Raw genomic sequence first — 230,686 nt, 5'->3', positions numbered from 1 at the left:
GCGTCGGGCATGCGGCAGCGATCCGTTCGGCAGTCGGTGGGGTGCTCGCGGAGGGATCCGGAGCGGCGCAACGGTGCGCGTCGCGGCGAACTCTACCCTCACGTAAGGGTAGAGATGACCATGCGGGCCCCCGGGCATGAGAACCTGACCGGATGACCGGGCCGGACCAGCTGATGCAGATCGGTGAACTCGCGGAGCGCACCGAACTGTCGCTGCGCACCATCCGGCACTACGACGACGAGGGCCTGCTCACCCCGTCGGCGCGCAGCACGGGCGGCTTCCGCCTGTACAGCTCGCAGGATCTCGACCGGCTGATGGTGATCCGCCGGATGAAACCGCTGGGCTTCAGCATCGACGAGATGCGGGACCTGCTGGACATCCTGCACCGACTGTCCTCCGCATCCACCGCGGCCGGCGAGATCGGCCCGCTGCGCGACCGGCTCGACGGGTTCCGGTCGGAGGCGGTGCAGCGACGGGACCGGTTGCGGATCCAGCTCGACCGGGCCGAGGAGTTCGTCGACACCCTGGAGGGCCTGGCCGGCGGCGACCGGGGACGGTCATGAGCAGGTTGCTGGTCGTGCACCACACCCCGTCCCCCGGCATGCAGGAGCTGCTCGAGGCGGCGCTGCGCGGCGCGGGCCAGGAGGGTCTGGAGTCGGTCGAGGTGCGAGCGGTGCCGGCCCTGGGTGCCGGGGTGAGTGACGTGCTGGCCGCCGACGGCGTGCTGCTCGGCACCCCGGTGAACATCGGCTACCTGTCCGGCGCCCTCAAGCACTTCTTCGACCAGATCTACTACCCGACACTGCTGGCCCGGCAGGGTCTCCCGTTCGGCGCCTGGCTGCACGGCGCCGACGACGCCACCGGGGCGCTGCGCGCGCTCGGTGGGATCACCGGGGGTCTGGGCTGGGAGCAGGTGGCCGCGCCGGTCGTGGTGCGCGGTGCGCCGCAGCGGCGGGACCTCGACGCTGTCGCCGAACTGGCAGCCACGGTGGCGGCGGTCGCCTCCGGCCTGCTCGACGACTGACCCACGCGCTCAGGCGTTCTCTGGAACCGGCGCAGCCGGTGAGGTCGACTCCTCGGTCACCCGGCCGCCCGGGTGCAGGAAGGCGAGCAGGAACGAGATCGCCAGCACCACGGCCATTCCGATGATGACGGCGCGGGTGGCCACCGCGAAGTCCATGGCGACGGCCTGCTGCAGTGCCTGCGGGATGCTGCCCGACGCGCCCGCGCTGCCACCTGCCCCCTGCGAGGCGGACTCGCCGGCGATCGTCGCAGCCTGGTCGGCGGGCACCCCGGCACCGATCAGCGTGCTGGTGAGCCGACTGGTGAAGACCTGGGACAGCAGCGTGCCCAGCACGGCCATGCCCAGTGCGGACCCGTAGTTGCGCAGGGTCTGCGAGATGCCGGTGACCTCGCCGTAGGAGGCGCCGATCGCCCGGTTCACCGCGTCGGTGGAGGCCGGGCCGAGGATGAAACCGATGCCGGCGCCGGACAGCACGATCGCCCACCACTGGGAGCCCAGGCTGAGATCGGTGAGCATCGACGCCCAGATCGCGAACCCGGCCGTGCCCAGCACGCCGCCGATCAGCAGACACGGCTTGGCGCCGCGGGAGTCGAGCATGCGGCCCGCCACCTGGGCGGCCGGAGCGAACCCGCCGAAGAAACACAGCAGGTACAGCCCGGCGTTGTTGGCGTCGTAGCCGAGGGCCACCTGCGCGTAGACGCTGGCGAAGAAGAACACCGGCACGAACGCGATCATCGAGAAGAACAGCACCGCGTTGTCCACCGCGAAGGCCCGGTCGTTGAAGATCCGCAGCTTGATCAGCGGATGCTCGGTCCGCCGTTCCACCGCGACGAACCACGCCAGCAGCACCAGACCGCCGACGATGCAGGCGATGGTGCGCCAGTCGCCCCACCCCCACGTGCCCGCCTGCTCCAGCCCGAGGACGGAGAACGCCATGCCGGCCGCGATCAGCACGGCCCCCGGCACGTCGATCGGTTCCTTGCGGCCGTGCGAGGAGATCCCGGCCATCACGGTGAGCACGACCGCCACCACGGCCACCGGGATGTTGATCCAGAAGATCGACCGCCAGGTCCACTGGGTCAGGTAGCCACCGGCGATGGGACCGATCGCGGTCAGTCCGCCGGAGACACCGAAGAAGATCGCCAGCGCCTTGCCGCGTTCCTGCACCGGGAATGACGCGACCACCACCGCCAGCGCGGCGGGGAACATGACCGCGGCCGAGAGTCCCTGCAGCGCACGGAAGGTGATGATCCAGGCGGAGGCCAGGTCGCCGGTCGGGGTGGCCCCGCACAGCGCGGACGTGGCCGCGAAGCCGATGATCCCGATCAGCACCATCCGCTTGGACCCGACCACGTCGGCCAGTCGGCCGAAGAAGGCGAACCCGGCGGCCAGCGCGACCAGGTAGGCGTTGATCACCCACTGCGAGCCGCCGCGGGACAGGCCGAGCTCGCCGGACAGGTCCGGGGCGGCGATCGCCACGATCGTCTGGTCGATGAACGTCATCGCCACCGCGAACAGCATCGCGGACAGCGCCAGCCAGCGGCTCCTCGACACCGGTTGCCCCGCAGTGCTCATGACAGGCTCCTTCGTGGGTGCGTGACGGTCAGCACCTGATCATGGGCCCGGCCGGGCGCGCTGTCATCCTCCGTTCGGCGGGTCGGCGGCGATCCGTGGTCACTCGCGGTGATCGGTGGCCGGGGCTGCTGTGCAGGTCCCCCTCCGCCCCGCACCACCGTGGATCACCGTCGGATGGTGGTGACGATGCGGACGACCGACGGCCGGGGCGGCACGGAGCCGAACCCGAAGCGCACCGGCGGGTCGATCGGCGCCGGTCCACCCAGCGACACGCCGTCGAGACTGCCGGTGGCGCCGGAGATCCGGTGCTGGTCCAGGGCGCCGTAGAACTCCGTCCGCCCGCCGCCGGCCGTCCCCCTGGTCCGGACACCGCGCAGCACCCGGCGCGCGACCGGGTCCAGCGTTCCCACCCACCAGGGCGCGACGGCCAGCTCGCGCGGTACGACCTGCAACAGCACGCCGAGGGCGGTGCGCCGGCCGGCGTCGAGGTCGAGGTCGAGATCGGTGGTGCGGACCGACCAGCGCCGCCCGGCCGGACCGGAGCGCCGGGCGTGAACGGGCTGCACCCGGACCTCGTCGAAGGTGTACGTGGCGGCGATGTAGTCGGCGACCGCAGTGGTGGGGGCCAGTAGAACCCGGTGACCGTAGGGCATCTCGATCATCACGTCGGCGATCGGTCCCAGCGGCGACCGCGGCCACACGCCGATCACGGTGCGCACACCGCTTGTCCAACCGATGCCGAGGATCGCGCCGTCGAAGACGTCGGTCCGGGATTCCGCCATGGTCCGGGTGTACCCCCCGGTGGCCTGCCGAACCGGGTGCCCACGGTCGGTGAGGACCGTACCCCGGCGCCCGAGGGCTCGTTCCGACGCCGGGGTACGGGTTCGTGGGACGGTGCCGTCCGGATCGGTACGACCCGGACGGCACCGTCAGTCCTGCTGCTCCAGTGCGTACTCCTCGTCGGTGAGCAGTCTGGAGCGGATGAGGAAGCGGACTCCCTCCGGTGCCTCGACCGAGAACCCGCTCCCCCGGCCGGGAACCACGTCGATGGTCAGGTGGGTGTGCTTCCAGTACTCGTACTGGAACGCCGACATCCACACCGGCACAGCACGTTCCAGTCCGACCTCCAGGTCACCGAGGAAGACGTCGCCGTCCCCGGTGAGGAACTCCCCGTCCGGGTAGCACATCGGCGCCGACCCGTCACAGCAACCGCCGGACTGGTGGAACATCAACGGACCGTGCTGCCCGGTGAGGCGGCGGAGCAGGTCCGCCGCCTCCTCGGTCACGTCCACCCGGGACACGAATGCCATCTCCTGCCGGGGTCTAGAAGAAGCCCAGGGCGTTGGGCGAGTAGCTGACCAGCAGGTTCTTCGTCTGCTGGTAGTGGTCCAGCATCATCAGGTGGTTCTCACGGCCCACGCCCGACTGCTTGTAGCCGCCGAACGCGGCGTGCGCCGGGTACTGGTGGTAGCAGTTGGTCCACACCCGCCCGGCCTCGATCTCCCGGCCGGCGCGGAAGGCCTGTGCCCCGTCCCGGGACCAGACACCGGCGCCCAGGCCGTACAGGGTCTCGTTGGCGATCTTCAGCGCATCGGCCTCATCGCTGAACCGCGCCACCGACACCACCGGGCCGAAGATCTCCTCCTGGAAGATCCGCATGTTGTTCTCGCCGGCGAAGATGGTGGGGGTGACGTAGTAGCCGCCGGCGAGGTCGCCGTCCAGCTCGGCCCGGCGGCCGCCGGTGAGCAGTTGCGCGCCCTCCTGCTTGCCGATGTCGATGTAGGACAGGATCTTCTCCAGCTGGTCGTTGGAGGCCTGGGCGCCGATCATCGTGTCGGTGTCCAGCGGGTTGCCCTGCTTGATCGCCTCGGTCCGGGTCACCGCATCGGCGAGGAAACCGTCGTAGATGGAACTCTCGATGAGCGCGCGGGACGGGCAGGTGCAGACCTCGCCCTGGTTGAGGGCGAACATGGTGAAACCCTCGAGCGCCTTGTCGTAGAAGTCGTCCTTGGCGGCAGCCACGTTGGCGAAGAAGATGTTCGGGCTCTTGCCACCCAGTTCCAGGGTCACCGGGATCAGGTTCTGCGAGGCGTACTGCATGATCAGCCGGCCGGTGGTGGTCTCACCGGTGAACGCGATCTTGGCGATCCGGCGGGACGAGGCGAGCGGCTTGCCGGCCTCCACCCCGAAGCCGTTCACCACGTTGAGCACGCCCGGCGGCAGCAGGTCGGCGATCAGCTCGACCAGCTTGAGGATCGACCACGGGGTCTGCTCGGCGGGTTTGAGGACGACGCAGTTGCCCGCGGCCAGCGCCGGCGCCAGCTTCCAGACCGCCATCAGGATCGGGAAGTTCCAGGGGATGATCTGCCCGACCACACCCAGCGGCTCGTGGAAGTGGTAGGCGATGGTGTCCGGGTCGATCTCCGAGATGCTGCCCTGCTGCGCCCGGATCGCTCCCGCGAAGTAGCGGAAATGATCGATGGCCAGGGGCATGTCGGCGGCCAGCGTCTCCCGGACCGGCTTGCCGTTGTCCCAGGTCTCGGCGATGGCGAGGTCCTGCAGGTTCTGCTCGATGCGGTCGGCGATCTTGTTCAGGATCACCGCGCGCTCGGCGACACTGGTGCGGCCCCATGCCCTACGCGCACCGTGGGCGGCGTCCAGGGCCGCCTCGATGTCGTCGGACGTACTGCGGGCGACCTCGGTGAACACCTTTCCGTTGACCGGGGAAGGGTTCTCGAAGTACTTGCCGCCGGCGGGCGGGACCCACTCGCCGCCGATGTAGTTGTCGTAGCGGGGCGCCACCGTGACGGTGCTGCCCTCGGTGCCGGGTGCGGGGAAGGTGGTCATCTGCGCGAGCCTCCGTGCCGGTGCCCACTCCTTCGTGGGCGATGTGCTGCCAGGCTAGGAAGTGTGACGTTGCAGCAACGCTGCGACTCACGTCCGTGAAACCCGGCAGTGCGCGGATCCGCCGCCGGTCGGAGATCCGTTGTACAGGAACGGTGGACGGCGGTCAGCGCGTCGGGCGGCGCGGGGCCACCCGCAGATCCGGTGCGCCGTAGAGGGAGTCGAGCCGGCTGACCTCGTGGGCGGCGACCGCGTGCAACGGGCTGCCCACCGGCAGCGCCCGCAGTTGCGCCTGCCACATGTCGAGATCGTCGGCACCCCAACGGGACCGGGTCCAGGCTGCCATCAGGTCGGCATCGCGGGAGGCGAGCAGGGCGGCCCGCAGCCGACCGGCCAACCGGTCCCGCCGCTCCACCACCCCCGGCGCGTCGGACTGCGGGAGCAGCGGCCCGCGGTAGTCCCGCAGCGCCTCCCGCACCCGCCCGGCGTCCAGGTCGGCGCTCACCGTCCGCCAGTCGAAACTCACGTCGCGGCTCAGTCGGTACGGCCGCGACTGCATGACGTCCTCGCCCAGCACCGCACGCAGCCGGGTGAGCTCGGCCCGCATGGTCGATGCGGCGACATCCTCTTCGTACAGCGCGATCCCGAGCTGGTCGCCGGACAGCCCGTCCGGGTGGTCGGCGAGGATGACCAGGATCTCGCTGTGCCGCGGGCTCAGTCGCACCCGGCGGCCGTCGATGGTGACCTGGCACTCGGGCAGGCCGAGCGCGTGCACCGTCATCGGCGCGGGCCGCCACAGCCCGGATCCGGCCGCCAGGCCGAGTCGGCCCAACTCTGCCTCGGCCATCCGGGCGGCGGCCCGCACCATCGCCAGGGTCTGCGGGGTGCCGATCGCCTCCCCGCCGGTGACGTCGACGATGCCGAGGATGCGCTGGGTCACCGGGTCGTGGATCGGCGCGGCGGCGCAGCTCCATGCCTGCACAGGGCGGCGGAAGTGCTCGGCGGAGGTGATCTGCACCGGGGCGTCGAGTAGCAGGGCGGTGCCAGGAGCGTTGGTGCCGGCCGCCGACTCGTTCCACACGGCGCCCTCCATGAAGGCGACGCGTTCCGCCCGGGCGAGCAGGGTCGGTGTCCCGCTCACCCAGAGCAGCCGTCCCATCTCGTCGCCGACCGCGAGCACGCTGTCGCACTCGATGGCGGCACGGCCCAGCACGTCGTGCAGGAGCGGGAACACGTGGGAGAGCACATGGGACTCGCGGTAGTCCCGCAGCTCGTCGCCGGCCAGGATCGGCAGGTCGCCGTACTCCACATCGACCCCGGCCCGGGCGCTGCGCCGCCACGAGTCCGCGACGAGGTCGCGGACGCGGCCCCCGACCGACCCCGACTGGAGGAACCGGTCGTGGGCGTCACGGAGAGCGCGGACCTCGTCCGCGCCGCTGGGCATCGTCGCAACCACGGTGCGGTCATCGTAGGTCGGGAACGCTGCAACAGCGCTGCGTGCGGGGACCGATTCATCCGGTTCGGTGTCGGTCCGTCGGCGACGAGCAGAGGTTGCTCCGGAGGTGGTCCGCGCTCGGTCGGTGCGTCGTTCCGGTGCGTCGGTCCGGTGCGGCGTCCTCCGGCACGACGGGCCGGGGATTGACCGACGTCGAACACGGGTACGAATCCGGGGTGCCGGGGCAGGCCCGGCATCGCACAGCCACAGGGAGGCCGACCGATGGCGGACCAGCAGACGCCCGACACCAACCCCGAGAAGGACCCGTCGGAGTGGGTCACCGGGGACGAACCGATGACCGGTGCCCAGGACTCCTACCTGCACACGCTGGCCCAGGAGGCGCAGGTCGAGGTGCCGGAGGACCTGAACAAGGCGGACGCCAGCCGGATGATCGACGATCTGCAGGAGCAGACCGGCCGCGGTCGCTGACGTCGGCGCACGTGGTCGGCCCGACCGCATCCAGCCCGACCCGACGACAGTCCCACACCGAAGCGCGACGAGAGGACCGACGATGACCACCTCCGACCCCGACCAGGCCGGACAGATCGATACCACCGACACGGCAGGGACCGAGCCGGGATCGGAGGGGCCGTCGACGACCGACCCGGCGGCCCCGCAGGCTCCGCAGGACCAGCCCGACACCACGAGCGCCGCCGGCCGGGCAGAGGACGACGCGGCCGCGACGGCCGATGCCGGGACCGGCGCGGGAGACCCGGCCGGCACAGCGGAGAACGCCGACAGCACCTTCCGGCCGACGGAGCAGCTGCCCGCGGACCTGCAGGCCGCGGACGACGCGATCGAGCAGGCCAGGCACTCCGCCCAGGACGCGATCCCGGAGGTCGACCGGACCGTGACCGAGACGCCGGACGACCAGGAGAGCTGAGACCGCGCCCGGCCGGGCGGTCCGGGGATCAGCAGGATCCGGGGTGCAGCAGGATCCGGGGTGCAGCAGGATCCGGGGTGCAGCAGGATCAGTAGCCCTTGTAGGGGCCGCCTGCCCGTAGCGAGACCAGACCGGGCACGTTGTGCACGGAGCCGTAGCGATTCACGGCGTAGTTGACCCCGGCGAAGATGTTGGCCGACGGGTTGAACAGGTCGGTGGACAGCGCGGTCGACCGCCAGCGGTCGAAGGTCGGCTGGATGACCTGCATCAGGCCCTTCGACGGGTGGCCGGCCTGGGCGTTGGAGTCCCAGAGGTTGATGGCGTCCGGCCGGCCGGAGGACTCGTACCGGATGATCGTCTCGACGTCGGTGACGCTGTCCAGCCAGGTGCGACCCTGGGCCGCGAGCACGCAGCGGATGACCGGTCGCCAGCGGGTGAGGGTGGTGCCGGCCGGATCGGCCGCGGTGGTGTTGCAGAGGCGGGCGTGTACGCCCTTGTCCTTCCACCACAGCGGGGTCTGCAGCGAGTCGTAGACGACGAAGTAGCCGTCGGGCTGCAACGTCGCCCGGGCGGTGGTGTTCTTGGTCGCCGACTGCCAGAGGGTCTTCCCGGCGCGGGCGACGACCAGGTTGCCGTCCACCCGGACCGCGGCCTGGGCGCCCGGGTTGCCACCGGTGCCGGAGCTCCAGATGAGCGTCCCGTCGCGATGGATCACCAGGTTGCCGTCGCTCTGCATCAGAAGCCGGACCCGGCCGTCCTTGGTGAACAGCATCCAGCCGGGCTGCAGGATCGTCCCACGGAACAGTGTCGAGTTGGTGGCGCCGCTGTTCCAGAGCGCGTAGCCGGACCCGGCGGCACGGACGGCGAGCACGGCGTTCTGGCCGAGGCTCAGGTAGGCGCCGGCACGGCCGGCGGTGGGCGTGGACCACAGGGTGGTGCCACCCGCAGCCAGGACGGCGAAGCTCCCGTCGGCCCGCATGGTGGCGTAGGCGCCGGCGTTCCCGCCCGTCGGCGTCTGCCAGATGAGCGTCTTCTGGGCGAAGATCCGCAGCTCGCCGGAGGTCGACATGACCATGCTGACCTGGCCGCTGGCCAGGGTGATGGTGCGGCCGGACGCGAGCTTCTGCCCCGCGGTCATCACGGTGCGGAAGCTGGCGATGGTGCTCGCATCGGCGGTCGCCGCCGGGGTGACGGCCATCGTGACGGTGGTGCCGAACAGCAGGAGCACCACCAGTGCAAGGCGTGTCGGAACCCTGCGCAGCACAGTCAGCGGCATATCATCTCCCCGGTTGGTCGCCAGGAGTGACTTTACGGTGACTTTCAGTGATCAGCCAGCGCAGGAGTGATCGTCGAGACGTTTTCCATCGGTGGTCTGACACGCAGCCGAGACGACTTCGCGCTCCGAAGCCGGAGGGCGACCCGCGACCGTCGCCGGGCACCGATATGTTGGCCGCCATGGCGGCGAAGAGCGCTTCACCCTCCACCGAGCTCACTGTGGGTGACCGTACGGTCCGGTTGTCCAATCCCGATCGCGTCTACTTCCCGGCCCGGGGCGAGACGAAGTTGGACCTCGCGCACTACTACCTGTCCGTTGCCGACGGCATCGTCCGCGCCCTGCGCGAACGACCGTGCATGCTGCACCGCTTCCCCACCGGGATCAGCGGCGAGAAGGTGCACCAGAAGCGGCTGCCGCGTGGTGCGCCGGACTGGGTGGAGACCGTGCGGCTGTACTTTCCGCGGTGGGGACGGCATGCCGACGAACTGTGCGTCACCGAGCCGGCCGCGGTGATCTGGGCCGTGCAGATGTCCACGGTCGAGTTCCACCCGTGGAACTCCCGCCGGGCGGACACCGAGCGGCCCGACGAGTGGCGCATCGACCTGGACCCGATGCCCGACTGCGACTTCGACCGGGTCCGACGGGTGGCCGGTGTGGTGCACGAGGTGCTCGACGAGCTGGGCATGACCGGCTATCCGAAGACGTCGGGCGGGAAGGGCCTGCACGTCTACGTGCGGATCCGGCCGGAGTGGGAGTTCGCCGACGTCCGGCGTGCTGCACTCGCCTTCGCCCGCGAGGTGGAGCGCCGGGCCCCCGACGACGTCACCACGACCTGGTGGCGCAAGGACCGGGATCCGGCGAAGCTCTTCGTCGACTACAACCAGAACGCCCGCGATCACACCATCGCCTCGGCGTACTCGGTCCGCGGCAACCCGGAGGGCACCGTGTCCACCCCGGTGCACTGGCACGAGATCGCCGACCTGCACCCGCGCGACTTCACCATCGCCACCGTGCCGGCCCGGTTCGCGGAGCTGGGTGATCTGCACGCAGGCATCGACGACATCGCGTTCCCACTGGACCCGCTGCTGGAGTGGGCCGAGCGGGACGAAAGGTCCGGCGCCGACACGCCGCCCGAGGCCGACGATCTCGAGAAATGAACGGGGTGGGTCTCAGGCCGGCCGGTGCAGATCCAGGAACTCGTCGACCCGGGTGAGCCGCAGGATCGTGCGCACCGGCAGCGGCATGCCACCTCGCGCCGGATCGGTGCGCAGCACCGGCTCGGTGAAGTCCTCGGTCCGTCCGCGCATCACGATCGAGCAGCCGCCGGCGGCCAGCACGTTCCGCACCCAGTCGGAGCGCGAGCCGTAGGTGAGGGCGATCCGCACGCCGTCGCCGGTCCGGAAGACGTTGACCGGGGTGCGGAACTCCTTCCCGGACTTCCGGCCCCGGTGCACGAGCAGGCCGAAACCCGGTGCCCGGGGCGCGATCCGGCGGACCACCTTGTTCAACCCGACCCGGTTCGCCCGGGCCACCCAGCGTGGCAGCGGCATGCGTCCTCCTCGGGCCTCGCCGGGATCCCGGCGCCCCGGATCAGGGCGGTCCGGCGCCGCGGTCCCGTTCCTGGGCGAGCACCTGCTCGACCCCGGCGAGACTGCGTAGATTCTGCAACGGCCGACGCATCCGCGCATTGCCGGCCAGGTCGCCGGACATCCGGTCCAGGGCCGCCCAGTAGCCGGCGGTGAACGGACAGGCCTTCTCGCCCAATCGTTCCGACGGCCGGTACACGCAGCCACCGCAGTAGTCGCTCATCCGGTGGATGTACGCACCGCCGGACAGGTACGGCTTGGTCGCCATCGCTCCGCCGTCCGCGTGCTGGCTCATCCCGACCACGTTCGCCGGCATCACCCACTCGTAGCCGTCGACGAACGCGCAGCGGAACCAGTCGGACAGCGCCGACGGGCGGAAACCCCGCTGCAGCGCCCAGTTCCCGAGCACCATGAGCCGTGGGATGTGGTGCACCCAACCGTGGTCGCGGACGCCGGCCAGCACGTCGGACAGGCAGCGCGCCTGCACCGCGTCGGCGTCCAGCCGGGCGAACCACCGCGGCAGCGGCCCGGTCGCGCCGTGTTCGTTGCGGTGCCGGTAGTCGGGCCCGAAGTGCCAGTACAGCTGCCAGACGTACTCCCGCCAGCCGATGACCTGACGGACGAACCCCTCGGCCGAGGCCAGCTCCACCCGACCGGCCCGGTAGGCGTCCTCGACGGCGGCGACCACCTCCAGCGGGTCGAGCAGACCGAGGTTCATCGGCACCGACAGCAGGCTGTGCGCCATCACCGGGTCACCGGCCAACATGGCGTCCTCGTGCGGTCCGAAGTGCGGCAGCCGGTGCTCGACGAACCGGTGCAGGGCGGCCAGGGCTTCCCGCCGGGTCACCGGGAACCACCGTGGTCCGTCGTTGCCGATCGGGTCGATGATGCCGTCCCGGGTCCACCGGTCCAGGTCCTCCCGGACCCCTTCGTCGATGTCGTCCTCCCGCGGCCGGTAGGGCGCCGGGAGGTCCAGAGTCGGTGCGCCCTTCGGCGGCGGCTCCCGGTTCTCCTCGTCCAGGCTCCAACGGCCACCGACCGGCCGGTCCCCGTCCATCAGGATGCCCAGCCGTTCCCGCTGGAACCGGTAGAAGGCCTCCATCCTGACGGTGCGCCGGTCGCCGACCCACTCGCGGAAGTCGTTGCGGGACAGGCTGAATCCGGCAGCCGGATCGACGCGGTCGACCAGGCTCTCGTCCGCCAGCGTGCGGACGAAACGGTCCGCCTGCCGGGAGGTCGGGGCGTGCACGTCGACCGGCCGGCCGAACTCGCGCAGCGCCTCCCGGTAGTTCGCGGCGTGCAGCAGGGTGGCCCGGTCGCCGAGTTCGGCGGCCCGGTGCCGGATCGCGGACAGGGTCAGGTGGAGTTTCTGCCGGTGGAACGGCTTGTGGCCCAGCGCGTGCACACTCTCCACCAGCAGGACGTCCCGACCCCGGGTGTCGAAGTGCGGTCCGAGCTGGTCGCCGAAGAGCCAGCGGGGGGTGGGGCTGCTGTGCTCGGCCATGCGCGGGGTGTGCCCGCTGCGCACGCCCCCGACACCCTGCTGTCCTAGGGTGAACGGCATGGAGCGAGCGAGCGGGCACGTGGTGCTCGCGGAGGCCGACAGCGAATCCTTCGCCTCCCTCCGGCGGCGACCGACCTCTCGCGACGACCGGTACCGCATGGGACGCGCACTGCGGCACAAGGTGTCGCGCTCCGAGCTGGGCGACTGGACGCCGCCGGTCGGGCGGCCGGATCCGGTGGCGCTGATCCAGGAATCGCACGAAGGTCGGGTGGACCGGCTGGTGCCGATCCGGGTCGGCCGGATGGTCGCCTCCCCGTACGGGTTCCTCCGCGGGACCGCGGTGGTGATGGCCGAGGACGTCGCGCACCTGCCGCGGACCGGCATCACCCCGGTCATCTGCGGGGACAGCCATCTGGGCAACTTCGGCTTCTACGCCTCGCCGGAGCGGGACCTGGTCATCGACCTCAACGACTTCGACGAGGCCCACCCCGGTGGGTGGGAGTGGGATCTGCGCCGGCTGGTGGCCAGCATCTGGGTGGCGGGCCGGCAGAACGGGTTCACCGAGGAACAGTGCGGTGCGGCCGTGCAGTCGTGCGTGTCGGCCTACCGTGCGGAGGTCCGGCACCTGGCGGAGCAGCCGCTGCTCGCCCGGTCCTACGAACGCCTGGACGTGACGCGGATGCACGAGAGCGCGCGCGAGGACTCGCTGCGCGCCGAGATCGACCGGGCTGCGGCCCGCGCCCGCACCCGGACCAGTGACCGCGCGCTCCCCCGGTTCACCACCCGGCTCGGTGGTTCCCGCAAGATCGTCGAGGAGCCGCCGCTGATCACCCGGCTCGGCGACCGGGAGGCAGAGGCCCTCGCGGTCGGGCTGGACGAGTACCTGGCCACCCTGGCACCGCACTGGCGACGGGCCCTCGGCGGGTACACGCTGGTCGACGTCGCGCACAAGGTGGTGGGGGTCGGGTCCGTCGGCCTGCGGGCGTACGTGGCGCTGCTCGAGGGCAGCAGCCCGGACGACGTGGTGTTCCTGCAGCTCAAGCAGGCCCGGCGGTCGGTCCTGGCCAAGTACGTGCACGGTGATTCCGCGTGGCACCGGCACCAGGGGCAACGGGTGGCCGAGTACCAGCAGGCCCTGCAGACCGTCAGCGATCCGCTGCTGGGCTGGACGACCGTGGACGGCCTCGACTTCTACGTCCGGCAGTTCCGGAACATGAAAGGCACCGTCGCCCTCGACTCCATCGACGGGGCGGCGCTCACCGACTACGCCGGGATCGTCGGCCACCTCCTCGCCAAGGGTCACGCCCGGACCAGCGGGGCATCGATGATCTCCGGCTACGTCGGCTCCTCCGACCGCCTCGACCGGGCGATGATCCGGTTCGGCCGGGCCTACGCCGACCAGACCGAGGCCGACCACGCCCGCCTCGTCGACGCCGTGCGCCGGGGCGTGCTGCCGGTGGAGTCCGGGGTCTGAGATCCGCCTTGCTGCGGGAGCGCTGCCCGGCCGCGTACGCCCATCGGCTCCGGGTAGTAATGGAGCATGAGCGATCTGCTGCTGGTCGAAGAGGTGTTCCTGCTCGCGCACGACGAGGAGTCGGGCAAGCAGTCGGCGGCGGTGAGCATGCCGGGAGTGCTGTCCGGGGCGCTGCTGCTCGATCTGGCCCTCCGTGAGCTGATCACGGTGGACGAGAAGAAGGACGTCACCACCACCGGCGCGGTCCCGGATCACCCGCTGCTGCAGGAGGCGATCGACGTGATCGTGGCCGAGGAGAAGGTGCGCAGCGTCCGGCAGTGGCTCTACCAGCTGGCGTCGAAGATGAACCCGCTGCTGGAGAAGGTCGGCCGGTCGCTGGTCGAGCGCGGGATCCTCGGCGAGCAGCGGGCGAAGTTCCTCGGCCTGTTCCCGACCACCCGCTGGCCGGAGCTGGACCCGGCCCCCGAGCAACAGCTGCGGGCCCGGCTGCAACAGGTCCTGCTGCAGCAGGTCGAGCCGACGGATCCCGATGTCGCGTTGGTCGCCCTGCTCGAGGGACTGCACCTGCCGGCGACGTTCGTCGACAAGGCGGACCGGTCGCACGCCAGGAAGACCGCAACGGAACTGACCAGGATGGCGGAACGGGGTGAGGTCATCTCGAAGACCATCGGCGAGACGCTCCGCGGCACCCAGGCGGCGATCCTCGGGGCGGTGGCAGCATCGACCGCGGCGGCCGTCGCGACCAGTGCCAACTGACGCCGGACCACGGAAACCCGCACGCCAGCGCGCTTCTCCGGGACTGTCGGTGGTGATACCTACAGTGGAACGGTGACCGACAAGAACCTGTCGCGGATCGCGGCACTCCTGCGCAAGGCCGAGTCGACGGAGAACGAGCACGAGGCGGACGCCTACCTGCAGGCCGCCCAGCGGCTGGCCACGTTGAACTCCGTCGACCTCGCGGTCGCGCGGGCCCACACGACGGAGAAGGAGCGTCGGAGCGTCCCCGAGCAGCGGACGATCGAGATCGGCCCGTCCGGGAAGCGCGGCCTCCGCACCTACGTGCAGCTCTACCTGGCCATCGCAAGGGCGAACCAGGTCACCTGCGACATCGCCCGCAACTCGACCCGGGTCTACGCCTACGGGTTCGACAGCGACCTGGATGCCGTCGATGCGCTGTACTCGTCGCTGGTGGTGCAGATGGTGCGGTCCTGCGACGCCTACCTCCGCTCGCCGGAGCGCCTGGCCAAGGACACCGTTGCGGACGTCGAGGACTTCTGGGACGGGCAGCGGTGGCGCCGGCGCCAGGTCGAGCGACCGGTGCATGCGACCACCGCCCGGATCAACTTCCAGGCGGCGTTCGCCGCACGCATCGGCAAGCGGCTCGCGCAGGCGCGGGAGAAGGCGCAGGCCGAGGTGGTCGCCGACACCGCGCGCACCGGCGTGGAACTGGTGCTGCGCGCGAAGGAGGTCGAGCTGGCCGATCACTACAAGGCACACTCGACCGCCCGGGGCAGCTGGGGCGGGTACCGGGCGGACGCCGGTCATTCGGAGTTCTCCCGTCGTGCCGGGGATCGTGCGGGCAAGGTGGCGCGACTCGGCGCGAACGCCGAGATCGGCGGCGCGCGGGCCGGTATCGAGGCCCGGTGACCCCGCCCCGCGGCGCCGGCCGGGCCGATGCCGCATCCACCAGGGACTCCCAACGCAGTCGGGTGTACGACGCGCAGCACCTGGTGCAGCGGCTCCTCGATCGTTCCGCGGATCATCCCGTGGTAGAGGTCGCCGGCAGCCGGATCACCTTGCCGGTCGAACGGCATTTCGGTGCGGTCGCCGACGTCCAGGCCTACCTGGACCGGGTGCTGGCGCTCGGCTGGGTGCGATCGACCTGGCCGAGAGCCGCCCTTCCGGTCGGCGTCCGGGAGCGGGCCGGGCACACGCAGGCGCACTACGAGTTCGCCGGAGCGACCATCGCCCTGCCGCCGTACCGGGCCGGATCCGCCTGGGCCCTGCGCGAACTCGTCGTCCTGCACGAGCTGGCGCACCACCTGACCGGGCCCGGGCCGGCGCACCACGGCGAGGAGTTCCTCGCCTGCTATCTGGAACTCGTCGACGCGCTCATCGGCACGGAGGCCGCCTTCCTGCTGAGAGTGACGCTGATGGACGTCGGTGCCCGGGTCGGCTGACGGTCGTCCCCTCGATCGGGTGACGCAGATCTCCGGAGCGAGCGGAATGCGAACGGCCGTACGGGGCATTGCACATCAGGTGAACTCCTCTGCGTGCCGGACGGTGGTCCGGTTGCGCCTGGAGTCGGTGACCCGTCTTCCGCTGGTCCGCTTCGCCGGTATCGGCACCGCGGCGACGCTCGTGCAGCTGGCCGTGTTCGCGGTGCTGAACCCGTGGGTGCCCGGCCTGCCGGCGAACGTCCTGTCCTGGACGGTCGCCACGCTCGCCGCCAACGCGACCCAGCGCTCGCTCGCCTTCTCCGTCCACGGCACCGCCGGCCTGGGACGTGATCTCGCCGTCGGTCTCGTGTCGAGCGTGCTGGGTCTGCTGGTGTCCGTGTTGATCTTCGGGATCCTCGACACCGAGGACACGGTCACCGGACTGCTGATCCTGATCGGGGTGAACACCGCGATCGGTCTGTCCCGGTACTTCCTGCTCCGGCGGTGGTTCCTCGCCCGCACGGGCTGATCCCGCTCGGGCCCGACCGTCCCGGGCAACGGAAGCGCAACGTTCCCGGAGCGCGGTCACGTGGTGGTCGTGCACCGGCCCCCGTCCACGACCGCCCCGGGCACATCAGGGAAACCGGGTAGGGATCACCACCCGGGTGGTGGACCTTCCCCTACTGTGCCCGGCGGCTGCGACGCCCCACACTGGGCGGGTGAGCAGCTCACCCCCGGATCGACGCGACCGCCCGCGGACCAGGCACCGGACGTACATCGGTGCCGCCGCGGCGTTCTTCGGCCTCGGTATCGCATCGATCGTCCTGCTGCCGCTGGTGATCGTCTCCGCCGCACTGATCGCGGTGTGGGTGGGCATCCCGATGCTCGCCCTCTCGCTGCAGCTGCTCCGGCTGACCTCGATGGGCTATCGGCGGGTCGCCGGCCGGGTGCTGCGGCACCAGGTCGAGCCTCCGTACCGGCGGTCCGAGGCACGCGGCTTCATCGACCGGTTCCGGAACCGGATCACCGATCCGACGACCTACCGTGACCTGCTCTGGCTCCCCCTGGCCGTCGTCGTGGGCTTCCCTCTCGGGATCACCGCGCTCGTGTTCTACCTGGTCTTCCCGGTCGGGGTCTTCGTCTCACCGGTGCTGCTGCGGGTGTTCTCCGCGCTGGCCGGGACGGTGCTGCGGAGGGCGGACTCGGAGCAGATGGCCCAGCGGATCGGCGAGCTCTCCCGCTCCCGGGCCGATGCCGTCGACATCCAGGCCGCCGAGCTCCGGCGGATCGAACGCGACCTGCACGACGGCGCCCAGGCCCGACTGGTGGCGCTGTCGATGAACCTGGGGCTCGCCGAGCAGTTGATGGACAAGGATCCCGATGCCAGCCGCGAGTTGATCGCGGAGAGCCGGCAGAGCGCATCCGTCGCCCTGTCCGACCTGCGCGGTCTCGTGCGCGGGATCCTGCCGCCGGTGCTGGCGGACCGAGGTCTGGTCGGCGCCATCCAGGCGCTGGCGCTCGGCCATCCCGGACCGGTCGAGGTGGACCTGGACATCCAGGGCCACCCGCCGGCACCGGTGGAGTCCGCGATGTACTTCGCGGTCGCCGAAGCACTGTCGAACTCGGCGAAACATGCGATGGCGCAGCACACCTGGATCTGGGGGCGGTATACCGACGGACGGCTGCACCTCTCGGTCGGTGACGACGGGATCGGTGGCGCGGTGCTCTCCCCGCAGGGCGGGTTGACCGGTCTCGGTCGGCGCCTGGCAGCATTCGACGGGTCGGTCGCCGTCGCCAGTCCGCCCGGGGGTGGCACCATCGTGAACCTGGAGGTGCCGTGCGCGTTGTCATCGGTGAGGACCTGACGCTGCTGCGGGACGGGCTGATCCGGCTGCTGGCCGCGCACGACTTCGAGGTCGTCGAGGCCGTCGACAACGGCCCGGGGCTGCTGCGCGCACTGGTGACGCATCGCCCCGATGTCGCGGTCGTCGACGTCCGGCTGCCGCCGACCTTCACCGACGAGGGGCTGCGGGCGGCGATCGACGCGCGCTCGCAGATCCCCGGGCTGCCGGTCCTGGTGCTGAGTCAGTACGTGGAGCAGCTGTACGCGCGGGAGCTGCTGGCCGGCGGTGACGGCGGCGTGGGATACCTGCTCAAGGACCGGATCTCGGACGTCGAGCAGTTCGTCGACGCCGTCCGCCGGGTGGCCGGCGGCGGCACCGCGATGGATGCCGAAGTGATCTCGCAGCTGCTCACCCGCAAGCGCCGCGGGAGCGCGGTGGACACCCTGTCGCCGAGGGAGACCGAGGTGCTCGGACTGATGGCGGAGGGCCGGTCCAACGCCGCCATCGCGGCCCGGATGTTCGTCACCGAGAAGGCCGTCGGAAAGCACACCAACTCGATCTTCACCAAGCTCGACCTACCGGTCAGCGAGGACGACAACCGCCGGGTGCTCGCCGTCCTCGCCTACCTCAACCAGTAGACCGGCCGCCGGCTCAGATCTCGTTCGCCTCGGGGTCGATCACGTGCACCGCGGCCTCCTCGGCACTCGCGGCAGCGCCGTCGATGCCGACATCCTCGCCCCAGAGCTCCTTCTCGGTGTCCTCGTACTCGCCGAGATCGCTGCTGACGAGGCGTCCGGAACGGCTGTCGCCGACCTCCTCGCCCTCCTCGTCGAACAGACCCGAGCGCGGGTCGTCCGCGGAGACATCGGGTTCCTCGGCCGACAGCAGCTCGTCCAGCGACAGCCCGGCCTCCTCCTCCGCCTGCGTCGGGACGTCGATGTGCGGGTCGCGGTCCGGAGGTGAGTAGCCCTCGTCGAGCTGGTCCTTCAGACCGGTGCGCTCGAGGGTGTCGCCCTCGGTCAGCTGCTCCTGCACGCCGTCCGAGACGTCCGGGGTGGTGTCGGTCTCGTCGATGTCCCGGTCGTCGTACTCGCTCATGTCGTCCTTGCACCTCCACGGCCGCCGCGGTCGGCGGCCTTCTCCCCCACCGTATCCGCGGGGCACCGGGGTCATGCGCCGGGCATCGTGGTGATGGTTGCGCCGGGAGCGATCAGCCGAACGGGAGGTCCAGGGAGACGGACCGGGCCGCTGACGGGCAGCCTTCCTCGACCACCGGGGCGACGGCGGTGGTCGGCGGCTCGTCGTCGTCCTCGCCGGCCGTCGCCGCATCCGGGCACCCGACCGCCCGCAGCTGGGCCCCCACCGCTTCGCCGATGGCGGCGAGGGAGTCCAGCTGCTCCGGGGTGAGCCGGTCGATCACCAGGTCGCGCACTGCCTCGACATGGCCGGGCGCGGCCTGCTCGATGGTCACGATGCCCTGCGCGGTGAGCCGGATGAAGGCACCGCGGGCATCGGTCGGACATTCCTCACGGGTCACCAGACCCCGGGTCTCCATCCGGCGGATGTGGTGCGACAGCCGACTCTTCTCCCACCCGACGGCGCGGACCAGGTCACGGGCCCGCAGCCGGTGGTTCGGCGCCTCGGACAGCGCCACCAGCACCGAGTAGTCGGCGGTGGAGAGCCCGGAGTCCTTGGCCAGCTGGCGGTTCAGCGCGAGCTCCAAGGGCATGCGCAGGTGCTGCAGGGCCCGCCAGGCGCGCGCCTCGCGCTCGTCCAACCAGCGGGTGTCACTCATGGACACCACCCTACGCGAGTCGTTGATGCATCACCGACTGGACATGGCGAGCTGGCGCTCGCGGCCTGCGAGACAGCAACGGCGGCCCCGGAACCTCCGGTGCCGCCGTTGCTCCCGCCCGAGCCGCCCCTGGCGCGAGGATCTTCATCGCCCGCGCGTGTGATCATTGCGCTTTTGGGACTGGTGGGACAGTTGTCGCCACTTTCCTACGCGCCTGCGAAGAAGATCCTCGCGCCGGCCCGGGGCACCATCTCGCCATGTCCGGTCGCTCGTCGGAATCGTGCGGTCGAGCATCGCAGCCGCAGTGAGGGACGAACGTAGGCGAGAAGCGCAGAACGCGGGATTCCCTCAAGGACGAGCGACCCGCGGCCACCAGGCCGCCATGTCTAGGCTTGCTTCTTCTGCTCCTCCTCGCGGATCGCCTGGCCGTGCTCGAAGACCGGCACGTCGCCGACGATCGGGTTGGTGCGGCGGGAGGGCGCGAGGTACTTGGTGAAGAGGTTGACGAAGGTGGCGAGGCGGTTGCGGTTGCCGAGCAGCAGCACGATGTGCAGCAGCATCCAGGTCAGCCAGGCCAGGGAGCCGGTGTAGCGGACGGACTTGCCGAGCACCTTGATGTCGCAGACGGCGGCCCGGCGGCCGATCGTCGCCATGGTGCCCTTGTCGTGGTAGGTGAAGGCGGTCAGCGGGCGGCCGATGATCTGCGCGGAGATCTGCTTGCCGATGTGCTTGCCCTCCTGCTGCGCCGGGGTGCCGAGCTGCGGCAGCGGGTCCGGGGTCAGCGCGAGGTCGCCCGCGGCGAAGATGTTCTTGTGGCCGATGACGCGCAGGTTCTCGTCGACGGTGATACGGCCGCCACGGCCCTGCGGCAGGCCCCAGCCCGCGACCAGCTTCGGGATGGTGACACCGGTGGCCCAGACGACCGCGCCGGCCTTCAGGAACGACCCGTCGCCGAACTCGACGCCGTCCGGACGCACCTCGGCCACCGAGGTGTTGAGCCGCAGTTCGACGCCGCGCTCGCGGAGCGCCTTGGCGGCGTACTCCTGCAGTTTGACGTCGAACGGCCCGAGCACCTTGCCGGCCATCTCGATCAGCACGATGTGCGTGCGGCGGGGGTCGAGCTCCGGGTAGATGGACGCCATCGCGTCGTTGCGCAGCTCGGCCAGCGCGCCGGCCATCTCCACGCCGGTGGGGCCGGCGCCGACGACGGCGATGCACAGCTCCTCGCCGGAGGTGGAGGCGGCGGCGTGCTCGAGGTTGGTGAAGATGCGGTCGCGCAGCGCGAGGGCCTGGGCGCGGGTGTAGATCGCGAACGTGTTCTCCTCGGCGCCCTTGGTGCCGAAGTAGTTCGTGGTCGCCCCGGTGCTCAGCACCAGGAAGTCGTAGCTCATCGAGCCGCCGTCCTTGAAGGCCAGCGTCTGCGCATCGGAGTCGATGCCGACCAGCTCGCCCTGCCGGAAGCTGATGTTGCGCTGCGACATCCGGGCGGCCCGGAGGAAGTAGGTGACATCGCCCGGGTTCAGGCCCGCGGTGGCGACCTGGTACAGCAGCGGCTGGAAGGCGTTGTAGGTGTGCCGGTCGACCAGGGTGACGTCCACGTCCGCCTTGCGCAGCGCGCGGATGCACATCAGGCCGGCCATACCGCCACCCACGATGACCACGTGCGGTCGGCGACGGGCCGACACGACGCGGACGGGTGAGCTCTGCTCGGACATGGGACGTTCCTCCAGTCGTTCGTCGGACGCGCCTGTCGTACCTGATCCACCCCGCACGCCACGGACACGGACCACGGCCGTGGGTCTGCTGGCGCGAGGCACCGCGCCCACCACATCGAGAGCCGGATCCGGCCCCTCCGGCGCGGAGTGGCCGGGAAGATTCTGGCACATCGTGAGGTACCCCACCGACCGGACCCGCACCGGCGCCGCCCCGCGGCCCGCGCCGATCAGGAACCCGTGGACCGGTCCACCCGGTCGTCGGCCGGGCGGAGTCGTGTCAGCCCGGCACCGACCACGAGCAGCAGCGCCAGGTCCAGCACCACGGCGACGGCCTGCCACATCGCCCACGAGTCCTGCGGGCCCAGGCCGGCGGTGTCGAGCCCGAAGGCCGCCAGCAGCAGCAGGATCAGCGCCAGGGCGCTCCCCCAGGTCACCAGCAGTCCGGCCCGGCGCAGCGCCGCCCGCGACGCGGCGAGCAGGATCCGCATGCCCAACGGCAGGCAGACCAGCGCCAGCACCGACCCGGCCATGTGCACCTTCGCCGTCCACGACTGTTGGAGCCCGCCGGGATCGGTCCGCACCACGGCGGTCACCATGCAGCCCAGCGCGCCGGCGACCAGCAGCACCAGTGACGTCCGGGCCCGAGGGCTCCGGGTCCACCAGAGCAGCGTGGACACGCCCAGCACCACCAGGAAGGCACTGAACACCCACCCGGTGCTGCCGACGCCGTACTGCGAGACAGAGATGTCCGGCGGCAGCCAGTCACCCTTGACCGCCTGCATGGCGACCACCAGGACGAACACCAGGACGGTGGCCGCCCAGCACACCGGTACGGCGACCGGCCGGGCCCGCAGGCCCGGTGCAGTGCGGGAGTCGACCACGCCGATCATTGTCCCCGACGGTGCCGGACCGCCGTCAGCGACCGGCAGGCGCGGCGAGATCGGAGTAGGAGGGCCAGGTGTCGGCCGGTGTGGTCACCGAGGTGGCGGCCAGCAGCGAGCGCACCACGGCCCTGGTCACCACATCCGCGGCGGCGGTGAGGATGTCGTGCAGGCCGAGGTCGTCCGGCGCCGGTCGGGCGCAGGTGGCCACGCCGAAGACGGTGTCGCCGTCGAACGCCGTGTGCACCGGGTTGAGCGCCCGGGCCAGCCCGTCGTGGGCGACGCCGGCCAACTTCGTGCACTGCGACTTGGACAGCGACGCGTCGGTGGCGACGATCCCGATGGTGGTGTTCTCGATGACCGGCCCGGGCCGCCGGGAGGCCGCGACCAGGTGCGGGTCCCGGCCGCGGATGACGGTCAGCAGCGCCTCCCGCTGCTCGTCGTCCGGCGCAGGCACCCCGCCGGCCACGTCGCCGACGTGCAGGAAGCGTGCACCCAGCAACTCGCCGGTACGGCGGTCCAGCGGGGACCCGGCCGCGTTGGTGGCCATCAGTGCCGCGACCACCGTGCCGTCCTTCAGCACCGCGGACGCCATGCCCAGGCCACCCTTGAGACCGCAGGCGGCGGCACCGGTCCCGGCACCGACCAGACCGGTCCGCCGCATCCGCCCAGGATCGGCGAGCAGCGCGTCGGCAACGGCCGCGCGACCGAAGTCCGCGTCCGGGCGGGCCCGGAACGATCCGCCCCGGCCCAGGTCGAAGAGCACGGCCGCCGGCACGATCGGCACGATCTCCGCCGGGTCGCGGCCGACCGGGAAGCCGATGCCCTGTTCCTCCAGCGCCTCCGCGGCGCCACCGGCGGCGGTGAGACCGTAGGCGCTGCCGCCGGTGAGCACGATCGCGTGCACCCGCTCGATGGACGCGGTCGGGTGCAGCAGGTCCGTTTCCCGGGTACCGGGCGCACCGCCCCGGACGTCGACGCCGGCGGCCATGCCGCCGGGCGGCGCCAGCAGCACCGTGGTGCCGGACAGGTACCCGTCGCCGATGCGATCGTGGTGCCCCAGCCGCAGGCCGGGGATGTCGGTCAGGTCGTTGTGCGGGCCGGGCGCGGGTTCGAAGGCGACGTAGCCGGCGCCACCGGCGGGCTCCGGGACGGTCACGACGCCGCCAGGAAGTGCCGGGCGGTGGCCGCGTAGACGCGGGCGCAGGCGACCAGGTCGTCCACCTCGACGAACTCGTCGACCTGGTGCGCGATCCACTTGCCGCCGGGGCCGTAGACGACGGTGACCAGGCCGGCGTCCCGGGTCAGGATGGTGCCGTCGGTGGTGCCGGGGACCCCGCCGAACGGCGGTGGCGCACCGGTGACCTCCTCGTGCGCCCGGCGCAGCGCCAGCACCACCGGGTCGTCCTCGGCGGTGTCCACCACCGGCCGGTCGTCGATCACCTCCAGCGTCGCGGTCAGATCCCGTGCCGCCGCGACGGTTTCGGCCAGGGCGGTGAGCACGTCGATCAGCTCGGCGTGGTCGATGCCGGGAATGGTCCGGATGTCCAGGTACACCGACGCGACCGCGGGGATGACGTTGACCTGGGCCGGCTGACCGGCGTCCAGCACCGTCGGGGTGATCGAGGTCAGGCCGAGATGCGGGTGCGGGCCGGGGTTCTCCTGCAGCTCCTGCTCGAGCGCACCGATGCCGACCAGGATCTCGCCGATCGCCGGCAGCGGGTTGCGGCCGTGGTGCGGCATCGCGCCGTGCGCCATCACCCCGTGCACGTCGATGCGCGCGCGCACGGCGCCCTTGGCCACCGTGCAGAGCTCGCCGCCCTCCGGCTCGCAGACGATCACCGCGTCGATCGGTGCGCCGTCCAGCCCGCCGGCCGCGCGGTAGGCGTCCGCGAAGTGCTTGGCACCCAGCATCATGCCCTCCTCGTCGGCGAGCGCGGCCACCACGATGCGGCCGTCGAAACCGCCGAGCTCGACGGCGCGGGCGGCATGGATCATCGCGGCGACGCCGGCCTTCATGTCGGCCGACCCGCGGCCCAGCAGCTTCCCGTCGACGACGTCGCCGGAGTACGGGTCGAAGCTCCAGCCGTCCGGGTCGCCCTCGGTGACGACGTCGGTGTGGCCCTCGAACATCAGCGTCCGGCCGGGGCCGCGACCGTGCACCACGCCGACGACATTCGGTCTGCCCGGGGCGACCTCGCTGATCGTCACCTGCCAGCCGTAGGAGGTCATCAGCTGTGCGACCAGGTCGGCGGCGGGCTGCTCGACCACCCCGGCACCGGTGTTCACCGTGCGCAGCCGGACCAGCTGCTGCGTGAGGTCCAGCAGGTCCGCGTCATCGATGTCCGGCACACTCGTCGTCATGCCGAGGATCATGCATGACCTCGGCGCGACGTAGACAGGCAGGGAGGAACCGGAATGGACAAGGACAGCGCCGGCGCTGTTGCAGCGTCGTCGATTCCCGGCGCGGGGACGTCGGCGATCGTTCCGTCCGACCGCGCCGCCCTGTGGGAGCACCTGACCGACGGCTTCCTCGGTGCGCCGGGGGTGCAACCCGGGAAGGCACTGGGATCTCCGGCCCTGACCGTCGAGGGAAAGATCTTCGTCGCGTCCCTCCCGGACGGGATGATGGCGAAACTGCCGGCCACCCGGATCGACGAGCTGGTCGCCTCCGGTGTCGGGAGCCGGATGCTGAACGCCGGCCGGCCGATGCGGGAATGGATCGTCCTTCCCAGCACCCCCGCCGCAGTGGTCCGGTGGCCGGAGATCGCCACTGAGGCACTGCAGTTCGTCGGCGAACAGCACCGCGCGGCGAGCGCTCCCCGGTGGGGCGAGGGAGAGATCAGGTCGCGGCGCGGCGCTCCGCGGCCGCGAGGGACTTCTGCAGAGTAGGCACCGCCGCCAGCAGGTCCCGGGTGTAGTCGGCGGTGGGGCTGCCGTAGACGTCTTCGACGGTGCCGGCCTCCACCAGGGTCCCGTTCTGCAGCACCGCCACCCGGTCGCAGACCCGGCGGATCACCGACAGGTCGTGCGAGACGAAGACCAGGGTGAGGTTCCGTTCCGCGGCGATCCGGTCCAGCAGGGCCAGGACCGTCGCCCGGACCGTGACGTCCAGGGCCGAGACCGCCTCGTCGGCGAGCAGGATGTCCGGGTCCGGGGCCACGGCCCGGGCGATCGAGATGCGTTGCCGCTGACCACCGGAGAACTGGTGCGGGTACCGCTTCCGTACGTCGGCGTCCAGCCCCACCTGCTCCAGCGCGGCCCGCACCCGCAGGTCGATGTCGTCCCGGCCCTGCACCCGCAGCGGCTCGGCGACGATCTCCCCCACCCGCATGCGCGGGTCGAGCGACCCCATCGGGTCCTGGAAGACCACCTGCAGCCGGCTGCTCAGCTCCCGGCGACCGATCCCGGCGACATCCGTGCCGGACAGCAGGATCCGGCCGGAGGTGGGCGAGTCCAGGCCGGCGATCAGCCGCATCAGGGTGGTCTTGCCCGACCCGGACTCCCCCACGATCCCGAACCGGGACCCGGTCGGGATCGTCAGGTCGATCCCGTCCAGTGCCCGCACCTCGGGGCGCCGGCGCCGGGTGAAGACCCGGCTCACCTGTTCGACCGACACCGCCGGTGCCGCAGCGGATGTCACGATCCCTCCCGGACGGTCAGGTCGGCGTCGGCCAGCAACTGCTTCGTGTGCTCGTGTTGCGGTGCGGTGAGCACCTGGACGGTGCTGCCCGCCTCCACCACCCGGCCGTCGAACATCACCAGGATCCGGTCGCACAGGGAGGCGACCACAGCCAGGTCGTGCGAGATGAACAGCACCGCGGCGTCGACCGCCGCCGACCGGGACGAGATCAGCTCCAGCACGCGGGCCTGGACCGTGACGTCCAGCGCGGTGGTCGGCTCGTCGCAGATCAGCAGGTCGGGGGCATTGGCCAGGGCGATCGCCAGCACCACCCGCTGCCGCTGCCCGCCGGAGAGCTGGTGCGGGTAGGACCGCACCATCCGGTCCGGGTCCGGCAGCCCGGTCTCGGCCAGCAGTTCCAGCACCCGGCCGCGGACCTGGCGACGCGGCACGGTCCGGTGCCGCAGCATCACCTCGGCGACCTGACGGCCGACGGTCATCGTCGGGTTCAGCGCGGTCATCGGCTCCTGGAACACCATGCCGACCCGCAGCCCGCGCACGGCGGCCAGCCGTCGCTCGGACAGGTGCAGCAGATCGGCGTCGACGCCGGCCATCCGCACCGAGCCGGTTGCGGTGAGCCCGTCCGGCAGCAGGCCGGCCAGCGCCAGGCAGGTGAGCGTCTTGCCGGACCCGGAAGCACCGATGATGCCGACCCGCTCGTTGCGGGCGATCTCCAGGTCCACCTCGCGCACCAGCGTGTCGCGGCCGGCAGCGACGCCCAGCCCGGCGACGGTCAGCAGTGGCGCGGTCATCGGGGGCGCGGTCATCGGCCGGCCAGCCTCGGGTCGAAGCGGTCCCGCAGGCCGTCGCCGAGCAGGTTGAACCCGAGCACGGCGATGGCGATCGCCAGCCCGGGCCAGAGCAGCAGGCTCGGGTAGCCGGCCTGCAACGCCGCCTTGTTGTCGAAGAGCATCCGTCCCCAGGACGGGGTGGTCGGACCGGCGCCGAGACCCAGGTAGGACAGCGCCGCCTCGGCCAGGATGGCGATCGCGTAGGCGACCGAGATCTGCACGATCACCAGGCCGGCGACGTTCGGCAGCACGTGCCGGACGGCGATGCCGATCCGGCCGCGGCCGGCCACCCGTGCGGCCTGCACGTAGTCCGTGGTCATCACCACCATGGTCCCGGCGCGCACCACGCGGATGAACGACGGGATGGTGGAGATGCCGATCGCCACCATCGCGGTGGTCACCGAACTGCCGAAGATGGTGGCGAAGATCAGCGCCATCAGCAGCGCCGGGAAGGCCAGCCAGAGGTCGGTCACCCGGAGGATGAACTCGGTCCAGCCACGCGGCAGCATGCCGGCCAGAATGCCCAGCGGGGTGCCGATCACCGCCGCGATACCGACCGCCAGCAGCCCGGCGTACAGCGTGGTGCGGGCCCCGGCCATCAGCAATGACGCCATGTCCCGACCGCGCAGGTCGGTGCCCAGGAAGTGCCCGGCGGTGAACGGGCCGGCGTGCCGATTGGCCACGTCGGTGTAGATCGTCGACCACGGGGTCCAGAAGAACGACACCACCGCCACCAGCACCACGAACACCACCAGCACCAGGCCGGTGCGCAGCAGCCCGCGGCCGCGCCGGTCGCCGGACGACACGTCCAGGGGTGCCTCGGGCACGGCGCTCACGACCGGCGCACCCGGAGCCGGGGATCCACCAGCAGGTAGATCACGTCGACGACGAACGAGACCAGCAGGGCGATCGCGACCAGGGTGATCACGATGGCCTGCACCGCGAGGATGTCCTGGTTGCCGACCATGTCGACCAGCCAGGACCCGATGCCCGGGATGACGAACACCTGCTCCACCACCACCGCACCCACCAGGATCGTGATCATCTGCAACCCGATCACGGTCAACACCGGGATCGAGGCGTTGCGCAGCCCGTGCCGGATCATCGCCTGCCACGGGGTCAGGCCCTTGGACCGGGCGGTGCGCAGGTAGTCCTGGCCCATCTCGTCCAGCACGGCGCTGCGTACGTACCGGGTCAGCACCGCCGCCTGCACCAGGCCGAGCGAGAGCCACGGCAGCACCATCCGGTGCAGGAACCCGAGCGGGTCCTGCGCCGGCACCACGTAGCCGCCGGACGGGAACCAGCCGAGCTTCACCGCGAAGACCGCGATCAGCAGGAACCCGACCAGGAAGGCCGGCACCGCGACGCCGAGCTGGGCGATCCCGGAGATCAGCGTGCCGGACCAGCGCCGGTGCCACATCGCCGCCGCCATGCCCAGAGGTACGGCGATCAGGATCGACAGGATCATCGCGCCGAACACCAGCCAGAGCGTCACCGCGAGCCGGTCGAACAGCTGCGGCCCGATGGCGGCGTCGGAGACGTAGCTGACGCCGAAGTCGCCGCGGATCGCCCCGCCGGCCCAGTCCAGGTACTGGGTGACCAGCGAGCGGTCCAGCCCCATCTGCGCCCGCATCGCGGCGACGGACTCGTCGGTGGCGCCCAGGCCGAGCCGGATCCGGGCCGGATCCCCGATCCCGGACAGCAGCCAGAACACCACCACCGACGCCACCGCGATGCCGGCGAGGAAGATCAGCAGGCGGCGCAGCACCTGCCAGGCGACGGCGCTCACGCCGGTCGTGCCGCCCGCATCAGCTCACCGAGAGGTTCGCCAGCACGAAGGACTCGCCGACCGCGTTCTGCGGCAGACCCTGGACGTTGACGTCGGCGACCATCAGGTTCGGGAAGGACCAGAGCCAGGCCGCAGCCGCATCGTCGGCGAGGATCTCCACGGCCTTCTTGTAGTCCGCGACGTACTCCTCCTCGGTCCCGGCATCGCCGTCGGCGAAGAGCTTCTGCACCTCCGGGTTGTCGTACCGGGTGTAGTACTCAGGGTTGCCCCAGATGGTGGTGACGTCCCGCGGCTCGACGTGGTTGATGATCGTCATGTCGTAGTCGGCCTTGCCGAAAACCTGGTCCAGCCACACCGGGAACGTGACGTTCGAGGCGTTGACGGTGATGCCGGCCTCGGCCAGCTGGGACACGATGATCGGCGCGGCGGCCTGCGCGTACGGGACCGGCGGCAGCGCCAGGTTCAGCGTCAGGTCGGACTGGCCGGCCTCGGCCAGCAGCGCCTTCGCCTTCTCCACGTCGTGCGGGTACTTGTCGGCGAGGTCGACGAACCACGGGTCGTTGGGCGACTCGTGCGATCCGATCACCGTGCCGTAGCCGCCCCAGGCGCCGTCCAGGATCGCCTGCTTGTCCAACGCGTAGTTGATCGCCTGCCGCACCTTGACGTCGTTCAGCGGGGCCTTGCCGTCGTTGAGGGTCATCATGACCTCGCCGTCGGTCGCGCCCTCGATGATCTTGTACTTGCTGGTGTCGGCGAACTGGTCGATCGTCTCCGGCGACTGCAGCGTGGAAACGACCTGGATGCTGCCGGTCAGCAAGGCGCTGTTCATCGCGTCCGCGTCCTTGAAGTACTGGAACGTCACGGTCTTCACCGACGGTGCGGTGCCCCAGTAGTCGGGGTTGCGCTCCAGCACGATCGAGGTGCCGCGGTTCCAGGTCTGCAGCGTGTACGGGCCGGTCCCGATGGCGGTGTTGGCCAGGTCGGCGACGCCGTCCTCGGAGAACATCGCGCCGATGCGGCCGGTCATCCGGAACAGCCAGGAGTTGCTCGGCTGCTTCAGGGTCACCTTGAGCTCGGTCGGCGAGACCACCTCCGTCGAGTCGACGACGTCCATGCCGGCCTTGATCGCGACCGTCCAGTCGCTGGTGACCCGGTCGATCGAGAACTTCGCGTCCTCGGCGGTGAACTCGGAGCCGTCGGAGAAGGTCACCCCGTCCTGCAGGGTGAAGGTGTAGGTCTTGTTGTCGTCCGAGACCTCCCACGCCGACGCGAGTCCCGGCACGATCTGCCCGGACTGGTCGAGCTTGACCAGGGTCTCGTAGACGTTGGTGAGCAGCACCTGCGGGATCGCCGCGCCGTCGGTGGTGGTGAAGTCGAGGCTGGTCGGCTCCAGGATGAAACCGATGCTCAGCGCGGCATCGCTGACCGGGGCCTGGCTGGAACCGGTGGCGCTGCCGTCGCTGCTCGGCGGCGCACTTTCGGTACCGGAGCCGCCGGACGACGGAGCGGCCGTGCTCGGGGTGGTGGTCTGGGCCGCACTGCTGCTCGGGGTGACCGAGGAGCCGGCGGAACAGGCCGAGACCAGGACGAGGGCGGACCCGGCGAGGGCGGCCAGGACCACGCGGGTCCGGGAGCGGGTACTGGCGGTGGTCCTGCGCAGGATCATCGGGACTTCCCTTCTGGGCGGCGGCGCTGCCGGTGATCGGGTCGAGATCCGGTGAATCATCGCACCGGGCGGCGACTTCGGACCCGCACGCTCCGGGTGGCGCGCACCACACCGGGCGCCGATCCGTTGCTGATGCGGTTCAGGAGCGTTGCCGACTCACCGGCGATCCTGGTCCGGATCTGCCGGCGGCTGGTACCAAGGCGGCGGCGGGAACCCCTGCGGTGCCGGAGCTCCGGGCGGCGGGTACTGACCGGGCCCGGTCGACGGGGGCTGCTGCCACGACTGCTGGTGCCGCGGCTGCGCCTCCGGCTGCGGCTCCCGGCTCTGTGCCGGCTCCGGCTCGGGCCGGTTCTCGATGGCCGGCCGTGACTCCGGCTGCGCGCCGACGGCTTTCGGGACGGACAGGCTGGGCCGCGGCGCCGGCATGTCCTCGACGCTGACCGCAGCCGCCTCCTCCGCCTGCTTGACCGCGCGGGCCACCTCCTCGGCGGAGGTGCCGCCGAACCAGTCCTTCACATCGTCGTCGACATCACCGGCACGGGCGGCACTGTCGGCCGGATCGACCGGCGGTGCCTCGTAGCGGAACACGCCGTCGTCGCCCTTGGCGCCGAGCATCCGGGCGAAACCCTCGAGGGACTTGGAGAAGTCGCTCGGGATCATCCAGACCTTGTTGGCATCGCCCTGGGCCAGCTGCGGCAGCGTCTGGAGGTACTGGTAGGCCAGCAGTTCCGGGGTCGGGCGGCCGGCTTTCACTGCGGCGAAGACCTTCTCGATGGCCTTGGCCTGGCCCTGGGCCTGCAGGTAGCGGGCGGCCCGCTCGCCCTGCGCCTTGAGGATGCGCGACTGCCGCTCGCCCTCCGCCTGCAGGATCGACGCCTGCTTGGCGCCCTCGGCGGAGAGCACCGCGGCCTGCTTCTGGCCCTCGGCCGTCTTGATCGAGCTCTCCCGCTGACCCTCGGCGGTGAGGATCATCGCGCGCTTGTCACGGTCGGCGCGCATCTGCTTCTCCATCGCCTCCTGGATGGACGGCGGCGGGTCGATCGACTTCAGTTCGACCCGGGCGACCCGGATCCCCCACTTGCCGGTGGCCTCGTCCAGGACTCCACGCAGCTGGCCGTTGATCGAGTCACGGCTGGTCAGCGTCTGCTCGAGGGTCATGCCGCCGACGACGTTCCGCAGCGTGGTGGTGGTCAGCTGCTCCACCGCGACGATGTAATTGGCGATCTCGTAGACCGCGGCCCGCGGATCGGTCACCTGGAAGTAGACGACGGTGTCGATCGAGACCGTCAGGTTGTCCTCGGTGATCACCGGCTGCGGCGGGAAGGAGACCACCTGCTCACGGAGGTCGATGCGGGCGCGGATCCGGTCCAGGAACGGGGCCAGCCAGACCAGGCCGGCGCCGCTCGTCTTGTGGAAGCGGCCGAGCCGCTCGATGACCGCGGCCTGCGCCTGCGGGATCACCTTGACCGAGCGCACCACCACGATGACGACCAGCACGGCCACCACGATGGCGACGATCAGAACCGGATCCACTTGTGCACGTCCCTTCGGTGTTCCGGGCCGACGTGGCCCGGCACTGCTGTTCCCTACGGGCCCCAGATCACCACGGCGGTCGCGCCGCGGACCTCGACGACCGTCACCCCGGTACCCGGCGGCAGCGGGCGGTGTCCCTCGACCCCCTTGGCCGACCACACCTCGCCGCCGATCTTCACCTGCCCGCCGTCGGCGTCGACGGTGGACACGACGGTGGCCTTGGAGCCGATGACGGCCTCGATACCGGTGCGGATCGGCGAGGTGCGGTGGAACTGGCGGAGCAGCGGCGGCCGGGCGCCGAGCACCAGCGCGACCGCGGTCAGCGCGAAGACCAGCAACTGGATCCACAGGATCGGCACGAACACCGACACACCCGCTGTGACCAGCGCGGCTCCGCCGAGCATCAGCAGCACGAACTCCCCGCCCAGCACCTCGGCGATGGACAGCAGCACTGCTCCGCTGAACCACACCCATGCCGGCATGCGGCCATCCTGCCACGCGCGAACGGGGTGGTTCCGGGGTGCGCAGGTGGCGACTGTGCTTTGTGATCAGGATGTGACGCGCGGTCGATGCCGTCGGTCGTGCCGCCGTTCGGGGTAACGGTGTGATGCCGTCGGTTCCGTCCGGCCGGGCGGCGGTGCAGGAAGGAGTCCCGGACGAGGGTCGGTGGTCCCCGGATCCGGGAGTGACGACCGTTCGTTGGCCCCGAATCCGTGCGACAGACGGATCGTTGGCCAACGAACCGACGCCCGGTCGTTGTTCGGCCTGTTCGATGTGGTGAACGGGCCCGGGAACCAGGACGTTCGGGACTTCCCACCTTCCTGGTCCGTCCACCTACACGACGTGTAGCTGCACGGACCAGGAACGAAGCGGCCCACCGCCACCCGGCCCGAGAACGTCACCAGCGCACCCATCCCCGCCGGTCAAGACTGCAGTGAACCCGACCACCCAGCCACCGCCACCCGGCCGGAACCCGTCGTCGATGCCGGTCTCCCGCCGGTCAGGGCGGCAGTGGTGCCTCCCGCTACCGCACCGCCACGCGGCTCATCAACAGTCAACTCCCGACCTGCCCGCCGTCCCGCTTGCTCAGTCCGTGACGGTCACGAAGTCGATGAGGGTCTCGACGGCGGTGATCAGCGGGGTGGCCAGGTCCTTGTAGCTGCTGACAGCGCCGTTGACCCGGCCCCACATGGTGCGGGTGTCGGAGATGCCCAGGGCCCGGCACACACCGGTCTTCCAGTCCTGACCGCGCGGGACGTTCGGCCAGGCGCGGATCCCGACGGCCTCCGGGCGGACGGCCTGCCAGATGTCGATGTAGGGGTGGCCGGTGACCAGCACGTGGTCGGGATGCTGCGCCACCACCCCGGCGGCGATCCGCGACTCCTTGCTGCCGGCGACCAGGTGGTCGGCCAGCACCCCGAGCCGGCGCTGCGCGCCCGGGCGGAAGTCGGCGACGGCGTCGGGCAGGTTGTCCAGGCCGTCGATCGGCTCGACGACGATGCCCTCGACGCGCAGGTCATGCCCCCAGACCCGTTCCACCAGCGCCGCGTCGTGGATGCCCTCGACCCAGATCCGGGCGGCGCGCGCGGTCCGCGCCCGCAGCCCCGCCACGGTCCGGGACCCGGAGGCGGAGAGCGCTGCGGCGGCGGGGGCCGACTGCGGGCGGACCAGGGTGACCGGCTCGCCGTCGATCAGGAAGCGGGCCGGTTCCAGCGGGAACATCCGCCGGCGGCCGGCCCGGTCCTCCAGCGTGACCGCACTGTTCGTGCAGGCCACCACCAGTCCGCAGAACCCGGTGGCGACGTCCTCCGCGACCACGTCGTCGGTGGCCGGCACCTCACGGATGATCTTCTTCGCGGGGCCGCGGGAGAGCACATCGCGGCCGTAGGGGTCGCCCAGGGTTCGTCCGGTCACGGTGGCCGACCGTACGACACGGTCCCGGTCCGGGCCGGGAGGTGTGCCGTACGGTGGCGGTCGTGTCACCAGTGCCTGCAGAGTCCCCGGCCGGTGCGGCGGGAGGTCCCCGGCCGGTCCGCGCCGCCACCACGCTCACCCTGTGGGCGGCCGCCCGGGCGTCGGTCAGCACCGATGCCCTGCTGCAGGCGGTCGAGGCCGCCGGTGGTCGGGCCGGGATCCGCGCCGGCAACGCCGAGGTCGCAGAACTCACCGGACTCCCCGGTCCGGGCGAGCCCAGCGCCGGCACCATGGCCCTGTTGCCCCTGCTGCGCAAGGGCGGCCGGCCGGAACTGCTGCTGCCGCACGCCGGCGACCTGCGTGGACTCCCACCACGCGGCGACATCACCGTTCCCGCACTGGATGTCGGTGCGGTGGTGGTGCTGCCGGAGCTCGGAATCGGACTGCTGCCGGTCGACGGCCTGTGGCGCGCCTACCGCTGCACCGGCGGCAACCCACCGGTCGACCTGCTGCAGGCGCACCAGCTGATCGACGACGCGGTGACCGACGCAACCAGACGATTGATGACCGCCGACATCGCCCGCGGCAGCGACCGGGTGCGGGAGCGGGTGCGCGAGATGATCCTGGCGGAGGCCGTCGACACCCCTCCGGGTACCCCGCAACGAGCCTCGGCCCTGCTGGCGAAGGCGATCTCGCTGCAGGCGCTGCTCGCGGTCGCGGCCGGTCACGAGACGGCCGCCGTCACCAGCCGGGAGTTGGCGGTGGTCGACGACGCGCTGCGACCGCTGACCTACGCGGTCCGCGAAGGCCGCCGCGCGGCCGTGGACCTGGCGGTCCGCACCCTGGCCGGGGACGACCGGCCGAGTCGCATCAGCTGACGACGCGCTCGCCGACCGGAGGGGAGCCGCCACCGGCGAGTGGCGTCCGGCGGGCACCGGCCGTACCACCGTGCGACCGGCGGTGTCCGGCGGGCACCGGCCGGTACCACTGTGCGACCGGGTGTCCGGCGGTCCTTGCCCGGCAAGCAGTGTCCGACCGGTCGACCCGGCCGGACACCACTGCCTGTCGGTCGGGCTCAGGCCTCGGGAGCCGCGGCGATCTCCTCCACGCCGAAGCCCAGCGCGTGGAAGCCACCGTCGACCATGACCATCGACCCGGTGGTCGCCGGGAACCAGTCGGACAGCAGCGCACAGGCGGCCTGGGCCACCGGGGTCGGGTCGGTGTTGTCCCAGCCGAGCGGGGCGCGCTTGCTCCAGCCGTCCTCGAGCCGGTCGAAACCGGGGATCGACTTGGCGGCGATGGTGCGGACCGGCCCGGCGCAGACCAGGTTGACCCGGATGCCCTTCGGGCCGAGCTCACGGGCCAGGTAGCGGGAGGTGGACTCCAGCGCCGCCTTGGCGACGCCCATCCAGTTGTACGACGGCCAGGCCTGGCGGGCGTCGAAGTCCAGGCCGACGACCGAGCCGCCGCGGGACATCAGCGGCAGGCAGGCGGTGGTGAGCGACTTCAGCGAGAACGCCGAGGCGTGCACCGTGGTGGCGACGTCCTCCCACGGGGTCTCCATGAAGTCACCGCCGAGTGCGCCACGCCCGCCGGGCGCGAAACCGATGGCGTGCAGCACACCGTCGAGATGCGGCACGTACTCGGTGACCTTGCCGGCGAGCGAGTCGAGCTGCTCGGTGTTGGTGACGTCGAGCTCGATGACCGGCGCCTCCTGCGGCAGCCGCTTGGCGATCCGCTCCACCAGGGACAGCCGGCCGAAGCCGGTCAGCACGACGGTGGCGCCCTGCTCCTGCGCCAGCCGGGCGGTGTGGAACGCCATCGACGCCTCGGTGATGACACCGGTGATGAGCAGGTTCTTTCCGGCCAGGATTCCGGTCATGCTGGGTGACTCCCTCTGGGTTGCAACGGGTTTCTCGCGGGGTGCTGGTACATCGGCGTGGGATCGGGGTCCTGTCGGGCGCGGTCGGGCGCGAACGGACGGGTCAGTGGCCCATGCCCAGGCCGCCGTCCACCGGGATCACCGCGCCGTTGATGTACGCGGCGGAGTCGGAGGCGAGGAAGCCGACCACGTCGGCGATCTCGTCGACGGTGCCGTAGCGGCCGGCCGGCACCTGGGCGATGATCGCCTCGCGCTGCTTGTCGGTGAGCGCCCGGGTCATGTCGGTGTCGACGAACCCCGGGGCGATGACGTTGGCGGTGATGTTCCGGGTGCCGAGCTCACGGGCGATGGAGCGGGCGACGCCGACCAGACCGGCCTTGGAGGCGGAGTAGTTGACCTGGCCGGCACCGCCGGTCAGCCCGACGACCGAGGAGATGTAGATCAGCCGGCCCCAGCGCTTGCGCAGCATGCCGGAGGCGGCCCGCTTCGAGACCCGGTACGCACCGGTCAGATTCGCGTCCAGCACCTTGGTGAAGGACTCCTCCGACATCCGCAGCAGCAGCGTGTCGTCGGTGATGCCGGCGTTGCTGACCAGCACCTCGACCGGGCCCTGGTCGGCTTCGACGGCCTTGAACGCGGCGTCCACCGAGTCGGCGTCGGTGACGTCGCAGATGACGCCCTTGAGCCCCTCGGGGGCGTCGCCGGAGCGATGGGTGACGGTGACCTGGTGGCCGGCCGCCTGGAGCCGACGGGCGATGGCCAGTCCGATGCCCCGGTTGCCACCGGTGACCAGCACGGACCTGGACACTGCCTGCTCGCTCACCCTGGGGGTCCTCCGGTTCCGCTCGGCAGGGCGCCCGTGCGCCCCGGATGACCCTAGAGCATCCACGAGATGACGCCCGTCCGCGCGGCGCGCCCGGGCGGCACCTCGCAGCGGATGCATACCGCGGGCACAGCGGCCGTCGGCGTGCGCTCGGTCAGGGGATCCGGGCCCCGAACACCAGACCGGCGGCGGCACCCAGCAGGACCAGGATGGTGCCGGCAATCATCCAGGGGCGGGAGACGTCCTCGTCCTTGGTCTCGTAGCCGATCTGCTCCCCCAGCTCCGCGTAGACCGACTTCAGCTCCTCCTCGGAGGCGGCGGTGTGGAAGTCGCCCCCGGAGATCTGCGCGATCTGCTTCATCGCGGTGGTGTCCAGCGGGACCGGGATCTCCTGGCCCTCGGTGGTGATGGTGCCGTGATTGGTGCCGAAGGCGATGACCGAGACCGGGATCTTCGCGGCGGCGGCCATCTGCGCAGCCTCCTCCTCGGTCCGGCCGACGGTGCGCTTGCCGTCGGTCATCAGCACGATCCGGGCCGGCGGGGCCTCGGTCGACCCGTCGGCGGTGGCGATGGTCCGGGAGAACAGTTCGATCGTCTGCAGGCACGAGATCACCGCCTCACCGGTGGCCGTGCGCTCGTCGAGCTTGAGCGCACCGATGGCCGCGGTGACCGGTGCCCGCTCGGTGGTCGGCGACACCAGCACCGTCGAGATGCCGGCGAAGGACACCAGTCCCAGATTGACCCCGGGCGTCAGGTCCTGCACGAACTGCTCGGCCGCCGACTTCGCCGCGTCCAACCGGTTCGGTGCGACGTCCGTCGCCTCCATCGAGAGCGAGACGTCGATCGCCAGCATCACGGTGGCCCGGTTCCGCGGGACCTTGACCTCGTCGGTCGGCCCGGACAGCGCCACCGTCAGCAGGATCAGGCCGACCATCAGGCCGGCCACCGGGATGTGCCGGGCCAGACCCGGCCGTTTCGGGGCCACCTTCTCCAGGAGTTCGAGGTTGGCGAACCGCAGCGTGTACCGGCGGGCCCGGCGCAGCGCGAGCAGGTAGCCGACCAGCACGGCCAGCAGCGCGATCCCGAGCAGGAACCAGGCGGGGTGGGCGAACCTCATCGCGTACCCCCGGGCACCGCTGCGGGCCGCTGCCGGTCCCCACGGCCGGGTCCGTTGCCGCCCGATCCGCTGGTGCCGTTGCCGGACCAGCCGCGTTTGCGGGAGAGCACGAACCGCAGCACGTCCGCGACCCAGTCCCGGTCGGTCCGCAGCGTCAACTGGGCCGCGCCGGCGCGACGCAGCGCAGCGGCGACCTGCTCCCGGTGCGCCGATGCGGCCTCCGCGAACGACGCACGGAGCGCGCCGGTGGTCTGCACCTCCTTGGTACGACCGGACTCCGGATCCACCAGGGTGACCGTGCCGACGGCCGGCAGTTCGACGTCCCGTGGGTCCAGCACCTCGACCGCGAGCAGGTCGTGGCGTCCGGACAGGGCACGGAGCGACCGCTCCCAGGTCGGCTTGCCATCTTCGGCCTCGGCGCTGAACGGTCGATTCCCGCCTCGCTCCGCTCCTCGGTCTCCGCTCGTCCCTCGCTCCGACCTGCGATGCTCACTCGGCTCCATCTCCCCGCCGAATGGTCGATTCCCGCCTCGCTCCGCTCCTCGCTCTCCGCTCGTCCCTCGCTCCGACCTGCGATGCTCACTCGGCTCCATCTCCCCCAGAAAATCCGAGATGACCACCGCCAATCCCCGGCGCCGGGGCGGGCGGCGGAGCTGTTCGATCGCACCCTGCAGGTCCCCGCGCGACCCCACCTCGGACCGCGGAGTCGAAGCGAGAGTGCGCAGTAGCGCCTGCAGGTGCGCGGCGCCGCCGCGGGCCGGCACCCGGGTGGTGCCGTCGCCGGTGGCGATGATCGCGCCGAGGCGGTTGCCGCCACCGCGGGTGAGATGGCCGATCGCCGCCGCCGCGGCGACCACCAGGTCCCGCTTCTCGCAGCCGGCGGTACCGAAGTCGAGGGATCCGGAGAGATCGGCGACGATCCAGGTCTCGAGTTCCCGGTCCGCGACGGTCTGTCGGATGTGCGCCTCGGTGGTGCGGGCGGTGACGGACCAGTCCATCCGCCGCACGTCGTCGCCCGGGTAGTAGGGCCGGGCGTCCCCCGGCTCCGACCCCGGCCCGGGCACCAGGCCGAGGTGGTTGCCCTGCAGCAGGCCGTCGAGCCTCCGCCGGACGGTGATCTCCAGTGTCGCCAGTGCGGCGTCGAGCCGCGCCGGGTCTGCGGTCGACGGGGCCAGCGGGGAGACCGCCGACCCGCCCGGACCGCTGCCCGGGGTGATGCCCGCGGCGTCCAGCGGCGGGCGTCCACCGCCGGACCCGCTGCCCTTCCTCCGGTCGCCGCCGGTGCCGGCCGGACGCATCAGGCGGCGCCACCGTGCAGGTAGGGGCTCACGTGCGGCAGCGGGATGGCGCGGAGCAGCCGGGTCAGGATCTCCTCGACCGGGACACCGTCGGCCAGGGCGTCGTAGGACAGCACCAGCCGGTGCCGCAGCACATCGGGCGCGACGTCGATGACGTCCTGCGGCACCACGAAGTCGCGGCCACGGACCAGCGCCAGCGCTCGGGAAGCGGCGATGATCCCAAGCGATGCTCGCGGCGAGGCACCGTAGGAGAGCCAGGAGGCGACGTCCTGCAGACCGTGCTCGGCCGGGCGCCGCGTCGCGTAGACCAGCCGGACGACGTAGTCGACCAGGGCGTGGTGCACGAAGACGTTGGCGGCCACCGACTGCAGGCGGGCCAGCTCGGTGATCGGCAGCACCTGCTGCGCCACCGGCGGGGTCACACCCATCCGGTAGATGATCTCGCGCTCCTCCTCCGGCTCCGGGTAGCTGACCATCAGCTTGAACAGGAACCGGTCGCGCTGCGCCTCGGGTAGCGGGTACACGCCCTCGTTCTCGATCGGGTTCTGCGTCGCCAGCACCAGGAACGGCTCCGGCATCGGGTAGGTGGTGCCGCCGATCGACACGTGCCGCTCGGCCATCACCTCGAGCAGCGCCGACTGCACCTTCGCCGGGGCCCGGTTGATCTCGTCGGTCAGCACGAAGTTGGCCACCACCGGCCCGAGCTCGGTGTCGAACTCCTCGCGGCCGGCCCGGTAGATGCGGGTGCCGAGCAGGTCGGCCGGCACCAGGTCCGGGGTGAACTGGATGCGGTTGAACGTGCCGCCGACCACCCGCGAGAAGGTCTCCACCGCAAGGGTCTTCGCCACGCCCGGCACACCCTCGATCAGCAGGTGGCCCTTGGCGAGCAGGCCGACCAGCATCCGCTCCACGAGCCGGTCCTGGCCGACGATGACCCGCTTCACCTCGAAGACGGTGCGTTCCAGCAGCGCGGCATCGCGGGCGGGACCGGGGCGGTCGGCGGGGCCGCCCGAGCCGTGGGGGCCGACCGGAGCCACCGAGGGCACCTGGCCCGACTGTCCCGGTCCCGGTCGGTCGTTCCCGGCCACGTCTGTGGTCACCGCGTACTCCTCGCGCTCATGTGCACCTGCTCGGCGCCCCGACTGCTCGTGTGCTGGTCCTGCTGGTGCCGCGTCGAACTTCTCCACGGCGTCGTGCTTCCTGCTTGCCCGGTACTGGTTCGCCCGCCGCGGAGGTCCGCCTTCGGTTGTACCGGTCCCGGCGTCCGACGGGACCGTCCCGGCCCCCGTCCGCCGGATCTCATCCCATCATGGTCGTCGCGTCGTCGGGTCCGTGTCGGTGAACTCGTCCGCCCGCGGATCCACGCGCGTGGCGTGCGGGTCGAGTGCGGCCAGGTCCTCCGGGGTGTCGAGGTCGGCGGTGCTCGCTGCATCCATCGCCACCCGGTCGGTCACCCTCGGCTCCAACAGCGCGCGGAGCGGGGCGTCGGCCCAGCCCGGCCGGGCGTCGAGTGCCCGCCGCAGCGCACCGAGCCGGAAGGCCGACAGCAGCAACTGGTCCCGGCCGGACGGATCAACGGCCACCACTCCCGACCCGGCACCGGCCCGCAGCCGGTCGCAGAGCCGCCCGACCACCACCGCGGAGACACCGGGCAGATCCGCTGCCAGCAGCGCCACCACCGCATCGTCAGGGGCGTCGGGGACCGCGCGGACCCCCGCGGCCACCGCCGCCGCCGGGCCGGAGCCGGGCGGATCCTCCCGCACCTGGCGGATGGTCGGCGCGAGATCGCGGTGCGGCCCGATCACCACGATCCGGGCACCGGCGACCGCGGCCAGCGCGATGTCCAGCAGGGTCCGTCCCCCGTGGCCTCCGGTCGTGCTCCTGGTGTCCGTGGCCGGTCCGTCATCCTCCGTGCGCGCCGTACCGCCGGACCGGGTCGGCAACGACGAAGGGACGCTGCCGGGGACGACCAGCGCCGGCTTGTCCACCCCACCCAGACGACGACCGGCCCCGCCCGCCACCACGAGGGCGACGTCGGGGCCGGTCACGGTCGGGCCGCCGGGGATCAGGTGCCCGGGCGGGTGAAGCCGATGAGGTTGCTGTTGATCTTCGCCGGCACCCGCTGGACGTAGGCACCGGAGTACGGGGCCTCGACCATCTCGTTGTTCCCGATGTACATCGCCACGTGGTAGATGCTGCTCGGGTCGTTGGTGTTGCGGGCGTAGAACAGCAGGTCGCCGGGCATCAGGTTGCTCTGCGACGGGTGCTGGCCGAGCGGGTACTGGTAGACCGAGTACGCCGGGATCGAGATACCGACCTGGGCCCAGGCGTAGCTGGTCAGGCCCGAGCAGTCGAAGCCGACGATGTTGCAGTCGTTCCAGGCGTTGCCGCCACCGCAGATGCCGGTGGTCGGGCCCTTGGTGTTGCCGCCGCCCCACGAGTACGGGGTGCCCACCCAGCTCAGCGCCGCGGCCACGGCGGCCTGACCCTTGGCCGCTGTCCAGGCGCCCGGCGCGGTGCTGCCGGTGCAGCCGCGGCAGGACGGCGAGCCGTAGTCGACGGTGGAGCCGGTGTTGGATCCCTGGCCACCGATCGGCGCGGTGCTGCCGCCGGTCGATCCGCCGGAGCCAGATCCGGACCCGCCGGATCCGCCGCCGTACTGCGACGAGGAGTCGGACAGCGTCTCGCAGGCGATCCCGTTGTTGTTGCGGTCCAAGCCCTTCCGGTAGCCCGGCTCGCCCTTCTTGATCGGGATGCTGCCCTGGATCTCCGCCTCGGCGCAGCTGGCGTAGTAGACGGTCGGGGTGCTGGGGGTCGTCGGCGCTGCGGGGGTCGTCGGCGTGGTCCCGCCACCGGTGCTCACGCCGCCGGAGCCGCCGGTGCCGGAGCCGGTCGAGCCGCCCCAGAAGTCGGTGGAGTCGGCGAGCACCTCGCACGCGACGCCGTTGGCGTTGCGGTCCAGGGCGACCCGGTAGCCGGGCTGGCCCTGGCGCAGCGGCGACTTGCCGGCCGCCTCCACCTCGGCACAGTTGACGTAGTAGACCTGCGCGGCGGCCTCCGCGGCTGCCTTCGCCTTCGCCTGCTCCGTGGCGAGCCGGGCCTGGGCCTCCTGGGCGGCCTTGATCGCCGCGTTCTTCTCGGCGGTGGTCTTCGCCTCCAGGGCACGCTTCTCGGCGGCCTTCTTGGCGGCGAGTTCCGCGGCGGCCTTGCGCTCGGCCTCGGCCTTGTCCTTCGCCGCCTTCTCGGCCGCGGCCTTGACCCGCGCAGCCTCCTCGGCGGCGGCCTTCTCGGCGGCCGCCTTCTCGGCCGCAGCCTTCTTCGCAGCGGCCTCGGCGGCCTTGCGCTGACGCTCCTCCTCGGCCTTCTTCGCGGCCAGCCACGCCTCGTAGGTGGCGCGCTGCTCCTTGAGTTCGCTGACCTGGCTGAGCGCCTGCTCCCACGCGGCCTGCTGCTCGTTGAGCTGCACCTGCAGGGTGTCGAGCTGTGCCTGGCCGGCGGTCAGGGCGTCCGAGGCCTCCTTCTGCGCGACCTGCGAATCGGTCTTCGCCTGCACGGCGCGAGCCGCGGCGGCCTCGGCCTGCTGCTGGGCGAGCCGGGCATCGGAGTCGAGGTTGACCTTGGTGGTGCGGGCCTGCTTCAGCTTGCCGATGACATCGAGCTGGGCATCGGAGATGTCGCTGATCAGCTGCTCGCGGGACAGCACGTCGGTGAGGCTGCCGGCGTCCAGGAAGGCGGTGACCGAGCCGAGCACGCTGCCCTGGCGGTAGGACGCGGCGGCGAAATCGGCCGCGGCGGACTCGGCGGCCGTGATGGCGTCGTCGGCGTTCTCGGCGTCGGCCGCAGCGGCGGTGGCGGCGTCCTTCGCCTGGTCGGCCTCCATGTCGGCGACCTCGACGTCGATGATGGCCTTCTTGACCAGCTCGCTCTTGAGCTGCATGTCGATCTGCAGCCGCTCGATGTCGCCCTCGGTCTTGGTGACCTGGCCGGCGAGACGACCGACCTCGGCCGCAGCCGAGTCGGCGCCTGCCTCGGCGCCGGCGATGTCGTCGTCGGAGGGATTGACCGGATCCGCGTAGGCGACGGCGGAGGAGAACATCAATGCCAGCACACTGCCCATCACCCCCAGGGTGGTGGCGATGCGTCGGCGACCGGTGGTCGACACAGGAGGCTCCTCCCCGTGGCCGGGACCACGGTCGAGGCAGGGCCACCGGGAGGTGTTCCTGCTGGTTCGGGCTGCTTCACAGGTGTCACATCGTTGTCAACGCGACACGCTGGGTAGCACCATGCCACTTTTGTCCCCCGACATGCCAGTAGTCACGGCAAACACTTCAGTCCCAATTCGGACATTTCGGGCGAAAGCGAGGCCATTTTGTCGTTCGTCACACTGGAGGGCATGCAACCCTCCCCCTTTCGGGAAACGAGTGACGGTCTCCGGCGCCGGCGGGCCCGGGTCGTCACCGGTACGGCCCTCGCCGGATCAGGTGTCGTCGGCACCGTCCTGGGGGCCTTCCTGCCCTGGGTCCGGTCCGGCTCGGTGGACCGCAACAGCTTCGAGCTGTCCGGCGTCGCGTCCCGGCTGCTGTTCCCCGACGGATTGGTGTCCTGGCTGCTGTCGGTCTGGCCACTGATCGGGCCGCTCTGCGCCGTGCCAGTGGTGCTGGCACTGCTGCGGCTCTGGCGGTCGGCCGGCGCGATGTCGGTGGTGCTGGGCGCGATCACCATCGCGTTGTCGGTCACCGTCCAGGTGATGGGCGGCGACCGGGCGGTGGCCGGTATCGGACTGGTCCGCACCGGACCGGTGGTGTTGGCGGTCGGCGGCCTGCTGCTGGTGCTCGGCGGCGTGGTGCTGCTGACCGTGCGGCGGGTCACGGGCAGGTCCCGGGATGCACTCGATCCGCCCACGATCCCCGGAATGCCCGCGGTACCGCCCGGCGCGTGATGTTCTGTCCGTCCGGGGACTAGAGGGTGTCGGCTCCACGGGGCCGGCCTCCGGAGGGCGCGACGCCCACCGCGAATCCTGTCCGACGGACCGCCCGGAAATTCGGTGCGGACCGTCGGAACCGTAGGAGTTCGCTGTGCGTCGAACCTCCGGTGCCGTTGTTCGTTCCCGGTGCCGCAGCCGACGAAGGGATCCTGACCAGATGAGCGACCACTACGGACAGCCGCCGTACGGCGGCACGCCCGGGCAGCCCCAGGGCCCCGGCGGGTACGGGCAGCAGGGGCCGGGGCAGTACGGCCAACAGGGCTCCGGCGGATACGGACAGCAGGGCGGCGGGCAGTACGGGCAGCAGCCCGGCTACGGCCAGCAGGGCCCCGGCCAGTACGGCCAGCCGCAGCAGGGCGCGGGCGGATACGGCCAGCAGGGCCCGAGCGGATACGGCCAGCAGGGCGCGGGCGGTTACGGCCAGCAGCCCGGCCAGGGCTACGGACAGCCGCAGCAGGGCTACGGACAGGGCGCCCCGGGCGCCGGGTTCGGCGGGCCGGCGCCGGAACCGCCGAAGAAGTCGCGCACCCCGATCATCGTCACCGCGGTCGCCGTGGTCGTTGCGCTGCTCGCCGGGTTCGGCGTGTGGTTCTTCGCGATCCGCGACACCCAGGCCGCCGGTGGGCAGGAATCCCCGCAGGACGCGGTCAACGCGATGCTCGTGTCGGTCAACTCGAAGGACCCGATCGGCATCGCCGACCAGCTCGACCCGGTCGAGTCGGCGCTGTTCGCCGACATGACCGGTGACGTGCTCACCGAGCTCAAGCGCCTCGAGATCTTCACGAACGAGGCGACGCCGGAGAACGCCACCGGCACCACGATCACCGTCGAGGGCCTGACCTACGGCACCCCGCAGCAGATCAACGACCACCTGTCGGTCGTCGAGGTCACCGGCGGCACCATCAGCTACACCTCGGACCCGACCAAGATCCCGCTGACCGACAAGATCAAGGCCGCCATGGGGACCACGTGGTCCGACGCGCAGCCGGAGTCCGACTCGGTGAACATCGCCGAGGAGATCGCGGCCGGGCGCGAGCCGTTCCGGATCGCCGCGGTCCAGCGTGACGGCAAGTGGTACCCGAGCCTGTTCTACTCGCTGGCCGACAACTGGGCGCAGTCCGAGGGCCTGCCGAACCCGACCAGCCAGGACGCGATCGCGGCGATCGGCTCGGACAGCCCGGAGTCCGCGATGAACGCCCTGCTCGCCGCGGGTGCAAAGGCGGACATGGAGCAGGTCATCGGTCTGCTGGACCCGACCGAGATGAGCGTCATGCACGACTACGGCAAGCTGCTGCTGCAGAGCGCCGACTACCCGGGCCCGCAGGACACCGGTGTCTCGTTCTCCGACGCGCAGTGGCAGGTGGACGACACCACCGGCGGCAAGATCGTCTCGCTGAAGGCGCTGACCGTGACCTACGAGGGCGAGACCGTGCAGATCACCCGTGATCCGGCCGCGGCCACGCTGACCATCACGGCCAACGGGCAGACGCAGACCATCGACCAGAACTCGGTCGAGGCGCTGATCCGCAACATGATGGGCGGCTCGCAGATGGCCGCCGACCCGCAGCTGGTGGACATCATCAAGCGCGAGTTCCAGCAGGTCATCGGACTCGGTGTGGTGATGACCGAGAACGGCGGCAAGTGGTACGTCAGCCCCGTGCGCAGCTACCTCAACATCTTCACCTCGCTGCTCAAGGGCCTGCAGCCGGCCGACGTCGACTACCTGATCTCCCTCGGCGGTCGCTGACCCCTCGTTGTTCCCGGGCCCCGGACCTGCTCGTCAGGTCCGGGGCCCTCCGCTCTTCCCCCCTGTAGGCGCGAGGATCTTCATCGTCGACGCGCATGAAAATGGCGACTCCCGCCCCTCTGGTCCCATTCGCGACAACTTCCTACGCGCGGGCATGCTGGTCGCATGACGGAGCAGCACTCCGACGGGACGGCCGTGGTCACCGGCGGGGGTCGCGGGATCGGACGGGCGATCGCCGAGCGGCTCGCCGTCGACCACGCTGCCGTGGTGATCGTCGAGTTCGACGGCGCCGCCGCATCGTGGGCGATCGGGGACCCGCGAATCCGGGTGGTCGGGGGCTCGGCCGCGGACGACGAGGTGCTCGAGCGGGCCGTCGGCGAGGCCGTCGCAGTCGGACCGCTGACCGGGTGGGTGAACAATGCCGCGGTGTTCCGCGACGTCGACCTGCTCGACGGGTCCGCAGCATTCGGCGATGCCGTGCTGACCAACCTGCTCCCGGTGATCGCCGGCACCCGCGCCGCGGTCCGCGCCTTCACCTCCGCCGGCACCGCCGGATCCATCGTCAACCTGTCCTCCCATCAGGCGCAGCGCGCGGTCCGCGGGGCTGCCGCCTACGCCACGGCGAAGGCCGCGATCGAAGGGCTGACCCGGGCCGCCGCCGTCGATCACGGCCCGAACGGCATCCGGGTCAACGCCGTCGCCCCGGGCTCGATCCGCACGACGCGGCACGACGAGCTTCTCGAGCGGCTCGGACCGGCCGGCGCGTCCCGGGTGGACGCGGACATCGCCCGGCTGCACCCGCTGGGCCGGATCGGCACCACCACAGAGGTCGCCGACCTCGTCGCCTTCCTGCTCTCCCCCGCCGCCGGATTCGTCAGCGGCGCGGTGATCCCGGTGGACGGCGGGCGGGCGGCGCTCGGGTTGGACCCCGAGGCGCTCTGAGCGAAGGGCTCGTCGTTTCGGCAGCTGCTGACGCCCCGCTGCGCGTACGAAGATGGCGACTTCTGTCCCACCGGTCCCATTCGCGACAACTTCGTGCGCGTCGACGATGAAGATCCTCGCGGCTACGCAGGGCGCAGGTCGACGGACCCGGGGCGCCGGCTCGCCATGTTCGGTCGCTCGATCGGGATCGTGCGGTCGAGCATCGCAGCCGGAGAGAGGCACGAACGGAGGCGAGAAGCGCAGAACGCGCGATCCCTCCGAGATCGAGCGACCCGCGAGCGCCAGCTCGCCATGTTCAGCCCGGTGTTGCCGCTATAGCAGGACGCGCGTACTGTTTAGGGCGTTGCGGTCGCAGGTGCCCGGGGTGCTCCCCCGCGGCAGCGCGACCGCCGGTACCGCCGGGTCCGCGCCGCCGCAGGGATCCGGAAACGCCCTGTCGCACAAGGAGAGACGCCGTGCCAGCCGCAAGTCAGGACAGCTTCGCCGCGAAGAAGACGCTCCCCGTGAGCTCCGCGTCCGGGGAGCAGAGTTACGAGATCTTCTCGATCAAGGACGTCGAGGGCCTGGAGAACGCCGCCCGGCTCCCGTTCTCGCTGAAGGTGCTGCTGGAGAACCTCCTGCGCACCGAGGACGGCGCGAACATCACCCGCGACCACATCCTCGCCCTGGCCAACTGGGACCCGTCCGCCGAGCCGGACACCGAGATCCAGTTCACCCCGGCCCGGGTGATCATGCAGGACTTCACCGGTGTCCCGTGCGTCGTCGACCTGGCCACCATGCGTGAGGCGATGGCCGACCTGGGCGGCGACCCGGACCGGATCAACCCGCTCGCCCCCGCCGAGATGGTCATCGACCACTCGGTGATCGCCGACGTCTTCGGCCGCGCCGACGCCTTCGAGCGCAACGTGGAGCTCGAGTACGAGCGCAACCGCGAGCGCTACCAGTTCCTGCGCTGGGGCCAGACCGCGTTCGACGAGTTCAAGGTCGTCCCGCCGGGCACCGGCATCGTCCACCAGGTCAACATCGAGCACCTGGCACGCGTCGTGATGTCCCGCGGCGGCCAGGCCTACCCGGACAGCTGCGTCGGCACCGACTCGCACACCACCATGGTCAACGGCATCGGCGTGCTGGGTTGGGGCGTCGGCGGCATCGAGGCCGAGGCCGCGATGCTCGGCCAGCCGGTCTCCATGCTGATCCCGCGGGTGGTCGGCTTCAAGCTGAACGGCCAGATCCCGACCGGCGTCACCGCCACCGACGTCGTACTGACCATCACCGAGATGCTGCGCAAGCACGGTGTTGTCGGCAAGTTCGTCGAGTTCTACGGCGAGGGTGTCGGTGCCGTCCCGCTGGCCAACCGCGCCACCATCGGCAACATGAGCCCGGAGTTCGGGTCCACCGCCGCGATCTTCCCGATCGACGACGAGACCATCCACTACCTGGAGCTGACCGGCCGCCCGGCCGAGCAGGTTGCCCTGGTCGAGACCTACGCCAAGGCACAGGGTCTCTGGCACGACCCGTCGCACGAGCCGGCCTTCTCCGAGTACCTGGAGCTGGACCTGTCGACGGTCGTGCCTTCCATCGCCGGCCCGAAGCGGCCGCAGGACCGGATCGAGCTGTCGGACGCGAAGTCGGCGTTCCGCAAGGCGATCCACGACTATGTGACCCTCGAGCAGTCGGCTCCGCACACCGCACTGGACGAGGCCGTCGAGGAGTCCTTCCCCGCCTCCGATCCGGTGTCCCCGGCCGCCACCCAGGCGTTCGCCGACGAGGACGCGGCCCCGGTCCTGGTCTCCGCCGCCAACGGCTCGTCCGGCCGGCCGACGAAGCCGACCAAGGTCAACTCCGCCGAGCGCGGCGACTTCGAGCTGGACCACGGCGCCGTGGTGATCGCCTCGATCACATCGTGCACCAACACCTCCAACCCGTCGGTGATGCTCGGTGCGGCACTGCTCGCCCGCAACGCCGTCAACAAGGGTCTGTCGGTGAAGCCGTGGGTGAAGACCACCATGGCGCCGGGATCGCAGGTGGTCACCGACTACTACGAGAAGGCCGGCCTGTGGCCGTATCTCGAGAAGCTCGGCTACCACCTGGTCGGCTACGGATGCACCACGTGCATCGGCAACTCCGGCCCGCTGCCGGAGGAGATCTCGGCCGCCGTGAACGAGGCCGACCTGACCGTCGTGTCGGTGCTGTCGGGCAACCGCAACTTCGAAGGCCGGATCAACCCGGACGTGAAGATGAACTACCTGGCGTCCCCTCCGCTGGTCATCGCCTACGCCCTGGCCGGCACCATGGACTTCGACTTCGAGACCCAGCCGCTCGGCACCTCCGAGGACGGCACCGAGGTGTTCCTCAAGGACATCTGGCCGACCCCGCAGGAGATCGAGGACACCATCGGGTTCGCGATCACCCAGGAGATGTTCTCGAAGGACTACGCGGACGTCTTCGACGGCGGCGAGCGCTGGAAGTCGCTGCCGACGCCGACCGGCAAGACCTTCGAGTGGGACGCCGACTCGACCTACGTCCGCAAGCCCCCGTACTTCGAGGGCATGCCGCAGGAGCCGGCCCCGGTGACCGACATCGCCGGCGCGAAGGTGCTTGCGCTGCTGGGTGATTCGGTGACCACCGACCACATCTCGCCGGCCGGTGCCATCAAGGCCGACACCCCGGCCGGGAAGTACCTCACCGAGCACGGCATCGAGCGCAAGGACTTCAACTCCTACGGCTCCCGCCGCGGCAACCACGAGGTGATGATCCGCGGCACGTTCGCGAACATCCGGCTGCGCAACCAGCTGCTGGACGCCATCACCGAGAACGGCGTGCAGGGCGGCTACACCCGCGACTTCACCGTCGAGGGCGGCCCGCAGGCGTTCATCTACGACGCCAGCCAGAACTACCAGGCCGCCGGCATCCCGCTGGTCATCCTGGGCGGCAAGGAGTACGGCTCCGGTTCGTCGCGTGACTGGGCGGCCAAGGGCACGGCCCTGCTGGGCGTGAAGGCGGTCATCACCGAGTCGTTCGAGCGCATCCACCGGTCGAACCTGATCGGCATGGGCGTGGTCCCGCTGCAGTTCCCGGCGGGCGAGACGGCGAAGTCGTTGAAGCTGGACGGCACGGAGACCTTCGACATCAGCGGCATCACCGAGCTGAACGAGGGCACCACGCCGCGCACGCTCAAGGTCGTCGCGACCAAGCCGTCGGGCGAGGTCACGGAGTTCGACGCCGTGGTCCGCATCGACACCCCCGGCGAGGCCGACTACTACCGCAACGGCGGCATCATGCAGTACGTGCTGCGCAGCCTGCTGCGCCAGTCCTCCTGACATCCGCGGAACGCCCTGCGCGGACGGCGATCCCGTCGCCGCGCAGGGTGGTCCCGTTGCAGGGGAACGGATCCGGAAGGAGGGCGAGGGCGTGCCACGGGTGAGCCCGGACCACCTGCAGGCCCGGCGCCGGCAGATCCTGGACGGTGCCCGGGCGGCCTTCGCGCGCCACGGTTACGAGGGCGCCACGGTGCGCCTGTTGGAGGAGGAGATCGGCCTCTCCCGTGGCGCGATCTTCCACCACTTCGCCGACAAGGACGCCCTGTTCCTGGCTCTCGCCGGGCAGGACGCGGCGGAGATGGCCCGCACCGTCGAGCGCGAGGGCCTGGTGCGGGTGATGCGCGAGCTCGTGCACTCCCCCGACACCGGCCGGCTCGGCACCCAGCTCGAGGTGTCCCGGCGGTCGCGGACCGACCCGGTGTTCCGCGAGGCGCTCGCGGCCACCACCGCGCAGCTGCGCGAGGCCACCCGGGACCGACTGCGGCGTCAGCGTGCCGCGGGGGTGCTCCGCGAGGACGTCGACATCGACGTGCTGGCCTCGTATCTGGAGCTGGTGATGGAGGGCCTGGTGGCCCACCTCGGCGAGGGCGGCGACGCCTCCCGGCTCGACGCCGTGCTCGACGTGGTCGAGGGCGCCGTCCGCGACCGCTCCGCCGTCACCCCCTGACCGAACGCCGGCGCGAGGATCTTCTTCGTCGACGCGTAGGAAGTTGTCGCCGTTGGGACTGGTGGGTCGCGTGTCGCCACTTTCGCACGCGCGGTGACGATGCCGGGCCTCGGTCGCGGCGGACCCGAACGCCTCCGGCCGCGCTCGGCGTGCTGCCGTGGAACTGTGACTCGCATGGATCATCTCGGCCAGCAGGGGCGAACTCGTCGACTCCTGCCTCACCGGTCCCATTCCCGCAGAGTTGATCATTGCGAGCCGCACGAAAGGCGGGTGCGCGCCGGCCGGTGACCGGTCAGGATGTGCACATGACCTGCCGCGTCTCGCACCTGACGATCGACAGCCACAACGCCTACGCGCTCTCCGAGTGGTGGAAGGCCCTGCTCGGCTACACGGACGTGCCTGGTGATCCCAACGAACCCGGCGACGAGGAGTGCATGATCGTCGATCCGGTGACCGGGCATCGGATGCTGTTCATCGAGACGCCGGACACCAAGTCCGGCAAGAACCGTCTGCACCTGGACCTCCGACCGATCGACGGCGGGCGCGAGCAGGAAGTGGAGCGTCTCCGGTCCGCGGGCGCCACCGAACTTGCCGACCGTCGGCGACCGGACGGGTCGGGCTGGGTGACCTTCGCCGACCCTGAGGGCAACGAGTTCTGCGTGCTGCGCTCCGATGCCGAGGCGGCCGCCGGCCCGCCGTGAGTCGCAGCGCCGCCAGGTGCCGCGCCGGGCGGTGCTGTCCTCCGACGGTGGCGACTTGCAGGGACGAACTCGGCGACTCCTGCACCACCGGTCACATTTCCGCCCCGGAACGCCCTGCGGGCGGAGTTGATCCATGCGGGCCGGGCGCACAGTCGATCCAAGCCACGCGGACGCGGAGGTCTCCGTAGCGCCGGGCGACAGTCACCCGCCCACGACCCGGGGTGCGCGTAGGAAAGTGGCGACACCTGCACCATCCGTCCCAACGCCGACAACTTCGCACGCGCCTGCGAAGAAGATCCTCGCGCGGTCAGGGGGTGTCGGGGGCGGCCTCGCGGGCGCGCTTGCGGCGCTTGCCCTCGTGCATCGCGACGACCCGGGCGATGGGGATCTGCCGGCCCTGCTCGAGCACGTCGTCCGGGATGCGCTGCGGTTCCGGCATCAGGTCCACCCAGGGATCACCACCCGGACCCGCCGATGACGCCACCGTCGTACAGGTGAAGTCGGAGGGGTGGACGCCGTCCAGCTCGTCCCACGACAGTGGATACGAGACCGGAAGGCCGGGGCGGAGTCTCGGGCTCCACGCCGCCACCACGGTGGCGCCGCCGGCCCGGGTGGCGTCGACGAAGACCTTGCCCTCCCGCTCCTCCAGCAGGTAGGCCGTCGTCGCGATCGACGGATCGAGCGCCGCGGTGCGGGCGGCAAGTGCCCGGGTCGCCGCGGCGGCATCCTCGATCGGTAGCGGCTGCAGCGGGACGAAGATGTGCAGGCCCTTGGCGCCACTGGTCTTCACCGCCCCGTCCAACCCGGCGTCGGCGAGCGCCTGCCGCACCAGCTTCGCCACCGCCACCACGGCGTCGAAGCCGGCGCCCTCCGGCGGGTCCAGGTCGAGCACGAGGTGCGTCTGGTGCTGCTCCCCCACCCGGACCAGCGGGACGTGGAATTCCACCGCCCGCTGGTTGCCCAGCCACAGCAGGGTGCGACGGTCCTCGCAGAGTGCGTACCGGATCTCACGTTTCGACGCCTCGGCCCACACCGTGGTGGAGCGCACCCAGGCCGGCGTGTACGTCGGCAGGTTCTTCTGCATGAACGACGGCTGGCCGGGACGCACCCGGATCACCGACACCGGCCGCTCCGCCAACGCCGGGATCAGCCGGTCGGAGGCCGCATCCAGGTAGTCGACCAGCACCCGCTTCGACGGTCCGCCGCGGTCGGCGAGCGGCTCGTCGAGATTGGTGAGCTCGACGTCGTCCCGGATCTCGACCGACTTCTTCGACGCCATCAGCGCACCTCCCGGGCTGGACAGCACTCAGGCATCGGAGAACCTCGCCACCGTCGCCACCGCGCGGCGCACCGAGGTGTGCTGGTGCCGGGTCAGCTCCTCGTCCAGGAACTCGTAGGAGTGCCCGAGGACGGCGGCCGCCCGCGACCCCTGGGCAGCCGCGGCGCGGACACCCGAGATCCAGTCGATGATGTCGCCCCAGCCGGGCGCAGCCAGCGATCCGCCGACCTGCTGCACCGACAGCGCCGCGCACAGGTTGGCGAAGGCCATCCGATTGCGCAGCGGCCATTCCCGCAGCGAACCGAGCAGGAAGGCTGCTGCGAAGACGTCGCCGGCACCGGTGGCGTCGACGGCGTTCACCGGCAGCGACGGCACCCACTCCTCCTCGCCGGTGTTCGAGTCGATGCCGATCGCCCCCTGACCACCGCAGGTCACCACCACCACCGGCACCAGATCGGCCAGGTGCAGCAGCGCCGCCCGCGGGTCCTCGGTGCGGCTGTAGGCCATCGCCTCCACGCTGTTGGGCATGAAGGCGTGCAGCGACGTCAACTGGTCGAGCACATCCGTCGACCATTGCTCGCTGGGGTCCCAGCCGACGTCGCCGAACAGCTTGACGCCCTTGCGGTGCGCCTCCCGCACCCATACCTGGTCCATCTCGCCGAGGGTCACCACCCCGGCCGCCGCCTCAGGAGCGCTCGGTACCAGCTCGTCGACCGGGACCGGCGAGGGATGCCCGTGGGTCACCATCGCCCGGTCGCGATGGACCGCCAGCGAGACGGTCACCGGGGAGTGCCAGTCGCTGATCCGGCGGGAGCGACTCAGGTCCACCCCTTCCTCCGCGAGGGTGCCCCAGAGGAAGTCGCCGTAGACGTCGTCGCCGAACGTCGACGCCAGACCGGCCCGCAGGCCGAGCCGGGACGCGGCGACCGCCAGGTTCGCGATGCCGCCCGGGCAGGACCCCATCCCCTCGGCGTGCATCTCGGTGCCCGGCTGCGGCAGGGTCGGCAGGCCGGTGAGCACCATGTCGAAAAACACGGTGCCCTGCATGAACACGTCGAGATCGCTCACCCGTCGGTCGCTCCCATCGCCCCACCCTCTCACCGCCCACCTTCTCATCGCTCACCTTCTCATCGCTCACCGACGCCCGGCCAGCCGCCGAGCCCGGCCAGCTGACCCGGCCGGCGACGGGCGGACCGACCGGTGCCGAGCTGATCGGGCGCCGAGCGGATCGGGCACCAAGGAAATGACCTACCGTGAAGCCATGCGGTTGGTGATCCTCGGCGGCGGCGGGTTCCGGGTCCCGCTGGTGCACCGGGCTCTGGCCGGCCGGATCCGCAGCGGCGCACTGGATGTCGACGAACTGGTGCTGTACGACATCGACAGCGAACGACTCGGCGTGATCGGGTCGGTGCTGCCGGAGACGCCCGGCCTGCGGGTCCGCACCACCACCGACCTGCCCGACGCGATGACCGGGGCCGACGTCGTCTTCTCCGCGATCCGGGTCGGCGGAGCCGCGGGTCGGGTGCGCGACGAACGGCGGGCACTCGATCTCGGTCTGCTCGGTCAGGAGACGGTCGGCGCCGGCGGCCTGTCCTACGCGCTGCGCACACTGCCGGTGGTGCTGGACGCGGCGCGGCTGCAGGCCCGGATCGCCCCGGACGCCTGGCTGATCAACTTCACCAACCCGGCCGGGCTGATCACCGAGGCGCTCACCGGTGTGCTCGGCCGGCGGGTGATCGGCATCTGCGACTCCCCGATCGGGCTGATCCGCCGGTCGGTGCGGGCACTCGGCCTGGATCCGGCGCTCATCGACGCCGACTACGTCGGGATCAACCACCTGGGATGGCTGCGCGCGTTGCATCACGACGGCCGGGACCTGCTGCCCGACCTGCTGGCCGACCGGGCCGCGGTCGAAGGGTTCGAGGAGGGCGCACTGTTCGGGGCGCCGGTGCTGCAGGCCCTGGGCGCGATCCCGAACGAGTACCTGTACTTCTTCGCCGAGTCCCGCGCGCTGGCGGCACAACTCGCCGGGACCGACACCCGCGGCGAGGTGCTCGCCGCGCAGCAGCAACGGTTCTACGCCGACGCCGTGGGCGCTCCCGACCGGGCGGCGCAGCTCTGGGAGGCGGCCCGGCGCAGCCGCGAGGAGACGTACCTGGCAGAGGCCCGGCAGGAGGAGCGGGCCGAGGAGGACCTGGAGGGCGGCGGGTACGAGCACGTCGCCCTGGACCTGATGGCGGCGCTCACCGGCGGTCCTGCCGTGGAGATGATCGTGAACGCCCCCAACGGGCGCGCCGCCGGAGTCACCGGGGCGGCGTGCGCCCAGAACCGCCATGGAGGCCGCGCCTTCGAGCAGGCCGATTCCCAGAACACCGTGAGCGTTGCCACCGCCATCTCCGCCGCCGGCGCCCACAGCCGCATCGGTGACAGAGCGATCGCCGAGCTGCCCGCCGACATGGTGATCGAGACCCGCTGCCGGGTGAACGGTTCCGGCGCATCGCCGCTGCCGGTCGCCCCGCTGGAGCTGTACCAGCTTGGCATGATGACCTCGGTCCGGGCGGCCGAGCGGAAGATCATCGACGCCGTCGTGCACCGCAGCCGGGACGCCGCACTCGCCGGGTTCGCCCTGCACCCGCTGGTCGGGTCCTGGGATCTCGCCGCCCGCTTGGTCGACTCGGTGATCGCCGACGAGCCGACCGTGCGGGAGCTGCTCGCGTAGGGAACTTCGTCGGGCCACCACCCGGGTGACAACCGGCGGCAGGGCAACGAGGGCTCGGCCGGACGCCGACGAACCGACGGTGCGGGAGCTGCTCGCGTGGGAAATTCGTCGGCCCGCCACCCAGGCGAAACCGGCGGAAGGGCAACGAGGGCTCGGCCGGACACCGACGACCTTCCCGGGCCGAAGATCGACAGCCCGTGTGGACAGAAGGACCCGGAATGAGCCGGGGCTGTCCATCACCACCGCCGAGCCCGAAAAGCCGTCCACCCGTACCCATCGGCGGCACCTCACCGGACCACCGGACGCCGCCGTCGACCATCGCCACCCGACACGCAGGCAACGGAGCGCCGAGACAGACGGTGCGGACGACACCGGGCGATCAGGCCGGTATCAGCCGTGCAACGCCCGCGGTACCGGACCGGTCCACCGCCGCCACACCGCGAGCAGCCGCACCCCGGTGATGAAGGCGGCGGCGGGCAGCGTGGCGGCCAGCAGGTGCACATCGAGGGCCAGCAGCGTCACGGTGATGGTGCAGCCGAGGATGGCCGGGATCGCGTAGAGCTGGCTGTCGCGACGCAGCACCGCCGGGGTCTCGCCGCCGAGCACGTCCCGCAGGATGCCGCCGCCGATCCCGGTGACCACCCCGAGCATCACCGCGGCCAGCGGCGACAGCCCCCACTGCATGGCCTTGGCCGACCCGTTCACCGCGAACACCCCTAGGCCGATGGCGTCGAAGACCACCACCGCCCGGCGCAGCCGGGTGATCTGCGGGTGGAAGAAGAAGGCAACGGCGGTGGCGGCCAACGGCACCACCAGCCACCAGACGTTGCGCAGCGCCTCCGGCGGGGTGTCGCCGATCAGCACGTCGCGGATGACCCCGCCGCCGAAAGTGGTGATGGTGGCGAGCACCGCCATGCCGATCACGTCGAACTGGCGGCGCACCGCCATCAGCGCCCCGGACAGTGCGAACGCCGCGAGGCCGACGAAGTTCACCACGTCGAGCAACACCGTGGACACCATGGCTGGAGATCCTGCCCGACACCGCGACCCAGCAGGTGTCCGGGAGGTCAGCAGTCCGAGGCTGTGCCCGGGCTACCGATGCCGATCTGCTCCGTGAAGACATCTAGCGTCTCATCCATCGGATGACCAGCCGGATCAGCAAGAACGATCCCCATGAGTGGCAATGACGTGTCCTGCCAGGCAACCATGTTGTAAGTAGCGTCCTCGGCCAGCCCTCCGCTGGGGCCGGCTGCGTATTCACCCTGTCCGAGATCGATCGTGTAGTCACCGCAAGACACCGGCTCGGTGATCGTCGTTTTGAATGTGCTGTAGAGCTGCGTTCGCGTCGCGGTGTTCTTCGTCTGCAGCAGGATCGCCAGCAGGTTCGGATCGCCGTTCAGGAAGCACACTGCATAGCGCTCCGCGCCGAGCGAGAACTGCTCGACGGTCGTCTCGTCGCCACCGATCGAGGTCAGGTCGTCGGTGCAGGTGCCGTTCGCCGAGAACCCACCGGCGAACGCCTCGAGGCAGTCGGTCAGCCCCTCGCTGTTCGTCGTCGTCCCGCAGGACGTCGGGATGTCCCGGGTCGTCTCCGTGCTGGTCTCGGTCGTCGGCGTCGTCTCTGTGGTCTCGGTGGTCTCGGTCGTGTCGGTGGTCTCAGTGGTCTCGGAAGTCGGAGTCGTCTCCGTGGTGTCCGTCGTGGAGCCGCCCGTGGAACTGCTCGGCCGCGGGGTCGAGTTGGTCGTCGAGACCGGCGTCGAGGTCGTCGGCGTCGCCGAGTTGCCGCTGGTCAGCACCAGCGTGGTGGTGACGCCGGCGATGATCACCACGGCCACCGCGGCGGCGATGGCGATCATCCGGTTGCGCTTGCGGCGGGCCGGGTCACCACCCGGCCCGGCTCCACCGGACATCGGTCCGCCAGGACCCATCGGCGGACCACCGGGACCGCCGGGGCCGGCAGGTCCGCCGGGGCCCTGGTACCCGCCCTGCCCGACCATGCCCGGCACGGCGTAGCCGCCGGTCTGCTGCGGGGCCTGGCCCTGCGGACCGACGCCGTTCTGCGGTCCGAGCGGGCCTTGCTGCCCGACCAGGCCCGGCTGACCGGGACCCACCGGCGGCTGGCCACCGGTCCCGTGACCACCCTGTCCCTGACCACCCGGTCCCTGACCACCGCCACCGGATCCACCGGCCATCCCCGCGATCGCCCCACCGGCTGCGGCCCCGGCGGCGAACCCACCGGCCGTACCGAAACCGCCCTCGGGCAGCACCGCCTCGGTCGCTCCGCCGACCACCGCGTCGACCGGCGCCTTCACCGAGCCGATGGCGACCGCGGTCTCCGGCTGCTCCAGGGTCACCGCGACCACGCCGAGCCGTTCGGTGATCATCGAGGCGATCAGCGGGATCCGGCTGGACCCACCGACCAGGAAGATGCCGGCCAGCCGCTCCGGGCTGGACCCGGCCTTGCGGATCGTCTCCTCGAGCACGTCGATGGTGCGGGCGACGACGGGGCGGATCAGGCCCTCGAACTCGCGCCGGGTGAGCAGCGTGTCGTCGAACGGCTCCGGCAGCGGGAGGTCGGTCTGCGCGTACCGGGACAGGATCTCCTTGGCGGCGCGGACGTCCTCGCGGAGCGTGCGGGCGGCCCGGCGGTCGGCCGCGTTGCGCGGCCGGAAGATCGACTGCCACTTGGCCGGGTCTGCCGGGGCCACCGCGCGGCCGAGATGATCGACGATCGCCTGGTCGAAGTCGACACCGCCGACATCGGCCAGTCCCTCGTTGGCCAGCACCAGGTAGCCCTGCGCGCCACGGCCGACGACGGCCGAGTCGAAAGTGCCGCCGCCGAGGTCGTAGACCGCCAGGGCGGACCCGGCGGCGAGCGTGTGCGAGGGCAGCGAGGCGAAGTGGGCGGCGGCGGCCACCGGCTCCGGCACCAGCGTGATCTGCTGACCCAGGCCGGCCGACCGGCCGGCGGCCAGCAACGTGTTCTGCCGACGGCGTCCCCACTCGGCGGGATGCGTCAGCCGGACCTCGTCCGGCGAGCGGCCGTTGAGCTGCCGGCGGGCCTCCTCGGCGATCCGCCGCAGCACCGCGGCGAACGCCTCGACCACCGGCACCACCCGCACGCCGAGCAGCAGCTCACCCTCGTCGATGCGCCGCTTGGGGTTCGCCTCGTACCGCTCGGGGGCGGTGCGCGCGGACCGGTCGGCGTCGCGGCCGACCAGGATCCGGCCGTCCTCCTCCACGAAGATCGAGGAGGGCATCCAGGCGGCGCCATCGATGGACAGGATGCGCGGTTCGCGCCCGGGCGCCGAGAGCACGGCCACCGTGTTGGACGTGCCGAGGTCGATCCCGAGCACGGTGCCGGTGTTCATTCGCCTCCCACGCAGTTCCTGTCAGTGCGGTGACAGTCTGTCATGGCACCTCGGGGGCCACGGGCAGTTCGGTGAACCCGACGGCGCGCCGTCCGCCCGCCGGGTGACCGAGGTCGCCGCTGCGCACGGAATCGGGCAGGCCACCGACCTGTTGCGCAGAGGTATGACCGCCGAGGGCACCAGCACCGACGTCCTGGTGATCGGCGCGGGCCAGGCCGGACTGTCGTCGGCGTACCACCTCTCCCGCAGCCCGCTGAGGCATCTGGTCCTGGATGCCGAACCCGCACCGGGCGGGGCGTGGCAGCACCGCTGGCCCTCGCTCGTGATGGGCACGGTCAACGGGATCCGCGAGCTGCCGGGCACCACACCCCCGCATGCGGACCCGGCCGAGCAGGCCCGGATCGCCGTGCCCCGCTGGTTCGCCGACTACGAGCGGCAGTTCGATCTGCGGGTGGAGCGGCCGGTCCGGGTGCTCCGGGTGGAGCACGACGGCGACGGCCTGGCCGCCACCACCGACGGCGGGACGGTGCGGGCCCGGGCGTTGATCAACGCCACCGGCACCTGGACCCGCCCGTATGTCCCGTTCGTGCCGGGCGCCGCGGAGTTCGCCGGCAGGCAGCTGCACACCCACGACTACCGCGGCCCCGGGGAGTTCGTCGGCAAGCGGGTGGTGGTGATCGGCGGCGGCATCTCCGCGGTCCAGCTGCTGCTGGAGATCGCTCCGGTCGCGGCGGCGCACACCTGGGTCACCCGGCGGCCACCGGAGTGGCGGGAGGGACCGTTCGACGAGGCGGCCGGACGCGCCGCCGTCGCGATGGTCGAGGAGCGGGTGCGGCTGGGACTGCCGCCGCGGTCGGTGGTCTCGGTCACCGGGCTGCCGGTCACCGACATCACCCGGGCCGGCATCGACGCCGGGATCCTGGTGGCCCGGCCGATGTTCACCAGGATCGTGCCGGACGGCGTGATGCTGCCGGACGGTTCGTTCGTCGCAGCCGACATCCTGTTGTGGTGCACCGGTTTCCGGCCCGCACTCGATCACCTGGCACCGCTGCGGCTGCGCGGGCCCGGCGGCGGGATCGTGATGGACGGCACCGCCGTCGCCGCGGACCCGCGCATCCACCTGGTCGGCTACGGGCCGTCCGCGTCCACCATCGGCGCGAACCGGGCCGGCCGGGCCGCGGTCCGCGACCTCACCCGGTGGCTGGCCCACCCGGAGGACCGGGCGGCGAATCACCAGCAGGTCCGCCCGGAGGACCGGAGATCCCGCCCCGCAACAGATCTCGCAGTCGGCTGAGCTGTGCGACGCGCTCCGCCCGGAGCTGCTGCTCCACTGTCGCCGACCCGGCCCCGGCCACCAGCGACGAGATCGACCGCAGGGCCTCCGGCGGAGCCGCCAGGAACCCGGCGACCAGCTGATCGGTCGCGTCCCCGAGATCGTCGGCCGGGACGGACCGGACCGCCAGCCCCCAGGACAGCGCCTCGGCCGCGGTGACCTCCCGGCCGGTGCCGCACACCTCGAGCGCCCGGGCGGCACCGATCCTGCGGACCAGCTGGTGGGTGCCGCCCAGGTCCGGGACCAGGCCGTACCGCACCTCCGCCATCCGGAACCGGGCGTCGTCGGCGATGAGCATCAGGTCACAGGCCAGCGCCAGCTGGAACCCGGCGCCCACGGCATGCCCGCGGACGGCCGCGATCGAGACGAACCGGGGGTCCGCCTGCCAGGTGAAGCCCCGCTGGTAGCCGGCGATCAGCGCGTCGCCGACAGCTCCGGGGGCGGTGGCCACCTGACCGAGCAGCCCGTCGCCGGAGAACGCCGACCGGTCCAGCCCGGCCGAGAACGAGGGTCCGTCGCCGGAGATCACCACCACGCGCACGGAGTCCGGCACGGCATCGCCGATCCGGGCCAGCGCCTCCCAGGTGGCGGGGAGCTGCGCGTTGCGGATGTCGGGGCGGCACAGGGAGACGGTGAGCACGGAACCCGGGTGGTCCGGTGGGCCACCCAGGGCGCACCGCACCCGGCCCTGCTCCAGCAGGTCCGGGTCGATGCGGAGGACCGGGTCCGGTGCCGGCGATCCTGCGCCGGACCCGCCCGTCACTTCTTCTTGGTGCGGGTCGCGCCGCCGCGACCGCGCAGCGGCACCTCGGCGTCGACCAGCAACCGGTGCACGAACCCGTACGAGCGGCCCATGCCCTCGGCGAGAGCGCGGATGGACTGGCCCTTCTCGTACTTCTTCCGGAGATCCGCGGTGAGCTTGTCCCGCGCCGGACCGGTGATCCGGGCACCCTTCCGGATCACAGCGGCCTTGTCTGCAGGCACGTCGCACCTTCCTCCCACGATCGGGGGGCACCGGCGCGCGAGCGCACCGGTGCGATCACCGGTCCATGATCGGGCACACCGGACGGACCCGCCACACAGAACAGCAGAGGTGGAGCCGATCGGATCGGACGGGTGCGGCTCAGGCCAGCTCGACGAGCTCCAGGTAGTCGGCCGACCAGTGGTCCTCGGTGCCGTCGGGCAGCAGGATCACCCGGTCCGGGTTGAGCGCGGCCACCGCCCCCGGGTCGTGGGTGACCAGCACGACGGCACCGGTGTACCGACGGAGCGCGTCCAGCACCTGCTCGCGGCTGGCCGGATCCAGGTTGTTGGTCGGCTCGTCGAGCAGCAGCACGTTCGCCGCCGAGCTGACCAGGCCGGCCAGCGCCAGCCGGGTCTTCTCGCCGCCGGACAGCGTGCCGGCCTTCTGGTCCAGCTGCTCACCGGTGAACATGAAGGTGCCCAACAGGTTCCGCAGTTCCTGCGCACCGGTGTCCGGGGCGGCACTGCGGGTGTTCTCCCAGACGGTGCGGTCCGGGTCGATGGTGTCGTGCTCCTGGGCGAAGTAGCCCATCTTCAGGCCGTGCCCGGGCTCGACGGCACCGGTGTCCGCCGTCTCGATGCCGGCCAGCAGCTTGAGCAGGGTCGTCTTGCCGGCGCCGTTGAAGCCGAGCACCACCACCCGGGTGCCCCGGTCGATCGCCAGGTCCACCCCGGAGAAGATCTCCAGCGAGCCGTAGTGCTTCGACAGGTTCGACGCGGTGAGCGGGGTCCGGCCGCAGGCGGCCGGCTGCGGGAAGCGGATCTTCGCGACCTTGTCGGCGACGCGGACCTCGTCCAGGTTCGACAGCAGGGTCTCCGCCCGTCGCACCATCTGGTGCGCGGCCGCGGCCTTCGTCGCCTTGGCGCCGAGCTTGGCGGCCTGGGCCATCAGCGCGGAGGCCTTCTTCTCGGCATTGGCCCGCTCGCGGCGGCGGCGCTGCTCGTCGGTCGCCCGGGCGTCGAGGTAGCGCTGCCACCCCATGTTGTAGGCGTCGAGCTCGCCGCGGACCGCATCCAGGAACCAGACCTTGTTCACCACGGCGGCCAGCAGGTCGACGTCGTGGCTGATGATGATCAGCCCGCCGGCGAAGTTCTTCAGGAAGTCGCGCAGCCAGGTGATCGAGTCGGCGTCGAGGTGGTTGGTCGGCTCGTCCAGCAGCAGCATGGTGCCGCTGTCCGCGCCGTCCTGCTGGGCGGCGAACAGGATGCGGGCCAGCTCCACCCGGCGGCGCTGACCGCCGGACAGCGTCTTCATCTGCTGCGCCAGGATGCGGTCCGGCAGACCGAGGTTGGAGCAGATCCGGGCGGCCTCGGACTCCGCGGCGTACCCACCGAGCGAGGCGAACCGCTCCTCGATCCGGCCGTACTTCTCGACCGCCTTCTCCGCCGCCGGCCCGGTCAGCTCGGCCATCTGGATCTGGACCTTCTCCATCTCCGCGACCATCACGTCCAGGCCCCGGGCGGACAGCACCCGGTCCTTGGCGGTGATCTCCAGATCACCTTCGCGCGGATCCTGCGGCAGGTAGCCGACCGGACCGGACTGGACGATCTCGCCCGCGTACGGCAGGCCCTCCTTGGCCAGCACCCGCATGGTGGTGGTCTTGCCGGCGCCGTTACGGCCGACCAGGCCGATGCGGTCGCCGTGCTGGAGGCGGAGGGAGAGGTCGGCGAGCAGGATGCGCGTTCCGGCCCGCAGCTCGAGGCCGGTTGCGGTGATCACGTGCATCGATGTTACCGGCGCGCGCAGCCGGTTTCCGCGCATCCGGGTGAGACCTCGGGCGCTTGGCGCCGACTTCACCGGGAGCGTGTCAGGCGTCACATACCCTGGGGTCCCGCGGCCACAGGGGACGGGCCGCACGACGAGGGGACCGGATGACCGCCGACCAGCACGACCGCCCCATCGGCCGTCGCCGCGCCGTGCAGGGACTGCTGGGCGCCGGGGTACTGCTCGGCACCGGCGCGGGCAGCGCCGCCGCCGCTCCCGCATCGGTGCCCGGTGCGGCGCCCGCTTCCGTGCCCGATGCGGTGGGCGGGTCCGTCCTTGTCCCGGATGTCGCACCGCTGCCGGCCGCGGCCGACGATCCGCCGCGGCCGGTGCCGGATCCGGGTGGCGCCCAGACACCGGCGTCGTGGACGACCGTCGGGCTCCCGGTGCCGTTCGACGCCTGGGTCGGCCGCCGCACCTGCATCGCCCACCGCGGGTCCGGCGACGCGATGCCGGAGAACAGCATCGAGGCCTTCTCCGCAGCGCTGGCCTGGGGTGCCACCTGCATGGAGGTGAGCGTCCGGAGCACCTCGGACGGCCTGCTCGTGGTGCTGCACGACTCCACCCTGGACCGCACCACCACCGGCAGCGGCGCGGTCGCCGGCCGCACCGCCGCCTACGTGGGCGGGCTCGCGTTGAAGGCGCCGCAGCTCGGACCGGGCTGGTCCTCCCCCGCCGTCCGCGTCCCGACGTTCGAGCAGGTGCTGCAGGTGTGCGGCGGGCGGACGGTGCTGGCGGTGGAGGCGAAGGACGACTCCGCCTACGCGGCGATCCTGGCGATGGTCCGCCGGTACGGGCTGGCCGGCTCGGTGATGATCAAGGTGCACCACTCGAACGCGGCCCGGATCAGTGCGGCCCAGCGCGACGGATTCGCGGTCTTCGGCTACTTCGGCACGGCGAGCGAGATCAGCAGCACCACGATCGCCACCCTGGCCGGGCGACTCCGGCACGGCCGGGACTACATGATCCTGTGGGGCTACTCCAGCGACACCGGCCACGGGATGCTGGCCGACTCGCTGGTCACCACCGCCGTCCGCACCGGGCACCAGATCTGGGTCGCACCGGTGCAGCGTCGCCACGAGGCCGACCACTTCCGGGCACTGGGCGTCTCCGGCATCGTCACGTCCAATTTCGGGTACGTGGCCGGCACCCTGGTCCCGGCCACCCGGGACTTCTGGTCGCGCAAGAAACTCAACCCGGGCGAGCTGACCATCGCGCCGGAGAGCAGCACCGCCGGCCCGACCTGGACCGGCCCGGACGAGCTGACCCTCGGCGGCGCCCAGGGCCGGCAGCAGTTCCTGATGCTCGGCAACTGCTCACCCGTGCCGGCCGCGCGCGGTACCTACACCGTGGACATCGACACCCGTTGGACCACACTGCCGTCGGACCGGGCCGGGCACATCGACATCGCCTTCGGCGAGGCCGACGACCGCTACTACGAGCTGCAGAACGGCGAGTCGAACGGCTACCACGCGGTGTTCCGGGCGGATGGCCGGCTGCAGATCTACGCACACCTGGCGGGTCAGACCAACGGCGAGCTGCTGGCCACCGCCACCGGACCGGCACACACCTCCGGCCGGTGGATGCACCTCCGGCTGACCGTCACCCCGACCACCATCACCCTGAGCCGCACCGACACCGGTGTCCCCTCACCCGTCACGGCCCGGGCCACCGACGGCCGGTTCCGCGGTGGCTACCTGCACATCGGCCGGGCCACCGCGACCGGCGTGGTGTCCTTCCGCAAGCTCGCGATCAGCTGACCCGGGTCGGCACATCCGGTCGGCCGACCCCGCCGACCGTCCCGGGTCTGCCGACCCGGGACGGTCGATCCGGACCTGGCCCGGCCGAACCGCCCCGTCAGCGACCGAAACCGGCCCGCCGCAACGCATCCGCCATCGACCCGGCGGCCGGCGCCTCCGGCCGGCCCGACCCGGACCGCGGTGCTCCGGACCCGCCGCGGCTGCCGCCCTGCCGACCATCGCGCTGCTGCCCACCGCGCTGCCGGTCACCGCCCTGACCCGGACCACTCCCTCGACCGGATTGCGGGGCACCTCCGCGGCGCTCGCGGCCGGCTCCCGGCTCGTCGGTCAGCCGGAGCGAGAGCCCGATGCGCTTGCGGTCGGCGTCGACCTCCATCACCTTCACCCGGACGACCTGCCCGGACCGGACGACCTCCCGCGGGTCGGAGACGAACCTGTCGCTCATCGCGGATACGTGCACGAGACCGTCCTGGTGGACGCCGATGTCGACGAACGCACCGAACGCGGCGACGTTGGTGACGACACCCTCGAGCACCATCCCGGGCCGCAGGTCACCGATCTTCTCCACACCGTCGGCGAAGCTGGCGGTGCTGAACTCGGGGCGTGGGTCGCGGCCGGGCTTCTCCAGTTCGGACAGGATGTCCCGGACGGTCAGCTCACCGACAGCACCGTCGGCGAACCGCTCCGGCCGCAGCGCGCGCAGGGTGCCGACATCACCGATCAGGTTCCGGATGTCGCCGCCGGTGACCTCCAGGATGCGGCGCACCACCGGGTAGGACTCGGGGTGCACGCTCGAGGTGTCCAGCGGGTCGCTGCCGCCCCGGATCCGCAGGAACCCGGCGCACTGCTCGTAGGCCTTCGGACCGAGGCGGGGCACCTTGTTCAGCTGGGTGCGAGAGGTGAAGGCGCCGTGCGCATCTCGGTAGGCGACGATGTTCTCCGCAAGTCCGGCGGTGATGCCCGACACCTTCGACAACAGCGGCACACTCGCGGTGTTCGCGTCGACACCGACGGCGTTCACGCAGTCCTCGACCACGTTGTCCAGCGCACGGGAGAGCAGCGCCTCGGCCAGGTCGTGCTGGTACTGCCCGACACCGATCGACTTCGGGTCGATCTTGACCAGCTCGGCGAGCGGGTCCTGCAGCCGGCGGGCGATGGAGACCGCACCGCGGATGGACACGTCCAGGTCCGGGAGCTCGGCGGAGGCGTAGGCCGACGCCGAGTAGACCGACGCCCCGGCCTCGGACACCATCACCTTGGTCAGGCCGGGGACCAGCCGGACCAGGTCGGCGGCCAGCTTGTCGGTCTCCCGTGACGCGGTGCCGTTGCCGATGGCGACCAGCTCCACGGAATGCTTCACCGCTAACTTCTGGAGTGCGGCGAGTGCTGCGTCCCAACGGTTCTGCGGCTGGTGCGGGTAGATCGTGTCGGTGTCGACGACCTTGCCGGTGGCGTCGACGACGGCCACCTTGACCCCGGTCCGAAACCCGGGATCCAGGCCAAGGGTGGCCCGGGTGCCGGCCGGCGCGGCGAGCAGCACGTCCCGCAGGTTGGTCGCGAACACCGCCGCCGCGGCCTCCTCGGCGCCCTGCCGCAACCGCATCCGGACGTCGATGCCGAGGGAGACGGTCAGCTTCGTCCGCCAGGCCCAGCGCACCGTGTCCCGCAGCCAGCGGTCGGCCGGGCGGCCCTGGTCGGCGATGCCGAAACGGCGGGCGATGATGCCCTCCTGGACGGACGGCCCGGTGTCGGACGGGTCGCGGTCCTCGGCGTCCGGATCGACGGTCAGTCCGAGGACGCCGTCCTTCTCGCCGCGGAACATCGCCAGCACCCGGTGCGAGGGCATGGTGGCCAGCGGGTCGGCGACGTCGAACCAGTCCGCGTACTTGGCCGACTCCGGCGCCTTCGGGTCCACGCCGTCGCGGATCCGGGCCACGAGCCGGCCCTGCGACCACATGCGCTCGCGCAGCTCACCGACGAGATCCGGATCCTCGGCGAAGGTCTCGACCAGGATGGCGCGGGCGCCGGTGAGCGCGGCAGCCGTGTCCGCCACCTCCTTCGCCGGGTCGACGAAGGACGCCGCGACGGTCTGCGGGTCCTGCATCGGGTCGGCCAGCAAGGTGTCCGCGAGCGGCTGCAGGCCGGCCTCGCGGGCGATCTGCGCCTTGGTCCGCCGCTTCACCTTGTACGGCAGGTAGATGTCCTCCAGCCGGGCCTTGGTGTCGGCCGCGGCGAGGTCGGCGGCCAGCGCGGCGGTCAGCTTGCCCTGACCGGCGATGGCCTCGGCGATCGCGATCCGGCGCTGGTCCAGCTCGCGCAGGTAGCCCAGCCGCTCCTCCAGGGTCCGCAGCTGCGCGTCGTCCAGCGCACCGGTCACCTCCTTGCGGTACCGGGCGATGAACGGCACCGTCGCGCCGCCGTCCAGCAGCTCGACCGCGGCCAGCACCTGGCGCTCGGTGACCTGCAGCTCCTCGGCGATCCGCCGGCTCACCGGGGCCACCGGCGGCAGCGTCACCGGCCGGGAAGCTCCCCCGTCGTCGGTGGTGGACTGCTGCGCGTTCAACTGCTCGGTACTCAACTTCTCGGTGCTCAACTGCTGCCTCTCGTCGGTGTGCCGGCCCGGACATTCTGCCCCGGCCCACCGACGGTCCAGGCACACGGGCCGCCGGCGCGGCGCGCCGAACAGGGATACTGGAGCGGTGCGACTGTCCCGCGGCTGGTCCGTGTTCCTGATCCTGGCCGGCCTGTTCAACTGGGCGATCTGGCCGCGTTTCGCCGTCGCCATCTGGAACGACGACCGCGCCTGGACCGGTGGCATCGGCTCCGGCCCGACCGGGTTCCTCTGGGTGCACGCGGTGCTGATCGTCGCCGCCATGGCCATCGGCACGGTCATCGCGGTCCTCGGGATCCGCGGCGTGGTCGCCGACACCCGGGAGCGCAGCGCCACGCGTCGCTGAGTGCTCATTCGTCCGGCGGGTGTCGGTGGACGCGGATAGCCTCCGGGCAACAGCCATGGCCCGGCCGGAACTGCTGTTCGATCGGGCCCCTCGATGTGGAGGTGCCGTGCCGTTCGCGCTCGATCCCCAGGTGGCCACCGGTCTGCTCGCACTGCTCGGGGACGGTCCGCCGCCCGTCCCGCCGCCCGCCGGTGACGTGTTCACCCGCCGGCAGAACGCCGCGGTGACCTTCGCCGTCTTCGCCGATCTGCAGCCCGCGCCCTCGGGCGTCGCGGTCACCCACCTGACGGTCACCGCGGACGACGGCGCCCAGCTGGACGCCCGCTGGTACGCGCGGGAAGCGGGCGGCGCCAGCGGGCCGGCGGTGCTCTACCTGCACGGCGGCGGCATGATCGCCGGCGACCTCAAGGGCTACGACCCGATCATCGCGCGGTACGTGGCCGCGTCCGGGGTGCCGATGCTGGCCGTCGAGTACCGGCTGGCGCCCGAGTTCCCCGACCCCGTGCCGGTGCGCGACTGCTTCGCCGCACTGCGACATCTGGCCGAGCACGCCGACGAGCTCGGCGTGGACCGGTCGCGCATCGCGGTGATGGGCGACAGCGCCGGCGGCGGCCTGGCCGCCGGGGTCGCCCTGCTGGCCCGGGACGAGAACGGGCCGGCCCTGTCCCGGCAGATCCTGGTCTACCCGATGCTCGACGACACCAACGTCACCCCGGACCCGCAGTTGGTGCCGTTCCTGACCTGGTCCTACGACGACAACGTCACCGGCTGGGGAGCACTGCTGGGCGAGGCGCCACAGCAGGTCTCGCCGTACGCGGCGCCGACCCGGGCCACCGATCTGACCGGCCTGCCACCTGCCTACCTGGACGTCGGCGAGCTGGACATCTTCCGCGACGAGGACCTCGAGTACGCCCGGCGGCTCACCGATGCGGGAGTGCCCACCGAGTTCCACCTGCACCCCGGCGCACCGCACGGCTTCGAGGCCTTCGCCCCGGGCGCGGATGTCGCACAGCGGGCGATCGCCGACCGGCTCCGGGTGCTGCGGTCGCTGTAGCGCGGTCAAGTCCGTTCGACGACCGCCCGCAGTTGCTCCCGCTTCGGCGGAGCACCGCGGCCGGCTCGTCCGAACAACCGGCGGGACCTGGGACCTGCGGCCCCGGTTCAGGAGTCCGCGGCCGCCGGCCCATCCGGAACAACGGCGGTGAGTTCCCCCAGGAACGCCCGCACGTCGTCGAGCTCGGCCCGGCCGATGCCGTGCAGGATGCCCGGGTAGGTGCGGACCGTCGCGGTCGTATGTCCGGGCAGCCAGGCGGCGGTGCGCTCGATCGCGACCGGCGCGATGATCGGGTCCTGCACGTCCCGGCCCCAGAACACCGGCACCGGCGAGGTTTCCAGCTGCGCATCGCCATCCACGTCGCCCGGGGCGACGAAGCCGGACAGCAGCACCACCCCGCGGTAGCGGTCCGGCCGGTGGCGCACGGTCTGCAACGCTGTGGTCCCACCCTGGGAGAACCCGAGCAGCACGACATCCCGGTCAGCGGCGTGGGTGTCGATCCAGTCCTGGACCCAACCGGCCGCGGTGGTCACGGTGGCCGGGTCCGGGACGCCGGGCTCGGCCAGCGGGAACCAGCAGAAGCCGCTGCCCACCGGCAGCGGTGCGCGCAGCGCGACCAGGTCCACCGCGCCGAGGAACGGCTGCAGCCGGACGAGATCACCCTCCTGGGCGCCGTACCCGTGGATGGCCACGACCAGCGGCCGCGACGGATCCCGGTCGGGTGCCCACTGCGCGACGAGGTCCGATCCCATCCACCGCTCCTTGTGCTCAAGAACTACTAGTTGAGAGTTCAAGTGTTTCTGGCAGCCTACCCGACACCCGGACCGGCTCCCGGGCCGCGCACGGTGATCTCCACATGCAGGCTGCGGGCGGCGATGTCGTCCAGCACCGCCCGGCGCGGCTCCGGGATGTCACCGAAGGTGCGCCGGGGCAGCGGCAGCAGCGGCGCCAGCCGGCGGTCGGCGAGCACGGTGGTGATCGCCCCGGAGTCGCCGGCCACCACCAGCGCATCGATCGGCGGACCGTCCAGCAGGACCCGGGCCGCCAGCGAGGCCGCGTGCTCCAGCGAGAAGGTGAGTTGGTTGCCGCGGCGGCGCGCGTACCGCTGTTGCGACCAGCCGCCGGCGGCCGTCCGCCCCTGCAGGTACTTGCGGTCGGTGGACGAGGCGAGCACCACACCCTCCCGGGCGATGCCGATCGAGTGCGCACCGCCGCGGACCAGGATCAGCCCGACCGTGCCGAGGGAGGCGATGTGGTCCAGCAGCGCCTCGACCGGCTCGCGGTGGCCGAGGGCCATCGGCGGGAACGGCACGGCGATGGATGCGGTCGTCCCGTCCCCGCCGGCCAGCGCGAGAGCGTTGTCGTCCCCGGTGATCTCGTCGATGCCGTCGTTGCGGCCGGCGAACCTGTTGATCCAGCCGACCACCCGTTCCGGCGGGATCTCGACCACGATCCCGCCGCCGGGGGCCGGGCGGGAGCGGGTGCTCACCGTGCTCTCCAGACGGGCGGCAGCGACATCACAGGGCCGACCCGGCGTCCCACAACCGCGCGGAGTGCCCGGCCAGGGTCGTCGCGGACACTGCAGCCCGGTCGTCGGTGAGCGAGGCGACGTAGTCCATGATCCCGCGCCCACGGCCCCAACGGCGCAGGTCGTTCTCCCGCACCGGCTCCTCGGCGTCCGGTGCCAGCAGCAGCTCCGGCTGCTCCCGGGCCAGCCGGCGGTACCCCTGGGTCGCCAGGTCGACCAGGTCGATCAGCCGGCGCGGCGCCCGCCCGGCGTCCCGCGGGTCGCCCAGCCAGGAGTCCAGGTCCGCCACCAGCGCGGTCAGCACCTGCGCCTGACCGCGCTGGAACATCGCCAGGTCCGGCCGGTCCAGCACGAACCGCTGGTGCACGAACTTCAGCGCCGCGACCTCGTGCCAGGCCTGCCGGCCGAGCAGCACGAAACCTGCACGGACCGGCGGGTTCTCGTCGACGGTGACCGACTCCTGCAGATGGGCGATCCAGGTCGAGGTGAAGACCCCGATGGCCCGCTCTGCGGCCAGCGAGGAGTCGAAGGGCACCGCCAGCAGCCCGTCCACCAGATCGGTCGCCACCCGGCCGACGGCCACTGCGAAGGCCTCGTCGTCGAAGATCCAGGCGTCCTTGACGGCCATCCGGCGGCGCAGCAGCTCCAGCGAGTACCCGGGGCTCCGGTCGTCGGCCCGCAGGTCTCGTTCGTCGGTGCGCTCCAGCTCGGCCCGCTGCCGCAGCCAGGTCCGGAACTCCGCGGCCACCGACGCGTGCTGCAGCACGCCGGAGCGGTGGAAGTCGTCGAGATCGTGCAGCGAGTAGGCGATGTCGTCGGCGACGTCCATCACCGAGCACTCGACGGTCTGCCGCATCGGCCCGATCTGCGGGAAACAGGCCAGTACCTCGGTCATCTCGGAGACGTCGAGCTGGTACGCGGAGAACTTCCCGGACCCGTGCCCGTCCAGCCCGGGCCCGCCGCCCTTGGGCGCCTCGGCCATACCGCTCGGGTGCGGGGACGGCACCCCGAACCGGGCCCACGGGTACTTCAGGACGGCGGCCCGCACCGCGGCGGTCAGGTCGAGCCCCTCACCGGAGAGCCCGTGCACGTCCAGCTCGGTGAGGATGCGGAAGGTCTGGGCGTTGCCCTCGAACCCGTCGGCCAGCCCGAACCGGGACCGGGCGAGCCGGTCCAGCACCTGCTCCCCCAGGTGCCCGAACGGCGGGTGACCGAGGTCGTGCGCACTGGCGGCGGCCTGGACGACCACCGGGTCGATGCCGCCGAGCCGGTCCAGTACAGCGCGGTGCGGCCCGTGCGCCAGCGTGGTGGCGATGGCCCGAGCCACCGCCGTGACCTTGATCGTGTGGGTCAGCCGGTTGTGCACCACCTGGCCGGCGGCGCCCTGGGAGATGACCTGGGTGACCGCGGCCAGCCGGGAGAAGTAGGGCGAGAAGCGGATCCGCTCGAGGTCGCTGCGGAACTCCTCCAGCGGATTGCCCGACGCCGGTCCCGTGTCACTCCGTCGGCGCAGCCGGGCATCCATGCCGGACAACGTACCGGGGGCCGTCGGGACCCTCAGGACCGGACCGTCTGGCGTGGGGTGGCAGGTGTGGAGCGACCTGTGCCGAGCCGCAGTCGGCCGGCCCCCCAGACCAGGTACCCGGCCACCAGGAAGGCCAGGAAAAGCATGACCACCCAGGTCAGGAAGTCACCGGCATCGGGATCGAGGAACCGGTACAGCGGCCGCCGCTCGCTGGCGGAGATGTAGAACGGCAGGTAGACCAGCGGGATCACCATCCAGGTGACCGGCACCCAGACCGGCATGCGCCGCGGTCCGGTGCCCAGCAGCAGCCAGTCGGCCAGCGCGGCGAGCGGTACCAGCAGGTGCATCCAGAGGCTGGAGGTGGAGCCGTAGCCTCCGCCGAGCAGGGTCGCGAACAGCACCAGGGTGATGAGTACATAGGTGGTGGCGGCCCCGCGGAGCGCGTCGAGCACACCGGACGGCTCCCGGACGGCGCCGCGCAACCAGAGCGGCGACAGCAGCACCACCGTCGCGACGATCGCGACCGCGAGCACGCTGGTCTGTGACCAGAAGTGCAAGCGGGTCCAGTCCCACGCCTCCCGCCGGTACAGACCGGCGGAGACCCCGCGCCAGGCGACCGCAGCGACCAGCAGCCGCCACAGCGTGACGGCCAGAAGGACCCGCGTGGCCCGGCTCAGATGTTGAACCCGAGCGCGCGCAGCTGCTCACGCCCGTCGTCGGTGATCTTTTCCGGACCCCAGGGCGGCAGCCAGACCCAGTTGATCTTGTAGTCGTTCACCAGCTGTCCGTTGGCACCCATCACCGCGGCACCGACCTGGTCCTCGATCATGTCGGTCAGCGGGCAGGCGGCGCTGGTCAGCGTCATGTCGATGGTGAGCACGCCGCTGTCGTCGACGTTCAGGTCGTAGACCAACCCGAGGTCGACGACGTTGACGCCGAGCTCGGGATCGACCACGTCGCGCAGCGCCTCCTCGATCTCGTCGATGGTCGCGGCGGTCACCTGCGGCGCGGCCGGCGTGGCGGTCGCAGCGGCGTCCAGATCCGCCGCGCTCCGGCCGGTCCGGTCCTGGGCAGCGTGGTCGTGCCCGGCGTGGTCATGGTCGGCATGGTCGTGACCCGCGTGATCGTGACCGGCGTGATCGTGACCGGCATGGTCGTGACCCGCATGGTCGTGACCCGCGTGATCATGCCCCGCATGGTCGTGTGCCGCGTGCGCGGTCTGGTCGAGCTCGGTCATGCCGTCACCTCTCCTGCAGGCGGTGCTGCCTGCTCTGTCTGTGCCCCGCCGGCACCGTCGAGCGCCTGGCTCGCCGCGTCTTTGAACGCCATCCAGCCCAGCAGAGCGCACTTGACCCGCGCCGGGTACTTCGACACCCCGGCGAAGGCGATGCCGTCGCCGAGCACGTCCTCGTCACCCTCCACGGTGCCACGGGAGGTGACCATCCGGTTGAACTCGTCCAGCGTGGCCAGCGCCTCGGGCAGCGACCGGCCGATCGTCAGGTCGGTGAGCACGGAGGTCGACGCCTGCGAGATCGAGCAGCCCAGCGCGTCGTACGAGATGTCCTCGACGACCACCGCCGAGGTGTCGGCGCCCTCGGCCTGCGACAGCTTCACCCGCAGGGTCACCTCGTCACCGCAGGTCGGGTTGACGTGGTGCACCTGGCTGTCGAACTCCTCGCGCAGCCCCGCGTGATGGGGCGCGCGGTAGTGGTCCAGGATGATCTCCTGGTACAGCGCTTCCATCTTCATCGTGGCGACTCCTCTGCCGAACTCATCGCTGCCGAACTCATCGCTGCCGAACCTCCGCACGTCCGTCGGACCCGGCATTGCCACCGGGCGGACCCGGACCTACACCGAGAAGAAACGCTGGGCGTCGCGAACTGCTTCCACCAGCGCCCCGACCTCCTCGGCCGTGTTGTAGAGCGCGAAGGAGGCCCGCACGGTCGCGGCGATCCCGTAGCGGCGGTGCAGCGGCCAGGCACAGTGGTGACCGACCCGCACCGCCACCCCGTTGTCGTCGAGGATCTGGCCGACGTCGTGCGCGTGCACCCCGTCGACCACGAAGGACACCGCACCGCCGCGGTCGACGGTGTCGGACGGTCCGATGATCCGGATGCCGGGCAGCGCGGAGAGCTGCTGCAGCGCCAGCCCGGTCAGCTCCGCCTCGTGCGCGGCGACCTGCTGCATGCCGACGGTCTCCAGGTAGTCCACCGCGGCGCCGAGCCCGACGGCCTGCGAGGTCATCGGGACGCCGGCCTCGAACCGGGCCGGCGGCGCTGCGTAGGTCGAGTGGTCCATGAAGACCTGCTCGATCATCGACCCGCCGGTGAGGAACGGCGGCATGGCGGACAGCAGGTCGTACCGGCCGTACAGCCCACCGACCCCGGACGGGCCGAACATCTTGTGTCCGGAGAACGCCAGGAGGTCGACGCCCAGCTGCTGCACGTCCACCGGGCCGTGCGGCACGGACTGGCAGGCGTCCAGCACGGTCAGCGCGCCGACGCGGTGCGCGGCCTCGACGAGTCGCTGTACCGGGTTGACCGTGCCGAGCACGTTCGACTGGTGGGTGAACGCGACGACCTTGGTCCGCGGGGTGATGATCTCGTCGATCGAGGACAGGTCGAGGCGGAAGTCGTCGGTGAGCCCGAACCACTTCAGCGTCGCCCCGGTCCGCCGGGCCAGTTCCTGCCACGGCACCAGGTTCGCGTGGTGCTCCATCTCGGTGATGACGATCTCGTCGCCCGGCCCGAGCGCGAAACGCGTGGCTGCGCCGGGCACGTCGGGACCGATCGAGGCGTTGCCGAAGGAGTAGGCGATCAGGTTGATCGCCTCGGTGGCGTTCTTGACGAACACCAGCTCCTCCGGGCGCGCGGCACCGACGAAACCGGCGATGCGGGCCCGGGCGCCCTCGTAGGCGTCGGTGGCCTCCTCGGCCAGCTGGTGCGCGCCGCGGTGCACCGCGGCGTGGTGCGTCGTCAGGTACTCCTGCTCGGCGTCGATCACCGGCACCGGCCGCTGCGAGGTGGCACCGGAGTCCAGGTACACCAACGGCTTCCCGTCCCGGACGGTGCGCTCCAGGATCGGGAAGTCCGCCCGGATCGCCGAGATGTCCAGCGGGATCACACCGGAGGCGTCACCGGGCACCGGGACGACATCCGTGGCATGGAAGCCGATGTCGTCCCCGCGGGCGAGGTCGGCGCCCGTCACGCCGGGCGCAGCGGCACCCGCGGTCATGACGCGCCGCCCACCGCCGCACCGGTGAAGCGGACGTAGCCGTTGGTCTCCAGCTCCTCGGCGAGGTCCGGGCCACCGGACTCGACGATGCGGCCACCGGCGAAGACGTGCACGTGGTCCGGCTGGATGTAGCGCAGGATCCGCGTGTAGTGGGTGATCAGCAGGACGCCGACACCCTCGCCGGAGGCGGCGGACTCGGCCTTGTAACGGTTGACACCCTCGGACACGATGCGCAGCGCGTCGACGTCCAGACCGGAGTCGGTCTCGTCCAGCACGGCGATCTTGGGCTTGAGCAGGGCCAGCTGCAGGATCTCGTGGCGCTTCTTCTCGCCGCCGGAGAAGCCTTCGTTGACGCTGCGCTCGGCGAACGCCGGGTCGATCTCCAGGTCGGCCATCGCGGACTTGACCTCCTTGACCCAGGTCCGCACCGCGGGTGCCTGGCCGCGCACGGCGGTGGCCGCGGTGCGCAGGAAGTTGGAGGTGGACACGCCGGGCACCTCTACCGGGTACTGCATGGCCAGGAAGAGGCCGGCCCGGGCCCGCTCGTCGACGGTCATCGCCAGCACGTCGGCGCCGTCCAGGGTGACGCTGCCGGAGGTGACCTGGTACTTCGGGTGCCCGGCCAGCGAGTAGGCCAGGGTCGACTTGCCGGAACCGTTGGGGCCCATGATCGCGTGCGTCTGGCCGCTGTCCACGGTCAGGTCGACGCCGCGCAGGATCTCCTTGGGCTCGTCGTCGGTGACCACCGAGACGTGCAGGTCCTTGATCTCGAGAGTTGCCACTGTGGTGTCGCTTTCGGTTCGGTACTGCAGAGTGTCGGTCCTGCAGGGAATCAGAAGGTGGGTGTCAGATGCCGGACTGCTCGAGCTCACGCTCGATGGTCTGCGCGGCCCGCTCGACCACGCTCGGCACGCCGATGCGCTGCAGCACCTCGCCGAAGAAGCCGCGCACCACCAGGCGCCGCGCGACGTCCTCCGGGATGCCACGGGACAGCAGGTAGAACAGCTGGTCGTCGTCGAAACGGCCGGTGGCGCTGGCGTGCCCGGCGCCGGCGATCTCCCCGGTCTCGATCTCCAGGTTCGGCACCGAGTCGGCCCGCGCGCCGTCCGTGAGGATCAGGTTGCGGTTCATCTCGTAGGTGTCGGTGCCCTCGGCGGTGGCCCGGATCAGCACGTCGCCGACCCAGACCGTGTGCGCGCCGTTGCCCTGCAGCGCACCCTTGTAGAGCACGTTGGACTTGCAGTGCGTCGCGTCGTGGTCGACGAAGAGCCGCTGCTCGAGATGCTGTCCGGCGTCGGCGAAGTAGAGACCGAGCAGTTCGGCGTCACCGCCGGGGGCGGTGTAGTCGACCGCGACGGTGCTGCGCACCAGGTCGCCGCCGAAGGCCAGCAGCGCGTGCTTGACCACCGCGTCCCGGCCGACGCTCAGGTGGTGCGCGGCCAGGTGCACCGAGCCGCCCTCGCCCGCGGCGCCGCCGCCGGTCGCGTCGCCCCACTCGTCGATGCCGACCACGGTCAGCCGGGCACCGTCGCCGACCACGATCTCCACGTTCTCCACCAGCGTCGCCGAGCCCTCGTAGGCGACGACGACCGAGGCGGAGGCGAAACGGCCGGCCCGGATCAGCAGGTGGGCCGGGATCGCGGTGTCCGTCCCGGTGCCGGTGAAGGTGACCGAGATCGGGTCCTCCACCACGGCGTCCGCCGGGATGTCGACGAGGAACACGCTGTCCGCGGCGTCGAACGCACGGGCCGACGGGCGGTCGGTCGGCAGGTAGCCGGACGAGCCCTTGAGCTCCGCGGCCTCCGCGCCGGACACCGACCGCGCCGAGACGCCCTGCGGCGCATCGACGGTCACGGTGAAGGTGTCGCCGGTCAGCGGGGCGTCGTCGTGCACGCCGCGCAGCCGGCGCAGCGGGGTGAAGCGCCACAGCTCCTCGCGGCCGCCGGGGACCGGGTGGTCGGCGAGATCGGTCGATCCCTGCGGGTGCAGGAACGCCGGGACGGCGGCGACCGTGCGGCCGCCGACGTGGGTGTGCTCGGCGATCCCGGTCTCCGGGGTCGCGCTCAGGGTGTCGGTGGCCACGGTCAGCCCACCGCTCCTTCCATCTGCAGTTCGATCAGGCGGTTCAGCTCGAGGGCGTACTCCATGGGCAGCTCGCGCGCGATCGGCTCGACGAAGCCGCGCACGATCATCGCCATCGCCTCGTCCTCGGTGAGTCCACGGCTCATCAGGTAGAAGAGCTGCTCCTCGGAGACCTTGGAGACGGTGGCCTCATGGCCCATCGCGACGTCGTCCTCGCGGACGTCGACGTAGGGGTAGGTGTCCGACCGGGAGACGGTGTCCACCAACAGGGCGTCGCACTTGACCGTCGACTTGCTGTGGTGCGCACCGGGGTTCACCCGGACCAGGCCGCGGTACGAGGTACGGCCGCCGCCACGGGAGACCGACTTGCTGATGATCGTCGACGACGTGTGCGGCGCCAGGTGCAGCATCTTCGCGCCGGTGTCCTGGTGCTGGCCCTCGCCGGCGAACGCGATCGACATGACCTCGCCCTTGGCGTGCTCACCGGTCATCCAGACCGACGGGTACTTCATGGTCACCTTGGAGCCGATGTTGCCGTCAACCCACTCCATGGTCGCGCCCGCCTCGGCCTTGGCCCGCTTGGTGACCAGGTTGTAGACGTTGTTCGACCAGTTCTGGATGGTGGTGTACCGGCAGCGGCCACCCTTGCGCACGATGATCTCGACGACCGCGGAGTGCAGCGAGTCGGACTTGTAGATCGGCGCGGTGCAGCCCTCGACGTAGTGCACGTAGGCGTCCTCGTCGACGATGATCAGCGTCCGCTCGAACTGGCCCATGTTCTCGGTGTTGATCCGGAAGTAGGCCTGCAGCGGGATGTCGACGTGCACGCCCTTGGGGACGTAGACGAACGAGCCGCCGGACCAGACCGCGGTGTTCAGCGCGGAGAACTTGTTGTCGCCGGACGGGATGACTGAGCCGAAGTACTCCTCGAAGATCTCCGGGTGCTCACGGAGGCCGGAGTCGGTGTCCAGGAAGATGACACCCTGGTCCTCGAGGTCCTTCTGGATGGAGTGGTACACCACCTCGGACTCGTACTGCGCGGCGACACCCGAGACCAGGCGCTGCTTCTCGGCCTCGGGGATGCCGAGACGGTCGTAGGTGTTCTTGATGTCGTCGGGCAGCTCCTCCCAGGAGGCCGCCTGCTTCTCGCCGGACCGGACGAAGTACTTGATGTTGTCGAAGTCGATGCCCGACAGGTCGCCGCCCCAGCTCGGCATCGGCTGGCGCTCGAAGAGCTTCAGCGCCTTGAGACGCCGCTCGAGCATCCATTCCGGCTCGCTCTTCTTGGCGGAGATGTCCCGCACCACGTCCTCGTTCAGACCCCGCCGCGCGGAGGCGCCGGCGACATCGGCGTCGGCCCACCCGAAGGCGTACCGACCCAACGTGTCGATCGTCTCGGCCTGGGTCATGGCCGGTGCAGCGCTGTCGGACACAGCGGTATCGAGGCGTTCCGGAGCAGTCGTCACGACGTGGTCCTTCCCTGTTCAGTCGGGGCCGATGCGGCGGTCGGCCGTGCGGTGCGCGCGTGTGGTGCCCCCGCGGCAGGGGAAGCACCGTCGGTACCGCCGGAACCGGCGCGCACGGTCAGACCGGCGGCCCCGACGGGGATGAAGGTGGTGCAGAACGAGTCACCACGGGCGATCGTGGCGAGCCGTTGCGCGTAACTGCCCAACGCCTCCGACAGCACGGCGAATTCCGCCTCGCAGAGCTGCGGGAAACGACCGGCGACGGTGGCCACCGGGCAGTGGTGCTGGCAGAGCTGCTCCCCCACGCCGACCCGCTCGACGCTGGCAGCGAAACCGCCGGCGGTGAGCGCCCGGGACAGGATCTCGACCCGCTCGTGCAGGTCCTCGGTGGCGGCCAGGTCCGCCAGGTACGGCTCGACCAGAGCCTCGGCCCGGCGGCGGGCGAAGGCCTCGACCGCTTCCGGACCTGCGGACTCGGCGAGGAACTCCAGCGCCTGCACCGCGATGTCGTCGTAGGAGTGCGGCAACCGGGACCGGCCGGTCTCGGTGAGCAGGTAGGCCTTGGCCGGACGACCGCGACCCCGCGGTCCGGCGGCGTGCGCCTCCCGGGTGATCACCGCCCCCTCGGCCAGCAGCTGGTCCAGGTGTCGGCGGATGCCGGCCGCCGAGATGCCCAGCCGGGTGGCGAGGGTTCCGGCGGTGGCCGGGCCTTCCGCGAGCAGCGCCTCGACGACTGCCTCGCGGGTCTTCAGCTCGGCGTGTTCTGCCTGGTCACGACCCTTGTCCGGGTGCACCGACGGCACCGCGGGGACACCCTCACGGGTGCGGGTCGCCGTTTTCACAACACCAGTGTGACCTTTTTCCGGGCGATCTTCAAAGCACCGGCCGGGCACTGTACGTTGCGCACGTCACTCAGGCAAGCCTTACCTCGTCACAGCTTCCGGAGCATCACACCGTCATGAGCGCGTGACCTGCGACTCGCCCATTGACGCGCGGCTGCGGCACCGCAGGGTGCCCTGGCCTCGCGATCGCGGGGGCCGGATCCGACCGGACCATAGAATCCGGTGGTGAGCTCGACCGGCGCGGCGAAGGGCACTGCCCCCGGCCCGATCGTGCCCGCCGACACCCCGGCCGCAGCCGACACGTTCCACGCCGACGACCCGCCCGCCCGACCGGCCGCGGAGCCCGGGCACCACGTGCCGGCGTCGGCGCCGCTGGACGTGGCGGACCGGCGCCGGCTCGGGCGCCTGCGCCGCTGGGGCACTGTCGGCGCCCTGCTGATGGCGGTCGGCTCGACCTCGTCCTACGGTGCGGCCACCCCGATCCCCAACCCGCTCGACGGGCTGCGGGTGATCGGCCTGCTGTCCCGGCTCGGTCCGGCCGCGCTCGCCTGCTCCTACGCCGGCATCGGGCTGCTGGTGCTCTGCTGGTTCCTCATCGGCCGGCTCTCCCGACCCGGTCGGGAACGGCGACTGTCCCGGACCCAGCTCACCCACACCCTCGCGATGTGGTCGGTCCCGCTGCTGATCACCCCGCCGATCTTCTCCCGGGACAGCTACAGCTATCTCGCCGTCGGCCAGATGATGGCCAACGGCCTCGACCCCTACGCCCAGGGCCCGTACGACGCCCTCGGCGACGGGGATCCGCTGGCCCACCAGGTCGACGCCCGGTGGCAGCACACGACCAGCCCCTACGGTCCGGCCTTCCTGCTGATCGCCCGCGGTGTGGTCGCGATCACCGGCGACTCGGTAGTGGCCGGGGTGCTGGTGCAGCGACTGGTCGAACTGCTCGGGGTGGCGATGATCGTCTGGGCGCTCCCCCGGCTGGCCCGTCGCTGCGGGATCGACCCGGTGGCCGCCCTCTGGCTCGGGGCCCTCAACCCGGTCCTGCTCTTCCATCTGGTCGCCGGTGCGCACAACGAGGCGCTGATGCTCGGCTTCATGCTGGCCGGCCTGGTGGTCGCGCTCGGGCGCACGGCCGACGGACCGCAGGATCCGCCCTGGCTGCACGAGCGGCCGTGGCTGCGGGTCGTCGCCGGCAGCGCACTGATCACCGTGGGCGTCGGAGTGAAGGCGACCGCCGCGATGGCGCTGGCGTTCCTGGTGGTCGCGCTGGCCCGGCGCGCCGGTGGTCGCTGGGCGGATCTGTGGCGTTGGGCACTCGTGGTGGGCGCGACGACCCTGGCCGTCTTCGCCGTGCTGACGCTCTGGGCCGGGGTCGGACTCGGCTGGATCAGCGCGTTGAACACCCCGGGATCGGTCCGCAGCTTCCTGTCGGTGTCCACCACGCTCGGCGCCGGGGCGGGGCAGATCGGGCTGCTGCTGGGGCTCGGCGACCACAGCTCCGCGGCCATCGACGTCATGCAGCCGGTCGGGACCGCGCTGGGCGCGCTGCTCGCCCTGGTGGTGCTCTGGCGGTGCTGGCGGCCCGGCCGCAGCGGCCGGATCCTCGAGCCGATCCAGGGTCTGGGCCTGGCACTCGGCGCGTTCGTGCTGCTCGGGCCGGTGATCCAGCCCTGGTACCTGCTGTGGGCGGCGCTGCCGCTGGCGGCCTCGACCGGGCTGTCCGGGTACCGGCGGGCGACCATCTGGCTGACCACCGTGTTCGCGGTGATCATCATGCCGAACGGGGCCACCATCCCGGTGTTCACGATCTTCCAGGCGGTGGCGGTCGGCGCCGTGGTCGTCGGCGGTGTGCTGCTGCTGCTGCGCCGCGGCGACGGGTTGCCCGCCGGCGCCCCGGCCTCGCCGCTCGCCCGGTTCCGCCGGCCGCCCCGGCGGTCGGTGGCCGGAGAGGCCGCCGCGAGTCCTTACTCTGATGCCTCGTGAGTGCGGTGCGGAGCGAGTACCCGGCGGCGGAGGACCCCGCGACCGGCCCGGCCATCGAGGTCGACGGGCTGGTCCGGCGCTACGGCGATCTCACCGCCGTGGACGGCCTGTCCTTCACCCTGCCCCGCGGGCAGATGCTGGCCCTGCTCGGACCGAACGGCGCCGGCAAGACCACCACCGTGGAGATCTGCGAGGGGTTCGCCCGGCCCGACGCCGGCACCGTCCGGGTGCTCGGACTCGATCCCTGGAAGCAGGCCGCACAGCTGCGGCCGCGGATCGGGGTGATGTTGCAGGCCGGCGGGGCGCACGGCTCGGCGCGCACCGGCGAGATGCTCGACCTGGTCGCCGCATCCTCCCGGGATCCGCTCGACACCCGTTGGCTGCTGGATGTTCTCGGTCTCACCGACGCCACCCGCACGCCGGTCCGCCGGCTGTCCGGCGGCCAGGTGCAACGGCTGGGTCTGGCGATGGCGCTGGTGGGCCGGCCGGAGCTGCTGTTCCTGGACGAGCCGACCGCCGGCATGGATCCGCAGGCGCGTCATCTGGTCTGGGACCTGCTGCGCAGCGCCCGGGCCGACGGCGTGGGCATCCTGTTGACCACGCACCTGCTGGACGAAGCGGAGCTGCTCGCCGACCGGATCGTCATCGTCGATCACGGCCGGGTGGTCGCCTCGGGCACCACCGAGGAGCTGACCGCCGGGCAGGAACGCACGCTCCGCTTCGGCGCTCCGACCGCGCTGGACCTGGCGCCGCTGCGTACCGCGCTGCCGGACGGGTTCGTGGTCAGCGAGCCGCGGCCGGGCCGCTATCTGGTGGAGGGCGACATCACCCCGGCCACCATGGCCACCGTCACCTCGTTCTGCGCTCGGATGGGCGTGATGCCGACCGGGCTGGACGCGGGTGAGCGCCGGCTCGAGGACGTCTACCTGGAACTGACCGGAAGGGCCCTGCGCGGATGACCGCACCTGTCCCCGGAGCGACGTTCGCACCGGGCACCTTCCTGCCGCGCCCGGAGCCCGCGCCTGCCGGCCGGGCGGTCCTCGCCGCGGCCCGGTTCGAGCTCACCCTGCTGCTGCGCAACGGGGAGCAGTTGCTGCTCGCCGTGGTGATCCCGCTGGCGGTCCTGCTCGGTCTGACCCTCACCACGTTCGTCGACCTCGACGGCCGCCGCATCGATGTGGTCACGCCCGGTGTCCTGGTGCTCGCGGTGATGTCCACCGCCTTCACCTCGCAGGCGATCACAACGGGCTTCGACCGGCGCTACGGCGTGCTGAAGCGGCTGGCCGCGGCCGGTGTCGGCCGATTGCAGCTGGTCGGCGCCAAGTGTCTGGCCACCCTCGGTGTTCTGGTGCTGCAGATGATCCTGCTCGGCGGCGTCGCGCTGGCGCTGGGCTGGCAGCCGCACGGCAACGCCGCGTGGGCGGTGCTGCTGGTCGTGCTCGGTGCGGCCGCGTTCGTCGCGCTGGCCCTGCTGGTCGGCGGCACCCTGCGGGCCGAGGCGGTGCTGGCGCTGGCGAACCTGGTCTGGCTGGTGCTGATCGGGCTGGGCGGGGTGGTGATCCCGCTCTCGGACGCCCCGTCGGCGCTCCGCACGATCGGTGAGCTGACCCCGACCGGCGCCCTCACCACCGGGCTGCGCGCCGTGCTCACCGACGGCACCGGGCCGGGTCTGCTGCCGCCCGTGGTGCTGCTCGCATGGGTCCTGATCGGCACCGTCGGGACAGTACGGTGGTTCCGATGGCACTGACCGAAACGTCCCCCTCCGCCACCGGCGCGGCCGCCGCCGGCAGCCCGTGGTTCCGCAGCCCGACCCTGCTCAAGGTGTTCGCCTGGGCAGCGGTGATCTCCAACGGCGGGATCGCGGTGACCGGCGCGACCGTGCGGGTCACCGGATCCGGCCTCGGCTGCGAGACCTGGCCGGAGTGCCAGCCGGGCACGCTGATCCCGGAGGCCCGCACCGGGCTGGAGGGCATTCACCAGGCGATCGAGTTCGGCAACCGGACGCTGACCGGTGTGGTGCTGATCGCCTCGCTCGGCACCTTCCTGTTCGCCTGGTTGGCGCGCCCGCGGCGCAGCTCCGTGGTCCGGCTCGCCCTCGCCGGTCCGCTCGGCGTGCTGTTCCAGGCGGTCTGGGGCGGTGTGGTGGTGCGGACCGAGCTGACCTGGTGGACCGTCGCCCCGCACATGCTCGTCTCGCTGGTGTTGCTGTTCTTCGCCATCGCGGTGGTGGTGCGGCTGGGCGAGCCGGACGCCCCGGCCCGGCCGGTGGTACCGAAACCCCTGGTGGTGCTGGCCCGGGTGACCGTGGTGGTGTTGGGCGCGCTCTGCGTGGCGGGCACCCTGGTCACCGCGGCCGGACCGCACGGCGGGGACGCCGAGACCCCGCGACTCGAGTTGCCGGTGCGCACGCTCGCCCAGATCCACGCCGATCTGATGTTCACCTACATCGGCCTGCTGGTCGCGCTGACCGTCGGCTTCCTCGCGGTGAAGGCCCCGCGGAAGCTGATCCGCCGGTCCTGGATCCTGGTCGGCGTGACCGCCGGCCAGGGCCTCATCGGCCTGGTGCAGTACGCGACCGGAGTCCCGGAGGCGCTGGTCGTGGCGCACGTGGCCGGCGCGGTGTTGCTGGTCGGCGCGGCGGCGGCGATGCTGTTCGCCACCCGGGAGCGGCCCGCGGTCGCTGTCGGCGCGCCGGTCTAGCCCCGGCTGCCCCGCTTCCTGACGCGGATCCGGCTGTCGGACCCCGGGCCTAGATTGGTCGACGTGAGCGCACTCGTCCTCGGAGCACATGTCGACCAGCTGGACCCGGTGGCCGAGGCGGCCGCCCGCGGCGCCGGCCTCTCCCAGTTCTTCCTCGGTGACCCCCAGGGCTACAAGGGACCGGAGCTGGCCTACGAGGCCGGGCCGGAGGCACTGAAGCAGGCGGCGGCGGACGCCGGGATCCGGCTCTACGTGCACGCGCCGTATGTGATCAACGTGGCCACCTCGAACAACCGGATCCGCATCCCGAGCCGGAAGCTGTTGCAGCAGCACATGAACGCGGCCGCGGAGATCGGCGCGGCCGGGCTCATCGTGCACGGCGGCCACGTGCTGGCCAAGGACGACCCGTCCCTCGGGATCGACAACTGGCGCAAGTGCATCGACGGCCTGGAGATGCCGATCCCGCTGCTCATCGAGAACACCGCCGGCGGCGACCGGGCGATGGCCCGGCACCTGGACCGGATCGCCGAGTTGTGGGACGCGATCGGCACCGCGAAGGGCGGCGACACCGTCGGCTTCTGCCTGGACACCTGCCACGCCCACGCCGGTGGTGAGGAGCTGGCCGGCATCGTCGACCGGGTCAAGGCCATCACCGGCCGGATCGACCTGGTGCATGCCAACGACTCCCGCGACGAGTTCGACTCCGGCGCCGACCGCCACGCCAACCTGGGCGACGGCTTCGCGGACGCCGACGCATTGGCCGCCGCCGTCGCCGCCGCGCAGGCCCCGGTGGTCGTCGAGACCCCGGGCGGCGTGGAAGGTCAGAAGGCCGACATCGACTGGCTCAGGGAGCGCCTGTAGGACCGGCCGCCAGTTCCCCGTCGGCGCCGAGCGTGCCGATCCAGAGCTGCAGCCGCTGCGGCACCGCCTCGGACGGCTTGCGGTCCAGCGGTGATTCCCACTCCACGTAGTCGACCACCACATCGGGGTCTCCCGCCGGCTGCGTCCAGACGGCGATGGAGGGATCCGAGACGACCACGGTGACCGGGCCGCCGGTCCACTCACCGGCGATGACAGCGAGCGCGCGGGGATCCGCGGTGTCCACCGCCAGCGCCCGGAGGCCGCACGCCTGCTGGTAGGCGGGTAGCAGCGTGCCCACCGCCGGGGCCGGGCCGGCCTGCACCAGCAACCCGCCGTCGGCGGCGGCGCACACCTTCCGGACGGCGGCCGCGACGCCGGTGCCCTCCCGGACGGGGAACAGCCCCTGCCAGGACCAGGCCGCGTCGACGAGCGTGACCGCGACGGCGACCGCCGTGATGGTGGTCCGGACCCATCGCGTCGACACGCGGCGCGTCACCGCCCTCACCAGGAACCACGCGGCGATCAGCAGTGCCGGGGTGAGGACGGGGAGCAGCCGCCGGTAGGCCCAGATCTGGTCCGGAGTGATGGAGACCCGGTTGAGGTACACCACCGCCACCACCGCGGGCACCGTCCAGCAGGCCAGCAGCGCCGCGTCGGGCCGGCGCAACCCGCGCCGCAGCAACAGCACCGCGCCGGCCAGCCCCAGCAGCAGTACCGGCCATCCGAAGTACCAGGCCATCCAGTTCAGCGTCTGCTCGTCGTAGCTGCGGGTGCCGTCGATCTCCAGCCCGGCGATCTCCTGGCGCGCCGCGACCGCCTGGACGTAGCCGTCGGTCATCCCGTGGCCGGCCCACCACCACGGCCGGCTCAGCAGCACGAGCACAGCCAGGCCCGCCACTGCCGGTAGCCATCGGACGGTCCGCCGACCGACCCGGGCGACCCACCGCGCCACGGGCGGCCGGGTCCCGGCCAGCCCGAGGACGACCGCCACCGGCAGCAGTGCCAGCAGCGGGTCCAGCTGATCAGCCAGGTCGTCCAGGTACGCCGGGCTGTGCAGCCGGAGCTCGGCCCAGCCGAGCCCGCCGGTCAACGCCGCGCCGGCCGCCCCGGCGGCGACGAGCCGCCCGACGCGGGTGCCGCCCCGCAGTGTCAGGACCATGCCGGCGACGCCCAACGCGACCATGGCCGCCACCGTGGTGAGTGCCCCGTCGATGCGGGCGATCATCGCCGCTCCGGCGAAGGCGCCGGCAACCCCGACGAGCCACGGGTCCGCGAGGCGGATCCCGTGGTGGAGAGCAACGAGCAGAGCTGCGGCGAGCGCCAGCGAGACGGGTTCGGTGTACGGGGTCCTTGCGAACTCTGCCAGCGGCATCGTGACCGCGAGCGCGACCACCGGTCCGAGTCCCCACCACGGACCGAGGAACAGCCGGCCGGCCGCATAGGTGCCGATCAGTGCGAAGCCGCCGAGCACGGTCGTCCCCGACACCACCGCGGCCGGGCCGCCGACCCAGCCACCGACGGCCAGCAGACCGGGCAGCAGCCCGGTGCCCTGGACGAAGTTGACCTCGTCCGGCGTGCGGCCGGCGTAGTTGAAGTCGACGACCAGCCCCGGCACCCGCCGGATCAGGTCGACCAGCCCGGGGTCGACGGAGACCACCCGGGTCGGATGATCGACGAGGTGGAGCGCGGACAGCAGGTACTGGCTCGGATCACGCCCCACGCCGATGGCCTCGCCGGTGAACTGCCACTGCACGACCACCCAGACCACGGCGATGCCGACCGCCACCGCCGCACCGGCGGCGGTCCCGGTGGTGCTCGGTGAGATCTGTGGGGAGATCCAGCGATGCCGGAGCCGGACCAGCGGCACCGACAGCAGGACCGCGAGGGGGACGACCACCGCCGGCCGGAACGTCCCGGTCAGCAGTGCCAGGCACACCGCGACCGAGGTCCCCAACAGCACCAGCAGGAGATGCTCCGGCAGCGCCACGGCGACCCGCGACCACCGGCCTGCCATGACCGGTCGCTCGTCGGGATCGTGCGGTCGAGCATCGGAGCGAGGGACGAGTGAGAAGCGCAGAACGCGGGATCCCTTCACAGACGAGCGATCCGCGGCCCCCGGGCCGCAATGTTCAGTGAGACCGCCCACCGGCCATCTTGAGGCGGTCGGCGGGTGACAGGGTGATCCGGGCGGTGAGCTCGCGGGACCAGTCCTCGACCTCGACCCCGGCCTGCTCGCAGAGGTCGGCGGCTGCGGCCTCGTTCGGCACCACGGCATCGGTGAAGAGGCCGTCGGCGGCGACCACGACGACGCGGGCGCCGGACCGGCCGAGGTACTGCACCACGCCGACACCCGGAGCGCCGTGGGCCTGCACGAACTCCCGGAATCGGGCCACCAGCGGCGCCGGGTCGTAGTGCTCCCAGAAGTCCTTCTTGGTGCCGGTCACCACGGCATCGGCCGGGTCGGCCGCCGGGTCGGTTCCGGACTCGCTCACCAGGGCCACCCCACGACGTTCAGTCCGATCGCGGCGTCGACGGCCCACGCCACCGAGATCACGGTCAGGTACAGGTTGGACAGATGGAACAGGGTCATCGGCTGCGCCGGCACACCCTTGAGCACCCGGAAGTGCAGGATGTGCGCGGTGGCCAGGAACAGCAGCCCGGCCGGCGCGGCGACGGCGGCGTAGATCCACGACGACGCCGGGACCAGCAGCAGCGAGCAGGCCACCATCGCCCAGGAGTAGACGACGATCTGCCGGACCACGACCCGCTCGGTCGCGACGACCGGGAGCATCGGGACGCCGGCCGCGGCGTAGTCCTCGCGGTAGCGCATCGCCAGCGCCCACGTGTGCGGCGGCGTCCAGAAGAAGATGACGCCGAAGAAGACCCAGGCCGGCCAACCGATGCCGCCGGTGATCGCGGACCACCCGATGATCACCGGCATGCAGCCGGCCAGGCCGCCCCAGACGATGTTCTGGCTGGTACGGCGCTTGAGCCACATCGAGTAGACGAAGACGTAGAACAGGATCGCCACGACGGCCAGCACCGCGGCCTGCCAGGTGGTGGTCCACGCCAGGAACGCGGCCGACAGGATGCCGAGCACGATGCCGAAGACCAGCGCGTTGCGGGTGGGCACCGCGTGCCGGGCCAGCGGCCGGGTCCGGGTGCGCCGCATGACGGCGTCGATGTCGGCGTCGACCACGCAGTTGAGCGCGTTGGCCGATCCGGCCGCGAGGGTGCCGCCGACCAGGGTGGCGACGACCAGCCCGAAGCCGGGGATGCCGCGCTCGGCGGCGAACATCGCCGGGATGGTGGTGATGAGCAGCAGCTCGATGATCCGCGGCTTGGTCAGCGCGACATAAGCCAGCAGGGTGCTGGTGACCTTGCTCCGACGGCCGCCGACCAGGATCCCCGGATCGAGCGTCCCCCGGTCAGCGACGGGTGTGGACACCGAGCGGGCGTCCGGTCCCGGGGCCGGTACTGACAAGGCACTTCCTCCAAGCTGCTCCCGCACCGGCCGCGGCGGCTGTCGGTGCCTGCCCATCCTAGGGTCCGCACACCTGACCGGCCCACACAGGGCGACACGGACCCGCCGGGTGCGCACCGCGACCTTCGACACGGTCCGGCCGGTCCGCGCCGAAGGCAGGACACCACGCCGGAGGACCGTTCGTACAAGGACGTCGACGCGCCCGGGCAACGCCGAACAGAGTGAAACATGGGGCAACACAGGCGAACACGACGCCAACCGCTCCCGAACCCCGGACGAACGACTCCGGCGGCCGGACATCGAGGGCGATCCGGACATGAAGCCCTCGTCGCGTGGGACTAGGGTTGCTGGCGACCGCCAGGTGTGGGTACCGACACCTGACGAACGACCGCGGCCTGTGCGGCCGCCCTGGCCGAGGAGGCATTCCACCTGTGACAGCAGCCGACATCACCGCGCTCACCACCGCGCACCACCCGGACGACTGGTCCGACCTGGACACCCGCGCCGTCGACACCGTCCGCGTCCTGGCGGCGGACGCCGTGCAGAAGGTCGGCAACGGTCACCCGGGCACGGCGATGAGCCTGGCCCCGCTCGCCTACACACTGTTCCAGCGGGTCATGAAGTCCGACCCGGTCGACGACACCTGGCCGGGCCGCGACCGGTTCGTGCTGTCCGCCGGACACTCCAGCCTCACCCTGTACATCCAGCTCTACCTCGGCGGCTTCGGCCTGGAACTGGCCGACCTCGAGGCGCTGCGCACCTGGGGCTCGCTGACCCCCGGTCACCCGGAGCACCTGCACACCAAGGGTGTCGAGATCACCACCGGCCCGCTGGGCCAGGGCCTGTCCTCCGCCGTCGGCATGTCGATGGCCTCCCGACGCGAACGCGGGCTGTTCGACCCGTCCGCCGCCCCCGGTGAGAGCCCGTTCGACCACTTCGTCTACGTCATCGCCTCCGACGGTGACATCGAGGAGGGCATCACCTCCGAGGCGTCCTCGATCGCCGGCCGCCAGCAGCTCGGCAACCTGATCGTCTTCTACGACCACAACCAGATCTCGATCGAGGACGACACCAACATCGCCCTCTCCGAGGACGTCGCCGCCCGCTACGAGGCGTACGGCTGGCACGTGCAGAAGGTCGAGGGCGGCGAGAACGTCACCGGCCTGCTCGAGGCGATCGAGGCGGCCAAGGCCGTCACCGACAAGCCGTCGTTCATCCAGGTGCACACCATCATCGGCTTCCCCGCGCCGAACAAGATGAACACCGGCAAGATCCACGGCTCGGCGCTCGGCGCCGACGAGGTCGCCGCCACCAAGAAGATCCTGGGCTTCGACCCGGAGAAGTCCTTCGAGGTCGACGACACCGTCCTCAAGCACACCCGCGGCCTGCAGGACCGTGGCGCCGCCTGGCACGCCGACTGGCAGACGAAGTTCGACGCCTGGGCTGCCGCCAACCCGGAGAACAAGGCGCTCTGGGACCGGCTGAAGAAGCGCGACCTGCCCGAGGGCTGGACCGACGCACTGCCGAGCTGGGACGTGGATCCCAAGGGTGTCGCCACCCGCGCCGCCTCCGGAGCGGTGCTGTCCGCCCTGGCTCCGGTGCTGCCGGAGCTGTGGGGCGGCTCGGCCGACCTGGCCGAGTCGAACAACACCACGATGAAGGGTGCCGACTCGTTCGGCCCGACCGACGCCGCGACCGCCGAGTGGAATGCCAACCCCTACGGCCGGACGCTGCACTTCGGCATCCGCGAGCACGCGATGGGTGCCATCCTCACCGGCATCGCGCTGCACGGCCCGACCCGGCCCTACGGCGGCACCTTCCTCACCTTCTCCGACTACATGCGCGGCGCCGTGCGTCTCGCGGCCGTCATGGGCGCCCCGGCGGTCTACGTCTGGACCCACGACTCCATCGGCCTCGGCGAGGACGGCCCGACCCACCAGCCGGTCGAGCATCTCGCCGCGCTGCGCGCCATCCCGGGTCTGTCCGTGCTGCGTCCGGCGGACGCCAACGAGACGGCGTTCGGCTGGCAGGCCGTGCTGGAGAAGCAGAACACCTGGAAGTCCGGCCCGGTCGGTATCTGCCTGACCCGGCAGGCCGTCCCGGTCCTCGCCGGCACCAACGCCGAGGGCGTGGCCAAGGGCGCGTACGTGCTCGAGGAGGCCGAGGGCGACCTGCAGGTGATCCTGATGGCCAGCGGCTCCGAGGTGCAGATCGCCGTCGAGGCACGCGCCGCGCTGCAGGCCGAGGGCATCGGCACCCGCGTGGTCTCGGTCCCCTGCCTGGACTGGTTCGAGGCGCAGGACGCCGCCTACATCGAGTCGGTGCTGCCGAAGGCGGTCACCGCCCGGGTGTCGATCGAGGCCGCGATCGCGCAGCCCTGGTGGCGCTGGCTCGGCTCGGCCGGCCGGCCGATCTCGCTCGAGCACTACGGCGCCTCGGCCGACTTCAAGAAGCTGTACGAGGAGTTCGGCATCACCACCGATGCCACCGTCGCCGCGGCCAAGGAGTCCCTGGCGGCGGCCGCCCCGGCCACCGGTCCGACCGCGGAGCCCGCGAAGCCGACCGACCAGCCGCCGGTCGCCGACCTCTCCTGACCGCGCGCCCCACCACGAAGCACCGCACCGCACCGTCACCCACGACACGGAAGAAGTGATCGTCAGATGTCCGATCCGCTCGCCGATCTCTCGGCCGCCGGCGTCTCGCTCTGGCTGGACGACCTGTCCCGCCAGCGACTGCTGTCCGGCAACCTCGCGGAGCTGATCCGCACCAAGCACATCGTCGGGGTCACCACCAACCCGACGATCTTCCAGGGCGCGCTGGCCGACGGCGCCTCCTACCAGCAGCAGGTCGCCGAGCTGGCGGCGCAGGGTGCCGACGTCGACGACGTCGTGCGCGCCGCCACCACCGACGACGTCCGGGACGCCTGCGACCTGTTCCGGCCGATCTTCGACGCCACCAACGGCGTCGACGGCCGGGTGTCCATCGAGGTCGACCCGCGGCTGGCGCACGAGACCGCCGCCACCGTGGCCCAGGCGCAGGAACTGGCGAAGATCGTCGACCGGCCGAACGTGCTGATCAAGATCCCGGCGACGCTGGCGGGACTGCCGGCGATCACCGCGGTGCTGGCCGAGGGCATCAGCGTGAACGTCACGCTGATCTTCTCGCTGGACCGCTACGCCGCCGTCATCGAGGCGCACCAGGCGGGTCTGGAGCAGGCGAAGGCCAACGGCCACGACCTGTCCAAGATCCACTCGGTGGCCTCGTTCTTCGTGTCCCGGGTGGACACCGAGATCGACAAGCGGCTGAACGCCATCGGTTCGCCGGAGGCCAAGTCGCTGCTCGGCCAGGCCGCGATCGCCAATGCCCGGCTGGCCTATCAGCTGTTCGAGGAGAAGTACGCGGGTGAGCGCTGGGAGGCGCTGGCCTCCTCCGGTGCGAACGCGCAGCGCCCGCTGTGGGCCTCGACCGGCGTCAAGGACCCGGCGTACGACGACACCCGGTACGTCGTCGAACTGGTCGCGCCCGGAACGGTGAACACCGCGCCGGAGAAGACCATCGACGCGGTCGCCGACCACGGCGTGATCCGCGGCGACACGATCGCCGGCACCTACGCCGCGGCCAGCGCCACCTTCAGCGCCCTCGAGGCCATCGGCATCGACCTGACCGACGTCTACGACGTGCTCGAGACCGAGGGTGTCGAGAAGTTCGAGAAGTCGTGGGAGGAGCTGCTGGAGACCGTGTCCGCGAGCCTGGAGAAGGCCCGCGCCGGTAGCTGAGCGGCACCCGGTCCGGCACGCGGGTGCCGGACCGGTACGGCAGTGATGCACTGAGACGACGACCGGCTCCGGGTGGTGCGACCACCCCGGGGCCGGTCGTCGGTCGGATCGAGGAAGGAACCTCTCCCGGGCATGAGCACCGAGTACGTCAACCCACTGCGTGATCCACGGGACAAGCGGCTCCCCCGGATCGCCGGTCCGTCCGGGATCGTGATCTTCGGTGTCACCGGCGACCTCTCGCGCAAGAAGCTGATGCCGGCGATCTACGACCTGGCCAACCGCGGGCTGCTGCCGCCGGGCTTCGCACTGGTCGGCTTCGCGCGCCGCGACTGGGACAACGAGGACTTCTCCAAGGTCGTCCACGACGCGGTCCGCGAGCATGCGAGAACGCCGTTCTCCGAACAGGTCTGGCGTCACCTCGCGGAGGGGTTCCGGTTCGTCCAGGGATCCTTCGGGGACGACGACGCGTTCGACACCCTCGCCTCGACGCTGGCCGACCTGGACCGCGTGCGCGGCACCGGCGGCAACCACGCCTTCTACTTCTCCATCCCGCCGAACGCCTTCCCGGTGGTGCTGCAGCAACTGCGCCGGTCCGGTCTCGCCGACCCGCACGGCGACGAGTGGCGCCGGGTGGTCATCGAGAAGCCGTTCGGGCACGACCTGGCCTCGGCACAGGAACTCAACACCATCGTCAACGACGTCTTCCCGAAGGAGTCGGTCTTCCGGATCGACCACTACCTCGGCAAGGAGACGGTGCAGAACCTGCTGGCGCTGCGCTTCGCGAACCAGCTGTACGAACCGATCTGGAATGCCAACTACGTCGACCACGTGCAGATCACCATGGCCGAGGACATCGGCATCGGTGGCCGCGCCGGCTACTACGACGGCATCGGCGCCGCCCGCGACGTCATCCAGAACCACCTGCTGCAGCTGATGGCGCTGACCGCCATGGAGGAGCCCGTCTCCTTCGACCCGAAGAACCTGCGCACCGAGAAGATCAAGGTGCTCTCCGCGGTGCGGCTGCCGGCGGATCTGGGCCAGGCGACGGCGCGCGGGCAGTACGCGGGCGGTTGGCAGGGCGGGCAGAAGGTCGTCGGGTACCTCGAGGAGGAGGGCTTCTCCCCTACTTCCAAGACCGAGACCTACGCCGCGGTCAAGCTTCTCGTGGACAACCGGCGGTGGGCCGGGGTGCCGTTCTACCTGCGCACCGGCAAGCGGCTGGGCAAGCGGGTCACCGAGATCGCGGTGATCTTCAAGCGCGCGCCGCACCTGCCGTTCGCCCGCACCGACACCGAGGAGCTGGGCTCCAACGCCCTGGTGATCCGGGTCCAGCCGGACGAGGGCGTCACCATCCGCTTCGGGTCCAAGGTGCCCGGGCCGTCGATGGAGGTCCGCGACGTCAACATGGACTTCTCCTACGGCCAGTCGTTCACCGAGGCCTCGCCCGAGGCCTACGAGCGGCTGATCCTGGACGTGCTGCTGGGCGAGCCGTCGCTCTTCCCGCAGGACGAGGAGGTCGAGCTCTCCTGGAAGATCCTCGACCCGATCGAGAGGTACTGGGCGAAGCTGAACTCGCAGCCCGAGCCGTACACCGCGGGCACCTGGGGCCCGGCCTCCTCCGACGCGATGATGGCCCGCGACGGCCGCGTCTGGCGGCGACCGTGAGAGTCCCCTCCTGCCAGCGCTTCTCCGCACGGAAGGTCACCCGCCGATGATCATCGACCTGCCCTCGACCACCTCCTCGTCGATCAACAAGGCGATGGTGGAGCTGCGCGAGAAGGGCGGCGCGAACGCCCAGGGCCGGGTGCTCACCCTGGTCATCGTCACCGACGAGGAGTCCGGCGAGGACCCGATCGCCGCCGCCAACGGCGCATCGTTCGAGCACCCTTGCCGGGTGCTCGTGGTGGCCAAGGGCAGCAAGCGCGGCACCGCACGGATGGACGCGCAGATACGCGTGGGCGGTGACGCCGGCGCCTCCGAGGTGGTGATCCTGCGGCTCTACGGACCGCTCGCCGACCACGGCGCCGCGGTGGTGGTGCCGCTGCTGCTGGCCGACGCGCCGGTGGTGGTCTGGTGGCCCGGGCAGGCACCGGACGTACCCGCCGAGGACCCGATCGGTGCGCTGGCGCAGCGCCGGATCACCGACGCCGCCTCGTCCCGCCGGCCGCTGGCCGACATCGAGACCCGGGTGCGCAGCTACCGTCCCGGCGACACCGACCTGGCCTGGACCCGACTGACCATGTGGCGCGGCCTGCTCGCCGCCGCCCTGGACCAGCCCCCGCACGAGAAGATCACCGGGGTGGAGATCACCGCGGCCTCCGACTCCGCCTCCGCCGAGCTGCTGGCCGGCTGGCTGGCCCTGCAATTGCGCTGCCCGATCAAGCGGGTCCGGATCAACCGGCCCGGGACCGGGCTGCGCGCCGTCGCGTTGACCCGGCGGTCCGGGGAGATCAGCCTGGTCCGGCCGGAGAACTCCACCGCCACCCTGACCGTCACCAACCAGCCGCCACGCCAGCTCTCGCTGCCGCGCCGGATCCTGCGTGACTGCATCGCCGAGGAACTCCGCCGGCTCGACGCCGACGACGTTTTCGCCGAGGTGCTCGCGAAGGGCCTGCCGCTGCTGGACAAGGCTCCGTCGAGGTCCGCGAAGCCGGCGAAGGCCGACGCGAAGAAGGCCCCGACGAAGCGCCCATCGCGCCGCGCCACGGCGTCCGTGGCGGCGGTGTCCGCGGCCGGCACGACCGCAGCTGCCGAGGGTTCCACGACGAGGTCCGCGACCGCCACGACCCGACCCACCAAGGCTGCGGCGGCCAAGGCCCCGACGAGCAAGGCGCCTGCCACGCCGTCTCCCGCCGGGAAGGCGCCGGCCGGTGCGGCGCGGACTGCGAAGGCTCCGGCCGGCAAGGCTCGTGCCACCAAGGCTTCTTCGACCAAGTCCACCGCGACCAGGGCCTCTGCGACCAGGGCTCCAGCGGCCGCGGCCGCGGCGGCCGCGCCGGCCGCGCCGGCCGGGACCACCCGGAAGCGATCCCGTGCCGGCACCACGGCGACGCCCACCGCGCGACCAGCCCGCACGCCCCGCACCCGCCGAGCCACCGAGGAGCCCACCGCATGAACGCGCCCGAGGTGGTCGTCCACCGCACCCCCGACCTGCTCGCCTCGGCCACCGCGGCCCGCCTCGTCACCAAACTGGTCGACGCCCAGGCGGCCGGCCGGATCCCCTCGATCGTGCTGACCGGCGGCGGCACCGGCGGCGCCGTGCTGTCCGAGCTCTACGCCTCCCCCGCCCGCGACGCGGTCGACTGGAAGCGGATCGAGTTGCTCTGGGGTGACGAGCGTTTCGTCCCGGCCGACGATCCGGAGCGGAACGAGAAGCAGGCCCGCGAGGCGCTGCTGGACAAGGTGCCGGTGGATCCGGCCCGGGTGCACGCGATGGCGGCGCTGGGCGGCGCGTACGGCGACGACGTGGACGCCGCCGCCGATGCCTACGCCCGGATCGTGTCGCGGTTCGACACCTTCGACGTGGTGATGCTGGGCATGGGCGGCGAGGGCCACGTGGCATCGGTCTTCCCGGAGTCGCCCGCGGTGTACGACACCCGCTCGGTGGTCGCCGTCCGCAACTGCCCGAAGCCCCCGCCCACCCGCGTCTCCCTCACCCTGCCGACCATCCGCCGGGCCGCCGAGGTGTGGATCATGACCACCGGTGACGCGAAGGCCGCCGCGGTTGCCATGGCGCTCGGCGGGGCCGGCGAGGTCGCGCTGCCCGTGGCCGGGGCCGTCGGCACGAAGCGCACCCTGTTCCTGCTGGACACCGCAGCCGCGAGCAAGCTGCCCCCCGAACTCCGCGCCACCCGCACCTCCTGACCCACCCCACCCCCAGCGCGAGGATCTTCATCGCAGGCGCGTGGGAAGTTGTCGCCGTTGGGACGCGTGGGACAGGAGTCGCCACTTTCGTGCGCGCCTGCGATGAAGATCCTCGCGCGGAGGGGTGGCGGCTGGACGGCCCGGGGAACAACGCCGGGCCGATTGCCTACAGCCACCGTCGGCAACCGGCCCAGGAAGGCTCGGCGCCCGCCCGGATGCCCCGGGAACTACTGCCGGGCCGATTGCCTACAGCCACCGTCGGCAACCGGCCCAGGAAAGCTCGGCGCCCCGCCTCGCGCCGGCCAAGGATCGCGCCTCGCGCCGTCCGTGGCGTGGATCATCAACGCCCGCAGGGCATGTCGGGCAGGAAATGTGACGAGTGGGGCAGGAGTCGACGAGTTGCCCCCTGCCGAGCTACTTGATCCACGCCGGGCGGCGCGGGCGGGGGTGAGGTCGGGTGAGGGAGGTCCGGCGGGCGGAACCGGGGCGGCGCTGGAATGCTGGAGTTGATCACCGGCGACGAGGGCGGCGTGAGGCTCCCCGGCCGTGATCCGGTAGGAGGACGAACCAGCATGGGCACACCCGTCACCGTGACGGTCACCGGCGCGGCCGGCCAGATCGGCTACGCCTTGCTCTTCCGCATCGCATCCGGTCAGATGCTCGGGCCCGACACGCCGGTCCGGCTGCGGTTGCTCGAGATCACCCCGGCGCTGAAGGCGGCCGAGGGCACAGCGATGGAGCTCGACGACTGCGCCTTCCCGCTGCTGTCCGGCATCGACATCACCGACGACGCCCGGAAGGCGTTCGACGGCACCTCGGTGGCCCTGCTGGTGGGTGCCCGGCCGCGCGGCCCCGGAATGGAGCGCGCCGATCTGCTGGCGGCCAACGGCGGGATCTTCAAGCCGCAGGGCGAGGCGATCAACGCGGTCGCCGCGGACGACATCAAGGTCCTGGTCGTCGGCAACCCGGCCAACACCAACGCCCTGATCGCCCGCACGCACGCCCCCGACGTCCCCGCCGACCGGTTCACCGCCATGATGCGGCTGGACCACAACCGTGCGCTGTCCCAGGCCGCGCAGAAGCTGGGCGTCGGGGTCGCCGACATCACCCGGATGACGATCTGGGGCAACCACTCCGCGTCGCAGTACCCGGACCTGTTCCACGCGCAGTTCGGCGGCCGGCCGGTGGCCGAGCAGGTGGAGCACGACTGGCTGGAGAACACCTTCATCCCGACCGTCGCCAAGCGTGGCGCGGCGATCATCGACGCCCGCGGTGCCTCGTCGGCCGCCTCGGCCGCGAACGCCGCCATCGACCACGTCCGCGACTGGGTCGCCGGCACCCCGGAGGACGACTGGGTGTCCGCGGCCGTCGTGTCGGACGGCTCCTACGGCGTGCCCGAGGGCCTGATCTCCGGGTTCCCGGTGACCAGCAGCGGCGGGTCCTGGCAGATCGTGCAGAACCTGGAGCTCGACGACTTCTCCCGCGGCAAGGTGGACGCCTCGGTCGCCGAACTCGCCGGCGAGCGCGACGCGATCAAGGAGCTCGGGCTGATCTGAGGCCCGACGGCCACCGCACCGGCACAGGTCATCACAGTGGCGCCGTCACCGCGCCCGCGCTGCCACCACACCGGCGCTGCCACCACTCCGGCGCTGCCACCACTCCGGCACTGCTATTTCCGGCACGGCACCGAACCGTCCTCCCACCGTCCACCACGTCCTCGACGAGCGGCCCCGGTCCCCGACCGGGGCCGCTCGCGCTGCGGCACCACCGGCCGGGCGCAGCCGTTCTTCGTCAGCAGCGGGCACCGGACGGCCAGGCGCGGCCACCTCGCCGATGCGTGAGCGGGCCGCAACCCAGAGCCATGCCCGCTGATCAGCGCAATTACTCTCCGTCTGTAGAAGTGCGAGGAAGTGCACTCTTTCGGAGGAGATGTCACTCCTGACCCATCCATATCGACACGGAGCGTGAATACTGGGTGGACGGTCGCGCCGCGCAGGGGGTCCCCGACCGACATCCCGAACCTGGACGACGAGGTCCTCCGCCACCGCCGCGAGGCGGGCAGAAGTCGAACGGACGGATCAATTCATGGTGCTTGACGTCGAGGCCCCGCCCCGGCGCCCGGTCCGTCGTCAGTCGGGTTTCGCGCGCATCGCCGGTATCAGCGCCTCGCTGGTCGGTACCCAGGCCCTCACCAGCGTGCTCGGCCTGGTGTTCTGGACGCTCGCCGCCCGCTCCTTCACCGTGCACGACGTCGGTGTCGCCGGCGCCGCGGTGTCGATGATGCTGTTGCTCAGCTCGCTGGGCACGCTCGGACTCGGGACGCTGCTGATCGCCCGACTGCCCGCCACCGCCCCCGAGCGCAAGCGCCTGCTCGTCCGCACCTCACTGCTGGCCGCCGGTGGTGCCGGCGGCCTGCTCGGCCTGGTCGTCCCGCTGTTCGCCGTCTACGTGATCGGCGCCGACAACCTGCGTCCGCTGGCCTCCAGCCCGCAGGGCCTGCTCGGCTTCGCCCTCGGCACCGCCGCGATGTCGGTGGTGCTGGTGCTGGACCAGGCGGTACTGACCATCGGCGTGGGCGCCCTCCAGCTGGAGCGCAACGTCGCCGCCAGCATCATCAAGATCCTGGCCCTGCTGCTCTTCGGCGCCATGGGCCTGAGCTCCGGCATGGTCATCTTCCTGGCCTGGACCGTCGGGACGCTGGTGTCGCTGCCGCTGGTCGCCTGGCGCACCCGCCGCAAGGGCCCCCGCCCTGAGGGCGAGAAGACGTTCGACCGGGCGGTGCTCAAGGGCCTGGGCCGGGCCGCTGCCAGCCATCACGCCCTGAACACCACCCTGCAGGCGGCGCTGCAGATCCTGCCGATCCTGGTCACCGTCCTGCTGTCGGCCCAGGAGAACGCGTTCTTCAACTCGGCGATCCTGGTCTCCGGGTTCGTCTTCGCGCTCCCCTACGCCGTCGCGATCAGCCTGTTCGCCTCCGCCGGCGGCAACGAGTCCGAGGTGCTGGCCCGGATGCGGGTCACCATCCCCTTCAGCCTCGGGATCTCGGCCGCGGCGTACCTGGCGCTGTTCCCGATCGCCGGGTTCGTGCTCAGCATCTTCGGCTCCAGCTACGCCAGCGAGGGCGTCGACATCCTGCGCCTGGTGACGATGGCCGGCCTGCCGTTCGTCATCAAGGACCACTACATCGCGCTGCGACGGGTCCAGGACCGGACCACCGAGGCCGTGCTGATGATGACCGGCTTCCTGGTCCTCGAGCTCGCCGCCGCAACGGTCGGCGCGATCTACGGCGGCGCCCTCGGGCTCTGCGTCGGCTGGGTCGCTGTGCTCTACGTCGAGGCCGTCGTCTTCGGCGTCGGTCTCGCCCGGTCGGCCCGCAAGGCCGGACCCCCCGCCGAGCGCATCGAGGTACCGGAACAGGACCGGCCGGAACCCCGGCCGATGCAGATGGCCTCCGCGCTGGTGCTCTCCGGCGAGTCCGGCCCGTCCCTGGTGCCGTCCGGCGCGCTGGTCGACCAGTCCGTGGAACACAGCCCGGAGCCTGCCCCGGCCCCGGCGCGGGTGCCCCGCCGGCCGGACTCCCCACTGCCGCGCTCGGAGGAGCGCCGGCTGGCCCGGATCGCCGCCCGGCGCAACCTCTTCGGGCCGCTGCTCGCAGTGATGGGTCTCGGCGTCCTGGTGCTGTCGCTGGCCGCCAACGGCTCGCGGGAGAGCGGTCCCAACGGCTTCTACCAGGCGCTGTGGATCGTCGGGCTGGTGCTGATCGTGCTCCCGGCGGCGATCCGGGTGCTCGCCGCCACCACCTCGGCCGCCGAGCGGATCCGGCTGGCGATCGCCGTCCCGGTCATGCTCGAGCTGACCCGGCTGGTGCTCTACCCGACCTACTTCGCCACCCACGACGAGCAGATCCACACCGACACGCTCCGGCAGATCGACGAGACCTCGCGGCTGTTCTCGCTGAACCCGCTGCTGCCCACCTCGGCCTTCTACCCCGGCCTCGAGGTGATCACCGACGGGATCCACCGGTTCACCGGGCTGTCCCCGTTCGTCTCCTCCTGGATCGTGCTGATCCTCTCCCGGGTGATCATCGCGCTGGCGATCGTCGGCCTGATCCAGCTGATCACCCGGTCCTCCCGGGCCGCCGCGATCGGCGCGCTGATCTACATCTGCAACCCGCAGCAGCTGTTCTTCAACTCGCAGTACTCGTACCAGACCCTCGCGCTGCCGCTGGCCGTGTTCGCCGCGTACGCCTTCCTGTCCCGGCGCCGCGGGTCGGCCTACAGCCTGGTGCTGCCGCTGCTGGCGACGGCCGCGGTCACCTTCACCCACCACCTGACCGCGATGCTGCTGGTCGGTGCGTTCGCCGTCTGGTGGCTCATCGAGGTGGTGCTGGGTCGCCGCTCGATCGAACGCGCCGAGCAGCGCGAGCACCCGGACTCGGACGAGCGCCGCCGAGGCCTACGGGTCGGGCACCGGGTCATCCAGCGGCGCCAGGACGTCATCGGGCTCCTGGTGCTCTGGGTGTCCGGTGCGGTCATGTCGGTGGCCGCGGCGCTGAACCCGGGCAGCCCCGTCCTGGGCTACCTGTACGACATCTTCAACGGTTTCCAGCAGGGCTTCACCGGACTGGCCAAGGGCGACGAGACCAAGCCGCTGTTCGCCGACAGTGCCGGCAGCGGCCCCGCTCCCTGGGAGCAGGTGCTGCTGGTCTCCTCGGTGCTGCTGATCGGCGTGTGCATGCTGATCGCACTGGTCCAGGCCTGGCTCCAGTTCACCGTGCGGCGCACCCCGGCGTTCGTGCTGACGCTGCTCGCCCTGCTCTACCCGATCATCCCGGCCGGTCACCTCAGCGTGTCCACCGCCGAGGTCGGCGACCGGGCCTCCGGGTTCGTCTTCGTCGGACTGGCCATGGTGATGGGTGTCTGGTTCGTCCTGCAACGACGGCGTGCCTGGTTCGGCCGGACCGCGGCGGCCGTGCTGACCGTGGTGTTCCTGGGCAGCGTCGTGCTCGGGTCCGGCCCGACCTCCCGGCAGCTGCCCGGCCCGTACCTGATCTCCGCGGACGCCCGCAGCATCGACAGCGACAACCTGGCCGCGGCGGAGTGGCTCGCGGCGGAGATCCCGCCGGAGACCCGCGTCTACGCGGACCGGGTGTCCGGCCTGCTGGCCGCGTCGGTCGGCGGGCAGTTCACCGTCCGGCACCTGTCGACCAAGGTCGATGCGTCCAGGTTGCTGCTCGATCCCAACCTGACGGCGGCCGACTACGAACTCATCAAGAAGGCCGGCCTGTCGTACCTGATCGTCGACACCAGGTTGGCCCAGGGCCTGCCGCACCTCGACGTCTACATCGAGACCGGTGAGTTCGAGGGCCGCACCAGGACCGGGCCGGTCCCGGCGGCCGCGCTGCAGAAGTTCTCCACGGTGCCCGGGGTCTCCCGGATCTACGACAACGGATCGCTCCAGATCTACGACCTGAGGGGGTTGCGCGATGCCGGCTGAGACCTCCTCGTCCACCGCCACGCTGCCGCCGCAGGCCGGGAGACCGGTGCGGCCGTCGCGGAACGCGCTGGTCCTGCGCGCGGTCCTGGTCGTGCTGGCCGCCGCACTGTCGGCGGTCGGCGCCACGGCCTGGGTGACGGCGCCGCTCGGTCTTGCCGCGCTCGCGGTGACCGCCGAGTGGGCTGCCCGGCTGCGCCGCCGCGGCCCGCTGGACACCGTTCTGGTCGCCACCGCGGGCGCGGTCTCCGCGCTGGCCCTGATCGGACTGGTGCTGAACTACCTGCCCGGCGGGCTCACCCGCCTGAGCTGGTCGATCGCCATCGGGATCGTGTGCCTGGTCGTGCTCGCGCTGGTGGCCCGGCGCCCGCTGCCGCCGGCCTCCCCGCTCCGCCGGGTGGTCGTGTCCGTGCCCCGCGCCACCTGGCTCTGGGCCGGCCTGACCGCGGTGCTCGTCCTCGGCGCGGTGCTGCTGTCGGTGCGGTCGGTGCAGACGGTGAACGTCCCGCCGACCGAGTTCTCCGCGACGTCGGTGGCCGACGGCCGGGCGACGCTGCTGATCAACGCCGGGACACCGCAGGACGGCCTGTCCGTCGTGGTGACCACCGATGGCAGGGCGGTCACCGCGGCGACCGGGCTGTCGGCCGGCCCGGACCAGAGCACCGAACTCACCGTCGACGTCGCGCCCGGCGCCCGGTCCGTGGTCACCCTGGTCCGCGCCGACGGCACCGTGGACCGCACCCTCGTCATCGACACCCGTACCCCCACCACCTCACTGACCTCCGGGAGTGGCTCGTGAACAGCTCCGCACCCCTGCCCCCGCGCGCCGACGGGTCGCCGCTGCGGATCGCCCACGTCGTGCACCGGTTCCTGCCCGAACTCGGCGGCACCGAGACGCACACCGCGGAGGTGACCCGCCGGCTCGCCGAACGCGACGACGTCGACGTCACCGTGGTGACCACCGACCGCAGCGGCGAGCTGCCCCCGCTGGACACCGTCAACGGCGTCCGGGTGCTGCGGAAGAAGGCGTGGCCGAAGGAGCGGGACTACTACGCCAGCCCCGGGATCTACCGCGAGATCGCCTCCGGCGACTACGACCTGGTGCACATGCAGGGGGTGCACACGCTGGTACCGGTGGCCACGATGGTCGCCGCCCGCCGGTCGCGCAAGCCCTACGTGCTGACCTTCCACTCCGGCGGGCACTCGTCGGTCTCCCGGTCCGCGGTCCGCAGCCCGCAGTTCAAGGCGATGACGCCGCTGCTGCGCGGCGCGGACCACCTGATCGCGGTCAGCCGGTTCGAGCGCAACCGGTTCTCGGCGCTCACCGACATCCCGCACCACCGGTTCACCGTCATCGGGAACGGTGGTTCGCTGCCGGCACCGGTCGAGGACGTCCCGGCCGTACCCGGTCGGATCGTGTCCAGCGGCCGGTTGGAGCGGTACAAGGGTCATCACCGGGCGATCGAGGCCCTGCCGCTGATCCGCCGCGACATCCCGGACGCCCACCTGGTGATCCTCGGCGGCGGACCCTACGAGCAGGATCTCCGCGACCTGTCGTCCCGACTCGGGGTCGAGAGCGTCGTCACCATCAAGCATCTGCCGCCGGCGGATCGTGGCGCCATGGCCCGCGAGCTCGCCTCGGCCACCGTGATGGCGGCGCTGTCCAGCTACGAGGCGCACCCGGTGGGCGTGATGGAGGCGGTGGCCGGCGGGCTGCCCGTGCTGGGCAGCGACATCGCCGGCATCGGCGATCTGGTCGAGGACGGCCTGGTGACCGGCCTCGACCCCGAGGCGTCCACCGAGCGCACGGCCGATGCCCTGGTCACCATGCTGCGGACGGTGTCCGGCGCCCCGCGCACCCGGCCCGACGTCGAGCTGCCCACCTGGGAGAGCTGTACCGACGCCGTCGTCGAGGTCTACCGGGGCGTGCTCGCGGCCCGGGCACCCGCGGGGCGCCCGTGACGGGCCCGGACTCCCCCCTGGTCGTGCACGTCATCACCGCACTGGGGACCGGCGGCGCCGAGCGGCAGTTGCAGTGGCTGGCGCACCGATCGGGCCACCGCAGCCATGTGATCGCGCTGTACGGGGACGGCCCGGTCGCCGACGCCATGCGCGCGGACGGCACGACCGTCGAGGTGCTCGGGATGGCCGGCGCCGCGAAACTCACCGCGCTGCCCCGGCTGGTAGCCCGGCTGCGCCGGTTGCGGCCGGCGGTGGTGCACGTGCACCTGCTGGCCGCTCAGCTGTGGGGCATCCCGGCCGCCCGGCTCGCCGGCATCCGCACCGTCGTGTCCAGCGAGCACTCGCTGATGGACACCACCATCGAGAACCGGCCGCTCACAGCGCGACTGCGCCGGATCTACCGCCGGTTGGAGAGCTGGACCGCGCACACCGTCGCGGTGTCCTCCGCCACCCGCGACCGACTGCTGCGCTGGGACGTGCCCGCCGACCGGATCACCGTGGTGGACAACGGGATCGACTTCGACGCGCTCGCCTTCGACCCCGGACTGCGGCGCGACTTCCGCGCGGAGCTCGGGATCGCCGACGACGTGGTGCTGATCGGCGGCATCGGCCGGCTGGAGCCGGTCAAACGGTTCCCGCAGCTGCTCCGCGCGCTGGCGCCGGATCTCGGTCCGCTCCGGCAGCTGGTCCTGGTCGGTGCCGGCCCGCTGGAGGAGTCTCTGCGGTCCACGGCCGCGGAGCTGGGACTCGGCGATGTCGTGCACGTGCTGGGCGCCCGGGGCGACGTGCGCTCCGTGCTCTCCGGTCTCGACCTGCTCATCAGCCCGTCCCGCGACGAGACCTTCGGCATGGCCGTGGTCGAGGGTGTCGGTGCCGGACTGCCGGTGGTGCGGGCCCAGTGCCCGGCCCTGGACGAGTTGGGTGAGGACGTCCCGGGTGTCATCACCCTGCCCACCGACGCGGACGAGAAGGACGAGGCCGCGGCCATCCTCGCCGGCTCCCGCGCACTCGCCCCCACCGACGTCGCGCCGGGTGCGCGCCGGCCCGTGCCGGACGGGCTGCGGCGCCGCTACGGGATCGCCGGCGTCACCGCACGGATCGACGGCCTCTACGACACACTGCTCGCGGGTGCTGCGCGGCGATGACCCCCGACCCACGGCTCGCGCTGGTCTCCCGCGGGGACCCGTTGACGCCGTATCTGTTCCGTGCGCTGCGTCGCCGGTTCCCGGTGGCCGGCCAGCTGTCCCCCGAGCTGAACCAGGTGCAACGCGGCGTCGTCGCGGCCCGCACCTTCCGCCTGCAGCGGGAACGCTGGGCGCAGCAGTTCATCAAGAGCCCGCTCGGGTACGCCCTGCGCACCCGCAACACCCGGCGACGGTTGTCCCGCCTGCCGGACGGGCACGACCTGGTGTTCCAGGTGCACGGGCTGTCCGGGGTCCCGGACCGGCCCTCCGTCCTCTACCTGGACTGCACCCACCTGCAGTCGGTCCGCCAGTGGCCGGAGTGGAACCCGCTGGACGGACGCGCCCTCGACCGGTGGATCGCCGCGGAGCGGGAGTCGTACCAGCAGGCCGTGCACATCTTCTCGTTCACCGAGGAGACCCGCCGCACCCTGGTCGACGACTACGGGGTGACGCCCGGGCGCATCACGGTCACCGGGGCCGGGGTCAACCTGGACACCCTGCCCTCCCTGGACCGCCCGGCGGCACCGCCACCGGACGATCCGGTCATCCTGTTCGTGGGCAACGACTTCCGGCGCAAGGGCGGCGAGATCCTGCTGGAGGCCTTCCGTCTGGTCCGCACGGTGGTGCCGCGGGCGCGGCTGGTGCTGGTCGGCGACCGGCCGGACATCCCGGACCTGCCCGGGGTCGAGGTGCACGGCCACATCGACGACCGGAGCCGGATCGTCGAGTTGTACGCCGGCGCATCGGTGTTCACCCTGCCTTCACTGTTCGAGCCGTACGGTCTGGTGGTACTGGAGGCGATGGCCTTCGGCCTGCCCGTGGTCGCCTCCACCAGTTCCGGCATCCCGGACATCGTGCGGCACGGGGAGACCGGGCTGCTGGTGCCCGTCGGCGACGCACCGGCCCTGGCGTCGTCGTTGATCTCGGTCCTCACCGACCGGGCGATGGCCACGGCAATGGGCCGGGCGGGTCGCCAACTCGTCGAGGAACAGCACACCTGGGACCTGGTGGTCGACCGGATGGCCGACACACTGGCGGGCACGACACCACCGGCGGCCGGTGTGACCGGAACCCGGGTGGCACGCGCGCAGCAACCGGGTACCAGCACGGAGAAGCACTGATCTGCCCCGACCGACGAACCATCGGGCGCCCGCACCAGCCGACCGCGTGCACACCGCGTGCCACGACCGACGAGGAGTCCGACAGTGAAGTTCCTGCCGCGCAACGGGAGCCGGTCCCGCACCGCCGCACGGCGGTCGGCCGTGCTGGTCGCCGCCCTGTTGTTGCTGAGCGCCTGCAGCGGCGGCAGCACCCAGGTGCCGGACACGGGGAGCACTGCCGCCACCGGGAGCGCCGTCGCGACACCGGGTCCGACCGAGACACCCGGGACGCCCGCGACCCCCGGCCCGTCGGAGACCCCGGGCACCCCGCCCACCCCTGGGCCGACCGAGACCCCGGGCACCCCGCCCACGCCGGGGACCCCGCCGACCGGGACGACCTCGCCGACGACGACCAGCACGTCGGCACAGGGTCCGACGTCGTTCGTCACCGCAGCCGGGCGCGACTTCGAGATCGACGGCGCACCCTTCCGTTTCGTCGGCGTGAACATCTACGACGCCGCCGCCACCGACCGGTACTCCTGCGCCCCCGACGCCCGGATGTCACCGGACCAGCTGCGGGAGACCTTCCGCCGGTTGCACGACGAGCAGGGAGTCACCGTCGTCCGGTTCTGGGCCTACCAGACCTACACCGACTCCGGACGGGACTGGTCCGGGCTGGACGGGGTGATCGAGGCGGCCCGGGAGACCGGCATCCGACTGCTGCCGGTGCTCGAGGACGGCCCGGGCTACTGCACGACCTCCGAGGAGGTGCTGCCGAAGGCCCAGTACGAGGACGACACCTGGTTCGTCGACGGCTACAGGAAGCAGTTCGGCAGTGCCGTGCTGTCCTTCCGGGACTACGCCAAGATCGTGGCCGAGCGGTACCGCGACGAGCCGGTGATCATGGGCTGGAGCCTGATCAACGAGGCCGACACCAGCAAGCGGGACGACCAGGACCGTTCCGTGCTGGTCGATTTCGCCGAGGACATGGTGCCGTTGATCAAGTCCGCCGACCCGAACCACCTGCTCACGCTCGGCACCCAGAGCAACGGCGCCGCGGGTGCCAGCGGGCCGGACTTCCTCGAGGTGTACGGCGTCGACGGTCTCGACTTCGCCGAGGTGCACGACTGGGGCTACTGGGGCTCCGACGACGCGCCGATGCCCGGCGGCAACGGCGCAACTCCGCCGGCGGCGAACTCCGCGGCCTGCAAGCAGACCCAGGCCCAGTCGCTGCTCGGTTGCTCGTTCGCACTGTCGGTCGAACTGGACAAGCCGCTGCTGGTCGGCGAGGCCGGCATCGGCCGCGGTGACGGGGCGGCCGGGCTGCAGAACCGCGCCGACCTGCTCGACGCCAAGATGACCGCGGCTTTCGACGCCGGAGCCGCCGGGTACCTGCTCTGGCGGGTGACCAGCAAGGTCACCGATCAGTACGACATCCTCATGGACGACGGCGATCCCGTGCTGGACGTGCTCTCGGAGCAGGCCGACGCCGTGCGCTGACGAGATCGGCGCCGGAAGTTCCGGCGCCGTGAACGGTGACAGGAAGCAACTGTCGCCGTACTCTCCGCCCTCCGCACGATGCAGCCCACGCGACACCTGCCCGCGTGACCCCGTTCCCGACAACGCCTTTCCGGATGACCCCCGTTCCCGGCAACACGACGCCTTCCGGACGACCCTTCTCGGGCAACAGCCTTCCGGACGAGAACCCGGCACCACAGCGCCGTCCCGAGCACGCCGGTGCCGAGCACACACGACGGAGCCGGCCGCGGCCGGGTGAGCACCAACAGGGCGAGCACGCCGAAGCCCCTCCCGGGATCCGGGAGGGGCTGCGTCGGTGGTGCGATCGGCAGGAGCGTCCGGTCAGACGGCGCTGTGCAGGGCTCCCATGGGTGAGCCGGGGAGCTCGTCGATGCTCGGTGCGGGGCCCGGCTTGGGCTGCACACCGGTGAGGATGCGCAGCCGCGCGTAGGCGTAGCCCACCGTGGTCGCGGCCAGCCCGGAGACGACGGCACCGGCCCGCCGGCGCCCGTCCTTGCGCTGCACGGCCGAGCTGTGCAGCGAGAAACCCTGTCGCACACCGCGGATCACGGCGGCCGGCAGCACCTTGCCGACGTAGCTGCGCTCGCTGCCGAGCCCGTCCTGTGCGCCCACCAGCTCGGCGACGACGGCCTTCGACAGGCCCTCGGCGTAGCAGCGGCGGAAGAAGTACTTCGGCCGGACCCGGTCGGCGCTCACCCGGTGCCGGACGCGCATGTCCGGCTCGTACACCATCCGGGCCTGGGGGTCGTGCTGGCGGATCCGGATGCAGAGCTCGGTCTCCTCGCAGCCCAGCGGGATCTTGCCGACCCGGCCGATCGCGTGACTGAACCCGCCCACCGCGTCGAAGTACGACCGGCGGATCGACATGTTGCAGCCGATGAAGTTCCGCACCTCGGCGGTGGTCTCCGGCTGCCCGGTGTAGCTGCAGCCGACCACCCAGTCGAACTCGGTCGGCAGCCAGCCCGGCCGAGCGGCCGGCCACACCGGGGTGGCGTGCCCGCCCACCCCGGCGACGGTGGGATCCACGTACGGGGCGCGCAGCGTCTCGATCCAGTCGTCGGCCGCGGTGGCGTCGTCGTCCAGGAAGGCGACGACACCACCCCTGGCCGCGCGGACGCCGCTGTTCCGGGCGCCGGACAGTCCCTTGCGGTCGACGCTCGCCAGCACCCTGACCGGCGAGGTACCGAAGAAGTGCCGGCGGGCCCGGTCCAGCAGCTCGTCGTTGTGATCGATCACCACCAGCACCTCGAGAGCCGGGACCGTCTGCGCCACCGCGGATTCCACCGAGGCCCGCAGGTCGTCCCACCGCTCGTCGGTGTAGGCGCAGATGACCACCGACACCGTCGGGGCGGACGGCTGCACCAGGTGGATCACGCCGAGGCTTCCTCGAGATCCACGGTGGCGGCGGACCGCTGGGCCGGGATCGTCGGGGCCACGCCCGGGGTGACGGCCCGGCGGGCACGCCGACGGGTCCGCAGCGCGGTCCGCTCCGCCGCCGGCGCCACCGGGGCGGCCGGTGCAGCGGTACGCCGCACCTTGCGGGCACGGACGAGCTCGGTCGAGATCGTCTTGAGCACCCGCAGACCGTCCTTGACGGCGTGCAGGTTGCTCTCGCCGAACAGCCGCAGCAGCTCCACGCTGGGCACCTCGGTGACCTTGAGCTTCGCCACGGCCACCCGACAGTTCAGCAGCGTCTCGATCTCGAACCCGTCGCCCCACTGCATGTCGCCCGAGACCGGCTCCGGCTGCGGCAGGTCGAGCTCGGGCAGGATGTCCCGCCAGAAGGCGTTGTAGCCGTAGCAGAGGTCGGTGTAGCCGGTCCGGAAGATCAGATTGGTGATCCCGGTGAGGCCCTTGTTGCCGAGGTCCCGCAGCACGGTGATGTCCTTGGACCCGCCGCCGGGCAGCACCCGGCTCCCCTTGGCGAAGTCCGCACCGGCGCGGAGAGCGTCGACGTAGCGGTCGATCTCGGCCGGATCGGCGGAGCCGTCGGCGTCGAACATGACGATGATGTCGCCGGTCGCGGCGGCGAAGCCGACGGCCAGGGCATTGCCCTTGCCGCGGCGGGTCTGCTGCACGAACCGGGCATCCGGGCGCACCCGGCGCACAACTGCCTCGGTGTCGTCCACGGAGTGGCCGTCCACCACGATGATCTCCGCACCCTCCGGCAGGGTGGGCAGGACGACCTCGAGGTTGCGGGCCTCGTTACGGGCCGGCACCACGATCGAGACCTTCGGGTTCTCGACCGGGCGGAGGTGTACAGGATGCATCGAAGGCTCCCCTGATTCGATGTCGTGTCCCGCCGTGGTCGGTCTCGCCTCTGGCTCCCCCACCCGGTATGTGGCGACCGATGCACCGGGAAGGATCAACGCCACCACTTCGTGAACAGTCCGAAGACTACGGGGTTCATTCCATTGGTACGTCCGGGCGAAACAAGAGTGTTACATCCAACACACAGCGTATGTAGAGCACCTCCTGACCCGCTCGACCGTTACCTCTACGGGTGAAGTTCACCCGAAAGTTGGTCGCGACGATGACCTGGCGTGACGGCGTGGGCGTGTGTGTTCGCTCCGTGGTCCCGTGCGACACTCTGCGGCATCAGGGGCAGGCGGATCCGGCACTCCGGGTCGGCAAAGGAGGCATGGTGGTCCGCGGCAAGTCCCGTGATGCTGTCCTCTGCAGGTGTGGGCACGAGAGAGCTGCCCACGAGCACTACCGCCCCGGGACGGACTGCTCGCTGTGCCCGGCCGGCGGCTGCGACAAGTTCCGGCGCGACCCGTCGGCCGCCCTACGATCGTTCACAAGTTGGATACGCTCCGCAGCCCCGCGATAACACAAAGTGAGCTACTCTGAACGCGGCGTGATCGGATCCTCCGCGTTCATGCCACCCGACCCGGGCCGAACCGGGGTTCTCGCAGGTCCACGACTTCTGTAGAGCGCACCGGGGTCCACGGGGGATGCGAGGCCGGCGCTCACGCAGCGTGAGTGTCGCGGTGGCACCGAGGTGGGGATCATGGGCGGCACCAGCACGCGTCGGAACCGGCGCCGACTCGTCGTCGCCCTGGTGTCCGCGGCGGCACTGGCCACCGGAGCGATCGTCGCCCTGCAGCCCACCGCCACCACCGCGGGGGCGGCGCGCATCGCCGACGTCGACGACAGCAGCCCGGACATCCGGTACGTCGGCGACTGGTCGGTTGCCACCGGCGACGGCAAGTTCGACGGCGGCGACCGCTGGACCGACCGGGCGGACTCCTCCGCGGTGCTGGAGTTCGACGGCACCGGCATCGCGGTGCACGGAGCGAAGGCGCCCTGGCACGGTGACATGGTGATCAGCATCGACGGGGTGCGCGCGGCCCAGGTGTCCGCCTACGCGGCCGAGCGTGCCGACGACGTCGTGCTGTTCTCCCGCGACGGTCTCGCCGACGGACCGCACGTGGTGACCGTGACGGCCACCGGGACCGCACCGGCCGCGTCGACCGGGACCGTCGTGGCAGTCGACCGGTTCACCACCACCGCTCCGGTGCCGGCGATCTCGGTCGCCTCCGCCGCACGGGCCGACGACACCGCCGACCGCTTCACCTGGACCGGCACCTGGCAACGGACCAGCGGCGCGGGACGGTTCAACGGGACCGACCAGGTGGCGACCGCTGCCGGCGCCACCGCCACCCTCACCGTGGCGGGCAGCACGATCGCCGTCTACGGCGCCCGCGGGCCCGCCTCGGGCCGCGCCGCGGTCTCCGTCGACGGCGGCCGGGAGACCGTGGTCGACACCTGGGCCGCGACGCGGACGGAACAGCAGGTGCTGGGCCGCTGGACCGGACTGGCCGACACCACCCACACGGTCCGGATCCGGGTGCTCGGCACCCGCAACGACATCTCCACCGGGACGGCGGTCTCGGTGGACCGGTACGACGTCTCGGCGGGCGCCGAGGCCCCCTCGGCTCCGGCCAGTTCCGGGTTCGTCACCCGGGAGGGCAACACGCTGATGCTGGACGGCCAGGTGTTCCGGTTCGCCGGCGCCAACCAGTACTACCTCGGCCTGGACGACAACATCCGGGACGACAAGGGGAACCCGACCTTCCCGCCGCAGTCCCGCACCGACGACGCGCTGAACAGCGCCGTGCGCACCGGGGCCACGGTCGTGCGGTCGCACACCCTGGGCATGTCCGTCGGCTGCGCGGTCTGCATCGAGCCGCGGCGCGGCGTGTTCGACGACACCGCCTTCCGCTCCGCCGACTACGCGATCTACCGCGCCGGCAAGCTGGGACTGAAGCTGATGATCCCGCTGGTGGACCAGTGGCGCTGGTACCACGGCGGCATCTCCACCTTCACCGGCTGGCGCGGGTACACCAACAATCCCGACGTGAGCCGCAACGCCTCCAACAACCAGGCGCAGCGGGCCTCCGAGGCGCACTTCTACACCGACCCGAACGTCATCGCGGACTTCCGCCAGTACGTCCGGCACATCCTCGAGCACGTGAACCCCTACACCGGGCTGGCGTACAAGGACGACCCGACGATCATGGCCTGGGAGACCGGGAACGAGATCTGGACGGCGAACCCGGACTGGACCCAGCAGCTGGCCTCCTTCATCAAGCACACGGTCGGGGCGAAGCAGTTGGTCGCCGACGGGACCGCGGCGACCGGGATGTCGGTCTCGAACGCCGCGATCGACGCGCCGGACGTCGACATCGTCGGCGGTCACTTCTATCCCGTCGACGTGGCCTGGATGCAGCGCGACGCCGCCGTCGCGGCCGCGCACGACAAGGCCTATGTCGTCGGCGAGTTCGACTGGACCGACAAGGCGGCCACCGCGAAGCTGCTGGCCGCCGTGGAGAAGGACCGCAACATCTCCGGCGACCTCTACTGGGTGCTCATGCCGCACCTGGAGGACGGCAGCCCGGAGATCCACGGCGAGAAGTACGCGATCTGGAGCCCCGCCCTCGATCCGGCGGCGCTGCAGATCCAGCAGCTGCTGACCGCCCACGCAAAGAGGATGTCGCTGCCGTCCTGAGCACGACGCCGTGGCAAGAACACGGCCGTTCCGCTGCAGGGGCGTTCCACTGGAGAGCCGCCCCGGGTACGAGCGCAGCGATCCCGCGGATGGGACGGGCTCCGGAAACCGGTGCGTGCGCTCAGATCTCGTCCGGCACCGGCGGCGGGGTGTCCACGCCGGTCAGCTCGGCGATCACCGAGTCCAGCTCGTCCGGTTTGATCAGCACCTCGCGGGCCTTGGACCCCTCGGAGGGCCCGACGATGCCGCGGGTCTCCATCAGGTCCATCAGCCGGCCGGCCTTCGCGAACCCGACGCGCAGCTTGCGCTGCAGCATCGAGGTGGATCCCAGCTGCGAGGTGACCACCAGGGTGACCGCCTCGACCAGCAGACCGAGGTCGTCGCCGATGTCGGCGTCGACCGACTTGTTCGGGTCGGCCTTCGCCTGGGTGACGCCGTCGGCGTACTCCGGCTCGGCCTGGGTCTTGGTGAACGCGACGATCTCCGCGATCTCCTCGTCGGAGACGTAGGCGCCCTGGATGCGCAGCGGCTTCCCGGCACCCATCGGCAGGTAGAGCCCGTCGCCCATGCCGATCAGCTTCTCCGCGCCCGGCTGGTCCAGGATGACCCGCGAGTCCGTCAGCGACGACGTGGCGAACGCCAGCCGCGACGGCACGTTCGTCTTGATCAGGCCGGTGACCACGTCGACCGACGGCCGTTGCGTGGCCAGCACCAGGTGGATGCCGGCGGCCCGCGCCTTCTGCGTGATCCGGACGATCGCGTCCTCGACGTCCCGCGGCGCGGTCATCATCAGGTCGGCCAGCTCGTCGATGATCCCGAGGATGTACGGGTAGGGCCGGTAGACCCGCTCCGAGCCGGGCGGCGTGGTGATGTCACCGGAGCGCACCTTGCGGTTGAAGTCGTCGACGTGCCGGACGCCGTGCGCCAGCATGTCGGTGTACCGCTGCTCCATCTCCTCCACCAGCCAGGCGAGCGCGGCGGCCGCCTTCTTCGGCTGGGTGATGATCGGCGTGATCAGGTGCGGGATGCCCTCGTACGGCGTCAGTTCCACCATCTTGGGGTCGATCAGCACCATCCGGACCTCGGCCGGACTGGCCCGCTGCAGCAGCGAGACCAGCATCGAGTTCACGAACGACGACTTGCCGGACCCGGTGGCGCCGGCGACCAGCAGGTGCGGGGTCTTCGCCAGGTTCGCGGTGACGAACCCGCCCTCGACGTCCTTGCCCAGACCGATGACCAGCGGGTGCTGGTCCTTGCGCGCGTCCGGGGCGGCGAGCACGTCACCCAGCCGCACCATCTCGCGGTCGGAGTTCGGCACCTCGATGCCGACCGCGGACTTGCCCGGGATCGGCGCGAGCAGCCGGACGCTGTCGGTGGCCACCGCGTAGGCGATGTTGCGGGTGAGCCGGGTGATCGCCTCGACCTTCACGCCCGGGCCGAGCTCGACCTCGTAGCGGGTGACCGTCGGGCCGCGGGTGAAGCCGGTGACGGCGGCGTCGACCTTGAACTCGGAGAGCACACCGTTGATGCGCTCGATCATCTCGTCGTTGGCGCTGGACCGGGTCTTGGGCGGCGGGCCGAGCTTGAGCAGCTGGACCGGGGGCAGCTTGTAGTCGCCTTCGGCACCGTCCAGCGTCAGCTGTGTCGGCTCGGCGGGCGGCGGCGTCGGATCGGCGACGGCCGGCTTGACCACCCGGCGGAGACGGCCGACCGGGATCTCCTCGGTCGGCGCCGTCGCGGCCACCACCTCGGGGCTCGGCACGATCGGCACCGGGCCGGTCGGCAGGTCGGCGGTGTCCAGCGCGTCGGCCGCACCGACCGGATGCCCGTCGCTGCCCTGCCTGCTGCGGGACGGCCGGCGCAGCCGGGTGGTCGCGGTCAGATCGACGTTCTCGTCGAGGTCGACCGGCGCGCCGTCCAGGTAGTCGTCGTGCTCCCCGGCCGGTGCGGCCTTGCGGGACCGCGGCCCGCGGCCGGAGGTGTCGTCGAGAGCAGCGGCGTCGTCCTCGTCCAGCCACTCGTCGTGCTCGTCGGTGACCCGCTCGCCGCGCAGCACGGCCAGGCCGTGCCGGGTCCAGCCCGGGATGTCGCGGATGGCGATGCCGGTGACCAGGAGCAGTCCGAACAGGCCCAGCAGCACCAGCAGGGCGACCGCGACCGCGGTGCCCAGCCCCTGGCGGAGCGGGGTGCCGAGCAGCCAGCCCAGCGCCCCGCCGGCGTCCTTGCGCAGCGCGGTCGAGTCGGCGCCCGGTGACCCGAGCGACGACAGGTGCACCGCCTGGAAGATGCCGGTGATCGAGAGGACCAGCGCGGCCGAGCCGACGATGCGTCGGGCGCGGTGGTCGGGATCGGGCTCGGTGCGCATCAGCACCACGGCGGCGATCACCAGCAGTGCCGGGACCAGCACACCCGGCACGCCGAACCACACCAGCACGGCGTCCCTGGCCAGGCTGCCGACGATGCCGGCGCCACCGAACCAGGTGCCGATGATGCCGATCAGCGCCAGCGCCAGCAGTCCCAGCGCGAGACCGTCCCGGCGGTGGGCGGAGTCGATGTCCCGGGCGGCGCCGGCACCGCGGCCGACGGCCCGCACCAGGTGGCCGACCCCGCGGGCGATGAGCCGCCAGAGGTGCGCGACACCCCGGCCGAAGCCCTGGATGCCGCGGACGAACGGGGACGGGCCGGTGCGCTTCGGAGCCGGCGGCCGACGGTTCTGCGGAGCGGGTGGGCGCCGGGTGCCGGTGCGTGGGCGTCGGGTGGCGGGAGCACCCTTCGCCGAGGATCGGCCGGCGGCCGGCGCCGAGCGGGTCGTGCCGCCGCGCGGTGCTGCCGCGCGCTGACCGGAACCGGTGCTGCGGGCGCGTGTTCCGGCACCGCTCCGGCTCGTGGTGGCCGCGCCCCGGGAACCCCCGGTCGATGACGATCGAGGGCGCGCTGAGGCAGAGGTCTTACCGGCCATGCCCCAACGCTAGTCGTCAGGTCCCAGCAGTCACAGGCGCCACACCGATCACTCCCGACCCGGTCGCGGTACCTGCTCCGACTCCAGGACCCGCGGCAGCGCCAGATCGACGTCGGTGCGGGCGGCGAGCCGGGCCATCGTCTCCAGGCTGACGTCGACCCGGTCGACGATCGACGGCAGCCGCTTCACCGGTCCGTCGAGCGGCCGCCAGAACCGGTCCCAGTGGACCGGCCGGACCACCCGGGCGCCGACGGCGCCGGCGGTGGCGGCCCAGTAGTCCTCCCGCCACTCCTCCCGCTTGCGGCCGATCGCCCCGATGCCGAGGTAGAGCAGCTCCGCCAGGTACCCCTCGAGCCCGTCGGGCACGGCACCTGCGCTGCCGTGAACCAGCACCCGCCCGGCCGGGTGAGCGATGTGGAAGCTCCAGCAGCCGCCGGTCCGGTAGTCCTTCGCCCGGGCCGGCGGTACGACGGGAGCGGTGATCTCCCCCGGCGCGCGGTCGCCCGCGCTGTGCTCCGCCCGGATCGGGGTGACGGTGAAGGCCCCGGCCCGCAACGGTTCTCCGTCGACCAGGTCGGCGAAGGGCCGGTCACCGAGGCCGTACCCGATCTGCACCTGCCGGGTCGACGGCGAGCCGGCGAGCACCGCGCCGGTCAGGTCGGCGACCACCGGCGCATCCAGCACGTGGTCGACATGGGAGTGCGAGACCAGCACCGCGTCCAGCCGGTCCACCCGCAGCCGGTCCAGCGCCCAGCGGATCCGCTCGTGATCGGGCGCGACGCGGGTGAGCAACCGGCGCAGCGGCGGCCGGCTGAAGAAGCCGTCGACCAGCACCGCGGACGACCCGTCCGAGACGAGCACGGTGGACACCCCGGCGAAGACAGCGGTCAACATGGGTCCACCGTGTCAGGCCGACGTCTCCCGGTCGAACCGAACTCCGGGGAGTCAGGCTCCGGAACGACGCTGCGCCGGCAGCAGCCCACCGTCGACCGGCAGGCCGGTGTCGTCGCGGACGCAACGGATCCGCCGGCGGTCGGCCTCCAGTTCGACCGCGACGTTGACCCGGCGCTCCGCGGAGCCGGCGAAGACCAGGCAGGCACCGGCGACGTCGCCGCCGTGGTGGTTGCGCCGGGACCAGGTGACCAGCCGGCCGCGGACCAGGTCCTGGAGTTCGTTGCAGGCCCAGGGCGAGACGAGGTGCACCCGGGCGCCGGCCGCGGCACAGGCCGCCGCGAACACCGCGCTGCCTGCTCCCCCACCGAAGACGACCACCCGCTCACCGGCCAGCGCGACGCCCGCCGGCACCTCGACGCTCACCGGTCCACCGAGCTCGACAGCACCGCGCTCATCGCCACCGTGCCCAACAACACCGCAGTCATCGACACCGTGCTCGCCAACAACGTGCTCATCGCCACCGTCCCCGGATCACCGATCTCTGTTCAAGATCGTGATCCCGGGAACGGCACGCCGGGTGTCGCCCGTGTTACCAGCAGGTACCGCGATGTCCGGAACGACCGGAATCAGCGGTGCCGGTCTCGGCATCGAGCGCGTCGACCGCAGGACCGGCGGACGTCCACGCGGGACGACCCGCCCGCCCGCGGCTCACACCGCCAGCACCGTCGGCACGATCATCGGCCGGCGGCGGTACGTCTCGCCCACCCACTTGCCGACCACCTTGCGCACGGCCTGCGCGACCCGGTGGGTGTCGGTGATGCCGTCGGCCTCGAGCTGGGCCAGCTCGGCCTCCACCAGCGGGACCACCGCGGACAGCGCCTTGGGGTCGTCGGAGAAGCCGCGACCGGACAGCGTCGGCGAGGCGACCGCCCGGCCGGTGTGCCCGTCGATGGCCACGGTGATCGCGATGAACCCGCCCTCGCCGAGGATCAGCCGGTCGGACAGCGTGTTCTCGCCGACGTCACCGACCGCGTTCCCGTCGACGTACACCATGCCGACGTCCACGTGACCGGCGATCCGGGCCCGGCCACCGGACAGGTCGACGACGGTGCCGTTCGGCGCCAGCACCACCCGGTCCTGTGGGACACCGGTCAGCACGGCCAGTTTCGACTGCGCCCGCAGGTGCCGCCACTCGCCGTGCACCGGGATGACGTTGCGCGGCCGGACCGCGTTGTAGAGGTACAGCAGCTCGCCGGCCGAGGCATGGCCGGACACGTGCACCTTCGCGCTGCCCTGGTGCACGACGGTGACCCCGAGCCGGGAGAGCTCGTTGATCACGGTGAACACGCTGGTCTCGTTGCCCGGGATCATCGAGCTGGCCAGGATCACCGTGTCGCCCTCGGTGAGTGCGACGTTGCGGTGCTCGCCGCGGGACATCCGGGACAGCGCCGAGAGCGGTTCGCCCTGGGACCCGGTGGAGATCAGCAGCACCTGGTGCGGCGGCAGCTCGAGCACCTTGTCCAGCGACCGGACCAGTCCGTCCGGCACCGTCAGCAGCCCGAGCTCCTGGGCGATCTGCATGTTGCGCACCATCGACCGGCCGACGAAGGCGACCTTGCGGCCGTGCTTCTCGGCGGCGTCCAGCATCTGCTGCACGCGGTGCACGTGCGAGGCGAAGGACGCGACGATCACCCGCTGCCGCGCAGAGGCGATGAAACCGTCCAGCACCGGCCCGATCTCGCGCTCCGGCGAGACGAACCCGGGCACTTCGGCGTTGGTCGAGTCGACCAGGAACAGGTCGACCCCCTCGTCGCCGAGCCGGGAGAACCCGCCGAGGTCGGTCAGCCGGCCGTCCAGCGGCAACTGGTCGAGCTTGATGTCACCGGTGTGCAGCACGGTGCCGGCCGGCGTCCGGATGCCGACCGCCAACGCGTCCGGGATGGAATGGTTCACGGCGAAGAACTCGAGATCCCAGTCGCCGACCCTGCGCCGCTCGCCCTCGGTGACCACCTGCAGGTTCGGGGTGATCCGGTGCTCCCGGCACTTCGCGGCGATCAGCGCCAGCGAGAACCGCGCGCCGATCACCGGCAGGTCGCGGCGCAGCCGGAGCAGCCAGGGCAGAGCGCCGATGTGGTCCTCGTGGCCGTGGGTGATCACGACGGCGTCGATGTCGTCGATCCGGTCCTCGACCAGCCGCAGGTCCGGCAGGATCAGGTCGACGCCGGGCTGCGCGTCCTCGGGGAACAGCACGCCGCAGTCGAGCACCAGCAGCCGGCCGTTGTACTCGTAGACCGTCATGTTGCGGCCGATCTCGCCGATCCCGCCGAGGGCGACGACGCGCAGCGTGTCCTTCGCCGCCGGCCGGGGAGCCACCAGGTTCTGGCCACGGCCCCGGTCGCCGGAACGGTCCCCGCCGCGGTCACCCCGGTCCTGCGGGCGGCTCATCGCAGCGGCCCGATCTCGTCGAGGTCCGCGGCGATCTGCTCGGTCTGCTCCGGGGTGGCCGGGATCTGCGGCAGCCGCGGGTCGCCGACGCCGAACCCGCGCAACCGCAGCGCCGCCTTGGCGAACACCAGCCCGGCGCCGCCGCCGGTGCGGGACATCGCCCGGTGCACCGGCATCAACGCGGTGTGCAGCTCGCGCGCGCGCACGAAGTCGCCGGCGGCAGCCGCGTCCACCATGGCCCGCAGGTACGGCCCGACCACGTGCGAGACGATGCTGACGAACCCGGCCGCACCGACGGCGAGCCACGGCAGGTTCAGCGGGTCGTCGCCGGAGTAGTAGGCGAGGTCCGAGCCGCTGATGACCTTGGACCCGGCGTACAGGTCGCCCTTGGCGTCCTTCACCGCGGCGATCCGCGGGTGCTCGGCCAGTCGCAGCAGGGTGTCGGGCTCGATGGCCACCACGGACCGGGCCGGGATGTCGTAGAGCATGACCGGCAGGTCGGAGGCATCGGCGACGGAGGAGAAGTGGGCGACCAGACCGGCCTGCTGCGGCCGGGAGTAGTACGGGGTGACGACCAGAAGGCCGTGCGCACCGGCCTTCTCGGCCAGTTTCGCCTGGTGCACGGAGTGCGCGGTGTCGTTGGTCCCGGCCCCGGCGACGATCGTCGCGCGGTCGCCGACGGCGTCCACCACGGCGCGGATCAGCGCGACCTTCTCGTCGTCGGAGGTGGTCGGCGACTCGCCGGTGGTGCCGTTGAGGACGAGTCCGTCGTGGCCCTCGTCGACGAGCTTGGTCGCCAGCGCGGCCGCGGTGTCCAGATCCAGCTCGCCCCCGGCGGTGAAGGGCGTGACCATGGCGGCGAGCACCGTGCCGAACGGCCGGCCGGGCCGTCCGGACGGTCCGGCGTACAAGGAAGTCATGCCCCTGAACCTACCGTCCGCCGCCGTGCCCGGATCGCAGGGACGGCCCCGCTCACATCACCCGTTGGACGCGGTCGAGAGCCGCCACCGCGTCGGGATCGCCGGCCAGGTCCACGTCGGCCGTGCGGCGGCCGGCCAGCCAGAGGATCAGGTCGACCAGGGAGCCCGTGAGCTCGGCGACCGGGCCGCCGGCGCGCAGGGCCGCCGAACCGGGCTCGCCGGGCGGCGCATCGGTGATCCGGACCAGCACGCCGACCCCGGCCTTGCGCAGCGGGCGGCCGATCAGCGGGTTGTCCAGGATCTTCCGGGCCTGGGCCCAGGTCCCCGGCGGTAACGTTCGGGGGCCGAACCCCGGCGTGCCGCGCCGCAGGTCCTCGTGGTGGATCAGCATCTCGGCGCCGTTGGTCAGTTCGTCCAGCGGGCCCCAGCCCATCGGGTTCCACCCGGGCGGCCCGGACCGGAACTGCGCCACCTTCTCCGCCCACGGCCTGGATCCCACAGCCTGCTCGACCTTCGCGGCGTGCCCGCGCAGAGCCGGCACCAGCATGCCCGCCGCGGCGTCCGGCCGGCGTTCCCGGACCAGCAGGTGGGTGAGCAGGTCGGCGCTCCGCCAGCCCTCGCAGAGGGTGTCCGGGTCCGGCCCGACCTCGTCGAACAGGTCGGCGAGGGCGGCGCGTTCGCTGTTGGCCAGGCTCATCCCCCGACCCTACGCACGGCGACGCAAGGACGACGCAAGGCGGGGGTGCCAAGGTGGGCGCATGCACACCGATCCGCCCGCAGATCCGGCCGCGCCGCACTTCCGCCCGCTGACCCCGGGCGACGCCGCGGTGGTGCACGAGCTGCACGGCGACCCGGCCACGAACCGGCACAACCCGTTCGGTGCCTCTCCGGACCGGGCCGCGAGCGCTGCCCTGCTCGACGGCTGGCTGGAGCACCGGCGCGCCTACGGGTTCGGCTACGACCTGGCGGTGGTGGACGGACAGGTCGCCGGCATCTGCGGTGCGCGGCACGACGTGTGGCGCTCGCTGCCGGTGCTGAACCTGTACTGGCGGCTGCTGCCGGAGTTCCAGGGCCGCGGGCTGGCACCTGCGCTCGGCCGGCACGCCCTGCGGATGGCGGCGGCCGCCGGAGGCGGTACTCCCGTGGTCGCCCGGATGCTGGCCGGGAACACCGGCTCCCGCCGGGTGGCCGAGCAGCTCGGGCTGCATCGCCGGCCCGACCTGGACGGTCCCGGGCACGGCGCCGACTGGATCCTCTACGCCGACCTGCCGACCGCCGCCGAGCGTCTCGCCGTGGCCCTCGGCACCGCCGGACCACGATGACCGCTGCCGGTGCCCCGGCCAGGATCAGGTTCCTGGTCCTCGGACCGCTCCAGGTGCTGATCGACGGCCGTGCCGTCGAACTGGGGCCGGCCCGGCGCCGTGCGCTGCTCGCCGCCCTGCTGGTGCAACCGGGACGCACCGTGGGGCTGGAGACCCTGGCCGACCGGGTCTGGAGCGGGGACCCGCCGGCCAGCCCGGCCGCCACCCTGCACGCCTACGTGTCCCGGCTGCGGTCCGCGTTGCGCTCCTTCGACACCGACGGCACCGAACTGCCGTCCCCGCTCCGCACCGCGGCGCCCGGCTACCTGATGGACATCGCGCCGGACGACCTGGACGCGCACCGGTTCGGCACGCTGGTCGACCGCGCGCGGGAGCGGTCCACCGGAGGCGACACCGCGTCCGCCCGCGCCGCGGTGTCGGAGGCCCTGGCCCTGTGGCGGGGCCGGCCGTACGCCGACGTCCCGGCCCGCTTCGCCGAGCTGGAGTCCGACCGGCTGTCCTCCCTGCACGGCGCGGCGCTCGAGCTCTCCGTGCGGCTGGACCTGGCCGACGGCAGCACCGCCGGTCTGGACGACCGGATCCGCACCCTGCTCCCGGACCACCCGCTCCGCGAAGGGCTGCATGCCGCCCTGCTGCTCACGCTCTACCGGACCGGCCGCCAGGCCGAGGCACTCGCCCACTACGCGGTCGTGCGCGGGATGCTCGCCGACGAGCTGGGTGTCGATCCCGGCCCGGAGCTCCGGCGGATGCACGAACGGATACTGCGGCAGGATCCCGGCCTGCTGCGCACCGATCCGCCCGCCGTGACCGGGGCGCCAGGTCCCACACCTGCCGGACCGGTCCGCACCGGTCCGACCCCGGTGCCGTTCGGCGGGCCGGACGCCATCCGCCCCGCTGCCGCTCCGCCCGCGGCAGCGCCCGGCGCACCTGCCGCAGCCGCACCTGCCGCAGCCGCAGAGTTCGTAGCACTGCATGCAGCAGCCTCCGCAGCGCCGGCCACGACGTTGCCCCCTGCAGTGGCCGGCCCGCGGATGCTCGGCCGGGATCGCGAGCTGGCCGTCGCGGAGACGGCAGTGCAGCGTGCCCGCGCCACCGGACCGGCCGGGATCGCACTGGTCGGCGAGGCCGGCATCGGCAAGACCCGGCTGGCCGAGGAGGTCGCGGACCGCGCCGCCCGCGACGGCGCCCTCGTCGCGTGGGGCCGGTGCTGGCAGCACGAGGGCGCCCCGGTGCTGTGGCCGTGGATCCAGGCCCTGGAGTCGCTGGCCGCTCGGGTCGACCCGGCGGTGCTGGCTGCGGCGGCGTCAGGACGCGGGGGTGGTATCGCCGCGTTGTTGCCTCATCTGGGGACCGCGCCGACGGGTGGGCGCCCGATCGATCTCGCCCAGGTGCAGCTCTACGACGCCGTCGCCGGCTTCCTCACCGGACTGGCCACCGACCGGCCGGTGCTGGTGGTGCTCGAGGACATGCACTGGGCGGACCGGGCCAGTCTGGACATGACCGAGTACCTGCTGGCCAACACGCCGGCCGGCGTCCGGCTCGCCGTCCTGGTGACTGTGCGCTCGCCCACCGAGGACTCCTCCCGCGCGGGTACCGAACTGCTCACGGCACTGACCCGGTCCGGCCGTACGGACCGGGTGGACCTGCGTGGCCTGTCCGGCGAGACCATCCGGCAGTACGTCGCCGCCCGCACCGGGTCGGTGGTGGACGACGCCACCGCCGCGGCCCTGGCCGACCGCACCGGCGGCAACCCGTTCTTCCTCGGCGAACTGGTGCGTTTCGTGGTCACCGACGACGATCCGGGCGCCGACCGTACCGGGAGAGCCGATGTGCCGGAACGGGTCCCGGACTCCATCCGCGAGGTGGTGGTCCGCCGGCTCGAGCGGCTACCGGAGCAGGACCGGGCGGTGCTGCGCTGCGCGGCGGTGGTCGGGCGCACCTTCGACCTCGACCTGCTCGCCGCCGCCTGCGACCTCGGCGAGGACGCCGTCGACGAGGCGGTGGACCGGGCCACCGCCGCCGGCATCGTCGTGTCCGATCCGGAGGACGCGACCCGGCACCGGTTCGTGCACGCCCTGACCCAGCAGTCGCTGCTGGAGACGACCGGACCGGCCCGGCTGCGCAGGCTGCACGGCCGGGTCGCGCAGGCCCTGGAGCGTCGCGGGCAACCGGTCACCGCGGCCGGGGCCGAGCAACTCGGCTACCACCTGGCGTCCTCCGGTGGCGAGGACGCGCTGCGGCGGGCGATCGCCCTGCACCTGGACGTGGCGCACCGGCTCACCGGGCACGGGAACCTCCCCGGTGCGGAGTCGTTGCTGCTGCGTGCCCTGGAACTGACGGCCCGGATCGACGGCGAGCCCGGGCAGCGCGCCGAGATGACGGTCCGGGTCCGGCTCTGCGCGCTCTACATCGACGCCTCCGGGCCGGCGTCACCCGCAGCGACGGGCCAGCGCCTGCGGGCCCGCGCGCTCATCGACCGGTTCGGCGGGCCGCTCGACGTGCTGGCCGGCCACCAGGCGGCCTGGGCCACTGCGGTGATGGCGGACGACCTGCGCACGGCCGCGTCGCTGGCGGAGGAGATGACCGCGGCGGCCGAGGCATCGGACGACGACCTGATGCGGTTCGCCGCCCGCCTCTGCCGCGGGCAACTGTTGATGCATCGTGGCGAACCGGTCGGGGCCATGGCGGAGTTCGACCTCGCCCGGGGGTACGGGCCGGTGCTCGACGACGTGCCGGCCGGCGTCTTCCCGCTGCAACCCCGGTTGTGGGTGGCGGTCTGGCGGGCGACCGCCGCCGCGGTGCTCGACGACACCGGTGCACTCACCGACGAACTCGCCGGGCTGCGGGACCTGCTGCCGACCGCGTCGGAGCCGACCGCGGCCTACGTCGACACCATGCTCGCGAACCTGCACGCGCTGCGGGACGATCCGGTGGCGACGCTCTCGCACGCCCGGCGCGCCCGGGACCGGATGGTGGAGTTCGGGGCCGGCGAGGCCGTGGCCTTCGTCGACGTGCTGCTGGGATGGGCCCGCGGCCGGTGCGAGCCGGGGGTCGGGCCGCACGCCGTGCTGCAGGCCGTCACGGCCTCACTGACGTTGCCCACCATGGCCTTCCGGCCGATGATGCGCGGGCTGGCCGCCGATCTGCTCATCCGGTCGGACCGCTGCGCGGAGGCACTGCGGATGCTCGATCTGGCCGAGCAGGACTCGATCGACACCGGCGACCGGCTCGCCGCCGCGGAGACGAGCCGGCTGCGCGCGCTGGCGCTCGGCGCGCTCGGCGACAGCGACGGAGCTGCAACAGCTCTCGAGGCCGGCCGGCGGATCGCGACGGACCAGGGTGCGGCACTGTTCCTCCGCCGCACCCTGGTCATACCCGTGGTCGCGGGCTCAGGGTCGCAGGCTGCGGGTCAGAGGTTGCCGCCGGCGGCGGCAGGTGCGGACGCGTCCTGACCGGCGTCGCCGACGACCTCACGGGCCAGGAAGTTCTCCACCTCGAACCAGTCGTCACCCGCGCGCTCGGCGATGGTCAGCAGGGTGGTCATGGAGGCGACCTCCTCCACCTGCTCGGAGAGGAACCAGAGCATGAACTGCTCGCCGAGGAAGTCGGCCTCGGAGCGGGCGGTGGCGAACAACGCCTTGACCTGGTCGGTGACCGCCTTCTCCTGGGCCAGCGCGACGCCCACCGCGTCGGCGATGTCGGTGAACTCGCCGCGGACCTCGTCGACGCCGGGGATGGTGACCGGCAGGTCCCGGTCGAGCATCCACTGCACCATCATCATGGCGTGGTTCCGCTCCTCCACCGACTGGCGGTAGAAGTGGGCCGCCATCTGCGGCAGGTCGCGCGCGTCGAACCAGACCGCCATCGCGACGTACTGCTGGCTGGCGTTGAACTCGTTACGGATCTGCGCCTGCAGCAGATCGGCGAAGGCGGTGGAGCTGTGAGTGGTGGCCGGGATGCTCATGCATCCAGCCTAGGGCCCGCCTGCGAGGGCAACCGCGCCAGGCCCTGACGCCACCCTGACGTCAGATCAGGGTCGACATGACGCCACTCAGGGTTGAAATGACGTCAATGTGGTGTCACAGTGGTGTCATGGACCTCACCCCCTACATCGACCAGCTCCGCGAGGACCTGGTGGCAGCAGCAGCGGTCGGGGACGAGCAGATCCGGCGCGCCGCGTCGGTGCTCGCCTCGGCGATCGAACCGAGCACCCGGCTCGCTGTGATGAACGCCCTCTCCGACCTCGCCGCCGAGGTGACCGGTGCGCTCGACGACACCACCGTCGACATCCGGCTGGCCGGCCGCGACGTCAAGGTGCACGTCACCCGGCACGAGGCCGCCGCGGCCGAGGTGCCGGCCCCGGCCGCCGGGCCGGACGGCGCCGCGTGGAACGACCCGGAGTTCCGCGAGCGCTTCGGCGACAAGGCCGAGGAGCTCCGCAAGGCACTCGGCGACGCGAGCGGCGAGCTCTCCCGCACCACGGTCCGGATGTTCAACGACCTCAAGGCGCAGGCCGAGCAGGCCGCATCCGACCAGGGCGTCTCGCTCAACACCTACATCCAGCGGGCCGTGTCCGAGGCGCTCTCCGGCGCGATGCCGCCCGGCGGCTTCCCCGGCGCGAAGGGCCCGCGCGGCCCCGTCGGGCCGGGTCGGTCCGGCCGCGGCGGCCGCACCGTCACCGGCTACATCCAGGCCTGACCGGCCGCATCCGACAGCAGCGAAGAAGAGCAGAGAAGACAGGACAGCACCATGCAGACCTTCCTCACTCCCGAACCGGTCGTCCTCGAGCTGCGCAACGCCGCGGGCGAGATCCACGTCGACCTCACCGACACCACCGTCACCACGGTCGATGTCACCTTCACCGGCAGCCGCCGCGGCGGCTTCGACGACATGCTCGGCGAGCTGTTCCGGTCCTGGAACGGCCGGCGCGGCGGCAGCTGGTCGCCCTTCGCCGACGGCCCCGGCGCCTCCGACACCGCCGAGGGCGGCACCACCACCGCCGAGCACGCCGGACCCGACCCGGTGGACCAGGTCCGGGTCGAGCACCGGCCGAGCGACGACGGGCCCGACGTCCTGGTGGTGGACACCGATCCGGCCCGCGAGGGTCGCCGCGGCGCCTTCGTGGTGCGGGTCACCGCACCGCTGGACTCCGGCGTCCGCATCCGGTCCCAGTCCGCGCCCGTCACCGTGACCGGCCCGGCCGACCGGGTCGAGGTGCGCAGTGCCTCCGGCGACGTCCGGCTCGCGCACACCCGCGGCCGCACCGTCGCGCAGACGGCCTCCGGCGACGTCTCGCTGGAGAGCTCCACCGGTGACGTCGACCTGCGCTCCGCGTCCGGCGACGTCCGCGTCGGCCGGGTCGAGGGCGCCGCCGTGCTGCACAGCACCTCGGGCTCCGTGCGCATCGACGAGGCCGGCGGCGACGTTTCGGTCCGCAACGTCTCCGGTGACGTCCGGGTGGGCGATGCCGTCGCGGGCAAGGCCGAGATCCACGCGGTCAGCGGGGATGTCGAGATCGGCGTGCACGCCGGCTCGGTGGCTCGGCTCGATCTGCGCACCGTCAGCGGTCGCACCGACACGGACTTCGAGGTGCGCGACGAGCAGCCCGCCGCGGACGCACCGCAGCTGGACATCCGGGTCAAGACCACCTCGGGCGACATCCGGCTCCGCCGCGCCGCCTGAGACCAGGGACCCGACCGGCTCAGACCAGCACCGCCAGACCGCCCCGCCGTGGATCCGCGGCGGGGCCGTCGGCGCCGATCATCGCCGCGCCGCCGAAATACGGCTTCGCGGCGTCCCACTCGACGACCGCGTCACCGGCCGCCCGCAGCGCCCCGGCGGTGCCGGCCGGGAACCCGGGCTCAAGGTGGACCACCCCCGGTCCGACCGCCAGCCGGGGCGCGGCGACGGCGTCCGCGGTCGACAGGCCTTCCAGCAACATCCCGGACAGCACCTGCACCAGGGCGGACCGGATACGGCTGCCGCCGGCCGCACCACCCGCCGCCACCAGCCGGCCGTCCCGGTCGGTGACCACGTGCGGCACCATCATCGACGGCATCCGCAGGCCGGGGTGCAGGTCGCCGCGCAGCAGCTCCCCCTCGCCCAGCATCGAGTTGCCGTGAACGCCGCTCACCCAGATCCCCGATCCCAGGCCGAGCGAATGCGTGGCGGCACAGGCGTTCCCGTACCGGTCGACGGCCACCACGCTGGTCGTTTCGGTGCGCTGCAGCGGCGCCCGCAGGGCCGACACCAGCGCCGCCGCCCGCCGCGGGCCACCCGCGCGGATCTCCGCCGCCGACAGCGCGGCCAGCGTGCCGGCGAAGTGGTCCAGGTCGTTGCCGCGCACGTGCACGACCGCGTCGCCGACAGCCGCGGTGGCCACCGGCAGGTCGGCCACCCGGTAGGCGGTGAGGTCGTCGGCGGACAGCGCCCCGCCGTCCGCGCGGACGGCCGTCACCAGGGCGGCGCCGGCGCCGCCGTGGGTGAACACCTCCGGACCGCCGGTGAGGTAGGCGTCCAGCGTCTCCGCCAGGCCGGGGTGCAGCAGGTCCTCACCGGCCGCCAGCAGCCGCCGGTCGCCGCTGCCGTCCGGTCGGGTGTAGCTGTGCACGCCGTCGCCGAGCACCATCGCGGCCCGCACCTCCGGCAGCAACTCGGCATGCGCAACGCTGAAGGGCACGCCGATCGTCGCCAGATCCCGGGCCGGCGTGACGATCTCGGCCCACGGCAGGTTGCCGAACCGGTGGTGCAGGGCGGCCACCCCGGACGGTGTGCCGGGCACGGCGACGCTCGGCCCGCCGACCGCGTACGGCACCGGCACGTCACCGAACACCACCTCGATGTCCCGGGCCGGCGCCGGGATCGTGCCGTCCAGCCCGGGCACCGAGACGAAGAAGTCCAGGCAGTGCACCGAGCGGTCGGCCGCGGTGTAGACGGTGGCGAACCCGCCACCGCCGAGCCCGGTGAAGATCGTCTCCGCCACGCATCCCGCGAGCACCATGGCGGCGGCCGCATCGGCGGCGTTCCCGCCGCGCCGCAGCACGTCGGCGCCGACGGACGCCGTCGCCGGGTGACCCGCGGCCACCCCCGCCGGCACCGGTTGCAGCCGCCCGCCCATCGACATCGCCGCAGGGTATCGCCCCCTCGCGCCACGGGCCCGCGCCACCCGGTGGTGTGCCGTGCCGGGCGGGCTGAACATCGGCCTGATCCCACCCGTACAGACCGACACCAGTGACCGGCAACACACCACGGAGGGATCCCACCATGAACAGCACCGACCGACCCGAAACGCCGACCGGCCTCCGGATCCTCCGGAAGCTCGCGGCAGGGACCGCGCTCGCGGCCGCGGCACTCGTCCTCGCAGCGTCCCCCGCGGCCGCCGCCCCGATGGCCGGCGGCACCGCCACCACCGGCGAGAACGTGGTGCGCGGAGCCGGTTCCGGCACCGCGGAGGCAGAGGTCGATCCGGGGACCGGCGCGATCGAGGTGACCGCCCGGGCCACCGGCGGCAACGGTCTGCCGATCGCGCTCCCCCTGCTGGGCAGCACCACCTCCGCGGGCGCCCAGGGGCAGGTGGCCAGGAGCCTGGGTGTCGTCGGGCCCGGCACCTACCGGGTCACCGTGACCTACCAGCTGGCCGACACGTCCGGAACCCGCACCGGCACCGCCGCGTCCACCGATGTCCGGCGCACCACGGTCGCGGGCTTCGACTGTGCCTTCGAGTGCGCCGGCAACCAGCAGCAGATCCGTTTCGAGACGCTGCCGTCCGGATCCACCACCGTCAGCACCTCGATCCTGCTGACCGTCCCGGACGGGCGCACCGAGTCCGTGCGCGCCTCGGCCAACGTGTCCGCGACAGCGACGGCCACCGGTCGTGGCAGCGCCGCCACCGTCACGGCGTCCGTCGACGGGGTGACCTTCGAGCTCACCCGGCTCTGACCCGCACCGCCGCCCGGGTCTCCCGGTGCAGGTTGCCGCGCTCCACCACCTCGATCTCCGGAAGCTCCAGCCAGTCGGCCATCCGGCGCAGCTCGCGGGCCGCGGTGGTCGCGGCGGTGGCCGGGTCCGCCCCTGGCTCGAGCCAGGACGCCTGCACCAGCAGCCGGCCGGTCGCCCGGTCGGCCTTCAGGTCGAAGCGGCCGACCAGCTCGTCCCCGGCCAGCAGCGGGAAGACGTAGTAGCCGTACTCCCGCTGCGGGGCCGGGGTGTAGATCTCGATCCGGTACCGCATGCCGAACAGCCGCTCGGTGCGCTGTCGCTCCCAGACGAGCGGGTCGAACGGGCAGAGCAGCGCACTGCCCTGCACGGTGCGCGGGCGGCGGGCCTCCGCGTGCACCCACGCCACGGATCGCCAGCCCGGCACCTGCACCGGCTCCAGGATGCCGTCCGCAGCCAGTGACGTCACCGCCGCGGTCGTCGCCGCCACCGACATCCGGTAGTAGTCGGCCAGATCCTTGACGGTGCCGATCCCGTGCGCGCGGGCGGCGCGCTCGACCAGCACCCGGTGCGCCTGCGCCGGGTCCGGCACCGACACCTCGAGCAACGACGGCGGCAGCACCCTTTCCAGCAGGTCGTAGTGCCGCTCGAACCCGCGGCGGTAGGCGGTGCCCAGCAGGCCGGCCGAGAACAGCGCCTCGCACGCCTGTTTCGCCTGCGACCACTCCCACCACCCGGGTTTCCCCTTCACCCCGGTGGTCAGCACCTCCTCGATCTGCCCGGCCGTGCTCGGGCCGCGTTCGGTGACCACGGCGAGCACGTTCTCCAGCAGGCCCGGGTGTTTCGCCCGCATGCCGGCGGCGTTCTTGCTGCTCCAGTGCCGCCGCTCCCACCGCAGCATCGGGTGCAGGTCGACCGGCACCATCGAGGCCTCGTGCGCCCAGGTCTCGATCAGCGTCCGGCGCTGCGGCCGGGTGGTCCAGACGGACTCCTCGAGGAACTCCACCGGGTACGGGCCGAGCCGCGCCAGCAGCGGCAGCCGGTGCGCCCGGGACAGCACGTTCACCGAGTCGATCTGCAGCAGACCGAGCCGCTCCACGGTCCGGCGCACCGTGCCCCGGTCGATCCGGGCCGGCGCCTTCGCCCCGTCCAGCTGCTGGGCCGCCACGGCGATCCGGCGTGCCGCGGCGGCGCTCATCGTCGGCGGGACGGTCATGGGTGGCATGCTGCCATCACCGTCCGACACCCGCCGCGACGGTGCACCCGACAGGCAGGAGCGCGCGTGGGTCCGCAGGATCGATGGGCCGCGCTGCTGGACATCCTCGGCCGGGACGGCCGGCTCGACGTCGCCGACGCCGCGGCCGAGCTGGACGCCTCCCCCGCCACCATCCGGCGGGACCTGGACCAGCTGGCCGCCCGGCGGCTGCTCACCCGCACCCGCGGCGGCGCACACCCGGCCGGCGTCGCCTACGACCTGCCGCTGCGTTACAAGACCGGCCGGTTCACCGAGGAGAAGGCCAGGATCGGGGCTGCGGCCGCGGCGCTCGTCCCGCCCGGCTCGGTGGTCGCGGTCAACGGCGGCACCACCACCTCCGAGGTGGCCCGGGCGCTGGCGGCCACCGACGGTCCCGGCGGCCCGGATCCGGACCGACCGGACTACACCGTGGTCACCAACGCGCTGAACATCGCCACCGAGCTCGCCGTGCGCCGGACGGTGAAACTGGTGGTGACCGGCGGCGTGGCGCGGCCGTCCTCGTACGAGCTCATCGGGCCGCTCGCCGAGCCCTCGCTCACCCGGCTGCACCTGGACCACGTGGTGCTGGGGGTGGACGGTCTCGACCCCGGCGCCGGTGCGACCGCGGATCACGAGGGCGAGGCCGCGATCACCGCGTTGATGGTCGGGCAGGCGGATCACGTGGTGGTGGTCGCGGATTCGTCGAAGCTCGGCCGCCGGTCCTTCGCCCGGATCTGCCCGTTGGCATCCGTCGGCACCCTGGTCACCGACACCGGGGCCGACCCGGCGCTGCTGGCCGCGTTCGCCGACGCCGGTCTCCGGGTGGTGGCGGTCTGAACGGCAGGGTAGGACTGCAGGACGGGCCGCCCGACCGCGGCAGGACCCGGGGGACGATCCGCACGGGAGCACAGGGGGCGCAGGGTGATCGGTGAGGTGATGCGGGCCGGGCTGCTGGACGCCGACGTGGTGGCACGACTGCAGCTGGATCTCTGGCAGCAGGCCTACGCCGAGCTGCTGCCCCCGGCGGTGCTGGCGACCCCGCTGGAGACGCTGTTCGACCGGTGGACGGCGCGGATCGCCGGCGGTGGCCCGGTGCTGGTGGCGATGGAGGGCGGTACCCCGGTCGGCCTCGCGGCGCTGTCCGCGCTGCCCGTCATGGGCGTCGGCGAGATCGAGGTGTTCGGCGTGCTGCCGCGTTTCGCCCGGAGGGGGCACGGCGGGCGGATGCTGGCCGAGGCGGCCACCCAGCTGCGGGACACCGGCGCGCACGGCGGGCGCTGGTGGGCGCCGGAGGAGGACCGCACCATCGAACGGTTCCTGGCCTCCGCCGGCTGGCAGCCGGAGGGCCGTCGCCGGGTGTTGGACACCGGGACCGGCCGGTTCGCCGAGGTGGCCTACTCCGGCGGGTTGGACCTCGTCGCCGTCTGATCCCCCGGCGCGGCGGCGTCCCCGCGGGACTCCAGCTCGATCGCCGTGCGGATCGCCGCCCGGGCCCGTTTGCGGTCACCGGCCAGCTCGTAGGCCTCGCCCAGCGCGAACCAGCCGCGCCAGTTGTCGGGGTCGGCCTCCACCCGGTCCTTCACGGTGCCGAAGTACTCGTCGGCCGCCGCCCGCTCGACCCGGCCGGACGGACGGCGCGGCAGGTCGGCACCCTCCGGCGGCACGCCCTCGGACTGCAGCCGGCGGGACAACCGGGCGCTCGCCGCACCGAACCGCAACTCCATCACCACCAGCACGATGCCGATCAGCGGGAGCAGCAGCACCCCGACACCCAGTCCCACGCCGACGATCTCGCCGGACCCGATCAGCAGGAGGGCACGGTCGGTGAGGAACCAGAAGTAGATCCCGAGCACCGCGACCAGGATCGCCACGGTGATCCGGGCGCGCATCGGCGATCAGTCCAGTCCGAGGACCGACTCGAGGCCCAGGGTCAGCCCGGGCCGCTGCGAGACGGACCGGACGGCGGTGAGCACGCCGGGCATGAAGGAGGACCGGTCCAGCGAGTCGTGCCGCAGGGTCAGCGTCTCCCCCGTGCTGCCGAGCAGCACCTCGAGATGGGCGACCATGCCCGGCAGCCGGACCGAGTGCACGTGGATGCCGTCGACGGTGGCGCCGCGGGCACCGGCGGTCTCGATGGTGGTCGCATCGGGCACGTCGCCGAGCCCGGCGGCGGCGCGGGCCTGCGAGATCCCGCGGGCAGCGGCGACGGCAGTGCCGGACGGGGCATCCGCCTTGCCCGCGTGGTGCAGCTCCACCAGCTCCACCGATTCGAAGAAGCGGGCCGCCTCCCGGGCGAACCGGGCGGCGAGCACCGCGCCGAGGGCGAAGTTCGGCACCACCATGACGCCGAGATCGGTGCCCTGCAGCCATCCCCGGATCGTCTCGGCCCGCTCGTCGTCGATGCCGGAGGTGCCGACCACGACGTGGATCTGCTGGTCGAGGGCGAACCGGATGTGGTCCATCACGACGTCGGGGTGGGTGAAGTCGACGACCACCTGGCTGCCGGCGTCGGACAGTGCGAACAGCCACTCGCGGCCGCCGACGGTGGCCACCAGGTCGAGGTCGGGCGCCTCGTCGATCGCCCGGCTGACCTGGGTGCCCATCCGGCCGCGGGCGCCGATCACGCCGACCCGCAGAACCTCATCCGACATCGCGCTGCTGCCTCTCTCGCCGTGCCCGGGGAATGCTGGTGACCGTGCCGCTCCGGGGCCGCACTGTGGTCCCGGCTGCGGCGGACGCCCCTACCGCCTCGAGGAGACCGGCCGGCAGGTCCTGCTCGTGGGCGTAGGGACCGACCACTGCGCCGACCAGCGGGCCGCGCAGCAGCTCCGCGGCCAGCGCGCCGACCGCCTCGGCGTCCACCGCACGGATGCCGGCGAGCTCCTCGTCGACGGTGCGGTGGCGGTCCCGGGTGAGCAGGTTCTTGCCGATCCGGCTCATCCGTGACTCGGTGTCCTCCAGGCCGAGCAGGAACCCGCCGGTCAGCTGGCCCTTGACCCGCTGCAGCTCGGCCGGTTCCAGGCCGTCGGCGGCCACCGATTCCAGCTCGGCCCGGATCAGTCCGCCGACGGTGCCCAGGTGCTCGGGCTGGCAGCCGGCATAGACGGAGAAGGACCCGACGTCCGCGTAGGCCGAGGTGGCCGCGTACGTGGAGTACGCCAGGCCCTTCTCCTCGCGGATGGTGCGGAACAGCCGGGACGACATGCCGCCGCCCAGCGCCGCCGTCAGCACGGCCAGGGCCGGCCGCCGGGTGTCCGCCCGGCGCAAAGCCGGCACCCCGATGTTGAGGTGCACCTGCTCGATGTCGCGCTCGACGACCAGCACACCGGTCCGCGGCTTGTAGCGGCCGGTGCCGACCCGCGGGCCGACCGGGCGCCGGCCCTCGACGGAACGGCCGGCGAAGGCCCGCCGCACCCAGCGGACCACGTCGCCGTGGTCCACCCCGCCGGCCACCGCGACGACCATCCGCTCCGGGTGGTAGCGGCGCCGGTAGTAGCCGTTGACCTGGGTGCGGGTCATCCGGGAGATGGTGTCGACGGTGCCGATCACCGGCTCCGCGATCCGGTGGCCGGCGAACAGCGCGGCGGCGAACGAGTCGCCGAGGGTGTCCTCGGGATCGTCGTCGCGCATGGCGATCTCCTCGAGGATCACCGATCGCTCGACGTCCACGTCGTCCGCGGCGATGACCGCGTCCAGCACGACGTCGCAGACCGTGTCCACGGCCGCCTCGCAGGTGCTGGCCAGCACGTGCGCGTAGTAGCAGGTGTACTCGTGCGAGGTGAAGGCGTTGAGCTCGCCGCCGACCTCGTCGATCGACGCCGCGATCTCCGGACCGGTCCGGGTCCGGGTGCCCTTGAACAGCAGGTGCTCGAGGAAGTGCGACGCGCCGGACAGGCCGCGCTGCTCGTCGATCGAACCGACACCCACCCAGATGCCGACCGAGGCGCTGCGGGCGCTCGGCACGCTCTCGGTGACCACCCGGAGTCCTCCGGGCAGTACCGAGAGCGTCACCGCGCTGCCGCCGTCACCCCGCTCGAGCACACGGGTCTGCACACGTGCGGCCACGAAGCGGTCGGCCTCAGCCCTGGGCCGGGGCGGACTCGGCATCGGCCGGCGCTTCGGCCGGTGCGGAATCGGCCTTGACCGGCACCAGGCTGATCTTGCCGCGGGCGTCGATCTCGGCGATCTCGACCTGGATCTTGTCGCCGACGTTGGCCACGTCCTCGACCTTGTTGATCCGCTTGCCGCCACCCAGCTTGCTGATGTGGACCAGGCCGTCGCGGCCCGGCAGCAGGGAGACGAAGGCACCGAAGGCGGTGGTCTTGACGACCGTGCCCAGGAACCGCTCGCCGACCTTCGGCAGCTGCGGGTTCGCGATGGCGTTGACCATCTCGATCGCCGCGTTGACCGCGGTGGCGTCCGCGCCGGAGACGTAGATGGTGCCGTCGTCCTCGATCGCGATGTCCGCACCGGTCTGCTCGGTGATCGAGTTGATCATCTTGCCCTTGGGCCCGATCACCTCGCCGATCTTGTCGACCGGGACCTTGATCGTGGTGATCCGCGGTGCGAACAGGCTCATCTCGTCGGGGGCGTCGATGGCCTCGTTCATCACCTCGAGGATCGTCAGCCGCGCGTCGCGGGCCTGCAGCAGCGCGGCGGCCAGGACCTCGGCCGGGATGCCGTCGAGCTTGGTGTCCAGCTGCAGCGCGGTGACGAACTGCTTGGTGCCGGCGACCTTGAAGTCCATGTCGCCGAACGCGTCCTCGGCACCCAGGATGTCGGTCAGCGCGACGTACTCCGTCTTGGAGTCGACCGTGTCCGAGACCAGGCCCATGGCGATACCCGCGACCGGGGCCTTCAGCGGCACACCGGCGTTGAGCAGCGACATGGTCGAGGCGCAGACCGAGCCCATCGAGGTGGAACCGTTGGAGCCCAACGCCTCAGACACCTGGCGGATGGCGTAGGGGAACTCCTCCTTGGACGGCAGCACCGGCACCAGGGCGCGCTCGGCGAGCGCGCCGTGGCCGATCTCGCGCCGCTTCGGCGAGCCGACGCGGCCGGTCTCACCGGTGGAGTACGGCGGGAAGTTGTAGTTGTGCATGTAGCGCTTGCGCGTCTCCGGGGAGAGCGTATCCAGCTGCTGCTCCATGCGGAGCATGTTCAGCGTGGTGACGCCCAGGATCTGGGTCTCGCCGCGCTCGAACAGCGCCGAACCGTGCACCCGCGGCAGGTAGTCGACCTCGGCCGACAGCGGGCGGATGTCGGTCAGCCCGCGGCCGTCGATGCGGACCTTGTCGCGCAGGATGCGCTGCCGGACGACCTTCTTGGTGACCGAGCGGAAGGCGTTGCCGATCTCCGACTCGCGGCCGGCGAACTGCTCGCCCAGCGCGGCGTAGACCTCGGCCTTGACGGCGTCGCTGGCGGCGTCGCGGTCGTGCTTGCCGGCGACGGTCATCGCGGCGGCCAGCTTCTCCGAGGCGGCGGCCGAGACGGCGTCGTAGACATCGCTCTGGTACGGCGGGAACAGCTTGAACTCGGCGGTCGGCTTGGACGACTCGGCGGCCAGCGCCTGCTGGGCCTCGACCAGGGTGCGCAGGAACGGCTTCGACGCCTCCAGGCCCTGGGCGACGATCTCCTCGGTCGGCGCGGTGGCGCCACCGGCGACCAGCTCGACGGTGCGCTCGGTGGCCTCGGCCTCGACCATCATGATCGCGACGTCGCCCGACTCGGTGACCCGGCCGGCGACGACCATGTCGAACACGGCGTCGGCGAGCTGGGAGTGGGTCGGGAAGGCCACCCACTGACCCGCGATCAGGGCGACGCGGACACCGGCCACCGGGCCGGAGAAGGGCAGGCCGGCGATCTGGGTGGAGGCGGAGGCGGCGTTGATCGCCAGCACGTCGTACAGCACGTCCGGGTTCAGCGCGAGAACGGTGATGACGACCTGGATCTCGTTGCGCAGTCCGTCGGTAAACGAGGGGCGCAGCGGGCGGTCGATGAGGCGGCAGGTCAGGATGGCGTCCTCGGACGGACGGCCCTCACGACGGAAGAACGAGCCGGGGATGCGGCCCGCGGCGTACATCCGCTCCTCGACGTCGATGGTCAGCGGGAAGAAGTCGAACTGCTCCTTGGGGTGCTTGCCGGCGCTGGTGGCCGACAGCAGGACGGTGTCGTCGTCCAGGTAGGCCAGCACCGAACCGGCGGCCTGCTGGGCGAGACGACCGGTCTCGAAGCGGATGGTGCGGGTGCCGTAGGCGCCGTTGTCGATGACAGCGGTGGCGCTGGTGGCGGTGGGGTCGGACATGTGTCTCCTCTTTGTGACCCGGTCCCCGTCCATGGGGTTGCCCGGGGTGTGGTGCGCCGCGCGCGGACATCGGTGCCCGCGGGCGGTGCCACCTCGTCGTCGTCGGGTCGGCGTGCTCGCGGGACGTCCCGCCTGGGCCGGCCGTCGATCGAAGCCAACGGACCTCGCCGCGCCGTGCGCGGGTGTTCCGGTGGCCACTACCGAGGACCGGTCAGAGCCGGCTGCTGCTTCCGAGGTGGCTGGGTGGTGCTGGTACTCGTACTGCTGGTGGTGCTGGTGCTGCCGGTACTGCAGGTCCTGCGTCGCAAGGGCGCAGTAGCAGTCAGGGGAGCACCCTGGTGGGCACTCCCCTGACCGACCGCCTTATCGGCGCAGGCCGAGCCGCTCGATCAACGAGCGGTAGCGGGTGATGTCGACGGTCTGCAGGTAACGCAGCAGGCGACGACGACGCCCGACGAGGGCCATCAGGCCACGGCGGGAGTGGTGGTCGTGCTTGTGCGCCCGCAGGTGCTCGGTCAGGTCCGAGATCCGCTTGGTCAGCATCGCGACCTGGGCCTCGGCCGAACCGGTGTCGGTGTCGTGCAGGCCGTAGGAGGAGAGGATCTCCTTCTTCTGCTCGGTGGTCAGTGCCACTGGTGGTGCTCCTTGTGCTGCTGTGCCGTGACCGCCCGCTCCGGACGTGTGCCGGGGGGATGACGGTGCCGGCCGCCACGGACTGCAGCCGGACCCAGCAGAGAATCCTACCAGCGGCGACCGGCCCGGCCGCGCACGCCGACCCGGGCCGTCAGACCCCCAGCACCTCGCGGGTGCGCTCGACGTCCAGGCCGATCTGGGTGATCAGCGCGTCGACGTCGGTGTAGCGCACCTGGCCGCGCAGCCGCTCGACGAAGTCGAGCGCGACCCGGCGGCCGTAGAAGTTGCCGCCCTCGTCCAGGACGAAGGCCTCCACGGTGCGCACCTTGCCGGAGAAGGTCGGGTTGGTGCCGATGGACACCGCGGCCGGCGAGCGCCGGGTACCGAGCAGGAACCAGGCGGCGTAGACCCCGTCGCCGGGCACCGCGGTCCACGGCTCGACGTCGAGATTGGCGGTGGGGTAACCGAGTTCGCTGCCACCCCGGCCGTCGCCGTGCACCACGAAGCCCTCCACGCGGTGCGGGCGGCCGAGCGCGGACTCGGCGGTGCGGACGTCGCCGGCGGCGATGCAGGCCCGCACCATGGTCGAGCTGACCGCGACGGTCTCGTCGGTGACCAGGTCCAGCCCGTGCGCGGTGAAGCCGAACTTGGCGCCCAGCTCGGCGAGCAGCTCGACCGAGCCGGCGCCGCGGTGCCCGAACCGGAAGTTGGCGCCGACGACCACGGCGGCGGCGTGCAGCCGGTCGACGATGGTGTCGTGCACGAAGACGCCCGGGTCGGTCGCCGCCACGGCGGGGGTGAACGGCAGCACCAGGAACACGTCGATGCCCAGCTCGGCCACCAGCTCGGCCTTGTGGCGCAGCGTGACCAGCTGCGCCGGGTGACTGCCCGGCCGCACCACCTCGGCCGGGTGCGGGTCGAAGGTCATCAGCACCGACGGCAGCCCCAGTTCGCGGGCCTTCGCGACGGTCGCCGCGATCAAGGCCTGGTGCCCGCGGTGGATGCCGTCGAAGACACCGATCGTCAGGACGCACCGCCCCCAGCCCTCGGGGATCGCGTCCAGACCACGCCACCGCTCCACGCCGCACTCCTTCGTCACCGCCCGGCCGCCGGGCCCGTTCCGCACCCCAGGGTGTCACGCGCCCGGCGCTGCCCGGACACACCCCCAGGACCGGGGAACGCTGTGTGGCCGGCGGTCGGCGGACCCGCTCGCCCGTTCAGCCGGCGCGCGCCCCTCAGCCGGCCGGCGCCCAGACCAGTTCGGGTCGCGCCTGCACACCGCGGTTGCGGACCAGCGCCATCAGCCGGCCGTCGTGCAGCACCGCGGTGGTGGCCGGGTCCCCGCCGGCCTTGATCCCGCGGCCGAATGCCAGCTCGCCGGCCTCGGTGGCGTCGGCCTGCCGGACCGGGAACACCGCCCGCACCACCGCCTCCGGCGGCAGCAGCAGCCCGGCGGCCCGGGTCCGCAGCTCGTCGGTCGGGTCCGGGTTCCGCTCGCCGCGCGGGGCCGGCGGCCGGCCGTCGAAGACGTCCAGCGCCGTGTCCACCGTGAACGGGCCGACGGCGGTGCGCCGGAGCCGGGTGAGATGTGCGCCCACACCGAGACTCTCGCCGAGATCACGGGCCAGCGCGCGGATGTAGGTGCCGGACGAGCAGTCCACCTCGACGTCCAGGTCGATCCACCGGCCGACCGGATCGCGACGCACCGGCCCGATGATCTCGAACCGGTCCACCCGCACCGGGCGGGCCGGCAGGTCCACCTCGACGCCCTCGCGCACCAGGTCGTAGGCCCGGCGGCCGTCGACCTTGATGGCCGAGACACTGGACGGGCGCTGCAGGATGTCGCCGGTCAGCGGCGCGACGGCGGCGGTGACCGCGGCATCGGTCACCGCCGCCAGCGCGGCCGGGTCGGCGGTCGTCAGCACCTCCCCCTCGACGTCGTCGCTGACCGTGGTGGCGCCGAGCCGGACGGTCGCGGCGTAGGACTTCCCGGTCAGCACCAGGTGGGACAGCAGCTTCGTCGAGCGCTCCACGGCGACCAGCAGCAGCCCGGTGGCCATCGGGTCCAGGGTGCCGGCGTGCCCGACGCGGCGGGTGGCCATGATCCGGCGCACCCGGCCGACCACGTCGTGCGAGGTGCAGCCAACCGGTTTGTCGACCAGCAGCAGCCCGCCGTCCGGTGGCCGCGTCACGAGACCACCCCCGACCGCTGCTCCGCCGGCACCGGAGCCTCTCGGACCACCTCTGCCTCCCGTGCGACCTGTGCCTCCCGGACCAGCTGCGCCTCGCGCTCGAGTTCCTCCTCGTCGACCAGCTCCCAGCGGTGCACGTGCAGGTGCACCGGCACCTGCTCGCCGCGGGCCTCGGCCAGCAGCACGGCCGCCCGGGTGCGCAGCCACCAGGTCATCAGCCGGGCCAGCGCGACCGCGGTGACCACCAGGATCGCCAGGAAGGCCAGCCGGTAGTTGCCCGGTCCGCCCGCCGGATCGCCGGTCAGGTCCAGGATCTGGCCGACCAGGAAGGTGCAGACCACGGTCCCGGTGAACCCGCCGACGTTGACCATCCCGGTGGCGGTGGAGATCCGGTGCCGGGGGTTGTAGTCGCGGGCCAGCATGAATCCGACCGCCGACGCCGGGCCGCCGACCGCCAGCAGCACGATGACCACGATCAGCACGGCCACCGGCGGCCGCCCACCGGGCCAGGCGACCAGCACGACCCACCCGGCCATGCAGGCCAGGCTGACCACCACGGCGAGGGGCGTCCGGATGGTCGGTCGGCGCCCGACCAGCGGCCCGACCAGCAGGTTGCCGGCCACGCCGCCGATCACGAACAGCGTCATCAGCGACGACGCGACCGACGGCGCCAGCCCCAGGTACTCCGTCATGTACGGGAAGCCCCACAGCACGGCGAAGGTCGTCGGCCCGGCCATCGTCGTCAGGTGCACCCAGAAGCCGAGCCGACCGGCCGGCAGCCGCCAGGCCGTCTTCACCTCGGTCCACACCCGGCGACCGGCCACCGGGCCGTTGGCCGTGGCCTCCTCGATCTCCCGGAACGGCGCGGCGGTCGCGGGACGCAGCAGCAGCAGCCCGTAGACGATCGAGAGCCCGCCGGCCACGGCGAACGTCGGGGTCCAGCCGACGCCGTGCAGCAGCCCGGTCATCGGGAGGGTGGCGGCCAGGTTGCCGATGGTGCCCATGAAGCCGGTGAAGGTGGTCAGCGTCGCGTACCGCCGGGCCGGGAACCAGCCGGCGACCAGCCGGAGCACGGAGATGTAGGTCATCGCGTCGCCGCAGCCGAGCAGTCCGCGGGCGAGCAGTGCGGGGACGAACCCGGTGACGAACGAGAACAGCACCTGGGCCGTGCCCATCGTGAGCGTCGCCGCCAGCAGGATCCGCCGCGGCCCCCACCGGTCGACCATGATCCCGGTCGGGATCTGCATCACCGCGTAGACGGCCAGCTGCAGCATCACGAAGGCGGAGAGCTGGGCCGCGTTGAGCGAGAGCCGTTCGGCGGCCAGCGGGCCGGCGACGCCGAGCGAGCTGCGGTGGAAGACGGCCAGGACGTACACGCCCGCACCGATCGCCCAGACCAGCCACCCCGGTGCGGGAGCGGTGGACGGGCGTCGCAGCAGAGCGACGGGCGAGACGGACACGATGCCTTCCGGGAGTTGCGGGCGGTGCTGGACGAGCTGCGGGGGTCAGGTCAGGGCGAGCGCGGCGGTGGCCAGGTGGCGGGTGGTGAGCTGGCAAGCCAGCTCCGCGTCACCGGCGGCGATGGCCTCCCGGATCCCCCGGTGCTCACCGAGAGTCCTTCCGGCGCGGGCGGTGTCGAGCCGGCCGAGCGGATCGAGCAGGTTCGCCCCGCCCATCCGCAGCTGCCGGTCCCGCAGTCCGCCGTACAGCTTGGACAGGATGGAGTTGCCGGCGGCGTCGACGATCGTGGCGTGGAAGTCGCGGTCGGCGGTGACGTACTCGTGCAGCAGCCCGTCCGCGGCGGCGGTGGCCAGCGCGTCCAGCGGGCCGTCCAGGGTCTGCGCCAGGGTGGGTCCCCGACCCTCGCCGATCACCTGGCGGACGCAGTGCGTCTCCACCAGCTCCCGGGTGGCCAGGATCTCGCGGGCCTCCTGGGCCGTCACCGGCAGCACCAGCGCGCCGCGTTTGGGCAACAGCCGCACCATGCCCTCGGCCTCCAGCCGGAGCAGCGCCTCCCGCACGGGGGTGCGGGACACCCCCGTCTCCTCGGCGATCCGGCCCTCGGCGAGCAGGTCGTGGTCGGCGAACCGGCGGGACAGGATCGCGGTGCGGACGTGTGCATAGACTCGGTCGGCGGCCGACGACCGCACCTCGGGTGCGCGGGTGTGCGCAGCGCAGTCCACCGATGATGCGTCCATGATGTATCTATGCTGCCCCAGGTGCGGCGCCGAGGCAACCGGGGGCCGGCCCGCTCATCCGGACAGGGCCGCCAGCAACCGTTCCCGGGCCTGCCCGATCGTGCCGTCGCAGGAGTAGCCGGCGGCCCTGACGTGCCCGCCGCCGCCGAGCACCGTGGCCACCGCCGAGACGTCGGTGCCGGGCAACGAACGCAGCGACACCTGCCAGTGCGCCGGCCCGGCCTGTTTGAACACCGCGGCGACCTGGGTGCCCTTGGTCGTGCGGACGATGTCGATGACGGAGTCGAGCTCCTCGCTGCGCAGCCCGGCGGCGTCCTCGGTGGTGATCCAGGTCCAGACCACCCGGGTGCCGGTGGAGGCGGTGACCACCTCGGCCCGGCCGAGGACCGCTGCGAGCATGCCGAGCCAGCCCTCGGGGTGCGTGTCGGTGATCGGGCGCATCAGCTCGTCCGGGCTGACCCCGACGTCCAGCAGTCGTCCGGCCAGCCGGTGCCCGGCACCCGTCGAGTGCCGGAAGCCGACGGTGTCCGTCGCCAGGCCCGCGTAGAGGTTCTCCGCGATGTCGGTGTCGATCGGCAGGCCCATCCGGTCGAGCAGGGCGGCGATCAGCACGGTGGTCGACTCGGCGGTCACGTCCACCACATGGTCCGAACCGAACCGGGTGTTGGACGCGTGGTGGTCCACCACCAGGGTGCGCGGGGTGGTGTCGACCAAGGCGCCGAGCCGGCCCAGCCGGGCGCGGGAGTTCACGTCGACGGTGACCAGCAGCCCGGGGGTGGGGTCGACGTCGTCGGCGGGCACGACGAGCTCGGCACCGGCCAGCCCGGCCAGCGACTCCGGGATCTCCGCCGGCTCGGCGAACGCCACCTGCACGGTGCAGCCGTTCCGGGACAGTGCGAGACCGAGGGCAAGGGCCGAACCCAGGGCGTCGGCATCCGGGTTGACGTGCGCCAGGATGACCACCGACGACGCGTCCTCCAGCAGCGCCGCTGCGGCGGACAGGTCGGCGTCGTCGAACCGGGACGGCGCACCGGCCGGGCGCGCCCGCGCAGAGGTCCTCATGCGCCGGCTGCTCGGGTCATGGGCGGGAGGCTACTCCCCCGCCGGTGAGCCCCCGGTCCGCTGTCGTGGGACATCCACCTACCGCCGTTCAGGGGTGCTGCTCGACCCGTTCGTCGGTCAGGTCGGCGTCCTCGTCGGACCAGTCGTCCGTGTCGTCGGGGTCGACCTCCCGCGGGGCCTTGTACGGGTCGGCCTCGCCGGCGTAGGTCGCGCCCTCGGCGCGCTGGGCCACCTCGGCATCGGATGCCCGCGCGGCGGCGAGCAGGTCCTCGATGTGCGAGGCGTGCTCGCCGAGGGTGTCCTGCCGGAACGCCAGGGTCGGGGTGAACTTGATGCCGGTCTGCCGGCCGACCGTGCTGCGCAGCACACCGGTGGCGCTGGCCAGCGCCTTGGCCGACTCCTCGGCCTCCTCCGGCGTGCCGTACACGGTGTAGTACACGACCGCGTCACGCAGGTCCGGGGTGACGGTCGCGGTGGTCACCGTGACCATGGCCAGGCGCGGGTCCTTGACCGTGTGTTCCAGTTCGGTGGCGACGATGGCCGCGATGCGCTTCGCGAGCCGTCGTGCGCGGGCGGAATCCGCCATGGGGTGCTCCTCGTTCTCGTGCTGCCGTACCTCGTGCTGCCGTGCTTCGTGGTGCAGTACCGGTGCCGTGCCCCGTACTGACGTGCTCAGTCCTCGGGGCCGACCCACCGCCGGTGCACGGACAACAGCTCCAGTTCCGGTTCGCCGGCCAGTTGCCGCTCGCAGGTGTCCAGCACCTCGCCGACGTGCGCGGCGGTGCCGGAGACCACGGCCACCCCGATCTGCGCCCGGCGCAGCAGGTCGGTGTCCCCCGCCTCGGCAACCGAGACCTCGAGCCGGCGGAGCCGGGCCAGCACCGGTCGCAGCACGGCCCGCTTCTGCTTGAGGGAGGAGACCGCGCCCAGCAGCACGTCCGCCTCCAGGATGCCGACGTACACGCCACCCCCCGGTCCGGGCGGTGCGCCGTCCCGTCCGGCCGGACGGGACGGCGCACCCACCTCGTGAGCTGCGCTCAGCTGCGCGGCTTCTCGCGGATCTCGTAGGTCTCGATCGTGTCGTCGACCTCGATGTTGTTCCAGGACCCGAGCCCGATACCGCACTCGAACCCTTCGCGCACCTCGACCGCGTCGTCCTTGAACCGGCGGAGCGAGTCGATGGTGAGGTTGTCGTTGATGACGACACCGTTGCGCAGCAACCGGGCCTTGGCGTTCCGGCGGATCTCCCCGGAACGCACGATGCAGCCCGCGATGTTGCCGAACTTGGACGACCGGAACACCTCGCGGATCTCCGCGGTGCCCATGGCGACCTCTTCGAACTCCGGCTTGAGCAGGCCCTTGAGCGCCGCCTCCACCTCGTCGATCGCCTGGTAGATCACCGTGTAGTACCGGATGTCCACACCCTCCTGCGAGGCCATCTCCGAGACCCCGCGCACCGGCTTCACGTTGAAGCCGATCACGATCGCGTCGGTGATGACCGCCAGGTTGATGTCGTCCTGGGTGATGCCGCCGACGCCGCGGTGCACGACCCGCAGGTTGACGTCGTCGCCCACGTCGAGCTTCATCAGGGCGTCCTCGAGCGCCTCGACGGTGCCCGAGTTGTCGCCCTTGATGATCAGCGTGAGCTGCTCGATCTTCTTCTCGGCCAGCGCGGCGCCCAGGTCCTCCAGCGAGATGCGGCGGCGGTTGGCGACCTGCGCCTTGCGGGTGGCGGCCTGGCGGGCACCGGCGATCTGCCGGGCCACCCGGTCCTCCTCCACGACCATGAACGAGTCACCGGCGCCCGGGACCGAGGTGAAACCGAGCACCTGGACCGGCCGCGACGGGAGCGCCTCGGAGACGTTCTCGCCGTTGTCGTCCAGCATCGCCCGGACCCGGCCGTAGGCGTTGCCTGCCACGATCGAGTCGCCGACGCGCAGCGTGCCGCGCTGCACCAGGACGGTCGCCACCGCGCCACGACCACGGTCGAGGTGCGCCTCGATGGCCACACCCTCCGCGTTCATGTCGGGGTTCGCCCGCAGGTCCAGCGCCGCGTCCGCGGTCAGCAGGATGGCCTCCAGGAGACCCTCGATGTTGAGCCGCTGGCGTGCGGAGATCTCGACGAACATGGTGTCGCCGCCGTACTCCTCGGCGATCAGGCCGTACTCGGTGAGCTGCTGCCGGATCTTGTCCGGGTTCGCGCCCTCCTTGTCGATCTTGTTGATCGCCACCACGATCGGCACCTCGGCGGCCTTCGCGTGGTTGATCGCCTCGACGGTCTGCGGCATCACGCCGTCATCCGCCGCGACCACCAGCACCACGATGTCCGTGGACTGCGAACCACGGGCACGCATGGCGGTGAACGCCTCGTGGCCCGGGGTGTCGATGAAGGTGATCAGCCGCTCGTCGTCGCCCAGGTGCGTGGTGACCTGGTAGGCGCCGATGTGCTGGGTGATGCCGCCGGCCTCCCGGTCCACCACGGAGGTGTTCCGGATCGCGTCCAGCAGCTTGGTCTTGCCGTGGTCGACGTGACCCATGACCGTGACCACCGGCGGGCGGGCCTGGAGGTCCTCCTCGCCGCCCTCGTTCTCGCCGTAGGTGAGGTCGAAGCGGCCGAGCAGCTCGCGGTCCTCGTCCTCGGGCGAGACGATCTGCACGTCGTAGCCCATCTCCGAGCCGAGCAGCTCGAGGATGTCGTCCGAGACCGACTGGGTCGCGGTGACCATCTCACCGAGGTGGAACAGCGCCTGCACCATCGACGCCGGGTTGGCGTCGATCTTGTCGGCGAAGTCGCTCAGCGAGGAGCCGCGGGCCAGCCGGACCGTGGAGCCGTTGCCACGCGGCAGCTGCACGCCACCGATGGTCGGCGCCTGCATGTTGTCGAATTCCTGGCGACGCTGCTTCTTGGACTTGCGCCCCTTGCGCGCCGGGCCGCTCGGGCGACCGAACGCACCGGGCGCGGCACCGCCGCGACCACGACCGCCACCGGGGCCACCGCCGACGCGCGGACCGCCACCACCGGGCGCTCCGCCGGGACGGTAGCCGCCGCCGCCACCACCGGGCGCACCGCCCGGACGGTAGGGACCGCCGCCACCGGTGCCGGGACGCGGGCCGCCGCCCGGACGCGGGCCACCGGGACCGCCCTGACCGGGCACACCCGGACGGGCGCCGGGGCGCGGGCCGGGAGCACCGCCGGGACCGCCCGGACGCGGGCCGCCCTGGCCGGGCGCCCCACCGGGACGGGCCTGCGGCGGACGCGGGGCACCCGGGACCGAACCGCCGGGGCGGCCGGGGGGCGCCTGGCGGGCACCGACGTTGAACGGGTTGTTGCCGACCCGCGGCGGGCGCGGGGCACCGGGGACGCCACCGCTCGGGCGCGGCGGGCGCGGTGCCACCGGGGCACCGGCGGCCGGGGCCGCACTCGCCGCCGGGGCGACCGGTCGGGCCGCAGGGGCGGGAGCGGGTGCGGCAGCAGCCGGACGCGCGGCCGGAGCCGGCGCCGGGGCAGCCGGACGGGCTGCCGGGGCGGGAGCGGGTGCAGCAGCAGCCGGACGCGCGGCCGGAGCCGGCGCCGGGGCAGCCGGACGGGCAGCGGGAGCCGGGGCGCTCGCCGCCGGGGCGGGTGCCGGACCCGGACGGGAGGCCGGCGCTGCCGGGCGACCCGGGGTCGGGCCGCCGGCCGGACGCGGAGCGCCGTTGCCGGAACCGTTGGTGGAGCCGCCCGACTTGCCACCGGCGGCCGGGTAGGCCTCCTTGAGCTTGCGGACGACGGGTGCCTCGATGGTCGAGGACGGGGACTTCACGAACTCCCCGAGATCGGCGAGCTTCGCCATGATCTCCTTGGAGGACTTGCCGAGCTCTTTCGCGAGCTCATGTACTCGGGCCTTGCCTGCCACTGCTCTCCTCACGGTGAGGCCGGGCGGGCTGGGCCGCTCGACCTCGTTAGTAGTACCGGTGCCTGCTCATCGGTGGAGCTTCACGGGGTGCTCACGATGGGTCGACCTGCTTCCTGACGAGGGGGCTCCACCGCGGGAGTGCGGTTCGGTCCCGGGTCCGGCGGTCCTGCGGCCTCCGGTGAACCGGTGGCCGCGACGAACTGCCGCACCGTACTGCCGTCGAGCGGCTCCGACCGGCGCAGGGCGCGGCCGAAGGCCTTCCGACGCTCCGCGAGCGCCAGGCACCCCTCGTCGGGATGCAGCCAGGCCCCCCGGCCGGGGAGCCTGCGTCGTGGATCGGGGACCAGGGTCCCGTCGCCCGCGACGACACGGAGCAGTACCGACACCGGCTCCCGCCGCCGACAGCCGATGCAGGTCCGGGTCGGCTCCGGCCTGGCTCCGGTACTGCTCGTACCGGGAGACATGCGGGACCCATCTCGGAGAATCTGCTGGACGGCGGACTGCGGTGGAGAGTCGGCGGACCGGGCGCACGGATGCACACGGCCGGTCGGCCATACGAGTCTAGCGCTTCGGCGGGCTCCCGCTCACGACGCGCTCACCGGTCGCGCTCGTTCGGCAGTTCGCAGCCGTCCGCCGGCAGCCGTCACGACCCGGCGGCCGGTGCCGGCGCCGCGTCGCTGCGGATGTCGATCCGCCAGCCGGTGAGCCGCGCGGCGAGCCGGGCGTTCTGGCCCTCCTTGCCGATCGCCAGCGACAGCTGGAAGTCCGGCACGACCACCCGGGCCGCCTTGGCGACCGGGTCGACCACCGTCACCGACAGCGCGCGGGCCGGGGACAGCGCGTTGCCCACGAAGGTCGCCGGGTCGTCGTCGTGGTCGATGATGTCGATCTTCTCGCCGGACAGTTCGCTCATCACGGCCCGCACCCGCTGCCCCATCGGCCCGATGCACGCGCCCTTGGCGTTCACCCCGGGGACGGTGGCACGGACCGCGATCTTCGACCGGTGACCGGCCTCCCGCGCCACCGCGGTGATCTCCACGGTGCCGTCGGCGATCTCCGGCACCTCGAGCGCGAACAGCTTCCGGACCAGGTTCGGGTGCGTGCGGGACAGCGTGATCTGCGCCCCGCGGGGTCCGCGGGTCACCGACACCACGAAGCAGCGGAGTCGCTGGCCGTGCACGTACGACTCCCCCGGCACCTGCTCGGCCGCCGGGATCACCCCCTCGACGTCGCCGAGGCTGACCACGACGAGGCCGCGGGCGTTCACCTTGGCGTCGGCGGTCACCGTGCCGGTGATCAGGTCGTGCTCGGTGCCGGCGAACTCGCCGAAGGTGCGCTCGTTCTCCACGTCCCGGAGCCGCTGCAGGATCACCTGCCGGGCGGTGGTCGCGGCGATCCGACCGAAGTCCTCCGGGGTGTCGTCCCACTCCCGGAAGTCGTCGTCGTCTCGGTCCGCGGAGCTGGCGGCCAGCACCCGGATCACCCCGGTCCGCCGGTCCACCTCGACCCGCGCGTGCGCGGCATGGCCGTCGGTGTGCCGGTAGGCCGTGAGCAGTGCGGTCTCCAGCGTCTCGATCAGCGACTCGAAGGAGATCTCCTTCTCCCGCTCGACCGCGCGCAGGGCGGCGATGTCCACATTCATCGGCTCGTGCCCTCTTCCTCTGTCACTGCTGATTCCCTGTCACTGGTGTCACTGCCCTCGTCGTCGGCGGTGTTCTCGTCGTCGACCGAGTCGTCGTCTTCGTCGGCGTGCTCGGCGTCGTCTCCGTCAGGCCCGTCGAGGTCGACCTGCTCGTCGTCGTGGTCGGCACCGGCCTGCGCCAGCAGTGCCCGGACCGCCGGTGGCGGCGGCGCGAACTCCACCTCGACGGCGGCTTTGGCCACATCGTCGTAGGCCAGCTCCTCGGTGACGACGGAAGCCGGTCCGGTCAGCACGGTGAGCACGGTGTCGGTCGCAAACAAGATCCGCACCTGCCGGCGACCGCCGTCGGTCGTCTGCAGCGAGACCAGCCGACCGGCGGCCCGGCGGAAGTGACGGGGCAGGGTCAGCGGCCGGCCGATGCCGAAACTGGTGACCTCGAGGGTGTAGGCCCGGCCGCCCATCGGGTCGGTGCCGGCGGCCTCGCGCGCGTCGAGCTCGGCCGAGACGGATCGGGAGACGGTGGCGATCCCGTCCAGGTCGACGCCGCCGTCGGCGTCGATGACGATCTTGACCCGGCGACGTGCGCCGGCGGTCTGGACCAGCAGTTCCTCGAGGTCGTACCCGGCGGACGCGACGACGGGGGCGACCACGGCCCGGAGCCCGTCCGGTTCACCAGCGGACATCGACGTGCACCCGACCTTTCTGCAGTTGTCCGGTCGCCGACCGGCAGTGCGGCGGCGATCCCGGTGGGCAATCGTAGTCGACCGGCGGCCTTCGGGAGCGCCCGCTGTGGTGTTCCGGCGCCGGCCGGGATGCCGGCAACGGCTCGCCGGGTGCCGCGCGATGCCGGAGCACCGCCGGTGCACTGACATGATGGGGGCGTGCATCCCTCCGCCCCCGACCCGGCCGCGCGTGCCCCGCGCACCGCACCCGCCGTCGGGCGGCGCGCGGCGATCGCGGGTGTCGGCGGCGCGGCGCTGCTGCTGGCGGCCGGCTGCAATCCCTTCGGCACGTCGTCGGCGCCGAGCACGGTGACGGAGACCGCTGCCACGGATCCGACGATCGACCCCATCGCGTCGCTGATCGCCACCACCCGCCTCGCCGTCCTCAATCTGGAGGCGGCGGCCACCGTCGACAAGGAGCGGGCAGCGCTGTTGAAGCAGCTGCTCGGCGACCGGCAGGCGCACCTCGAGGCGCTGTTGGACGAGTACGCCCGGACCGACAGGGCGAAGGCCGAGTCGATGCGCTCCGCCGGTGGTTCGGTGCCTGTCCCGGCCGACGCCGACGCGGCACTGGAGCAGGTCCGGGCGGATGCGACCCAGGCCTACACACAGTTCACCGACGGGCTGGCGCTCGTCTCCCGCTACCGGGCAGCGCTGTTCGGGTCCATCGCGGCCTGCCTGCAGACCCATCGGGTGGTGCTCGGATGAGTTCGGTCGAACCCACACCGTCCGATCCGGGCACCGGCGTGCCGGACTCCGGCCAGGGAACGGCGCAGACGGTGCCGGCCGGACTGCCGGCGGAGGCACTGGAGTCCCTGGGCACGGTGCTCGACAACGAGCACGCCGCGGTCTGGGGCTACGGGCTGGTCGCAGGTTTCGACAAGGCGAACGCGGCGCTGTACGCGGTGATCCGCAACGCGCACCTGGCGCGGCGGGATCAGCTGGTCACCATCATCACCGCGTCCGGCGGCTCGCCGTCCACCGCCGCACCGTGGTACCAGGTCCCCGCGGTCACCGACCAGAAGTCGGCCCTGGCCCTGGCTCTGGAGCTGGAGACGGACTGCGCGACGGCCTGGCACGCGGTGATCGGCAACACCGACATCGCCGAGCTGCGCGGTCTCGGCCTGTCCGGCCTCACCGACGCCGCGACCTTCATGACCCGGATCAAGACCGCGGGCAAGATCAACCCCTCGACGATCGCCCTTCCCGGCGCCCCTGCCTGACCCACCCCGAGGCGTCGTCCACCAGCAGGTTCTCCACCGGCAGCGGCGTCACCGGTGCTCACGACCCACGGTGCTCGTCACCCACGTCGGCCAGCAGGATCCGGGATCACCGGGCACCCGCACGGCAGCCGCGCCCCGGGCGAGGCAGCCGTGCGGGCGGGAGCTACCGGGCCAGCTGCGCCACGGTGTGCGCGGCCTCGGCCAGGGCCACCTCGGACTTCTCGCCGGTGGCCCGGTCCCGGACCTCGATGACACCGTCCGCGACCCCGCGGCCCACCACCACGATCGTGGGCATGCCGAGCAGCTCGGCGTCGGCGAACTTGATGCCGGGCGAGACGTTCCGGTCGTCGAGCAGCACGCTGATGCCGGCGATGCCGAGAGCGGTCGCGAGATCCTCTGCGGCGCCGGTGATCTGCTCGCCCTTGCCGGCGATCACCAGGTGCACCTGGTACGGCGCGACCGCCCGCGGCCAGATCAGACCCTTGTCGTCGTGCGAGTTCTCGGCGACCGCCGCGACGGCACGGGACACCCCGACCCCGTAGGAGCCCATGGTGACGGTGACCAGCTTGCCGTTCTGGTCGAGCACCTGCAGCCCGAGTGCGTCGGCGTACTTGCGGCCGAGCTGGAAGATGTGTCCCATCTCGATGCCGCGGGCCAGCGACAGCGGGCCGGACCCGTCGGGAGCCGGGTCGCCCTCACGGATCTCGGCCACGTCGAGCACCCCGTCGGCCTCGAAGTCACGGCCGTGCACCAGGTCGAAGACGTGCTTGCCCGGGGCGTCGGCCCCGGTCACCCAGGCGCTGCCGCGGGCGACCCGGGGGTCCAGCAGGTAGCGGATCCCGGTCGCCTTCGTCTCCCCCAGCACGCCCGGCCCGATGTAGCCCTTGACCAGGGCCGGAACCTTGCGGAAGTCGTCCTCGGTGAAGGCGTCGACCTCGGCCGGGCTGATCGCCGCCTCCAACCGCTTCATGTCCACCTCGCGGTCACCGGGCAGGCCGATGGCCAGCGGCTCCCGGGTGCCGTCCGGGTGCCGCAGTGTGACGATCACGTTCTTCAGCGTGTCCGCGGCCGTCCACGCCGCGCCCGCGCGGGGGTGCAGCCGGTTGGCCACGGCGACCAGGGTGTCGATGGTCGGGGTGTCGGGGGTGTCCTCGACGTGCGCCGCCGGGGTGCCGGAGCTGTCCACCTCGGCCGCCGGCGGCGTGCGCACCGCCTCCACGTTGGCCGCGTAGCCACCGGCGGACCGGACGTAGGTGTCCTCACCCACCTCGGAGTCGGCCAGGAACTCCTCGGAGGCGCTGCCGCCCATCGCACCCGACATCGCCGACACGATCACGTACTTCAGCCCGAGCCGGTCGAAGATCCGGATGTAGGCGGCCCGGTGCGCCAGGTACGAGGCCTCCAGCCCCGCGTCGTCGATGTCGAACGAGTAGGAGTCCTTCATCACGAACTCGCGGCCGCGCAGGATCCCGGCCCGCGGACGCGCCTCGTCCCGGTACTTGGTCTGGATCTGGTAGATGGACAGCGGCAGCCCCTTGTAGGACGACACGATGTCCTTCACCAGCAGGGTGAACATCTCCTCGTGGGTGGGGCCGAGGAGGTAGTCACCACCCTTGCGGTCCTTGAGCCGGAACAGGTTGTCGCCGTACTCGGTCCACCGGCCGGTGGCCTCGTAGGGCTCGCGCGGCAGCAGTGCCGGGAAGTGCACCTCCTGCGCGCCCATGGCGTCCATCTCCTCGCGGACGATGCGCTCGACGTTGCGCAGCACCGTGTACCCGAGCGGCAGCCAGCTGTAGATGCCGGGGGCGGCCCGCCGGATGTACCCGGCGCGCACCAGCAACTGGTGGCTCGGCACCTCGGCGTCGGCGGGATCCTCGCGCAGGGTGCGCAGGAACAGGGTCGACATGCGGGTGATCACGGGTGCTTCTCCTCGGTGTGGGCGCTGCGTCCGGGACGGCGCGCCCACACACCCTAGCCGCGCGCCAGGTCGCCGCCGGTCGCTCGTCGGGATCGTGCGGTCGAGCATCGCGGCGAGGATCGGTCGCTCGTCGGGATCGTGCGGTCGAGCATCGCAGCGAGGAATCGGTCGCTCGTCGGGATCGTGCGGTCGAGCATCGCAGCGAGGGACGAGCGAGAAGCGCAGGACGCGAGATCCCATCAAGGACGAGCGACCCGCGAGCGCCAGCTCGCCATGTCACGAGCGAGAAGCGCAGGACGCAGGATCCCATCAGGGACGAGCGACCCGCGAGCGCCAGCTCGCCATGTTCAGGCGGGCCGGGGCGGTCAGAACCGGCGGCCGTAGGTGGTGTTCAGGTGGGTGGGCTCGAAGCCGATCCGCCGGTAGAGGCGGCCGGCGCCGGTCGGCGAGTCGGAGTCGACGTTCAGCTCGGCGTACTCGTAGCCCTGCGCCTGCAGCCGGTGCAGGGAGTGGATCAGCAGGGTGGTGGCCAGGCCACGACCGCGGCCGCGGCGGGCGGTGCCGACCCGGGCGATGTAGCCGACCCGGAAACCGAGCGCCGCCGTCTCGGCCGGGAACTCCTCCACCAGCACGAAGGCGACCACACCCTGCTCGTCGACCGCGACCAGCGAGTCGGCGCCGCGGAAGCTGCTGGAGTCGGCGAAGTAGCTCTTCCACCGCACCGGGTCGATCGGCGCCGACCCCCAGTGGTCCGCGAACGAGTCGTTGGATGCGACGAGGGTGGAGTCGTCGAGATCCGGCGACCAGGGCAGGATCTCGATGCCCGCGGGTGCGGGCGGCAGCTCCGGGAGGTCGCCGAGGGTGTGCCGCATGTCCTGGAAGTAGCGCCACGGCTCGTAACCGGCGGACTTCGCCAGCCGGGTCAGCCGGGGGCGCCGGTCCCGTACCCAGATCTTCAGCTCGCCGGGCATGCCCGGGTGGTCGGCATCGCGGATGGCCGTGGCACCGGCGGTCAGCTCGTCCAGCAGCCGGCGCCCGAGGCCCTGCTCCAGGTAGTCCGTCCGCACTCCCCCGAACAGACCGGCCTTCCACACCCCGACCGGCTGCGAGATCGACAGCGACCCGAAGGCGACCAGCCGGTCCCCGTCGGTGATCCCGACCGTGCCGCGGGCCGCGTCGGTGGTCGGGCTGTCGAACTCCTCCAGCACCTCCTCGACGTCCCAGAACTCGTCGGCCGGCTCCAACGCTTCCATCTCGGCGATGATCTCGACCATCGCGGGGGCGTCGGACTTCTCCAGCGGGCGACTCTGCAGGCTCACCCGGCTGACGCTACCGGGCACCGGCAACCGGATTCCGGCCTACGAACGACGGGCCCGCGGTGGGCACGGTCCGCTCCCACGGCCGTGTCCGGGCGGATCGGCACCCTTCGGGGGTGGACGGCCCGGCCGCGCCTCGGTCGGGAGCGAGCCCCGCACACCGGTAGCGTTCCGCGTCGTGCTCGTGCTGCTGCCCCCGTCGGAGACCAAGAACCCCGGCGGTGCCGGACCCGCCCTCGATCTCGGCACCCTCCCCTTCCCCACCCTCGACCCGGCGCGCCGGGTGCTGCTGGACGTGCTGCCCCGGCTGAGCGCGGACCCGGTCGCTGCGGCGGCGGCGCTGAAGGTCTCGGCATCGCTGGCCGCGGAGATCGCGGCGCACAACGGGTCGCTGACCACCGCCCCGACCGCGCCGGCCCTGGACCGGTACACGGGAGTGTTGTTCGCCGCGCTGGTCGGTACGGGATTCACCAGGGCCGAGCGCGAGCGGGCCGGGCGACGGCTGCTGATCACCTCGGCGCTGTTCGGCCTGCTCGAGGCACGCAGCCCGGTGCCCGCGTACCGCCTGTCCGCCGGCTCGAAACTGCCTGGTGTCGCCGGGATCCCGGCGCACTGGCGGCCGTCGCTCGCCCCGGTCCTGGCGTCCCTGCAGGGACCGGTGATCGATCTGCGGTCCGGCTCCTACGCGGCGTTCGCGCCGGCACCCGGCGCGCTGACCGTGCGGGTGGTGACGGTGCTGCCGGACGGCCGCCGGATGTCGGTCAGTCACGACAACAAGTCCACCAAGGGCCGTCTCGCCCGCCTGCTGGCGACCACCCGGGCCGAACCCACGGACGTCGCCGGGGTGATCCGGGTGCTGCGGCGCGGCGGGTGGACGGTCGAGCAGACCGGCCCGACGGCGATCGACGTCCCGGTCGACCTGGCCGACCTGCACCGCGTGGGCAGCTGACCGGCCGCCTACCCTGGACCGATGTCGGTGTCCGAGCCCCTGCCGATGCCCGTCCCGCCGGGCCTGATCGACGACGCCGTTGCGGCGACCAGGGAGGTGCTCGGCGGCCTCATCGACGCGGACTGGTCCGTCCCCGCGGGTGACGTCGACTGGTCCTGCGCCCGGGTCGCGGCGCACATCGCCGACGACCTGTTCTCCTACGCGGGTCAGATCATCGGCGGGCGGCTGGACGGCTACCTGCCGATCGAGGCCGTGGTGCCCGACGACGCGACCCCCGAGGACCGGCTGGACTGCATCGAGTTCTGCGCCGCACTGCTGCGGCTGGCCGCGCTCGACACCCCCGCGACCGCACGCGCCGGGCATCCCAGAGGAGTGTCGGACCCGGGTGGGTTCGTGGCGATGGGCGCGGTGGAGTGCGTGGTGCACACCTACGACATCGCCCGCGGACTCGGCGTGGACTGGCGCCCGCCGGCCGGGGTGTGCGCCGTGGTGCTGGACCGCCTGTTCCCCGGCGCACCGGCGGGTGATCCGGTGGACGTACTGCTGTACAGCGCGGGCCGGCTCCCGCTGGGTGACCGGCCGCGCCTGACGTCCTGGGGATGGGACTCGACGGTCCGCTGAACCGGGCCGGGACGTGCGCGGAAAATCAGTGGCGGCACCGGGGCCGGGCGGTCCATCCTGTTCCCGTGCCCGACGGTCGGGCGCCTGCCAGGCGGAAGGAGAGATGACCATGACTGTGCGTGCGGTCAGCCCCCGCCCCCCGATCACCTCGCCCGTCGAGCCGTCGACGCCGTTCGTCCGAGTCCCGCGCACCCTGCCGGGTTCCTGACGGACCGCCGGCTCCGGGCACCAGTCCCTGGAGTCCACCAGTGCCGAAGTTCACGCCCCACCGCCGTTCCCTGCACGCCGTGCACGACCCGTCCGACGAGGACGACCTGCAGGACCTCGCCGACCGCTGGTCCGAGCAGGACACCCGCCGCCGCCCCGACCGCCGGCCCGTCCGCAGCGCCCCCCGGATCGTTCTCGAGGGGAAGTCCGGGCGGCACACCGTCGACGTCGACGAGCCCGACCCGACCGGATCGGACTCCGCTGACGTCGGACCCGACCCGATCGCCGCTCGCGGCGACGATGCCGGGGACGCCGAGATCCCCTACTCCTCCTATGATGTCGCCACCCACGGGCCCGATCCGGCGCCGGAGTGGCTGATCAGGTCGCTGTCCGCCCGGGACACCCGGTTGGGTGTGATCAAGACCGGCAAGGAGGCGGACGTCTCGCTGCTGGACCGGTCGCTGCCCGGCGGGCCGGGCTGCCTGCTCGCCGTGAAGACCTACCGCAGTTCCGAGCACCGGCAGTTCCACCGGGACGCCGAGTACCAGGAGGGCCGGCGCACCCGGCGCTCCCGGGAGACCCGGGCCATGGCCGCCCGCACCCGCTTCGGCCGCGACCTGCTGGCCGGCAAATGGGCGGGCGCGGAGTTCCAGGCGCTCACCGCACTCTGGAGGTCAGGGGCGCGGGTGCCCTACCCGGTCCAGATCATCGGATCCGAGCTGATGATGGAGTTCATCGGCGGCCCGGACGGCGCAGCGGCACCGCGCCTGGCCGACCACGACGGGGACACCCAGGACTTCACCGAGCTCTGGCACGACCTGGTCGCCTCCCTCGAGGTGCTCGCGGAGGACGGCCTGACCCACGGCGACCTGTCCCAGTACAACGTGCTGGTGCACGAGGACCGTTGTGTGCTCATCGATCTCCCGCAGACGGTGGACCTGGTCGCCAACCCGCAGGGCCGGACCTTCCTGGAGCGGGACTGCGCGGTCATCGCCCAGTTCTTCGCCCGCCGCGGGGTCCAGGCGGCCGACGGCGAACTGCTCGCCCTGCACCTGGCCGGGCTGGCCCACTGACGGGTGGCCCGGCCGGTCACCCTGCCGGGGCCGTTCCGCGACCGGGTTAGCCTGGGGCCATGCAGCATTTCGACCTGGTCATCATCGGCACCGGTTCCGGGAACTCGATCCCCGGCCCGGAGTTCGAGGACCGGAGCATCGCCATCGTCGAGGACGGGGCGTTCGGCGGGACCTGCCTCAACGTGGGATGCATCCCCACCAAGATGTTCGTCCACCCCGCCGAGCTGGCCGACGCCGCCCGGCACGGCCGGGACCTCAACGTCACCGCGCACCTCGACGCCGTCGACTGGCCGGGCATGCGGGACCGGATCTTCGGCCGGATCGACGCGATCGAGGCCGGCGGGCGGCAGTACCGCAAGGGCGACGAGACGCCGAACATCACCGTGTTCGAGGGGCGCGGCACCTTCACCGGGACGAAGGAGCTGTCGATCGCCCTGCACGACGGCAGCAGCACGACGATCACCGGCGAGGCCTTCGTGCTGGCCGCCGGGTCCTCGGTCTCGATCCCGGACGTCCCGGGCCTGGGCGACGGCTCGGTCCCGTTCCACACCTCGGACACCGTCATGCGCATCGACGACCTGCCGGAGAGCGTGATCATCCTCGGCGGCGGGTACGTGGCGGCGGAGTTCGCCCACATCTTCTCCTCCTTCGGCGTCCCGGTCACCCAGATCGTCCGCGGCAGCTCGCTGCTGCGGGACCACGACCACGACATCTGCCAGGCCTTCACCGCGGCCGCCCGCGAGCGGTACCGGGTGCTCACCTCCACCCGACTGGAGGCGGTGAAACCGCTGGCCGACGGCCGGATCTCGGTGCACCTGCACACCACCGACGGCCCGCTGTCGGTGGACGGGGCGCTGCTGCTGGTGGCCACCGGACGCACACCGAACGGCGCCTCGCTGGGGGTCGAGGCCACCGGGGTGACCCTGGACGCCCGCGGCCGGGTGGTGGTGGACGAGTACCAGCAGACGGTGGTCGACGGGATCTACGCGCTCGGCGACATCAGCACGCACTTCCCGCTCAAGCACGTCGCGAACCACGAGGCCAGGGTGGTCCGGCACAACCTGCTGCACCCGGACGACCGGATCACCTCCGACCACCGCTTCGTGCCGTCGGCGGTGTTCACCGACCCGCAGATCGCCTCGGTGGGCCGCACCGAACGGTCCCTGGAGCGGGCCGGCATCCCCTACGTGAAGAAGATCCAGCAGTACGGCGACATCGCGGCCGGCTGGGCCCGCGAGGACAAGGGCCACTTCCTCAAGGTGCTCGCGGACCCGGAGACCGGGCTGCTGCTCGGCGCACACGTGATCGGGCCGGAGGCGGCGACCGTGATCCAGCCCCTGATCCAGGCCATGCACTTCGGCCAGACCGCGCACGACGTCGCCAAGGGGCAGTACTGGATCCACCCGGCGCTGTCGGAGCTGGTGGAGAACGCCCTGCTCGGTCTGCCCGCACCCACCGGCCGCCCCTGACGGCACCCGGATGACCTGGCGCACCACCGCTCTCGACCGGCCGTCGGTCATGGTGACCGCCGATCCGGGGTGGTTGCTCGCGCCGCTGGCCTTCCGCGCCCTGGCCGGGCTCCCCGAGGACGACCCCGGCGCGCTGATCGACGGGCCGGTCCGGGCGACGGCACCGACCGGTGGGGCACCGGTGTCCCCCGGCCCCGCGATCGCCGCCGGGTTCGATGCCTGGTGGTCGACGGCCCTGGAGCACGACCCCCGCAGGGCCGCCCCCGCGATCCGGACGATCGTCGCCGACACAGGTCTGGCCGAGGCCTGGGCCGCCGCCGGCCCGGCGGTGCAGGCCTGGATGGCGGAACACCCGGCCCGTCGGTTGCCGCACTCGGCGGAAAGCGCTGTGCTGCAGGACCTCCGGGCGACCGGGTTCCGCCCCGGATGGCGCACGGTGCACCTGCTGGTGATCCCGGTGCACGGTGACTGGTACCGGGTCACCGCTCCCGGACGGGTGGTGCTGTCCCCCGCCGTGCGGGCCGCACCGGGCTGGCCGGACCAGCTGCGGGACCTGGCCCGGCGCGAGACCTGAACGGCGGGCACCGATCCCGGCACCGGGACCGAGGTGTCAGGGCAGGGTGAGGATCTCGGCGCCGGTGTCGGTGACGACGAGGGTGTGCTCGAACTGCGCGGTCCAGGACTTGTCCTTGGTGGTGACGGTCCAGTCGTCGGACCACAGGTCCCAGGTGATCCCGCCGAGGGTGATCATCGGCTCGATGGTGAAGGTCATCCCCTTCTCGATCACCGTGTCCACGGACGGCTCGTCGTAGTGCAGGATGACCAGCCCGGAGTGGAAGGTGTGGCCGATGCCGTGACCCGTGTAGTCCTTGACCACGCCGTAGCCGAAGCGCTTCGCGTAGGACTCGATGACCCGGCCGATCACGTTCATCTTCCGACCCGGTGCGACCGCCTTGATCGCCCGGCGCAGCGACTCCTCGGTCCGCTCGACGAGCAGCCGGTTCTCCTCCGACACGTTGCCGCACAGGTAGGTCGCGTTGGTGTCGCCGTGCACCCCGTCGATGTAGGCGGTCACGTCGATGTTGACGATGTCGCCGTCCTCCATCACCGTGCTGTCCGGGATCCCGTGGCAGATCACCTCGTTCAGCGACGTGCAGCAGGACTTCGGGAAGCGCCGGTACCCCAGCGTCGACGGGTACGCGCCGTGGTCGCAGATGAACTCGTGCACCACCCGGTCGATCTCGTCCGTGGTCACACCGGGTGCGATGACCTTGCTGCCCTCCAGCATCGCCTGCGCGGCGATCCTCGAGGCGACACGCATCTTCTCGATGGTCTCCGGCGTCTGCACCCAGCTCTCGGTGTTCGGCGCCGGCTTGTCCTTGCCGACGTACTCGGGCCGGACGATGGCGGCCGGGACCGGCCGGATCGGCGTCTGGACGCCGGGCGTGAGGGCGGTGCGGAGCATGCGTCCAGCGTACGACGGCGCAGAGCCGATCCCGGGCCTTCGGCCCGGGACCGAGATTCAGCCGTATGCGCACACGCTGTAACACTGTTGTCACCGGACGCGCTCAGCTCGACCTCACACTTCCCTCATGTCGGCCCCGAGCCCCACGCCACCCGGCGCCGTCCCCGGCGGCACTCCCGGTAGCGGCACCATCGCCGATGCCGCCGCGCCCGACCCGACCACAGCGGCAGGTGCAGCGGCGGCGGCACCGGCCGGTTCCGGGCCGGTGAACCGCCTGGACTCGCTCACCGGGCTGCGGTTCTTCGGCGCGCTGGCCGTGGTCCTGCTGCACACGATCGCCAACCGGTCGCTCAACGACCCGATCGTCTCGATCCCCGGCCTGTCCCGCGTCGCCGAGCTGGGCTACCTCGGCGTCACGTTCTTCTTCATGCTCTCCGGCTTCGTGCTCACCTGGAACGCCCGTGCCCGGGACACCAAGCGCGCCTTCTACCGGCGCCGCTTCGCCCGGATCTACCCGCTGCACCTCGCCACCGCGCTCGCCGCCCTCGCCGCCACGCTGGCGACCGGCGGGCTGGTCACCGCCGGCACCACCATTGCCTGCCTGCTGCTCGTGCAGACCTGGGTGAACGACCCGTCGGTGTACTTCGGGCTCAACGGTGTCTCCTGGTCGTTGTCCTGCGAGATGTTCTTCTACCTGGTCTTCCCGTTCGTGGTGCCGTCACTGCTGCGGTGGGGCCGGCGCGGCCGTGCGGTCTTCGCCGGGTCCGTGGGCGCGGCGATGCTGCTCGTCGCCGTGCTGGTGCTGACGATCCCGGGCTGGCTGCCGGTGGGCCGGTACATCTGGATCTCGCCGCTGTTCAACATCGGGCTCTTCTTCATCGGCATGACCCTGGCCCTGGTGGTGAAAGACGCGCGCCTCCACGTACCGGGCGGCCTGCCCACCGCCACGCTCGCCGTCGCCGTCGCCCTGATGTTGATCACCGTGCTCTCGCCGAACGGGCCGCTGTCCCGGCCGATGGCCACCGTGATCGTCGCGCCGGCCATCGCGCTGCTGCTGGTCGCCGCGGCCACCCGCGACGCCTCCGGCCGGCGGAGTTGGCTGGGTTCCCGGCCGATGGTCTCGCTCGGCGAGTGGTCGTTCGCGCTCTACCTGACCCACCCGCTGGTCCGCGGCGCCTTCCTCCTGGCCGGGGCGGAGAACGTCGGCGGAGTCCGGGGCATCCTGCTGGAGATCGGCTTCGTCCTGACCGCGATCGCGGTCTCCGGGCTCGCGTTCATCCTCTACGAACGTCCGTTGGAGAAGTGGCTCCGGCCGAGGTCACGCCCGAAACCGGCCCCGACATCCGCGGCGGTCGCCACCGCCTGACGACCGCAGCGGCAAACACGGGCGACCTGGCCGGCAACCGGACCGCAGCGGGCAGGAACTGACGCAGCGCGGCAGTGCCCGCGCGGCGCGTCCACACTTCGGGGTCACCCGGGCATCGGGATACTCGGGGACATGAAGTCCCGCCCGGCCCGTCACACCCCCCGGCAGCCCGCTCCCCGTGCCCGCCGGTCCCGGACCGCCCGCCTGCTCGTCCCGCTGCTGGCGGTGCTCGCGCTGGTCGGCGCATGCACCAGCGGCGGCGGATCGGCGACGACGAGCACCGCGGGCAGCAGCGGCACAGGGACCTCGCCGGAGACCGCGATCGGCCAGTTCGTGTCGGCCTGGCAGTCCGGCCAGGCCGCGCAGATCGCCCCGCTCACCTCGGACCCTGGCGCCGCGGAGGACATGATCGGCGGGATCATCGAGAACCTCGGGCCCAGCGCCATCGCCGTCAGCCGCGGTCCGATCACCATCGACGGCGATGTCGCGACCACACCGGCCACCTTCGTCTGGTCGCTGCCCGGCGGCATCAGCTGGAAGTACGAGGCGTCGTGGACCTTCGACCGGTCCGGCAACACCTGGGTCGCGGACTGGACACCCACGCTCGTCAACCCCCAGCTGCAGGCCTCGCAGACCGTCGGCCTGCGCACCACCGAGGCCACCGGCGGCCAGATCGTCGACCGCAACAACCAGCAGCTGGTCACCCCGACACGGGTCTACAGCGTCGTCGCCATCCCCGGCAAGGTCACCGACGCGAAGGCGCTCGCCACCTCGCTGCAGACCATCCTGAAGTCCTACGACGCGACGGTCACCGTCGCCTCCGTCACCGACGGCATCAGCAAGGCGAACGACGACACCGGGTACACCGTCACCAATCTCCGCGAGGCCGACTACCAGAAGGTGAAGGCGCAGCTGGACGGCCTCACCGGCCTCACCTTCCCGACCGCGCTGCGGGACCTGCCGCCCACCAAGGACTTCGCCCGCACCGTGCTGTCCGAGGCCACCCCGGTCGCCCAGGAGCTGACCAGCGGCACTGCCGGCTGGCGGATCGTCGTCCTGGACTCCACCGGGTCCGAGCTGGACACGCTGGCCGAGCAGGACGCCGTGCCCGGGAAGAACGCCGTCCTCACCCTCGACTCGACGATGCAGCAGGCGGCGGAGAAGGCACTGGCCACCGTGACCGAACCGGCGGTGCTGGTGGCCATCCAGCCGAGCACCGGCGAGATCCTCACCGTCGCGCAGAACGCGGCGGCCAACGCCCAGGGACCGCTGGCGCTGATGGGCCAGTACCCGCCGGGCTCCACCTTCAAGATCGTCACCGGTACCGCCGCGATCGACGCGAAGCTGGTCACCCCGGACTCGCAGGTGGCCTGCCCCAGCACCTACACCATCGACTCCCGGCCGATCTCCAACGACGAGGACTTCGACCTCGGCACCGTGTCGCTGACCACCTCGTTCGCGAAGTCCTGCAACACCACCTTCGCCGAGCTCGCGTCGCGGCTGACCAACCAGTCGCTGCACGACACCGCGCTCGAGTACGGCGTCGGGCTGGACTTCGTCATCCCCGGGATCACCACCCTCACAGGGCAGGCGCCGGTGGCCGAGTCCGACGTGCAGCGCGCCGAGGACGGTTTCGGGCAGGGCGTCATCCTGGTCACCCCGTTCTCCGCCGCGCTGATGGCCGCCACCGCAGCCTCCGACAACATGCCGACGCCGACGCTGATCCGCGGGCAGAAGACCACCGTCGACCAGGCCGCGCCGGACCGGTCGGCCGCTGCGCAGTCCGGGATCCGCACCCTGATGCGGGCCGTCGTCACCGACGGGACCGGCACCCTGCTGCAGGACGCCGGCGAGGTCTACGCCAAGACCGGCACCGCCGACAACGGCCCGACCGGCACCAAGGCGCACGCCTGGACCGTCGGGTACCGGGGCGACGTCGCCTTCGCCGTGCTGATCGTCAACGGCGACAGCTCCAAGCGGACCACCCAGCTGGCCGCGCAGTTCCTGGAGAGCATCCCGGCCGGCTGACCCCCTGGGACAGGTGCCGCCGGGCTCAGAACACCGGGTTCAGAACAGGACCGGGTTCAGAACAGGACCGAGGCGAAGGTGCCGACCTGCTCGAAGCCGATGCGGCGGTAGGTGGCGCGGGCCGCGGTGTTGAAGTCGTTGACGTAGAGCGTCGGCACCCGGCCGAGGGTGCGGATGTGCCGGACCAGGGCGGCGACACCCGGTGCGGCGAGCCCGCTCCCGCGCCGGTCGGGGGCCACCCACACGCCCTGGATCAGCGCGGCCCGGTGCGAGATCGCCCCGATCTCCGCCTTGAACACCACGCGCCCGTCCTCGAACCGGGCGAACGACCGTCCGGCCCCGATCAGCCCGGCCAACCGGGACCGGTAGGCCGCGCCACCGTCCGGCCAGCGCGGGTCGACGCCGACCTCCTCGGTGAACATGGCGACGGCCGCCGGGTAGTAGGCCTCCAGGTCGGTGAGCACCGCCTGCCGGACGAACGGATCGGGATCGACCGCGGGCGGCGCGGTGCAGGCGAGCAGCGGCTGCCGGGCCCGCACCTCGCGGGCGGCGCCCCAGCGCGGCTCCAGCGACTGCCAGAGCGGCAGCACCAGGTCGGACGGCCCGAGGATGGACGCACAGCGCCGACCGCGCCGACCGGTCGCATCGGCCAGCACCCGCATGGACGCGGCGTCACCGGTCAGCGGCATCAGGTTGGCGCCGTCGAACACCAGGCCGTCCCGGCCGCCGGCCACCCCCCAGAACTGCCCGCCGAGAGCGGTGCGGTCCATCCCGACCTGCTCGAACCGGGAGGCGATCAGGCAGCTGGCCTCCGGCGCGGCGGCGAGGGCACGTGCCACCACGGGCGCGTGCAGCCTCCCCAGCACCTTCGCCGAGCCCAGGGTCAACACGGTCGTATCAGACCAGTTGGACGGACGGTTCGCCGCTCGGCACGCCGGACTCGCGCATCGTCTCGGCCAGCTTCATCGCCTCGTCGATCAGCGTCTCGACGATGTCCGCCTCCGGCACCGTCCGGATCACCTCGCCCTTGACGAAGATCTGCCCCTTGCCGTTGCCGGACGCGACACCCAGGTCGGCCTCCCGGGCCTCCCCCGGTCCGTTGACGACGCAGCCCATCACCGCGACCCGCAGCGGCACGTCCATGCCCTCGAGCCCGGCAGTCACCTCGTTGGCCAGCTTGTAGACGTCCACCTGGGCGCGGCCGCAGGACGGGCAGGACACGATCTCGAGACCGCGGGCCCGCAGGTTCAGCGACTCCAGGATCTGCAGGCCGACCTTGACCTCCTCCACCGGTGGCGCGGACAGCGACACCCGGATGGTGTCGCCGATGCCCCGGGACAGCAGCGACCCGAAGGCGACCGCGGACTTGATGGTGCCCTGGAACGACGGGCCGGCCTCGGTGACGCCGAGGTGCAGCGGGTAGTCGCACTGCTGCGCCAGCAGTTCGTACGCCCGGACCATGATCACCGGGTCGTTGTGCTTCACCGAGATCTTGATGTCGCGGTAGCCGTGCTCCTCGAACAGTGAGCACTCCCAGAGAGCCGACTCCACCAGGGCCTCCGGCGTGGCCCGGCCGTACTTGGCCAGCAGCCGCTTGTCCAGCGATCCGGCGTTCACCCCGATCCGGATCGGGATGCCGGCATCCGTTGCCGCCTTTGCGATCTCGCCGACCTTGTCGTCGAACTTCCGGATGTTGCCGGGGTTCACCCGGACCGCGGCGCAGCCCGCCTCGATCGCCGCGAAAACGTACCGGGGCTGGAAGTGGATGTCCGCGATCACCGGGATCTGTGATTTCCTCGCGATCGCCGGCAGCGCCTCGGCGTCGTCGGTGTCCGGCACGGCGACGCGGACGATCTGGCAGCCGGCGGCGGTCAGCTCGGCGATCTGCTGCAGCGTGGCGTTCACGTCGGCGGTCTTGGTCGTGGTCATCGACTGCACCGAGACCGGGAAGTCGCTGCCGACGCCGACCTCGCCGACGTGCAACTGCCGGGTGACCCGGCGCGGAGCCAGCACGGGGACCTCCCGGTCGGCCGGCAGGGAGGGCATTCCGAGGCCCACGAGCGGCGCGGAGGTGGCAGTGCTGGGACCGGCGTTCATACCATCGAATCTACTCGCGGGAGCGGGCGCCCCGGACCGCAGGAGCCCACGTCACCCGCCGTTCGGGTGAGCGTCACCACGGGGTCACCGACGGGGCCGCGGACGGCTCCCGGGGCGTGGTGGATCAGGACAGCGTGACCGGGTTGACGATGTCGGCGACGAAGGTCAGCAGCGACAGCCCGATGAACAGCAGCACCACGACGTAGGCGACCGGCATCAGCTTGGCGACGTCGAACGGTCCCGGGTTGGGCTTGCGGCGCAGCTTCGACCAGCCGCGGCGGATCCACTCGATGACCGCGCCGAGGATGTGGCCGCCGTCCAGCGGCAGCAGCGGGATCATGTTGAGGAGGAACAACGACATGTTGAACCCGGCCAGCAGCTGCAGGAACAGCAGGATCTTGTCCTTGGCGCCGGTGTCCAGCGCCAGGATCTCGCCGCTGATCCGGCCGGCCCCGACGATGCCCACCGGCGAGTCCTGGCCGCGTTCGGCGCCGTTGAACACCGCGTCCCACAGCGCCGGGATCCGCGCCGGGATGCTGACCACCGCGTGCGCCGCGCGCCCGATGAACTCGCCGGTGAGCACGAACGCCTCGCCGACCGACTGGGTCTGGTACTCCTCGGCCGCGGTGATCCCGAGGAAACCCCCGGTGGTGGTGCCGACCACCTTCCCGGTGTCGTCGAACACGTTGAGCGTGTTCTGCACGATCGGGATCTGCGCGCTGATGCTCTGCCCGTCCCGGACGTAGGTGACCTCGACGGTCCGGCCGGCGTCGGCCCGGATCAGGTCCCGCATCTGGTCCCAGGAGGTGATCTGCTGCCCGTCGAAGGCCACGATCCGGTCGCCCGGCAGCAACCCGGCCGCGGCGGCCGGGGTGGGGGTGTAGTCGACCGGGCAGGTCTGCGGGGCGGCGGTCGCCGGCAGCACGCACTGGGAGACGCTGCCCACCACCGGCACCGCGGTCGGCAGGCCGATGCCCAGCACGATGATCGCGAACAGGATGACCGCGAAGATCAGGTTCTGCAGCGGTCCGGCGAACATGATGATGATCCGCTTGAACGGGTGCAGCTGGTAGAACTGCCGGCCGTCGTCCTCGACGCGGACCTGGACCCGGTCGCCCTGCCGGGCGTCCTCGATCATCTGCCGGACCATCCCCCACGGCCCCGCCGAGGTCGAGTTGATCCGCTGCCGTCCGTCCTTGCCCGGCGGCACCATGCCGACCATCCGCACGTAGCCACCGAGCGGGATCGCCTTGATGCCGTACTCGGTCTCGCCCTTGGTGCGGGACCAGATCGTCTTCCCGAACCCGACCATGTACTGCGTGGTGCGGACCTTGAACAGCTTGGCGAACGCCAGGTGCCCGGCCTCGTGCCAGGCGATGGCGATCAGCAGCCCGAACAGGAACAGCACGATGCCGATGGCGGTCCACATGTCGGGCTGGGCTCCTGGTGCTCGTGCTGGTGGCGGTGCTCATGCTGGTGGCGGTGCTGGTGCTGCTGCTGGTCCAGTGTGGACCGGTGCGTGTGGGGGTCCTGTTTCCGTTCGTCCGGCACCGCCGGCCGGGCGCTCGTACTGGTGGTGGTGCTGTTTCCCCGTGGCCGGTGTCAGTGCCGGGCCACGAACTCCCGGGCGTGCGCCCGGGCCCAGTCCTCCGCCGCCAGGACGTCGTCGATGTCCCGCGGTTCGGCGCGCTGGGCGTCCGCGCTGTCCAGGATGCCCTGCAACAGGGCGGTGATGCCGGGGAACGGCAGATCTCCGGCCAGGAAGGCGGCCACCGCCTCCTCGTTGGCCGCGTTGTACACCGCCGGCAGCAGCCCGCCGGCGGTGCCCGCGGCCCGGGCCAGCGACAGTGCCGGGAAGGCGACGTGGTCGACCGGTTCGAAGGTCCAGGCGGTGGGATCCGAGGTGTCGGTGAAGTCGCAGGCCGTCGCCACATCGTCCAGCCGGTCCGGCCAGGACAGGCCGAGCGCGATCGGCAGCCGCATGTCCGGCGGCGAGGCCTGGGCCAGTGTCGACCCGTCGACGAAGGTGACCATCGAGTGCACGACCGACTGCGGATGGACGATGGTGTCGATCTTCTCGTAGGGGATGCCGAACAGCAGGTGCGCCTCGATCAGCTCCAGGCCCTTGTTGACCAGGGTCGCGGAGTTGATGGTGACCACCGGCCCCATCGCCCAGGTCGGGTGGGCGAGCGCCTGCTCCGGGGTGACGTCGGCGAGATCGGCCGCGGTGCGCCCGCGGAACGGCCCGCCCGAGGCGGTGAGCACCAGCTTCGCCACCTCGGAGCCGCGCCCGCCGCGCAGGCACTGCGCCAGCGCCGAGTGCTCGGAGTCCACCGGCACGATCTGCCCCGGTGCCGCCGCGTTCGTCACCAGGCTGCCGCCGGCGACCAGCGATTCCTTGTTGGCCAGCGCCAGGCTGCGGCCGGCGGCCAGGGCGGCCATCGTCGGGGCCAGGCCGACGGACCCGGTGATGCCGTTGAGCACCACGTCCGCGTCCACGTCCTGCACCAGCCGGGTCGCGGCGTCCGGACCGGTGATCCGGGCGCCGTCGAACGGGGTGCCGGAGGCGAGCACCGCGCCGGGGTGGGCGGCGGCCTGCTGCGCCAGCAGGTCCGGCCGGGATCCGCCGGCCGCCAGCCCGGCCACCTCGAACCGGTCGGGATGGCGGGCGATCACGTCCAACGCCTGGGTGCCGATCGAACCGGTGGAGCCGAGGAGCAGGACTCGTGTGCGCACAACGTGACATTCTGCCGGTCCGGAGCGGCCCGCTGCCCCGCAGCGGTGCTGTCGTGCGAGGATGAAGGGGAAGCACCCGCACGCATACCGCAGGAGGACTGGTGGCCGGCACCTCGTTGGAGAAGCACGACGCCCACGGCGAGGTCGAGGCCGCCCACGGCGGTGCGGTGGTCAGCTACAACCCCGACGCCCCGAGCGAGGAGTGGGGCTGGCACGGCACCTGGCAGGACTTCGCCCCGAAGGGGAAGAACGCGCTGCTCGGCCTCGGCGCCGCCGGCCTGCTGCTGATGATCATCGGCAACCACCGCTCCAACGTGGAGAACTACTTCCTCATCGCATTCGCGCTCGGCATGGTGCTGCTGATGGTCCAGGGCTACGTGCAGAAGAAGAAGCGCAACCGCATCCGCCCCTGAGCCCGTGCTGTCCTGATCCGGTGCCGACCGGGCGGGTACGGCACGGATCACGACGGTGGCCGGTCGCACCGGTCCTGTGCCGTCCGTGGGCGCAGGGTCAGGCCAACCGGCGCAGCAGTGTCGCGGCCAGCTCGGGGTCACCCGGTCCCGGGTCCGGGCGGAAGCTCCACTCCAGGCCGACCCACCCGTCGGTGAGGCTGCCGCCGTCGGTCGCCGGCAGCCGCAACGCGTGCAGCGATTCCGGCGGGTGCACCCGGCCGACCATCAGCAGGCTCACCCCGCTGCCCGGCCGCAGCACCCGGTCCAGCAGCGCCTGGTCCGCGGTCGTCCCCGGGAACAGGTCGGACAGCACCAACAGCACCCGCCCGGTCCACACGTCGGGCGGCAGCGCATCGGCCGCACCGGCGTCCCGGGCCATGTCGAACAGATCGGCCCGCTGCTCGAGACGCCGCAGCACGGCCAGCATCCCGTCCTCGTCGGACGCCGGTGTCCCCGCCAGCACCGGCCGGATCGGTCCGCCGGCCAATGCGGTGCTCAGGCTGCCCTCGGCGTCGCACAGCTGCACCCGGGTGCCGCCGGGCGGTGATCCGGCCAGCAACCGGATGATCAGTCCGAGAGTCATCATCAGCGCCGCCTCGTCCGGCCCGTCGACGTGCAACGGGCGGTACAGCGGCAGCGGGACGACCAGCGGCACCCGCAGCTCGGGCGCCTCCTCCAGAGTGAGCTCGCCGACCCGCATCCCGCCGTCCGGCCGGGCCCCGGGCGGCTCCTGCCAGGACCGCCCGCCCCACGGCGCCAGCTGCGGCGGCAGCTGCGGGTCGAGCTCGGCGAGTTCGGTGCGCAGCTGGTCGATGTCGCGCATGTGCGACGACGTCGCCTGCATCACCAGGTCGTCGTAGCGCCGGTCCACCTCCAGCCGGGCCGGGTCCTGCGGGTCGCGCATCCGCGGGTCGGCGAGCAGTTCCTCCAGCTCGCGGTCCCGCCGGGTGCGGGCGAAGTCCATGGAGCTGCGGAAGCCGGCGGTGCTGCGCGCCGCGTCCTGGAAGACGCCCTGCAGCACCCGGACCTGCCGGTCGGCCGGGGTGGTGCCGGGCGGCAGCATCGGTGCCGGCGGCTCCGCCGACCCGGCCGACGCGGCCGGCTGGGCGGCCGGCATCGGTGTGGCGGCGGCCGTGACGTCGGCGGGCCGGGCTCCGTGGTGGGCGAGCAACTCTGGCAGGCCGCCGGCGAAGCCCTGGCCGACGGCGCGCAGCTTCCACTCGGTGCCGCGCCGGTAGACCTCGACCAGCACCAGGGAACGGACGATCCCCGGTGCGGTGCAGGCGTAGTCGGCCACCTCACCGGCCGGACCGGTGACGCCGGTGAGGATCTCGCCGACCATCGGGGTGCCGGTGGATGCGACCGCCGCGATCACCAGCAGGCGCTGCACGGCCGGCGGCATCGCCGCCGGGTCGAGAGTGACCGTGTCGTGGGTGATGTCGACGACGCCGGGCACCGCACCGGCCGCGCCCGGGGCCAGCAGCGGGCCGGCGGCCCGGTCGCTGCCGTCGAGCGCCAGCCCACGAATGGCCGGGGCGCCGGAGACGCGGACGGTGATCCGACCGGTCGGGAGGGGGACGTTCTCCCCCATCCGCAGGGTCCTCACAGGAACCTGGTCAGCTGGGGCACCGCCTCGACCGGGGTACGTGCCTGGATGCCCTCGCCGATCGCCTGCAGCTTCCAGCCGTCCGGCGCCCGGAACACCTTGGTCATCACCATGCCGGTGAACGGCATGCCACCGGCCAGGGTGTAGCGGGCGAGCTCACCGCCGTTGGTGTGGTCGACCAGCCGGCAGAACGCGTTCTGCACCTGCTCGAAGGTCTGTCCCTCGTAGGAGGTGACGATCAGGATCAGCGAGGTGATGTGCACCGGGATCCGGTTCAGGTCGATCAGCACCACCTCGTCGTCGCCGTCGCCGGCGCCGGTGCGGTTGTCGCCCTGGTGCTGCACCGAGCCGTCGCGGCTCTGCAGGTTGTTGTAGAAGACCACGTCGGCGGGCTGCTGGTCGGCGAAGAGCAGGACGCTCGCGTCCAGGTCGATCTCGACCTCGCGGCTGCCGAACAGGCCGCGCTTCTGCACCGGGTCCCAGCCCAGCCCCATCCGGATCATGGTGAGCGCGCCGTCCTCCTTGCGCAGCGAGACCCGTTGGCCCTTCTGCAGACTCACCGACCGACCCTTGACCAGCGACACCTCACCCGACGACTGCGCGGGCGCCGCCGGCGGCTGCTGGTAGGCGGGCTGCTGCGGGGGTGCCGGCGGCGGAGGCGGTTGGTACCCCTGCTGCGGCGGGGGCTGGTACGCCTGCGGCGGCTGCTGGTAGCTCGGCGGCGCCGAGGGCGGCGGCTGGTAGCCCTGCTGCGGAGGGGACTGGTACGCCTGCTGCGGCTGGGGCTGGTAGGCCTGCTGCGGCGGTGGAGGCGGCTGGTAGGCGGGCTGGGCCGGCGGAGACGGTGGCGGCTGGTAGGCCTGCTGCGGCGGAGCGGGCGGTGGCGGAGGTGCAGCCTGGCCGCCGTCGTCGTCGACGCTCACCCCGTGGTCGCGGATGAGGTCGGCGAGACCACCGGCGTAGCCCTGGCCGACCGCCCGCACCTTCCAGGTGTCGGCACGGCGGTAGATCTCGAGGAAGATCACGATGCTCTCGGAGTCCAGGCCGGTGGCCTGGTAGCTGATCACCGGCTGTCCGGCGCCGGTCGACACCCGGGCCACCGGCGGCGCGAACTGGCCGAAGCGGGCGCCGGGCTGGTCCAGGTTGGACACGACGCGCACCTGGTCGATGTCGGCCGGCACCGCGGCCGGGTCGATCTCGATCCGCCAGGAGCCGCCGCCGGACGCCGGGACGCACCGCACGCCCGGACCGTCCGGCTGGTTGAAGAAGACGAAATCGGCGTCGCTGCGCACCTTCCCGGCCGGGGTGACCAGCAGGGCGGACAGGTCGGCCGGCGCGGCGACGTCGACCGTGACGACGAGCGCCCCGGGCGGCACCGGCGCGTTCTGGCCTTTGGACAGGGCTGCGCCGCTCGGGTCGGTCATGGTCCGAATCTATCGGACCGGTTCAGCCCTCTGCAGCGAGTTGGCCGCAGGCGGCGGCGATCTCCTGACCGCGGGTGTCGCGCACCGTGCAGGCGACGCCCTGCGCCCGCACCCGGCGGACGAACTCGGCCTCGACGGGCTTGGGCGAGGCGTCCCACTCGCTGCCCGGGGTGGGGTTGAGCGGGATGAGGTTCACGTGGACCAGCTGGCCCAGGTGCTCGCGCAGCACCTTGCCCAGCAGATCGGCCCGCCACGGCTGGTCGTTGACGTCCCTGATCAATGCGTACTCGATGGACACCCGGCGACCGGTGGCATCGGCGTACCGGCGACCGGCCTCGAGCACCTCGGCGACCTTCCACCGCTCGTTGATCGGCACCAGGGTGTCGCGCAGCTCGTCGTCCGGGGTGTGCAGCGAGATGGCCAGCCGGACCTGCAGCCCCTCGGCGGTGAGCCGGTCGATGGCCGGGACCAGGCCGACGGTGGAGACCGTGACCGAGCGGGCGGAGATGCCCAGGCCGTGTGGCTGCGGCGCGGTGATCTGGCGGACCGCCGAGAGCACCCGGTTGTAGTTGGCCAGCGGCTCCCCCATCCCCATGAAGACGATGTTGGAGAGCCGTCCCGGACCGCCCAGCGCGCCGTCCCGGGCCGACGCGGCCGCCAGCCGCACCTGCTCGACGATCTCCGCCGTGGACAGGTTGCGCTGCAGCCCGCCCTGGCCGGTGGCGCAGAACGGGCAGGCCATGCCGCAGCCCGCCTGCGACGAGACGCACAGCGTGATCCGGTCGGTGTACCGCATCAGCACGGACTCGATGAGGGTGCCGTCGTGCGCGCGCCAGAGGGTCTTGCGGGTGTCACCGTCGTCGCAGGCGAGCGACCGCACCTCGGTCAGCAGTTCCGGCAGCACCGCGTCCACCAGCTCCTGCCGGCCGGTGGCGGGCAGGTCGGTCATCAGCGCCGGGTCCCGGGTGAGGTTCGAGAAGTAGTGCCGGGACAGCTGATCCGCCCGGAACGCGGGCTGCCCGGCCGCCACCACGGCGGCCTTCCGCCCGGCGGCGTCGAGGTCGGCGAGGTGCACCGGCGGCTTGCCGCGGCGCGGGGCGGTGAACACGAGAGGAAGCGACTTGGTCATGACAGTGCTCCATTGTCCCAGATCACGAGACGGGCGAGCACCAGCTCGCCGGCCGACTGCTGTAGGACGCCGGGAAACATGGCCGCAGATCCCGGGATCGTGCGGTCGAGCATCGCAGCCGTAGAGAGGCACGAACGGAGGCGAGAAGCGCAGGACGCGGGATCCCTCTGGGGATCAGCGGCCCGCGAGCGCCAGCTCGCAGTGTTCAGCAGCATGCGAGCCGTAGGAGGCGCCATGGGTGACGGCGTGCACCAGCAGCGGGTGCAGCTGGTGCAGGGCGATCCGGTCCGGCCAACCGCTGTCGAGCGACGCGGCCTCGGCATACGCCTGCTGGATCCGGCGCAGGTGCGGCGCGCCGAAGAGAGCGAGCATCGCCAGATCGGTCTCCCCGTGGCCGCCATGTGCGGCGGGATCGATCATCACCGCGCCGGTCGGGGTGAAGAGCAGGTTGCCGGCCCACAGGTCCCCGTGGATCCGGGCCGGCGGCCGTCCGTCGTCGAACTCCCCCGCGTGCAGCCGTTCGCACACCTTCTCGACCGATCGCAGTCCGGCATCCGACAGGTTGCCGATCCGGTGCGCCGCCCGCGAGTACGGCAGCAGCCGCAGGTCAGCGTAGAACGCACCCCAGCTGCTGTACGAACCGAGCGGCAGCTCCTGCCTCCCGATGAATGCCACACCCGGACCACCGGTCGGTCCGCTGCCGAACGCCTCGGCGCCGGCGGCGTGGGTGACGGCGAGCGCGCGGCCGAATTCCTCGGCCGCCGCGGCGCTGGCGGGCGCCTCGGTCAGCCGCTCGATCTCGATCCGGCCGGTCCGGACGTCGAGCACAGACACGCACGCGGCGCCGCCGTCCACGGCCAACCACCGCAACCCCGCCGCCTCCGCCTCGAAGAACCCCGCCGGCCCCCCACCCGGCTTCTCCTTGATCAGAGAAATTCAGGTCACCCGGTCACAGCGCGGTGCGGCAGCTTCCAGCCGGGGCGGGGGAAGTGGCAGGTGTACCCCCACGGGATGCGCTCGAGGTAGTCCTGGTGCTCCGGCTCCGCCTCCCAGAAGGTGCTCTCGGGGACGACCTCGGTGACGACCTTGCCCGGCCAGAGGCCGGAGGCGTCGACGTCGGCGATGGTGTCCAGGGCGACCTGGTGCTGGTCCTCGTCGGTGTAGAAGATCGCCGACCGGTAGCTGGTCCCGACGTCGTTGCCCTGGCGGTTGCGGGTCGACGGGTCGTGGATCTGGAAGAAGAACTCCAGGATGTCGCGGTAGCTGGTCACCGCCGGGTCGTAGACGATCTCGACCGCCTCGGCGTGGCCCTCGTGGTTGCGGTAGGTGGCGTTCTGCACCAGGCCACCGGTGTAGCCGACGCGGGTGGACAGCACTCCCGGCTGCTTGCGGATCAGGTCCTGCATCCCCCAGAAGCAGCCACCGGCGAGCACGGCACGTGCAGCGGACATGGTTCTCTCCTTCTCGTAGACGTACATCCTCTCCAACAGTCCCGCTCACGCACACATTCCGGCTGGACAGGGCCGGTAGCGTGCGCGGACATGGAGCAGCAGAACCCCCGCGTGCTGACCGTGAACATCGGCGCCGCCACCCCCACCGAGCACTCCGCGATCCCGGTCACCGGCATCGACAAGCAGCCGGTGGAGGGGCCCGTGCTGGTCCGCGCACCGGGCGAGAAGGGCGTGGCCGGTTCGGGTCTGGTCGGCGACGTGGTGTGCGACCTGCGCCACCACGGCGGCGACGACCAGGCGGTGTACGCCTACGCCCGGGAGGATCTGGACGACTGGCAGCGGACGGTCGGCCGGCCGCTCGGCAACGGTGTCTTCGGCGAGAACCTGACCACCACCGGCATCGACCTGGGGACCGCGGTGGTCGGCGAGCAGTGGGCGGTGGGCGAGGAGCTGGTCCTCGAGGTCAGCGACCCGCGGATCCCCTGCCGCACCTTCGCCGGCTGGCTCGGCGAGCGCGGCTGGGTCCGCCGGTTCACCGAGGCCGCCACCACCGGCACCTACCTGCGGGTGCTGCATCCCGGCGAGGTGCGGGCCGGCGATCCGATCGTGGTGCGACACCGGCCGGACCACGGGATCACCGTGCGCACCGCGTTCCGCGCCCTGACCACGCAGCCGGAGCTGCTGCCGGAACTGATCCCGGCGACCGCCCTGTCCGCCGATGCCAGGGCCACCGTCGCCCGCCGGACGGGGTCCGGGACACTGGCCCGGTGACTCCCGCACCCGGATCCTGGCCGTCCCCCGTCTCTGTCGCCAAGGCCGTCGCCGCCGGCCGCTCCCTGGAGGCCGTGGCCTTCGCCGGCGACGAGGTCTGGTGGTCCGAGGGCCGGCCGGCCGAGGGCGGCCGGATCGTGGTGTGCCGGGAGATCTCCGGCGGGGTCGAGGATCTCGTCCCAGAAGGCTTCAACGCGCGGACCCGGGTCCAGGAGTACGGCGGGACCTCGTGGGTGCCGGTCGCCGACGGGTCGGCCGTCGTCTTCGCGAACTTCACCGACCAGCGGCTGTACATGGTCGACCCGATCGGGTCGGCACCCCGGCCGATCACCCCGGAGCCGGCACTGCCGGCGGGCCTGCGCTACGCCGACCTGCTGCCCGACCCGGCCCGCGGCCGGGTGCTCGCGGTGCAGGAACGCCACGAGGGCGACGGCACCTTCGGCACGGTGCGCCGGTCGGTGGTGGCCGTGCCGCTGGACGGTGCCGCGGCCACCGATCCGGCCGCGATCGGCACGCTGGTGCCGGAGGGCACGGCCGACTTCCTGGCCGCACCCCGACTCTCGCCGGCCGGCGACGCGCTGGTGTTCGCGAGCTGGAACCACCCCGACATGCCCTGGGACAGCACTGTTGTCCGGCTGGTCCCGCTCGGCCGGGACGGCCTGCCGCTGCCGGGCGGCGAGATCCGCACCATCGCCGGCGGACCGGGCATCTCGGTGGTCGACCCCGGCTTCCTCTCCGACGGTTCGGTGCTGGTGCAGAGTGACGAGAGCGGCTGGTGGCAGCCGGAACTGCGGGATCCGCGCGGCGGTGGCCGGCGCCGGCTGTCCTCGATCGAGCAGGAGTTCGCCCCGCCGCAGTGGAACCTGGGCCGCCACTCGTGGGCACCCCTGCCCGGCGGCCGGCTGCTGGTGGTGCCCGGCGGGGTGCCGTCGGTGCTGGACACGCTGGACGAGTCGCTGCAGCCGATCGACCCGGACTGGGCGGCCTGCGGCGACTTGGCCACCACGCCGACCGGCCGTGCCGCGCTGGTGGTCGGCGGCCCGCGGATCGGCACCCGGGTGGTGCTGATCGAGCCCCGCGCCACACCGCGGACCGTGCGGACTGCGAGCGACGACCCGCTGCCCGCCGCGTACCTGCCGGTCCCGGAGCACCGGACGATCGACGGCGTGCACGTGCTGGTGTACCCGCCGACCCATCCGGAGCACACGGCGGCACCGGGCACCGCACCACTGGTGATGACGGTGCACGGCGGCCCCACCGCGGCCGCGTCCCGGTCCGCCTCCGCGCAGGTCGCCTTCTTCACCAGCCGCGGGTTCGCGGTCGCGGACCTGGACTACCGCGGGTCGACCGGGTACGGCCGCCCGTACCGGGACGCCCTGCGCGGCCGCTGGGCGGAGCTGGACGTCGCGGACGCCATCACCGTGGCCCGCGGCCTGCTCGCCGACGGCACCGCCGGATCGGCGGTGATCACCGGCGGTTCGGCGGGCGGGCTGACCGTGCTGGGTGCGCTGACGACCACCGGGCATCCGTTCGCCGGCGGTACCTCGTCCTACGGGGTGGCCGACTTGCAGGCCCTCGAGACCGCCACCCACGACTTCGAGAGTCGTTACCTGGACAGCGTTGCCGGGCCGGACCACACCACGTGGACGGCCCGGTCGCCGATCTCCCGGGCCGGTCAGCTGTCGACCCCGGTGCTGCTGCTGCAGGGCGGCAGGGACCCGGTCGTCACCCCCGATCAGGCGGAGGCGTTCGCGGCCGCCTGCCGGGAGCACGGGATCGCACACGCGCTGGTCGTCTTTCCCGACGAGGGCCACGGCTTCCGCGCCGCAGCCGCCCGGATCGCGGCACTGGAGGCGGAACTGTCCTTCTACGGGCAGATCCTCGGGTTCCCGACCCCGGACGTGCCGGTGCTGGAGCTGACCCGCCCCTGACCGGCCCGGCGCCGGGTCAGGACTCCAGCAACGCCCGGTGCTCCTCGGTCCAGCGCACCTGCTCGGCCGAGGCGGCCACGCCGTCGGCGACCCAGGTGCGCTGCGGTTCCACCCCCGCCGCGGCGAGTGCCTGCACCTGCCGCACGGAGGCCCACTGGCGCGCGATGACCGCGTCCACCAGACCGGCGGTCGAGTCGAGACCGTAGGCCTCGGCGAAGATCTCGATCCGGCGGCGACGGTCGGGCACGGTGTCGAAGCCGTAGTGCCGGACGTCCACGTCGGGGCGGAACGGGACCGCGAACTCCAGTGCGTAGGCGACGTCCGACAGGGCGGCGCCGGGGCGGGCGAAGTCGAAGTCGAGCAGTCCGACCGGCTGCAGACCGTGCCAGACGACGTTCCACGCACCGAAGTCGCCATGACAGATCGTGGCGAGTTGCCCTGCGGCCACCGGGGTCTCGGCCGGCACCGCCCACCGGGCACCGGCCGGCGGCACGAAACCTGCGGCCGCCTGGTGGAAGTCACGGAGCAGGACGGCAAGGGCCCGCAGACCGGCGTCGGGGACGATCCGCGCCCGGGCCCCGTTGCCGGAGTCGCCCGGGATCAGCTCGAGGATCTCGGTGCCGTCGACGATCCCGAGCGGCCGCGGCACCCGGGTGAAGCCGACGGACCGCAGGTGGTCGAGCAACGTGTGCACGGTCGGGGTCCACCAGCGCGCCGGGCGCAGCACCCGGTCCCCCTCGATCCGGATCCGGTCACCGCCACCGCCGGGCGGTGCGCTCACGCCAGGCCGAGCGACTTCATCCGCTCGGTGTGACCCAGCTGCAGCCGGCGGAACAGCGCGCCGATACCGGCCAGGTCGCCGCTGCCGCTGATGATCAGGTCGGCGAGGGTGTCGTGCTCGGCGATGACGTACTGGGCCTGGGTGATCGCCTCACCCAGCAGCCGCCGCCCCCACAGCGCCAGCGGCCCGCCCACCTTCGGGTCCGCCTGGCAGGCCCGGCGTACCTCACGGACCGCGAACGCCGAGTGACCGGTGTCGCCGAGGACCTCGAACACCAGGTCGCGGGTCACCGGGTCCAGCCATTCGGCGATCTCCCGGTAGAAGTCGGCGGCCAGACCGTCGCCGACATGTGCCTTGACCAGCGACTCCAGCCAGGAGTGCGGGGCGGTCGCCTCGTGGAAGGCCTCCAGCGGACGGACGAACGGCTGCATCGCCGCCTCCACCGGGGTGCCGAGGTGGTCGAGGTGCGCGGCCAGCCGGCGGAAGTGGCCCATCTCCGCCGCGGCCATCTGGGACAGCGCGACCCGGCCGGGCAGGGTCGGGGCGTAACGGGCGTCGGCACTCATCCGGTCGAAGGCGGACAGCTCGCCGTAGGCCAGCACCCCCAGCAGCTCGACGGTGCCGGCGGGCGGCGCGCCCTGCACCCCGGTCCCCTCCAGCACGTCCCCGGCCGGCGGCTCCGCCACGGTCATCCGCACCCCGCTCCTCGTCACTGCCCCACGATCACCGCGACCCCTGCAGGGTGGCGCGTCCGGCACCGGCCGGAGGCTGCGAGCGTAACGCCGACCCCGCGCCGCGCGCCGCGCGCGCCGGGTTCGTACGGCCTGACCTGGGCAGCGGGTACCATGTCCGGTGGTGGCTCGCCGACGAGTCACTGGACATGTGCGCGCGTCACACCGCCGGGCGGATCGACAACGATCGCCGAGCCCTCAAGCCCGATTCCCGAGCCGGATCGCCGATGCGTGCGAAAACGGTTGACGGGAAAGGCATTTCATATGACGGACGAAGCTGCGCAGGATCAGGTCGTGGGCACCCTCGAGGAGAGCCCGGCCGAGGTGCTCGAGCACCAGACGGACGCCCCGCTGGACGAGGAGGCGGTCTCGCACCCGCTGACCGGCGACGCCCCGGTGGTGCCGACCTCCCCCACCTTCGCCGACCTGCAGGTCGACCCGCGGATCGTGCAGGCGCTGCTCAAGGCCGGCATCGAGCACACCTTCGCCATCCAGGCGCTGACGCTGCCGATCGCCCTGGTCGGCAGCGACCTCATCGGCCAGGCCCGCACCGGCATGGGCAAGACGCTCGGCTTCGGCGTGCCGCTGCTGCAGCGGCTGACCCAGGACGACGGCGCCCGCGACGAGAACGGTGCGCTGGCCGAGGGCCGTGCCCCGCGCGCGCTGGTCATGGTGCCCACCCGCGAGCTCTGCGTGCAGGTCACCCGTGACCTGGTCGGCGCCGCCGAGTTCCTCGACCTGCAGGTCGTGTCGGTCTACGGCGGCCGCGCCTACGAGCCGCAGATCGCCGCCCTGCACAAGGGTGTCGACGTGGTCGTCGGCACCCCGGGCCGGCTGCTGGACCTGGCGAACAGCGGTCACCTGCAGCTCGGCGGGATCAAGGTGCTGGTGCTGGACGAGGCCGACGAGATGCTCGACCTGGGCTTCCTGCCGGACATCGAGAAGGTGCTCGGCATGGTGCCGACCGCCAAGCAGACGATGCTGTTCTCGGCCACCATGCCCGGCCCGATCCTCACCCTGGCCCGCACCTTCCTGGACCGGCCGACGCACATCCGCGCCGAACTGCCCGCGGAGGGCGCCACCCACCGCACCACCACCCAGTACGTCTACCGGGCCCACGCCCTGGACAAGGTGGAGATGCTCTCGCGCGTACTGCAGGCGGAGGGCCGCGGGCTGACCATGGTCTTCACCCGCACCAAGCGCACCGCGCAGAAGGTCGCCGACGAGCTGACCGAGCGCGGGTTCGCCGCGGCCGCCGTGCACGGTGACCTCGGCCAGGGTGCCCGCGAGCAGGCGCTGCGTGCCTTCCGCTCCGGCAAGGTCGACGTGCTGGTGGCCACCGACGTCGCCGCCCGCGGTATCGACGTCGAGGGCGTCACCCACGTCGTCAACTTCCAGTGCCCGGAGGACGACAAGACCTACGTGCACCGGATCGGCCGCACCGGCCGGGCCGGGCGCACCGGTGTGGCGATCAGCTTCATCGACTGGGACGACGTCCCGCGCTGGAAGCTGATCAACGAGGCGCTGGGCCTGGACTTCGCCGATCCGGCGGAGACCTACTCCTCCTCCAAGCACCTCTACACGGACCTGAACATCCCGGAGGGCACCACCGGTCGGCTGCCGAAGGCGCAGCGCACCCGCGAGGGGCTGGCCGCGGAACAGGTCGAGGACCTCGGCGAGACCGGGGGTCGGAACCGCAACCGGGATCGGGACCGCGGCGGACGGGACGGCGGTCGCGGTGGCCGTGGCTCCCGCAGCCCGCGCCCGGACCGGCCGAACGCCGATCCGCTGGCCGAGTCCGCTTCCGCGGGTGGGGGTGCCGGCGACGGTGCCCCGCGCCGCAAGCGGGTGCGCCGGCGTACCCGCAGCGGCGGTGAGGGCGCCCAGCAGAGCGGGGCCCAGCAGACCGGAACGGCACAGCAGCCCCAGTAGGCTCACGCGGTGCCCGCCACCTCCCCCCGTCGCCGCATGCTCGACCGGGCGATCGCCGCGGCGATCGTCGTGGTGGTCGGTGTGGTCGGGCTCGTGCTGTACCTGAACTCCGACATCCGGGCGGCCCAGTCGTCCCCGGGATCGTCGGAGAAGGCGCCGAGCACGGCGACGGACGTGCCGACCCGGCTGACCGAGCGGTGGAGCGCACCGACCGATGCCGGCCTGGGTGCGGTGGTCTCGCCCTCCGGCGTGGTGGTCACCACCACCGAGCACGAGATCACCGGCCTGGACGCCGTCACCGGCGAACAGCGATGGAGCTACTCCCGCTCCAACCGCCCGCTGTGCGCAGTGGGCAGCGGCGACCTGTCCGCGAACGGCGGTGGGGTGCGCGGCATCGCCACCGTCTGGGAGTCCAACGGCTACTGCTCGCAGGTGATGACCTTCGACGCGGACACCGGCGAGCGGTCCAAGGTCCGCACCGCCCCCAACCAGGTCGGCGGATCGCTGGTGTTCGGCGGCGGGTCCGCCGGGTGGGTCGGCAGCGACCTGCTGGAGGTCTGGCGCAACGACCTGGTCCGCACCATGCAGTACGGCGTGCAGCCGAACCCGACCAACCCGGACAGCCGGCACACCGGCTGCGTCTTCACCGACATGGCCATCGCCGATCTGCAGTTCGGCACCATCGAGCACTGCGAGGCGCAGGGACCGAACGCCCGCATCGTGCTCAACTTCGACGAGCCCAAGGGCAAGAAGGACGGCTGGGACGAGTACCGGTCGGATCCGCGGATGGACGTGGACACCGGGTCGACCGCGGCGCTGATCGTCGGCATCACCCAGGACCGGGTCGCCGTGCTGGTGTCGTCACCGGAGCCGGCCGTGGTGCTGTACGACGCGGCGGGCACCGAGATCTCCCGCTCCCCGGTCGACATCCCGGCGGCCGACATCGAGAACACCGCCGCCACCGGCACTCCCACGCCGTACCGACGCACCGACACCACCCGGTACAGCCTGATCGGCTCCACCCTGCTGGCGGTCACCGAGGAGACGGTGCAGACCGCGCCGCCGGCCACCGCGCTCACCACGCCGACCACGTCCACCGAGACCAGCTCCGACGCCAGCAGCTCGCCGAGCAGCAGCGAGGCGCCGGCGGACGTCAGCGTGACCTCGCTGCGGGTGGCCTTCGTCAGCGCCGGCGCCATCGGGTTGCCGGCGGTCGTCGACGAACAATTGGTGGTCCCGGTGACCGGCGGGCTGTCCGTGATGTCGGCCGAGACCGGCAGCAGCCAACTGGATCCCGCCCGGGAGATCCCGGTCGACCGGGCCGGTTGGACCGGCCGGGTGGACGCCGGCGCGGTCGGGTCGATGATCGTGGAGACCCGCGGCGGCACCGTCGTGGCCCTGTCCTGACCCGGATCCGGCACTCTCCGTGCCCGGTGTCCATCAGGGCGTACCGGGGAGCGCCGCGGATCGGCGATGATGTCCTCGTGCCGGACCAGCTCTTCCCCACCGCCGCCGAGCGGACCACCCTGCCGTCGTCCGCGGGCACGCTGGCCGCGCTGATCGCAGCTCCCACCGATGCCGCCTCGGCCCGCGCCGCCGAGTTCGGCGAGTTGCCGTCGGTGCTGCTGCTGCCCGGCTACACCGGTTCGAAGGAGGACTTCTCGCCGGTGCTCGAACCGCTGGCGGCGGCCGGGATCCGGGCGGTCGCCGTGGACCAGCCGGGCCAGTACGAGTCACCGGGCGGTGACGACGAGGCCGCGTTCCGCCCGGCGCCGCTGGGCGCGGTCGCCGCCGAACTGGTCACCGCGCTGGCGCAGGACGGGCCAGTGGTGCTGCTCGGGCACAGCTACGGCGGGTTGGTCGCCCGGCAGGCCGTGCTGCAGGGCGCGCCGGTGGCCGGTCTGGTGCTGCTCTGCTCCGGCCCGTCCGCGTTCACCTCGGGCAACCGGTTCGACGCGCTGACCGTCGGCGAGCCGATCCTGCGATCGCAGGGGGCGGCCTTCCTGCACGACGCCAGGGACCGGGCGGCCGGGCTCGATCCCGATCGTCCGGACCCGCTGGCCCGCTTCTACCGCAAGCGCTTCCTGGCCACCGCGACCGCCCAGCTGCTGGGCGCCGGTGCCGCGCTGCTGGACGAACCCGATCTCACCGAGCTGCTGGCGGCCGCGCTGCGCCGGCACGGCACCCCGGCGGCGGTCATCGCCGGTGAGGCCGACGACGCCTGGCCGTTGGCCGCGCAGCGCCGGATGGCCGAACAGCTGGGCACCTCGCTGGTGCTGGTGCCGGGCGGCGGTCACTCCCCCGCGGTGGAGGCGCCGGAGGCACTGCTGGACGTGCTGCTGCCGCTGATCACGGACTGGACGGAACCGGACCGGGCGGCCTGAGCCGTCGTTCCGGCCGCGGGCCTGGTCACCACCAGCAGACGGCGATCGTCACGACGACGGCGACCGACACCAGCCCGGCGAGCACGCCGCGGGCCGGGTCGGGCAGCCGGTGCCGCACCGAGCGGGCGAGTTCCGCGGCCACGCCGACGCCGAGCTGCACCAGGATCCGCCACCACTCCGGTCCGGTGGCCCGGCTGATCCCGGTACCGCCCAGCAGTGCCGGGGAGAGCAGCGCGGAGAGCACCAGCAGTGCCGCGAGCACGACCAGCCCGGCGGACAGCAGTCCGGCGAACACCTCCAGGAACCGCAGCCACCCCGGCGCGCGGCGGCCGGTGCGCGTGTCGCTCAGGCCGACCAGCCCCAGGGCACGACCCGGCCGGAGGACATCCCGACGATCGCCCGGAGGGTCTCCTCGGTGGTGGTCTCCTGGCCGAGCCGCAGCACCTTGTTGGTGCCGTGGTAGTCGGAGGACCCGGTGGTCAGCAGACCGAAACGCTCGGCCAGCTCGCGCAACTCGGCCCGCTGCGCCGGGGCGTGGTCCGGGTGGTCCACCTCCAGGCCGCCGAGCCCGGCGCCGGCCAGCACCCCGATCATCTCCGGGGTGAGCACCCGCGACTCGCCCCGGCCGCGCGGGTGGGCGAGCACCGGGACGCCGCCGGCGGACCGGATCATCCCGATCGCGGCCGGCAGCGGGGTGTCGGCCTTCGGCACGTAGAAGCCACCCGGGCCGGAGAGCAAGGACGCGAAGGCCTCGTCGACGGAGGTGACGACCCCGGCGGCGACCAGGGCGCGGCCGATGTGCGGCCGCCCGACCGGGGCGTCCCCGGCGATCTCCAGCACCTGCTCGACGGTGATCGGGATGCCCGCGGCCATCATCTTCTCGACGATGCCGATGCCGCGGCGCAGTCGTTCGTCACGGAGCCGGGCCTGCTCCTCGAGCACGGCCGGGTCGGTGGGGTCGAAGAGGTAGCCGAGCAGGTGCACGCTGACCGTCCGGCCCTGCCACGGCAGCTGGGTGGAGAACTCGGCACCGGGCACCACGACGAGCGACGACGGCCGCGCCGCCGCGGCTTCCGCCCAGCCACCGGTGTTGTCGTGATCGGTGATGGCGACGGCGTCCAGGCCGGCCGCGGCGGCGGCCGCGATCAGCCCGGCGGGGGTGTCGGTGCCGTCCGAGGCGGTGGAGTGGGCGTGCAGGTCGATGCGCATCGGGACCATCCTCCCCCGTCCCGGCCGCGCTCCCGACCACCCATGGGCCGCGCGCCGTTCACCGGACCGTCACCCGGGCGGTCCATCATCGGCCTCCCCGACCGGCGCAACGCCTCCGGGCCGGGTCCACCGGCCGGCGACGCCCGGCGGGACTACCCTGACCTGTGGCCCTCCGTGGACCGGTCCTGACTCGAAGGAGGGTTCCCACCATGCCCGTCCTGCCGTCGTTGCCCTCGCTGCCCCCGTTCCGGGCCATCCATCGCAGGACGCCCCGCACCGTCCCCGGTACTCCCGGCGGCGACGGCGCGACCATGGTCAACTGCGCCGCCTACGTCGACGGCGTGCGACAGGAGCTGTGCAGCGACCCGGTGTCGGCGCTGAACCGGATCCGCGAGAAGAACCGCGGCTTCGTCTGGGTCGGCTTCCACGAGCCGACGGCGGCGCAGATGTCGGCGGTGGCGGAGACCTTCGGGCTGCACCCGCTGGCCGTCGAGGATGCCGTCCAGGCCTACCAGCGGCCGAAGCTGGAGCGGTACGGGCAGTACCTGTTCCTGGTGCTCAAGACGGTGAAGTTCGTCGACCACGCGTCCACCGGCAACGGCCAGATCGTGACCACCGGCGAGATCATGATGTTCCTCGGCGCCGACTTCATCGTCACCGTGCGGCACGGCGAGCACTCCGGGCTGGCCGGTCTGCGGCAGAAGCTGGAGGCGGACCCGCAGCACCTGGCGCTCGGCCCGGCCGCGGTCATGCACGCCATCGCCGACCGGGTGGTCGACGAGTACCTCGCGGTCATCGCCGACATCGAGGAGGACGTCGACGAGATGGAGGTGGCGGTCTTCTCCTCCGACGATGTGGACACCGAGGACATCTACCTGCTCAAGCGGGAGGTGCTGAGCATGCGACGGGCGGTCACCCCGCTGGCGGTGCCGCTGAAGACCCTGTCCGGCAGCCCGAGTCCGCTGGTGCCGGGCGAGGTGCGGGACTACGTCAGGGATGTCGAGGACCACCTCAGCCTGGTGACGGAACGGATCTCGACCTTCGACGAGATGCTCACCACGCTGGTCTCGGCGGCGCTGGCCGAGGTCACCACCCGGCAGAACGAGGACATGCGCAAGATCTCCGCGTGGGCGGCGATCGCGCTGGTGCCGACGGCGATCGCCGGCATCTACGGCATGAACTTCGACTACATCCCGGGGATGCACTCGCCGATCGGGTTCGCCGTCAGCATCGTGGTGATGGCGGCGGTCTGCGTCCTGCTGTTCATGCTGCTGCGCAGACGCGGCTGGCTCTGATCCTTCGGTTCCGGCGCCACTTCGGCACCGGTGAGCGGACGCCGGACCGAACCGGCGTGCGGGCCGCGCCGGCGTCAGATCCGCTGGCCGAGTTCCATCCGGGACAGCAGCTCGCGGGCCTGCTCGGCGGTGCGCGGCTCGCACAGCACGTCGTACCGGCGGGCGACCACCTGGGAGGCGCTGGTGAAATCGCGGCGGCCCTTGGCCACCGAGTAGCCGAGGTAGCCCATGACCGCACCGAAGGCCGCACCCACCGCGACCGAGACCAGGATCAGCAGCAGCACCGGTCCCTGTACTGCGGAGAAGAACGACATCAGCATGCCGATGAAGAGGCCGAACCAGGCGCCGGAGGCGGCGCCCGCGGCGGCCAGCTTGCCGGCCGTCAGCCGACCGGTGACGCGCTCGACCAGTTGCAGGTCGGTGCCGACGATCGTGACGTCCTGGATCGAGAAGTCGTGCTTGACCATGTACTCGACCGCGCCCTGCGCCTGCAGGTAGGTCGGGTAGGCGGCGACCGCGAACCCGGTCGGCGGGGTCGGCAGTTGCGGAGCGCCGGCAGCGGTCCGGAATCCCAACGGTGACGACACCGTGATCACCTCTCCTGTGCTGCGTACTGCGAACTTGTTGTTCTTGAACTTGCTGTGCTTGAACCTGTGGTGCTGTGTGGCCGGCGGATCTGTCCGGCCGCCTCGCGACCGATTGACCCTTCACACGATGTAAACACAGCTCCGTGTGCATCGGATGTGCACCGGGCACGAGTCGTGGGCACATGAAATGTCCGCTCCGCGATCCGGCCACCGGGCCGCGGGGGCCGGTGGGGCCGGTGGGGCCGGTCAGGCCGTCACCGGCACGTAACCTGGGAGCCGGGTCGGCACCGGCATCCCCGCCGACGGGCCGCCCGGGAAGCACGAAGAGGGAACATGACGCAGGCAGCGACGTCGGTGCTCGAGGCGGTCCGGACCGCGCTCGGCACCGTGAAGGACCCGGAGATCCGGCGCCCCATCACCGATCTCGGGATGGTCGACCGGCTCGAGGTGACCCCGGAGGGTCTCGTCGAGGTCACCGTGCTGCTGACCATCGCCGGGTGTCCGCTGCGCGACACGCTGACCCGGGACGTGACCACCGCCGTGCGCGCCGTGCCGGGTGTCACCGAGGTGCAGCTCACCCTCGGCGTGATGACCGACGAACAGCGCTCGGGGCTGCGGGACAAGCTCAAGGGCGGCGCCACCAAGGACATCCCGTTCGCCCGCGCGGAGTCGACGACCCGGGTGTACGCCGTCGCCTCCGGCAAGGGCGGGGTCGGCAAGTCGACAGTCACGGTGAACCTGGCCGCCGCGCTGGCAGCTCGCGGGCTGACCGTCGGTGTGCTGGACGCGGACATCTACGGGTTCTCGGTGCCCCGCATGCTCGGCGTCACCGGCCGGCCGACCCGGGTCGGCGACATGATTCTGCCGCCGATCGCGCACGGGGTGCGGGTGATCAGCGTCGGCATGTTCGTCGACGGCAACACTCCGGTGGTCTGGCGTGGCCCGATGCTGCACCGGGCGTTGCAGCAGTTCCTGGCCGACGTCTACTGGACCGACCTCGACGTGCTGCTGATGGATCTGCCGCCGGGCACCGGTGACGTGGCGATCTCCACCGCCCAGCTGCTGCCGACCGCCGAACTGTTGGTGGTGACCACCCCGCAGGACGCCGCCGCCGAGGTCGCCGAGCGCGCGGGGGCCATCTCGCTGCAGACCCGGCAGAAGATCGTCGGGGTGGTGGAGAACATGTCGCCGATGACGCTGCCCGACGGCACCGTGCTCGACCTGTTCGGGTCGGGCGGCGGGGAGCGGGTGGCCGCGTCGCTCAGCCGGTCCACCGGCACCACCGTCCCGCTGCTCGGCCAGATCCCCCTCGACACCACCCTGCGCGCCGCCGGCGACGCCGGCGCCCCGCTGGTCCTGCAATCCCCCGACAGCCCCGCCGCCCTCGCCCTCCAGAAGGTCGCCGACACCCTGTCCGAACGCAAACCCCGCGCCCTCGCCGGCCTCCAGTTGGGCCTCACGCCGAAGAGGAACATGTAGGGCTGAACATTGCGAGCTGGCGCTCGCGGGCCGCCGGTCCCCAGAGGGATCCCGCGTCCTGCGTTTCTCGCCTGCTGAACATGGCGGCGTGGCCGCCGCGGGCCGCTCGTCCTGTAAGGGATCGCGCGTCCTGCGCTTCTCGCCTACGTTCGTCCCTCACTGCGGGCTGCGATGCTCGCCCGCACGATCCCGACGAGCGGCCATGTGGTTCGCGCCGAACGCTGAAGTCAGAGGACCAACACCGAGGACTGGCGTCCTGCGGTCAGGATCGGCGGCCGTTGTCCTCCCACTGAAGGCGTCCATCGGAAGTTGCCGCCAGTTTCACGGCCGGCCGGAACGAAAACGGTCGCTGGTCCCGGGATCGTGCGGTCGAGCATCGAAGCACGGCGCGAGGAACGAGCAGAGTGCAAGACGCGCAGAACGCGGGATCCCCCTAGGGACCAGCGGCCCGCGGCGGCCACGCCGCCAAATTACGTCGCGTCGTCGTCGAAGGGGATCGGGCCGGTCCTCACGACCGGGGCGGGTGCGGGGGCCTGTGGGGCGGCTTCGGCGGCGGGCTTGGCGAAGTCGACCGGGGGCGGGGTGGCGGGGACCGACTGCGGCGCGGCGCCGTTGGCCGACGCGTCGGCCGCGGCGTCCTTCACCGGGTCGGCATCCAGGCTGGGGGCGACGCCGGAACCGGTCAGCTTGTCCTTGTCGAGCCCGAGGAAACCGGTGACACCACCGGAGAACTCGTCCCCGAGGATGCTCTTGCCGAGGAGGTTGCGCGGGTTGAGGTCGCGCAGCGCACGCAGCTCCTGCAGCTCCTTGAGGGACTGCAGGTCGGCGATCTGCCGGCGGAGCTCGTCGAGTTCAGGGCCGATCTCGCTGCGCAGTTGCGCCTGGGCCCCCTGCGCCATGGTGCGGACCTTCTTGATGCTGGAGGTCACCCACTGCACCGCGGTCGGGATGCGCTCTGGACCGAGCAGGAACACTCCGACGAGGACGATCAGCAGGATCTGACCCCAGGACAGGCCGAACACGTGACACGGCCTCCTTCGGGGGCGTTCTGCCGGGTCCGGTCGCAGTCCGCTCGGCCGACCCGTTCAGCCTACAGGCGGGCCCGGAGCGTCATTCCGCGGCGAGCGTCACGGTCACGGTCATCGTCCGACCGTCCCGCTCCAGCACCACCGGCACCGCCTGCCCGATGTCGTAGGCCTGCACGGCGACGGCCAGCTCGTCGGCGTCCTGGACGTCCCGGTCGCCGACCTTGACGATCACGTCCCCCTCCTGGATCCCGGCGGCGGCCGCCGGTCCCCCGGTGACCACGTTCTGCACCTGCGCGCCGTCGGTCTCACCGTCGGTGGCGGACCGGGTGTTCACGCCGAGCGTCGGGTGCTGGATGGTGCCCGTGCGGATCAGTGACTCGGCGACCTCGCGGGCCAGGTTCATCGGGATGGCGAAGCCCAGGCCGATCGACCCGCTCGCCTCCCCGCCGAGCGTGCGGATCGCGGTGTTGATGCCGATCAGCGCCCCGGTGCCGTCGAGCAGGGCGCCGCCGGAGTTGCCGGGGTTGATCGCCGCGTCGGTCTGCAGTGCGTCGATCACCGCGTTGGTGTCCGACGCCGACCCTTGCAGCCGCACCGGGCGGGCCAGCGCGGAGATGATGCCGGTGGTCACCGTGTCCTCGAGTCCGAGCGGCGAGCCGATGGCGATGACCGGGTCGCCGACGCGGAGCGCCGACGAGTCGCCCACCTGGATCACGGTCAGGTTGTCGACGTCGACCTTCAGCACGGCCAGGTCGGTCCGGATGTCCCGGCCGACGATGGTGGCCGGCACCCGGGTCTCGTCGTGGAACACGACGGTCAGCTCGGCCGAGGTGTCGGTGGCGGCGGTGGAGATCACGTGGTTGTTGGTGAGGATGTAGCCGTTGCCGTCGATGACCACGCCGGAGCCGGTGTCGCCGGTGTCCCCCACCCGCACCTCGATGGAGACCACGGCCGGGGACACCCGCGCGGCGATCTCCGCCACCGAGCCGGTGGGCCGGTCGATGGCCGGCTGCACCGGGGTGAGGGTGAAGTCCGGATCGCTCGCGACCGCCGGGATGCGTTGGGCCACCAGTACTCCGACGGCAGCGCCGCCCGCTCCGACGACCAGACACAGCACCAGCAGGCCGATGACCGCGCCCGGCCGGAGACGACGGTGGAACAGTGCGTCGCGCAGGGTGAACCGGGGCAGCGGGCCCGCGACCGGCTCCGGCTCCACGTTCTCCGCGGGCAGTGCCGGCTCGCCGAGGCGGACGGCGGCGAGCGGGTCGCGCCACGGGTCGGCGTCGCCGGTTCCCGGGCCGACCGGTTTGGGAGCGGGCTCCTCGGGGAAACGTTGCAGGCCTTCGGTGGCGCCCGCCGGGCGACCGAACGCGTCGGCGACGAGGTCGGGGATCTCCGGCGGGTGCATGCCGATCGGTGGTGACGGCTGCCGTGGCGGCGGTGCCTGGCCGTTCACCGCTCCGGGCGGGCGACCGAAAGCGGCGGCCTGGCCGGGATCGACCGGGGGACGGTGGAGCGGACGCGGCGGAAGCACCGGCCGTCCGGGACGCGGTGGATCCGCGGGGGTCTCGGTGCTGCGCGGATCACTCATCGACTGCAGGCTACGTGACGGCGGTCGGGCGCCGGGGCTGTTCGCCGGGACCCGGCGTCAGCGGTGCGAGACCGGCTGGAAGCCGGGCAGCGTCCCGTCGACGGGCGCACCGGGGATGGTGGTGACGGTGTCCGGCGAGGTGGCGTCGGGGGCGGAGTCGGCGCTCCCGGCCACCAGCGCGCCGACCGCCAGACCGGCCACCAGGGCCCCGGCACCGAAGCGGAACCGGCGGCTCCGCCCCCCCTGACCGGCACCGACCGGTTCACGATCGTGCCGCACATGGCCGCGACTGTCCCGGACCAGTCCGGGCACCGACACCGTCGGCACGGCGGGGACGGCGACCGGGATCGAGCGCAACTGGTCGAACAGGCTGCCGGACATCCGGGGCAGGTCCGCGGACCGGAGCGTCTGCTGCGCGACCGTCTGCTCGGCGACCTGGGCAGCACAGTCCGGGCAGCGGCCGATGTGCGCCGCCGCCCGCTGGAACGCGGTCAGCCCGAGCTCGCCGTCGACGTAGGCGACGACGGCGTCCACTCCCAGGTGATCCTCGAACACGCCGGTCATGGCATCACCGCTGCCAGCCCCCCGAAGGTGTGGGCGGCCCTGGCCGCCCGGCGCCGCTCCAGCCCGGCCCGCAGCGCCTGCCGACCGCGGTGGATGCGGGACCGCACGGTGCCGAGCTTCACCCCGAGGGTGGCGCCGATCTCCTCGTACGACAGGCCCTCGACGTCGCACAGCACGACGGCCGCACGGAACTCCGGCAGCAGCTCGTCGAGCGCGGCCTGCAGGTCGGGATCCAGGTTGGCATCCGAGAACGCCTGCTCCGGCGAGGGTTCGCTGCCGGCGATGCGGTCGGTCTCCTCCGGCAGCGCCTCCATCCGGATGCGCTGGCGGCGACGGACCATGTCCAGGAACACGTTGGTGGTGATGCGGTGCAGCCAGCCCTCGAACGAACCGGGACGGAACCCGGCCAGCGAGCGGAACACCCGGATGAACGTCTCCTGGGTGATGTCCTCGGCGTCGTGCACGTTGCCGGACAGGCGGTACGCCAGCCGGTAGACCCGGTCACCGTGATCGCGGACGATCTCGTCCCAGGCCGGCGGCGTCCAGGTCGCCGCGGCGTCCGGCACTGCGGCATCCGGCACCCCGTTGCGGGGCGCCTCGGACACGCTCGGGCCGGGATCCACGGGTGTGGGCAGGACGGACAGCTCACTCACCTCTTCTTGGGCGTCTGCCGAGGAGAACGGCGCGACAGGGCCGATTGTTCCGGCGGACGGTGTGAGCGGTCTGTGAGCGGGCTGGACAGGACGGACACGCTCGGTGCCGGAGCCGGATCGCGGACCGGGCCGCGGGTGCGCCTGATGGCCGGTTCGGGTCCCGGCCGGTAACGTGCCGCCCGACCGATCCCGACGGGGCAGCACGTGCACCGGGCGGGCGAGACGACCGGAAAGGTTCGGTGGCGCCGACGTGACCCACGCCTTCGCCGATCTGTTCGTCCCCGAGGACGAGCACACGGTGTCCGCCCGGAACCGGTCCGCCGACCTGGGGTTGCAGCCGGTCAGTGCCGGTGCCGGTACCGCCCTGACCTTCCTGGCCGCCGCCTGCGGCGCGCGGGCCGTCGTCGAGGTGGGCACCGGGACCGGCGTCAGCGGGCTGCACCTGCTCGCCGGGATGACCCCGGACGGCGTGCTCACGTCGATCGATCTGGAGGCCGAGCACCAGCGGGCCGCGAAGGAGAGCTTCTCCGCCGCCGGGGTCGGCCAGGGTCGGGCCCGGTTGATCAACGGACGCGCCCTGGACGTGCTGCCCCGGCTGACCGACGGCGCCTACGACCTGGTGCTGGTGGACGGCGACCGTGACGAGTTCCCGGAGTACGTGCCGCAGGCGATCCGACTGCTCCGCCCCGGTGGCGTGCTGGTGCTGGCCGGCGCCCTGCACGACGGCAAGGTGAGCGACCCGACCCAGCGGGACAGCCGCACGGTGGCGGTCCGCGAGGCGGGACGGATGGTGCGGGACGAGGCCGGGCTGGTGCCCGTGCTGCTGCCCGTCGGCGACGGCCTGCTGGCAGCCGTCAAGCGGTCGTGAGGGCGCCCCGCCGGGCGGCCCTGTTCTCCGCGGTGCTGGTGGCGCTCGTCCCGGTGGCTGCTGCGTGCACCTCGGGCACCGACGCCGGCGGCGACGTCACGGTGACCGTGCAGACCACGCTGCCGGCGACGACCACCGCCCCGCCGGCGACCTCCAGCACCCAGATCACCGTTGCGCCGACCACTGTCCCGACCACCTCCGCAACATCGGCGGCCCCGCCCACGGAGACCACGTCCACCACCGAGGCGCCCGGGACCACGGAGACCTCGGAGACCACAGGGAGCACGCCGACCACCGCGACCAGCTCCTCACGGAGCACCACGAGCGGGCCGGCCCCGACGATCGTGACCCGCTCGGCGGAGGAACCCGACGTCGCGGGCCCGGACGGCGGCAAGGCCTGCCCGGCCGATGGGCAGTACTACGACGAGGCGACGACCGGCATGCTGCCCGATGCCGCAGCCGCCTGGGCCGCCGCGAAGAAGGCCGCCGCGGCGGACGACGAGGTGCTCTGCCTCAACGACGGCAAGCGGAGCGCGGCGCAGCAGCAGGCCCAGTACGACGCGTACGTCGAGCAGTACGGCAAGGACGTCGCCGACCAGTTGGTGCTGCCGTGGCAGAAGTCGGCGCACGTGTCGGGATACGCCGCGGACGTGCAGCCGGCCAACGGCTACGTCTGGCTGCAGGCCACCGACGGGTCTCTCGGCTGGTGCCGGATCTACGACAACGAGCCCTGGCACTTCGAGTACTCGGAGTCGTACGAGACCACCGGCTGCCCGGACCGACTGCCCGAGCCCGAACGCTGACCCCGCAAGGAAGTTCCTCCTGGGCAACGGAACTCGGCCCCCGGAGGCCGGGTGGGGACGACCTCCGGGGTACCGCGGCCGGCGTCAGCGGCTGACGGTGATGCCCTTGCCGATCACCGTGATGCCGCCCTCGGTCACGGTGTAGCGGGAACGGTCGCCCTCCGGATCGATGCCCACCGTGGCGCCGTCGGGCACCACCGCGTTCTTGTCCAGGATGGCGTTGCGGACGATCGCGTTGCGGCCGATCGTGACGCCGGGCATGAGCACGGAACCCTCGACGGTGCTGCCCATCTGGACCCGGACGTTCTCCGACAGCACCGACCGGCGCACGGTCGCCCCGGAGATGATCGTGCCCGGCCCGACCATCGAATCGAGCGCCATGCCGTTCTCCACGAACTTCGCCGGCGGCAGGGTCGGCGGCAGCGACAGGATCGGCCAGTGGTGGTTGTAGAGGTTGAAGATCGGGTGCACCGAGACCAGGTCCATGTGCGCGTCGTGGTACGCGTCCAGCGTGCCGACGTCGCGCCAGTAGCCCTTGTCCCGCTCGGTGGCCCCGGGGACCTGGTTGCGGCTGAAGTCGTAGACGTTGGCAGTCCCCCGGTCGACGAACATCGGGATGATGTTGCCGCCCATGTCGTGCACCGAGTTCTCGTCCGCCGCATCGGCTTTCAACGCTTCCACCAGCGACTTGGTGGTGAAGACGTAGTTGCCCATGGAGGCGTAGGCGACGTTCGGGTCGTCCGGCACGGCCGGCGGGTCGGCCGGCTTCTCCAGGAACCGCGTGATCCGCTCGCCGTCCTCGGCGGTGTCGATCACGCCGAACGCCGTCGCCTCGTGCCGTGGCACCCGGATGCCGGCCACCGTGGCCTCGGCCCCGGAGTCGATGTGCGCCTGCACCATCTGCGAGACGTCCATCCGGTAGATGTGGTCGGCGCCGAAGACGACCAGGTACTCCGGCCCGTCGTCGTAGACCAGGTTCAGCGACTGGAAGATCGCGTCGGCGCTGCCGGTGTACCAGCGCGGGCCGAGACGCTGCTGCGCCGGGACCGGGGTGACGTAGTTGCCCAGCATCTGGCTCATCCGCCAGGTGGTGGTGATGTGCCGGTCCAGCGAGTGCGACTTGTACTGCGTCAGCACGCAGATGCGCAGGTACCCGGAGTTCACCAGGTTCGACAGCACGAAATCGACGAGTCGGAAGTTGCCCCCGAACGGCACCGCGGGCTTCGCCCGGTCGGCCGTCAGCGGCCACAGTCGCTTGCCTTCCCCGCCCGCCAACACGATCCCCAACACCCGCGGCTTGACCACCATGCGGTGAATCTAACGTGCGCTGCGCCACTCCGCCGGGGCGGGGCGGCACGCCGCGCCGAGGCCCGCGGACGGCCGTAGGGTGACGTCCGTGCGCACCGCGATCCTGACCCGAGAGTTCCCGCCGGACATCTACGGCGGCGCCGGCGTCCACGTCGACTACCTGGTGCGCGAGTTGCGCGCACTGATCGACGTCGACGTGCACGCCTTCGGTGACGACCGGCCCGGCGCCACCGGTCACCGGCCGGCGGCGGAGCTGGCGGGGGCGAACCCGGCGCTGGCCACGCTGTCCGTCGACCTGTCGATGGTGAACGCCCTGGGCGGTGCGGACATCGCGCACTCGCACACCTGGTACGCGAACATGGCCGGCCATCTGGCCAAGCTGCTGTACGGGATCCCGCACGTGGTGACCGCCCACTCGCTGGAGCCCCGGCGCCCGTGGAAGGCCGAGCAACTCGGTGGCGGGTACCGGGTCTCGTCGTGGGCGGAGCGGACCGCGTACGAGGGCGCGGACGCGATCGTCGCCGTGTCGAAGGGCATGCGTGCCGACATCCTGGACTGCTACCCGGATCTCGACCCGGCGAAGGTGCACGTCATCCTCAACGGGATCGACACGCAGATCTACCGACCGGTGGCCGAGCGGGACGTGCTGACGGCGAAGGGGGTCGACGTCGACGCGCCGATCGCCTCGTTCGTCGGCCGGATCACCCGGCAGAAGGGCGTGAAGCACCTGATCGCGGCCGCCCACTCGTTCGATCCGGGGATCCAGCTCGTGCTGTGCGCCGGCGCGCCGGACACGCCCGAGATCGCCGCAGAGACGAAGGCGGCCATCGAGGAGCTGCAGGCGGCCCGGCCGGGTGTGTTCTGGTTCGACGGCATGCTGACCCTCGACCAGGTCAAGCAGGTGCTGTCGGCGTCCACGGTGTTCTGCTGCCCGTCGGTGTACGAACCGCTGGGCATCGTGAACCTGGAGGCGATGGCCTGCGGCGCGGCCGTGGTGGCCAGCGACGTCGGCGGCATCCCGGAGGTGGTGGACAACGGCGTCACCGGGACCCTGGTGCACTACGACCCTGCGGCGGAGCGGCAGTTCGAGGCGGAGTTCGCCGCCGCGGTCAACGCGACGGTGGCGGACCCGGCGGCCGCCGCAGCCAGGGGTGAGGCGGGTCGGGCGCGCGCCGTGGACCAGTTCTCCTGGACGGCGATCGCCGAGACGACGGTGGAGCTCTACCGATCCGTGCTCGCCTGATCGGTGCTCGCCGGTGCTCTTCCGTTCCGGGCCGGGTGGTCCGCGAGCGGATCGCGTCTATCGGTGTTCGGCCGGTCACGGCCCGTGTCTGGGCACGGACGCGGATCCGCCCGGCACCCTGAGCGGGTGCCGGGCGGAGAATGCCTGGTCCGGTGGGCCGGTGGTTACCGGCGCCGGAGGGTGTCGCTGCTAGCCGACGACGGCCTTCAGGGCCTCGCCGAGGGCTGCGGCCTCGTCCGCGGAGATCTCCACGACCAGACGGCCACCGCCTTCCAGCGGCACTCGCATGACGATCCCGCGGCCCTCCTTGGTGACTTCCAGGGGTCCGTCCCCGGTGCGGGGCTTCATCGCCGCCATCTACGACTCCCTCCAGATCTCTCCTCGACCCGGGCACGGTGCACCCGGGTGTGCACGCCGCCTGAGGCGGCGCACCGTTCTCGCGCCGTCCATTCTCCCTCATCGCACGCCCGATCCCGAAATGGACGCACCCCCGAGCCGTGACGGACTCCCCCGGTCGGGTGACCGTCGCGTGCGTACCGAGCACCTGCACGCTGCGTGGTGCGCCGCCGGGGACCTCCCCGCCTACTCCGCGAGGAAGATCTCGGTCCGCCGCCGGGACTCTTCGGTCCGGCGCCGGACAACTCGGACCCGGGCCCGGCGTCACCGCCGGCAGGCCCCCTCTCTGCGAGTCGCGGACACCTTCGGCCGGCACGTGGCGCAACGATCCGAGATCCGAGAGGCCCGCGCACGGATCAACCTGCCGACCGGCGGATACGACGGCACCCACCTCCCGGCGAATCGCGGACCCCTCGTGCCGACACGCGACTGAACGGTCCGGATCCGGGGCTCGACCACCCACGCACGGATCAGGGTCCCGATCGTGCGACGGGTGTGTGCACCGGGAAACCGGCCAGGTCAGCCGGGTTTCGCGGAACGGATGACCCGGGCCCGCCGTGTTCGCGGTGCGCGGAAGGTCCGCGGGCGGGCACCGGACGGCAGTACCCTGGGAGCCGTGGGTCCCTTGGGAGAAATCGGAGCGCTCTTCAGTCCTGGCATGCGCCACGAGATGGAGGAGCGGCGTTCGAAGAAGATGCGCCGGGAAGAGGCCGGCAACGGCCGCGACGGCGGCCTCAAGATCGACCTCGATTCCGGCGTCGCAGTGATCGGACCTCCCGGCGAGGACGAGCGTCAGCTGGAGGCCGAGCGTCAGGCCAACGCCGAGCGTCGTGCCGAGAACGCCCGCCGCAAGGCGCAGCGCAAGGCCGAGGCCCAGCTCAGGGCTGCCGCCGGCGAGCAGGCGCGTGGGACCGACGGTGCCGATGCGGCGAAGGAGCCCGAGGCGACCGCGGCACGCAGCGAGCGCCCGGCGGCCCGTCGGGGTGGCCCCGCCTCGAAGGCGATGCGCTCCGGTCGCTGACCCGACCGATGTGCTCCGGTCGCTGACCCGACCGATGTGCTCGGGTTCCTCACTGACCGATGGGCCCCGATCCCTGACTTGACCGGTGCTCAGCCGCTCGCGCGCCAGCACCCGGCCAGGTGGTCGTCGACCATGCCGGTGGCCTGCATCAGCGCGTACAGCGTGGTCGGTCCGACGAAGACGAACCCGCGCCTCTTGAGGTCCTTGGCCATGGCCACGGACTCGTCCGTGGTGGCGGGCACTTCCGCGAAGGACGGCGGGGCCGGTCGCGGCGGCGGTGCGTAGCTCCACAGCAGCCGGTCCAGGCCGGCGGGCAGCTCCAGCGCCGCACGGGCGTTGCTGATGGCCGCGTCGACCTTCCGCTGGTTGCGCACGATCCCCGAGTCGCCCATCAGCCGGCGCACGTCGGCCGGGCCGAAGCCGGCGACGGTCTCCAGGTCGAAGTCACGGAAGGCGGTCCGGAACGCCGGACGCTTGCGCAGGATGGTGATCCAGCTCAGACCGGATTGGAACGCCTCGAGGGTGAGTCGCTCGAACAGCTCCCGGTCACCGTGCAGGACCGTGCCCCACTCCTCGTCGTGGTAGGCCTGGTACTCCGGCGCGGATCCGGCCCAGGCGCATCGTTCCCGGCCGTCTACCCCGGCAATGGTCACCGCGGACTCATCGGGAGGCGAGCGGCAGCGAGCCGTCCTCGACGCCCGCGGCGAGTGTCCGCAGCGACTTCGCGATCCCCCAGCGCACCGCCGGCCGCACCAGCGGCCAGCCCAGCCGACCGAGCGGGCCGAAGGGCAGCTCGAGTTCTTCGTACCACTCGACGGTGCACCGCTCCCCCTGGTCCTGCACCTGGAAGACGCCACGACCGGAGATGAGCCGGCCGAGGTGCCGGACTTCCCACAGCTCGGGCGGCCGGAAGGCGATGACCTCCATCTGGTCGAGCACCCCGGCACCGCCCAGGCCGGTCAGCGCCGCCATCCGAGAGCCGACCTCGGGCACCGGGTGCTCCCCGGCCAGCGGGAACAGCGTGGTGAGCAACATCCATCGGGACTGCGAGGGCAGGTCGACCATCGCCGCGAAGACCCGCTCCGCAGGCGCTTCCACCTGCACCGACGCCCCGACCCTGGTCACCGCTCCGACTCCGGACCCGGATCGACGGCGGTGTGCCGACCCGGCTCGTCGACAGGCTTGGTGAGGTCCGGTCCGGGGGACGCCGGGACGGGAGCGCGGGTGCCGGCAGTGGCGGCCACCCCCGGTTCGGTGATCGGGTCGCTGTCCGCCGCCCGGTCGACGGCGCCGGGTGCGTCGTCATCGATCAGGTCGATCAACGGCTCCGGCGGAGCGAGCGACTCGGTCGGGTCGCCCCCGAGCCCGATCACCTGCTCGCGCAGGCGCACGTTCTGCCCGCGCAGCCGGTCGAGCTCGTCGCCCAGTTTGTCGAGGGACCAGTCCACGTCGCTCATCCGGTAGCCGCGCAGGGCCAGGGAGAACCGCAGCGCCCGAACGTCCCCGGACACGATCTCGCCGTCCCCGGGGAGCTGCGCCGGGGACGTGCGGGGCGGCAGCGGGGCCATCTGCTCGGACCGGCCGAACACGAAGACGGCGACAACGAACACCACCGCGCCGATCAGGACGGCGATGACCAGGTACCACAGGACTGTCAGCACGACGTCGATCGTGCCATGTCCGGGTCGCCGAACAGGCCCGCCTGCCCGGTGTCCGGCGGAGATGGCTCCGCATCGTCCGGCGGTGGTTCGAACCCGTCCCCGGACGGCGCACCGAACTCCTCCTCGGGCGGTGGTTCGAACCCGTCCTCGGGCGGTGGTCCGAACTCGTCGTCGGGCGGAGGCTCCAGGTCGTCGGGCGGCGGTTCGAACCCGTCCTCCGGGAGCGGGTGACCCTTCGGCAACGGCCCGCGGCGTGGTGCGGCGGACCGGTCGGCGGGGACGGGTGTCGGCGTCGGCGCGGTGGTCGCGGAACGCACCAGCTGCTCGAGCCCGGCGGCATCCAGCAGATCACCCGGGGCCAGGGTCACACCGTGGGCGACGTGGTGGAATGCCGCCCGGACCCGCTCCGGCGGCAGGCCGTGCAGCTCGGCCATGGCGAGCCGGTACACGGCCAGCTGGACGGCGGCGTCGTGCATCCGGTCGCGCGGCGGCGGTGCCCCGGTCTTCCAGTCGACGACCGTCAATCCGCCGTCGGGATCGGCGAAGACCGCGTCGACCCGACCACGCACCGGGATGCCGGCGACGGTGACCGAGAACCCGGCCTCGATCTCCAACGGCACCCGGGACGCCCACGGCGAGGACAGGAAGGCCTCCCGCAGCCGCTCGAGCTCCTGGTCGTCGGCCGCCCCCGTGTCACCGGCGCCGGGCAGCTCGGCGACGTCGAGCAGCGGTTCCCCGTGGAACCACCGCTCGAGCCAGGCATGGAACGCCGTGCCGCGACGGGCCTGCGGCGACGGCGCCGCCGGTACCGGTCGGCGCAGCCGGCGGGCCAGACCGATCGGGTCCTGTGCGAGCTCGGCCAGACCCGTGACGTTGAGCGCGGCCGGTAGCGGCACCTGCACGACCGAGCGCCGCCGGTCCGCGCGTTCGGCGAGCAGGGCTTCGACGTCGCGGGCCCAGGAATGCGGATCCGGACCGTCCCCGGACACCGGCACCGGGGACGCGTGGGCGACCAGTCCCGCGCCGTGCTCGACGAGCGCCCGGCGTCCGGCCAGCGGGTCGACCGGCCAGCTCACCACGGCGGACTCGGTGAGCAGCGGGTTCTCGCTGTCCGGCTCGGGCGGATCGGCCCAGTGCGCCTTCGCCACCCGGTCGTCGGCGGCGGCGAACCGGTCCACCTCGAGCAGGAACTCGCTCGGCCCGGCGGGCGTGCTGGTGGTCCGGCCCCAGTGGTGCCCGGACAGCAGCAGGTCGTGCTCGGTGCGGGTGACGGCGACGTAGAACAGCCGCCGTTCCTCGATCGCCGCGGCCGCCTTGATCTGCTCGGTGTGCGCGGCGAGCGCGTCCATCAGCTCCTTCTGGTCGCAGCCGGCGTCCAGCCGCAGCTCGGGCAGCTCCTCCCGGTCGCCGCGGACCGACGGCGGCAGCTGCGAGGAATCGGTCAGCCAGGTGGTGCCCTTGGTGCCGGGGAAGACGTTCTTCGTCAGGTGCGGGACGGCCACGAGCTCCCACTCCAGGCCCTTCGCGGCGTGCAGGGTCATCAGCTGGACCCGTCCCGGGACCGGGTCCGCCTCTCCCGGCGCCAGCCCGTCCTCCCGCTCCTCGGCCATCATCAGGTACTCGATCAGCTCGACCGGACCGGCTCCGGCCGCCGCCACGTCGGCGACGATGTCGGCGAAGGCGTCCAGGTGCGCGCGACCGGCGGCCGAGTGCAGCTGCACCTCCACGTCCAGCCCGCTGGTGCGTTCGAGGTCGACCAGCAGATCCGGCAACGGCTGACCGAGCCGGCCACGCAGCCGTTGCAGCTCGGCGGCCAGCCGTTCGATCCGCTCCAGTCCGGCCGCGGAGTACCGCTCGGCCGGGCCGGGATCCGACAGTGCGTCGACCAGCGAGTGCGCATCCACCTCGTCCTCGGCCACGGCTTGGCCGAGCGCCGACCGCACGGCCGCCGCCGCACCGGGAGCGCCGACCGGTTCCTCCGTGGCCACCGGTGGCACGGCCGCGCCCCGGGACAGCTCGGTGGCGCGGCGGGCCAGGGCATCGAGGTCGGCCAGGCCGAGCCGCCACCGGGCACCGGTCAGCAGCCGGATCGCGGCATCACCGGCCGACGGGTCGATCAGCACCCGCAGCATGGCGAGCAGGTCGGCAACCTCAGGCTCGGACAGCAGGCCGCCGATGCCGACCACCTCGACCGGCAGGCCCAGTGCCCGCAGCTCGTCGGCCAGCGGTTCCAGGTGCGCCCGGCGCCGGAGCAGCACCGCCGTGGTCGGTGGCGGCAGGCCGGCCTGCGTCCGCTCCGCCCACCGCTCGGCGATACCCGCTGCCACCCAGCGGTCCTCGTCCTCGGCGGTGGTGAACAGGCCGTACCGGACGGTGCCCTGCGGCGCCTGCGGCCGCGGGCCGAGCGGGTCGACCGGCACCGGTTCCTCGCGGACCGGCCCGGAGATCGAGTTCGCCAGGTCGAGCACCAGCGACGGGTTCCGCCAGCTGGTCGACAGCGGCAGGCGGGGCGCCGGGGAGCCGTCCTGCGCCGGGAAGTCGGTGACGAACCGGGGCAGGTTCGACGCGGAGGCGCCACGCCAGGAGTAGATCGACTGCACCGGGTCGCCGACCGCCATCACCGGGTGGCCGGGGGTGGTGGCGCCGATGCCGAACAGCGACCGCAGGATCACCCGCTGGGCGTGCCCGGTGTCCTGGTACTCGTCGAGCAGGACGATGCGGAACCGGTCGCGCAGCGCGGCGCCGACCGCGGGGATGTCGGTCGCGAGCCTGGCCGCCAGGGCCATCTGGTCGCTGTAGTCGATGGCCTCGGACTCGCGCTTGGCGGTGGCGAAGGCCTCGACCAGCGGCAGGATCTCGGTCCGGTCGCGGAGCCGCCGGCGGTGGTCGACGAGCTCCTTCCGCAGGAGCGTCTTCTGCCGGGAGGTGGGCGGGGAGATGTCGATGACCCGGAGCACCTCGGCGTAGGCATCGGCCAGCGCGTCGGTGTCCGAGAGGTGGTCGGCGAGCCCGCCGGCCAGTGCCAGCAGATGCTCGGTCACCTGCTCCGGCCGCAGCTCCGTGAGCAGCTCGCCGTCCCACCGGCCGACCACCCGGCGGGCCAGCTGCCAGGACGCGGTCGGGGTGAGCACCCGGGACCGGGTCTCCATCCCGAGCAGCGGGCCGAACTCGCCGATCACCCGGCCGCCGAAGGAGTGGTAGGTCGAGACCTCCGGCTCGCCGCTGAGCACCTCGGCGCGGATCTTCTCCGGCAGCACGCCGGACCGGGCCAGACCGCGCAATCTGGACCGGATCCGGGCGGCCAGCCCCGCGGCCGCCTTCCTGGTGAAGGTGAGCCCGAGGATCGACTCCGGCGACGCCCAGCCGTTCGCGACCACGAACACCACCCGGGCGGCCATCGTCTCGGTCTTGCCCGAGCCGGCGCCGGCCACCACGAGGGTCGGCTCCAGCGGTGCCTCGATGACCCGGACCTGCTCCGGGGTCGGCGGCGGCAGGCCGAGCGCGTCGGCCAACGCGGCGGCGCCGATCACCGGGTCACCTGCCGACCGTTGTCGTGCGCCGGGCAGGAGCTGCGGACCGGGCAGCGGGCGCACCGGGAGTTCACCCTGGCCTCCACCTCGGCCGACGCCAGCTGATCGGCGGCGCTGCGGATCGCCCCGATCCAGGTGGTCCGGGTGCTCTCGGTCGGCGGGTCCTGCGGCAGCACCACCGGGCTGCCGGAGCGCAGGAAGACGAGTTCCGCGCCGCCGGCCGGGCTGCCGCCGGTCGCCACATCGGTGAGACCGCCGCGCTCGACGGCGATCTGGTAGGTGCCGAGCTGGGCGTTCGCCTGCACGTCGGCCTTCGACGGCTTGCTCACCGCCGTCTTGAAATCGCTCACCACCACCGCGCCGTCGGCATCCCTGGAGACCCAGTCGAGGCGCCCGACGATCCGTACCGGCCGGCCCGCCGGATCCTCGGGGTCGGGCGGCAGGGTGACGTCCAGCGCGGTCTCCGTGCCGAGCAGCGTCCGGTCGATCTTCTGCCCGGCGGCCCACTCCACCGCCGCCCGCAACATCTTGGTCAGCACCACCCGCGACCGTTCCCGCTGCCACGGCGGCAGCTGCTCCTGGGTGTCCAGGAACCGGTCGATCTCGGCGTGCAGCTCGGGCTCGGGCATGCCGAGCGCCACACCGTGCGCGAGCGCGTGCACGGCAATGCCCTCGACCTGCTGCGGCCCCGGGGCGCTGCGAGCACCTCGCCGTTCCAGCACGGCGCGCAGCGGGCAGGTGCCGAGCTGCTCGACGGTGGACGGGGACAGCCGGACGGTGGCACCGGGCGCCACCGGGTCGGCGGCCGTGCTGGCCCCGGCCAGGCCGTACCAGTCGCGGGGATGCGCGCCGCGCACACCTGCGGCGGCCAGCCGCGCGAGATGGGCGGCCGCGACCTGCGCGGTCGCCGGGTCCGTCGGGTCCGCGACCGCCCGGCGCAGGTCGGCGAGCAGGTCGACCAGGTGCAACCTCCGGTGCCGGCCGTCCGGACCCGCGGTCCCCCGCCGGACCTCGAGCTCGTCCTGACCGCTCAACTCGTACAGGAACCGCGACGGCGACACCGTCTCGTCGGAGACGGCCGTGCAGATCAACCGGCGGCGGGCCCGGGTGGCGGCGACGTAGAAGAGCCGTCGCTCCTCGGCGAGCACCAGGTGCCCGGCGGTCCGGGCGGGTCGCTGCTCGGCCAGCGCAATCAGTTCCTCGACGTGCAGCAGACTGCCCCGCGGGCGCAGGTCGGGCCAGGTGGCCTCCTGCACCCCGGCGATCGCCACCACGTCCCACTCCAAACCCTTGGCCGAGTGCGCCGACAGCACCGCGACCGCATCGGTGCTGCGGGCACCCGCACGGTCCGCGTCGCCCGGGATCTGTTGGCCCTGCACGAGGTCGACGAAGGCACGGACCCCGGCCAGCGGCAGCCGGTCCGCGAGGTCGGCGGCCATGTCGAAGACGGCGAGGACGGCATCCAGGGTGCGATCCGCGCGCTGACCGGCGCGGCCGCCGCGATCGACGTCGGCCAGCAGGGACGCCTCGACGCCGGACCCCTGCCAGAGGTCCCAGAGCAGCTGTTCCGCGGTCGGGGTGCCCGCGCCTTCCCGCGCGGTGGTCAGCAGTTCCCGCAGCCGGATGACCGGCGGCCGGAGATCGGCGGCGAGATCCTCCGGCATCGGTGCCCCGGCCAGCAGGCCCGCCACCAGATCGGCACTCGATCCTTCACCGGGGCGGGCGGCCCGGACGGCGCGCCGCAGCCGGCGGACGGCCAGCGGGTCCAGCCCGGCGACCGGCGATCCGAGCAGCTCCAGGGCCGCTTCGCCGGTGAGCAGCTCGGGATCGAGACCACAGCGCAGCAGCAGCAACAGGGCCGCGACCACGGGATCGGCGGCTGCGGGCTCGTCGGTGCCACCGATCACCACCGGCACCCCGGCCACGGCGAAGGCCCGGTGCAGCGCCGGCAGCGCCGCCGCCGGGGATCGCACGAGCACCGCCATGGATCCCCACGGCACCCCTTCGAGCAGGTGGGCCCGCCGCAGCTGATCCGCGACGAAGGACGCCTCCTGCGCCGCGGTCGGCAGCACCGCGATCTCGACGGCGTCGGTCGCGAGGTCCGGGCCTTCCGTCTGCGGGCGGCCGGCCGCGGTCGGCGCGTCACCGGTGACCAACTGCCGATGGGCACCCTCACCCGGCAACAGCTCGGCCACCCGCCGGGTGGCCGTCACCAGGCCGGCACTCATCCGCCTCGACCGGTCGAGGACCGCCGTGGCGTCCACCTCGATGTCCTGCAGCGCCGACGGTGCCGCGCCGCGGAAGCCGTAGATGGACTGGTCCGGGTCGCCGACGACGACGAGTTCGTCGGCACCGGTCGCGAGCAGGTCGATCAGCCGGGCCTGCGCCGGATCGACGTCCTGGTACTCGTCGACGAACACCCGGCGGATCCGGCGCTGCTCCGCGGACAGCAGCTCGTCGTCGGCGAGCACGGCCAACGCGGCCGCCGTGAGCTCGGCCTGGTCCAGCGCGGCGCCGAGGCCCGTCGAGCCCTGCCGGAGGTCCGAGACCTGCTGGTACTCCGTCGCGAAGGCGGCGGCCGCGACCCAACCGGGCCGGTCGTTCCTGCGGCCCAACGAGGCGATCCGGGCGGGTCGCAACCCGCGCTCGGCGGACCGGAGCAGCAGGTCCCGCAGTTCGTCGGCGAACGAGCTGCTGTGCAGGGCGGCCCGCAGCTCGGCCGGCCACGGCCCGCCGCCGTCCTCGTCGTGGCCGGCCAACAGGTCCCGCACCATGCGGTCGGACTCCCCCGCACCCAGCATGCGCGGCGCCGGCTCCCCCGACCGCACCGCTCGCGCCCGCACCAGCGAGTAGGCGTAGGAGTGCAGGGTGCGCACCATCGGATCCCGGGTGGTCAGGCCCAGCCGCGCGGAGATGCGGCGCGACAACTCCGCCGCGGCACGGCGGGAGAAGGTGAGGACCAGGATCTCGTCGGGCCGGCAGGCCCCGGACAGCACCCGCTGCGCCACCGTCTCGACCAGGGTGGCGGTCTTGCCGGTGCCCGGGCCGGCCAGCACCCGCAGGCGGCGGGCGGTGTTGCCCACCACCGCCGACTGGTCGGCGCTGAGCTGCAACGGCCGGGTGGGTGCCGGGCCGGTGAGCACGGTGACCGCCTGCGTGGCGGATCCGGGCACGCCGGACGGAACACCCCCCGGCCGGCCCCCGGCCACCACTTCGGTCGTGCTCATCGGACGATCAGACCACGCGGGACCGACAGTCCGCCGCCACCCGGCTTGTCCGCGCGGGTCGGCGCGGCGCAGGATCGCTGTCGTGGACATGGATCTCGCGCACCGGATGCTCGACGTCGTCGCCGACATCCCACCCGGGCGGGTCGCCACCTACGGCGACGTCGCGGCGATGGCCGGATCGCCGTCGGCCCGGCTGGCCGGGCGGGTGCTGTCGCTGCTCGCCGATCCGGAAACACCCTGGCACCGGGTGGTGAAGGCGGACGGCACCTTCGCGCCGCACCTGGTGGACGAGCAGACCCGTCGGTTGCGGTCCGAGGGGGTCGAGGTCCGGGACGGTCGGATCACCCTGCATCGGTGGCGCTGGAACGCCGACGCCGACGGCTGAACCCTCCACCTCTCCTCGAGCACGAGCCGGGCCGGACGGATGTGTCCGTGCGGAGTTGTCCACAATTCTGCGGCCGGCCGCCGGCATCTTCGCAGGTCGGGGTCGGTTGTCCACACCTTCGGAAATCCGATCCCGGGAGTCTGTGCACCGCCGGGACTGTCGTCGCATGACGACCACCGACGAACCCGCCCGCATCCGGCTCACCGGACGGGCCGGCCTCCTCGCCGCCGTGCCCGCACTGCTCGGCTTCCACCCGACCGAGAGCCTGGTGATGCTCTGCATCACCGGCCGGCCCAGCCGGATCGGCCCCGTGCTCCGCGTCGATCTCGACGAGTCCCCCGGCGTGGCAGAGCATCTCGCCGAGCAGGCCGGGCGCTGGGCCGAAGCCGTCGCCCTGGTGTCGTACTCGGAGCGGTGCCCGGTGGTCCCACCGCTGCTGCTGCACACCCTCGACCGGTGCCTGGCCTCGGGGATCGGCCTGCTGGACGCGGCCTGGGTGCATCTCGGCGAGGTCCGGCCGGTCCTGCCGCGACGGGACGACCCGGACATCGGCGTCCCGGTGCCCGGCCCAGAGGATCCGCAACGCGAGGAGATGGCGGCACACACGGTCCTGCAGGGCCGTGCCGTGCTCGACGACCGCGAGGCCCTGACCCGCTCGGTGGCCGGACCGTCCGGTTCGGCAGCGGCGGAGGCCGACATGGCGGCGGAGTGCGCGGCCGACGTCGTGCTCGAGGAGATGGCGGAGGACATGGACGCGGTCACGCCGACCGCGGTGGCCCTGGCGCAGCTGGCCCGCGCGGACGTCATCGGCCGGAACGTGCCGGGTCTGGGCACCGTCGCGGCGCTGGCCGCGCACTGCACGGACCCGGAGGCCCGGGACGCCGTGCTCACCATGGTGGTCACCGACGACGACCCGTGGTGGATCCCCACGCTGCTGGCTTGCGTCACCCGGCTCACCGACAGGGCGGCGGCTCCGCTCTGCGCGATCCTCGGGGTCGCGGCCTACACGTCGGGCGATGGCGCCATGGCGCAGGTGGCGACGGAACGTGCGCTGCGCGGGGATCCGCACAACCTGTTGGCGGACCTGATGTCCCAGGCGATCAGCGCCTGCCTGGCGCCCACCGAGGTGACCCAGGTGGTGCGGAGCATCGGAGCCGGTCGGGTCACCGACGACCAGGACGTCAGTCCAGGTGCGGACGGATGACCTCGACCGCGGACAGGATCTGGACCAGCGACGCCGGCGTCGTCCGGGGGTGCAGCAGGCTGACCGCGAGCCGGTACAGCAGCGCGCGCCGGACCATCTGCGGCCATTCCGGCAGGTGCTCCCACTCGCCGAGCAACTCGGTGGAGGCATCGCCCCAGGACAGCGCATCGACCACGATCACCGCGGCGGCCCAGCTGGCCGGACGCCAGAACGGGGCGATGTCGACGACGGCCGGCGGCGCGGAGCCGGCGAACAGCACGTTGCCGAACATGTCGCCGTGCACCACCTGCGGGCGCAGGTCGACCTCGTGCCGGCCGGCGGCCAGGTCGTCGAAGAGGCGGGCTCCGTGGCCGGCCGGCAGCTCGACCGCGAACCGGCCGGCGTCGCCCCAGGCCAGCCTCTCGGCGGCGGACTCCAGATCCGTGCGCTGGCGCAGGAACCGGGGCTCGGGCACCGCGGCGAGCGCCTCGTGCAGTTCGAGCGAGGCACTGACGATCTCGCCGTACCGCGGTTCGGGTCGACCGCTGACCACCCGCTGCGCGGACCAGCCGGCCACCACCCAGCGACCGTCGGACGCGCGCACCGGGCGGGCGATCCGGATGGTCGACACGCGCAGCTGCTCGAGGGTGCCCGCCAGCCAGGAGGACTCGGCGGTGTTCTCCACCTTGGTGAAGACCACGTCACCGACGCGGAACCCGTGGCCCCGGCCGACTTCCACCGGCTCGGGGTCCACGGTGCCCACGACAGCGCCGAAGGCGGCGACGACGTGGGCTGGGACCGCGGGCACGCCTGCGACGCTACCGGTCGACGGCCGCGCTCCAGTACCGAGCGTCACCGCGCCGCGCCGGGGATCAGTAGGACGGCAGGCTCGGGTCGACCTGCTTCACCCAGGCCAGCACCCCGCCGCCGACGTGCACGGCGTCCGAGAAACCGGCCTTGTGCAGGACGGCGAGTGCCTCCGCCGAACGCGCACCCGACTTGCAGTGCAGCACCAGCTGCTTGTCCTGCGGCAGCTCGGACAGTGCCTCGCCGGACAGGATGTCGCCCTTCGGGATCAGCACCGAGCCCGGGATCGAGACGATTTCGTACTCGTTCTGCTCCCGCACGTCGACCAGCAGGAAGCTGTCGTGCCGGTCGATCTTCTGCTTGAGCTCGAGCGCGGAGATGGTGTGACCGGCGGCCGCGGCGATGCCCTCGTCGGACACGGTGCCGCAGAACGCCTCGTAGTCGATGAGGCCGGTGATGGGCTCGCCCTGCGGATCCTTGCGGATCTTGACGGTGCGGTAGGTCATCTCCAGCGCGTCGTAGACCATCAGCCGGCCGAGCAGCGTCTCGCCGATACCGGTGATCAGCTTGATGGCCTCGGTGACCATGATCGAGCCGATGGAGGCGCACAGCACACCCAGCACGCCACCCTCTGCGCAGGACGGAACCATGCCCGGCGGCGGCGGCTCCGGGTAGAGGTCGCGGTACTGCACGCCCTCGCGCCCCTCACCCAGCGGCTGCGCCCAGAAGACGCTCGCCTGGCCCTCGAACCGGAAGATCGAGCCCCACACGTAGGGCTTGCCGAGCAGGACGCACGCGTCGTTCACCAGGTAGCGGGTGGCGAAGTTGTCGGTGCCGTCGAGGATCAGGTCGTACGGCTCGAAGATCTCCAGCGCGTTGCCGGAGTCCAGCCGCTCGGTGTGCAGGTTCACCTGCACGTACGGGTTGATCTCGGCGATCGACTCGGCCGCCGACTGCGCCTTGCTCTTGCCGACGTCCGACTGGCCGTGGATGACCTGGCGCTGCAGGTTCGACTCGTCGACGGTGTCGAAGTCGAGGATGCCCAGCGTGCCGACACCGGCCGCGGCCAGGTACAGCAGCGCGGGCGAGCCGAGCCCGCCGGCGCCGACGACCAGGACCTTCGCGTTCTTCAACCGCTTCTGCCCGATCATCCCGACGTCCGGGATGATCAGGTGGCGGGAGTACCGCTCGACCTCGGCCTTGGACAGGGACTCGGCAGGTTCCACCAGGGGTGGCAGGGACGTCACGACTTCTTCTCCTCGACCGCTGTGGGTGGCGGCAGGCACCGGGCAACCGATACGAACCGGACGTCCAGTCTGCCCGATCCACGGAGCGGCGTGCACCACCGGGATGTACCGCTGGTGGTGTCAACCCCGACGGGTCCGGGGTTCTTCCCGGATCCCGGTGCGCGACCGGCCGATCCGCTGTCGGGTGCCGCAGCCCGGTCACCGAACCCTTTGCGACACCCTCGAAGCGCTTGCCGGAGGTCGACCGACCAGCCGGAACCTGGACCGATCAGCCGGACGCGGGCGCCGAGGACGCCGATCCGGTGGTCCCGCCCAGCGGGTACGGATAGGGATTGGGTTTGCAGACTTTGCCATCGGCGGGGATCAGCTGCGGGTTCAGTTGCGCCAGCTCGTCGTTCGAGACGGACCACGACTGCTGCATCATCACGTTCGCCAGCCCGCCGTTCTGCTCGCACGGCACGTGCATGTAGCCGAGGGCGTGGCCCACCTCGTGGTTGATGGCGTAGTCGCGGTACAGACCGAGGTCGCCGTTGTAAGGCACCGCCGCGCGGGCCCACCGGGCGTTGTTGATGGCCACCCGGTTGCCGTCGCGGTAGTAGCAGGACGCCTCGAGCTGGATCTGCCAACCGCACAGTTCCCGGGTGGTCATCTGGCTGACCAGACTGATCCTGAAGCTCGGCTCGCCGGTGTCGATCCGCTGGAACGAGTAGTCGCCGGAACCGATCCACGACCTGCTGTCCTGCAGGATCGCATCCACGCGGGTGGCGAACTCGGTGTCCGCTGCGGCGGACTGGATCCCGTCCTCCACCTCGACGGTGTAGGTGTACGCGGTGGATCCGCCTCCGAAGGCCGGGGTCGCGCCCTTGACCACGTGGTAGGTGCCCCTGCCCTGCGCCGTGAAATCGCCGCCGGCCGGCAGAGCGCCGAAGGTCACCGTGGCCGGGAACGTCCCGTTCGGATTCGGTGCCGTCATGCCCGGCGAGCTGGCAGAGGCGGAGTCACTCGGAGCAACGGAGGACGCCGCAGTCGCCGGCGGGCCGGTGGTGGGAGTCGCCGGCGGCTGGGCGACCTGCGACTGGACCTCGGTCACGGTCACCCCGGAGACCACCGTGGTCACGATGGTCGGGATCGCAGGGGTGGAACTGTCGGCGACGGCTGTGGAACCCGAACCCTCACGGCCGATCTGCACGATCACCACGACGGTCAGCGCGATGAGCACCGGGATGGCGTAGGCGCGCCAGCCGTAGTGGTGGAAGAACCAGCCGACGGAACTGCGACGGCGCTGGTGGCGCTCGACGCGGGTCCGCGGGGCGTGTCGGGGCGCCTGGTCCATCGGGTCCCAGCTCGCGCGCAGCGGCTGCGGACCGGCGGGTGCCTCGTCGTCGTCCCAGAGTGATGACGACCCGACCCGGGTACGGGGCGATGGCACCCGCGTGCCTCCTCGACTGCTCCGGCCGGGATCCCGGCCGCCCGAACGCGCCTGCCCGCGCCGGTCAGCCGCACCGCTGCTGCGGTGCTGATCCTGACCTGCACGAGTCACGGGGATGAGGTTGCCACAGCGGAAGTGATCCCCGGGTGCGGCGCGCCCGTGCCGCCGGTACTCCGCCAGAGCGCCGCCACGGCCCGTGCCACGGTGGCCGGTTCCTCCATCTGGGACGTGTGTCCCACGCCACGCAGCACAAGCAACCTCGCATCGGCGAACAGCGCCGCGGTGGGTGCGGCCAGCCGGGCGTCGACGAGCTTGTCGCGTGTGCCCCAGATCACCAGCGTCGGCACCCGCACGGTCCTGGCCGCCGCGGCGAACGACCAACGTCCCGCCGTCAGGTACGAGGTCATCAGCGCCCGCAACGACCCGATGGTCGCCGTGTGCAGCCAGGGCAACCCGAACCGCCAGCCCAGCTCCACCGCCGCCGCCTCGTACTCGGCGTCGGTGATCAGGTCCGGATCACCGAAACACAGCGCCCCCATCCCGCGTGCCCGGTCCTCCGGGGACAGCGCACCCAGACGGCGGGTCGCCACCCCGGTGGTGCCCGGCAGCAGCAACAGCGCCAGCCTCGGGTCCGCACCGCGGTCGGCGGTCATCCGCAGGTCCGGCACGGCCGGCGAGATCAGCGTCAGCGACGCCACCAGGTCGGGGTGCCGGTGCGCCAGCGCCACCACCACCATCCCGCCCAGCGAGTTGCCGACCAGGTGCACCGGGCCGCAGCTGCGGCGGCGGATCGCGGCGGCCACCAGGTCCGCGTCGTCGACCAGCGAGTACCGCCCGCGCGGCGGCGGGTCGGACCGACCGTGCCCAGGCAGGTCGACCAGGTACCCACGGGCGGTCCCGGCCAGCGCGCCGGCCAGCTGGATCCAGTTGGTCGACGACCCGGCCAGTCCGTGCACGTACCAGGCGTCCGGCCCCGGACCGGGCTCCGGCTGGGTGACCCGGACGTACAGCCCGCGGCCGTCGATCACCTCGAACTCCCCCGGCGGCGGCTCGTCCGCCATGCCCGGCACGGTGCCCGGTACCTCGCCGGCGAGCGGGGCGTCCGAGAGTTCCACCAGCTCGTCGTGCACGGCCGGACCCTGCGGAGGCGGCCACGCCGCGGTCGGGGGGTTCGGCACGCCGTCACTGCTCATCGGTCCATCGTGCCCCGCCGCGCGGCGCGACGGCGAGGGCCCGCACGGTGCCGATGGGTATCGTGTGCCTCCGGTGCCCGGCTCTCCGCCGCACCCCGCCGGGGACGGCGCACTCCGGGAGCAAGGCAGCACGGATGACACAGCCGAACGGCACCAGGCCGGGGACCCGGCTGTCCCGCTCCGATCGGCGCGCCCAGCTGCTCGACGCCGCACGCTCCATCTTCGTCTCGCAGGGGTACCACGCCGCCGGCATGGACGGCATCGCCGATGCCGCCGGTGTCAGCAAACCGGTGCTCTACCAACACTTCCCGTCCAAGCTCGAGCTGTACCTGGCGCTGCTGCAGGAGTCCGCCTCGGAGATGGTCGGCCTGGTGCAAGCGGCCCTGCTCGACACCGAGGACAACACCGAGCGCGTGCACCGCGCCGTCGAGGCCTACTTCACCTTCGTCTCCGGCGGCGACCAGACCTACCGGCTGATCTTCGAGTCCGATCTCCGCGGTGAGCCCGCCGTCGAGGAGATCGTCGAGCGCGCGACCCGGGACTGCATCGAGGCCATCACCACGACGATCACCACCGACACCGGGGTGGACCAGGCCCGCGGCCGCCTGCTGGCCTCCGGGCTGGTCGGCCTGTCGCAGGTCAGTGCCCGGTACTGGCTGCAGCAGGGTGCGGACGTGCCCCGCGAGGAGGCCGTCGAACTGCTGTCGACCCTGGCCTGGCGGGGCATCTCCCGCTTCCCACGGCACGGCTGAGCGGGCAGGCCGGCCCAACGCCCGTCTCCAGGCGGATCGGGTCCGACCAGATCGTGCCCCCACCTAGGAGTCAGGTCACCGGAAGGTCCGACCCGGACCGGGAACGCAGAAGGCCGGCCGACAACTGTCGACCGGCCCTGCTGGTACTCCGTGCGCTCAGGCGCTGCCGAAACCCACCCGGCGGGTGTCCGACGGGGCGATCTCCACGTAGGTGATCCGCGCGGCCGGCACGATGACCCGGCGGCCCTTCTCATCGACGAGCACCAGGTTGGTCGACTTCTCCAGCGCCTCGGCCACCTGCTTCTCGATCTCCTCGGGCTGCGCCGTCGAGGCGACCACGAGCTCGCGGCCGCTGTCGGTCACGCCGATCTTGATGTCCACCCTGCCCTCTTTCCGTTCCGGACCGACGTCCCGCGGCCTCTGCAGCCAGGCTAGTGCAGGCCCACCCGCTGTTCCGGCGGAACAGGGTCCGCCGTCGGCGAACAGCGGCGGATCCGCTCGCAGCGGACGACGCTCAGAACAGGCGACCCTCGGAGTCGTCCATCCCGCGCATCGCGTTGTAGTCGAGTACGACGCAGCGGATCCCACGGTCCTCGGCGAGGGTCCGGGCCTGCGGCTTGATCTGCTGGGCGGCGAACACCCCGGTCACGTTGCCCAGCAACGGGTCCCGACCCAGCAGGTCCAGGTACCGGGTCAGCTGCTCGACACCGTCGATCTCGCCGCGCCGTTTGATCTCGACCGCGACCACCGCCCCGGAGGCATCCCGGCACAGCAGGTCGACCGGTCCGACCGGGGTCGGGTACTCCCGGCGGATCAGCGTCCATCCCGTGCCGAGGACCTCGACCTGCTCGGCCAGCAGCACCTGCAGATGCGCCTCGACACCGTCCTTGACCAGGCCCGGATCCTGACCCAGCTCGTGCGAGGAGTCGTGCAGGATCTCCTCGATGGTGATCACCAGCTGCTCGCCGGCCTTGTTCTGCACCCGCCAGGTGCCCTCGGACTCCTCCAGCCAGCACGGCGGCGACATCCAGTTCAGCGGCTTGTAGGCCCGGTCGTCGGCGTGCACCGACACCGACCCGTCCGCCTTGATCAGCAACAGCCGGGGGGCCATCGGGAGGTGGGCGGTGAGCCGCCCGACGTAGTCAACGGCACAGCGGGCCACCACGAGTCGCACCGTGCCACCCTAAGGCCCGCTGCGGGTCCGGCCGCACCCGCTCGGGACGCCGCCACCTAACCTGGAACACGATGACCGACCTTCTCTGCTCGGACGCCGCGCGCGATGCCGGCGACGACCCCGCGGGGACGGCGAGCACCTTCACCACCGCCGTTCTGCTGCACACCCCCGGGGCCTGGGGGAACAGGGTGGCGGACGAGGTGACCGCCACCATCTACGGACCGGAGGGCGCCCGGGCCCTGGAGGCCATGCCGGGTGTCCGGGTCTTCGCCACCCGCCCACCCGACGGACGTTCCACCGGCACGCATCTCGTGGCCGACGGCCACCGCATCCGCAAGTTCGACTCTCCCCCGACCCTGGACCAGCTCCGGAGCACCGGGCCGGCGGAACACGCGGCCGGGCAGTCGCCGCACGCGGCCGCGCCATGGACGCTCGCCGCCGGGGCAGTGCTGCACGCGGCCGCGCCGTCGACGCCGCAATCGGCACGGCCGACCGGCCCGATGTACCCCACGCAGGTCTCGGTGCCGGCTGCAACGGGCCCGGTATCCGCGGAGAACTACCTGGCACCCGGAGCGCAGGACCCGAGCTCATCGAGGCAAGAGGCACCCGGACCGGGATGGCTGCTCGCGGTCTGCACCAACGGCAAGCGCGACCGGTGCTGCGCGATCCTCGGCCGGCCACTGGTCCGGGCGCTGGAGCAGGCGTACCCCGGCTCCGTGCTGGAGATCAGCCACCTCGGCGGGCACCGGTTCGCCGGCACCGCGCTGCTGCTGCCCTGGGGCTACAGCTACGGCAATCTGACGGCAGTCGGTGCGCTGCAGGTCGCCCACGCCGCGCAGCAGGGGCTGATCGAACCGAGGTGGCTGCGTGGCCGGGCGGACCTCGAACCCGCCGGGCAGGCGGCCGACGTGCACCTGCGGCAGCAGCTCGGTGCGCCTGCCGCGCCCGGCGCCGTGCAGATCCTCGGGTCGACCGCCGCGAACGCCCCGCAGGAGACCGTCATCGACGCCCTCGTGCTGGGCTCACCGCGCCGGCTCGCGCTGACCCGCACCACCGGCCCCACGGTGACCGACACTGCCTGCGGCGGCAAGCCTTTCACCGCGGCAGGCTGGACGGTCCGGGACATCTGAGTGCGGAGCCCCACCCGCCCGCGGCCTCGAGCGAACGGTGACAGGGACGACGGCGGCAGGAACGACGGCGAAGCCCTGATCAACGATGCGGTTCGCGCATCGAGAACCCGACACCTGACCGGCCACCGGGCGAACGGACCAGCACGGGCGACGCCGCGCAGGGCCGGCCGGCCTCAGTCCCCCGCGACCCGCTCCCCGGTGATCCGCTCCACCCCGGCGCCCAGGGCCCGCAGGTCCTCGACGAAACGCGGGTAACCACGGTCGATGTGGCCGACCTCGTGCACCTCGGTGACGCCCTCGGCGACCAGTCCGGCCAGCACCAGCCCGGCACCTGCCCGGATGTCGGTCGCCCAGACCGGAGCGCTGGACAACCGCTCGCGACCACGCAGCGAGGCGTGGTGGCCGTCGGTGCGGGCGTCGGCGCCCATCCGGATCAGCTCGTCGACGAACCGGAAACGCGCCTCGAACACGTTCTCGGTGATCAGCGAGTGCCCGTCGGCCACCGCCGCCAGGGCCAATGCCATCGGCTGCAGGTCGGTCGGGAAACCCGGGTACGGCATGGTGACCACGTCGACGGCCCGCGGCCGCCCCGACATGTCGACCGAGAATCCGCCCTCGAAGCGCTCGATCACGGCGCCGGCCTGGGTGAGCCGCTCCAGCGGCGAGTCCAGGTGGTGCGGGTCGACGCCGAGCACCCGCACCGATCCGCGGGTGACCGCAGCCGCGTAGGCCCAGGTCCCACCGACCACCCGGTCCCCCACCGTCCGGTGCTCGGTCGGGTGCAACGCGTCGACGCCATCGATGGTGATGGTCGCGGTGCCCGCCCCCGACACCTGCGCGCCCATCTGGTTCAGCATCACCGCGAGGTCGATGATCTCCGGTTCGCGGGCGGCGTTGTCGATCACCGTCGTCCCGGCGGCGAGCACCGCGGCCATCAGGATGTTCTCGGTCGCGCCGACGCTCGGGAAGTCGAGGCTGATGTGCGCGCCGTGCAGCGCGTCGGCCTCGCCGACGACCATGCCGTGCTCGATGCCCATCCGGGCGCCGAGCGCGCGCAGCCCGCTCTGGTGCATGTCCAGCGGGCGGGACCCGATCGCGTCACCACCCGGCAGCGCCACCCGGGCCTGCCGGCACCGGCCCATCAGCGGCCCCAGCACGCACACCGAGGCCCGCAGCCGGCCCACGGCGGGGAAATCCGCCTGGTACGACAGTTCGGCCGGGACGTCGATCCGCACCTCGTCGCCGGTGATGGTCACCGAGCAGCCCAGCCCGGTCAGCACATCGCCCATCAGCGGCACGTCCAGGATGTCCGGTGCGTTCCGGACCACGGTGGTGCCCTCGGCCAGCAACGCGGCGGCCATCAGCTTCAGCACGCTGTTCTTCGCCCCGGCGACGCCCACCGTTCCTTCGAGCCGGGCCCCTCCGGTCACCAGGAAACTGTCGTCCACCACAGGGAGCGACTCTAGGGCAGATCGGACCGGGGCCGCGCCGCGTGCCACGCCGGTGCACCTAGGCTCGGATCATGGCCGTGCACCTCACCCGCATCTACACCCGCACCGGCGACGACGGGACGACCGGCCTCGCCGACTTCTCCCGGGTGCACAAGACGGACCCGCGGCTGGTCGCGTACGCCGATTGCGACGAGACCAACGCCTCGCTGGGCGTGGTGCTGGCGGTTGGCCCGCCAATGCCGAAGCGGGTGCGCACCACCATCCGCCGGCTGCAGAACGAGCTGTTCGACCTGGGCGCCGATCTGGCCACCCCGGTGCCGGACCAGCCGCCGGCCCACCCGCAGCTGCGGATCACCCAGGACTACATCGACCGACTCGAGAACGACTGCGACACCTACAACGAGGGCCTGCAGCCGCTGCACTCGTTCATCCTGCCGGGCGGCACCATGCACGCCGCGCTGCTGCACCAGTCGCGCACCATCGCCCGCCGGGCGGAGCGCAGCGCGTGGGCACTGATCCAGGCCGACCCCGAGCACACCAACGGCCTGGCCCCGGCCTACCTGAACCGGCTGTCGGACCTGCTGTTCATCCTGTGCCGGGTGACGAACCCGGACGGCGACGTGCTGTGGAAGCCGGGCGGCGAACGCGGCTGAGCCGGCGCCCTGTCAGCGACATACCCCGGACAGCACACGAGCCCGGTCCGCACAGCGGCACCCGGGGTCGAGGAAGAACGGGAGGATCAGAGCTCGCGGAGCCCGCCGCGCTCGTTGGAGTCGCCGCGCAGGCCGCGCTGCTGGGGCGGTACGGACTCCAGCCAGGAGCGCAGCCCGGTGAGCACCTGCTCGGAGAGCGCCAGTTCGAGCGCACGGGTCCGGTCCGTACATCGCAGGATCACCGCGCCGACCGGCAGCAGATCGGGCTCGGCGCCCTGCGGCGACCGGCGGCCGTCGATCTCCAGCTGGTCGCGCTCCAGCACGCGCGAGGGCAGCGGCAGCGGCGAGAAGGACCGGTAGAGCACCAGTCCGCGGTCGTCGAACTTGCCCTGGCCGAAGATCCAGCCGCGCCCGTCGGGCGTGACGGCGGTCCGCCAGCAGATGTCGATCCCGCCGGAGCGGGTGAGCAGCGATCGTCGGACCGCGATCGCGGCGATGGTCAGCACGAGGGCAACGAGCAGCAGCAGTCCGATGAGTTCCGGTGCCTGCATGCTCGCGTGACCCTCGCTGCCTCAGACCGACTCGCCGACCGCCAGCAGGCGGGCACGCTCGCGGCGGAGTTCGGCGGCGGCCTCGGCGGACTCGCCGCCGGTGGCCAGGGCCCGGTCGTACGCGGCCCGGGCCTTGGTCACGTCGATCTCGTCGTGCAGCTCGGCGGCCTCGGCCAGGATCGTCACGCCGGCCTTGGTGACCGAAAGGAACCCGCCGTGCACCGCGACACCCATGACGTTGCCGTTGGGCTCGACGACACGCGCGGCGAAACCCTCGCGCAGTTCGGCCAGCAGCGGGGCGTGCCCGGGCATGACTCCGATGTCGCCGTCGACGGTGCGGGCGACGACCATCTGCGCCTTGCCCGACCAGATCTGTCGCTCGACAGCGACAAGGTCGACCTGCATCTCAGCCACGGATGGCTCCGCCTCCAGACATCTGGGGAGTGAATGAGAAGAGTGTAGCCCCGCATCGGGCGGGTGGACGGGCGGTCCCCTGGGCCGATCCCGTCACCCGCACGGCGGTGACCGGGTCCCGGACGGTGCATCCGGGACCCGGCCAGGTCCCCGCGAACGGGAATCCGTCGAGAGTCTCAGCTCTCCAGGCTCTTTGCCTTCGCCATCACGTCGTCCATGCCACCGACGTTCAGGAACGCCTGCTCCGGGATGTGGTCGTACTCACCCTTGGCGATGGCGTCGAACGCGGCGATGGTGTCCTTGATGTCGACGTAGGACCCGTCCTGGCCGGTGAACTGCTTGGCCACGAAGAAGTTCTGGCCGAGGAAGCGCTCCATGCGACGGGCGCGACCGACGACCAGCTTGTCCTCCTCGGACAGCTCGTCCATGCCCAGGATGGCGATGATGTCCTGCAGCTCCTTGTACTTCTGCAGGATCCGCTTGACCTCCTGCGCCACCCGGTAGTGCTCGTCACCGACGAACTGCGGGTCCAGGATCCGCGAGGTCGAGGACAGCGGGTCCACCGCCGGGTAGATGCCCTTCTCCGTGATGGAGCGGGCCAGCTCGGTGGTGGCGTCCAGGTGCGCGAAGGTGGTGGCCGGCGCCGGGTCGGTGTAGTCGTCCGCGGGCACGTAGATCGCCTGCAGCGAGGTGATCGAGCGGCCGCGGGTCGAGGTGATCCGCTCCTGCAGCTCGCCCATCTCGTCGGCCAGGGTCGGCTGGTAACCCACCGCGGACGGCATCCGGCCGAGCAGGGTCGACACCTCGGAACCGGCCTGGGTGAACCGGAAGATGTTGTCGATGAACAGCAGCACGTCCTGGTTCTGCACGTCCCGGAAGTACTCCGCCATGGTCAGGGCGGACAGGGCGACGCGCATCCGGGTGCCCGGCGGCTCGTCCATCTGGCCGAAGACGAGCGCGGTGTCGTTGATGACGCCGGACTCGGTCATCTCGGTGAAGAGATCGTTGCCCTCACGGGTCCGCTCGCCCACGCCGGCGAACACCGAGGTGCCACCGAAGTTCTTGGCGACACGGGTGATCATCTCCTGGATGAGCACGGTCTTGCCGACGCCGGCACCACCGAACAGGCCGATCTTGCCGCCCTGCACGTACGGGGTGAGCAGGTCGATGACCTTGATGCCGGTGACCAGCTGCTCGGTCTTGCCCTCGAGCTGGTCGAAGGCCGGCGGCTTGCGGTAGATCGGCCAGTGCTCGGCGTCCTCGCCGGTGCCCGGGACGTCCAGGCAGGCGCCGAGGGCGTTGAACACGTGGCCCTTGACCACGTCGCCGACCGGCACCGAGATCGGCGACCCGGTGCTGACCGCGGCGACGCCGCGGACCAGACCGTCGGTGGGCTGCATCGAGATGCAGCGCACCACGTCGTCGCCCAGGTGCAGGGCGATCTCCAGGGTCAGCGTGCGGGTCTCGCCGCTGACGGTGATGTCGGCGTGCAGAGCCGTGAACAGCTCGGGCACTTCGCCGCGCGGGAACTCGACGTCGACGACGGGGCCGATGACCCGGACGACCCGGCCGGCCGTGGCAGAGATGGCGGGGGCACTCATGGCGTCCTCAATTCCTTCGCTTCGTGCACTTGTTGGTCATGTCAGTCCTCATCGGCATTCGAGGCCGCGAGAGCATCTGCGCCACCGACGATCTCGGTGAGCTCCTGGGTGATCTGCGCCTGGCGGGCCTGGTTGGCCTCCCGGCTCAGGGTGCGGATGATCTCGTTGGCGTTGTCGGTCGCCGACTTGCAGGCCTGCCGCCGGGCGGCCGACTCGCTCGCCGCGGCGTCCAGCAGGGCCGCGTAGATCCGGGTGGTGACGTACTTCGGCAGCAACGAGTCCAGCAGCGAGTCGGGCGACGGTTCGAACTCGTAGGCCGGCAGCGGACCACCGGCGTCGGTGCTGTCCGAACCGACGTACTCGACCTCGAGCGGGGCGACCCGCCGGGCCTGCGCCGTCTGGGTCAGCATCGAGACGAAGTGCGTCGAGACCAGGTGCAGCTCGTCGATGCCGGCCATCACGCCCTCCTCGGTCTCCACCTCCCCGTCGCTGCCGGCCAGGAACGCCGGCAACAGCACCTCGCAGGCGTCGACGGCGTTGATGTACTCGGGCTTCTCGGAGAAGCCGGTCCACGACGCCGCCACCGGACGCTGCCGGAAGGTGTAGTACCCCAGGCCCTTCCGCCCGACGACGTAGAGCACCGGCTCCTTGCCCTCGTTGCGCAGCAGGGCCGCGAGCTCCTCGGCCTTCTTGATCGCGCCGACGTTGTAGCCACCGCAGAGGCCACGGTCGGAGGTGATCAGCAGGATCCCGGCGCGCTTCGGGGTCGCCCGCTCGGTCAGCAGCGGGTGGTCCAGCGTCGAGGCACCGGCGAGTGCGGTCAGCACGTCGGTGATCTGCGCCGAGTACGGCGCAGCGGCGAGCACCTTGGCCTGCGCCTTGGCGATGCGCGAGGTGGCGATCGTCTCCTGCGCGCGGGTGATCTTCTGCGTGCTGCGCACCGAACGCACGCGTTCGCGCAGCACCCTCACCTGTGCGGCCATCCGGTCACCTCCTGCCCTGCGTCATGACGAACGTGTCCATGCCGGTCACTTCTTCGGCGGCGGCGGCTTGCGGACCTGGACCTTCTCCTGGCCGACGGCGGCGGCGTCGAGCGGCTTGGCCTCCGCCTCCTTGCCCAGGACGGTCCCGTCGGAGGTGGTGAAGGTGGAGTTGAACTCCTCCAGCGCCGACAGCAAGGTCTTCTCGACGTCGTCCGAGAGCACCTTGGACTCGGCGATCGCGGCCAGCGGCGAGGCGCTGTGGTGGCGCAGGAACTGCAGGAAGTCCGCCTCGAAGCGCCGGATGTCGGCGACCGGCACGCGGTCCAGGTGGCCACGGGTGCCGGCCCAGATCGAGACGACCTGCTCGGCGACCGGGAACGGGCTGTACTGCGGCTGCTTCAGCAGCTCGACCAGTCGCGAACCGCGTTCCAGCGACCGCTTGGACGCCGGGTCCAGGTCGGAACCGAAGGCCGCGAAGGCCTCCAGCTCGCGGTAGGCCGACAGGTCCAGACGCAGCGTGCCGGAGACCGACCGCATGGCCTTGATCTGGGCGGCGCCGCCGACCCGGGAGACCGAGATGCCGACGTTGATGGCCGGCCGGACACCCGCGTTGAACAGGTCGGACTGCAGGAAGCACTGGCCGTCGGTGATCGAGATGACGTTGGTCGGGATGTACGCCGACACGTCGTTGGCCTTGGTCTCGATGATCGGCAGACCGGTCATCGAACCGGCGCCCAGCTCGTCGGACAGCTTCGCGCAGCGCTCCAGCAGACGGGAGTGCAGGTAGAAGACGTCGCCCGGGTAGGCCTCGCGGCCCGGCGGGCGGCGGAGCAGCAGCGAGATGGCGCGGTACGCCTCGGCCTGCTTGGTCAGGTCGTCGAACACGATGAGGACGTGCTTGCCCTGGTACATCCAGTGCTGGCCGATGGCCGAGCCGGTGTAGGGGGCGAGCCACTTGAAGCCGGCCGAGTCGGAGGCCGGGGCCGCGACGATGGTCGTGTACTCCAGGGCGCCCGAGTCCTCGAGGGCCTTGCGGACACCGGCGATGGTGGTGCCCTTCTGGCCGACGGCGACGTAGACGCAGCGCACCTGCTGCTTCGGGTCGCCGGTCTCCCAGTTGGCCTTCTGGTTGATGATCGTGTCGACGCAGACCGCGGTCTTGCCGGTCTTGCGGTCACCGATGATCAGCTGGCGCTGGCCGCGGCCGATCGGGGTCATGGCGTCGATGGCCTTGATCCCGGTCTGCAGCGGCTCGCCGACGCCCTGCCGCTGCACGACGGAGGCGGCCTGGATCTCGAGGGCGCGCAGGCCCTCGGACTCGATGTCGCCGAGGCCGTCGATCGGCTGGCCGAGCGGGTTCACGACGCGGCCCATGAAGCCGTCGCCGACCGGCACGGAGAGCACCTCGCCGGTGCGGGTGACCTGCTGGCCCTCCTCCAGGGTGTTGGCGTCACCGAGGACGACCGCACCGATGGAGCGGGTGTCCAGGTTCAGCGCCACGCCCAGGACACCACCCGGGAACTGCAGCAGCTCGTTCGCCATGGCGGAGGGCAGACCCTCGACCGTGGCGATGCCGTCACCGGTGTCGGCGACGATGCCGACCTCTTCCCGGCTGACCTCCGGCGCGTAGTCGGAGACGTAGCTCTCGATCGCGGAGCGGATCTCGTCCGCGGAGATCGTCAACTCGGTCATCGCGTTCCCGTTTCTTCGTCGTGTACCAGTACTGCCGTCCCCGGTCGCACCGGGAACTTCTCGATCTTCATGCCGCTGCCGCGCTTCATGCCGTTCAGCGGGCGAGCCGGCGGCGGAGTTCCGCCAGGCGCCCGGAGATGCTGCCGTCGATGACCTCGTCGCCGACCCGGACCCGGACACCGCCGCCCAGCGACGCGTCCACCTCCGAGTGCACCACGACCGGCCGTCCGTAGACCTTGCCCAGGCCGGCCACCAGTCGGTTCGACTCCTCGGTGGTCAGCTCGACCGCGGAGGTGACCACCGCGACGACACGGTCCCGGCGGGCGGCGGCCTGGTCGACCAGCTCGCGCACGCCGAAGGAGAACGACCGCCCGCCCGGATCCTGCGCCAGGCCGAGCAGCAGTTGCTCGGTGAGCGGGAGCACCCGGCCCCCGATCACCCTGCGCACCAGCTCGGCCCGGGCGTCGCCCGGCGTGGTCGGGTCGTCCAGCAGCACCGACAGGCCCGGGTTCGCGTCCGCGATCCGGCCGAACCGGAACAACTGGTCCTCGACGTCATCGAGATCGCCGTTCCGCTCCGCCCGCAGGAACACCGCGGTGCGGCCGAGCCGCTCCACGCCTTCCTTGAGGTCCCGCCCGTTCGCCCAGTGCAGGCGGATCGCGAAGTCGACCAGGGCCAGGGCCGGCTGGCCGACCTTGCCCTGCAGGATCCGCGACATGATCCCGGCGCGGGTGTCCGCACCGGTGGTCGCCTCGGACAGCGTGCGGCGCAGCGCCGGCTCGCGCTGCAGCAGTCCGCCGACGGCCAGCAGGTCGTCACCGAACGCACCGAGACCGGTGTCGTCCAGCGTCGCCGCCTGGGTGAGCAGCCGGTTGGTGGCCTCGTCGAGGGCCTGCCGACTCGAGATGTGCTGCATCAGCGCTCCAGATCGGCCAGGAAGCGCTCGACGGTGCGACGCTGACGCGCCTCGTCCTCCAGCGACTCACCGACGACCTTCGACGCCAGGTCGATCGACACCCGGCCCAGATCGGCCCGCAGGTCCGCAACGATCTGCGCACGCTGCGCCTCCAGCTGCGCGCGACCCGCGGCGGCGATCCGCTCGGTCTCGGCGTTCGCCTGGGCGAGCATGTCGTCCCGGATGGCCTGGGCCTGGACGCGGGCGTCCTCGCGGATCTTCGCGGCCTCCTCACGGGCGCCGGACAACTGCGCCCGGTACGCCTCGAGGGCTTCCTTGGCCTCGCGCTGTGCCTCTTCGGCGTCGGCGATGCCGCCCTCGATGGCCTTGGTCCGGGCGGCGAACGCCTTCTCGAACTGCGGCCAGGCGACCTTGCCGAGCACGAACAGCAGCACGGCGAAGGCGATGATCGCGATGACGACCTCGCCCCAGGGCAGGCCGATCGGGTTGGTCGTCTCCGCGGCGAGGGTCCCGGAGGTGCCGGCCATCGATGCCAACAGTGGCTGGGTCACGTCGTCACTCCTGTGCGGGTCGGGCTGTCAGCTGATGCGGGAGAACCCGATCAGGCGGGGGTGCTGCTCAGGATGAACGGCACGACGAAGCCCAGGAGGGCGAGCGCCTCGGACACGGCGAAGCCGAGGAAGGCGTAGGTACGGGTCAGACCCGCGGACTCCGGCTGCCGGGCGGTCGACTGGATGTAGGCGGCCCAGACGATGCCCACACCGATGCCCGGGCCGATGGCGGCCAGGCCGTAGCCGATGGTGCCGAGGTTGCCGACGATCTGGACGTCGACGGCGGCGAGAGTGTCAACAGCGGACATGGGGGTGGTTCTCCCTTTCGGTGCTTCGGGGCTGATCCCACCGGCGCGGGATCAGGTGGTGCGGGGCTTCGGTCGCGAGGTGCCGCGTCCGGGTCAGTGCGAGTCGGCGAGCGACGACTCAAGATAGATCGCTGCCAGCAGGACGAAGACGTACGCCTGCAACCCGCAGACCAGGAGTTCGAAGAACACCAGGCCGAGGCTCGCCGCGAACGGCAGCACGGCGAGCGCGTAGCCCGCTCCACCGGCCTCCAGCTGGTAGAGCGTGCCGATGGCGGCGACGCCCACGAGCATGTGGCCGGCGAACATGTTGGCGAAGAGACGGACGGCCATGGTGAACGGCCGCAGGATGATGTTCGACAGGAACTCGATCGGGATCAGCAGGAAGTGCATCGGCCACGGCACGCCGGGGATGAACGTCTGCAACTTGATGTAGCCGAAGAACCCGTGCTTGCGGATGCCGACCACGTTGTAGATGACCCAGACCAGCAGGGCGAGGAACACCGGCACCGCGAAGTGCGAGGTGACCGGGAGCTGGGCGACCGGGATGATCCCCCAGATGTTCATCACGAAGACGAACACGAAGAGGGTGGCCAGGAACGGCGCCCACTTCTTGCCCTGACGACCGAGAACCTCGATGGCGACGCCATTCCGGATGAATCCGTAGAGACCCTCGCCGACGAACTGCAGCTTGCCGGGGACGACCGCGGCCCGCCGGGCCGAGGCCCAGAAGAACGCGATGATCAGGATCGACCCGAGGACGAGCAGCACCATCGCCTTGACCGACGCGATGACGGTGCCGTCACCGATCCGGTCGAAGAAGAACGAGTGCTCGACGGTGGGCGCCTGGAAACCGTCACCTTCAGCGGCCAGAAGTCCGACGGCATTGGTCAGACTCAGGGTCATGCGTGCTCCCTTCGGGGGTTGGCCGGAGGTGGGCCTGGTCGGTACGAGATCTGGGAGGAACTCGAACGGGGGTAGCTGCTGCGGTAGGTGTACCGCCGTGAAGTCTGCGCCGGGACCGCCGCGCCGGCCTTCTCACCGGACGGGCGGCCGAACTTGGCGACCACCGCGTAGATCCCGAGTGCCATGCCGAGGACGAGTCCGATGGGCGTGAACAGGCGGGTGTCCCACCACTTGTCCAGCAGCCAGCCGACGCCACCCCACACGACGAAACCGCCGATCAGGGTGGTCATCACAGCCCAACCCTCGTTCGTCCCGGAGGACGTGGAGTCGCCGTCGGCCCGCATCTTCATGACGCCGCCGACAGTATCAGTAAGGTCCCGGTCAAGCTGCACCGGGACGCCCATTTCTCTACAACTTGTCGAAGATCATTTCCCGGCCGTCCACCTGTCGCCCGTGCAGACACGTCCGTCACCCGGCGGAGTGAGCGGCGCACGATCAGGACGGATCCACGTAGAAGATCTTGGTCGTCCACACGTAGCGCATGTGCGCGGCCAGCCAGACGAACAGGCAGACGCCGACACCCAGTGCCATCCAACGGGTGTCGAAGATCCCGTCGCGCGGCAGCACGGTCAGCACGACGCCCAGCGCGACCACTTTCCCGATGTAGGTGCCGAGTGCGGCGGGCATCACGCGTTTCGGGTTCCGCGCGCCGACCTTCGCCACGATCACCGACGACAGGGTGAAGAACACACCGACGATCGCCGCGCCCAGCAACACGCCGGCGACCGCTCTCCCGCCCGCAATGATCACCGCGATCACCACCAGCACCAGGGCGGTCGGTGGCAGCGAGAGCCAGCAGAGCCGCAGGTGCCCGAGCGACCACGCTCCCCCGGTCCGGCTGCGGGCCTCCGCCTTCGCGGTCATCTCGAGCCGCAGTTGCGGGGTTCCTGGTGCGCTCACGTGTTGCAGGTCCTGTCCGGTGGTCGATGCAGTTGGTGGAGCAGTGGGTGCCGTGGTCGGGATGGCTCGGCCGGCGGGTTCGTCGGTGGTCATCAGGCGGCCGCCCGGGCCTTGCGCAGGCGTCGCGCGCGCACCCACGGCCAGGCCGAGAGCACCGCGGCGAGTGCCACTCCCACCGCGAACGGTCCCACGGTGACCTGCCATTTGACGAATGCCAGCGAGACGGCGCCGGCGCAGAGCACGGCGGCCCACAGGTAGAAGATCAGCACCGCCTGGCGCTGGGTGTGGCCGATGGCCAGCATCCGGTGGTGCAGGTGGCGCTTGTCGGCGCTGAACGGGTGTCGTCCCTCGCGGGTGCGCCGGGCCACTGCCATCAGGAAGTCCAGCAGCGGGATGAACACCACGGCCAGGCTGACGATCAGCGGCGCCAGCAGCGCGATCGTCGACCGCGGGCCGCCGAACTCGGCGATGTTGAGCTTGCCGCCGGCCGACACGGTCGCCGCGGCGATGGTCAGACCGATGAACATCGACCCGGAGTCGCCCATGAAGATCCGGGCGCGGAAGAAGTTGTGCGGCAGGAAGCCGATGCAGGCGCCGGCCAGCGCGGCGGCGATCAGCGGCGGCTGGGATCCGGCGAGATCGTCCTCGGAGAGCAGCAACTGGTGTGTGGAGAAGACGAAGATGCCGATGGAGGAGATGATCGCGACGCCGGTGAGCAGCCCGTCGAGACCGTCGATGAAGTTCATCGCGTTGGCCAGCACCAGGGTGAGCAGCACGGTGATCAGCGCGCCCTGCACCTGGCTGAAGATGACGGTGGTGCCGCCCTCGGGATTGTTCGCCGGCATCCACATCAACAGCCACTGCACACCGAAGAGCACCAGGATCCCGGCGGCCAGGATCTGGCCGGCCAGCTTGGTGACGGAGTCCAGGTCGAACCGGTCGTCCAGCACCCCGACCAGCACGATCACCGCGCCCGCGACCAGCACGCCGGTGATCTCGGACGAGGATTCGAAGGCGCGGCGCAGGGCGGGCAGGTTCATCGCCATCAGCACGGCCCCGGCCACCCCGAGGTAGACGGCGACACCGCCCATCCGTGGGGTCGGCAGGGCGTGCACGTCGCGGTCCCGGATCGGTGTCTGCGCCTTGATCTTCACCGCCAGCAGGCGGACGGCGCCGGTGGCCAGGTAGGTGATGATGACGGCCGTCGCGAACACCAGGGCGTATTCCCGGCCCGGGATCGCGAAGTCCTCCACCCGGCCAGACTAACGGCGGCGGCGAAGCACCCCTGACATGCGCGCGGGCCCGTCCGAGGCATTCGGACGGGCCCGTGGCGTCGTCTCCCGGCGTGGGAGTCTCCGCTGCACCCGGGGAGTGGTTCCGGATCCGGTCCTGCGATCCCGGCGTGGGATCCCGATCTCCGGCTCTCCGAGGCGGTCAGCAATGAGACGTGGGTACCCCCCGCTCCGTTCCGCGGTTCCGGGCAACTTTCTCGAAGAAATTTCCAGAACGTCCGTTGACCGGCGGTTTCCCGGTCACCGCATATCTCAGGAGGCCGCTTCGACCTGCCCGGCCACCTCGCGGATGGCGTCGAGCGATACCGCGCCCTGGCGCAGCACCCGGGGCAGGTCACCGGTCACGTCGACCACCGTGGAGGCCACACCGATGGGCGCCGGGCCGCCGTCCAGGTACACCGCCACCGAGTCGTCGAGCTGCTCCAGGGCCATGGCGGCGCTGGTGGCCGGCGGCTGGCCGCTGCGATTGGCGGAGGAGACAGCCATCGGGCCGACGATGCGCAGCAGGTCCAGGGCGACCGGGTGCAGCGGCATCCGCAGCATCACGGTGCCGCGGGTGTCGCCGAGGTCCCAGGCCAGCGACGGCGCCTGCTCGACGACGAGGGACAGCCCGCCCGGCCAGAACGCCTCGACCAGCAGCCGGGCCACCGGCGGCACGGCCGTCACCAGACCGTCGATGGTCTGCCAGGATCCGACCAGCACCGGCACCGGCATGTCCGGTCCACGACCCTTGGCGGCCAACAGGTCCCGGACGGCGGTGGCGTTGAACGCATCGGCGCCGATGCCGTAGACGGTGTCGGTCGGCAGCACCACCAGGTTCCCGGCGGCGGCCGCGTCCGCGGCCGCGCTCAGGCCGGCGCGGCGGGCAACGGGATCGGAGCAGTCGTAGGTCGTCACGAGGGACCAGTCTGGCACCCCGATGACCCACCCGGCGGCCAGGGCACTCCGGGACCGGTCAGCGGCGGGGTGTCAGCGCGACCCGGCGCAGGGTGAGGAACCGCGCGCGGCCGGTCAGGTCGGTGTGGTCGGTGACCTCGCCGAAGACGCGGCGGGCGGCGAACAGTGCCGGCGCCGACTCGCCCTGGGTGTCGTCGTGCTCGACGGCCGCGGTGCCGCCGACGGTCAGCAGCCCGGCGATCACCGGGACCAGCCGGCGGATCGTGTCCAACCCGTCGGCGCCGGAGAACACCGCCTCGGCCGGGTCGAACTCGCCGACCTCCGGGTCCACCACGGTGCCGTCCGGCACGTACGGCGGGTTGGCGGTCACCAGGTCGACGCGACCCTCCAGGTCCTCGAGCAGCCGCTCGTCACCGATGTCGCCGCCGCGCAGGTCGACCGGGGTACCACCGGCCGCCTCGTGCAGTTCCATGTTGCGGCGGGCCCAGGCCAGTGCGCCGGCGGCGCGTTCGACGGCCACCACCCGGGCGTCCGGCCGCGCCTGTGCGATCGCCAGCGCGATGGCGCCGGATCCGGCACACAGGTCCACCACCAACGGCTCCGGGGTGTCGGCGACCGCGGCCAGCGCCCACTCCAGCAGGCTCTCCGTCTCCGGTCGCGGCACGAACACACCCGGCCCCACCTGCACGGTCGTCGCACCGAGCACGGCCGTGCCGAGGATGTGCTGCAACGGTTCCCGGGCCGCCCGGCGGGCCACCAGCGCGTGGTACTGCTCCACCCACTCGTCGCCGACCAGCGGGTGCAGACCGAGCCGGCCACGCGACACGCCCAGCAGATGTGCGGCGAGCTCGTCCGCGTCGAACCGGGGGCTGCCGACGCCGGCCTCCTCCAACCGGCGGGAGGCCGCCATCAGTTCCAGACGCAGCGGGGTCCGGCTCATACCGCTCCTCCCGCCAGCCGCTGGTTCCGGTCGGCTTCCTCCAGGGCGCCGAGCACCCCGTCCAGGTCACCGTCCAGCACCGCGTCCAGGTTGTAGGCCTTGTAGCCGACCCGGTGGTCGGCGATCCGGTTCTCCGGGAAGTTGTAGGTGCGCACCCGCTCGGACCGGTCGACGGTCCGCACCTGCGACCGGCGGGCGTCCGCGGCCGCGGCGTCGGCGGCGTCCCGGGCCGCGGACAGCAACCGCGCGCGCAGGATCCGCATCGCCTGCTCCTTGTTCTGCAGCTGCGACTTCTCGTTCTGGCAGGACGCGACGATGCCGGTCGGCAGGTGGGTGATCCGCACCGCGGAGTCGGTGGTGTTCACCGACTGCCCGCCGGGACCGGAGGACCGGAACACGTCGATCCGCAGGTCGTTCGGGTCGATGGTGACGTCCACGTCCTCCGCCTCCGGGGCGACGAACACGCCGGCCGCGGAGGTGTGGATGCGGCCCTGCGACTCGGTGACCGGCACCCGCTGCACGCGGTGCACGCCGCCCTCGAACTTGAGCCGGGCCCACACGCCGTCGGCCGGTGCCGGAGACCCGGGCGCCTTCACCGCGACGGTGACGTCCTTGTAGCCGCCGAGGTCGGAGTCCTGCGCGGACAGCACCTCGGCCTTCCACCCGTGGCGTTCCGCGTAGCGCAGGTACATGCGCAGCAGGTCGCCGGCGAACAGCGCCGATTCCTCGCCGCCCTCCCCCGCCTTGATCTCGACCAACACGTCCTTGGCGTCGTCCGGATCCCGCGGCAGCAACAGCTCGGCCAGCTGCGACTCGAGCTCGTCCGCCCGGGCGGCCAGCGTCTCCGCCTCCTCGGCGAAGGCGGCATCCTCCCCGGCGAGCTCGCGCGCGGCGCCGAGGTCGTCCCGCACCGCGTCCAGTGCCTGTGCGGTGCTGGCGATCGGGGTGAGCGCGGCGTAGCGCCGGCCCAGACGGCGGGCCGCGGCCTGGTCACCGTGCACCGCCGGGTCGGCGAGTGCCTCCTGCAGCTGCCGGTACTCGGCGAGCAGGGCGTCGAGTCCACCGGACGGGACCGAAGGCGGTGCGGGCGTGCTCATCTGGACTTCTCACCTTGCTGTTGCCGTGCGTGGAGGCTGTGCTGTGGGTGGAGGCTGTGCTGTGGGTTGAGGGGCGGAACGGGCAGGCGGCGGGTGCCGAGCGCGAGTACTACCCAGGGGAACACAAAGGCGCCCGGCCGATCGTTGCCGATCGGGCCGGGCGCCCTGGTGGGACTAGCGGGTGCGCTTGCCGTAGCGCGCCTCGAAGCGGGCCACGCGGCCGCCGCTGTCGACGATCTTCTGCTTGCCCGTGTAGAACGGGTGGCAGTTGGAGCAGACCTCGACCGTGATCTTGCCGGAGGTCTCGGTGCTCCGGGTCTCGAAGGTGTTCCCGCAGCCGCAGGTCACCTCGGTCGTGACGTACTCGGGATGGATGCCCGTCTTCATTTCGGTTGGTTTCCTCTCTGATGGCCGCCGGGTCGCCCGTGCAGGATGCAGGGACGTGAACCGGAGCCGGATCCGACAGAACAGAGTGCCACATCGGGGCACCGGAAAGCCAAACGCCGACCCCGGGTCCGGAATTCCCCGGACATGCTGCTGCGCGACTGCGAGTGCGACATCCGGTCGACGGGCGCCGGGGCGAGCCGGATCGGGTCAGCCGACGGGGTCCAGGACGATCGACATCGCCGCTGCCGGCTGCGGTTCGCGGCCGATCAGCCGGCCGAGCCGGTCCGGGATCCGGGTGATCCGGCCCTGCCAGCCGTACTTGTCGATCAGCAGGTCGAAGATCCCGTCGATCACCGCCGGTCCACCGGGCACCATCTCGGCGCGGCCGGTCACCGCGGTGCCGGACAGCGGTTCGCCGTGCATCCCGCACGGCACGAGCGTGACGGCCGGATTCCGCCGGATCCGCTTGACCTTCCCGGCTTCCGGGTTCGTCCAGACCAGCAGCTCGTCGCCGCGGCGCACGATCCACACCGGCGTCGCCACCGGGGTGCCGTCCTTCCGGAACGTGGTCAGCAGCGCGTAGCGGGTACGGCCGAGCACGTCGAGTGCGCCGGTGCCTGACGCTGCGGAGCTGCGGGGAGCCATGATCACCACCCTACGAGACGCCACCGGCCGGGTCCCTGGTGAGGGACCCGGCCGGTGTCGTCGAACAGTGTCGATCAGCGACCGATCAGTGGTCGGCGCCGCCCGGGGTGTTCTTGGCGATCTGCATGAGGAACTCGACGTTGCTGCGCGACTTGCGCAGCCGGTCGAGCACCAGCTCGAGGGCCTGCTGGGTGTCCAGTGCGGCCAGCACCCGGCGCAGCTTGACCACGATGGCCAGCTCGTCCGGGGACAGCAACAGGTCCTCCTTGCGGGTGGAGCTCTGGTCCACGTCGATCGCCGGGAAAATCCGCTTGTCCGCGAGCTTGCGGTCCAGCTTGAGCTCGGCGTTGCCGGTGCCCTTGAACTCCTCGAAGATCACCGTGTCGCCGGCGGACCCGGTCTCCACCAGCGCCGAGGCGAAGATGGTGAGGGAGCCGCCGTTCTCGATGTTCCGGGCCGCACCGAGGAACCGCTTCGGCGGGAACAGCGCGGTCGAGTCGACACCACCGGACAGGATCCGGCCGGAGGCCGGGGCCGCCAAGTTGTAGGCGCGGCCGAGGCGGGTGATCGAGTCGAGCAGCACCACCACGTCCTTGCCCATCTCGACCAGGCGCTTGGCCCGCTCGATGGACAGCTCGGCGACCATCGTGTGATCGGCCGGCGGGCGGTCGAAGGTGGAGGCGATGACCTCACCCTTCACCGACCGCTGCATGTCGGTGACCTCTTCCGGCCGCTCGTCCACCAGCACCACCATCAGGTGGCACTCCGGGTTGTTGGTGGTGATCGCGTTCGCGATGGACTGCAGGACCGAGGTCTTGCCGGCCTTCGGCGGGGAGACGATCAGCGCGCGCTGGCCCTTGCCGACCGGCATGACCAGGTCGATGACCCGGGTGGTGAGGATGTGCGCCTCGGTCTCCAGGCGGAGCCGCTCGTTCGGGTAGAGCGGGGTCAGCTTGGTGAACTCCGGACGGTGCCGGGCCGCTTCCGGGTCGAGCCCGTTGACGGTGTCCAGCCGGACCAGCGCGTTGAACTTCTGCCGCTGCGCCTCGCCCTCGCGGGGGGCACGCACGGCGCCGGTCACCGCGTCGCCACGACGCAGACCGTTCTTGCGCACCTGGGACAGCGACACGTAGACGTCGTTCGGACCGGACAGGTAGCCCGAGGTCCGGATGAACGCGTACGAGTCGAGCACGTCGACGATGCCGGCGACCGGCACCAGCACGTCGTCGTCGCGGATCTCGGTGTCCGGGGTGTCCGAGAAGCGGTCCCGACCGCGACGGTTGCGGTCGCGGTAGCGACGGCCGCGGCGGCCGCCCTCCTCGTCCAGGTCGTCCCGGTTGCTGTTCTGCCCGCGATCCCGGTTCTGGTCGCGGTTGCCGCCCTGGTCACGGTTCTGGTCCCGGTTCTGGTCCCGATTGCCGTCTCGGTTCTGGCCACCCTGACCACCTTGGT

At 72.1% G+C, this 230,686-nt stretch carries 208 protein-coding genes (2 of these 208 running past the window's edge); 76 read left to right on the top strand and 132 right to left on the bottom strand.

Going from position 1 to position 230,686, the window contains the following annotated elements; all coding sequences use genetic code 11:
* On the bottom strand, positions 1–11 hold the 5' end (the start) of the coding sequence (locus GIS00_RS07775) for a SulP family inorganic anion transporter (protein WP_154767596.1). The gene continues 1,492 nt to the left of window position 1, outside the view; only the first 11 of its 1,503 coding nucleotides appear in the window; the start codon lies at positions 9–11; the stop codon falls past the left edge of the window.
* A 141-nt stretch (positions 12–152) separates the two neighbouring features.
* Between GIS00_RS07775 and GIS00_RS07770 the strand changes: the two genes are divergently transcribed.
* Positions 153–563 (top strand): MerR family transcriptional regulator, encoded by a 411-nt coding sequence (locus GIS00_RS07770; RefSeq protein WP_154767595.1) that lies wholly within the window; start codon positions 153–155, stop codon positions 561–563.
* Positions 560–1,024: a flavodoxin family protein gene (locus GIS00_RS07765; protein ID WP_154767594.1), complete on the top strand. Its 465-nt coding sequence runs from the start codon at positions 560–562 to the stop codon at positions 1,022–1,024. Before GIS00_RS07770 ends, GIS00_RS07765 begins: the two co-directional genes overlap by 4 nt.
* Positions 1,025–1,033: 9 nt before the next feature.
* On the opposite strand, the gene GIS00_RS07760 is transcribed toward GIS00_RS07765, so the two are convergent.
* The 5 genes from GIS00_RS07760 to GIS00_RS07740 all read right to left on the bottom strand — a co-directional run bounded on the left by GIS00_RS07760 (position 1,034) and on the right by GIS00_RS07740 (position 6,887).
* Positions 1,034–2,599 carry an MFS transporter gene (locus tag GIS00_RS07760; protein WP_230312925.1) on the bottom strand — a complete coding sequence of 522 codons (1,566 nt, stop codon included), beginning with the start codon at positions 2,597–2,599 and terminating at the stop codon, positions 1,034–1,036.
* 164 nt (positions 2,600–2,763) lie between these two features.
* Positions 2,764–3,381 (bottom strand): hypothetical protein, encoded by a 618-nt coding sequence (locus tag GIS00_RS07755; protein WP_154767593.1) that lies wholly within the window; start codon positions 3,379–3,381, stop codon positions 2,764–2,766.
* A gap of 147 nt (positions 3,382–3,528) precedes the next feature.
* Positions 3,529–3,909 carry a DUF779 domain-containing protein gene (locus tag GIS00_RS07750; protein WP_154767592.1) on the bottom strand — a complete coding sequence of 127 codons (381 nt, stop codon included), beginning with the start codon at positions 3,907–3,909 and terminating at the stop codon, positions 3,529–3,531.
* Positions 3,910–3,922: 13 nt separating this feature from the next.
* Positions 3,923–5,446, bottom strand: a complete 1,524-nt coding sequence (gene adh, locus GIS00_RS07745) for an aldehyde dehydrogenase (RefSeq protein WP_154767591.1) — start codon at positions 5,444–5,446, stop codon at positions 3,923–3,925.
* Between the two features lie 163 nt (positions 5,447–5,609).
* A complete protein-coding gene (locus GIS00_RS07740) occupies positions 5,610–6,887 on the bottom strand; it encodes a GAF domain-containing protein (RefSeq protein WP_196073160.1) in 1,278 nt (425 codons plus the stop codon).
* A gap of 273 nt (positions 6,888–7,160) precedes the next feature.
* On the opposite strand from GIS00_RS07740, the gene GIS00_RS07735 reads away from it, so the two are divergent.
* Positions 7,161–7,367, top strand: a complete 207-nt coding sequence (locus GIS00_RS07735) for a DUF3072 domain-containing protein (RefSeq protein ID WP_154767590.1) — start codon at positions 7,161–7,163, stop codon at positions 7,365–7,367.
* 82 nt (positions 7,368–7,449) lie between these two features.
* Complete coding sequence (locus tag GIS00_RS07730) at positions 7,450–7,821, top strand: hypothetical protein (RefSeq protein ID WP_154767589.1); 372 nt, start codon at positions 7,450–7,452, stop codon at positions 7,819–7,821.
* Positions 7,822–7,909: 88 nt separating this feature from the next.
* Here GIS00_RS07730 and GIS00_RS07725 read toward each other — a convergent pair whose 3' ends face one another.
* A complete protein-coding gene (locus tag GIS00_RS07725; protein ID WP_322097671.1) occupies positions 7,910–9,052 on the bottom strand; it encodes a transglycosylase SLT domain-containing protein in 1,143 nt (380 codons plus the stop codon).
* Between the two features lie 224 nt (positions 9,053–9,276).
* On the opposite strand from GIS00_RS07725, the gene ligD reads away from it, so the two are divergent.
* On the top strand, positions 9,277–10,254 hold the full coding sequence (gene ligD / locus GIS00_RS07720; RefSeq protein ID WP_154767587.1) for a non-homologous end-joining DNA ligase: 978 nt from the start codon (positions 9,277–9,279) through the stop codon (positions 10,252–10,254).
* A 12-nt stretch (positions 10,255–10,266) separates the two neighbouring features.
* Here the strand turns inward: ligD and GIS00_RS07715 are convergent, their stop codons facing one another.
* Complete coding sequence (locus tag GIS00_RS07715; RefSeq protein ID WP_154767586.1) at positions 10,267–10,647, bottom strand: nitroreductase family deazaflavin-dependent oxidoreductase; 381 nt, start codon at positions 10,645–10,647, stop codon at positions 10,267–10,269.
* Positions 10,648–10,687: 40 nt separating this feature from the next.
* Complete coding sequence (locus GIS00_RS07710; RefSeq protein WP_154768028.1) at positions 10,688–12,187, bottom strand: cryptochrome/photolyase family protein; 1,500 nt, start codon at positions 12,185–12,187, stop codon at positions 10,688–10,690.
* Between the two features lie 58 nt (positions 12,188–12,245).
* Here GIS00_RS07710 and GIS00_RS07705 point away from each other — a divergent pair, with 58 nt between their 5' ends.
* The 7 genes from GIS00_RS07705 (at position 12,246) to GIS00_RS07675 (ending at position 18,302) form a co-directional block, all read left to right on the top strand.
* Positions 12,246–13,661, top strand: coding sequence for a DUF2252 domain-containing protein (locus GIS00_RS07705; RefSeq protein WP_154767585.1), 1,416 nt, complete (start codon positions 12,246–12,248; stop codon positions 13,659–13,661).
* Between the two features lie 66 nt (positions 13,662–13,727).
* On the top strand, positions 13,728–14,417 hold the full coding sequence (locus GIS00_RS07700) for a GOLPH3/VPS74 family protein (RefSeq protein ID WP_154767584.1): 690 nt from the start codon (positions 13,728–13,730) through the stop codon (positions 14,415–14,417).
* A gap of 72 nt (positions 14,418–14,489) precedes the next feature.
* Positions 14,490–15,308, top strand: coding sequence for a DUF2786 domain-containing protein (locus GIS00_RS07695; RefSeq protein ID WP_322097670.1), 819 nt, complete (start codon positions 14,490–14,492; stop codon positions 15,306–15,308).
* Positions 15,305–15,841 carry a TIGR04338 family metallohydrolase gene (locus GIS00_RS07690; protein WP_322097669.1) on the top strand — a complete coding sequence of 179 codons (537 nt, stop codon included), beginning with the start codon at positions 15,305–15,307 and terminating at the stop codon, positions 15,839–15,841. Before GIS00_RS07695 ends, GIS00_RS07690 begins: the two co-directional genes overlap by 4 nt.
* Before the next feature lie 127 nt (positions 15,842–15,968).
* On the top strand, positions 15,969–16,349 hold the full coding sequence (locus GIS00_RS07685) for a GtrA family protein (protein WP_196073159.1): 381 nt from the start codon (positions 15,969–15,971) through the stop codon (positions 16,347–16,349).
* A gap of 190 nt (positions 16,350–16,539) precedes the next feature.
* Positions 16,540–17,685, top strand: a complete 1,146-nt coding sequence (locus GIS00_RS07680; protein ID WP_196073158.1) for a sensor histidine kinase — start codon at positions 16,540–16,542, stop codon at positions 17,683–17,685.
* A complete protein-coding gene (locus tag GIS00_RS07675) occupies positions 17,658–18,302 on the top strand; it encodes a response regulator transcription factor (RefSeq protein WP_322097668.1) in 645 nt (214 codons plus the stop codon). Before GIS00_RS07680 ends, GIS00_RS07675 begins: the two co-directional genes overlap by 28 nt.
* 13 nt (positions 18,303–18,315) lie before the next feature.
* Here GIS00_RS07675 and GIS00_RS07670 read toward each other — a convergent pair whose 3' ends face one another.
* The 6 genes from GIS00_RS07670 to GIS00_RS07645 all read right to left on the bottom strand — a co-directional run bounded on the left by GIS00_RS07670 (position 18,316) and on the right by GIS00_RS07645 (position 24,419).
* Positions 18,316–18,762: a DUF5709 domain-containing protein gene (locus GIS00_RS07670; RefSeq protein WP_154767581.1), complete on the bottom strand. Its 447-nt coding sequence runs from the start codon at positions 18,760–18,762 to the stop codon at positions 18,316–18,318.
* 112 nt (positions 18,763–18,874) lie between these two features.
* Positions 18,875–19,459: a MarR family winged helix-turn-helix transcriptional regulator gene (locus GIS00_RS07665; protein ID WP_154767580.1), complete on the bottom strand. Its 585-nt coding sequence runs from the start codon at positions 19,457–19,459 to the stop codon at positions 18,875–18,877.
* Between the two features lie 386 nt (positions 19,460–19,845).
* Positions 19,846–21,174 carry an NAD(P)/FAD-dependent oxidoreductase gene (locus tag GIS00_RS07660; RefSeq protein WP_154767579.1) on the bottom strand — a complete coding sequence of 443 codons (1,329 nt, stop codon included), beginning with the start codon at positions 21,172–21,174 and terminating at the stop codon, positions 19,846–19,848.
* 227 nt (positions 21,175–21,401) lie between these two features.
* The gene (locus GIS00_RS07655) at positions 21,402–22,055 is read right to left on the bottom strand and encodes a DUF998 domain-containing protein (protein WP_196073157.1); all 654 of its coding nucleotides are present in this window, start codon (positions 22,053–22,055) and stop codon (positions 21,402–21,404) included.
* A gap of 34 nt (positions 22,056–22,089) precedes the next feature.
* Positions 22,090–23,214 (bottom strand): P1 family peptidase, encoded by a 1,125-nt coding sequence (locus GIS00_RS07650; protein ID WP_322097667.1) that lies wholly within the window; start codon positions 23,212–23,214, stop codon positions 22,090–22,092.
* Entirely contained in the window at positions 23,211–24,419 is a 1,209-nt protein-coding gene (locus GIS00_RS07645; RefSeq protein ID WP_230312922.1) for a M20 family metallopeptidase, read from the bottom strand. Before GIS00_RS07645 ends, GIS00_RS07650 begins: the two co-directional genes overlap by 4 nt.
* 54 nt (positions 24,420–24,473) lie before the next feature.
* On the opposite strand from GIS00_RS07645, the gene GIS00_RS07640 reads away from it, so the two are divergent.
* Entirely contained in the window at positions 24,474–24,947 is a 474-nt protein-coding gene (locus tag GIS00_RS07640) for a hypothetical protein (RefSeq protein ID WP_154767576.1), read from the top strand.
* On the opposite strand, the gene GIS00_RS07635 is transcribed toward GIS00_RS07640, so the two are convergent.
* From GIS00_RS07635 to GIS00_RS07600, 8 genes are all read right to left on the bottom strand, one after another.
* Positions 24,898–25,698, bottom strand: coding sequence for an ABC transporter ATP-binding protein (locus GIS00_RS07635; protein ID WP_322097666.1), 801 nt, complete (start codon positions 25,696–25,698; stop codon positions 24,898–24,900). The genes GIS00_RS07640 and GIS00_RS07635 overlap by 50 nt on opposite strands.
* A complete protein-coding gene (locus tag GIS00_RS07630; RefSeq protein ID WP_230312921.1) occupies positions 25,695–26,504 on the bottom strand; it encodes an ATP-binding cassette domain-containing protein in 810 nt (269 codons plus the stop codon). The genes GIS00_RS07635 and GIS00_RS07630 overlap by 4 nt, the downstream gene beginning before the upstream one ends.
* Positions 26,501–27,334, bottom strand: coding sequence for an ABC transporter permease (locus tag GIS00_RS27390; protein ID WP_407666803.1), 834 nt, complete (start codon positions 27,332–27,334; stop codon positions 26,501–26,503). Before GIS00_RS27390 ends, GIS00_RS07630 begins: the two co-directional genes overlap by 4 nt.
* A gap of 26 nt (positions 27,335–27,360) precedes the next feature.
* Positions 27,361–28,317, bottom strand: coding sequence for an ABC transporter permease (locus tag GIS00_RS07620; RefSeq protein ID WP_322097664.1), 957 nt, complete (start codon positions 28,315–28,317; stop codon positions 27,361–27,363).
* Between the two features lie 19 nt (positions 28,318–28,336).
* Positions 28,337–29,983 (bottom strand): ABC transporter substrate-binding protein, encoded by a 1,647-nt coding sequence (locus GIS00_RS07615; protein WP_154767575.1) that lies wholly within the window; start codon positions 29,981–29,983, stop codon positions 28,337–28,339.
* Positions 29,984–30,139: 156 nt separating this feature from the next.
* Entirely contained in the window at positions 30,140–31,516 is a 1,377-nt protein-coding gene (locus GIS00_RS07610; RefSeq protein ID WP_322097663.1) for an SPFH domain-containing protein, read from the bottom strand.
* Between the two features lie 53 nt (positions 31,517–31,569).
* Positions 31,570–31,998, bottom strand: a complete 429-nt coding sequence (locus GIS00_RS07605; RefSeq protein ID WP_154767574.1) for an NfeD family protein — start codon at positions 31,996–31,998, stop codon at positions 31,570–31,572.
* Between the two features lie 604 nt (positions 31,999–32,602).
* On the bottom strand, positions 32,603–33,430 hold the full coding sequence (locus tag GIS00_RS07600) for a DUF3097 family protein (protein WP_322097662.1): 828 nt from the start codon (positions 33,428–33,430) through the stop codon (positions 32,603–32,605).
* Positions 33,431–33,492: 62 nt separating this feature from the next.
* Between GIS00_RS07600 and GIS00_RS07595 the strand changes: the two genes are divergently transcribed.
* Positions 33,493–34,308, top strand: a complete 816-nt coding sequence (locus GIS00_RS07595; protein WP_154767573.1) for a hypothetical protein — start codon at positions 33,493–33,495, stop codon at positions 34,306–34,308.
* A 197-nt stretch (positions 34,309–34,505) separates the two neighbouring features.
* Here GIS00_RS07595 and fabI read toward each other — a convergent pair whose 3' ends face one another.
* The 7 genes from fabI to GIS00_RS07555 form a co-directional block, all read right to left on the bottom strand.
* A complete protein-coding gene (gene fabI / locus GIS00_RS07590) occupies positions 34,506–35,312 on the bottom strand; it encodes an enoyl-ACP reductase FabI (protein WP_154767572.1) in 807 nt (268 codons plus the stop codon).
* 103 nt (positions 35,313–35,415) lie between these two features.
* On the bottom strand, positions 35,416–36,120 hold the full coding sequence (locus tag GIS00_RS07585; protein ID WP_322097728.1) for a beta-ketoacyl-ACP reductase: 705 nt from the start codon (positions 36,118–36,120) through the stop codon (positions 35,416–35,418).
* 169 nt (positions 36,121–36,289) lie between these two features.
* The gene (locus GIS00_RS07580) at positions 36,290–37,252 is read right to left on the bottom strand and encodes a VWA domain-containing protein (RefSeq protein WP_154767570.1); all 963 of its coding nucleotides are present in this window, start codon (positions 37,250–37,252) and stop codon (positions 36,290–36,292) included.
* The gene (locus GIS00_RS27385; RefSeq protein ID WP_230312920.1) at positions 37,249–38,550 is read right to left on the bottom strand and encodes a DUF58 domain-containing protein; all 1,302 of its coding nucleotides are present in this window, start codon (positions 38,548–38,550) and stop codon (positions 37,249–37,251) included. Before GIS00_RS27385 ends, GIS00_RS07580 begins: the two co-directional genes overlap by 4 nt.
* Entirely contained in the window at positions 38,550–39,587 is a 1,038-nt protein-coding gene (locus GIS00_RS07565) for an AAA family ATPase (RefSeq protein ID WP_407666802.1), read from the bottom strand. The genes GIS00_RS27385 and GIS00_RS07565 overlap by 1 nt, the downstream gene beginning before the upstream one ends.
* Before the next feature lie 270 nt (positions 39,588–39,857).
* Complete coding sequence (mobA, locus tag GIS00_RS07560; protein ID WP_196073156.1) at positions 39,858–40,598, bottom strand: molybdenum cofactor guanylyltransferase; 741 nt, start codon at positions 40,596–40,598, stop codon at positions 39,858–39,860.
* A 17-nt stretch (positions 40,599–40,615) separates the two neighbouring features.
* Complete coding sequence (locus GIS00_RS07555) at positions 40,616–42,712, bottom strand: excalibur calcium-binding domain-containing protein (protein WP_154767568.1); 2,097 nt, start codon at positions 42,710–42,712, stop codon at positions 40,616–40,618.
* A gap of 231 nt (positions 42,713–42,943) precedes the next feature.
* Here GIS00_RS07555 and GIS00_RS07550 point away from each other — a divergent pair, with 231 nt between their 5' ends.
* The 6 genes from GIS00_RS07550 to GIS00_RS07525 all read left to right on the top strand — a co-directional run bounded on the left by GIS00_RS07550 (position 42,944) and on the right by GIS00_RS07525 (position 50,911).
* On the top strand, positions 42,944–43,489 hold the full coding sequence (locus tag GIS00_RS07550) for a hypothetical protein (protein WP_154767567.1): 546 nt from the start codon (positions 42,944–42,946) through the stop codon (positions 43,487–43,489).
* A 202-nt stretch (positions 43,490–43,691) separates the two neighbouring features.
* Positions 43,692–45,281 (top strand): hypothetical protein, encoded by a 1,590-nt coding sequence (locus GIS00_RS26840; RefSeq protein WP_196073155.1) that lies wholly within the window; start codon positions 43,692–43,694, stop codon positions 45,279–45,281.
* Between the two features lie 165 nt (positions 45,282–45,446).
* Complete coding sequence (locus GIS00_RS07540; RefSeq protein WP_154767566.1) at positions 45,447–46,223, top strand: SDR family NAD(P)-dependent oxidoreductase; 777 nt, start codon at positions 45,447–45,449, stop codon at positions 46,221–46,223.
* Between the two features lie 455 nt (positions 46,224–46,678).
* Positions 46,679–49,543, top strand: a complete 2,865-nt coding sequence (gene acnA, locus GIS00_RS07535) for an aconitate hydratase AcnA (RefSeq protein WP_322097660.1) — start codon at positions 46,679–46,681, stop codon at positions 49,541–49,543.
* Between the two features lie 91 nt (positions 49,544–49,634).
* Entirely contained in the window at positions 49,635–50,210 is a 576-nt protein-coding gene (locus GIS00_RS07530; protein ID WP_322097659.1) for a TetR/AcrR family transcriptional regulator, read from the top strand.
* A 305-nt stretch (positions 50,211–50,515) separates the two neighbouring features.
* Positions 50,516–50,911 (top strand): VOC family protein, encoded by a 396-nt coding sequence (locus GIS00_RS07525; protein ID WP_154767565.1) that lies wholly within the window; start codon positions 50,516–50,518, stop codon positions 50,909–50,911.
* 307 nt (positions 50,912–51,218) lie between these two features.
* Here GIS00_RS07525 and GIS00_RS07520 read toward each other — a convergent pair whose 3' ends face one another.
* Positions 51,219–52,190, bottom strand: a complete 972-nt coding sequence (locus GIS00_RS07520; RefSeq protein WP_154767564.1) for a DNA polymerase domain-containing protein — start codon at positions 52,188–52,190, stop codon at positions 51,219–51,221.
* A gap of 27 nt (positions 52,191–52,217) precedes the next feature.
* Positions 52,218–53,258 (bottom strand): carbohydrate kinase family protein, encoded by a 1,041-nt coding sequence (locus tag GIS00_RS07515; protein WP_322097658.1) that lies wholly within the window; start codon positions 53,256–53,258, stop codon positions 52,218–52,220.
* 193 nt (positions 53,259–53,451) lie between these two features.
* Between GIS00_RS07515 and GIS00_RS07510 the strand changes: the two genes are divergently transcribed.
* Positions 53,452–54,909 (top strand): family 4 glycosyl hydrolase, encoded by a 1,458-nt coding sequence (locus tag GIS00_RS07510; RefSeq protein WP_154767562.1) that lies wholly within the window; start codon positions 53,452–53,454, stop codon positions 54,907–54,909.
* Between the two features lie 390 nt (positions 54,910–55,299).
* On the opposite strand, the gene GIS00_RS07505 is transcribed toward GIS00_RS07510, so the two are convergent.
* Both GIS00_RS07505 and GIS00_RS27380 read right to left on the bottom strand, forming a co-directional pair.
* A complete protein-coding gene (locus GIS00_RS07505; RefSeq protein WP_154767561.1) occupies positions 55,300–55,929 on the bottom strand; it encodes a trimeric intracellular cation channel family protein in 630 nt (209 codons plus the stop codon).
* Positions 55,930–55,976: 47 nt separating this feature from the next.
* Positions 55,977–58,280 carry an Hsp70 family protein gene (locus GIS00_RS27380; protein WP_230312919.1) on the bottom strand — a complete coding sequence of 768 codons (2,304 nt, stop codon included), beginning with the start codon at positions 58,278–58,280 and terminating at the stop codon, positions 55,977–55,979.
* Between the two features lie 163 nt (positions 58,281–58,443).
* Here GIS00_RS27380 and GIS00_RS07495 point away from each other — a divergent pair, with 163 nt between their 5' ends.
* The gene (locus tag GIS00_RS07495; protein ID WP_154768015.1) at positions 58,444–59,574 is read left to right on the top strand and encodes an FAD-dependent oxidoreductase; all 1,131 of its coding nucleotides are present in this window, start codon (positions 58,444–58,446) and stop codon (positions 59,572–59,574) included.
* On the opposite strand, the gene GIS00_RS07490 is transcribed toward GIS00_RS07495, so the two are convergent.
* From GIS00_RS07490 to GIS00_RS07480, 3 genes are all read right to left on the bottom strand, one after another.
* A complete protein-coding gene (locus GIS00_RS07490) occupies positions 59,471–60,376 on the bottom strand; it encodes an enoyl-CoA hydratase/isomerase family protein (protein ID WP_322097656.1) in 906 nt (301 codons plus the stop codon). The two genes, GIS00_RS07495 and GIS00_RS07490, sit on opposite strands and share 104 nt — an antisense overlap.
* Positions 60,373–60,597: a helix-turn-helix domain-containing protein gene (locus GIS00_RS27375; RefSeq protein ID WP_322097655.1), complete on the bottom strand. Its 225-nt coding sequence runs from the start codon at positions 60,595–60,597 to the stop codon at positions 60,373–60,375. Before GIS00_RS27375 ends, GIS00_RS07490 begins: the two co-directional genes overlap by 4 nt.
* Before the next feature lie 139 nt (positions 60,598–60,736).
* On the bottom strand, positions 60,737–62,356 hold the full coding sequence (locus GIS00_RS07480) for an ABC-F family ATP-binding cassette domain-containing protein (RefSeq protein ID WP_407666764.1): 1,620 nt from the start codon (positions 62,354–62,356) through the stop codon (positions 60,737–60,739).
* 152 nt (positions 62,357–62,508) lie between these two features.
* Here GIS00_RS07480 and GIS00_RS07475 point away from each other — a divergent pair, with 152 nt between their 5' ends.
* Entirely contained in the window at positions 62,509–64,161 is a 1,653-nt protein-coding gene (locus tag GIS00_RS07475) for a glycerophosphodiester phosphodiesterase (RefSeq protein ID WP_154767560.1), read from the top strand.
* Between the two features lie 97 nt (positions 64,162–64,258).
* On the opposite strand, the gene GIS00_RS07470 is transcribed toward GIS00_RS07475, so the two are convergent.
* On the bottom strand, positions 64,259–66,676 hold the full coding sequence (locus tag GIS00_RS07470; RefSeq protein ID WP_407666801.1) for a Tex family protein: 2,418 nt from the start codon (positions 66,674–66,676) through the stop codon (positions 64,259–64,261).
* A gap of 184 nt (positions 66,677–66,860) precedes the next feature.
* Between GIS00_RS07470 and GIS00_RS07465 the strand changes: the two genes are divergently transcribed.
* The gene (locus GIS00_RS07465) at positions 66,861–67,118 is read left to right on the top strand and encodes an SCO4848 family membrane protein (RefSeq protein WP_230312908.1); all 258 of its coding nucleotides are present in this window, start codon (positions 66,861–66,863) and stop codon (positions 67,116–67,118) included.
* 106 nt (positions 67,119–67,224) lie between these two features.
* The gene (locus GIS00_RS07460) at positions 67,225–68,172 is read left to right on the top strand and encodes an alpha/beta hydrolase (protein WP_322097653.1); all 948 of its coding nucleotides are present in this window, start codon (positions 67,225–67,227) and stop codon (positions 68,170–68,172) included.
* A 107-nt stretch (positions 68,173–68,279) separates the two neighbouring features.
* Here the strand turns inward: GIS00_RS07460 and GIS00_RS07455 are convergent, their stop codons facing one another.
* From GIS00_RS07455 to GIS00_RS07405, 11 genes are all read right to left on the bottom strand, one after another.
* The gene (locus tag GIS00_RS07455) at positions 68,280–68,924 is read right to left on the bottom strand and encodes an alpha/beta hydrolase (RefSeq protein WP_154767557.1); all 645 of its coding nucleotides are present in this window, start codon (positions 68,922–68,924) and stop codon (positions 68,280–68,282) included.
* A 56-nt stretch (positions 68,925–68,980) separates the two neighbouring features.
* The gene (locus tag GIS00_RS07450) at positions 68,981–69,661 is read right to left on the bottom strand and encodes an acVLRF1 family peptidyl-tRNA hydrolase (RefSeq protein WP_322097652.1); all 681 of its coding nucleotides are present in this window, start codon (positions 69,659–69,661) and stop codon (positions 68,981–68,983) included.
* Positions 69,662–69,689: 28 nt separating this feature from the next.
* Complete coding sequence (locus GIS00_RS07445; protein ID WP_154767556.1) at positions 69,690–71,225, bottom strand: deoxyguanosinetriphosphate triphosphohydrolase family protein; 1,536 nt, start codon at positions 71,223–71,225, stop codon at positions 69,690–69,692.
* 32 nt (positions 71,226–71,257) lie between these two features.
* Positions 71,258–71,782 carry a hypothetical protein gene (locus tag GIS00_RS07440; RefSeq protein ID WP_154767555.1) on the bottom strand — a complete coding sequence of 175 codons (525 nt, stop codon included), beginning with the start codon at positions 71,780–71,782 and terminating at the stop codon, positions 71,258–71,260.
* A 116-nt stretch (positions 71,783–71,898) separates the two neighbouring features.
* A complete protein-coding gene (locus GIS00_RS29260) occupies positions 71,899–72,264 on the bottom strand; it encodes a metal-sulfur cluster assembly factor (protein ID WP_230313301.1) in 366 nt (121 codons plus the stop codon).
* A gap of 194 nt (positions 72,265–72,458) precedes the next feature.
* Positions 72,459–72,974, bottom strand: a complete 516-nt coding sequence (sufU, locus tag GIS00_RS07430; RefSeq protein ID WP_154767553.1) for a Fe-S cluster assembly sulfur transfer protein SufU — start codon at positions 72,972–72,974, stop codon at positions 72,459–72,461.
* A 99-nt stretch (positions 72,975–73,073) separates the two neighbouring features.
* Positions 73,074–74,369 (bottom strand): cysteine desulfurase, encoded by a 1,296-nt coding sequence (locus GIS00_RS07425; RefSeq protein ID WP_407666800.1) that lies wholly within the window; start codon positions 74,367–74,369, stop codon positions 73,074–73,076.
* Positions 74,370–74,455: 86 nt separating this feature from the next.
* Entirely contained in the window at positions 74,456–75,241 is a 786-nt protein-coding gene (gene sufC, locus GIS00_RS07420; protein WP_322097651.1) for a Fe-S cluster assembly ATPase SufC, read from the bottom strand.
* A gap of 64 nt (positions 75,242–75,305) precedes the next feature.
* Entirely contained in the window at positions 75,306–76,547 is a 1,242-nt protein-coding gene (gene sufD, locus GIS00_RS07415; protein WP_154767551.1) for a Fe-S cluster assembly protein SufD, read from the bottom strand.
* Positions 76,544–77,950 (bottom strand): Fe-S cluster assembly protein SufB, encoded by a 1,407-nt coding sequence (gene sufB / locus GIS00_RS07410; protein ID WP_154768009.1) that lies wholly within the window; start codon positions 77,948–77,950, stop codon positions 76,544–76,546. Before sufB ends, sufD begins: the two co-directional genes overlap by 4 nt.
* A 53-nt stretch (positions 77,951–78,003) precedes the next feature.
* On the bottom strand, positions 78,004–78,849 hold the full coding sequence (locus tag GIS00_RS07405; protein WP_322097649.1) for a helix-turn-helix transcriptional regulator: 846 nt from the start codon (positions 78,847–78,849) through the stop codon (positions 78,004–78,006).
* Between the two features lie 225 nt (positions 78,850–79,074).
* Here GIS00_RS07405 and mptB point away from each other — a divergent pair, with 225 nt between their 5' ends.
* The 5 genes from mptB to GIS00_RS07380 all read left to right on the top strand — a co-directional run bounded on the left by mptB (position 79,075) and on the right by GIS00_RS07380 (position 84,396).
* The gene (mptB, locus tag GIS00_RS07400) at positions 79,075–80,835 is read left to right on the top strand and encodes a polyprenol phosphomannose-dependent alpha 1,6 mannosyltransferase MptB (protein ID WP_154767550.1); all 1,761 of its coding nucleotides are present in this window, start codon (positions 79,075–79,077) and stop codon (positions 80,833–80,835) included.
* Positions 80,832–81,794, top strand: coding sequence for an ABC transporter ATP-binding protein (locus GIS00_RS07395; protein ID WP_322097648.1), 963 nt, complete (start codon positions 80,832–80,834; stop codon positions 81,792–81,794). Before mptB ends, GIS00_RS07395 begins: the two co-directional genes overlap by 4 nt.
* A complete protein-coding gene (locus GIS00_RS07390) occupies positions 81,791–82,582 on the top strand; it encodes an ABC transporter permease (RefSeq protein WP_154767549.1) in 792 nt (263 codons plus the stop codon). Before GIS00_RS07395 ends, GIS00_RS07390 begins: the two co-directional genes overlap by 4 nt.
* Positions 82,573–83,535 carry a COX15/CtaA family protein gene (locus GIS00_RS07385; protein WP_196073154.1) on the top strand — a complete coding sequence of 321 codons (963 nt, stop codon included), beginning with the start codon at positions 82,573–82,575 and terminating at the stop codon, positions 83,533–83,535. Before GIS00_RS07390 ends, GIS00_RS07385 begins: the two co-directional genes overlap by 10 nt.
* A gap of 63 nt (positions 83,536–83,598) precedes the next feature.
* Positions 83,599–84,396 carry a deoxyribonuclease IV gene (locus tag GIS00_RS07380; protein ID WP_322097647.1) on the top strand — a complete coding sequence of 266 codons (798 nt, stop codon included), beginning with the start codon at positions 83,599–83,601 and terminating at the stop codon, positions 84,394–84,396.
* On the opposite strand, the gene GIS00_RS07375 is transcribed toward GIS00_RS07380, so the two are convergent.
* The 3 genes from GIS00_RS07375 to GIS00_RS07365 all read right to left on the bottom strand — a co-directional run bounded on the left by GIS00_RS07375 (position 84,380) and on the right by GIS00_RS07365 (position 87,802).
* Positions 84,380–86,410, bottom strand: coding sequence for a hypothetical protein (locus GIS00_RS07375; protein ID WP_154767546.1), 2,031 nt, complete (start codon positions 86,408–86,410; stop codon positions 84,380–84,382). The genes GIS00_RS07380 and GIS00_RS07375 overlap by 17 nt on opposite strands.
* A 115-nt stretch (positions 86,411–86,525) precedes the next feature.
* Positions 86,526–86,888 carry a hypothetical protein gene (locus GIS00_RS07370; RefSeq protein ID WP_154767545.1) on the bottom strand — a complete coding sequence of 121 codons (363 nt, stop codon included), beginning with the start codon at positions 86,886–86,888 and terminating at the stop codon, positions 86,526–86,528.
* Positions 86,885–87,802, bottom strand: coding sequence for a heme o synthase (locus GIS00_RS07365; RefSeq protein WP_407666799.1), 918 nt, complete (start codon positions 87,800–87,802; stop codon positions 86,885–86,887). Before GIS00_RS07365 ends, GIS00_RS07370 begins: the two co-directional genes overlap by 4 nt.
* 509 nt (positions 87,803–88,311) lie before the next feature.
* On the opposite strand from GIS00_RS07365, the gene tkt reads away from it, so the two are divergent.
* From tkt to GIS00_RS07305, 12 genes are all read left to right on the top strand, one after another.
* Positions 88,312–90,474 (top strand): transketolase, encoded by a 2,163-nt coding sequence (tkt, locus tag GIS00_RS07360; RefSeq protein ID WP_322097645.1) that lies wholly within the window; start codon positions 88,312–88,314, stop codon positions 90,472–90,474.
* Positions 90,475–90,540: 66 nt separating this feature from the next.
* Complete coding sequence (tal, locus tag GIS00_RS07355; protein WP_154767543.1) at positions 90,541–91,656, top strand: transaldolase; 1,116 nt, start codon at positions 90,541–90,543, stop codon at positions 91,654–91,656.
* Positions 91,657–91,788: 132 nt separating this feature from the next.
* The gene (gene zwf, locus GIS00_RS07350) at positions 91,789–93,321 is read left to right on the top strand and encodes a glucose-6-phosphate dehydrogenase (protein WP_154767542.1); all 1,533 of its coding nucleotides are present in this window, start codon (positions 91,789–91,791) and stop codon (positions 93,319–93,321) included.
* Positions 93,322–93,367: 46 nt separating this feature from the next.
* On the top strand, positions 93,368–94,771 hold the full coding sequence (locus GIS00_RS07345; RefSeq protein WP_154767541.1) for a glucose-6-phosphate dehydrogenase assembly protein OpcA: 1,404 nt from the start codon (positions 93,368–93,370) through the stop codon (positions 94,769–94,771).
* Positions 94,768–95,520: a 6-phosphogluconolactonase gene (pgl, locus tag GIS00_RS07340; protein WP_154767540.1), complete on the top strand. Its 753-nt coding sequence runs from the start codon at positions 94,768–94,770 to the stop codon at positions 95,518–95,520. Before GIS00_RS07345 ends, pgl begins: the two co-directional genes overlap by 4 nt.
* A gap of 572 nt (positions 95,521–96,092) precedes the next feature.
* On the top strand, positions 96,093–97,076 hold the full coding sequence (locus GIS00_RS07335) for a malate dehydrogenase (protein WP_154767539.1): 984 nt from the start codon (positions 96,093–96,095) through the stop codon (positions 97,074–97,076).
* A 529-nt stretch (positions 97,077–97,605) separates the two neighbouring features.
* On the top strand, positions 97,606–101,016 hold the full coding sequence (locus GIS00_RS07330) for a polysaccharide biosynthesis protein (protein WP_154767538.1): 3,411 nt from the start codon (positions 97,606–97,608) through the stop codon (positions 101,014–101,016).
* Complete coding sequence (locus tag GIS00_RS07325; protein WP_154767537.1) at positions 101,006–101,812, top strand: hypothetical protein; 807 nt, start codon at positions 101,006–101,008, stop codon at positions 101,810–101,812. The genes GIS00_RS07330 and GIS00_RS07325 overlap by 11 nt, the downstream gene beginning before the upstream one ends.
* Positions 101,809–102,975 carry a glycosyltransferase family 4 protein gene (locus tag GIS00_RS07320; RefSeq protein WP_154767536.1) on the top strand — a complete coding sequence of 389 codons (1,167 nt, stop codon included), beginning with the start codon at positions 101,809–101,811 and terminating at the stop codon, positions 102,973–102,975. The genes GIS00_RS07325 and GIS00_RS07320 overlap by 4 nt, the downstream gene beginning before the upstream one ends.
* A complete protein-coding gene (locus GIS00_RS07315; protein ID WP_154767535.1) occupies positions 102,972–104,120 on the top strand; it encodes a glycosyltransferase in 1,149 nt (382 codons plus the stop codon). Before GIS00_RS07320 ends, GIS00_RS07315 begins: the two co-directional genes overlap by 4 nt.
* The gene (locus tag GIS00_RS07310) at positions 104,117–105,280 is read left to right on the top strand and encodes a glycosyltransferase family 4 protein (RefSeq protein WP_154767534.1); all 1,164 of its coding nucleotides are present in this window, start codon (positions 104,117–104,119) and stop codon (positions 105,278–105,280) included. Before GIS00_RS07315 ends, GIS00_RS07310 begins: the two co-directional genes overlap by 4 nt.
* Positions 105,281–105,364: 84 nt before the next feature.
* Positions 105,365–106,759, top strand: a complete 1,395-nt coding sequence (locus GIS00_RS07305; protein WP_154767533.1) for a cellulase family glycosylhydrolase — start codon at positions 105,365–105,367, stop codon at positions 106,757–106,759.
* A gap of 360 nt (positions 106,760–107,119) precedes the next feature.
* On the opposite strand, the gene GIS00_RS07300 is transcribed toward GIS00_RS07305, so the two are convergent.
* Both GIS00_RS07300 and GIS00_RS07295 read right to left on the bottom strand, forming a co-directional pair.
* Positions 107,120–108,172, bottom strand: a complete 1,053-nt coding sequence (locus GIS00_RS07300) for a glycosyltransferase family 2 protein (RefSeq protein WP_322097643.1) — start codon at positions 108,170–108,172, stop codon at positions 107,120–107,122.
* On the bottom strand, positions 108,169–109,068 hold the full coding sequence (locus GIS00_RS07295; protein WP_154767532.1) for a glycosyltransferase family 2 protein: 900 nt from the start codon (positions 109,066–109,068) through the stop codon (positions 108,169–108,171). Before GIS00_RS07295 ends, GIS00_RS07300 begins: the two co-directional genes overlap by 4 nt.
* A 743-nt stretch (positions 109,069–109,811) precedes the next feature.
* Between GIS00_RS07295 and GIS00_RS07290 the strand changes: the two genes are divergently transcribed.
* A complete protein-coding gene (locus GIS00_RS07290) occupies positions 109,812–111,812 on the top strand; it encodes a hypothetical protein (RefSeq protein ID WP_154767531.1) in 2,001 nt (666 codons plus the stop codon).
* Between the two features lie 121 nt (positions 111,813–111,933).
* Here GIS00_RS07290 and GIS00_RS07285 read toward each other — a convergent pair whose 3' ends face one another.
* From GIS00_RS07285 to GIS00_RS07260, 6 genes are all read right to left on the bottom strand, one after another.
* Positions 111,934–114,771, bottom strand: coding sequence for an FtsK/SpoIIIE family DNA translocase (locus GIS00_RS07285; RefSeq protein WP_154767530.1), 2,838 nt, complete (start codon positions 114,769–114,771; stop codon positions 111,934–111,936).
* 48 nt (positions 114,772–114,819) lie between these two features.
* Positions 114,820–115,665, bottom strand: coding sequence for an MBL fold metallo-hydrolase (locus tag GIS00_RS07280; protein ID WP_154767529.1), 846 nt, complete (start codon positions 115,663–115,665; stop codon positions 114,820–114,822).
* Positions 115,666–115,716: 51 nt separating this feature from the next.
* Positions 115,717–116,088: an NAD(P)-dependent oxidoreductase gene (locus GIS00_RS07275; RefSeq protein ID WP_154767528.1), complete on the bottom strand. Its 372-nt coding sequence runs from the start codon at positions 116,086–116,088 to the stop codon at positions 115,717–115,719.
* A 285-nt stretch (positions 116,089–116,373) separates the two neighbouring features.
* Entirely contained in the window at positions 116,374–118,110 is a 1,737-nt protein-coding gene (locus tag GIS00_RS07270) for a ribonuclease J (RefSeq protein WP_154767527.1), read from the bottom strand.
* A complete protein-coding gene (gene dapA / locus GIS00_RS07265; RefSeq protein WP_154767526.1) occupies positions 118,107–119,030 on the bottom strand; it encodes a 4-hydroxy-tetrahydrodipicolinate synthase in 924 nt (307 codons plus the stop codon). Before dapA ends, GIS00_RS07270 begins: the two co-directional genes overlap by 4 nt.
* A gap of 52 nt (positions 119,031–119,082) precedes the next feature.
* Positions 119,083–119,727, bottom strand: coding sequence for a TIGR03085 family metal-binding protein (locus tag GIS00_RS07260; RefSeq protein ID WP_154767525.1), 645 nt, complete (start codon positions 119,725–119,727; stop codon positions 119,083–119,085).
* 61 nt (positions 119,728–119,788) lie between these two features.
* Between GIS00_RS07260 and GIS00_RS07255 the strand changes: the two genes are divergently transcribed.
* The gene (locus GIS00_RS07255) at positions 119,789–120,352 is read left to right on the top strand and encodes a GNAT family N-acetyltransferase (RefSeq protein ID WP_154767524.1); all 564 of its coding nucleotides are present in this window, start codon (positions 119,789–119,791) and stop codon (positions 120,350–120,352) included.
* The gene (locus GIS00_RS07250; RefSeq protein ID WP_154767523.1) at positions 120,349–123,804 is read left to right on the top strand and encodes a BTAD domain-containing putative transcriptional regulator; all 3,456 of its coding nucleotides are present in this window, start codon (positions 120,349–120,351) and stop codon (positions 123,802–123,804) included. The genes GIS00_RS07255 and GIS00_RS07250 overlap by 4 nt, the downstream gene beginning before the upstream one ends.
* On the opposite strand, the gene GIS00_RS07245 is transcribed toward GIS00_RS07250, so the two are convergent.
* On the bottom strand, positions 123,762–124,316 hold the full coding sequence (locus GIS00_RS07245) for a ferritin (RefSeq protein WP_154767522.1): 555 nt from the start codon (positions 124,314–124,316) through the stop codon (positions 123,762–123,764). The genes GIS00_RS07250 and GIS00_RS07245 overlap by 43 nt on opposite strands.
* A 128-nt stretch (positions 124,317–124,444) precedes the next feature.
* On the opposite strand from GIS00_RS07245, the gene GIS00_RS07240 reads away from it, so the two are divergent.
* Both GIS00_RS07240 and GIS00_RS07235 read left to right on the top strand, forming a co-directional pair.
* Positions 124,445–125,050 carry a toxin-antitoxin system HicB family antitoxin gene (locus GIS00_RS07240; RefSeq protein ID WP_154767521.1) on the top strand — a complete coding sequence of 202 codons (606 nt, stop codon included), beginning with the start codon at positions 124,445–124,447 and terminating at the stop codon, positions 125,048–125,050.
* 51 nt (positions 125,051–125,101) lie between these two features.
* Entirely contained in the window at positions 125,102–126,034 is a 933-nt protein-coding gene (locus GIS00_RS07235) for a DUF4097 family beta strand repeat-containing protein (protein WP_154767520.1), read from the top strand.
* Positions 126,035–126,053: 19 nt separating this feature from the next.
* Here the strand turns inward: GIS00_RS07235 and GIS00_RS07230 are convergent, their stop codons facing one another.
* Positions 126,054–127,475 carry a gamma-glutamyltransferase gene (locus tag GIS00_RS07230; RefSeq protein ID WP_230312907.1) on the bottom strand — a complete coding sequence of 474 codons (1,422 nt, stop codon included), beginning with the start codon at positions 127,473–127,475 and terminating at the stop codon, positions 126,054–126,056.
* A 140-nt stretch (positions 127,476–127,615) separates the two neighbouring features.
* On the opposite strand from GIS00_RS07230, the gene GIS00_RS07225 reads away from it, so the two are divergent.
* Positions 127,616–128,290 carry a hypothetical protein gene (locus tag GIS00_RS07225; RefSeq protein ID WP_154767519.1) on the top strand — a complete coding sequence of 225 codons (675 nt, stop codon included), beginning with the start codon at positions 127,616–127,618 and terminating at the stop codon, positions 128,288–128,290.
* On the opposite strand, the gene GIS00_RS07220 is transcribed toward GIS00_RS07225, so the two are convergent.
* Positions 128,277–129,503, bottom strand: a complete 1,227-nt coding sequence (locus tag GIS00_RS07220) for a winged helix-turn-helix domain-containing protein (RefSeq protein WP_230312898.1) — start codon at positions 129,501–129,503, stop codon at positions 128,277–128,279. The genes GIS00_RS07225 and GIS00_RS07220 overlap by 14 nt on opposite strands.
* A 66-nt stretch (positions 129,504–129,569) precedes the next feature.
* On the opposite strand from GIS00_RS07220, the gene GIS00_RS07215 reads away from it, so the two are divergent.
* Positions 129,570–130,358: a DeoR/GlpR family DNA-binding transcription regulator gene (locus GIS00_RS07215; RefSeq protein ID WP_322097641.1), complete on the top strand. Its 789-nt coding sequence runs from the start codon at positions 129,570–129,572 to the stop codon at positions 130,356–130,358.
* Positions 130,359–130,442: 84 nt separating this feature from the next.
* Positions 130,443–130,949: a GNAT family N-acetyltransferase gene (locus GIS00_RS07210; protein ID WP_154767518.1), complete on the top strand. Its 507-nt coding sequence runs from the start codon at positions 130,443–130,445 to the stop codon at positions 130,947–130,949.
* Here the strand turns inward: GIS00_RS07210 and GIS00_RS07205 are convergent.
* The 16 genes from GIS00_RS07205 to rimP all read right to left on the bottom strand — a co-directional run bounded on the left by GIS00_RS07205 (position 130,916) and on the right by rimP (position 148,131).
* Positions 130,916–131,410, bottom strand: coding sequence for a tetratricopeptide repeat protein (locus GIS00_RS07205; protein ID WP_154767517.1), 495 nt, complete (start codon positions 131,408–131,410; stop codon positions 130,916–130,918). The genes GIS00_RS07210 and GIS00_RS07205 overlap by 34 nt on opposite strands.
* A 6-nt stretch (positions 131,411–131,416) precedes the next feature.
* Positions 131,417–132,172, bottom strand: coding sequence for a 4-hydroxy-tetrahydrodipicolinate reductase (dapB, locus tag GIS00_RS07200; protein ID WP_154767516.1), 756 nt, complete (start codon positions 132,170–132,172; stop codon positions 131,417–131,419).
* On the bottom strand, positions 132,162–133,628 hold the full coding sequence (locus GIS00_RS07195) for a M16 family metallopeptidase (protein WP_154767515.1): 1,467 nt from the start codon (positions 133,626–133,628) through the stop codon (positions 132,162–132,164). Before GIS00_RS07195 ends, dapB begins: the two co-directional genes overlap by 11 nt.
* Complete coding sequence (locus tag GIS00_RS07190) at positions 133,600–135,825, bottom strand: polyribonucleotide nucleotidyltransferase (RefSeq protein ID WP_196073153.1); 2,226 nt, start codon at positions 135,823–135,825, stop codon at positions 133,600–133,602. Before GIS00_RS07190 ends, GIS00_RS07195 begins: the two co-directional genes overlap by 29 nt.
* A 363-nt stretch (positions 135,826–136,188) precedes the next feature.
* Positions 136,189–136,458 (bottom strand): 30S ribosomal protein S15, encoded by a 270-nt coding sequence (rpsO, locus tag GIS00_RS07185; protein WP_322097639.1) that lies wholly within the window; start codon positions 136,456–136,458, stop codon positions 136,189–136,191.
* A gap of 151 nt (positions 136,459–136,609) precedes the next feature.
* Complete coding sequence (locus tag GIS00_RS07180; RefSeq protein WP_322097638.1) at positions 136,610–137,539, bottom strand: bifunctional riboflavin kinase/FAD synthetase; 930 nt, start codon at positions 137,537–137,539, stop codon at positions 136,610–136,612.
* A gap of 154 nt (positions 137,540–137,693) precedes the next feature.
* Positions 137,694–138,650 (bottom strand): tRNA pseudouridine(55) synthase TruB, encoded by a 957-nt coding sequence (truB, locus tag GIS00_RS07175; protein WP_322097637.1) that lies wholly within the window; start codon positions 138,648–138,650, stop codon positions 137,694–137,696.
* Positions 138,647–140,110, bottom strand: a complete 1,464-nt coding sequence (locus GIS00_RS07170) for an MFS transporter (RefSeq protein WP_322097636.1) — start codon at positions 140,108–140,110, stop codon at positions 138,647–138,649. The genes truB and GIS00_RS07170 overlap by 4 nt, the downstream gene beginning before the upstream one ends.
* Before the next feature lie 45 nt (positions 140,111–140,155).
* Positions 140,156–140,848: a GntR family transcriptional regulator gene (locus GIS00_RS07165; RefSeq protein ID WP_154767513.1), complete on the bottom strand. Its 693-nt coding sequence runs from the start codon at positions 140,846–140,848 to the stop codon at positions 140,156–140,158.
* 54 nt (positions 140,849–140,902) lie between these two features.
* Positions 140,903–141,910: a DHH family phosphoesterase gene (locus GIS00_RS07160; protein ID WP_154767512.1), complete on the bottom strand. Its 1,008-nt coding sequence runs from the start codon at positions 141,908–141,910 to the stop codon at positions 140,903–140,905.
* An 88-nt stretch (positions 141,911–141,998) separates the two neighbouring features.
* Positions 141,999–142,496: a 30S ribosome-binding factor RbfA gene (gene rbfA / locus GIS00_RS07155; protein ID WP_154767511.1), complete on the bottom strand. Its 498-nt coding sequence runs from the start codon at positions 142,494–142,496 to the stop codon at positions 141,999–142,001.
* 86 nt (positions 142,497–142,582) lie between these two features.
* Positions 142,583–142,873: a DUF503 domain-containing protein gene (locus GIS00_RS07150; RefSeq protein ID WP_322097635.1), complete on the bottom strand. Its 291-nt coding sequence runs from the start codon at positions 142,871–142,873 to the stop codon at positions 142,583–142,585.
* Positions 142,874–142,947: 74 nt separating this feature from the next.
* Positions 142,948–145,806, bottom strand: a complete 2,859-nt coding sequence (infB, locus tag GIS00_RS28860; protein WP_322097634.1) for a translation initiation factor IF-2 — start codon at positions 145,804–145,806, stop codon at positions 142,948–142,950.
* A gap of 80 nt (positions 145,807–145,886) precedes the next feature.
* A complete protein-coding gene (locus tag GIS00_RS07140) occupies positions 145,887–146,270 on the bottom strand; it encodes a YlxR family protein (protein ID WP_154767510.1) in 384 nt (127 codons plus the stop codon).
* A gap of 179 nt (positions 146,271–146,449) precedes the next feature.
* Positions 146,450–147,448, bottom strand: coding sequence for a transcription termination factor NusA (nusA, locus tag GIS00_RS07135; RefSeq protein ID WP_154767509.1), 999 nt, complete (start codon positions 147,446–147,448; stop codon positions 146,450–146,452).
* Complete coding sequence (gene rimP, locus GIS00_RS07130; protein WP_196073152.1) at positions 147,445–148,131, bottom strand: ribosome maturation factor RimP; 687 nt, start codon at positions 148,129–148,131, stop codon at positions 147,445–147,447. Before rimP ends, nusA begins: the two co-directional genes overlap by 4 nt.
* Before the next feature lie 198 nt (positions 148,132–148,329).
* Between rimP and GIS00_RS07125 the strand changes: the two genes are divergently transcribed.
* Both GIS00_RS07125 and GIS00_RS07120 read left to right on the top strand, forming a co-directional pair.
* On the top strand, positions 148,330–148,878 hold the full coding sequence (locus tag GIS00_RS07125) for a hypothetical protein (RefSeq protein ID WP_154767508.1): 549 nt from the start codon (positions 148,330–148,332) through the stop codon (positions 148,876–148,878).
* On the top strand, positions 148,875–149,393 hold the full coding sequence (locus GIS00_RS07120) for a ferritin-like domain-containing protein (protein ID WP_154767507.1): 519 nt from the start codon (positions 148,875–148,877) through the stop codon (positions 149,391–149,393). The genes GIS00_RS07125 and GIS00_RS07120 overlap by 4 nt, the downstream gene beginning before the upstream one ends.
* 163 nt (positions 149,394–149,556) lie before the next feature.
* Here the strand turns inward: GIS00_RS07120 and GIS00_RS07115 are convergent, their stop codons facing one another.
* Positions 149,557–151,311, bottom strand: a complete 1,755-nt coding sequence (locus tag GIS00_RS07115; RefSeq protein ID WP_322097633.1) for a proline--tRNA ligase — start codon at positions 151,309–151,311, stop codon at positions 149,557–149,559.
* Between the two features lie 365 nt (positions 151,312–151,676).
* The gene (locus tag GIS00_RS07110; protein WP_154767506.1) at positions 151,677–152,630 is read right to left on the bottom strand and encodes a GNAT family N-acetyltransferase; all 954 of its coding nucleotides are present in this window, start codon (positions 152,628–152,630) and stop codon (positions 151,677–151,679) included.
* Between the two features lie 175 nt (positions 152,631–152,805).
* On the opposite strand from GIS00_RS07110, the gene GIS00_RS07105 reads away from it, so the two are divergent.
* The 5 genes from GIS00_RS07105 (at position 152,806) to GIS00_RS07085 (ending at position 157,520) form a co-directional block, all read left to right on the top strand.
* Complete coding sequence (locus GIS00_RS07105; protein WP_322097632.1) at positions 152,806–153,576, top strand: YaaA family protein; 771 nt, start codon at positions 152,806–152,808, stop codon at positions 153,574–153,576.
* A gap of 21 nt (positions 153,577–153,597) precedes the next feature.
* The gene (locus GIS00_RS07100; RefSeq protein WP_230312885.1) at positions 153,598–154,197 is read left to right on the top strand and encodes a maleylpyruvate isomerase N-terminal domain-containing protein; all 600 of its coding nucleotides are present in this window, start codon (positions 153,598–153,600) and stop codon (positions 154,195–154,197) included.
* Between the two features lie 395 nt (positions 154,198–154,592).
* Positions 154,593–155,477: a serine protein kinase RIO gene (locus tag GIS00_RS28630; RefSeq protein WP_407666798.1), complete on the top strand. Its 885-nt coding sequence runs from the start codon at positions 154,593–154,595 to the stop codon at positions 155,475–155,477.
* Positions 155,478–155,536: 59 nt separating this feature from the next.
* The gene (locus tag GIS00_RS07090) at positions 155,537–156,946 is read left to right on the top strand and encodes a mycothione reductase (RefSeq protein WP_154767504.1); all 1,410 of its coding nucleotides are present in this window, start codon (positions 155,537–155,539) and stop codon (positions 156,944–156,946) included.
* 10 nt (positions 156,947–156,956) lie between these two features.
* A complete protein-coding gene (locus GIS00_RS07085; RefSeq protein ID WP_154767503.1) occupies positions 156,957–157,520 on the top strand; it encodes a hypothetical protein in 564 nt (187 codons plus the stop codon).
* Between the two features lie 36 nt (positions 157,521–157,556).
* Here GIS00_RS07085 and map read toward each other — a convergent pair whose 3' ends face one another.
* The gene (gene map / locus GIS00_RS07080; RefSeq protein WP_154767502.1) at positions 157,557–158,411 is read right to left on the bottom strand and encodes a type I methionyl aminopeptidase; all 855 of its coding nucleotides are present in this window, start codon (positions 158,409–158,411) and stop codon (positions 157,557–157,559) included.
* A gap of 127 nt (positions 158,412–158,538) precedes the next feature.
* Between map and GIS00_RS07075 the strand changes: the two genes are divergently transcribed.
* Complete coding sequence (locus GIS00_RS07075; protein ID WP_154767501.1) at positions 158,539–159,777, top strand: acyltransferase family protein; 1,239 nt, start codon at positions 158,539–158,541, stop codon at positions 159,775–159,777.
* A 132-nt stretch (positions 159,778–159,909) separates the two neighbouring features.
* Positions 159,910–161,805, top strand: a complete 1,896-nt coding sequence (locus tag GIS00_RS07070) for a penicillin-binding transpeptidase domain-containing protein (protein WP_154767500.1) — start codon at positions 159,910–159,912, stop codon at positions 161,803–161,805.
* A gap of 56 nt (positions 161,806–161,861) precedes the next feature.
* Here the strand turns inward: GIS00_RS07070 and GIS00_RS07065 are convergent, their stop codons facing one another.
* The 4 genes from GIS00_RS07065 to dxr all read right to left on the bottom strand — a co-directional run bounded on the left by GIS00_RS07065 (position 161,862) and on the right by dxr (position 166,638).
* Positions 161,862–162,695, bottom strand: a complete 834-nt coding sequence (locus tag GIS00_RS07065; protein ID WP_322097630.1) for a GNAT family N-acetyltransferase — start codon at positions 162,693–162,695, stop codon at positions 161,862–161,864.
* A gap of 7 nt (positions 162,696–162,702) precedes the next feature.
* Positions 162,703–163,902: a flavodoxin-dependent (E)-4-hydroxy-3-methylbut-2-enyl-diphosphate synthase gene (gene ispG / locus GIS00_RS07060; protein WP_230312877.1), complete on the bottom strand. Its 1,200-nt coding sequence runs from the start codon at positions 163,900–163,902 to the stop codon at positions 162,703–162,705.
* A 124-nt stretch (positions 163,903–164,026) separates the two neighbouring features.
* Positions 164,027–165,331 (bottom strand): M50 family metallopeptidase, encoded by a 1,305-nt coding sequence (locus tag GIS00_RS07055; RefSeq protein ID WP_154767499.1) that lies wholly within the window; start codon positions 165,329–165,331, stop codon positions 164,027–164,029.
* Between the two features lie 173 nt (positions 165,332–165,504).
* A complete protein-coding gene (gene dxr / locus GIS00_RS07050) occupies positions 165,505–166,638 on the bottom strand; it encodes a 1-deoxy-D-xylulose-5-phosphate reductoisomerase (protein ID WP_322097628.1) in 1,134 nt (377 codons plus the stop codon).
* Positions 166,639–166,739: 101 nt separating this feature from the next.
* Between dxr and GIS00_RS07045 the strand changes: the two genes are divergently transcribed.
* Entirely contained in the window at positions 166,740–167,051 is a 312-nt protein-coding gene (locus GIS00_RS07045) for a DUF2631 domain-containing protein (RefSeq protein WP_196073151.1), read from the top strand.
* Positions 167,052–167,148: 97 nt separating this feature from the next.
* On the opposite strand, the gene GIS00_RS07040 is transcribed toward GIS00_RS07045, so the two are convergent.
* The 5 genes from GIS00_RS07040 to msrA form a co-directional block, all read right to left on the bottom strand.
* Positions 167,149–168,681 (bottom strand): TerD family protein, encoded by a 1,533-nt coding sequence (locus GIS00_RS07040; protein ID WP_154767496.1) that lies wholly within the window; start codon positions 168,679–168,681, stop codon positions 167,149–167,151.
* Positions 168,682–168,692: 11 nt separating this feature from the next.
* Positions 168,693–170,120: a TerD family protein gene (locus tag GIS00_RS07035; RefSeq protein WP_154767495.1), complete on the bottom strand. Its 1,428-nt coding sequence runs from the start codon at positions 170,118–170,120 to the stop codon at positions 168,693–168,695.
* A 22-nt stretch (positions 170,121–170,142) separates the two neighbouring features.
* Entirely contained in the window at positions 170,143–171,249 is a 1,107-nt protein-coding gene (gene rlmN, locus GIS00_RS07030; protein ID WP_154767494.1) for a 23S rRNA (adenine(2503)-C(2))-methyltransferase RlmN, read from the bottom strand.
* 174 nt (positions 171,250–171,423) lie between these two features.
* Positions 171,424–172,185: a fructosamine kinase family protein gene (locus GIS00_RS07025; RefSeq protein ID WP_407666797.1), complete on the bottom strand. Its 762-nt coding sequence runs from the start codon at positions 172,183–172,185 to the stop codon at positions 171,424–171,426.
* A gap of 5 nt (positions 172,186–172,190) precedes the next feature.
* A complete protein-coding gene (msrA, locus tag GIS00_RS07020) occupies positions 172,191–172,700 on the bottom strand; it encodes a peptide-methionine (S)-S-oxide reductase MsrA (RefSeq protein WP_154767492.1) in 510 nt (169 codons plus the stop codon).
* A gap of 90 nt (positions 172,701–172,790) precedes the next feature.
* Here msrA and GIS00_RS07015 point away from each other — a divergent pair, with 90 nt between their 5' ends.
* Positions 172,791–173,471: an MOSC domain-containing protein gene (locus GIS00_RS07015; RefSeq protein WP_154767491.1), complete on the top strand. Its 681-nt coding sequence runs from the start codon at positions 172,791–172,793 to the stop codon at positions 173,469–173,471.
* On the top strand, positions 173,468–175,402 hold the full coding sequence (locus GIS00_RS28855) for a prolyl oligopeptidase family serine peptidase (protein ID WP_154767490.1): 1,935 nt from the start codon (positions 173,468–173,470) through the stop codon (positions 175,400–175,402). The genes GIS00_RS07015 and GIS00_RS28855 overlap by 4 nt, the downstream gene beginning before the upstream one ends.
* Positions 175,403–175,418: 16 nt before the next feature.
* Here GIS00_RS28855 and GIS00_RS07005 read toward each other — a convergent pair whose 3' ends face one another.
* Together GIS00_RS07005 and GIS00_RS07000 are read right to left on the bottom strand one after the other, a co-directional pair.
* Positions 175,419–176,183, bottom strand: a complete 765-nt coding sequence (locus GIS00_RS07005; protein ID WP_322097627.1) for a phosphotransferase enzyme family protein — start codon at positions 176,181–176,183, stop codon at positions 175,419–175,421.
* Entirely contained in the window at positions 176,180–176,875 is a 696-nt protein-coding gene (locus GIS00_RS07000) for a ferritin-like fold-containing protein (protein ID WP_154767489.1), read from the bottom strand. The genes GIS00_RS07005 and GIS00_RS07000 overlap by 4 nt, the downstream gene beginning before the upstream one ends.
* 303 nt (positions 176,876–177,178) lie before the next feature.
* Here GIS00_RS07000 and GIS00_RS06995 point away from each other — a divergent pair, with 303 nt between their 5' ends.
* The 3 genes from GIS00_RS06995 to GIS00_RS28845 all read left to right on the top strand — a co-directional run bounded on the left by GIS00_RS06995 (position 177,179) and on the right by GIS00_RS28845 (position 181,230).
* On the top strand, positions 177,179–178,846 hold the full coding sequence (locus tag GIS00_RS06995) for a DEAD/DEAH box helicase (protein WP_154767488.1): 1,668 nt from the start codon (positions 177,179–177,181) through the stop codon (positions 178,844–178,846).
* A gap of 9 nt (positions 178,847–178,855) precedes the next feature.
* Positions 178,856–180,253: an Rv3212 family protein gene (locus GIS00_RS28850; RefSeq protein ID WP_154767487.1), complete on the top strand. Its 1,398-nt coding sequence runs from the start codon at positions 178,856–178,858 to the stop codon at positions 180,251–180,253.
* 77 nt (positions 180,254–180,330) lie between these two features.
* Positions 180,331–181,230, top strand: coding sequence for an alpha/beta fold hydrolase (locus GIS00_RS28845; RefSeq protein WP_322097625.1), 900 nt, complete (start codon positions 180,331–180,333; stop codon positions 181,228–181,230).
* 25 nt (positions 181,231–181,255) lie between these two features.
* Here the strand turns inward: GIS00_RS28845 and GIS00_RS06980 are convergent, their stop codons facing one another.
* Together GIS00_RS06980 and GIS00_RS06975 are read right to left on the bottom strand one after the other, a co-directional pair.
* Positions 181,256–181,525, bottom strand: a complete 270-nt coding sequence (locus GIS00_RS06980; protein WP_154767486.1) for a hypothetical protein — start codon at positions 181,523–181,525, stop codon at positions 181,256–181,258.
* 50 nt (positions 181,526–181,575) lie between these two features.
* On the bottom strand, positions 181,576–182,439 hold the full coding sequence (locus tag GIS00_RS06975) for a PHP domain-containing protein (RefSeq protein ID WP_154767485.1): 864 nt from the start codon (positions 182,437–182,439) through the stop codon (positions 181,576–181,578).
* A 218-nt stretch (positions 182,440–182,657) separates the two neighbouring features.
* Here GIS00_RS06975 and GIS00_RS06970 point away from each other — a divergent pair, with 218 nt between their 5' ends.
* A complete protein-coding gene (locus GIS00_RS06970) occupies positions 182,658–183,734 on the top strand; it encodes a magnesium and cobalt transport protein CorA (RefSeq protein ID WP_407666796.1) in 1,077 nt (358 codons plus the stop codon).
* 74 nt (positions 183,735–183,808) lie between these two features.
* On the opposite strand, the gene GIS00_RS06965 is transcribed toward GIS00_RS06970, so the two are convergent.
* Positions 183,809–184,321, bottom strand: a complete 513-nt coding sequence (locus GIS00_RS06965; protein WP_322097624.1) for a general stress protein — start codon at positions 184,319–184,321, stop codon at positions 183,809–183,811.
* Between the two features lie 333 nt (positions 184,322–184,654).
* Here GIS00_RS06965 and GIS00_RS06960 point away from each other — a divergent pair, with 333 nt between their 5' ends.
* Positions 184,655–185,800 carry an Mrp/NBP35 family ATP-binding protein gene (locus tag GIS00_RS06960; protein WP_154767483.1) on the top strand — a complete coding sequence of 382 codons (1,146 nt, stop codon included), beginning with the start codon at positions 184,655–184,657 and terminating at the stop codon, positions 185,798–185,800.
* Between the two features lie 470 nt (positions 185,801–186,270).
* Here the strand turns inward: GIS00_RS06960 and tatB are convergent, their stop codons facing one another.
* The 4 genes from tatB to sigE all read right to left on the bottom strand — a co-directional run bounded on the left by tatB (position 186,271) and on the right by sigE (position 189,588).
* On the bottom strand, positions 186,271–186,822 hold the full coding sequence (gene tatB, locus GIS00_RS06955; protein ID WP_196073150.1) for a Sec-independent protein translocase protein TatB: 552 nt from the start codon (positions 186,820–186,822) through the stop codon (positions 186,271–186,273).
* 88 nt (positions 186,823–186,910) lie between these two features.
* Entirely contained in the window at positions 186,911–188,236 is a 1,326-nt protein-coding gene (locus GIS00_RS06950) for a S1C family serine protease (RefSeq protein WP_230312864.1), read from the bottom strand.
* A 240-nt stretch (positions 188,237–188,476) separates the two neighbouring features.
* Positions 188,477–188,983, bottom strand: a complete 507-nt coding sequence (locus GIS00_RS06945) for an anti-sigma factor family protein (protein ID WP_154767480.1) — start codon at positions 188,981–188,983, stop codon at positions 188,477–188,479.
* The gene (gene sigE / locus GIS00_RS06940) at positions 188,980–189,588 is read right to left on the bottom strand and encodes an RNA polymerase sigma factor SigE (RefSeq protein WP_407666795.1); all 609 of its coding nucleotides are present in this window, start codon (positions 189,586–189,588) and stop codon (positions 188,980–188,982) included. The genes GIS00_RS06945 and sigE overlap by 4 nt, the downstream gene beginning before the upstream one ends.
* 298 nt (positions 189,589–189,886) lie before the next feature.
* Here sigE and GIS00_RS06935 point away from each other — a divergent pair, with 298 nt between their 5' ends.
* A complete protein-coding gene (locus GIS00_RS06935; protein ID WP_322097622.1) occupies positions 189,887–190,504 on the top strand; it encodes an O-methyltransferase in 618 nt (205 codons plus the stop codon).
* Positions 190,501–191,307 carry a M15 family metallopeptidase domain-containing protein gene (locus GIS00_RS06930; protein ID WP_154767479.1) on the top strand — a complete coding sequence of 269 codons (807 nt, stop codon included), beginning with the start codon at positions 190,501–190,503 and terminating at the stop codon, positions 191,305–191,307. The genes GIS00_RS06935 and GIS00_RS06930 overlap by 4 nt, the downstream gene beginning before the upstream one ends.
* Before the next feature lie 84 nt (positions 191,308–191,391).
* On the opposite strand, the gene glgC is transcribed toward GIS00_RS06930, so the two are convergent.
* On the bottom strand, positions 191,392–192,615 hold the full coding sequence (glgC, locus tag GIS00_RS06925) for a glucose-1-phosphate adenylyltransferase (RefSeq protein ID WP_154767478.1): 1,224 nt from the start codon (positions 192,613–192,615) through the stop codon (positions 191,392–191,394).
* An 88-nt stretch (positions 192,616–192,703) separates the two neighbouring features.
* On the opposite strand from glgC, the gene glgA reads away from it, so the two are divergent.
* Complete coding sequence (glgA, locus tag GIS00_RS06920) at positions 192,704–193,858, top strand: glycogen synthase (protein WP_322097621.1); 1,155 nt, start codon at positions 192,704–192,706, stop codon at positions 193,856–193,858.
* Between the two features lie 189 nt (positions 193,859–194,047).
* Here glgA and GIS00_RS06915 read toward each other — a convergent pair whose 3' ends face one another.
* Positions 194,048–194,215 (bottom strand): DUF3117 domain-containing protein, encoded by a 168-nt coding sequence (locus tag GIS00_RS06915; RefSeq protein WP_154767477.1) that lies wholly within the window; start codon positions 194,213–194,215, stop codon positions 194,048–194,050.
* A gap of 580 nt (positions 194,216–194,795) precedes the next feature.
* Between GIS00_RS06915 and GIS00_RS06910 the strand changes: the two genes are divergently transcribed.
* Complete coding sequence (locus GIS00_RS06910) at positions 194,796–195,275, top strand: DUF6191 domain-containing protein (protein WP_255454661.1); 480 nt, start codon at positions 194,796–194,798, stop codon at positions 195,273–195,275.
* Between the two features lie 89 nt (positions 195,276–195,364).
* Here GIS00_RS06910 and GIS00_RS06905 read toward each other — a convergent pair whose 3' ends face one another.
* Genes GIS00_RS06905 through GIS00_RS06885 form a run of 5 tightly spaced genes read right to left on the bottom strand, consistent with a single transcriptional unit; the run spans position 195,365 to position 203,693 of the window.
* Positions 195,365–195,922 (bottom strand): DNA-3-methyladenine glycosylase I, encoded by a 558-nt coding sequence (locus tag GIS00_RS06905; RefSeq protein WP_407666794.1) that lies wholly within the window; start codon positions 195,920–195,922, stop codon positions 195,365–195,367.
* 13 nt (positions 195,923–195,935) lie between these two features.
* Positions 195,936–196,400, bottom strand: a complete 465-nt coding sequence (locus GIS00_RS06900; RefSeq protein ID WP_154767475.1) for an SRPBCC family protein — start codon at positions 196,398–196,400, stop codon at positions 195,936–195,938.
* The gene (locus tag GIS00_RS27345; protein WP_322097619.1) at positions 196,397–196,936 is read right to left on the bottom strand and encodes a DivIVA domain-containing protein; all 540 of its coding nucleotides are present in this window, start codon (positions 196,934–196,936) and stop codon (positions 196,397–196,399) included. Before GIS00_RS27345 ends, GIS00_RS06900 begins: the two co-directional genes overlap by 4 nt.
* Positions 196,930–200,466 carry an ATP-dependent helicase gene (locus tag GIS00_RS06890; RefSeq protein ID WP_322097618.1) on the bottom strand — a complete coding sequence of 1,179 codons (3,537 nt, stop codon included), beginning with the start codon at positions 200,464–200,466 and terminating at the stop codon, positions 196,930–196,932. Before GIS00_RS06890 ends, GIS00_RS27345 begins: the two co-directional genes overlap by 7 nt.
* A complete protein-coding gene (locus GIS00_RS06885; protein ID WP_196073149.1) occupies positions 200,463–203,693 on the bottom strand; it encodes an ATP-dependent helicase in 3,231 nt (1,076 codons plus the stop codon). Before GIS00_RS06885 ends, GIS00_RS06890 begins: the two co-directional genes overlap by 4 nt.
* 88 nt (positions 203,694–203,781) lie before the next feature.
* Here GIS00_RS06885 and GIS00_RS06880 point away from each other — a divergent pair, with 88 nt between their 5' ends.
* Both GIS00_RS06880 and GIS00_RS06875 read left to right on the top strand, forming a co-directional pair.
* Entirely contained in the window at positions 203,782–204,078 is a 297-nt protein-coding gene (locus GIS00_RS06880; RefSeq protein WP_154767985.1) for an MGMT family protein, read from the top strand.
* 166 nt (positions 204,079–204,244) lie between these two features.
* Complete coding sequence (locus GIS00_RS06875) at positions 204,245–205,282, top strand: DUF4192 domain-containing protein (RefSeq protein WP_154767473.1); 1,038 nt, start codon at positions 204,245–204,247, stop codon at positions 205,280–205,282.
* Here the strand turns inward: GIS00_RS06875 and GIS00_RS06870 are convergent.
* The 4 genes from GIS00_RS06870 to GIS00_RS06855 form a co-directional block, all read right to left on the bottom strand.
* Entirely contained in the window at positions 205,260–206,069 is an 810-nt protein-coding gene (locus tag GIS00_RS06870; RefSeq protein WP_322097617.1) for a TIGR02569 family protein, read from the bottom strand. The genes GIS00_RS06875 and GIS00_RS06870 overlap by 23 nt on opposite strands.
* Positions 206,070–206,133: 64 nt before the next feature.
* Complete coding sequence (gene moeZ / locus GIS00_RS06865) at positions 206,134–207,315, bottom strand: adenylyltransferase/sulfurtransferase MoeZ (protein ID WP_322097616.1); 1,182 nt, start codon at positions 207,313–207,315, stop codon at positions 206,134–206,136.
* A gap of 268 nt (positions 207,316–207,583) precedes the next feature.
* Positions 207,584–208,744 (bottom strand): DUF3152 domain-containing protein, encoded by a 1,161-nt coding sequence (locus GIS00_RS28840; RefSeq protein ID WP_154767472.1) that lies wholly within the window; start codon positions 208,742–208,744, stop codon positions 207,584–207,586.
* Positions 208,745–208,851: 107 nt separating this feature from the next.
* Positions 208,852–209,937: an alpha/beta fold hydrolase gene (locus tag GIS00_RS06855; protein ID WP_154767471.1), complete on the bottom strand. Its 1,086-nt coding sequence runs from the start codon at positions 209,935–209,937 to the stop codon at positions 208,852–208,854.
* Positions 209,938–210,071: 134 nt separating this feature from the next.
* Between GIS00_RS06855 and GIS00_RS06850 the strand changes: the two genes are divergently transcribed.
* Positions 210,072–210,689 (top strand): TetR/AcrR family transcriptional regulator, encoded by a 618-nt coding sequence (locus tag GIS00_RS06850; protein ID WP_154767470.1) that lies wholly within the window; start codon positions 210,072–210,074, stop codon positions 210,687–210,689.
* Between the two features lie 156 nt (positions 210,690–210,845).
* On the opposite strand, the gene GIS00_RS06845 is transcribed toward GIS00_RS06850, so the two are convergent.
* Entirely contained in the window at positions 210,846–211,070 is a 225-nt protein-coding gene (locus tag GIS00_RS06845) for a DUF3107 domain-containing protein (RefSeq protein WP_322097614.1), read from the bottom strand.
* 133 nt (positions 211,071–211,203) lie between these two features.
* Positions 211,204–211,863, bottom strand: coding sequence for an endonuclease NucS (gene nucS, locus GIS00_RS06840; RefSeq protein WP_322097613.1), 660 nt, complete (start codon positions 211,861–211,863; stop codon positions 211,204–211,206).
* A gap of 71 nt (positions 211,864–211,934) precedes the next feature.
* Here nucS and GIS00_RS06835 point away from each other — a divergent pair, with 71 nt between their 5' ends.
* A complete protein-coding gene (locus GIS00_RS06835) occupies positions 211,935–212,993 on the top strand; it encodes a sucrase ferredoxin (RefSeq protein WP_154767469.1) in 1,059 nt (352 codons plus the stop codon).
* Positions 212,994–213,166: 173 nt separating this feature from the next.
* Here GIS00_RS06835 and murA read toward each other — a convergent pair whose 3' ends face one another.
* Positions 213,167–214,441, bottom strand: a complete 1,275-nt coding sequence (gene murA / locus GIS00_RS06830; protein ID WP_407666793.1) for a UDP-N-acetylglucosamine 1-carboxyvinyltransferase — start codon at positions 214,439–214,441, stop codon at positions 213,167–213,169.
* Positions 214,442–214,515: 74 nt separating this feature from the next.
* Between murA and GIS00_RS06825 the strand changes: the two genes are divergently transcribed.
* A complete protein-coding gene (locus GIS00_RS06825) occupies positions 214,516–215,097 on the top strand; it encodes a cob(I)yrinic acid a,c-diamide adenosyltransferase (protein WP_154767468.1) in 582 nt (193 codons plus the stop codon).
* Positions 215,098–215,183: 86 nt separating this feature from the next.
* On the opposite strand, the gene GIS00_RS06820 is transcribed toward GIS00_RS06825, so the two are convergent.
* The 18 genes from GIS00_RS06820 to rho form a co-directional block, all read right to left on the bottom strand.
* Positions 215,184–215,648: a DUF2550 domain-containing protein gene (locus GIS00_RS06820; RefSeq protein ID WP_154767467.1), complete on the bottom strand. Its 465-nt coding sequence runs from the start codon at positions 215,646–215,648 to the stop codon at positions 215,184–215,186.
* A 21-nt stretch (positions 215,649–215,669) separates the two neighbouring features.
* Complete coding sequence (locus GIS00_RS06815; protein ID WP_407666757.1) at positions 215,670–216,062, bottom strand: F0F1 ATP synthase subunit epsilon; 393 nt, start codon at positions 216,060–216,062, stop codon at positions 215,670–215,672.
* A gap of 176 nt (positions 216,063–216,238) precedes the next feature.
* On the bottom strand, positions 216,239–217,663 hold the full coding sequence (atpD, locus tag GIS00_RS06810) for a F0F1 ATP synthase subunit beta (protein WP_154767466.1): 1,425 nt from the start codon (positions 217,661–217,663) through the stop codon (positions 216,239–216,241).
* A 41-nt stretch (positions 217,664–217,704) separates the two neighbouring features.
* Positions 217,705–218,646, bottom strand: coding sequence for a F0F1 ATP synthase subunit gamma (locus GIS00_RS06805; RefSeq protein ID WP_154767465.1), 942 nt, complete (start codon positions 218,644–218,646; stop codon positions 217,705–217,707).
* Between the two features lie 45 nt (positions 218,647–218,691).
* Positions 218,692–220,338, bottom strand: a complete 1,647-nt coding sequence (atpA, locus tag GIS00_RS06800) for a F0F1 ATP synthase subunit alpha (protein WP_154767464.1) — start codon at positions 220,336–220,338, stop codon at positions 218,692–218,694.
* Between the two features lie 94 nt (positions 220,339–220,432).
* Positions 220,433–221,254 (bottom strand): F0F1 ATP synthase subunit delta, encoded by an 822-nt coding sequence (locus tag GIS00_RS06795; RefSeq protein WP_154767463.1) that lies wholly within the window; start codon positions 221,252–221,254, stop codon positions 220,433–220,435.
* A complete protein-coding gene (locus GIS00_RS06790) occupies positions 221,254–221,781 on the bottom strand; it encodes a F0F1 ATP synthase subunit B (protein ID WP_154767980.1) in 528 nt (175 codons plus the stop codon). Before GIS00_RS06790 ends, GIS00_RS06795 begins: the two co-directional genes overlap by 1 nt.
* Before the next feature lie 74 nt (positions 221,782–221,855).
* Positions 221,856–222,113 carry an ATP synthase F0 subunit C gene (gene atpE, locus GIS00_RS06785; RefSeq protein WP_154767462.1) on the bottom strand — a complete coding sequence of 86 codons (258 nt, stop codon included), beginning with the start codon at positions 222,111–222,113 and terminating at the stop codon, positions 221,856–221,858.
* Between the two features lie 93 nt (positions 222,114–222,206).
* The gene (atpB, locus tag GIS00_RS06780) at positions 222,207–223,016 is read right to left on the bottom strand and encodes a F0F1 ATP synthase subunit A (RefSeq protein WP_154767461.1); all 810 of its coding nucleotides are present in this window, start codon (positions 223,014–223,016) and stop codon (positions 222,207–222,209) included.
* Positions 223,013–223,366 (bottom strand): AtpZ/AtpI family protein, encoded by a 354-nt coding sequence (locus GIS00_RS27335; RefSeq protein ID WP_230312855.1) that lies wholly within the window; start codon positions 223,364–223,366, stop codon positions 223,013–223,015. Before GIS00_RS27335 ends, atpB begins: the two co-directional genes overlap by 4 nt.
* Positions 223,367–223,511: 145 nt before the next feature.
* Entirely contained in the window at positions 223,512–223,976 is a 465-nt protein-coding gene (locus tag GIS00_RS06770) for a hypothetical protein (protein ID WP_154767460.1), read from the bottom strand.
* Between the two features lie 92 nt (positions 223,977–224,068).
* The gene (locus tag GIS00_RS06765) at positions 224,069–225,229 is read right to left on the bottom strand and encodes an MraY family glycosyltransferase (RefSeq protein WP_322097610.1); all 1,161 of its coding nucleotides are present in this window, start codon (positions 225,227–225,229) and stop codon (positions 224,069–224,071) included.
* A 291-nt stretch (positions 225,230–225,520) separates the two neighbouring features.
* Complete coding sequence (locus tag GIS00_RS06760) at positions 225,521–226,165, bottom strand: L-threonylcarbamoyladenylate synthase (protein ID WP_322097609.1); 645 nt, start codon at positions 226,163–226,165, stop codon at positions 225,521–225,523.
* A gap of 58 nt (positions 226,166–226,223) precedes the next feature.
* On the bottom strand, positions 226,224–227,105 hold the full coding sequence (gene prmC / locus GIS00_RS06755; protein ID WP_154767458.1) for a peptide chain release factor N(5)-glutamine methyltransferase: 882 nt from the start codon (positions 227,103–227,105) through the stop codon (positions 226,224–226,226).
* Entirely contained in the window at positions 227,102–228,202 is a 1,101-nt protein-coding gene (gene prfA / locus GIS00_RS06750) for a peptide chain release factor 1 (RefSeq protein ID WP_154767457.1), read from the bottom strand. The genes prmC and prfA overlap by 4 nt, the downstream gene beginning before the upstream one ends.
* A gap of 174 nt (positions 228,203–228,376) precedes the next feature.
* The gene (gene rpmE, locus GIS00_RS06745) at positions 228,377–228,589 is read right to left on the bottom strand and encodes a 50S ribosomal protein L31 (RefSeq protein WP_154767456.1); all 213 of its coding nucleotides are present in this window, start codon (positions 228,587–228,589) and stop codon (positions 228,377–228,379) included.
* 207 nt (positions 228,590–228,796) lie between these two features.
* Positions 228,797–229,234, bottom strand: coding sequence for a PPOX class F420-dependent oxidoreductase (locus GIS00_RS06740; protein WP_154767455.1), 438 nt, complete (start codon positions 229,232–229,234; stop codon positions 228,797–228,799).
* Positions 229,235–229,319: 85 nt separating this feature from the next.
* Positions 229,320–230,686 carry the 3' portion of a transcription termination factor Rho gene (rho, locus tag GIS00_RS06735; RefSeq protein WP_322097607.1) on the bottom strand. 688 nt of this gene lie beyond the right edge of the window, so the window shows 1,367 of its 2,055 coding nt (coding positions 689–2,055); the start codon falls outside the window, past its right edge — the gene reads right to left on this strand; its stop codon occupies positions 229,320–229,322.

Origin of the sequence: Nakamurella alba (assembly GCF_009707545.1) — a bacterium.
Lineage (GTDB): Bacteria > Actinomycetota > Actinomycetes > Mycobacteriales > Nakamurellaceae > Nakamurella > Nakamurella alba.
Note: the sequence above shows the minus strand (reverse complement) of the source record. Positions and strands in the feature narration are given on the sequence as shown.

Coding starts and splice junctions, on each gene's coding strand:
- GIS00_RS07770 (WP_154767595.1), top strand. CDS start 153: ATGACCGGGCCGGACCAGCTGATGCAGATCGGTGAACTCGCGGAGCGC.
- GIS00_RS07765 (WP_154767594.1), top strand. CDS start 560: ATGAGCAGGTTGCTGGTCGTGCACCACACCCCGTCCCCCGGCATGCAG.
- GIS00_RS07760 (WP_230312925.1), bottom strand. CDS start 2,599: ATGAGCACTGCGGGGCAACCGGTGTCGAGGAGCCGCTGGCTGGCGCTG.
- GIS00_RS07755 (WP_154767593.1), bottom strand. CDS start 3,381: ATGGCGGAATCCCGGACCGACGTCTTCGACGGCGCGATCCTCGGCATC.
- GIS00_RS07750 (WP_154767592.1), bottom strand. CDS start 3,909: ATGGCATTCGTGTCCCGGGTGGACGTGACCGAGGAGGCGGCGGACCTG.
- adh (WP_154767591.1), bottom strand. CDS start 5,446: ATGACCACCTTCCCCGCACCCGGCACCGAGGGCAGCACCGTCACGGTG.
- GIS00_RS07740 (WP_196073160.1), bottom strand. CDS start 6,887: ATGCCCAGCGGCGCGGACGAGGTCCGCGCTCTCCGTGACGCCCACGAC.
- GIS00_RS07735 (WP_154767590.1), top strand. CDS start 7,161: ATGGCGGACCAGCAGACGCCCGACACCAACCCCGAGAAGGACCCGTCG.
- GIS00_RS07730 (WP_154767589.1), top strand. CDS start 7,450: ATGACCACCTCCGACCCCGACCAGGCCGGACAGATCGATACCACCGAC.
- ligD (WP_154767587.1), top strand. CDS start 9,277: ATGGCGGCGAAGAGCGCTTCACCCTCCACCGAGCTCACTGTGGGTGAC.
- GIS00_RS07715 (WP_154767586.1), bottom strand. CDS start 10,647: ATGCCGCTGCCACGCTGGGTGGCCCGGGCGAACCGGGTCGGGTTGAAC.
- GIS00_RS07710 (WP_154768028.1), bottom strand. CDS start 12,187: ATGGCCGAGCACAGCAGCCCCACCCCCCGCTGGCTCTTCGGCGACCAG.
- GIS00_RS07705 (WP_154767585.1), top strand. CDS start 12,246: ATGGAGCGAGCGAGCGGGCACGTGGTGCTCGCGGAGGCCGACAGCGAA.
- GIS00_RS07700 (WP_154767584.1), top strand. CDS start 13,728: ATGAGCGATCTGCTGCTGGTCGAAGAGGTGTTCCTGCTCGCGCACGAC.
- GIS00_RS07670 (WP_154767581.1), bottom strand. CDS start 18,762: ATGAGCGAGTACGACGACCGGGACATCGACGAGACCGACACCACCCCG.
- GIS00_RS07665 (WP_154767580.1), bottom strand. CDS start 19,459: ATGAGTGACACCCGCTGGTTGGACGAGCGCGAGGCGCGCGCCTGGCGG.
- GIS00_RS07660 (WP_154767579.1), bottom strand. CDS start 21,174: ATGTCCGAGCAGAGCTCACCCGTCCGCGTCGTGTCGGCCCGTCGCCGA.
- GIS00_RS07645 (WP_230312922.1), bottom strand. CDS start 24,419: ATGACGACGAGTGTGCCGGACATCGATGACGCGGACCTGCTGGACCTC.
- GIS00_RS07640 (WP_154767576.1), top strand. CDS start 24,474: ATGGACAAGGACAGCGCCGGCGCTGTTGCAGCGTCGTCGATTCCCGGC.
- GIS00_RS07630 (WP_230312921.1), bottom strand. CDS start 26,504: ATGACCGCGCCCCCGATGACCGCGCCACTGCTGACCGTCGCCGGGCTG.
- GIS00_RS07615 (WP_154767575.1), bottom strand. CDS start 29,983: ATGATCCTGCGCAGGACCACCGCCAGTACCCGCTCCCGGACCCGCGTG.
- GIS00_RS07605 (WP_154767574.1), bottom strand. CDS start 31,998: ATGCCGGCATGGGTGTGGTTCAGCGGAGCAGTGCTGCTGTCCATCGCC.
- fabI (WP_154767572.1), bottom strand. CDS start 35,312: ATGACCGGAATCCTGGCCGGAAAGAACCTGCTCATCACCGGTGTCATC.
- GIS00_RS07580 (WP_154767570.1), bottom strand. CDS start 37,252: ATGAGGTTCGCCCACCCCGCCTGGTTCCTGCTCGGGATCGCGCTGCTG.
- GIS00_RS27385 (WP_230312920.1), bottom strand. CDS start 38,550: ATGCGTCCGGCCGGCACCGGCGGCGACCGGAGGAAGGGCAGCGGGTCC.
- GIS00_RS07550 (WP_154767567.1), top strand. CDS start 42,944: ATGCAACCCTCCCCCTTTCGGGAAACGAGTGACGGTCTCCGGCGCCGG.
- GIS00_RS26840 (WP_196073155.1), top strand. CDS start 43,692: ATGAGCGACCACTACGGACAGCCGCCGTACGGCGGCACGCCCGGGCAG.
- GIS00_RS07540 (WP_154767566.1), top strand. CDS start 45,447: ATGACGGAGCAGCACTCCGACGGGACGGCCGTGGTCACCGGCGGGGGT.
- GIS00_RS07525 (WP_154767565.1), top strand. CDS start 50,516: ATGACCTGCCGCGTCTCGCACCTGACGATCGACAGCCACAACGCCTAC.
- GIS00_RS07520 (WP_154767564.1), bottom strand. CDS start 52,190: ATGGCGTCGAAGAAGTCGGTCGAGATCCGGGACGACGTCGAGCTCACC.
- GIS00_RS07510 (WP_154767562.1), top strand. CDS start 53,452: ATGCGGTTGGTGATCCTCGGCGGCGGCGGGTTCCGGGTCCCGCTGGTG.
- GIS00_RS07505 (WP_154767561.1), bottom strand. CDS start 55,929: ATGGTGTCCACGGTGTTGCTCGACGTGGTGAACTTCGTCGGCCTCGCG.
- GIS00_RS27380 (WP_230312919.1), bottom strand. CDS start 58,280: ATGAACACCGGCACCGTGCTCGGGATCGACCTCGGCACGTCCAACACG.
- GIS00_RS07495 (WP_154768015.1), top strand. CDS start 58,444: ATGACCGCCGAGGGCACCAGCACCGACGTCCTGGTGATCGGCGCGGGC.
- GIS00_RS07475 (WP_154767560.1), top strand. CDS start 62,509: ATGACCGCCGACCAGCACGACCGCCCCATCGGCCGTCGCCGCGCCGTG.
- GIS00_RS07455 (WP_154767557.1), bottom strand. CDS start 68,924: ATGGGATCGGACCTCGTCGCGCAGTGGGCACCCGACCGGGATCCGTCG.
- GIS00_RS07445 (WP_154767556.1), bottom strand. CDS start 71,225: ATGGATGCCCGGCTGCGCCGACGGAGTGACACGGGACCGGCGTCGGGC.
- sufU (WP_154767553.1), bottom strand. CDS start 72,974: ATGAAGATGGAAGCGCTGTACCAGGAGATCATCCTGGACCACTACCGC.
- sufB (WP_154768009.1), bottom strand. CDS start 77,950: ATGACCCAGGCCGAGACGATCGACACGTTGGGTCGGTACGCCTTCGGG.
- GIS00_RS07390 (WP_154767549.1), top strand. CDS start 81,791: ATGACCGCACCTGTCCCCGGAGCGACGTTCGCACCGGGCACCTTCCTG.
- GIS00_RS07385 (WP_196073154.1), top strand. CDS start 82,573: ATGGCACTGACCGAAACGTCCCCCTCCGCCACCGGCGCGGCCGCCGCC.
- GIS00_RS07375 (WP_154767546.1), bottom strand. CDS start 86,410: ATGGCAGGCCGGTGGTCGCGGGTCGCCGTGGCGCTGCCGGAGCATCTC.
- tal (WP_154767543.1), top strand. CDS start 90,541: ATGTCCGATCCGCTCGCCGATCTCTCGGCCGCCGGCGTCTCGCTCTGG.
- zwf (WP_154767542.1), top strand. CDS start 91,789: ATGAGCACCGAGTACGTCAACCCACTGCGTGATCCACGGGACAAGCGG.
- GIS00_RS07345 (WP_154767541.1), top strand. CDS start 93,368: ATGATCATCGACCTGCCCTCGACCACCTCCTCGTCGATCAACAAGGCG.
- pgl (WP_154767540.1), top strand. CDS start 94,768: ATGAACGCGCCCGAGGTGGTCGTCCACCGCACCCCCGACCTGCTCGCC.
- GIS00_RS07335 (WP_154767539.1), top strand. CDS start 96,093: ATGGGCACACCCGTCACCGTGACGGTCACCGGCGCGGCCGGCCAGATC.
- GIS00_RS07330 (WP_154767538.1), top strand. CDS start 97,606: ATGGTGCTTGACGTCGAGGCCCCGCCCCGGCGCCCGGTCCGTCGTCAG.
- GIS00_RS07325 (WP_154767537.1), top strand. CDS start 101,006: ATGCCGGCTGAGACCTCCTCGTCCACCGCCACGCTGCCGCCGCAGGCC.
- GIS00_RS07310 (WP_154767534.1), top strand. CDS start 104,117: ATGACCCCCGACCCACGGCTCGCGCTGGTCTCCCGCGGGGACCCGTTG.
- GIS00_RS07295 (WP_154767532.1), bottom strand. CDS start 109,068: ATGCATCCTGTACACCTCCGCCCGGTCGAGAACCCGAAGGTCTCGATC.
- GIS00_RS07290 (WP_154767531.1), top strand. CDS start 109,812: ATGGGCGGCACCAGCACGCGTCGGAACCGGCGCCGACTCGTCGTCGCC.
- GIS00_RS07285 (WP_154767530.1), bottom strand. CDS start 114,771: ATGGCCGGTAAGACCTCTGCCTCAGCGCGCCCTCGATCGTCATCGACC.
- GIS00_RS07280 (WP_154767529.1), bottom strand. CDS start 115,665: ATGTTGACCGCTGTCTTCGCCGGGGTGTCCACCGTGCTCGTCTCGGAC.
- GIS00_RS07270 (WP_154767527.1), bottom strand. CDS start 118,110: ATGAGCCGCCCGCAGGACCGGGGTGACCGCGGCGGGGACCGTTCCGGC.
- dapA (WP_154767526.1), bottom strand. CDS start 119,030: ATGACTTCCTTGTACGCCGGACCGTCCGGACGGCCCGGCCGGCCGTTC.
- GIS00_RS07260 (WP_154767525.1), bottom strand. CDS start 119,727: ATGAGCCTGGCCAACAGCGAACGCGCCGCCCTCGCCGACCTGTTCGAC.
- GIS00_RS07255 (WP_154767524.1), top strand. CDS start 119,789: ATGCACACCGATCCGCCCGCAGATCCGGCCGCGCCGCACTTCCGCCCG.
- GIS00_RS07250 (WP_154767523.1), top strand. CDS start 120,349: ATGACCGCTGCCGGTGCCCCGGCCAGGATCAGGTTCCTGGTCCTCGGA.
- GIS00_RS07245 (WP_154767522.1), bottom strand. CDS start 124,316: ATGAGCATCCCGGCCACCACTCACAGCTCCACCGCCTTCGCCGATCTG.
- GIS00_RS07240 (WP_154767521.1), top strand. CDS start 124,445: ATGGACCTCACCCCCTACATCGACCAGCTCCGCGAGGACCTGGTGGCA.
- GIS00_RS07235 (WP_154767520.1), top strand. CDS start 125,102: ATGCAGACCTTCCTCACTCCCGAACCGGTCGTCCTCGAGCTGCGCAAC.
- GIS00_RS07230 (WP_230312907.1), bottom strand. CDS start 127,475: ATGTCGATGGGCGGGCGGCTGCAACCGGTGCCGGCGGGGGTGGCCGCG.
- GIS00_RS07225 (WP_154767519.1), top strand. CDS start 127,616: ATGAACAGCACCGACCGACCCGAAACGCCGACCGGCCTCCGGATCCTC.
- GIS00_RS07220 (WP_230312898.1), bottom strand. CDS start 129,503: ATGACCGTCCCGCCGACGATGAGCGCCGCCGCGGCACGCCGGATCGCC.
- GIS00_RS07205 (WP_154767517.1), bottom strand. CDS start 131,410: ATGCGCGCCCGGATCACCGTGGCGATCCTGGTCGCGGTGCTCGGGATC.
- dapB (WP_154767516.1), bottom strand. CDS start 132,172: ATGTCGGATGAGGTTCTGCGGGTCGGCGTGATCGGCGCCCGCGGCCGG.
- GIS00_RS07195 (WP_154767515.1), bottom strand. CDS start 133,628: ATGCCGAGTCCGCCCCGGCCCAGGGCTGAGGCCGACCGCTTCGTGGCC.
- GIS00_RS07190 (WP_196073153.1), bottom strand. CDS start 135,825: ATGTCCGACCCCACCGCCACCAGCGCCACCGCTGTCATCGACAACGGC.
- GIS00_RS07165 (WP_154767513.1), bottom strand. CDS start 140,848: ATGGACGCATCATCGGTGGACTGCGCTGCGCACACCCGCGCACCCGAG.
- GIS00_RS07160 (WP_154767512.1), bottom strand. CDS start 141,910: ATGAGGACCTCTGCGCGGGCGCGCCCGGCCGGTGCGCCGTCCCGGTTC.
- rbfA (WP_154767511.1), bottom strand. CDS start 142,496: ATGGCGGATTCCGCCCGCGCACGACGGCTCGCGAAGCGCATCGCGGCC.
- GIS00_RS07140 (WP_154767510.1), bottom strand. CDS start 146,270: ATGTCTCCCGGTACGAGCAGTACCGGAGCCAGGCCGGAGCCGACCCGG.
- nusA (WP_154767509.1), bottom strand. CDS start 147,448: ATGAATGTGGACATCGCCGCCCTGCGCGCGGTCGAGCGGGAGAAGGAG.
- rimP (WP_196073152.1), bottom strand. CDS start 148,131: ATGTCCGCTGGTGAACCGGACGGGCTCCGGGCCGTGGTCGCCCCCGTC.
- GIS00_RS07120 (WP_154767507.1), top strand. CDS start 148,875: ATGAGTTCGGTCGAACCCACACCGTCCGATCCGGGCACCGGCGTGCCG.
- GIS00_RS07100 (WP_230312885.1), top strand. CDS start 153,598: ATGTCGGTGTCCGAGCCCCTGCCGATGCCCGTCCCGCCGGGCCTGATC.
- GIS00_RS07090 (WP_154767504.1), top strand. CDS start 155,537: ATGCAGCATTTCGACCTGGTCATCATCGGCACCGGTTCCGGGAACTCG.
- GIS00_RS07085 (WP_154767503.1), top strand. CDS start 156,957: ATGACCTGGCGCACCACCGCTCTCGACCGGCCGTCGGTCATGGTGACC.
- map (WP_154767502.1), bottom strand. CDS start 158,411: ATGCTCCGCACCGCCCTCACGCCCGGCGTCCAGACGCCGATCCGGCCG.
- GIS00_RS07075 (WP_154767501.1), top strand. CDS start 158,539: ATGTCGGCCCCGAGCCCCACGCCACCCGGCGCCGTCCCCGGCGGCACT.
- GIS00_RS07070 (WP_154767500.1), top strand. CDS start 159,910: ATGAAGTCCCGCCCGGCCCGTCACACCCCCCGGCAGCCCGCTCCCCGT.
- ispG (WP_230312877.1), bottom strand. CDS start 163,902: ATGAACGCCGGTCCCAGCACTGCCACCTCCGCGCCGCTCGTGGGCCTC.
- GIS00_RS07055 (WP_154767499.1), bottom strand. CDS start 165,331: ATGTGGACCGCCATCGGCATCGTGCTGTTCCTGTTCGGGCTGCTGATC.
- GIS00_RS07040 (WP_154767496.1), bottom strand. CDS start 168,681: ATGGGGGAGAACGTCCCCCTCCCGACCGGTCGGATCACCGTCCGCGTC.
- GIS00_RS07035 (WP_154767495.1), bottom strand. CDS start 170,120: ATGACCGACCCGAGCGGCGCAGCCCTGTCCAAAGGCCAGAACGCGCCG.
- rlmN (WP_154767494.1), bottom strand. CDS start 171,249: ATGACCAAGTCGCTTCCTCTCGTGTTCACCGCCCCGCGCCGCGGCAAG.
- msrA (WP_154767492.1), bottom strand. CDS start 172,700: ATGTCCGCTGCACGTGCCGTGCTCGCCGGTGGCTGCTTCTGGGGGATG.
- GIS00_RS07015 (WP_154767491.1), top strand. CDS start 172,791: ATGGAGCAGCAGAACCCCCGCGTGCTGACCGTGAACATCGGCGCCGCC.
- GIS00_RS07000 (WP_154767489.1), bottom strand. CDS start 176,875: ATGACCGTGGCGGAGCCGCCGGCCGGGGACGTGCTGGAGGGGACCGGG.
- GIS00_RS06995 (WP_154767488.1), top strand. CDS start 177,179: ATGACGGACGAAGCTGCGCAGGATCAGGTCGTGGGCACCCTCGAGGAG.
- GIS00_RS06975 (WP_154767485.1), bottom strand. CDS start 182,439: ATGCGCATCGACCTGCACGCCCACTCCACCGCCTCGGACGGCACCGAC.
- GIS00_RS06960 (WP_154767483.1), top strand. CDS start 184,655: ATGACGCAGGCAGCGACGTCGGTGCTCGAGGCGGTCCGGACCGCGCTC.
- GIS00_RS06950 (WP_230312864.1), bottom strand. CDS start 188,236: ATGCACCCGCCGGAGATCCCCGACCTCGTCGCCGACGCGTTCGGTCGC.
- GIS00_RS06945 (WP_154767480.1), bottom strand. CDS start 188,983: ATGACCGGCGTGTTCGAGGATCACCTGGGAGTGGACGCCGTCGTCGCC.
- glgC (WP_154767478.1), bottom strand. CDS start 192,615: ATGGTGGTCAAGCCGCGGGTGTTGGGGATCGTGTTGGCGGGCGGGGAA.
- GIS00_RS06915 (WP_154767477.1), bottom strand. CDS start 194,215: ATGGCGGCGATGAAGCCCCGCACCGGGGACGGACCCCTGGAAGTCACC.
- GIS00_RS06910 (WP_255454661.1), top strand. CDS start 194,796: ATGACCCGGGCCCGCCGTGTTCGCGGTGCGCGGAAGGTCCGCGGGCGG.
- GIS00_RS06885 (WP_196073149.1), bottom strand. CDS start 203,693: ATGAGCACGACCGAAGTGGTGGCCGGGGGCCGGCCGGGGGGTGTTCCG.
- GIS00_RS06880 (WP_154767985.1), top strand. CDS start 203,782: ATGGATCTCGCGCACCGGATGCTCGACGTCGTCGCCGACATCCCACCC.
- GIS00_RS06875 (WP_154767473.1), top strand. CDS start 204,245: ATGACGACCACCGACGAACCCGCCCGCATCCGGCTCACCGGACGGGCC.
- GIS00_RS06855 (WP_154767471.1), bottom strand. CDS start 209,937: ATGAGCAGTGACGGCGTGCCGAACCCCCCGACCGCGGCGTGGCCGCCT.
- GIS00_RS06850 (WP_154767470.1), top strand. CDS start 210,072: ATGACACAGCCGAACGGCACCAGGCCGGGGACCCGGCTGTCCCGCTCC.
- GIS00_RS06835 (WP_154767469.1), top strand. CDS start 211,935: ATGACCGACCTTCTCTGCTCGGACGCCGCGCGCGATGCCGGCGACGAC.
- GIS00_RS06825 (WP_154767468.1), top strand. CDS start 214,516: ATGGCCGTGCACCTCACCCGCATCTACACCCGCACCGGCGACGACGGG.
- GIS00_RS06820 (WP_154767467.1), bottom strand. CDS start 215,648: ATGCAGGCACCGGAACTCATCGGACTGCTGCTGCTCGTTGCCCTCGTG.
- atpD (WP_154767466.1), bottom strand. CDS start 217,663: ATGAGTGCCCCCGCCATCTCTGCCACGGCCGGCCGGGTCGTCCGGGTC.
- GIS00_RS06805 (WP_154767465.1), bottom strand. CDS start 218,646: ATGGCCGCACAGGTGAGGGTGCTGCGCGAACGCGTGCGTTCGGTGCGC.
- atpA (WP_154767464.1), bottom strand. CDS start 220,338: ATGACCGAGTTGACGATCTCCGCGGACGAGATCCGCTCCGCGATCGAG.
- GIS00_RS06795 (WP_154767463.1), bottom strand. CDS start 221,254: ATGCAGCACATCTCGAGTCGGCAGGCCCTCGACGAGGCCACCAACCGG.
- GIS00_RS06790 (WP_154767980.1), bottom strand. CDS start 221,781: ATGGCCGGCACCTCCGGGACCCTCGCCGCGGAGACGACCAACCCGATC.
- atpE (WP_154767462.1), bottom strand. CDS start 222,113: ATGTCCGCTGTTGACACTCTCGCCGCCGTCGACGTCCAGATCGTCGGC.
- atpB (WP_154767461.1), bottom strand. CDS start 223,016: ATGACCCTGAGTCTGACCAATGCCGTCGGACTTCTGGCCGCTGAAGGT.
- GIS00_RS27335 (WP_230312855.1), bottom strand. CDS start 223,366: ATGAAGATGCGGGCCGACGGCGACTCCACGTCCTCCGGGACGAACGAG.
- prmC (WP_154767458.1), bottom strand. CDS start 227,105: ATGAGCCGGACCCCGCTGCGTCTGGAACTGATGGCGGCCTCCCGCCGG.
- prfA (WP_154767457.1), bottom strand. CDS start 228,202: ATGAGCACGCCCGCACCGCCTTCGGTCCCGTCCGGTGGACTCGACGCC.
- rpmE (WP_154767456.1), bottom strand. CDS start 228,589: ATGAAGACGGGCATCCATCCCGAGTACGTCACGACCGAGGTGACCTGC.
- GIS00_RS06740 (WP_154767455.1), bottom strand. CDS start 229,234: ATGGCTCCCCGCAGCTCCGCAGCGTCAGGCACCGGCGCACTCGACGTG.